Source organism: Pseudooceanicola nanhaiensis DSM 18065 (assembly GCF_000688295.1).
GTDB classification, from domain to species: Bacteria; Pseudomonadota; Alphaproteobacteria; order Rhodobacterales; family Rhodobacteraceae; genus Pseudooceanicola; species Pseudooceanicola nanhaiensis.
The window spans coordinates 1,616,302-1,839,395 of record NZ_JHZF01000011.1; the positions used below are offsets into that span (position 1 = coordinate 1,616,302).

A 223,094-nucleotide genomic window follows, 5' to 3' on the forward strand; every position below is an offset into this window, starting at 1 on the left:
ATCCCCGCAGGTGACCCGGCGTGCTGCCGCGGTCTCAGGCGGCTTCGCGGTTCAGCGTGCCCTCGGCGAGCTGCGTCAGCTTGTCGTCGGCCACGTATTCCTGGTCGAGCGTCTTCTGCAGCAGGTCGGCGGCCTCGGTCATGCCGAGCGTCTTCGCCCAGGCGATCATCGTGCCGTAGCGGGTGATCTCGTAATGCTCGACGGCTTGCGCCGCGGCGATCATGCCGGCATCCCGGGCCTCGCCCGCCTCGGCCTCTTCCATGATCTCCTTGCCTTCCTCGAGGATCCCGTCGATCGCCTCGCAGGTCACGCCGCGCGGCTTCAGGCCCAGCAGTTCGAACACCTTCTCGAGGGTCTCGATATGGCCCTCGGTCTCTTCGCGGTGATGCTCGAACGCCTCGCGCAGGTCCTCCGACGTGGCCTTGCGGGCCATCTTCGGCAGGGTCTTCAGCACCTGCTTCTCGGCATAGTAGATGTCCTTCACGAAATGTTTGAACAGTCCTTCAAGGTCCTTCATCGCTCCGCATCCTTTCTGGGTTTCCGGTGCGCGCCCACCCATCCGGCAGGCGCCACTGATGAACCGGGCGGCGGGCCGGCAGTTCCGGCGTGCACAAAAGGCAACCGGATACACATATGGCAAGTGCTTGCCCTCCCCGCCCGGCGGGCGCACACTCGCGCGACTGACGAAGGAGGAGACACGATGACCATCCAGCAGCCGGAATTCCTGGGCAGCGCGCTCGAGGACGGTGTCCTGACCCTGACGCTGGGCGGCGGCAAGGCGCATCCGCTGTCGCTGACCATGATCGGCACGCTCAAGGCCGCGCTCGATGCGGCGATCGCCGACGCGGCGGTGAAGGTCATCGTGATCCACGGGCCGGGACCGATCTTCTGCGCCGGCCACGACCTGAAGGAGATCTCGCACCACCGCGCCGACGCGGATCACGGCCAGGCCTTCCTGCAGGAGCTGTTCGATGCCTGCGCCGCGATGATGACCACGCTGGCCGAGGCGCCCAAGCCCACCATCGCCATGGTGGAGGGGATCGCCACCGCCGCGGGCCTCCAGATGGTGGCCTCCTGCGATCTGGCCTTCGTGTCCGAGGCGGCGCGCTTCCAGCTGCCGGGCGTGAACAATGGCGGGTTCTGCTCCACCCCCGCGGTGGCGGTGTCGCGCGCCCTGTCGCGCAAGCACCTGATGGAGCTGCTGCTGTCGGGCGATGTCTTCGACGCGGACTGGGCGCTCTCTGCCGGGCTGGTGAACCGGGTCCTGCCGGCGGACCGCCTCGCGCAGGAGACCGCCGATTTCGCCCGCCGCCTCGCCGGGCGCAACGCGGGGCCGGTCCAGCGCGGCATCGCCACGCTGAACGCGCAGATGCACCTGCCGCTGGCCGAGGCCTACGCCGTATCGGGCGTCACCATGCTGGGGCATTTCATGGACCCCGACCGCATCGCGCAGGAGAGCCGGGGCAAGTTCGCGGACAAGGGCTGAGGCTCAGGCCTCCTCCAGCGCCTCCACGATGGGCGAGAAATCGGCGGCCGTCAGGCTCGCGCCGCCGACCAGCGCGCCATCCACATCCGGAATCGCAAAGATCTCGGCCGCGTTGTCGCCCTTGACCGAACCGCCGTAGAGCAGCCGCACCGAGCGCCCGACGCCGGGGCCGAACCGGCTTTCCAGCCGCGCGCGGATGAAGGTGTGGACCTCGCCGATCTCGCCCGGGGTCGGCGTCTTGCCCGACCCGATGGCCCAGACCGGTTCATAGGCCACGACGAGGTTCACCCCGGTCGAGCCGTCCGGCACCGACAGCGACAGCTGGGCGCCGATGATGTCGAGGGTGTTGGTCGCCTCGCGCTGGAAGGCGCTTTCGCCGAGGCAGATCACCGTCGTCAGACCGGCCGCCTGCGCCGTACGGGCCTTCACGCGCACCTCTTCCGAGGTCTCGCGATGCAGCGCACGCCGTTCGGAATGGCCAAGGATCACCGCGCCCGCGCCCGCATCCAGCAGCATCCCGGCCGAAAGATCGCCGGTGTAGGCGCCCGAGGTCTCGGCATGGCAATCCTGCCCGCCAAGCGCGATGCGGCTGCCCGAAAGCGCCTGCGCCGCGGGGGCGATCAGCGTGGCGGGCGGGCACAGCAGGATGTCGACGCGGGGATCGGGATGCCGCTGCGCCAGCGCCTCCATCTCCGAGAGGCCCGCGCGCAGCCCGTTCATCTTCCAGTTTCCCGCCGCAAGTTTCCGCCGCATCGCCTCTCCCTTCGTCAGACCGGACCCATCCATTTCCGAGCGGGGCCCGGGCGTCAAGGCCGGTCAGGCCTTCGCGGCCTTCCGCGCGGCCTTGCGCGCCTTCTCCGCCCGCTTCTTCGCGGCCGCTGCCCGCGCCGGGCCCATCGAGAGGCGCGCCCAGTCCAGCGCTTCGGACGCGTCGTCCATCGCGCTTTCGGGCAGGCTCATGAGCGAGGTCACCTGCCGCTCGCCCGAGCTGCGCGTGTAGGTGAAGGGCTCGGCCCCCGCGGCCTCAAAGGCCGGGAGGGTGGCCGCATCGGATTTCATGTAGACGGTCTGGGACGAGGAGATCATCGCGAACATCGCGTCCTCCTCGGCATAGACCGCGACGCCCGAGAACATGCGCCCCGTGCGCAGCGGCCCCAGCCCCAAGAACAGGTCGAGCACGTGCTCGACGAACTCGGGGTCGACGGCCAAGGCCTCAGGCCTCGTTGAACTTGATGGATTCGCCGCAGCCGCAGGCCTCGGCCACGTTCGGATTCTTGAACTTGAAGCCGCTTTCCAGCAGCGAGGTCTCGTAATCGATCTCGGTCCCGAACAGGAACATCTGCGCCATCGGCGCGATCATCACGCGGGCCCCGTCCTGCTCGACCACCTCGTCATGGGGATCGACCTCGGCCACGTATTCCATCGTGTATTCCATGCCCGCGCAGCCGCCCTTCTTGACGCCGATGCGCAGCCCCTCGGACCCGTCGCGGGTCATAAGCCTGGAAATCTGCTTCGCCGCCGCCGGGGTCATCGAAACGGCCTGTTTGCCGGGAATGCCGAACATGTCTGGGACTCCTTTGCCTTGGTTCCCAATATAGGGCCCATGGCCGCCGCTCTCAAGCCGGGGTCAGGCGGCCTCGCTGATTGAAATGTCGGGCAGGTAGCGCGGCCCGCCGGTCTCTTCCCGGTCCCACCGGGTGATCTCGGCCATCAGGCGCTCCCGGACGCGGCAGGCATAGGTCCAGGCGGTGTTGGCATCGTTGCAGGGCAGGATGAACCAGACCTCGATACCGATCGCGTCCTGGTCGGTCACGCGCACGCAGAGCATGTCGGTGTCATCCGCCATGTCGCCCTCGTCCGCATCCAGCGCGATGGCGTAGAACGTCTCGCGCAGCCGCTCGACATCCGCGGCGTGGCCGAGGCGGAGCTTGATGACGCGGTGCAGCTCGGGCGTCATCGCGGTCCAGTTCTCGAAGGGCTCGGCCACGAATTCGCGCACCGGGACCATCAGCCGGGTGCGGTCCCAGACACGCAGCTGAACATAGGTGAAGTTGATCCGCTCGACCACGCACCAGTAATCGCGGAACAGGATCGTGTCGCCGATCCGGGCCGACTGGTTCAGCGCGATCTGCATGGAACTCAGGATGTTCGACAGCACGTCGCGGCCCGCGAAGCCAAGAACCACCGTGATGATCCCTGCCGTCCCGAGCAGCGAGAAGCCGAGCGTGCGGAACACGTTGGCCGAGGCAAAGACGAAACCGGTCCCGGCGATGAAGATGATGACGATCAGCGCGCGCCGCCACGCGGTCACCTGGGTGGCGAGGCCGCGGCGCTGTTCCTGCTCCTTCGAGGACAGGTCCTCGTCGTTCTTCACGACGAGCCGGTCGAGCAGCGTATCGACCACGTTCATCAGCAGTACCATCGCCGCCAGCACGTAGCCGATGATGATGAGCGGCGAGAGCACCGCCGAGATCCGGCCCGAGAAGACGAAGACATGCGTCGTGACCATGCCGGCGAGGAAGGTCACGGTGAAGATGGTCAGCGGCCGGCGCAGGGCGCGGAACATCATCGTGGCGAATTCGCCCTTCTGCCGGCGCGCGACGATCGTCAGCGCGTGATGAAGGGCCCAGGCCACGGCGATGATGGCCGCGATGAAGAGCGGCAGCGCGATCATTTCCCATGTGCGAAGGCCCCAGAGCGCCTCGTCCTGCATCCAGGCGGGCAGCATGCGTTCCAGCTTGGACGGCCCGTAGATGCCGTAGAGCGCGGGCAGGTTCTCGACCGACTGGCGCGAGAAGACCCAGACCGGCTCCCCGTCCTCGGGCTTCACGCGGTTGAGGCGGATCGAAACGGGCCGGTTGTCGAGGTCGACGATCCACAGACGGATGGACCGCCGGGGCTGCGCCGCGAAGGGGTCGTCGGACGAGGGGTTCGCCTCGACCGCATCGGGCACGTCGGGCAGCGAGAACCAGTCGACGACGACCCGGCGCTCGATGATCGTCTCGAGCATCCGGGCCAGCTCCGCCCCGGCGCCGGCCTGCCGTTCACGGGGGATCTTGCCCAGGTCCATGAGATGCGCGGCGGCCTCGTAATTGCCGGCCTTCGTCAGGGCGAGGAAACTCTCCATCGTGGCCTGCGGCGTGTCGCGCAGCACGTCCGGCGCGGCCCGGGGCAGCCCGGCATTGAGCTCGTCGATCTTGTACCAGTTGGGGGAACCGCCGCCCTCCTGCGCGCGCACGGGCGCAAGCGCCGCCAGCCAGAGGGCGGCGAATACCGCGATGAGGCGGGCGTATGACCGAATCGCGCGCGGGATCATCCGTCTAAACGCGGTCCATCCGACCCGGTTCCCCGACTAGAGCAGCGTCAGCGCATAGTCCGTCGCGAAGGCCGCGACGAGCGCCCATGCAAAGGAGGCGAGCGTGCCGATGATGACGTATTCGCCGGCCGCACGGCTTTCGGAGGCCATGTCGAACCGCAGGATGGATTTCGCGGCGATCAGGAAGCCGATGGCGGCAGGCTGGTCGACCAGCACCATAAGCACGATCAGCGCCCGTTCCAGCAGCCCGATCATGCGGCCCCCGTTGGGCAACCCGTCGGGCAGGTCCGGGATGTCGTAGGGCTTCATCAGCAGCCCGACCGCCGGCCCACCCGCGAGCGTGGCGACGATCAGGCCGATCACCGCGACCGCCATCTGCACCACCAGGTCGGGCGCCCCGGCCCAGAGCCCGGCGGCAAAGGCCCCCGGCACGAGATACGCGGCTGCCGCGATCACCGCCACATGCGCCGCCTGGTCCAGCAGGTAGGCGATGAGCGTCTCGGGCGCGAGGTAGGTCTTCACCGCGTCGATGGCGAGATGGGCGAGGATGACGGCCAGCACCAGCAGGGGCGCGCCCCCCAGCGCCGCGAGGCTCGCGAGGCCGACGATCGCCACGTGCAGGAGCAGCACCGTCACCCGGCGCTTCCGCGCGACCATCCCTGTGCTCTGCAGGACGTAATCGCCCAGGACGTGACCCAGCAGCAGCGCGATGAAGGTCTCGGTCATGGGCGCCCCTCAGGCAAGCCTTCGGGCTTGCATTGCATGTTGGCAAGCTTCTGGACTTGCTTCATCGCCCCGCCTCCTCGATTGCGCTCATCGCGGCCGTCAGGGCCGGCAGACCCGCCGCACGGGCGGACTGGTCGACCGCCTGCCGGCTGACGCCCAGCCGCTCCGCGACCTCGGCATGGGTGGGCGGCGCGGGCGGCAGGAGCGCGCAGAGCGTCCGCGCCTGGGTCCGGGTCCAGCCCTGGCTGAGCGTGTCGGCCAGGACGGCGGCCGCCGTCTCGGCCCCCCCTCCAGCATGGGACATGAGCAGCGCGGCGGGCAGCGCCTCGAGCAGGCGGCCCGAGGCGGTGAAGGCAGCGCCATGGGCGGCGTTCGGATCATTGTCGTCGGGCAAGGCCCCCTGCCCCGTGGCGATGGCGATGCGGGTCGGTGCGCTCTCGCGGGCCGCCTGTCTCAGGCGGGCGCGCAGATAGAGCGACAGGCGCAGCCAGAGCGCCGGGCGATCCAGCGCCACCTGCCAGCCGTCCCCGCCGCGTCGCGCGAAATGCGCGGCGACCGGGGCCTCCGCGCGCCAGCCCGCCACATCCGCGGCGGCCGAGGCAAGCTCCGCCATCGCCGCGTCGAGCGTCGCGGGCGCGAGATCGGTGCTGTCGACGAAATCGCCTGTGAGAACGGCAAACCGCATAAGGCAAGCATTAGCGCTTGCCTTGCAGAAAAGCAAGCCAAAACGCTTGCGTCAGGAAGGGATCACATGAAGCCGAGTTCGAGCCGGGCCTCGTCGGACATCATGTCCATGCCCCAGGGCGGATCGAAGGTCATGTCGACATCGACGGTCTTCACGCCCTGCACGCCGCCCACGGCTTCCATGACCCAGCCGGGCATCTCGCCGGCGACCGGGCAGCCGGGCGCGGTCAGGGTCATGATCACCTTCACGTCGCTCTCCGGCGAGATGTCGATCGTGTAGATCAGGCCCAGGTCGTAGATGTTCACCGGAATCTCCGGGTCATAGACGCTGCGGCACGCTTCGACCACGTCGTCGTAGAGCGGGTGATCCGTCGAGGAGGGCGCAATCAGCGGCGCACCTTCCATGGGCTCGGGGCTGTGGGTCATCGGGAACTCGCTGCTTACCTGAGCGAACATATAGGAAATGGGGCGCCGCGCGTCCAGAGGCGGAAGGCCCGCAGGGGGCAGGCGCAGCCGCAGATGCGGCAAGGGCGCCTTGCGGGGCGCCCTTGCCGGTCGTTTCACTATCGGGTGATGATCTCGGGCCCCATCATCAGCGTCGGCAGCCAGGTGCTGAGGATCGGGATGTAGGTCACCATGATCAGGAAGACGAAGAGCACGCCGAGGAACGGCAGCGCCGCCTTCACGACCCGCATCATCGACATCCCCGCCACGCCGGAGGTGACGAAGAGGTTCAGACCCACCGGCGGCGTGATCATCCCGATCTCCATGTTCACCACCATGATGATCCCGAGGTGGATCGGATCGACCCCGAGCTCGATGGCGATCGGGAAGACCAGCGGCGCGACGATGACCAGAAGGCCCGAGGGCTCCATGAACTGGCCGCCGATCAGCAGGATCACGTTCACCACGATCAGGAACATCACCTTGCCGAAGCCGGCCGAAAGCATTGCCTCGGCCACCTTCTGGGGGATCTGCTCGTCGGTCAGCACGTGCTTCAGGATCAGCGCATTGGCGATCACGAACATCAGCGTGACCGTCAGCTTGCCCGCCTCGAAGAGCGTGCGGCGGGTGTCCTCGTGCCAGAAGGCCGTCAGCAGGGCCTGCGGCCTGTGCAGGAGCGTGCTGTTCTTCCCCTCGCCCTGGCTGCTGAGCGGGCCCATGTCGCGGTAGATGAAGACCGCCGCGATGAAGGCATAGATGGAGGCGACGGCCGCGGCCTCGGTCGGGGTGAAGATCGCGCCGGTGATGCCGGGGATGCCGTAGATGCCGACCATGATGATGACGATCAGCATCAGCCCCCAGAAGGCGTCGCGGAACGAGGCCCAGATCTCGCCCCAGCCCAGCCAGTCGCCCGCGGGCATGTTGCGGACCCGTGCCATGATCCAGATCGCGAGCATCAGCATCGTGCCCGCCATGAGGCCGGGGATCACGCCGCCGAGGAACATCCGCCCGACCGAGACGTCGGTGGCGGTGGCGTAGACGACCATCACGATCGACGGCGGGATCAGGATCCCGAGCGTGCCCGCGTTGCAGATGACGCCCGCCGCGAAGTCCTTGGTGTAGCCCGCCTGGGTCATCGCCGCGATGACGATGGAGCCGATGGCGACGACCGTCGCGGGCGAGGAGCCCGAGAGCGCGGCGAAGATCATGCAGGCGAAGACGCCCGCGATGGCGAGACCGCCGCGCAGGTGGCCGACGCAGGCGATGGAGAAGCGGATGATCCGCTTGGCCACGCCGCCCGTCGACATGAAGGACGAGGCGAGGATGAAGAACGGGATCGCGAGCAGCGTGTAATGGCCCACGAAGGCCTGCATCAGCGTCTGCGCGATGGAGGCGAGCGAGGTGTCCGAGAACCACAGCAGGAACAGGATCGACGAGAAGCCGAGCGAGACGGCGATCGGCACGCCGATCAGCATCAGGCCCACGACCATGACGAAAAGGATGAGCACGTCCATGATTCAGACCTCCTCGCCGCGCTGCGCGCGGACCTCGGCCAGCTCGTCCTCGACCTCGTGGCTGGCGACCAGACGGTCGAGCCGCCCTTTCCAGATCAGGATCGCGGCCTGCACGAAGCGGTAGAGCAGCAGCGCCATCGAGAGCGGCAGCACCGCGTAGGGAATGAAGCGCGGCAGCTTCTCGTAGGGATCGCCGTCGTTCATAAGCGTTTCGAGGAAGTTCAGCATGGCGGGGTTCGGGATGTCGTTCACCTCGTACCAGGCTTTCGGACGGAAGTTCTCCTCGAAGCCCAGCGGGAACCAGCGGCCGAGCGTCTGCGGCAGGTTGGCGAAGTTTGCCCAATAATCCCAGGCGCCCTTCAGGAGCAGGAAGCTGTAGGCGATGCAGACCGCCACCGCGACCAGCGCCAGCAGGCGGCGGGCGCTCAGGCTCACCATCTCGACCACCACGTCGACGCCCAGATGGGCGCTCTTCTTCACGCAATAGGACGCGCCGAGCAGCACCATCCAGCCGAACAGGAAGACCGTGGTTTCCAGCGCCCAGAGGATGTTCGAGTTGAACACGTAGCGCGCCACCACGTTGGCGAAGGTGATGAGCGCCATGGCGCCCAGAATGAACGCGATCAGCGCCTCCTCGACGCGATCGACAAGTCTATGTCCCGGAGCCGGATGCATCGGCCTCCCCCCTGTTGAAAGTCCAGACCTTTCCAAGCGCCCGCCTGCGCGACACCTGCGTGCCACGGCAGACGGGGCGGCGGTTGCACGTGGGGGCGCGGGCTTCTTCTGTCCCGCGCCCCCTCATGGCGTTTGCGACCGCTGGCGCCGATCAGAGACCGGCGTTGATGGCCTGGGCCGCGTCGATGTTCTCCTGGCCGACGTCGGCGGTGAACTGCTCCCAGACCGGCTTCATCGCGTCGACCCATGCCTGGCGCTGGTCGGCGTCCAGTTCGCGGATCTCGGCGCCGGCATCCAGGATCGCCTGACGGGCTTCCATGTCGACCTCGTTGACCGCGGCGTTCCGCTCTTGGCTGACCTCGTTCAGGATGGTCGTGAACTGGTCGCGGACATCTTCATCGAGGCTGTCCAGCCAGTCGACCGAGGCGACGACGAGGTAGTCGATCACGCCGTGGTTGGTCTCGGTGGTGCCGTCCTGCACCTCGAAGAACTTCTGGCCGTAGATGTTGGACCAGGTGTTCTCCTGCCCGTCCACGACACCCTGCTGGAGCGCGCCGTAGACTTCCGAGAAGGCCATCTTCTGCGGCGAGCCGCCGATTGCTTCCATCTGCGCCACCAGCACGTCGGACGGCTGCACGCGGAACTTCAGGCCCTGTGCGTCCTCGGGCATGATGAGCGGCTTGTTGGCCGACATCTGCTTCATGCCGTTGTGCCAGTAGGCCAGGCCCTGCAGGCCGCGCTTCTGCATCGAATCGAGCATCGCCTGCCCGGCGTCGGATTGCTGGAAGGCATCCACGGCCTCGATGTTCTTGAACATGAACGGCAGGTCGAAGAGGCGGAACTGCTTGGTGAAGGTCTCGAACTTCGACAGCGACGGGGCGGCCAGCTGGACGTCGCCCTGCAGCATCGCCTCGAGCACCTGGTCGTCGTTGTAGAGGGTGGAGTTCGGATAGACCTCCATGCAGGCCTTGCCTTCCATCTCCTCGTTCACGCGCTCCTTCAGCATCTCGGCGGCGATGCCCTTGGGATGCTTGTCGGTGTTGGTGACGTGGGCGAATTTGATGACGGTCTCGCCGTCGTCGCAGCCCGCGGTGTCGGCCGCAGCCACATGCGCGGTCACGGACAGGGCCAGGGCCGTCGCGGCGGTGGTCAGGAATTTCATCGGTGTCTCCTCCCAATGGGTCAGTCGAATCTGAGGGCAGTTACCCTTGGGAGGAAATATGCCGATGCCGGAAATCGTCACAAGCGGGTGAAAGAGGATGGTGAAGAATCCATATCACCCCAATATTATCAATAGCTTGAATGACACTCCCGCGAATGCCGCAGACCAGGCCGTGCGGGATCCCGCACGCGGGCGGCAGGCAGTGTGCGGAATTCCGCACACTATCTGAAGTCGTCGGGCCTGAGCCCGTAGCGGGCGAGCTTGTCGTAGAAGGTCTTGCGCGGCAGTTTCAGGGAAAGAGCCGCAGCGCTGGCGTGCCCTTCGTGGCGGCGCAGCGCGGCCGCCAGCAGCGAGCGTTCGACTTGCGCCATCTGTTCGGCGAGACCCAGATCCCCCTCGGCGTCGCCGGCTTCGGGCGCGTTCATGCCCAGCACGAAGCGCATCGCCTCGCTCATCAGGGCGCGGGCGTTGCCGGGCCAGTCGCGCGCCATCAGCCTAGCGACCACCTCCTCGGTGATCTCGGGGGCCGGCAGGCCCGCCTGTTCCGCCGCCTGCGCGACGTACTGCCGGAACATGACGGGGATATCCTCGGGCCGCTCGGACAGCGCGGGGATCCGCACGCGCATCACGTCGAGCCGGTAGAAGAGGTCCGGGCTGAACTCTCCCGCCTCGAGCTTCGGGGCGAGATCGGTGGAGGTGCCCGCGATCAGCCGCGTGCCGCCGCCCTGCTCCAGCCACTCGGTCACCGCGAACTGCGTGTCGCGCGGCATCGCCGCCACCTCGTCGAGGAAGAGCGCCCCGCCCTCCGCCTCGTGACAGGCGGCCTCGAAGCTCTCGCGCGTCAGACCGGCTGCGGGCCGCTTGACGAAGGGTCGGCGGGCGGCGGCGGACATCAGGTGCACGACCTCGGCCACCTTCGAGATCCCCGCCCCCGGCGCCCCGGTGATCAGCACCTCGGCCCGCGCGGCCCCGGCGCGGCGGACCTGCTCGCGCAGCCGCTCGGACATCTCGGAGGAACCGAAGATCAGCCGCGCCGCCGGGTCCCCGGTTTCAAGCTGCGCCTTCAGGCGCCGGTTCTCGAGCACCAGCGCCCGGGTCTTCAGCGCGCGTTCGATCACGGGCATCAGGTCGGCGCTCGCGCAGGGTTTCTCGAGGAAGCCGAAGGCGCCCTGCTTCATCGCCTCGACGGCCATCGGAATGTCGCCCTCGCCGGTCAGCAGGATCACCGGCAGTTCGGGATCGACCTCCTGGGTGTAGCTCAGCAGGTGGAAGCCGTCGCGCCCGGGCATGCGGATGTCGGACAGGATCACGCCCTCGAAACCGGGCGCGATGTGGTCCTTCGCCTCGATGAAGGAGCCCGCGCGCTGCGGGGTCAGGTCGGCGAGTTCCAGCGTCTGGCCGAGCGCCTCGCGCACGGCGGCGTCGTCGTCGACGAGGAGGACGCGGCGGATCATTTCTGGCCCTCCAGCTGCACCGGCCCGAGTCCGACAGAGGGCAGCGCCTGCCTGAGCGGGCGCGAAAGCGCCTGCCGGGGGGCAGGCAGGCGCTGCCCGGGCCATGGGCCCGGGCGGGCGCGGGTGGCGATGTTGGCGCGCCAATCCATGGAAGGGCAAATCGTGCTCACGCCGCTTGCTCCCCGCGCCATGGCTCCAGCTCGACCGAGAACTCCGCCCCGCCCTCGATGGCGTTGCGGCCCCGGATCGCGCCGCCGAAGCTCTGCACCATGCCGTAGGAGATCGACAGGCCGAGCCCCATCCCCTCGGAGGCGCCAACCTCCTTCGTGGAATAGAACGGATCGAAGATCTTCTCCGGCGCCTCGATGCCCGGCCCGGTGTCGCGCACGCGGATCACGGTGCCCGCCCCCTCCTCCACGCGGACCACGAGCCGTTTCTCCGTCTGTCCCGCCATCGCGTCCGCCGCGTTCGAGATGAGGTTCACCAGCACCTGCCCCAGCCGCACCTCGCCGCCCATGGCCCAGACCGCCTGAGCCGGCGGGGTCCAGTCGACCGCGATCCCGTCCTTGGCCAGCCGCGCCTCGGTCATCTCGAGCGCGCTCTCCACGACGGCCACCACGTCGATCCGGCGCACCGGCTCGTTCTCCTGCCGGGCGAAGGCGCGCAGGTTCCGGATGATCCGGCCCATGCGGCCGGCCAGCTCGGCGATCCGGCGCAGGTTGCCCTCGGCGGCCTCGGTCTTGCCGCGCTCGAGCAGGACCGCACCGTTCTCGGCAAACTGGGAAATCGCCATCAGCGGCTGGTTCAGCTCGTGCGAGATCCCGGCCGACATCTGCCCGAGCGCCGACATCTTCCCGGCCTGCACCAGATCGGCCTGCGCCTTCTTCAGCGCGGCTTCCGCCTCCTGCCGCTCCGCGACCTCGCGGCGCAGGGCGATGTTGGCCCCCGAAAGCTCGGCCGTCCGCGCCGCGACCCGGCTTTCCAGAGTCGCATTGGCCTGCGCCAGCACCTGCCGCCGCTCGACAAGCCAGAAGAGGATCGCCGCCACCGCGAGCCCCACGAGGGCCACGACCGCTGCCTGCAGCCCCGCCAGCCGCCGGGCGGGTGCGACGTCCACCAGCGCCTCGGCCCGCATCCCGATCTGGGGCAGATCCTGCACGAGGTGCAGCCCCGTCTTCGGCAGGTAGGGCCCCCAATCCGTCACCCAGAGCTCGTGCCCCTCCATCATCGCGCGGCGGAACCCGGGGGCCGGGCCCACGGCGGGGGCGAGGCCCACGTCCGCCCGCTGCCAGAGCAGGATCTCGGAGCGGTTCGAGATGAAGACCTCGCCCGCGTCGTCCACGAAGAAGACCGCCGGCCGGTCGCCGCGCCATTCGCGTTCCAGCGCCTCCACGTCCACCGCCACGATCAGCGCGCCCTGCACGCCGCCGTCCTCGCGGAAGCGGGGCGCGGCGATGTAGAAGGCGCGCGTGCCGAGCCCCGGATCGATCCCGTGCCCGAAGCCGAGCGCCCCCTCGCCCGCGCGGTGGAAGAAATCCGAGGCCAGAAGCTCGGCCACCGCCGCGGGTTGCGGTGAATGGGCCGCGGCCCGGACCTCGCCGCTCATGTCGACCGAGAGGATGTTGAGCACGCTGGTCCGGTCCGCCGCATGCAGCAGGACCGCGTCCGCCTCGCCCGTCCCGGGCGCGTCGAGGGCGGGATGCGTCGCCATCAGGACCGCGAGGTCGCGGTAGCGCTGGACCTGCCCGGTCAGCCGGTCCGAGGCCAGCGCAAGGTCGGCCTCGCCCCGTTGCGAGAGCCCGTCCAGCGCCTGCATGTAGCCATAGCGCAGCACGCCCGCCGCGATCGCCGCCACCGCGACGACCACCGCAAGCAGCCCGAGGCCGCGCCGGATGCCGGTTGCCTTCATCATCCCGGCAATCTACGTGCCGCCCCTTGCCTTGGGAAGGCCGTCGGCACAGAAGGCGGGCATGAGCACGCTTCGCCAATCCCCGACCGATCCCGCCTTCGTGCAGGACCCCTACCCGTTCTACGCCGCCGCCCGCGCCGAGGGGCCGCTGCATCATTGGGAGGAGTACGGCATGACCGCCGCCTTCTCGCATGCCGCCGTGGCGCATTGCCTGAAGGACCGCCGGATGGGCCGCGAGGCGCCGCCGGAATGCGCGCCCGTGATCCCCGAGCGGCTGCGCGCCTTCTACGAGGTCGAGGCCCATTCGATGCTGGAGCTCGAGGCGCCCCGGCACACCCGGCTGCGGCGGCTGGTGCTGCAGGCCTTCACCTCGCGCCGGATCGCCGGGCTCGGCCCCGAGATCGCGGCGCTCTGCGACACGCTCATCGACGATTTCCCCGAAGGGCCCTTCGACCTGATCCCGGCCTATGCCAACCGGATCCCGGTGATCGTGATCACCCGTCTGCTCGGCGTGCCCGAGAGCATGGCCGACGACCTGCTCGGATGGTCGAACGCCATGGTCGCGATGTACCAGGCCCGGCGGACCCCGGAGATCGAGGCGGCGGCCTGCCAGGCGGCCTCGGATTTCGCCGCGTTCCTGCGCGGCTATGTCGAGGAGCGCCGCACGCGCCCCGCCGACGACCTCATCACCCAGCTGATCGCGGCCGAGGAGGACGGCGAGCGGCTCTCGACCGACGAGCTGATCTCGACCTGCATCCTGCTGCTGAACGCGGGCCACGAGGCGACGGTGCACGCGACGGGCAACGGCGTGAAGACGCTGCTCGAGCACGGGATGGGAGCGGAGGTGCTGACGCCCGACCGGGTCGAGGCCACGGTGGAGGAGATCCTCCGCCACGACCCGCCGCTGCACATGTTCACCCGCTGGATCTACGAGGATCTCGACGTCATGGGCCGCCCCTTCCGGCGCGGCGACCGGATCGCGCTTCTGCTTGGCGCCGCGAACCGCGACCCGCAGGTCTGGGAGGATCCGGAGGTCTTCGATCCCTCCCGTCCGGTCAAGACGAACACGAGCTTCGGCGCCGGCGCGCATTTCTGCGTCGGTGCGCCGCTGGCGCGGCTGGAGATGCAGGTGGCGCTGCCGAAGCTCTTCGCACGCTGCCCCGGGCTGAGGCTGACCGAGATGCCGCGCTACGCGGATCTCTACCATTTCCACGGGCTGGAGCGGCTGGTGGTGGCACGGGGCTGAGGTGCTCGGTCCTCGGCCGCGGGTTCGGGCCTATTCGCCCTTTTCCCAGACATGCACGAGGTCCGGCCCCGATGTCCTGACGTCGCGCAACCGGAACCGCGGCGCCTCGGCCAGCCGTCCGATCCCGAGGGCGCCGATCGCGGGCCGCCCCTCGGCCCCCAGCACGACGCCGGCGGTCATGCCGACCAGTTCGTCGACGAGGTCGGCCTGCAGGAGCGAAGCCGCAAGCGCCCCGCCGCCTTCGCAGAAGACACGTGTCAGCCCGGCCGTTCCCAGCCCCTCGAGCACCGAGGCGGCGTCGAGGCTCCGCCCCACGAGGCGGCAGGCGATGAGCTTCGCGCCAAGATCCTCCCATGTCCGCAGCTTCTCGCGGTCGACGTCGGGTCCGTGGCAGAGCCAGACCGGCACCTGCCGCGCCGTCCGCGCCAGTCCCGACATCAGCGGCAGGTCGAGGTGGCGCGAGACCACCACCCGGACCGGCTGCCGCGCGACCCCCATGTCGCGCACGGTCAGCGCAGGGTCATCGGCCCGCGCCGTGCCCGCCCCCACCATCACGGCGTCGTGGCGCATCCGCATCGCATGCACCAGGCGCCGCGCGCCGGGACCGGTGATCCACTGGCTTTCGCCGCTCGCCGTCGCGATCCGGCCGTCAAAGCTCGAGGCAAGCTTGAGCGTCACGAAGGGCCGGCCGAGGTCGGTCCGGTGGAAGAACCCGGCGTGATCCCGGGCGGCCTCCTCCGCGCAGACGCCGGTGACCACCTCGATCCCCGCGGCGCGCAGCCTTGCGAACCCCTGCCCGGCCACCCGGGGGTCGGTGTCCTCCAGCGCCGCGACGACCCGGCCCACCCCGGCCTTGACCAGCGCGTCGGCACAGGGCGGGGTCTTGCCGTGATGGGCGCAGGGTTCCAGCGTCACGTAGGCGGTCGCGCCGCGCGCCGCCGCGCCGGCGCGGGCCAGCGCCTCCACCTCGGCATGCGGGCGCCCGCGGGGCTGGGTCCAGCCGCGGCCGACCACGCGGCCGTCACGCACAATGACGCAGCCCACGGCCGGGTTGGGCCAGACCTGGCCCATGCCCCGCCGCCCGAGCGACAGGGCCAGCTTCATGTATCGGATGTCGATGGCGGCCCCGGACATGCCGGGGCCTATTCCTCGCGCTCGGCCGCCTTGGCCGTCGGGCGCAACTCGCTGACGAACTTGTCGAAATCGTCCGCGGCCTGGAAGTTCTTGTAGACGGAGGCGAAGCGCACGTAGGCGACCGTGTCGATCCGGGCGAGGCTTTCCATGACGATCTCGCCGATGGTCTTCGAGGGAATGTCCGTCTCGCCCATGCTCTCGAGCCGGCGCACGATCCCGGAGATCATCTGGTCCATCCGCTCCGGCTCGATCGGGCGCTTCTGCAGGGCGATGCGGATCGAACGCTCGAGCTTGTCGCGGTCGAAATCCTCGCGCCGTCCGTTCGACTTGATGACCACGAGATCGCGCAGCTGCACCCGTTCATAGGTGGTGAACCGCCCGCCGCAGGCAGGGCAGAACCGCCGCCGCCGGATCGAGACATGGTCCTCCGCCGGCCGAGAATCCTTCACCTGCGTATCGACATTGCCGCAAAACGGACAGCGCATCGCCCTGTTCCCTTGTTTTCTTACCTGTCCGTGGGGTCGCGCCCCACTTGTCCACAGCCACTATAGGGGCTCCACATGGTTTTGGGTAGAGCAGAATTCACCCGACGAAATGTGCCGCGACACGTCGGGTGTGCGGGGCAAGCCGATGTTCGACAATGTAAATCCCCTGCCACGTGCCCAGCACGGGCCGCCCGTCCGACACGGGGATCGCCAGCGACACCGGCAGCAAAGCGGCCTTGATATGGGCGGGCATGTCGTCCGGCCCCTCGTAGGTGTGGGTGAGGTAGCGCATCGAGGGGTCGTCCGAAGGCGGAACGAGCCGATGCAGGAATTCCGTGAGGTCCGTCCGAACCTCGGGGTCCGCATTCTCCTGGATCAGGAGCGAGGCCGATGTGTGGCGCACGAAAAGCGTCAGCAGGCCGGTGCCCTGCCCCGAGAGCCAGTCACGCACCTCGCCGGTGAACTCGTAGAGCCCCGGACCTTCGGTGTTTATGGTGAATTCGGTCTGGGACATGCGGCTTCCGCGCCGAGACGCCTGTCGACGCCGGCCGGCAGCGACCCTGTCACTCGGTCCCGGTCAGCGAATAGCTCGCGGGGGCGGTCTGCGGGATCACCGCGCAGGTCGGCCCGTAGCCGACGGGCACGCCGGGCAGGAACGGCCCGAAGCCCGCCGACTCGGACGGCAGGTTGAAGGCCCAGGACATCAGCGGGGCGCATTCGTTGAGGCTGCCCGGGGCGACCTCGATCCGGATCGCATCGGTCGGGATGAGGGAGCCCAGCGTCATCTCGTCGCCTGCCTCCTCGGCCGCGAGGGGAAGGCCGACCAAGAGTACTGACGCGGCGAGAAGGCTCGTCGCGGCGAAACGGGCGGTTCCTGGGATGGTGCGTGGCATGGATGTCCCCCCTTGATGCGGAAGGCATAACGCACCTCACATCGATAGGTTCCATGACATGTTTACGAAAAGGCGATTTTTCGCCGTCACGGATCACTCGGCGGCGCAGCGGACCGACGGAGCTTCCGGCATGGAGACGGAAATGCCGGTCACGAGCTCCGGCTCCACCGGCATCTGCATGACCTGCACCAGCGTCGCGATGCAGCGGGACAGATCTTCCGCGGGCACGGTGATCGTGATGGTGCCGGACGGCATCGTCATGTCGGGACGCAGCAGATCGTCCATCGGCAGGGACGAATAGGCAGCCCAGGCCGCCGAGGCGGTCGCGGTCATCAGGGCAAGAACCAGCACAGCGGCGCGGCGCATTCCGAATCCTCCTTGAAATCGGAGAAGCAACGTCGAAGGTCCGGACGGAGTTTCGCCCGCGGCCTTCGTACACGATCAATTTACACCCGCGGCCGCGACGTCAGATAGTCGGGGAATCCATACCCCGGACGGGTGATGCAAAAACGCTTCGGATTGGGGGGCCGGGTGCCATCCGGCTCGCGCCGCCAGGGCGGCAGGCGGCGCAAAAGCGACACGCTCGGGCCCCACCCCTGTCGCGGAAAGACATCCCCCCGGAGCCTGAGAGGCCGCACCCCGGTCCCGCCTCCGGCAAGACCCGCGGGATGATGCGCTATCGCCTCTCCCGGAAACGAATCACCCGCAGCCGGGGCGCCGACTGCGGGTGTCTGTCGTGAGGGCCTGAGGACCGGCCCGAGCGGCGCGGAAGCGGCTTACTGGTCGAGGAACGACCGCAGCTTGCGCGACCGGCTCGGGTGCTTGAGCTTGCGCAGCGCCTTGGCCTCGATCTGGCGGATCCGCTCGCGGGTCACGCTGAACTGCTGGCCCACCTCTTCCAGCGTGTGGTCGGTGTTCATGCCGATGCCGAAGCGCATCCGCAGAACCCGCTCCTCGCGCGGGGTGAGCGAGGCCAGCACGCGGGTCGTCGTCTCCTTCAGGTTCTCCTGAATGGCCGAGTCGAGCGGCAGGATCGCGTTCTTGTCCTCGATGAAATCGCCGAGCTGGCTGTCTTCCTCGTCCCCGATCGGGGTTTCGAGCGAGATCGGCTCCTTGGCGATCTTCATCACCTTGCGGACCTTCTCGAGCGGCATCTGCAGCTTTTCGGCCAGCTCCTCCGGCGTCGGCTCGCGGCCGATCTCGTGGAGCATCTGGCGACCGGTGCGGACCAGCTTGTTGATCGTCTCGATCATGTGGACCGGGATACGGATCGTCCGCGCCTGGTCGGCGATCGAGCGGGTGATGGCCTGACGGATCCACCAGGTCGCATATGTCGAGAACTTGTAACCGCGACGGTATTCGAACTTGTCCACGGCCTTCATCAGGCCGATGTTGCCTTCCTGAATGAGATCAAGGAATTGCAGGCCGCGGTTTGTGTATTTCTTGGCGATGGAGATGACGAGGCGAAGGTTCGCTTCCACCATTTCCTTCTTGGCCTGCCGGGCCTCCTTCTCGCCCTTCTGGACCTGCTGGACGATGCGCCGGAACTCGGTGATGTCGAGGCCGACATACTGGCCGACCTGCGCCATGTCGGCACGCAGCTCCTCGACCTTGGAGGTCGAGCGTTCGATGAACATCTGCCAGCCGCGGCCCGGCTTCTCGCCCATCCGGTCGAGCCAGTTGGGGTCAAGCTCGTGGCCGCGGTATTCGTCGACGAATTCCCGGCGGTTGATCCGGGCCTGGTCGGCCAGCTTCACCATCGCGCTGTCGATCGACATGATCCGGCGGTTGATGCCGTAGAGCTGGTCGATCAGCGCCTCGATACGGTTGTTGTGCAGGTGAAGTTCGTTCACCAACTTCACGATTTCAGAGCGAAGTTTCTGGTAGCGCGCCTCTTCCTTCTCGGAGAAGGACCCGTCCTCGTTCAGCGTGGCGCTGATCCGGCTGTCCTGCAGCTCGGAGAGCAGAACGTAATCGTTGGCGATCCGGTCGAGCGTCTCCAGAACCCGGGGCTTCAGCGCGGCTTCCATCGCGGCGAGCGACATGTTCGCCTGCTCGTCCTCGTCCTCGTCGTCATCGCGGTTGATCGGATTGCCGTCGGCGTCGAGTTCGGGCTCGTTCGATTCCCGCTTGGGCGCGGTCGAGACATTGGCCGCGACGACCGGCTCTTCCTCGTCTCCCATCGTGTTGCCGAACGTCGTCTCAAGATCAATGACGTCGCGCAACAGGATGTCTTCGCTCAGAAGTTCGTCCCGCCAGATGGTGATCGCCTGGAAGGTCAGCGGGCTTTCGCAGAGCCCGGCGATCATCGTGTTCCGGCCGGCCTCGATCCGCTTGGCGATGGCGATCTCGCCCTCGCGGCTGAGCAGTTCGACCGAGCCCATCTCGCGCAGGTACATCCGGACCGGATCGTCCGTGCGGTCGAGCTTCTCGTTCCCGCCCGAGGAGACGGCCACGTCGCGGTTCGAGTTCGTCTCGACCACGGCGGTGGATTTGCCTTCCTCTTCCTCGGCTTCCTCGTCCTCGATGATGTTGATGCCCATCTCGGAGAGCATCGACATCACGTCCTCGATCTGCTCCGAGGACACCTGGTCCGGGGGAAGGACCTGGTTCAGCTGGTCGTAGGTGATGAACCCCTTCTCCCGCGCTTCCGAGATCATCTTCTTCACCCGGGTCTGGCTCATGTCGAGCGAGACCTCGGCTTCGGATTCGTCGGTCTGCGGGGTGTCGTCGGTGTCCTTGGCGGCCATGCGAGAAGCTCCTGCTCAGGTGCCGGATAGTGCCGGGGCGCGAATCAATTCGGTTGACCCGAATCAATAGCGCGATTCTTTGGCTGGCACACCCGTTTACCCTGTTATCTTTTGGTCTTTCCTAACCATGCGCGGCCTATTTGCGCGATTTGGAAAAACGAATCGCCTCGAGAAGGCTGTCGAGGGCCTCTCTCTCGGCACGGTTGATTCGGGCGCCGTTCTCGCCCGTGTCGTATTCGGCCTTGTCCTCCCCGAATCCCTGCCCCACCGAATGGCGCGCGCGGGTCGCCTGGGACAGGCGCCATGTCACGGCCTCGTCCGCCTGCCCGAGCATCTCGTCCTCGGCCTCGGCGATCTCGGCGGCGAGCCCCCGGGACGATTGCAGCTTGGCCAGCTCCTCGGCCAGGCAGAGTCGCGCGGCCTCGGCATCTCCGGGACGTCTTACCGGGGGGGTGAGCGCCACATGGGGGTCGGAGAGCAGGCTTTCAAGCGCCGCCTCCCCGACGATACGGGAAATTTCGCTTCGAATTGTCTCGGCCCCGTCGTGGCCATAGGCGAGCAGCGTGTGCAGGATGGTCCCGTGCAGCGTGTCGCGGCATTCGAGCCGTTCGAGCTGGCTTTCGAATTCGCCGAAAACCTCGGGGGTCGAGATCAGCGCGGCCAGGATCACGGCCTCGCGCAGGTGGTCCTCGGCCCCCGCCCCGGCCTTCACGAGACGCGAGTTGCGCGTGGTCGGCATCGAGGGCGCGATGAAGGTCGCGCCCTTGCGGCCCGGCTGCCACTCGCGCCGCTGGCCCTGCCCCTGGGCCTTTGGCTTGCGCCGGAAGAGCTGCCATTTCAGGTCCTTCAGCGCATCGTCGTAATGCCGCCTGAGCCCCGGATCGCGGATCAGCCCGGTGCGGTCGGCCAGCGCCTTGTCGAGCGCCGCGCGCCGTTCGGGGCTGTCGAAGCTCTTGCCTTCCGTCTCCTGCCGCCAGAGCAGGTCGACCATGGGCATCGCGCCGTCGAGCACCTTCTGCATCGCCTGCGCGCCCTCCGCGCGGATCAGGTCGTCCGGGTCCTTGCCCTCGGGCATCAGCGCGAAGCGCAGGGAACGCCCGGCCTCGAGCAGCGGCATGGCGAGGTCGATCACCCGGTAGGCGGCCCGCAGCCCCGCCGCGTCACCGTCGAGGCAGACCACCGGCTCGGGCGCCACGCGCCAGAGCATCTGGAGCTGGTCGGGCGTCACCGCCGTCCCCAGAGGCGCCACGGCCCCGCCGAATCCCGCCTCGCTGAGCGCGATCACGTCCATGTAGCCCTCGGCCAGGATCAGCGGGGCGCCCTTGCCGGCGGCCTCGCGCGCGGGGCCGAGGTTGTAGACCGAGCGGCTCTTGTCGAAGAGCGGCGTCTCGGGGGAATTGTAGTATTTCGCCTTGGCATTGGGGTCCATCGCCCGGCCGCCGAAGGCGATGCAGCGGCCGCGGGCGTCCCGGATCGGGAACATGATCCGGCCGCGGAACCGGTCATAGGGCGTGCCGCCGCCATCGGGCACGGCACAGATCCCGGCCTCGATGATGAGCTTCGGCTCGATCCCCTGCCCGGTCAGCGCCTGGAAGGCCCCCTGGCGGACATCCGGTGCGAAGCCGATCTCGAACCGGTCGAGCGCCTTGCGGTCGAGCCCGCGACGTTCGAGATACTCCCGCGCCCCCGCCGCCGCCCCGGTGCCGAGCTGCATCCGGTAATGGCGCAGCGCCGCCTCCATCACTTCGACGAGCTGCTTGCCGCGGTCCACCCGTTCCTGCGCCCGGGGATCGCGCGCGGGGATCTGCATGCCGGCGTCGCGGGCGAGGATCTCGACCGCCTCCATGAACTCGACATTCTCGGTCTCGCGCACGAAGGAGAAGATGTCCCCCTTCGCGTGACAGCCGAAGCAGTAATAGAAGCCCTTCTTGTCATCCACGTGGAATGACGCGCTTTTTTCCTGGTGGAAGGGGCAAGGCGCCCACCAGTCGCCCTTGGCCTGGTTGGACTTGCGCATGTCCCACATGACCTTCCGCCCGGCCACCTGGGCCAGCGAGGTGCGGGTACGCAGTTCATCCAGGAATCCGGGGGGCAGTGCCATTGCGCGGTTATACCGGGATTCGCCCCGGCGGGACCAGATGGATTGCCAGCACGTTAAGGCGCGACGTCGGGGCGCGGCCTCCGGCGGACGGGGCGGCGCGGCATCGGCGTGGGTCTGCCCCGGGCCGTCTGGAAATCCGCGCGCTCTTGCGTGATGCTCGCAGAACCGCGCGCAGACCCCGCGCGGAAACCCCGGACAGCGCGGACACCACGCATGATCGACGAGACCGACAAGAAACTTCTCTCCGCCCTCCAGCAGGACGCGCATCTCACGGCGCAGGAGCTGGGCGAGCGGCTGAACCTCTCGCCCTCGCAGGCCGGCCGCCGGCGGCAGCGACTTGAGGCCGAGGGCTATATCCAGAACTACCGCGCGCGGCTCGATCCCGAACGCCTCGGTCTCGCCATCCAGGCCTTCGTGCAGGTCCAGCTCCGCACCCACGGGCCCGAGCATTCCAGGGCCTTCGCAAGGCTCGTGACCACCCGGCCCGAGATCGTCTCGGCCTGGACGCTGACCGGAGAGGCCGATTACCTGCTCCGTGTCTATTGCGCCGACCTCCGGGCGCTGCACACCCTGATCCACGACGTGCTTCTGGCCCATGACGTGGTGACACGGGTGCAGAGCCAGATCGTGATGGACCAGTGCAAGCAGGACGCGCCTCTGCCGCTCTGAGCATGGACACGCTCCGCCCCACCGACCAAGATGGCCGAAAACGGAGGGTCTGAGATGAAAATCGGCGTGATGGGCGCGGGCGCGCTCGGAGGGTTCTTCGGCGGCAGGCTGGCGGCGGACGGGCACGAGGTCTGGATGATCGCCCGCGGCGCGCATCTGGCGGCGATGAAGGCGCAGGGGCTGCGCATCCTCAGCCCGAAGGGCGACGCGGTCCTGCCAAATGTCCTGGCCACCGACGATCCGGCAGAGGTCGGCCCCTGCGACGTCATCCTGTTCATGGTCAAGAACGGCGACGTCGAAACCGCGGCCGCAGCCATCAGGCCGATGATCGGCCCCGACACGCTGATCGTCACCTGCCAGAACGGCATTTCCGCCTGGGAACGGCTTGGCGCCATCGTCGGGCCCGGGCATGTCGTCCCCGGTGTCGCCCGCACGCCCGGCGAGATCGCGGAGCCCGGCGTGATCCGCCACACCGCCATGCTCGACCGGCTGATCTTCGGCGAGGTCGACGGCAACCCCTCCGACCGCTGCCGGCGCCTTGCCGAGGCGATGGCGGCCTCCGGCACCACGCCCATCGTCTCGGACAACATCATGCACGAGCTGTGGTCCAAGTTCGTGGGTCAGAGCGCGCTGGCCTCGATGACCACGCTCACCCGCATGGACATCGGCCCGCTGCGCGAGAACCCGGTCTCGGCCAGGCTCTTCTACGACGCCACCGCCGAGGCCTACCACGTCGGCCGCGCCGCCGTGCCGGACCTGCCCGAGAGCGTGATCGCCGAAAACTGGGACTTCGTCGAGAAGCTGCCCTACGACATGCACGCCTCGATGCTCGACGACCTCAACCGGGGCAAGCCGCTCGAGCACGAATACCTCAGCGGCGATGTCGTCCGCCTGGGCGAAAAATTCGGCGTGCCGACGCCCATCCACTCGGTCCTCTATGCCGCGCTCAAGCCGATGGCGGACCGGCTGGCGGCCGGATCGGCGTGACGCAGCCAAGGCGTTGACCACGGGGCGCGACAGCCCCTCGCCCCGGGCCATTCCCGCTGGTAAGGGCGGGGGGGCGTGTTAGGCTCGAAGCGACTTCCAGAGCGGACGATTCATGGACGGATTCCTCTTCCAGGCGACGATCTATCTCATGGCGGCGGTGGTGGCCGTGCCGATCGCGGCCCGGCTCGGGCTGGGATCGGTGCTGGGCTACCTGCTGGCGGGGATCGTGATCGGCCCGGTGCTGGGACTCGTCGGGAACGAGACCGAGGATCTCCAGCATTTCGCCGAATTCGGCGTGGTGATGATGCTCTTCATCATCGGACTCGAGCTCGAGCCCCGCGCGCTCTGGGACATGCGGCACAGGCTGATCGGGCTGGGCGGGCTCCAGCTCCTGCTGACCACGCTCGCCGTCGCCGCGGTCGCGACGATCTGGATCCCGTGGCAGACGGCGATCGCGGTCGGGCTGGTCTTCGCGCTCTCCTCCACCGCCATCGTGCTCCAGACGCTCTCCGAGAAGGGGCTGATGCAGACCCAGGGCGGCCGCTCCGCCTTCTCGGTCCTGCTGACGCAGGACATCGCGGTGATCCCGATCCTCGCGCTGCTGCCGCTGCTCGCGGTCGGTGCGGCGGCGGTGATCCACCCCGACGGCTCCATCGGCACGGTGGCCGAGGAGCACCACGCGACCATGTCGATCGTCGAGGGCCTGCCCGGCTGGGGCGTGACCCTCGTGACCCTCGGCGCGGTCGGGGTCGTCATCCTCGCCGGCGTCTACCTGACCGGCCCGCTCTTCCGCTTCATCCACGGCGCGCGCCTGCGCGAGATGTACACCGCCGTCTCGCTCCTCATCGTCGTGGGGATCGCCTTCCTGATGATGCTCGTCGGCCTGTCGCCCGCGCTCGGCGCCTTCCTCGCAGGGGTCGTGCTCGCCAACTCCGAATTCCGCCACGAGCTCGAGACCGACCTCGAACCGTTCAAGGGCCTGCTGCTCGGGCTCTTCTTCATCACCGTCGGCGCGGGCATCAACTTCACCATCCTGTTCCGCGATCCCGGGCTGATCATCGGCATGGCGGTGGCGGTGATGCTGGCGAAGGCCGTGGTGCTCTACGGGCTGGGGCGCATGTTCAAGCTGCGCGGCCACAACCTCGCGCTCTTCACCCTGTCGCTGGCCCAGGCCGGCGAATTCGGCTTCGTGCTCGTCTCCTTCTCGCGCAAGACCGGGGTGCTCGACGCGACGCTCAGCCAGACGGTCCTGCTCGCGATCGCCGTCACCATGCTGCTCACGCCCCTGGGCTTCATCCTCTACGACCTGATCTCGCGCAGGCTGACCGACGCGGGCTATGACCGCGACCCCGACGAGATCGAGGAAAACGGCCCGGTCATCATCGCGGGCATCGGCCGCTTCGGGCAGATCGTGAACCGGCTGGTGGTCTCCTCCGGCTTCAAGACCGTGGTGCTGGACCACGACCCCGCGACGATCGAGGTGATGCGCCGCTTCGGGATGAAGGGCTATTTCGGCGACCCCTCGCGCCCCGACATCCTGCGCGCCGCCGGGATCGCCAGGGCCCGCGTGCTGGTCGCGGCGATGGACGACCACGACGCCACGACGCGGCTGGTGGAATATGCCCGCAAGCTGCGCCCGGACCTGCATATCGTCGCCCGCGCCCGCGACCGGACCCATGTCTACCAGCTCTACCGCGCCGGCGCCGACGACATCGTGCGCGAGATGTTCGACAGCTCGCTCCGGGCCGGGCGCTACGTGCTGGAAAACGTGGGCCTCACCGAATACGAGGCCGCCGAGGCGCAGGACACCTTCTACCACCACGACCGCCACACGATGCGCGAACTGGCCGAGCTCTGGGACCCCGACCTCCCGGCCCACAAGAACGAGGAATACATCGCCCGCTCCCGCGAGCTCGAGAAGGATCTCGAGGCCGCGCTCCTCGCCCAGCTCGCCGCCCACGACAGGGACGTCGCCTGATCCCCTTGCCATCGGGCCCTTGTTCGCGCTATGTTCGCAAGGCTTTTCATGGACAGGCAGGCGGGGCTCAAGCTATATGTTGGATATGACTGGCTCCCCTTCGCAAGACCTGCGCAAATTCCTCGACGGTGCCCGCTTCGGCACCGTGATGGCGGACCCGCCGTGGCGCTTCACCAACCGCACCGGCAAGGTCGCGCCCGAGCACAAGCGCCTCTCGCGCTATCCCACCATGACGCTCGAGGAGATCTGCGCGCTGCCGGTCGCCGACCACCTCGAGGACCGGGCGCATTGCTACATGTGGGTGCCGAACGCGCTCCTGCCCGAGGGTCTGCAGGTGCTGAACGCCTGGGGATTCGACTACAAGTCGAACATCGTCTGGCACAAGATCCGCAAGGACGGCGGCTCGGACGGGCGCGGCGTGGGCTTCTACTTCCGCAACGTGACAGAGCTCCTGCTCTTCGGCACCCGCGGCAGGAACGCCCGCACGCTCGACGCCGGCCGGCGCCAGGTCAACATGCTCCAGACCCGAAAGCGGGAACATTCCCGCAAGCCCGACGAACAATACGAGCTGATCGAGAGCTGCTCCTGGGGCCCCTACCTCGAACTCTTCGGCCGCGGCATCCGCGAAGGCTGGACCGTCTGGGGCAACCAGGCCGACGCCGATTACAAGCCCGGCTGGAAGACCTACAGCTACAATTCCTCCGTCGCCGCCGAATAGGGCCCCCGCTTCCTCTTGCCCCAAATATCCCGGGGGAGTCGGGCCAACGGCCCGACGGGGGCAGCGCCCCCCCTCCCGGAAAATGGATAATGCAGGCCGCGCCAGCGGCCTTCCGCCGGATCGGACCCCGCTCAGAGCAACCGCGCCTCCGCCTCGCCCTCCGGCGCCAGGTCCGAGAGGATCCCGAGCGGCATTCCGATCAGCACCAGCGGACAGGGGTTTCCCACCCCGCGCCGCACGCGATCCTCCAGCTTGGCCCAATGCGTCGTCGAGGGGCCGAACTTGTCCTGCACGAAGAAACCGGCGAAGGCCTCGTGGAAGGGCACCCCGCGCGCGACCTGGGCGGCCACCTTGGCCTTCTGCCGCGCCGTCCGGTCCCCGATGCCGAGCCGCTCGAGATCGCCCTCCGACGACAGGTCATGCGCCCGGAGCCAATCGGTGATCCGCTCCCGGAACCCCTCCTGCATCGAGGCGCCGCGGGTCACGATCACCCCCAGCGAGATCGCCGATTGCGCATGCAGCCGCTGGAAGTTCTCGAGGTCCCGGTCGAAGAACGGATCCTTGTTGTTCCATTCGATCTCCAGCGCCAGCACCCCGGCCCCGCCGCGTTTCACGTGGTCGATCTCGTGGCTGATCGCCTCCCGCACCACGCCGTCGACGATGGTCTGGACCGCGAAATTGTGTTTCCGCCAGCCGGACCGGTCGAGCGCGCGCCGCAGACGCTGGGTCTGGCCGCTCTCTCCGCCCCCGCCGCCCACGAGCTCGGGCATCGAGATGCGGAACCCGGCGAGAATCGCCTCGAGCTCGGCCAGCTCACCGGGGAAGTCCTGGGTCAGGATGGCCTCGGCATGGTTGGTCGCGGCAAGATCGAAGCCGAGGTCGGTCAGGGTGTCGAACATGTCTCTCTCCGGCGGCGCCCCCCTTCGGGGTCCCGCCTGAGCGTCCTAGGCAAGCCCGCCGTCGAGATCCAGCCGCATCGTCGCCATCCCGTCGCGGCGCGACAGCTCCTCGTAGCCGGCCGAGAGATAGGCATTGAGCGCGGGGGCGTTGTCGAGCTCGCATTTCAGCGTGATCGTCAGCGCGCCCAGGTCCCGGGCCGCCGTCTCGACGAAGTCCGCCATGACCGCGCCCGCGCCGCCGCGCGCCTCCTCGGCGACGAAGACGTAGGTCAGGTGCCGGATCTCGGGCCCGGCCCCGACGCGGAGCGCGAAGAAGCCCACCTCGTTGCCCGCGGCATCGAGGATGTAGAAGCTCTCGTCATGCAGATCGCCCAGCCATTTCTCGTTCCATTCCAGCGGATCGAACGGAAACCCGGCGTTCGGATTCACGAGGGTCAGCTCGCCCTCGTCGGTCAGCAGGCGGGAGAGCGGCTCCAGGTCGCGCTCCCGGTTGCGGCGGATGGTGAGGGACATGTCCCCTCCTCGGCTCGGTTGCGTGCGGGCGCGCGTCTCGCACGGGCCGAGGGGGGAGTGCAACCCCCGGGGCGGGTTCAGCCCGCGCGCGTCGCCCGCGCGGCATAGCAGCCGCGGCGCGCATTGTGCATATGGACATAGGCCACCTCCGCCCGCTCGAACCAGGTCTCGAGCAGCGCGGACAGCCCCTCCCCCTCCAGCACCTCGGCGTCGATCATCATGTCATCTGCATCGAAGGCCCGGACCGACAGCAGCCGCGACGTCAGCGAGAACGGCACCTCGCCCGGCGCGGGATGGGCCTGTTCGGCGTGTTCCCGGACGAAGATCGCATGGGACCCGCGATAGGGCGAAAGCGCGGGCTGGTATTCGTGGTGCAGCAGGATCAGCCGGTCGCCCACTTCCGCCTCGGCGAGGCTCACCCGGCAAGGGTAGCCGGGATGGGCCTCGGCCACGACGCGGCGGGCGCCGCGGGCGGCGAGGTCTTCGTCGGTGAGATCGTAGTAGGGACGGAAGGGGGTGTCGTCGAGGGCGTGGATCTGGAAGGTCATCGCGGTGTCTCCGTGGGTGTCCCACGAGAGCTACGCCCCGCCCTGCCGGGCGGCGACCCGGAACCTGCGGGATCAGCCGGACCAGCGTTTGCAGGTGCCCTCGGCGATCAGGATCTCGCCGATGTCATGGCCGTCGGGAAGCGCGCAGGTGCCGATCTCGCGGTCCATCGACCCTCGCCCGGCGAGCCGGCAGAGGAGCGGGCCGTGCTGCACAAGTTCGACCATCCGCCACGTCGCCTCGCGCCCCGCATCGGTGTCGCGCTCGGCGCAGTCGAGGTTGCCGATCCGGATCGGAATGCCCCGCACCTCGATCGTGTCGCCGTCGCGCACATGCGAGGCCGGCCCCTGCACGAGATGCTGTGCGGGCGCGGCGGCGTGATGCAGCAGCGCGGCGGGCAGCGGCAGCTTGAGACCCGAGCCGAAGGCGATGCCGAACCCGATCAGCGCCATCGCCAGCAGCACCCCGCGCGCCCGCGCCGCGATGCGCCGCCGCCGGAGGGCCCTGTGCCTGATGAGATCCGCGTAAAGCATGGCCCGAGGATAGGACCAAGCGCGGCGGAAATGCGGCAAAACAGGTGCAGACCCTGGGTCAATGCGTTGAAATCAGGGGAAGAAGTGTCCTGCGAGACACACTTTTTACGCGAGCGGGGTGGCGGCCACCGGCCCCACCCCGCGAGCGTCACTCCTGCGGGATCACGCGCAGGGACAATTCCATGAGCTGATCCGAGGTCGGTTCCGACGGCGCACCCATCATCAGGTCCTCGGCCCGCTGGTTCATCGGGAAGAGCATGACGTCGCGCAGGTTGTCCTCGTCCGCCAGCAGCATGACGATCCGGTCCACCCCGGCCGCGCAGCCGCCGTGCGGGGGCGCGCCGTACTGGAAGGCATTGACCATGCCGCCGAAGCGCTTGGTCACTTCTTCCTTCGGGTAGCCCGCGATCTCGAAGGCCTTGAACATGATCTCGGGCTTGTGGTTCCGGATCGCGCCCGAGACAATCTCGTAGCCGTTGCAGGCGAGGTCGTACTGGAAGCCCTTCACCTTCAGCGGATCGCCCTCCAGCGCCTCCATCCCGCCCTGCGGCATGGAGAAGGGGTTGTGTTCGAAGTCGATCTTGCCGGTCTCGTCGTCCTTCTCGTAGATCGGGAAATCGACGATCCAGGCAAAGGCGAAGCGGTCCTTGTCGGTCAGGCCGAGCTCTTCGCCGATGACGTTGCGGGCGCGGCCCGCGACGGCCTCGAAGGACTTGGGCTTGCCGCCCAGGAAGAAGGCCGCGTCGCCGACGCCGAGGCCGAGCTGCTGGCGGATGGCTTCCGTCCGCTCGGGGCCGATGTTCTTGGCCAGCGGGCCCGCGGCCTCCATCTGGCCGTCGGTCTCACGCCAGAAGATATAGCCCATCCCGGGCAGCCCCTGCTGCTGCGCGAAGCTGTTCATCCGGTCGCAGAACTTGCGGCTCCCGCCCGTGGGCGCCGGGATCGCGCGGATCTCGGTCCCCTCCTGCTCCAGCAGCTTGGCGAAGATCGCGAAGCCCGAGCCCGCGAAATGCTCGGACACCACCTGCATCTCGATCGGGTTGCGCAGGTCCGGCTTGTCAGAGCCGTATTTCAGCGCCGCGTCGGCATAGGAGATCTGCGGCCACTCGGCCGGCGCGTCGACCTTCCTGCCGCCGCCGAACTCCTCGAACACCCCGCCCAGCACCGGCGCGATCGTGTCGAAGACGTCCTGCTGGGTGACGAAGCTCATCTCGAGGTCGAGCTGGTAGAAGTCGGTGGGCGAGCGGTCGGCGCGCGGGTCCTCGTCGCGGAAGCAGGGCGCGATCTGGAAATACTTGTCGAAGCCCGAGACCATCAGCAGCTGCTTGAACTGCTGCGGCGCCTGCGGCAGCGCGTAGAACTTGCCGGGATGCAGCCGCGACGGCACGAGGAAGTCGCGCGCGCCCTCGGGCGAGGAGGCGGTGATGATCGGCGTCTGGAACTCGCGGAAGCCCTTGTCCCACATGCGTTTGCGCATCGAGGCCACGACGTCCGAGCGGAGCACCATGTTGCGCTGCATCACCTCGCGGCGGAGGTCGAGGTAGCGATAGCGCAGCCGCGTCTCCTCGGGGTATTCCTGGTCGCCGAAGACCATCAGCGGCAGCTCTTTCGCCGAGCCGAGGACCTCCATGTCGCGGATGTAGACCTCGATCTCGCCGGTCGGGAGCTTCGCGTTCACGAGGCTCTCGTCGCGCGCCTTCACGATGCCGTCGATCCGGATGCACCATTCCGAGCGCAGCTTCTCGACCTCGGCAAACACCGGGCTGTCGCTGTCGCAGAGCACCTGCGTCATCCCGTAATGGTCGCGCAGGTCGATGAAGAGCACCCCGCCGTGATCTCGGACCCGATGCACCCAGCCGGAGAGACGGACGGTCTCGCCCACGTTGGATTTGTTCAGGTCGGCGCAGGTATGGCTGCGGTAGGCGTGCATGGCGCTCCCTCGAAGGGTCAGTGTTCAGGTGAGCGCCGATACACCTTGCATGAGGCCCAAAGTCAAGGCGGCAAGGGCCTTTCCCCGCGGGCCCGCCGCGGGAATTGCGCCACACCCGTGCACGGACCGTCCCCCGGGGTTGACCATTTTGCACAGAGGTTCTGTATTTTCTTTCAGGTTCAGCAGGTTGTAGCCTGAAGCCATTCCGACCCCCTGGTGGTGACATTATGTGGGAAAGACTATTACTCGATTTTCTGAAGCAGGTTGTTCATGCGGGGCGGCTGACCGTCGTGATGCCCGACGGACGCGCCCATGACTTCGGCAGCGGCACCGGGGCGCCTTGGGTCACCGTGCGGCTTCTGGACGAGGACCTGCCGCGCAAGGTGGTCCTGAACCCCGACCTCGCGGTGAGCGAGGCCTACATGGACGAACGCCTCACCATCGACGGCGACGATCTGCACGCCTTCTTCGAGATGATCCTGGTGAACCTCTCGCAACGGCGCAGTGCGTGGTGGCAGGCGCCGCTGGCCCTGTCGCGGCGGGCAATGCGCCGGCTTGCGCAGCACAACCCGATCGGGCGCGCGCAGCAGAACGTGGCGCATCACTACGATCTGTCGGGCGCGCTCTACGATCTCTTCCTCGACGAGGACCGGCAGTATTCCTGCGCCTACTTCCCGCGCCCCGGCATGACGCTGGACGAGGCGCAGGCGGCGAAGAAGGCGCATATCGCGAAGAAGCTGCTCCTGAAACCGGGGATGAGGGTGCTCGACATCGGCTGCGGCTGGGGCGGCATGGCGCTGACGCTGGCCAGGGAGCACGGCGCCAGGGTCGTGGGCGTGACGCTCTCGAAGGAGCAGCACGCGGTCGCGGTGAAACGGGCGGAGGCCGCCGGGCTGTCCGACCGGGTGGACTTCCGGCTGACCGATTACCGCACCCTGTCCGAGAGCTTCGACCGCATCGTCTCGGTCGGGATGTTCGAGCATGTCGGCGCGCCGCATTTCCTCGAATATTTCCGGACCGTCGAACGGTTGCTGGATCCGGACGGGGTCGCGCTGATCCATACCATCGGGCGCGAGACACCGCCCGGCGTCACCAGCCCCTTCATCCGCAAGTACATCTTCCCGGGCGGCTACGTCCCCGCCCTGTCCGAGATCGCCACGGCGGTCGAGAAGACGCGGCTCTGGACCACCGACATCGAGGTCTGGCGCCTGCATTATGCCACCACCCTGCGCCATTGGTACGACCGCTTCATGGCCCGGCAGGACGAGGCCCGCGCGCTCTACGACGACCGCTTCTGCCGGATGTGGCGATATTACCTCCTGGCCAGCGAGATGACGTTCCGGCACGATTTCCAGGTCGTCTACCAGATACAGATCGCACGCCGGCAGGACGCCGTCCCGCTGTCACGCGACTACATGTATTGAAGCTCTCCCGCGGCGTGCACGAGATATCGGCATGGTTGACAGGATCAACCAAAAAGCGATCCGCGACGTGAAACCCACACGGCCAGGCTGTCGTGTCTATGCGCACAGACAGTGCAGACCCGGGTGGGGGCGTCGAAGGGAGAGGACTCCAATGACACGCATGCACGTTATGACGATTTCGATGATGATGGCGGCCGCCTTCGCGACGACCGCCAGGGGGCAGGTCGGGCTTGGCGCCGACGTTTCGATCGGGGGCGGTTCCGTGGCCGGGCTCGGCGTGGACGCATCGATCGGGGGCGGCTCGGTGGCCGATGTCGGCGTCGACGCCTCGGTCGGCAGTGGCGGCTCGGTCGCGGATGCCGGTGTGGACGCGAGCGTGGGCGACGGCTCGGTCGCGGACGCCAGCGTGGACGCGTCGGTCGGCAATGGCTCCGTCGCGGACGCCAGCGTGGACGCGTCGGTCGGCAATGGCTCGGTCGCAGACGCCAGCGTGGGCGCCACGGTCGGCGGCGGCGGCTCGGTCGCGGATGTCGGCGTGGGCGCCACGGTCGGCGGCGGCTCGGTCGCGGATGTCGGCGTGGGTGCCACCGTGGGAGGCGGTTCCGTCGCGGATGTCAACGTCGGCGGCACGATCGGCGGCGGCACGGGCTCCGGCACCACCGGGACCACGGGCGGATCGACCGGCAGCGGCGGCAGCAGCGCCGGCGGCGGCACGCAGACGGCGGGCGGCGGTCAGACGAACGGCGGCTCCGGCCCCTCGCTGGTCGGCCGTGACCTCATCAGCCGTGACGGTGTCGTGCTGGGCGTGGTCAACCGCGTCGCCCGCGACATGATCTGCACCCCGGATCGCTGCCTGAAGTTCCGCACGCGCCCGGTGCTGACGGCCGAGGGCATCGTGGTGAACGTCTCGAGCCGGCGCTTCCTTCAGTAACGCGCCTTCCCGGGCCGCCCCCGCGCGGCCCGGGGCCTGCCTTCCCCTGGCGGCAGCGGTCACATGGGCTTGATCGACCCCTTGCACACCGGACCCCGGTGCGTATAACCCCGCAGCAATTTGCGCGCCCGGGGGACTCATGCCTAAAAGAACCGATATCAACTCCATCATGATCATCGGCGCAGGGCCCATCGTCATCGGGCAGGCCTGCGAATTCGATTACTCCGGGGCACAGGCCTGCAAGGCGCTGCGCGAGGAAGGCTACCGCGTCATCCTGGTGAACTCGAACCCGGCCACGATCATGACCGACCCGGGGCTGGCCGACGCCACCTACATCGAACCGATCACCCCCGAGATCGTCGCCAAGATCATCGAGAAGGAACGCCCCGACGCGCTGCTGCCCACCATGGGCGGGCAGACCGGGCTGAACACCTCGCTCAAGCTCGACGAGATGGGCGTGCTCGAGAAGTTCGGGGTCGAGCTGATCGGCGCCAACAAGGACGCCATCGAGATGGCGGAGGACCGCAAGCTCTTCCGCGAGGCGATGGACCGGATCGGGCTGGAAAACCCCAAGGCGACCATCGTCACCGCGCCGAAGATGGAGAACGGCAAGTTCGACATCCGCGCGGGCCTGAAGGACGCGATGGAAGCGCTGGAGCACATCGGGCTGCCCGCGATCATCCGGCCCGCCTTCACGCTGGGCGGCACCGGCGGCGGCGTGGCCTACAACCGCGACGATTACGAGCATTACTGCCGGTCCGGGATGGAAGCCTCTCCGGTGGGGCAGATCCTCGTCGATGAATCCCTCCTCGGCTGGAAGGAATTCGAGATGGAGGTGGTCCGCGACAAGGCGGACAACGCGATCATCGTCTGCTCGATCGAGAACGTCGATCCGATGGGCGTGCACACCGGCGACTCGATCACCGTGGCCCCTGCCCTGACCCTGACCGACAAGGAATACCAGGCGATGCGGAACGGCTCCATCGCCGTGCTGCGCGAGATCGGGGTGGAGACCGGCGGCTCGAACGTCCAGTGGGCGATCAACCCCGAGGACGGCCGGATGGTCGTGATCGAGATGAACCCCCGGGTGTCCCGCTCCTCGGCGCTCGCGTCGAAGGCGACCGGCTTCCCGATCGCCAAGATCGCCGCGAAGCTTGCCGTGGGCTACACGCTGGACGAGCTCGACAACGACATCACCAAGGTCACGCCGGCGAGCTTCGAGCCGACCATCGACTACGTCGTCACCAAGATCCCGCGCTTCGCCTTCGAGAAGTTCCCCGGCTCCAAGCCGCACCTGACCACCGCGATGAAATCGGTGGGCGAGGTCATGGCCATCGGGCGCAGCTTCCACGAGTCGATGCAGAAGGCGCTGGCCTCGATGGAAACCGGCCTGACCGGCTTCGACGAGATCGAAATCGAGGGTGCGCCGGACAAGGCCGCCGTCATCAAGGCCCTGTCGCTCCAGACCCCCGACCGGATCCGCGTGATCGCACAGGCGATGCGCCACGGGCTGACCGACATCGAGATCGGCGCCGCCACCGCCTATGATCCCTGGTTCCTCGCCCGCATCCGCGAGATCGTGGATGTCGAGGCCGAGGTCGCCAAGAACGGCCTGCCCGTCACCGAACACGGGCTGCGGCGGCTCAAGATGCTGGGCTTCTCGGACGCGCGGCTGGCCAAGCTTGCCGCGCGGGACGAGGGCAACGTCCGCCGCGCCCGCCGGAACCTCGGGGTGAACGCGGTCTTCAAGCGGATCGACACCTGCGGCGCCGAGTTCGAGGCGCAGACGCCCTACATGTATTCCACCTACGAGGCCCCGGTGATGGGCGAGGTGGAGGACGAGGCGCGCCCGACCGACCGCAAGAAGGTCGTCATCCTGGGCGGCGGTCCGAACCGGATCGGCCAGGGGATCGAGTTCGACTATTGCTGCTGCCACGCCTGCTTCGCGCTGACCGACGCGGGCTACGAGACCATCATGGTCAACTGCAACCCCGAGACGGTTTCCACCGATTACGACACCTCGGACCGGCTCTACTTCGAGCCGCTGACCTTCGAACACGTGATGGAGATCCTCCGCGTCGAGCAGTCGAACGGCACGCTCCACGGCGTGATCGTCCAGTTCGGCGGCCAGACGCCGCTGAAACTGGCGAACGCGCTGGAGGCCGAGGGCATCCCGATCCTCGGCACCACGCCCGACGCCATCGACCTGGCCGAGGACCGCGAGCGGTTCCAGGACCTGGTGAACCGGCTGGGCCTCAAGCAGCCGAAGAACGGCATCGCGCATTCCGACCTCGAAGCCATCGAGATCGCGGCCGAGATCGGCTTCCCGCTGGTCATCCGCCCCTCCTACGTGCTGGGCGGCCGCGCGATGGAGATCGTGCGCGAGATGGAAGGGCTGAAGCGCTACATCCGTGACGCCGTGGTGGTCTCGGGCGACAGCCCGGTGCTGCTCGACAGCTATCTCTCGAACGCCATCGAGGTGGACGTCGACGCGCTCTGCGACGGAGAGACCGTGCATGTCGCGGGCATCATGCAGCACATCGAAGAGGCGGGCGTCCATTCCGGCGACAGCGCCTGCTCGCTGCCGCCCTGGTCGCTGCCCGACGACATCGTGGCCGAGATCGCCGTCCAGACGAAGGCCCTCGCGCTCGAGCTCGGCGTCGTCGGCCTGATGAACGTGCAGTTCGCGGTCAAGGGCAAGGACATCTACCTGATCGAGGTGAACCCGCGCGCCTCCCGGACCGTGCCCTTCGTGGCCAAGGCCGTGAACTCGCCGATCGCCTCGATCGCCGCGCGGGTCATGGCGGGCGAGAAGCTCGGCGCCTTCGACCTGGTGGACCCGAACCTCGACGGTTTCGCCGTGAAGGAGGCCGTTCTGCCTTTCGCCCGTTTCCCGGGCGTCGACACGCTGCTCGGCCCCGAAATGCGCTCGACCGGCGAGGTGATGGGCTACGACCTCAGCTTCGCGCGGGCCTTCCTGAAGGCCCAGCTCGGCGCCGGGGTGGACCTGCCGTCGGAGGGCCGCGTCTTCATCTCGATCAAGGACGCGGACAAGACGGAGCTGATGCTGAAGGCCGCGAAGACCCTGGCGGACCAGGGCTTCACCCTTGTCGCGACGCAGGGCACGATGGACTGGCTGAAGGCCGCGGACATCGCCTGCGAGCGGGTCAACAAGGTCTACGAGGGCCGGCCGAACATCGTCGACCAGCTGAAGGACGGGACCATCGCGCTGGTGTTCAACACCACCGAGAACGCGCAGTCGATCGAGGACAGCCGGGAAATCCGCTCGGTCGCGCTCTATGACAAGATCCCCTACTTCACCACCGCCGCGGGGGCGCAGGCGGCCGTGCTGGCCATCGAGGCCCGCCAGGAAGGCGAGATCGGCGTGATCTCGCTGCAGGACAGCTGACCAATCCCGGAGGGACCGACATGAGCACCATTTTCCTGCGCGCCGCCGCGCTCGCATCCCTGCTGGCCCTCGCGGCCTGCGACGTGCCCTTCGTGCCCGGTATCTGACCTGCGGGCCGCGCGGGGCACCGACCCGCGCGGCGCCCCTCCGGACCGCACCGCCCTCTCCGCACAAGGCGCGCATGGCCAAGCTCTACTTCCACTATTCCACGATGAACGCCGGCAAGTCGACGGTGCTGCTGCAGGCGTCGCACAACTACGTCGAGCGGGGAATGCAGACCTACCTGCTGACCGCGCGGCTCGACGACCGGGCGGGCGCGGGGCGGATCGCCAGCCGGATCGGCATCGGCCAGAGCGCCGACACCTTCGACGGCGACACCGACCTCTTCGCCCGGATCGAGGCGCGGCTCGCCCAAGGGCCCTGCGCCTGCGTCTTCATCGACGAGGCGCAGTTCCTCACCGAACGGCAGGTGTGGCAACTGGCGCGGGCGGTCGACGACCTGAACCTGCCGGTGATGTGCTACGGGCTGCGGGTCGATTTCCTGGGCCATCTCTTCGAGGGTTCGGCCACGCTTCTGGCGCTCGCCGACGAGATGCGCGAGGTCCGCACGATCTGCCATTGCGGGCGCAAGGCCACGATGGTCGTCCGCCGCGGCGCCGACGGGCGCGCGATGACCACCGGGGACCAGGTCCAGATCGGCGGGAACGAGACCTACGTCTCGCTCTGCCGCCGCCACTGGCGCGAGGAAACCGGCGACAGCCCCGAGGCTTGACCCGCGCGCCCGGCCGACGGCATTACTCGAAGCGGGGCAGAAAAGGCGAATTGCATGGCGCGGACCACGACCCGAGGATCGAGCTGGACCCGGCGCGCCGCGCTGGCGCTCCTGATGCTGGCCGCCGCCTGTTCTCCCCGGCCCGGACCCGAGGCGCTCAATCCCGCCGCCACGCCGCCCGATCCGGCGCGGGTGCACCGCATCTACGTGGTCACCACCCGTGCCGCGCGGGATGCCTTCCGGTCCGAGCCCTCTTTCGTCACCCGATACGGCTTCTACGACGTGTCGGTTCCGCCCGACCACGGCGGCACGAAACTGACCTTCGACCCGGTCTCGCCCGATCCCGCGAAGGATTACTTCGTCTCGGACAGCGGCCTCATGGAGCGCGAGGCCTTCTACCGCGCCGTCTCCCGCAACCGGGCGCAGGAGCCGGGCGTCTTCGTGCACGGGTTCAACACGACCCATTCCGAAGGGGTCTTCCGCCTCGCCCAGCTGACCGCCAGCGCCGGATACACCGGGGCGCCGATCCTCTTCTCGTGGCCCTCCGAGGGATCGCCGCTCGATTACGTCGGCGACCGGCAGGGCGCGCTCTTCTCCCGCGACCCGCTGGCCGAGCTGATGATCGAACTGACCCGTCGCAACCGCGACAACGTTATGGTCTTCGGCCACAGCATGGGCGGCTTCCTGATCGTCGAGGCGCTGCGCACGCTCAGCCTGTCGGGGCGCCGCGGCGTGCTCGACCGGCTCGAGACGGTGCTTGCCTCGCCCGACATCGACGTGGCGCTCTTCGCGCGGACGATGCGCGCGATCGGGCCGCTGCGCAATCCCGTCGCCGTGCTGACGGCGCCGGGCGACCGTGCCCTGGCGATCTCCTCCACCATCTCGGGCGGACGGGTCCGGCTGGGCTCGCTCGGCGTGACCGACCCACGGGTCGCCGATGTGGCGACCCTCGGCAATGTCGAGCTGGTGGACATGTCGGCCGTCGCGACCGACGACCGCTTCGGGCACGACCGCTACATCCATCTGGCCGGGCAGTTCTCCCGGCTCCAGAGCGCCTCCGGCACCAGGACCGGCCTTCGGGGCGCGGGGGCCTATGTGCTCCGCTCGCTCGACGATGCCTTCCTCGAACCGGTCTTCGACCAGATCGACATCCAGTAGCTCAGTTGACGAGGTTCGGCGGCTCCTCGCCCGCAAAGAAGGCGCGCAGGGTCTCGACCGCCATCAGCCCCATGGCCTCGCGCACTTCCAGCGCGGCGGTCCCCAGATGCGGCAGCAGCGTCACGTTCTCCATGCGACGCAGCACCTCGGGCACCACGGGCTCGTTCTCGTAGACGTCGAGCCCCGCGCCCCGCAGCGCGCCCGACTGCAGGGCCGCGATCAGCGCCGCCTCGTCCACCACGTCGCCACGCGAGATATTCACGAAGATCGCGCCGGGGCGCATCGCCGCAAGGAACTCGGCGCCCAGTATGTGCCGCGTCTCGGCCCCGCCCGGCACGGCTGTCACGACGATCTCCGCCTCGGAGGCCAGGGTCTGCAGGCTCACCTGCTGCGCCGGGAAATCGACCGGTTTCTCCGAGCGGTTGGCATAGATCACCTCCATCCCGAAACCGAAATGGCAGCGCCGCGCGATGGCCTGCCCGATCCGGCCCATGCCGACGATGCCCACCTTGCGGCCGGTGACATGCATCCCCAGCATCTGCGTCGGGTGCCAGCCTTCCCACAGGCCGGACCGGACGAGGCGCTCGCCCTCCCCCGCCCGGCGCGCGGTCGACAGGATCAGCGTCATCGCCACGTCCGCCGTGGCATCGGTCACCGCGCCCGGCGTGTTCGACACGGCGATCCCCGCCCTGCGGGCCGCGGCGGCGTCGATGTGATTGTAGCCCACGCCGAAGTTGGCGATGATCTTGCAGCGCGGGGCGTTGAACTCGGCAAAGGCCTGCTGGTCGAAATTGTCCCCCAGCGTGGCCAGCACCCCGTCGTGCAGCACCAGCGCGGCCCGCAGCTGCGAGCGCTTCATCGGCTGGTTGGTGTCGCGCACCTCGATCTCGAAATGCCTCTCGGCCTCGGCCAGCACGCGGTCCGGCAGCGGGCGGGTGATCAGGACCCGGGTCACTGCAGCCGCTCCCCAGGCGCCACGTCGCGGTCCGGCGCGCTCAGCACGATGGCGCCCTCCGCGTCGGCGAACCCCAGCACCAGCGCCTCGGACATGAAGGGGCCGATCTGGCGCGGCGGGAAGTTCACCACGCCCATCACCATCCGGCCGACCAGCGTCTCGGGGGTGTAATGCACGGTGATCTGGGCCGAGCTCTTCTTCACGCCGATCTCGGGTCCGTAATCCACCCAGAGCTTGATCGCGGGCTTGCGCGCCTCGGGGAACGGTTCGGCCCGGACCACCCGGCCGGCGCGGATGTCGACCTTGAGGAAATCGTCGAACGTGATCTCAGCCATCGGCCAGCTCCTTCGATCGTTTCACCGCTGCGGCCACCGCCCGGTCGAGCAGGGAGGGAAAGCCCGTTTCGGCATCCATCAGCACCTCGAGCGCGGCCTGCGTCGTGCCGTTCGGGCTCGTGACATTGACACGCAGCTGGCCCGGGTCCTCCTCCGAGGCCTCGGCAAGCGCCCCCGCCCCCGCGACCGTCGCCTTGGCGAGTTGCAGGGCGAGCTCCGGGGGCAGCCCCTGCGCCGCGCCCGCCTGCGCCAGCGTCTCGATCATGTGGAAGACATAGGCCGGGCCCGAGCCCGAGACGCCGGTCACCGCGTCCATCTGGCTTTCGTCCTCCAACCGGACGACCTGCCCGACCGCGCTCAGGAGCGTCTCGGCCGCGTCGAGATGCGCCGCGCTGCTCGCCCCGTTGCCGACGATCGCGGTGATGCCGCGCCCGACGGCTGCCGGGGTGTTGGGCATCGCACGGACGATCGGGCTCTGCGCGCCGAATTCCGCCTCGAACCGGGCGATCGTCGTGCCCGCCGCGATCGAGACAAAGAGCGTCCGGCCGCCCGACATGGCCCTGAGCGCCGGCAGCGCCTCGCCCATCATCTGCGGCTTGACGGCGATCAGCGCGACCGCCGGGTCCTCGGGCAGCACGCCGTTCAGGTGCACGCCGGTCGATTGCAGCCAGTCCGAAGGCTTCGGGTCGACGACATGCACCGCCTCGGGCGACAGTCCCCGCGCCAGCCAGCCCGCCAGCATCGCGCCGCCCATCTTGCCGCAGCCCAGCAGCACCAGGCCGCGGCGGGTGATCTCTTCGAATGCCATCTCTGCCCCCTGCCTCACTCGTGACGGGGGCAAGACTTACGCGCGGCCGTAGGCCTCTGCAATGGCGACCTGAAGCGCGCTGGCGGGATCGCGGTCGCTCCAGGCGGTCAGCTGGAACGCCGGGTAGTAGCGTTCGCAGCTCAGCACGGCGGCGTTGATCAGCGTGTCGATCTGCTCGGGGCAGGCGAACTGGCCGCCGGCCAGGACGAGGCCGTAGCGGTAGACCATCAGCTTCTGCTCGCCCCACCAGGTGAAGCTGCCGGCCCAGCACTGGTCGTTGATGTGGTTCAGCAGCTCGTAGATCCGCGGGAACTGATCCTCGGGGGGCTCCATCTCGAAGGTGCAGACCATGCGGAGCGTTTCGTCATAGGCGGACCAGGCCAGGGTGATCGAATAGGTGCGCCACTGCCCCTCGACCGCCATCGCGATCTGGTCCTCGCCGATCCGGTCGAAATCCCAGTCGCGGTCCTCGGCCAAGGTCTCGACGATGTCGATCGGATGGATCTCATCCTGGATGTACTGCTCGGAAAGTGCCACGGCGCCACCTCTTTGTTACGTAGCGCGGGAGAGGGCCACGGCCCCCAAGCGCTAGGTGCCTGCTCTAGAAATCGGAGGGATTTCCCCGAGTTCCTACAAAATATGGTGGGACCAGTTTCGACCTCTGTAAAGCAATTTGTTGTGGAAAACCGCAATAACTTGTGGATACCACGGGATGCGGCACATCCTGCAGTCGCTCCGGCGTGGGTAGGTGACCGGGAACGGTGCGAGGCCGGGCGAACCGGGCAGCCCCGCGCCCGGGCGAACTGGCAGCCCCGCGCCCGGGTCCCGTCAGTTACCCCACCGCGCGGTCGTCGCCTGCTTCGTGCCAGTCGCTCTCGTCGTCTTCCGTCCACCCGGCGCCTTCGATGATCCGGAAGCGGGACCCCGCCTCGACCAGTTCGGCCGAGCGCTTGCGCAGGGCCGCGGTCGAGGCCGTGGTCTCCTCGAACATGGCGACGTTCTGCTGGGTGACGTTGTCCAGTTGCAGCATCGCCGCGTTCACCTCCTGGAGGGAAATGGATTGCTCCGAGGTGGCGCTGGCCACGGAATCGATCGCGTCCCGCAGCCGGGTCACATAGGAGGCGATCTCGCGGATGGAATCGCCCGCCCGGCTGATCTTTTCGGCCCCCGCGCCGATCTCGTTCTCGGAGGTGGCGATCAGCCCGTTGATCTCTTTCGCGGCGTCCGAGGAGCGGTGGGCCAGCGCCCGCACCTCGGTGGCCACGACGGCGAAGCCACGGCCGGATTCGCCCGCGCGGGCCGCCTCGACCCCGGCATTGAGGGCCAGGAGGTTGGTCTGGAAGGCGATGTCGTCGATCAGCGCCGTCACCTTGGAGATCTTTGACGAGGAGGCCACGATCCGGTCCATCGCCGCAACCGCACTGTCGACCACCTCTCCGCTCTCGTCGGCCACCTCGCCCGCGCGGTTCGCCATGCCGCGCGCCTCTTGCGAATTCTCGGCCACCGATTTCACCGAGGCCGTGAGTTCGGTGACGGCGGCGGCGGTCTCCTCGAGCGTGGCGGCCTGGGTTTCGGTCCGGCGCGAGAGATCCGCGGAGGCGGCGGCGATCGCCGCGGCTTCGGAATCGATGCTGGTGGCATTGCCCATCACCTCTTCCACGAGGCGCCCGATCTCTACCAGCGCCTCGTTGAAACCGTCCTGGAGGCGCGCGAAATCCCCTTCGAAATCGCCAGCCATCCGGACGGTGAAGTCGCCGCGGGCCATTTCCTGGGTCACGGCCGAGACCGCCGCGACCCCGCGGGCGACGCTGGCGAGCAGGTGGTTGAAGTGGCGGGCCAGACGATCCAGGTCCTCGACCCCGTAGTCGCGGTCGATCCGGACCGAGAAATCCCCGGCGCTGGCGGCCGAAACGGCCTCGGCGATGCGGCGCTGCAGGTCGTCCTGCTGCGCCTGCCGCGCCGCCAGCGCCTCGCCATCGCGGCGCATCCGGGCCTCCAGCGCCTTCTGGTCCTCGAGCAGGCGCGCCTGTTCGGCGGCCATCGCCTGCTGTTCCCTGGCCTGCGCCTCCGACTCGGCGCGCAGCTTCTCGTTGTGGCGGAGCGTCTCGCCGAATTGTGCGGCCACGCCCGCGATGATGCCGATCTCCGTCTCGCCGATCTGGCGGGAGAAATCGACATCCGTCTCGCCATCGGTCAGGCGCTTCATTCCCGAGGCGATCATCGCGGCAGGGCGCACGGCGGCGGCATTGAGGATCACGCCCACGAGGGCCGAAATGGCCAGCCCGGCAAAGAGCACGAGCCCCGTGACCGCCATGGCGATGAGGTTGACGCGATGCAGCTCCGCATCGAGCGCCTCGGCGGATTCCTCGACGTTCAGCAGAAGCGCACGGTCCAGCACGCCGAACCCGCGGACGGCCGGCGCATCGTCCACCCCGACCGCGGCATCGATCGCCTCGGCGTCGGCGCCCTCTTCCACCATCTCGCGCACCTTGGCGAGCCCGTCGCGATAGGCCTCGACGACGCCCGAGATGTCACGCAGGGCCGCGAATTCACCGGCGCTGATATCCAGGCTCCGATAGCGGTCTATCTCCTGCGCGGCGCGGGCCAGCCCCGCTTCCGCACGGTCGGCCATCTCGGGCTGCTTGTAGAGGATGTAATCCTTGAACGCGTGGACCGCGCCCCCGTAGCCGAGCGCCAGGCGCAGGCTGCGCACGATGCCGGTCTTGCTGGCCTCGTCGCCGGCGACGCGGCGCGAGAAGATGGAGTTCAGCGCGGCGATCGCCGGGGCGTCGTCGATCGCGGTCGCAGCGGCAAGCACCTCGGGCGTGGTGCCGATGGCGCGGAGGAATTCGACCTTGGTGTTGTTCGCTTCATAGGCGGCCAGCGTGCGGCGGATGACGGCGACGTCGTCGCGGCTGCGCTGGTCGAGAAACAGGATCTCGTCCAGCGCTGCCAGCGCCGCGCCGATCCGGCGGCTCGCCTCTTCGGGGAACGCGGCGCCACCGCGCAGCTCGGCGTTCTTGTAGGCATGGATCATCCCGCCATAGCCGAGCGCGGCCACCAGGCTGTTGATCGCCGGGTCGAGCGGATTGGCAAGCTCTGCCAGCCGGACCGCGTTCTTTTGCGACAAGGCCACCTGTCGCTGGATGAAGAGGAAGGTCACAACCAGAAGCAGCGAGGCGAGCAGGGTCGTCCCGATGATGCCGAACGCGAGGAGCCGCAGCGACAGCCGCGACATCAAGGACTTGAACACGGGCGTAACCCTCCGGGCCAGTTGCCGGAGGACCTTACCGCGTCAGAAGTAAAGGTTCGGTTGAAGGCAGGACGGGGCCGGCCGTCACGGCCGGCCCCGCCTCAGGATCACTCGAGCTTCGCTTCCAGCGCGGCGATGCGCGCCTCGAGCGCGGCGTTCTCCTCGCGCGCCTTCTGGGCCATGGCGCGCACCGCATCGAACTCCTCGCGCGTGACGAGGTTGCGGTCCGCCAGCCAGCGGTCGATCATCGAGTTGAAGGCCGTCTCGGCCTCGTCCTTCGCGCCCTGGGCGACGCCCATGGCGTTGGTCATCAGCTGCGACATGTCGTCGAAGAATTTCGAACGGGTCTGCATCCGTCACTCCGTGTTCAGGTTTCCCCCTATATGGGGACAACGCCCGGCAGCGGCAAGGTTGACTTCCCCGCGGCCCCCGGCACAGATGCCGCCATGAAGGCCGCGATCCCCTACCCCGACATCTCGCCGGAGATCTTCTCGATCTCCCTTCTCGGCTTCGATTTCGCGCTGCGCTGGTATGCGCTGGCCTATATCGCGGGGATCGTGCTGGGCTACTGGCTTGTGCGCCGCGCGCTGGCCCGTCCGACGCTCTGGCCCGGCGATACGCCGCCGATGACGCGCGATCAGCTCGAGGACCTCGTCTTCTGGATCGTGATCGGGATCATCGTCGGCGGGCGGCTGATCTATACGCTGGTCTACCAGCCGGAATACTACCTCGCGCATCCCGCCGAGATCGTGATGCTCTGGCAGGGCGGCATGGCCTTCCATGGCGGCTTCCTCGGGGTCTGCGTCGCGGTCTACCTGTGGTGCCGTGCGAAGGGGGTGCCGCTGGCGTCCACGGCCGACGCGATGGCGCTCGGCACGCCGGCCGGCCTGTTGCTGGGGCGGATTGCCAACTTCATCAACAACGAGCTCTGGGGGCGTCCGACCGACCTGCCCTGGGGCGTGATCTTCCCCGGCCCCGCGGCGCAGGATTGCCCGGGCGTCGCGGGGCCCTGCGCGCGCCACCCCTCGCAGCTTTACGAGGCGGGGCTGGAAGGGCTGCTGCTGGGTGCGATCCTGATCATGGCGGTCTGGCGTTTCGGGGCGCTGAAACGGCCGTGGCTGGTGACGGGGATCTTCTTCGCGGGCTACGGGCTCGCGCGCTTCATCGTCGAATTCGTCCGGGTGGCGGATGCCCAGTTCATCACCCAGGCCAACCCAGACGGCCACGTGGTCCAGATCGCCGGCACCTTCGGCCTGAGCATGGGACAGCTCCTGTCGCTGCCGATGATCGTCGTGGGGCTGACGCTCGTGGTGATCGCCACACGGCGGCCGCGGGCATGAGCCTGCGCGACCACCTGCTGCGGCGGATCGCCGTGGAAGGGCCGCTGCCGCTGTCGGAATACATGGCGGAATGCCTGCTCAATCCGTCGCATGGCTACTACACCACGCGCGATCCGCTGGGTGCCGCCGGGGATTTCGTCACCGCGCCCGAGATCAGCCAGATGTTCGGCGAGATGCTGGGGCTTTGCCTGGCGCAGAGCTGGCTTGACCAGGGGGCGCCCGCGCCCTTCGCGCTGGCCGAGCTGGGGCCCGGTCGGGGCACGCTGATGGCGGACATCCTGCGGGCGACCGCGCGGGTGCCCGGGTTCCGGGACGCGGCGCAGGTGCATCTGCTCGAGGCGTCCCCCGCCCTGCGCAAGCGGCAGGCCGAGACGCTGGCAGGGGCCGCGCCGGTCTGGATCGACCGCGTCGAGGACCTGCCGGAGATGCCGCTCCTCCTCGTGGCGAACGAGTTCTTCGACGCGCTGCCGATCCGTCAGTTCCGCCGCGACGGCGGCGCCTGGCGCGAGACGGTGGTGGCGGCCGAGGGCGAGGCGCTGCGCTTCGGTCTCGGACCGCTCGCGCCGCTCGCCGCCCTGGCCGCGCGGCTCGAGGATACGGCCGACGGCGACATCGTGGAGCTCTGCCCCGCGGCGCCCGCAATCGCCCGGACCATCGGCACGCGGATCGAGGCCCACGGCGGCGCGGCGCTGATCGTGGATTACGGCGACTGGCGGTCCCAGGGCGACACGTTCCAGGCGATGCGGGCCCATGGCAGCGCGGATCCGCTCGAGACCCCGGGCGCGGCGGACCTGACCGCGCATGTGGACTTCGAACCGATCGCCGCAGCCACGCCCTCGGCCCATTCGCTGCTGACGCCGCAGGGGGTGTTCCTCGAGCGGCTCGGCATCACCGGGCGGGCCGAGCGGCTGGCCGCGGGGCTGGACGGCGAGCGCCTCGCGTCCCACATTGCTGCACATCGCCGCTTGACCCACCCCGCCGAAATGGGTTCGCTGTTCAAAGTGCTCGCCTTCCATCCGCATACGGCCGGCCCTCCACCGGGGCTCGAAGCCGCGGGACACCGGGAATGACCTTGGAAATCCTGACCTCCGATTCGCTCAGCCCGCTCCGGCATGGCTTCTTCACCCGTCGCGGCGGCGCCTCCTCGGGCATCTTTTCCGGGCTGAACTGCGGCCGCGCCTCGTCGGACCAGTCCGAGATCGTGGCGATCAACCGGGCGCGGGTCGCGGGCGCGATGGAGGCCGAGCCGGATGCGCTCTGCGGCATCCATCAGGTCCATTCCGCCCGTGCCGTGGTGGCCGATCCCGACGCGCCGCCGGTCCAGGCCGACGGCATCGTGACCGACCGGCCGGGCCTCGTCCTGTCGGTGCTGACCGCCGATTGCCAGCCGGTGCTCTTCGCCGATGCGGAGGCCGGCGTCATCGGCGCGGCCCATGCGGGCTGGCGCGGCGCGCTCGACGGGGTGCTCGAAGCGACGGTGGAGGCGATGGAGGCCCTCGGCGCGCGGCGCGAGAACATCGCGGCGGTGATCGGGCCGGCGATCAGCCAGAGCGCCTATGAGGTCGGGCCGGAGTTCATGGACGATTTCATGGCCGAGGATCAGGGCAACGCGCGGTTCTTCGCGAACGGCGACGGAGACCGCTATCATTTCGACCTGCCCGGCTACGGGCTGCATCGGCTGCGGGCCGCGGGGGTGGGCCATGCCGAATGGATCCGGCACTGCACCTATTCCGATCCGGACCGCTTCTTCTCCTACCGCCGGGCGACGCATCACGGAGAGGCGGATTACGGGCGCCTGATTTCGGCCATCCGGCTCTGACCCGGCACGCGAGCACCACGCTTTCGCCCCATTTCCGGGGGAATCCGCCGATTTCCTGCGAAAACCCGCGATCTGCGGACGTCGGGCCGCCGCGGCGCCCGCCTTCCTGTTTTACGCAAATCTGTCCGTTTCCGCCCTCTGCCCGCCCCATTGCCGGGCGATCCTGCGGGAAGGCGCCGGTCAAGGGTGCCGGCCCCCGAGCGAAAGGACAGGCCATGCAGAAGACGCAGAAACGATGGATGAAATCGGTGATCGCCACCGCCAGGACCGAGCAGACCCGCCTTCCGTTCCAGCGCGGCTACCGCCGCCCCGAGAACCGCGACACCAAGCTCGAGACGCAGCGCCGCTCGGCCTGAGGTCGCGGCGCCACCCCTCGCATCCTCGCCTTACACGTGTCTCTGATTCGGCGTGTTTGTGGCTAAATTGAGGCCAATTACGGCTACTTTGTGTCGAATTTCCCGGGCATCGGAAACGAACCGGCGGACCTCGCCACATTGAGCCACATTGCCGCCACAATGCCTCCTTTTCTTTGACTTAGCGCCGCTTTTTCGGCTTATTGTCTCCACTTTCGACCGACTGTCCGTCTGTCGTTGCTGGTGGGGGCCAGCGCGGATGTGACACCCAGCTGACGGGTATTCACATGACGATGACACCTCGTGCCCTTGGGCAGGAACTACTTGAGTCTACACTCGAAACGGCAAAGCGCCGCGGGCCGCTTCTGCGCCGTTACACTGTTGCGCGCCTCGACGATGCCGGGCGCGAGAAGATCACCGAACACATGGCCCCCGCGACCACGGAGTTCGAGAGCGCCTTCAACGCGTTTCCGCGCGGCGTGCTGATCACGACCGAAACCGGGCCCTGCGCCATCGAGGACCTGCGTCCCGGCATGAAGGTCGAGACGGCCGAGAACGGCCTGCAGGAGGTGCTCTGGATCGGCTCCATGATGATGGTGCCCCATGCGCCCGTCGCGGACCCGGCGCAGGTGCGGATGATCCGCGTCAGCCCCGACCGCTTCGGCCTGTCGCGCCCTGCGGGCGACCTGATGGTCGGGCCCGGCGCGCGCGTGCTCCACTTCCCGGACGTGCTGCGTGATGACGATGTGCGCGGCCGCGTCTACACGCCCTTCACCGAGTTCACCGACGGCGACACGGTCTTCGAGATCACCCCGCCCTCGTCGATCGAGGTCTTCCACCTCTGCCTCGCGCAGCATGCAACGATCCAGGCGAACGGCCTGCCGGTGGAAAGCTTCCATCCGGGCTATCACATCGCCGATGGCATGGGACCGAACAAGCTGGCGCTCTTCCTGTCGCTGTTCCCGCACATCACCGCGCTGCGGGATTTCGGGCTGCTCGCCCATCCCCGCATGACGCTGCAATCGCTGATGCGCCTCGACGCCGCCTGAGGGCCCCTCGCCCTGCGGCCCGACGATCCCGCCCTCTCCTCCCGGGCGGGGTCGGCCCTTTGCCGGGCTCAGGCCGTGCGGTTCAGCCGCTCCTCGAGCACGTCGAAGGGCACGCCCGGCTCGTCCTTGGCGTTGCGGATGACGAGCGAGGTCTTCACGCTGGCCACGTTCTCGGCGGCGGTGAGCTGTTCGGTCAGGAAGGTCTGGAAGGTCGACAGGTCCGGGGCGACGCATTTCAGGATGAAATCCACCTCGCCGTTCAGCATGTGGCATTCCCGGACCAGCGGCCAGGCGCGGCAGCGCTTCTCGAAGGCCGAAAGGTCGGCCTCGGCCTGGCTCTGCAGGCCGACCATGGCGAAGACCTGCACCTCGAATCCCAGCTCGCGGATGTCGACATCGGCGTGGTAACCCCGGATGTAGCCCTGCTCCTCGAGCGTGCGGACGCGGCGCAGGCAGGGCGGGGCCGAGATGCCGACCCGCCGGGCCAGCTCGACATTGGTCATGCGGCCATCCGCCTGCAGTTCGGCCAGGATTTTCCTGTCGATCGGATCAAGTCGGCCAACGGCCATCGCAACCTCCACGGGATTTTGCGATTCTTATAGCAGCGCCCGTTCTCGGCGCAAGATTGTTTCAACCCCTCGCAATTTTCTTCCTGCGCAATTCACCGAACGCGCCCCTCGCCGCCCTTTCTCCGGGCAGACCCCGGTGCGGGAGCCCTGCGGCCAGGACATGCCCCCTGCCCTCCGCCTGCCCTTCACTCCCCGCATCGAAATCTCTATATGCAACGGACCACCACATCCGGAGGCAGCCATGTCCGAAACGCGTCGCACCAAGGTTCTGATCATCGGCTCCGGCCCCGCAGGCTACACCGCCGGTGTCTATGCCGCGCGCGCCATGCTCGATCCGATCCTCGTCCAGGGGATCGAACCCGGTGGCCAGCTCACCACCACGACCGAGGTCGAGAACTGGCCCGGCGACACCGAGGTGCAGGGCCCCGACCTGATGGTGCGGATGGAAGCCCACGCCAAGGCCATGGGCTGCAAGGTGGTCCCGGACTACATCACCGATCTCGACCTGTCGAAACGGCCCTTCGTCGCGAAGGCCGACAGCGGGACCGAGTACGTCGCCGACGCGGTCATCCTCGCCACGGGGGCGCGCGCCAAGTGGCTGGGGCTCGAGAGCGAGGAGGCCTTCAAGGGCTTCGGCGTCTCGGCCTGCGCGACCTGCGACGGCTTCTTCTACCGCGGACAGGAGATCGTCGTGATCGGCGGCGGCAACACCGCCGTCGAGGAAGCGCTGTTCCTGACCAACTTCGCCTCCAAGGTCACCCTGATCCACCGCCGCGACGAATTGCGGGCCGAGCGTATCCTCGTGGACCGGATGATGAAGAACCCCAAGATCGAACCGCTCTGGCACCACGTGCTCGAGGAAGTCGTGGGCGAAGACAATCCCAAGGGCGTCACGGCGGTGCGCGTTAAGCATGTCGACACCGGCGAGGTGAAGGAGATCCCCGCGAAGGGCGTCTTCATCGCGATCGGCCATGCGCCGGCCTCGGAACTGGTGAAGGACCAGCTGGAGCTGCACCACGGCGCCTACGTGAAGGTGAAGGACGGCTCGACCGAAACCTCGGTGCCCGGCGTCTTCGCCGCAGGCGACCTGACCGACCACAAGTACCGGCAGGCCGTGACCTCGGCCGGGATGGGCTGCATGGCCGCCCTCGACGCCGAGCGTTTCCTGGCCGAGCACGGGCTGGCCGAGGGCGACACGACCCTGCCGCTCGGCTACGGCGCCCCCGAGGGCGAGGCGGCGGCCGAAACGGCCGACTGACCGGCGGACCCGGATCGCAGACACACGGAAAGGCCCGGACCGGAAGGTCCGGGCCTTCTGATTCTGTTGCAGCTCGGACAGCTCACCCTCGGCATGATCCTGCGGATTTTTCCGATCCCGGCGCGTTTCGGGGTTTTCTGCATCTGCGAAGAGTGAGATACGTTCAGAACTGAACACACTTTGAGTCGCCGACGATGAACGCCCACCCCACCCAATCGACGCTGCCGGAGGATGACCAGCTCTTCCGCCTGCTGCGGCAGGTGGAGAAGACGCCGGACGCCCCGCAGCGGGCGACGGCCGAGGCGCTGAACATCTCGCTCGGGCGGTTGAACGCCCAGCTGCGCGCGGCCACCGAGGCCGGCCTGATCGCGGTGAAGGCCCGCGACAGCGCCGACCGGCGCCAACGCGTCTCCTACGCGCTGACCGACCGGGGCGCCGAGGCGAAGGCCCGGCTGATCAAGACCTTCCTCGCCCGGAAATTCTCGGAATACGCGGCGCTGCACGCGGAACTCACAGGGTCCGTCAGCGACCTCGTCCCTCTCAAGTACAGGAGCTCATTGATGCAATCCAACCTTGCGCCCATCCCCGAGCTGTTCGTCTCGTACGACAGCGCCCAGAAGCTGAAGGTCGAGGCGGCCGAGCTGACCTCGTGGGACCTGTCCCCGCGCCAGATCTGCGACCTCGAACTGCTGATGAACGGCGGCTTCAACCCGCTCAAGGGCTTCCTGTCGGAAGAGGATTACAACGGCGTCGTCGAGAACATGCGCCTTGCGGACGGCACGCTCTGGCCGATGCCGATCACGCTCGACGTCTCCGAGAAATTCGCCGAGAGCCTCGAACTGGGCCAGGACATCGCGCTGCGCGACCAGGAGGGCGTGATCCTCGGGACCATGACCGTCACCGACCGCTGGACGCCCGACAAGTCGAACGAGGCCGAGAAGGTCTTCGGCGCCGACGACCAGGCACACCCGGCGGTCAACTACCTGCACAACACGGCCGGCAAGGTCTATCTCGGCGGCCCCGTCACCGGGATCCAGCAGCCGGTGCATTACGACTTCCGCGCCCGCCGCGACACGCCGAACGAGCTGCGCGCCTATTTCCGCAAGCTCGGCTGGCGCCGCGTGGTGGCCTTCCAGACCCGCAACCCGCTGCACCGCGCCCACCAGGAACTGACCTTCCGCGCCGCGAAGGAAGCGCAGGCCAACCTGCTGATCCACCCGGTCGTCGGCATGACGAAACCGGGCGACGTCGATCACTTCACCCGCGTCCGCTGCTACGAGGCGGTGCTGGACAAGTACCCGGGCTCCACGACCTCCATGTCGCTCCTGCCGCTGGCGATGCGCATGGCCGGCCCGCGCGAGGCGGTCTGGCACGGGCTGATCCGCAAGAACTACGGCTGTACCCATTTCATCGTCGGCCGCGATCACGCGGGCCCGGGCGCCAATTCGCAGGGCGAGGATTTCTACGGCCCCTACGATGCGCAGGAGCTGTTCAAGCAGCACGAGGCCGAGATGGGCATCGAGATGGTGCCGTTCAAACACATGGTCTTCGTGCAGGAACGCGCGCAATACGAGCCCAGCGACGAGATCCTCGACAAGGACGACGTGACCATCCTGAACATCTCGGGGACCGAGCTGCGCCGCCGTCTGGCCGAGGGGCTGGAGATCCCGGAATGGTTCTCCTTCCCCGAGGTCGTGGCCGAGCTGCGCAAGACCCGTCCGCCGCGCTCGCAGCAGGGCTTCACGGTGTTCTTCACCGGCTTCTCGGGTTCGGGCAAGTCGACCATCGCCAACGCGCTCATGGTCAAGCTGATGGAGATGGGCGGCCGCCCGGTGACGCTGCTCGACGGGGACATCGTGCGGAAGAACCTCAGCTCCGAGCTGGGCTTCTCGAAGGAGCACCGCGACCTCAACATCCGGCGCATCGGCTATGTCGCCTCGGAGATCACGAAGAACGGCGGCATCGCCATCTGCGCCCCGATCGCGCCCTACGCGGCCACCCGCCGGGCGGTGCGTGAGGATGTCGAACAGTTCGGCGCGTTCCTCGAGATCCACGTCGCGACCTCGATCGAGGAATGCGAACGGCGCGACCGCAAGGGGCTCTACAAGCTGGCGCGGGAAGGCAAGATCAAGGAATTCACCGGGATCTCCGACCCCTACGACGTGCCCGAAAACCCCGAGCTCAGGGTCGAGACCGAAGGCACCGACGTCGACAATTGTGCGCACCAGGTGATCCTGAAGCTCGAGAGCATGGGCCTGATCGCGGCGCATTGAGCCGAACCGCCGATGAAAGAAAATCGCCCCCGCGGAGCACCGCGGGGGCGTTGCCATGTCCGGCGGGGGTCGGTCTGCGACAGGGCCGCCGCACGGGCCCCGGTCCCTGTCAGCCCTTCCGTGGCCCCTGCGCCAGCGTGCCGAGAAGCGCGGGCTCGATCCCGTCGCGCGCAGAGCCGGCCACGAAGACGACGCTGCCGCCCGCCTCCGCCGCATTGGTGACTGCCTCCATCTCGTTGACGGAGATGAAGAAATCGAGCCCGTCCTTCTCGGTCAGGCCGGTCTTCTCGGTGAACTTCTTCAGCGCCTCGGCATTGCCCTCGGCGATGATGCCGCGGAAGGCGGCATAGGCCTCGCCCTTGATCCGGAGCGATTCGCCCTCGGCCTGCGCGGCGGCGACCTGCTTGATCCGGAGCGCCTCGCCCTCGTTGGTCGCGGCCTCCTTCAGCCGCTGTGCGGCGATCACCCGGTCGAAGGCTTCGCGTAATTCGCGCGAGGGCTGGGGATCGTCCACCAGCACGTTCTCGATCTTGAAACCGAACTCGCTCATCCGCTGGGCGAGCGTGGTCTCGACATCCGTCTCGAAGGCGTCGCGCGAGCGGAAGAGGTCGTCGAAGGTCATGCCCGAGGCGGTCGAGCGGACCTGGTTCACCACGTAGGAGCGGATCTGCGCGTCCGGATCCTCGAGCCGGTAGAAGGCGTCGGCCTCGCCGCCCGGGCGCACCGCGAACTGCACCCGGATCGGCACGACGACGAAGGCGTTGTCGAGGCTCTTCACCCCCACGTCCTCGGCGATCTCGCGCACGCGGAGCGAGAAATTGTCGGTCGCGGTCTGGATCGGCCACGGCAGCTTGATCGAGAGCCCCGCCTGCCGGACCGAGGTGAACCGGCCGAAGGTCTCGATCAGCTTGACGTTCTGCTGGCTGGTGATGACGATCATCGAGGGCAGCAGGATCACCGCCAGCACGACGAGCGCGATCGTCAGGAGCCATTGATCGGAGAGCATGGTCATCGGCCTTCCTTGCGCCAGGGCCCCGGCATGGCCAGGGGCCCGGCATTGCTGCGTTCGGGGTGTGGGCATTGAAGCGGGTATGGGCCCCGAGGCAAAGTCTTGAAATGCGCGCGGGCGCGTCTAGCCCCCGGCGCCCAGCGACAGCGTGCCGCGCATCAGCACCACCCCCGCCCCGCCGACCTTCACGCCCGAGATGTCGTCACGCGGGCCCAGCACCTCGACCTGCGCCTGCCCGGGGCGGTCCATCCAGTGCCCCTGCTCGGCGATGAAGGCCGGCGTGTCCAGATGGCCCCGCGCCCAGAGATAGGCCGCCATGCAGCCGGTGGCGGAGCCGGTGAACGGGTCCTCGACCGGCCCGCCCGGCCGCATGAAGAGGCGCGAGGCGGTCCGGCCCGCGGGCGTGACCCCCGCGGGGGTGGTCAGAAAGATCATCCGGCAATCGGTCGCGGGATCGTCCAGGAAGGCCTCGATCGCGGCGAGGTCCGGCCGCGCCCGTTCCAGCGCCGCAGGGTCCTTCAGCGCCAGGATGCAGAAGGCGGAACCGGTGGAGACCGTCTGCGGATCGTCCAGCACATCCTCCGGCCCGAGGCCGTAGAAGCCCGCGAGGCGCGCGCGGTCATGAACCTTGCCGAAGCGCGGCCGTGCCTGCGTCATCGTCACAAGCGGGGGACGGCCGGGGCGGTCCGTCACCTCGATCGGCAGGACGCCGGAGCCGACCTCGAGCGTGAAGGCCGCGCGCCCCTGCTCCGTGCGGACCATGCCGCGGTCGAGCAGCGAGGCGACGGTCGCGACGGTCGGATGCCCGGCCATCGGAATCGGGCCAGAGGGAAGATAGTAACGCGCCCCGAAATCGGCCCTGTCGGAGGGCACGAGATAGGCGCATTCCGACAGCCGCGTCTCGCGCACAAGCGCGATGCGGTCGGTTTCGGACATTGCCCCGGCGCCGTGGACCACGACGCAGGGGTTCCCGCCCATGGGGGTCTCGGTGAACGCGTCCACCCAGTCGAATTGATAGGATTTCATCTGGACCCTCCCGGCCGTGACGGCCAAGGGATGGGTCGGGCACGGGGCCGTGTCAACGCCGGACCGGCCCCGCCCGTGGTCGTTCAGTGCACCGCGACGGGTGCGAAATCGTTCTGGCGCGCCAGCACGAAGGCAAGGTGGCGGTCCTTCACGAGGGCCAGCCGCTCGCCATCCTCGGCATGGACGGCATAGATCGTCTCCGCGCCCATGGCCTGTTCCTGAACCTCCTCGGGGAGGCTTTCGACGGCGACGGGACGGATATAGACGATCCGGCCTTCACCTTCGGTCACATCGTATTGGGTATCCATATCGCTCAGTCCTTCCTGATCCTGATCGTCTGTATAACGCGTTCGGGCTCCGCCCGGTTCAGATCCACGTGCAACAGGCCGTTTTCCATGGTCGCTTCGCCGACGTCCACCCCTTCCGCCAGCACGAAGCTGCGCTGGAACTGGCGGGCCGCGATGCCCCTGTGCAGGAACACGCGCTCGCCCATATCCTCGGACTGGCGTCCGCGGATCACGAGCTGGCGGTCCTCCACCGTGATCGAGAGATCGTCCTCGCCGAACCCGGCCACGGCCAGGGTGATGCGATAGGAATTGTCGGATGTCTGTTCGATGTTGAAGGGCGGGTAGCCCTCGTTGCCGTTCTTGGCATTGCGCTCCATCAGCCGTTCCAGCTGCTCGAAGCCCAGGAGATAGGGGTGGGACCCCAGAGTCAGTTTCGTCATCGACATGCCCTTCACAAGCGACCGTCTCGCGGGCCCCGTTCCGGCGACCCCTTGCACCGAAATATGGGGGCCGGCGACGCCGCGTGCAAGGGGTGCGAAGGGCTTCCCCGGACGGCCCGGGCGCTGTATCCTCGGCGCGACACGCCACCGGACGGACCACGCCAGATCATGAACGCCCAATCCGACATCTCGATGAAGACGGACGAGGTCCTGCGCGTGGAGCTCGAGGTCTTCCGCCAGCAGCACCGCGACCTCGACGAGGCGATCCACGCGATGCAGGAACGCGGCATGGCCGATGCGCTGACCATGCAGCGGCTCAAGAAGCAGAAACTGCGGCTCAAGGACCTCATCGCCCGGATCGAGGACCGGCTGACCCCCGACATCATCGCCTGAACGTTGCACCCGCCGCGCCATCCGCTATGAGGGGGTGACGCGGCAGCAGGGGATTTGTCATGGCAGACGTGAGCGTTGGCATCATCATGGGAAGCCAGTCCGACTGGCCCACGATGAAGGAGGCCGCCCATATCCTCGACGAACTCGGCGTGGGCTACGAGACCCGCATCGTCTCCGCCCACCGGACGCCGGACCGGCTCTGGTCCTACGGGAAGGAGGCCGCGGGCCGCGGTCTGAAGGTGATCATCGCCGGCGCCGGCGGCGCGGCGCACCTGCCCGGCATGATGGCGTCGAAGACCCGCGTGCCGGTGATCGGCGTGCCGGTGCAGACGCGGGCGCTCTCCGGCGTCGACAGCCTCTATTCCATCGTCCAGATGCCCAGGGGCTACCCGGTCGCCACCATGGCCATCGGAAGCGCGGGGGCGGCGAACGCGGGCCTCATGGCCGCCGCGATCCTCGCCACCAATGACACCGAACTCGCCATCCGCCTCGACGCCTGGCGCGAGGCGCTCTCGGCCTCGATCCCGGAGGTGCCGCTCGATGAGTGAGGTCCGCACCATCGGCATCCTCGGCGGCGGCCAGCTCGGCCGGATGCTCTCGGTCGCGGCCTCCCGGCTGGGGCTCCGCTGCCACATCTACGAGCCCGGCGCCAACCCGCCCGCCGCGGAGGTGGCCCATGCCTGCACCACGGCCTCCTACGAGGACGAGGCGGCGCTCCGCGCCTTTGCCCGGAGCGTGGACGTCATCACCTACGAATTCGAGAACATCCCCACCTCGGCCCTCGACCTGCTCGAGGACCTGCGCCCGATCCGCCCCGGGCGCGAGGCGCTGCGCGTCTCCCAGGACCGGCTGACCGAGAAAAGCTTCCTGCGCGACCTCGGCCTCGCGACGGCGCCCTTCGCCGACGTGACCGACGCCGCCTCGATGACGGTGGCCCTCGACGGGATCGGCACGCCCGCGATCCTCAAGACGCGCCGCCTCGGCTACGACGGCAAGGGCCAGGCGCGTCTCTCGACCCCGGCCGACGCCGAGGCGGCCCGCGCCGCGATGAACGGGGCCCCCGCGATCCTCGAGGGCTTCGTCGATTTCTCCAGGGAGATCAGCGTGATCGCCGCCCGGAACGCCGACGGCGACGTGGCCTGTTTCGATCCGGGCGAAAACCTCCACGACAACGGCATCCTGCGCCGCACCACCGTGCCCGCCGGGATCCCCGGCCCGATGCGGATGGACGCGGTGCTGATCGCGTCGAAGATCCTGAACGCGCTCGACTACGTCGGCGTGCTGGGCGTCGAGCTCTTCGTCACCCCCGGCGGCCTCGTCGTCAACGAGATCGCGCCAAGGGTGCACAATTCCGGCCACTGGACGCAGAACGGCTGCGTGGTCGACCAGTTCGAACAGCATATCCGCGCCGTCGCGGGCTGGCCCCTCGGCGACGGCGCCCGGCACGCGGACGTGGTCATGGAGAACCTGATCGGGGAGGACATGGAGCGCGTGCCGGAGCTCGCCCGGCGGCCGGACACGGCGCTCCACCTCTACGGCAAGGCCGAGACCCGGGCCGGCCGGAAGATGGGCCACGCGAACATCGTCACCGCCAAAAGCAGCTGACCCCCGCCTTCCTCTGGTCAATGTATCCCCGCCGGAGGCACCCCCGCGATTTGCCCCCGGCCAAATCGCACGGCATCGCGTGCGCGGGCTTGCCCGCGCGCCGTTCGGTCACGCCATGAACGCCTGCGCAACCTCGCCGGAACAATACCGCATCTCGCCGCCCGCGATGACCGCGCCGACATCGCCTGCCGCGTCCACGATTACCAGGTCCGCGCGCAACCCGGACTCCAGCCGCCCGCGATCCTCTAGCCCCAGCACCGCCGCGGGCCCCGAGGAGACGAGCCCCCAGGCCGCCTCCAGCCCGATCTCATCGGCCAGGGCCAGCGCGGCGATCCGCGGCGCGGGGTAGTGATAGTCGGAGGCCAGGGCCGTGCAGCCCCCCTCCCGCACCACCTCCGCGGCCGGGATCTTCCCGGCATGCGAGCCGCCGCGCATCACGTTCGGCGCGCCCATCACCACCGGCGCGCCGGCCCCGGCCGCCGCCCGGACCGCCTCGAAGGTCTCGGGGAATTCCGAGATCGCCACACCCCGCGCGCGCCAGCCCTCGCGCGTCGCCGCGTCCCTGTCGTCATGGCTCCCGAGCCGCACGCCACGCGCCGCCAGCCGCCCCGCCAGCGCGGCGACCGCCGCCGACACCTCCGCCCCGCGCGCATGGAGCGCCTCGATCAGGGCCAGGTGCGCCTCGGGGCTGCGGCCGGATTTCAGCGCCTGCCCGGTCAGCCGCGGCACCTTCCTGCCCTTGTCCAGGGCCGCATGCGGCAGGTGGTCGTTGAAGACGACATAGCCCACGCCGAACCGCGCCACCGCCGCCTCGATCCGCGGGTAATCGTCCAGCAGGTGCGTCTCGACCCGGAGCTGCGCCAGGAGCGTCGTCGAGAAACGCCCGCGGACCGCCTCCAGCGCCTCCAGCATCCGCAGCGCGAACTCCGGCCCGCGCATGCCGCCCTCCCAGCTCCAGAACTGCGCCAGCACGGCGGTGGTGATCCCGTTCGCGGCAAGCTCCGCCTCCAGCGCCACCAGCCCGCGAGGCAGGTCGCTGACCGCGCCCCGGCGCGGCGCGAGATGCCGCTCGAACCCGTCGCCGTGGATGTCGACGATCCCGGGCAGCACCCGCCAGCCCGGCAGGGCGACAGCCCGGCCGGGCCCGCCCTCCGCCAGCCGCCCGCCCGCCACGCCGAGCGGCGCGTCGGTCAGGCCGCCGGGGCGCAGCACCTCGGCGCCGGTGATATGGAAATCGGGCAGCATCGCCCCCCCCCTAGCCAAGCCGGGGGCCGAGAGGAAGTCAGAACCGCATGAAGGCGTCGGCATAGACCAGCTCTGCCCGGGTCCCCGCGCTGCCGGGCGCAATCGGGTAGAGCAGCGTGTGCTCCTCCGGGAAGGGCGAGGTGAGGTTCTCGGCCGCCTTGTGGGTGAAGCCGAAGCGGCGGTAATACCGGCCGTCGCCCAGGACGGTGATCGCCTCGGCCTTCTGGCGGCGGACGAAATCGAGCCCGTAGCGCACGAGCTCGCCGCCCACCCCACGCCGCCGGTACTTGCGCGCCACGGCCAGCGGCGAGAGGCTGACCCAGCCCTTCGGCGCGTAGTGCCGGGCGAAGCCGACATAGCCCTGTATCGTGCCGTCGATCACCGCGACGAGCTCCACAACCATGTCGCCCGCGTCGCGCAGCCGGCCGACGAGCAGCGCTTCTTCCGACGTCGGAAACGCCGCGGACAGCAGCGCGGCGATGGCCTCGCGATCCTCGGGCAGAACGAATCTCAGGAACATCTCGACCTCTTCCGGGGACCGCGGATCGGTCCCGCCGGAGGAGGCTAGCAAAGCGACGCGGGTTTGCCCGCCATAGGGATCCTTTTTCGCAGCCATGGCCGGTCCGTCGGGGAGTTTGCCCAGGATTTGAGCGGGGATTTCGTTGGAATGATGCCCGAAAGGTAATCCGGAAAACCCGCCCCACCAGTGCGGGCAAAAGAAAAGGGCCCGCGCGATGCGGGCCCTTCCTGTCTGTCGTGGCCGGGCGTCCGGCCGGTTCCGCCGAAGCGGAGCCGTCTTACATCATGCCGCCCATGCCGCCCATGCCGCCCATGTCGGGCATGCCGCCGCCCTGGCCTTCTTTCGCCGGCTTGTCGGCGACCATGGCTTCGGTGGTGATCAGCAGGCCGGCGATCGAGGCTGCGTCCTCAAGCGCGGTGCGGACGACCTTCGCGGGGTCGATCACGCCGAACTTGAACATGTCGCCATATTCCTCGGTCTGGGCGTTGAAGCCGAACTTCAGGTCTTCGCTTTCGCGGATCTTGCCCGCGACGACCGAACCGTCGACACCGGCGTTCTCGGCGATCTGGCGCAGCGGCGCTTCGAGCGCACGGCGCACGATGGCGATGCCGTTGTTCTGGTCGGGGTTTGCGCCCGTCAGACCTTCGAGCGTCTTCGCACCCTGCACGAGGGCCACGCCGCCGCCGACGACGATGCCTTCCTGAACGGCCGCGCGGGTCGCGTTCAGCGCGTCATCGACACGGTCCTTGCGCTCTTTCACTTCGATCTCGGTCATGCCGCCGACGCGGATGACGGCCACACCGCCTGCCAGCTTGGCAACGCGTTCCTGCAGCTTCTCGCGGTCGTAATCGGAGGTGGTGTCTTCGATCTGCTTGTTGATCTGGGACACGCGCGCTTCGATCTCGGCCTTGTCGCCGTTGCCGTCCACGATCGTGGTCTCGTCCTTGGTGATCGAGACTTTCTTCGCGGTGCCGAGCATTTCCATGCCGACGTTCTCGAGCTTCATGCCGAGGTCTTCCGAGATCACCTGGCCGCCGGTCAGGATCGCGATGTCCTGCAGCATGGCCTTGCGGCGGTCACCGAAGCCCGGTGCCTTCACGGCGGCGATCTTCAGCCCGCCACGCAGCTTGTTGACCACGAGGGTCGCGAGCGCTTCGCCTTCCACGTCCTCGGCGATGATCAGCAGCGGCTTCTGCGACTGGATCACCTGCTCGAGCAGCGGCACCATCGGCTGCAGCGACGAGAGTTTCTTCTCGTGCAGCAGGATCATGCAGTCTTCCAGCTCCGCGACCATCTTGTCGGGGTTGGTGACGAAGTAGGGGCTCAGGTAGCCACGGTCGAACTGCATGCCTTCGACGACTTCGACCTCGGTCTCCATCCCCTTGGCTTCCTCGACGGTGATGACACCCTCGTTGCCGACCTTCTGCATCGCGTCCGCGATCATCTTGCCGATCGAGGCTTCGCCGTTTGCGGAGATCGTGCCGACCTGTGCGACTTCGGCGGAATCGTTAACTTCGCGGGCGGCCGACTTGATCTGCTCGACAACTTTCGAGGTGGCGAGGTCGATGCCGCGCTTCAGGTCCATCGGGTTCATGCCGGCCGCAACGGCCTTCATGCCCTCTTTCACGATCGCCTGGGCGAGCACGGTCGCGGTGGTGGTGCCGTCGCCGGCCTCGTCGTTGGTGCGGGAAGCGACTTCCTTCACCATCTGGGCGCCCATGTTCTCGAACTTGTCTTCCAGTTCGATTTCCTTGGCGACCGAGACGCCGTCCTTCGTGATGCGCGGGGCGCCGAAGGATTTGTCGAGGACCACGTTACGGCCCTTGGGGCCGAGGGTGACCTTCACTGCGTCGGCGAGAATATTGACACCCTTCAGCATGCGGTTGCGTGCGTCGGTGTTGAACTTGACGTCCTTAGCCATGTTCTTCTCCTGAATTGAGTTCAGTTATGATCCGGGAAACGCGCGCTGGCCTCAGGCCGCGGCGGTGATGCCCAGGATGTCGCTTTCCTTCATGATCAGCAGCTCTTCGCCGTCGATCGTGACCTCGGTGCCCGACCATTTGCCGAACAGGATCCGGTCGCCGGCCTTCACGGCCATCTCGATCAGCTCGCCGTTGTCCTTGCGGGCACCGGCGCCGACGGAGACGACTTCGCCTTCGGCGGGTTTCTCTTTTGCGCTGTCGGGGATGATCAGCCCGCCCTTGGTCTTCTCTTCGCTTTCGACGCGACGGACCAGCACGCGATCATGCAGTGGTTTGAATGCCATGTCTCTGAGGCTCCTTGGCTCAAAGTTTCTCCCTTGTGGGCCCGGCGGCGCATCGAGGCGCCGGGGCCCGTTATCACTCCCCTGGGGTGAGTGCTAACGGCGCATAGCTATGGAGGGCGGGCTGGTCTGTCAAGCACGCAGATCGCGAAAATCTCGCTGATCCGGGGCGCGCGACGCCGCAGCGCGGCGGACAGCGCGACAGCCGAGGGGGCGTTGGACCATATCGCCCCCGATGGTGCAACCCGGGCCCGCGGATCTTCGCCTTCGCGCGGGCCGGATGACCGCAAAGGGCCAGGGCCGGGCCGCTCCCTGCCCCGCCCGCAGGCACTTGCGGCTGGGCAAACGGGGGAAATGACCCTACCTGTCAGCAACCGAGATTGCACAGGCGCGTTCATGAGCGAAAGGCAGCCCCACCAAGCCGTCAAGGATGCCGTGCTGACCCACGGCATCGTCAGCGCGAACCCCGAGGACCTGCTGACCGGAAGCGGCTGGCGCGTCGCCTGGGCGGTGGTGCACGAGGCGATCCTGCGGCTCTGGAGCGACGACGCCTTCGGGCTGGCGGGCAACGTGGCCTTCCGGATGCTGCTGGCGCTCTTCCCGTTCCTCATCTTCACCAGCTCGCTGACCGCCTTCATCGGCGACCGGACGATGGCCGAGGATCTGACCGATTTCCTGATCGCGATCGTGCCCCCGGCGCTGGTCGATCCCATCGTCTCCGAGGTGCACAAGGTCATGACCGTGCAGCGCAGCGGGGTGCTTGGGGCGGGGATCCTGCTGACGCTGTGGTTCGCCATCGGCGGGGTGGACGGCGTGCGCGTCGGGCTGAACCGCGCCTACGGCGTGCGCGAGACGCGGTCGGTGCTCGTGATCTACGCGCTCCAGATCTCCATGCTGATCTTCGCGGGGCTGGTGCTGGTGCTCGTGGGATACCTGATCGTCCTCGCGCCGCGCGCCGGATCGTGGCTGCACATGCTGATGCCGCGGTTCGAGCCCGAGTCGGTCACCATCAGCCTGATCCGCTACCCGGCCGCCGGCGGCATCCTGCTCTTCTCGCTCTTCGCGGCGCATATCTTCCTGCCGGCGCGGCGGACCCGGTTCTCGAGCATCTGGCCAGGCGTGGTCTTCACCGTCGCCGGCTGGACCGTGCTGACCTCGGCCTTTTCCTATTACCTGACGAGTTTCGCGGCCTACGCCAGCTATTACGCCGGGCTCGCGGGGATCATCGCGGCGCTCTACTTCATGTATCTCGCGGCGCTGGTCCTGATCTTCGGCGGAGAGCTGAACCGCGCCATCCGCATCCGCAGGCTGGCGCGTGCCATGCGGCCCGACCGGGCGCGCCGGCGGCGGCTGTCGCTCTCCCGCAGGTCCGGGGCCAAGTGAAAGGCCCGGCCCCCTTTTTGGGGGGCCAAATGAAAGGCCCGGCCCCCTCTGGGGGACCGGGCCGGAATTCCGTGGCGCCGCAGCGCCTTGCCGATGGCTCAGGCGAGCTGCAGGTTGGCTGCCGACTCGCGGCCGTTGCGGCCTGCCTCGATGTCGAAGGTCACCTTCGCGCCGTCCTTCAGCGTGGTGAGGCCAGCGCGCTCGACGGCGCTGATGTGGACGAACACGTCCTTGTCGCCGCCATCGGGTGCGATGAAGCCGTAGCCTTTGGTGGCGTTGAACCATTTCACGGTGCCAGTGGCCATGCGTGAGTCTCCTGTTTCGTTTTTGCTGCCCGCGGAGATGCGGCAGCCCGGCACGTCCAAGCAATCGAGCCTGTCGCCGGTGGAGCGTCACAGCAGTCGAAGGTCGCAAACTTGCCCCTCCGAAATGGCGTTTTCGCGGGATTCGCGCAAGAGGTGAGTTGCCTTTCTGAGCCGGAAATTGCCGATTTGCGGTGGAACCGAAGGGTTTTTCGCGCGTCGTCCCGGAGGAGGTGAACGTCATGTCACATCACGACGACATCTGGTCGATCGAAGAGCTTCTCTGGACCGGCGGCACCGACGCGTTTCGCAACCGGATGGCCCCTGCCTGTCTCATGGCGTTTCCGGGGATCGGCGTGCTCGAAGGCGATGCGGTTCTCGACAGTCTCAAGGATGCGCCGCGCTGGCAATCGGTCGAAATGGCCGGGCGGCACCGGGTCGAAACCGACGGCGTCACCGTGCTGAGCTACCGCGCCACCGGGATGCGCGACGGCGACGCGCCCTATACCGCGCTCTGCACCTCGACATGGCTGCGCGGCAGGGACGGTTGGCGGCTGGTCCAGCACCAGCAGGCGGCCGACGCTCCGGCTTGACCGCCGGCCGCAGGGAGAGCGGGCTTCAACCGCGTCGCCCCGGAGCCGCGTCATGCCGCGGTCCCGCGCCGCATCGAAGGCCGGGCAGAGACGCGGCCCGGACCGGACCGGCAGAAGAGCCTCGCCAGGCCCGGGCACGGCCTCGCTCAGGCGTCGCCCCAGTCGGCCAGCCCGCGACGGCCGGCCTCGGACAGGTCATAGACCCCGCGCTCGACCCGCCGGAACCATCCGTAATGGTCATCTCTCATGATCCGCGTCGCCGCCGGGACGCCCGCGGCCCTCGCGATCACCGCGCCGCGCTCCGGCCCCGTCTCGGCCAGGTAGCGCGCGCAGCGCAGCGCGTCCTGCCGGTAACTCGTGACGATCCCGTGCCGAGTCGCGCCCCCGTCGTTCGGATCCCCGACCCGTCTTGCGAATTCCCGCAGGAGCCGCCCCTTCTTGCGCGCCGATTTCCGCGGCACATAGGGGCCGGGGTCGCAGAGCACCTCGACGAAGCCGTCGCCGGCGCGCACGTGGATCAGCCCGAGACCCAGCCGCCGGCAGAGCGCGACGTCCGCCGCCACCGCCTTGCGGCCCTTCTTCGGCTTGGGCACCGCAAGGTAGACCGCATCCGACACCGCCAGCCGCGCGATACCCTGCTGCACGAGAGACAGGGTGAACCCGGTCTTGAGCTCGATCAGCACCGGATCCCCGCCGTCCGGCGGCATGGCCATCACGTCCGCGGGGCCGACCTCGCCCTTTACCTCGAAACCCTTTGCCTCGAGCCAGCGTTTCACCGGAGCGTACAGCCCGCTTTCCCTGCCCTTGCCCATGTCCGTCCTGCCTGACCTCACCCCTTCCTACCCTTCAGAAGACAAGGCGCAAAACCCCTCATGACACTGATCCTCGTCGTCGCCATCGTATCCGTCGCCCTCGTCGCGGGCGCCATCTGGGGGCTCTACCTGCCCCTGCCCCGCCCGCTCGAGGGCTTCCTGATCGCGCTCGCCGGGGGTGCGCTGATCGTGTCGGTGATGGAAGAGCTGATCCGGCCCGCGCTTGAAAGCCTGTCCTTCCCGCTCCTGACGCTGTCCGTCGCGGCCGGTGCGCTACTGTTCACCGCGGCCGACCGCCAGCTCGAGAAATCGACCGAGGGCAGCGAGGGCGGCGGCCTGCTGCTGGCCATCACCTTCGACGGGGTGCCCGAGAACCTCGCGCTCGGCGTCGCGCTGATCGGCACCTCGGGGCTCGAGGTGGCGGCGCTGGCGGGGTCCATCCTGCTGTCGAACCTGCCGGAGGCCGCGGGCGGTGCGAAGGGCATGGCCGAGGGCGGCATGTCGCGCCGCCGCATCCTGATGCTCTGGGTCGGCACCGCCGCGCTGCTGGCCGGGGCGGCGATCGTGGGCAACCTCGCGCTTGCGGGCGTGTCCGACGCGTGGCTGGCCGCGATCCGCTGCTTCGCCGCGGGGGCCGTCACCGCCTCGCTCGCGACCGAGGTCTTCCCGAAGGCCTTCCGCGAGGACCATTTCGGCACCGGTCTCGCGATCACGCTGGGCCTGATCGTGGCGCTCGGCCTCTCGCAGCTCTCCGGCGGGTGACAAGGCGCGGGGCGGCCAGTATACCCCCCGCGACTCTGCATTCACCAACGGAAGACTGACATGACGATCAAGGTTTTCGGCCACAAATCTCCCGACACCGATTCCACCGGCTCGCCGCTGATCTGGGCGTGGTATCTCTCCGAGGTGCGCGGCCAGCCCGCGGAGGCGAAACTGCTGGGCGAGCCCAACACCGAGGCCGCCTTCGTCCTGCAGAAATGGGGTGTCGAGAAACCCGAGATCATCTCGGACGTCAGCGCCGACGACAAGGTCGTGATCGTCGACACCAACAACCCGGCCGAGCTGCCCGCCTCGATCAAGGACGCGGACATCATCCAGATCATCGACCACCACAAGCTGGCCGGCGGGCTCGAGACCCGGGCGCCGATCGACATCACGATCAAGCCGCTCGCCTGCACCGCGACCATCATGCACAACCTGATGGGCCCGAACGAGAGCAGGATGACCGACCAGATCAAGGGGCTGATGCTGTCCTGCATCCTGTCGGACACGCTGGAATTCCGCTCGCCCACCACGACGGACCAGGACAAGGCACTGGCCGAGACGCTTGCGAAGGAGCTGGGGATCGACCTCTCCGCCTATGCCTCCGAGATGTTCGAGGCGAAATCCGACGTCTCGGCCTTCTCGGATGCCGAGTTGCTGCGGATGGACAGCAAGGAATATGCCGTCGGCGACACCAAGTTCCGCGTCTCGGTGCTGGAGACCACGGCGCCGAAGATCGTGCTCGACCGCAAGGCCTCGCTGATGGAGACCATGGGCACCGTCGCGCAGGAAGACGGCGTCGATCAGGTGCTGCTCTTCGTCGTCGACATCCTGAACGAGGAGGCCACGCTGCTGGTCCCGAACGAGCTGGTGAAGACCGTGGCCGAAAAGAGCTTCGACGCGCAGGTTGACGGCGACACCGTGGTCCTGCCCGGCGTGATGAGCCGCAAGAAGCAGATCATCCCGTCCCTGAAGGTCTGAGCCTTCCACGCTCCGCGGATCGGAGACAGCGGGCGCCCGGCGGGCGCCCGTTTCGCATCGGGCGCCCCGGTCTCGGCGCCGGCCGAATGCGCTCCGCCGCGACGCGCCGGTCAGGCCGCGGTGTCGAGGTTCAGGAGCGCCTCGGCCTCGGGCCGCCGTTCCAGCTGGTCCATGACCTCCGCATCGCTCATCGCCGGCATTTCCTCGCACCAGACCCGGAAGAGGGTCATGCGGTTGGACCCGAACGAGGTCATCATCGCCGCATCGCCCGCATCGAAGCCGCGCACCATCAGCACCCGGCCGATGCGGGGCACGTTGTAGCGGGCGTCGAACGTGTACCAGCGGCCGCCGATATAGGCCTCGAACCAGGCGCAGAAATCACCCGGCCCGGCATAGGGCACGCCGATGTCGCCGAGATAGCCGCTGGCATAGCGCGCGGGGATGTTGACCGCCCGGCAGAGCGCCACGGCGAGATGGGCATAGTCGCGGCAGACCCCGCGCCCCTCGGCCAGCGCCTGGCTGGCGGTGCGGTCGGAGCGGCCGTGGTGATAGCCGAACTGGATATGGCCGTGCACGAAATCGCAGATCCGCTGCACCCGGTCCCAGCCGGACGGGCCCGCGGGGAACTGCGCCCAGGCGAAATCCATCAGCGCATCGCTGTCGCAATATCGCGAGGGCTTGAGGAACTGGGTCACGGCCATCGGCAGATCCTCGACCGGATGCTGCACCGCCTCCGGAACGACCGCGTCGGGCAAGCCGTCCTGCTCGACCGCACAGTCGGACCAGAGCCGGGTCTCGCCCGCCGGCAGGGTCAGGCGGTGCTTCACGTTGCCGAAGATGTCCCAGCTTTCGGTCATCCCGAGCCCGGCCGGGCTGCGCGGCTTGCCCGAGCCGATCAGGCGGCCGGGCGCGTCCGGATGGGTCGAAAGGGCGACAATGGAGGGCACCGGGGCGGGCGCCGTCAGGGCGATCTCGAAGCCGATGCGGATGAGCATGGCGTATCCTCTCAGACTGAAAATCCCGGCGATCCGCGTCACGGAATGGGTGATGCGACGCCGCGTCACCTCAACCGGGAAGCCCGGGCATTCGTTCCCCCGCGCACCGCGGACGCGCGCCCTTCCGCCGGTGCGCCCCCTTGACCTCGGCCAGAAAGGCCCGCCAATGGCGGCATGCCCGATACGACCCGCACCCGCTTCGGCCTCGTCCTCCTGCTCTACGCGGCCGGTCTCTGCGCGGCGGCGCAATACGGCAAGGCAAGCGTCCTCTTCCCCGCGCTGCGCGCACTCTACCCGGAGGCGGGCGCCACGCTGGGCTTCGTCGTCTCGGGGATCGGGCTGCTTGGCATCGTCTTCGGGCTGGCGGCGGGGCTCGTCACGGCCCGGCTCGGCTTCCGGCGGCTGCTGATCGGCGCGCTGCTTTTCGGGGCGGCGATGTCGGCCTTCCAGTCGACCCTGCCCGCCCTCCCCCTGATGATCGCGAGCCGGGTGGCCGAGGGGCTGTCCCACCTCGTCATAGTGGTGGCGGCGCCGACGCTCATCGCCCAGATCTCGGCCCCGCGCCACGCGGTCTTCACGCTGACGCTCTGGAGCACGTTCTTCGGCGTCTCCTTCGCGCTGCTCGCCTGGCTCGGCCAGCCCTTCGCCGAACGCCACGGCGCGGGTGCGCTGATCCTGCTGCATGCCGCCGTCACCGCTGCGGTGGCCGTCGCCCTGGTCTTCGCCCTGCCCCGCCAGCGCAGCCTGCCGGCGGGCCCGCGGCTGAGCCTGCGCGCCATCCTCCGCCAGCACGGCACGATCTACCGCTCGCCCTTCGTGGCCGCCCCCGCCGCGGGCTGGCTCTTCTACACGCTGGGCTATGTCTCTCTGGTGACGATCCTGCCGGATTACGTCGATCCCGCCGCGCGGAGCCTCGTCACCGGGGCGATGCCCTTCGCGGGGATGGTCGTGTCGATGACGCTGGGCGTGGCGCTGGTTACCCGGCTCGGGGCGATCCCGGTCATCGTGGCGGGCTTCGCGCTGGCCGTGCCCCTCGCGCTGGCCTTCGGGCTGAGCGGCGGGAGCGCCTGGCTCGCCATTGCGCTCATCGCGTCGCTGGGGCTGGTGCAGGGATCGAGCTTCGCCGCCGTGCCCGAGCTGAATCCCACGCCCGAGGCGCGGGCCGAGGCGAACGGCGCGCTCGCGCAATCCGGCAACCTCGGCAATTCGCTGGGCACGCCGGTCCTGCTGGCCGCCACCGGGGCGCTCGGGGTGGCCGGGCTGACGCTCTTCGCCATGCTCTGCTTCGCGGGTGGCGCGGCGGTGCACCTGCGGCTGGCCGCGCTGCGGCGCCGCGCCGCCCGCCCCGTCAGTAGGTGATCACGCCGGGCCGGCCGCCGGTGGCGGTGATGACCTCGCCGTTGATCGCCGACGACAGCGGAGAGGCGAGGAAGGCGATGATCCGGGCCATGTCCATCGCATCGGGCAGCACCCCGTTCAGGGTCGCCTTGGCGAGCAGGTCCAGCTCGTCCTCGAACCCGTGGCCCGCGGCCTCGGCCCGGGCCTGCAGCATGGCGTCCACTTTCTCGGTCCGGGTCATGCCGGGATGCACGACGCTGGTGGTCACGCCGGTCCCGGCGAGGTCATGCGCGAGGTTCTTCGACATCGCGACGACGCCGGCGTTGCGGATGGCCCCCGCGGTGTCGCCCGGCCGGTACATCCCGGTGCCCGAGACCGAGATGATGCGCCCCCAGCCCTGCCGGACCATGTGCGGCATCGCCGCCTGCGCGACCCGCAGGTAGCCCATCACCTTCACGTTCATGTGCCGGTCGAGATAGGCATGGTCGAGCTCCGAGGTCGAGGGGGGCCTCGCCTGTCCCGCCGGTTCGGCGGCGCAGTTCACCACGATGTCGATGCCGCCCAGCCTGTCCGCCACGTCCCGGCCCATGGCGCTGACCGAGGCATCCTGCCCGGTGTCGCAGGGGCTGGCGATCGCCGTGACGCGATGGCGCGCGGCGATGTCCTCGGCCACTGCGCGGGCCCGCGCCGCGTCCCGGCCGACGATGGCGACATGGGCGCCCTCTTCCGCCAGAAGCCCGGCCACGGCCTTGCCGATGCCCATGCTGCCGCCCGCGATCAGCGCGCGCTTGCCGTCCAGTTTCAGGTCCATGCGATCCTCCATCCGTTCCGGCGCACAGGATGACCGGAACCGGCGGCGGGGCAAGAGCCTGTTTCGGAGCGCCGCCCCGCTCCGGCATCGCGGGTCCGGCAAGGGGGCGCCCCTGCGCGTTCGGGGGAGGAAAGTCTCTGGCCCTTGCCGGGCCGATGCGCCATTGATGCGTCGCGACACCGACGCCGCCAGCAAGGGGACATCATGACCCGGATCATCACCGCCCTGTCCGAGATCTCGGACCGTTACGACGCGCTCTTCGTGGACCTCTGGGGCTGCGTGCATGACGGGGTCACGGCCCTGCCCGAGGCCGTCGCCGCGCTGCAGGCCTATCGCCGGGGCGGCGGGACCGTGGTGCTGGTCACGAACTCGCCCCGCCCGCGCGCCAGCGTCGAGCTGCAGCTGGACGGCTTCGGCGTGGCGCGCGACGCCTGGGACGTGATCGCGACCTCGGGCGACAGCGCGCGGGCCGCGATGTACCGGGGCGTCGTCGGGCGCCGGGTCTTCTACATGGGCGAGGCCGAGGAGACGGGCTTCTTCGCGCCCCTGAAGTTCCAGCACGATCCGGTCGAGATCACCCAAGTCCCGCTGGACGAGGCCGAGGGGATCGTCTGCCTCGGTCCGTTCGATCCGATGCAGAACCCCGAGGTGCTGCGCCCGCAGCTCCTGCTCGCCAAGCAGAAGGGGCTGAAGCTGCTCTGCGCGAATCCGGACATCGTGGTGGACCGTGGCGAGCGCCGGGAATGGTGCGCGGGCGCGGTGGCCGCGCTCTATACCGACATGGGGGGCGAGAGCCTCTATTTCGGCAAGCCGCATCCGCCGATCTACGACCTCGCCCGGCGCCGGCTGTCCGAGCTGGGGCGCGAGGTCCCCGCCGAGGGCATCCTCTGCATCGGCGACGGCATCCACACCGACGTCGCGGGCGCGCTCGGTGAGGATTACGATTCGCTCTTCATCACCGGCGGCCTTGCCGCGGAGGAGACGCGCACGACCCGGCAGCCGGACCGCGAGGCGCTGCAAGCCTTCCTGGAGAAAGAGCAATCCTCGCCGACCTATGCCATCGGCAAGTTGCGGTGAGGCGGGATTAGGGGTTGATTTTCTGCGCCCGCGAAGTAATTAAGTTGCTTCATGAACGGTGAAATGGTGCGGAATATTACCCGCACAGGTGATGGGAGGGCCCCGATGCTGGACAACATGCCCCGCGGCACGATCTGTATCGAAGACATCGAGATGGGCATGACGCGCCATGTCCGGAAGGTCGTGACCGACCGCGACATCGAGCTTTTCGCCGAGGTCTCCACCGACCGCAACCCGGTCCACCTGGACGACGCCTATGCGCAGGACACGATCTTCGAGGGCCGGATCGCCCACGGGATGCTGACCGCCGGGCTGGTCTCGGCCGTGATCGGCGAACAGCTTCCGGGCCATGGCACGGTCTACATGGGCCAGACGCTGAAGTTCCTCGCCCCCGTGCGGCCGGGCGACATGGTGACGGCCGAGGTCGAGGTGATCGGCATCGACCACGCCAAGCGCCGCGTGCAGCTCGACTGCCGCTGCATGGTCGACGGCAAGAAGGTCCTGATCGGCGAGGCGACCGTGCTGGCCCCGTCGCGCAAGTTCGACTGATCCGTCCCCGGAGCGGGTTGCGCCGCCCGCAGGGCGTCGCCCGGGTCGATGCCGGCCGAATTCCCCCCGTTTCGGGGGGCCTTCGGCCGACATGCCTCCGGCGGGGATATTTCGGGCAAGAGGAAGCCGGGGCCCGGGCGCGGGGTGTCACGCATCGGGTGGTGAAACGGGCCCGTGGGGCCTTGCGCCTCCCCCGGCCCGGCGATACCCCTTCGGCCCATGCGGATCCTGCGCGACTTTGAACACATCCCGGACACCGACCGCGGCGCCAGCGCCGCCATCGGCAATTTCGACGGTGTCCACCTGGGCCACCAGGCGGTGATCGACCTCGCGCGGACAGCCGGGGCGGAGATCGGCGCGCCGCTCGGCGTGCTGACCTTCGAGCCGCACCCGCGCGAGGTCTTCGCCCCGGACGCGCCGCCCTTCCGCCTGACCGGGTCCGAGGCGCGGGCGCACCGGCTGGAGAAGATCGGCGTCGAGCTGCTCTACGAACTGAACTTCGACCGCGCGCTGGCCGAGCTTTCGCCCGAGGCCTTCGCCCGCAGGGTCATCGTCGAGGGGCTGGGTCTGCGCCATGTCGTCGTCGGGGCGGATTTCCACTTCGGCAAGGGCCGCGCGGGGGACACCGGGACGCTCAGGGCCTTCGGCTCGGAGATGGGCTTCGGCGTGACCGTGGCCGAGCTGGTGGCGGGCGAGACCGGGCGCGTCTCCTCGACCGCGATCCGCGAGGCGCTTTCGGAAGGGCGCCCGCGCGAGGCCGCCGCGATGCTGGGCCACTGGCACCGGATGGACGGCCCCGTCGAGCACGGCGAGAAGCGCGGCCGCGACCTGGGCTATCCCACGGCGAACCTGTCGATCGAGGGGCTGCACCGGCCGAAATTCGGGGTCTACGCCGTCTTCGTCGACGTGCTCTCGGGCCCGCACAAGGGCACCTACCGCGGCGCCGCCTCGCTGGGGCTGCGGCCGCAGTTCGACGGCGAGGTGCCGAACCTCGAGACCTTCCTCTTCGACTTCCAGGGTGACCTCTACGGCACCCATATCTCGGTCGCGCTGGTCGAGTACCTCCGCCCCGAGATGACCTTCGACGGGGCCGACTGGCGCGCGCAGCTGATCGCCCAGATGGACGCCGACTGCGCCCGCGCCCGCGACATCCTGGCGGCGGAATGAAGCGCGATCCGATCGACCGTTCGGGGCTCCGGCCCGGCTACTGGGAGGACACGCCGCTCGACCGGATGACGACCCGGGAGTGGGAGGCGCTCTGCGACGGCTGCGGCAAGTGCTGCATGAACAAGCTCGAGGACGAGGAGACCGGGGAGGTCGCCCTCACCCGCGTCGCCTGCCGGCTCTTCGACGACGACACCTGCCGGTGCTCGCAATACCCGATCCGTCACCAGTTCGTGCCGGAATGCATCTCGCTGCGCCCGCATGACATCGACAAGCACATGTACTGGCTGCCGCAGACCTGCGCCTATCGCCTCCTGCGCGAGGGGCGGAAGCTGTACGACTGGCATCCGCTGATATCGGGCACGCCCGACAGCGTGCACCGCGCGGGCGTCTCGATGCGCGGGATGACCGTGCCCGAATTCGAGGTCGGGGAGGACGACTGGGAGGACCACATCATAGAGGAGCCCACCTGATGCAATTCCGTTCCGACAACGCCGGCCCCGCCCATCCGAAGGTGCTGGAGGCGATGGTCGCGGCCAATACGGGCTATGCGCCGGGCTATGGAGCCGACGCGCTGATGGACGGGGTGACGGCGCAGCTGCGCGCGCTCTTCGAGGCGCCCGAGGCGGCGGTCTACCTCGTGGCGACCGGGACGGCCGCGAATGCGCTGGCGCTCGCGACGCTGTGCCAGCCGTGGCAGACGGTCTTCTGCGCGCGCGTCGCGCATGTGCAGGAGGACGAGTGCAACGCGCCGGAGTTCTTCTCGGGCGGGGCGAAGCTGACGCTCGTGGGCGAGGCGGACAAGTTCTCGGCCGCGGAGCTTCGGGCCGCGATGGAGGCCGAGGAGATCCGCGGCGTGCACGGCGCGCAGCGCGGGCCGGTGACGGTGACGCAATCGACCGAGCTGGGGCGGCTCTACACGCTGGACGAGCTGGCGGCGATCTCGGAGGTCGCGCATGGCTTCGGGCAGCCGGTCTACATGGACGGCGCGCGGTTCTCGAACGCGGTGGCGGCCCTGGGCTGCACGCCGGCCGAGATGACCTGGCGGGCCGGGGTGGACGCGGTGTCCTTCGGCGGGACCAAGAACGGCTGCGTGGGCGTGGAGGCGGTGATCTTCTTCGATCCGGCCAAGGCGTGGGAGTTCGAGCTGCGGCGCAAGCGCGGGGCGCATCTCTTCTCGAAGCACCGGTATCTCTCGGCGCAGATGGCGGCCTACCTGGAGGAGGCGCTCTGGCTGGAGAATGCCCGCGCGGCGAACGCCGGTTGCGCGCGCCTGGCCGAGGGGCTTTCGGGGGTCGAGGGCGTGGCGTTCCTGCATGCGCCCGAGGCGAACGCGCTCTTCGCCGAAATGCCGCGGGAGATGCACCGGCGCCTGATGGAGGCGGGTGCGGCCTACAACCTCTGGGGCGCGTCCCCGGCCGCGGTGCGGGACGAGGGCGGACCGCTGCTCGCGCGGTTCGTCTGCGACTGGGCCCTGCCGGAGGCCGAGATCGACCGGTTCGTGGAGATCGCGCGGGGCTGAGACCTGCGCGACCAGACGTGAAGACGGGGAGCCTCAGACCCCTTCCCAGAACCGGCGCACCACCGCACCCACGTCCGCTGGATGCGTGATCGGCGCCATGTGCGCCGCGCCCGGGATCACCGCGCGGGTCGTGTCGGGGATGCGCCGCTCCAGCCCGTCATGGATCACCGCCATGTGCGGCGGGCTCTCGGCGCCTTCGATCAGCAGCGTGGGCACGGGCAGACGCTCGAGCTTGCGCTCCGCCAGCATCCCGTCCGGATCGCCGTTGTTGCTGCGCTGGACCGCGCCGATCAGGGGGATCCGCCGGGTCAGACCCGCTCTCTGGCGATCTGTCATCTCGTCCCAGACCCGCCCGTCGCCCCATTCGGCATGGAACAGGCGGGCGGCGGTCTCGTGGTCTCCGGCGTCGAGCGCCGCCATGAAGGGCCGGTCGGTGCCGTCCGCCTCGAGCGTCTCGGGCGCGTCCGCGCGCACGATCGAGAAGAAGACCGTCTCGATCAGCGTCAGCGAGGCGACCCGCTCGGGGGCCTCGACCGCCAGCCGAAGGGCCACGGTGGCGCCGAAGGAATGCCCCAGCAGGTGAACCGGCCCCTCGCCCATCAGGTCGCGCGCCATCGAACAGGCCACGTCCTGATAGGGCGTCACGCCGTCCCATTCGGCCGAGCCGCCATGCCCCGGCAGGTCGAAGGCCCGGATCGTGGCCAGATCGCCGACCTCTCCGGCCAGCCCCTCCCACGCCCCGCCATGGGCGAGCGAGCAGTGGACCGCCAGCACCGGCCGCGGCCCCTGCCCCATCTCGCGCCAATGGGTCTCGACCCCGCCGAACAGACCGTCGGGCATCAGAGACGGCCCGCCAGATGCGCCTCGAGATCCTCCAGCCGGTCCTGGCCCCAGAACTTCTGGCCGCTGTCGACGACGTAGAACGGAGAGCCGAAGACCCCCTCGCGGATCGCCGCCTCGGTGTTCTCTTCATAGACCGTGGCGCCGGTCAGCAGACCGCTGTCGGCGAGCGACGGATCGAAGCCGGCCTCCTCGAGACAGGCGCGGATCACCTCGTCCTCGGCGATGTTCTTCTCGTCGGCCCAGCAGGAGCGCATGATGGCCTGCACCAGCCTGCCGACCTCGCCGCCTTCCTTCTGCGCCGCGATGATCGCGTAGGACGAGGGCGCCGGGTTGGTCGGGAAATGCGCCGGGTGGATATTGAGCGGCAGCCCGGTCTTGGCCTGCGCCCGGGCGAGTTCCTGCAACCGGTAATCCTGGCGCGCCTGCGACCGGTCCTTGAGCGCGAGCCCCCCGGTCGCCGCGAAGACCTTGCCCAGATCGACCGGCTTGTAGCTCACGGTCGCGCCGTGGCGGCCGGCCATCGCCTCCAGCCGGTCCCCGGCGAGGTAGGCCCAGGGCGATACGGTGACGAAGTAATAGTCGATATGCGGCATGGCGGCGCTTCCTTCCCGGGCAATGTTTGCAAGACCGTATCGGGGTGGTAAGCGGTGTCAACGTCACGATTCCGCCAATCCCCGGGAAACCTGCTGCCATGCCAACCGTCGTCGAACCCAAGCTCATCGCGGGCAATTCCAACCTTCCGCTCGCCTCGTCGATCGCGCGGCGGATGTCGATGCACCGGGGGATGACCGTCGATCTGGTCAACGCAAGGGTGGAGCGGTTCAACGACGGCGAGATCTTCGTCGAGGTGTTCGAGAATGTCCGCGGCGAGGACATGTTCATCATCCAGTCGACCTCGAACCCCGCGAACGACAACCTGATGGAGCTGCTGATCATCGCCGACGCGCTGCGCCGCTCCTCGGCCCAGCGGGTCACCGCGGTGATCCCCTATTTCGGCTATGCCCGGCAGGACCGCCGCACCAAGGCGCGGACCCCGATCAGCGCCAAGCTGGTCGCCAACATGCTGGTCGAGGCCGGCATCGCCCGGGTGCTGACGATGGACCTGCACGCGGCCCAGATCCAGGGCTTCTTCGACATCCCCGTCGACAACCTCTACGCCAGCCCGATCTTCGCGCTCGACATCAAGAACCAGTTCCGGGACTCGATGTCGGACCTGATGGTCGTCTCTCCGGACGTGGGCGGCGTGGCCCGGGCGCGGGAGCTCGCCAAGCGGATCGACGCCCCCCTCGCCATCGTCGACAAGCGCCGCGAGAAGCCGGGCGAGGTTGCCGACATGACCGTGATCGGCGAGGTCGCGGGCAAGAAATGCATCATCGTGGACGACATGGTCGACACGGCGGGCACGCTCTGCAAGGCCGCGGACCTGCTGACCTCCTCGGGCGCGACCGAGGTGCACGCCTATATCTCGCACGGTGTCCTCTCCGGCCCCGCGGTGGAAAGGGTCTCCAAGTCGGTGATGAAATCGCTGGTGATCACCGACTCGATCGCCGCCACCGATGCGGTGAAGGCCTGCGAGAACATCCGAATCCTGCCGACCGCGCCGATGTTCGCCCAGGCGACGCTGAACATCTGGAACGGCACCTCGGTCTCGTCGCTGTTCGAGACCGACACGCTGGAGCCGATCTACGAAGGCTTCTTCAAGGGCTGACCGGACTTCAAGGGGGGGCGCGGGCCCGCGCGTCAGACCGACCAGTCGTCGGCGTGGGCCAGCTCTCCGATCGCCATCCAGCGCACCCTGAGCCGCGCGATGCGCGTGTCCGACCAGGTGCGGAAGACCAGCTCGAACCCCTCGCCCGTCACCGACTCGGCCGCGACATCGCCGCGCTGGTTCGTGCCATCGGCCACGTCCCACATCGCGACGGTGCACTGCACTGCGGGCGCGGTCCGGAAGGCTTCGGCGAAGCGGACGTGGCGACGCCGCTCGCGCTGGCCGGTGCCGGTCCACATCTCGCCACCGTCGTCGTAATCCGAGACGATGGCCACCTCGCCCTGGTCGACGCCGATCAGGTGATTTCTGAGCTTCTTCATCCGCACATCTATGCCGCCCCGCCCTGGCCGAGCCAAGCGGAACCCGCGCCTGCCCCGTGCAGGGGCAAGTATCGCATATGTGTGATCCCCTCCCGTCCGGAATGGCCGGGGCGCGGAAGCGTTGCCAGCCGCGCCGCGCGCCGTTTACGCTGGGTCATGAAGCGGCGCATGCGCCGCGGGGTCGGCGCACCGAGAAGCGTCAGCCAGCCGGTGCCGGCCCGCGTGTCTGGGAGGACCACCATGAAACGCATCATGCTGTCGATGACCGCAGCCGCCGCGCTGGCCACCGCCGCGCCGCAGGCCGGCGCCGAGGAATACACTTTCGGCACCTATGTCTCGCCCACCTCGACGACCTTCCGCGCGGGGTCCGAACCCCTGCTGCAGCGGCTCGAAGAGCAATCGAACGGCGAGATGACGTGGGAGGCCTTCACCGGCGGCGCCATGGGCGGACCGAAGGAGCTTCTCGGCAACGCGGGGTCCGGCGTGCTCGACGCCTCGGGCGTGGTGGACATCTACGTCAAGGCGTCCCTGCCTCATTCCTCGCTGGTCTCGGGCATGCTGATCGTGGGCGAGGATCCCGCCGCCATGGCTGGCGCGATGAACGAATTCCAGCTGCTGAACTGCCCCGCCTGTCTGGAGGATCACGAGAAGAACAACGTCGTCGCCATGGGCTTCTCCTCGACCGGGACCTACCACCTGATCTGCAAGGACGAGGTCCACACGATGGACCAGCTCAAGGGCAAGAAGGTCCGCGCCGTCGGCGGCATGGGGCGCGCGATGCAATCGCTGGGCGCGACGGCCGTCTCGATCACCACGGCCGAGATGTACGAGGCGATGCAGCGCGGCCAGATGGATTGCGCCACCGGCTCGGCCGCCTGGCTGGACACCTACAACCTCAAGGACTTCTCGCGCTCGATCGTGAGCGACAGCCTCGGCTCGTATTTCGGGATCATGAGCTGGGTGATGAACAAGGATGTCTGGGACGAGATCGGCGAGGCGAACCAGCAGATCATCAAGGACAACATGGCCGAACTGGTCGCCGACATCGTCTGGGCCTACGGACCGGAGGGCGAGGAAGCGCTGAAGAACCTCGAGGCGGCAGGCGGCGCGGTCTACAGCTTCGACGACGCGCTCAAGGCAGAGATCGCCCGGCTCCGCGCCGAGGAATACGAGACGACGATCGGCGTCGGCAAGGAGAGCGGCATCGAGAACGCCGAGGAGCTCGTCCGGACGTTCGAGAAGCTGGTCGACAAATGGAACGGTATCATGGCCGAGGTCGGGGACGACAAGGCGGCCTATATCGAGGCGCTGCAGCGCGAGGTCTACGACAAGATCTGACGCGCCAGCCCTTCCGCTCGAGGACCGGCCCCCGGCGGGGCCGGCCCCTTTCGTGTTCCTGCGCGACCAGGCATTGACCCGCCCGTAAGACCCCAGACCGCAGCCAACCCGCCTATTCCACGTACCTGTGAGCCACATGGGCGGCTTCGGGAATCTGTTGCTTACTGGCCGGTCAACACCTAGCCTCACCATACAAGGGCAAACAATCGCCCCCGCCCGCGCCTTATGGGAGGAGACCTTGACGCGGGCACCATGGTTGCAAGGGAGGAACCAATGACCATTCGCAAGACATCCGCCGCCGCGCTGGCCGCCCTGTCGCTGACCGCGACCCCGGGCCTCGCGCTGGAAATGACCTACGGCGCCTATACCTCGCCGACCCACACCACCAACGTGAACGGCATCCAGCCCACGCAGGAACGGATCACCGAGGCCACCAACGGCGAGATCACCTTCGAGACCTTCGCGGGCGGCGCCATGGGCGGCCCGAAGGAGCTGCTCGGCAATGTCGGCAACGGCATCCTCGACAGCGCCTCGGTGGTCGACATCTACGTGAAGTCCTCCCTGCCGGTCTCGTCGATGATCTCGTCGATGCTGGCGATCGGCGATGATCCGAAGGTGATGGCCGCCGCGGTGAACGAATTCCACCACCTGAACTGCCCGCAGTGCAAGGAAGAGCTGGAAGAGAACAACGTCGTCGGCCTCAGCTGGTCCGCCACCGGCGCCTACCACGTGATCTGCAAGGAGCCGATCAAGACGCTCGCCGACCTGCAGGGCCGCAAGATCCGCGCCACCTCGGGCATCGGCGTCGCCATGCAGGAGATCGGCGCGGCCCCCGTCTCGATCACCACGGCCGAGATGTACGAGGCCATGCAGCGGGGCCAGATCGACTGCGCGGTCGGCGCGACGGCCTGGCTCGACACCTACAACCTGAAGGACTTCGCCAAGGGCGTCTGGTCGAACGCGCTCGGCTCCTATTTCGGCACCATGAACTGGGCGATCAACCAGGACGTCTGGAACGAGCTGACCGACGACCAGCGCCAGGCGTTCAAGGACAACATGGCCCAGGCCGTGGCGGACATCATGTGGGCCTATGTCGACGACAACGAGACCGCGATGGAATGGCTGAAGGAGAACGGCGGGACCGTCGAGGAAAGCGACCAGGCCTTCAAGGACGCCTGGGCCGAACAGCAGGCCAAGGCCTATGACACGGCACTCGCCGCAGCCGAGGCCGACGGGATCGAGAATGCCGAGGAGCTGCTGAACACCTTCAAGGGGCTGGTCGAGAAATGGACCGCCAGGATGGAGGAGATCGGCGACGACAAGGCCGCCTACCAGCAGGCGCTCCAGGACGAGATCTTCTCGAAGATCTGACCGGCGCACCGGGGCGCCCCGCGGCGCCCCGGACCCCATTCCAGAACAACGGTTAAGCCCATGCTACGTGCGATCGAATCCGTCGCCTCGCGTGTGTCCGGCCTCGTGGCCATGATCGGCGGCATCATCCTCTTCGTGATGATGGTGCAGGTCTCGCTGGACGTCGCGCTCAAGTATCTCCTGAACAGACCGATCCCCTCCACGCTCGAAATCGTCTCGGCCTATTACATGGTGGCGCTGGTCTTCCTGCCCCTCGGGGTCGTGACCCGTGATCACGAGCTGCTCGAGGTGGAGCTCTTCACCCAGCACCTGCCGCCCCGCAAGATCGCCTTCTTCAAGCTGCTCGGCTGCGTGATCGGCGCCGTCTACGTCTTCTTCCTGTTCAAGGAAGGGATCGAGGAGGCGTTCCACAAGACCGAGATCGGCGAGGTCTGGGAAACCGCGACCTTCGACATCCCGGTCTGGGGCGCGCGCTGGTTCTATCCCATCGGCACGTTCCTGATGGGCATCTACCTCGTGCTCTACGCGATCGAGAACTTCGTCTTCGTGACCCGCGGCGAGCACGTCCTGCCGGATCGCAGCCTGAAATCCGCGGTCGAGGCGGCGATCGCCGATGCGGAACGGGCGACCAGCCACACCCGCGGCGACGACGGGAACCTCGGCGTCGGCAAGGGCGGCGGTTCGGCAGAATGAACTCAGGGAGGAGCCCGGACGTGGCCGCGAAAAAGGCGCGCCGGGACAAGGGAAGTTACACATGGAACCACTGACAATCGGCTTTCTCGGCATCGTGGCGATCCTCGTCCTGCTGGCCGCACGGGTCCCGATCGCCTTCGCGCTCGGCTCGGTCTCGCTCGTCGGGATCATGATCGTGCGCAACGAGCGCGCGGCCTTCGCGATGATCGGCGGCCTGCCGCACGAATTCGCCTCCAGCTGGGAGCTCTCGGCGATCCCGATGTTCCTGCTCATGGGGGCGGTCGCCTACAAGACCGGCCTGACCTCCAGCCTCTATGCCGCGGCGCGGGTCTGGCTCAACAACCTGCCCGGCGGGCTGGCGGTGGCCACCAACTTCACCGCCGCGGGCTTCGCCGCCGCCTCGGGCTCCTCGATCGCGACCTCGGCCGCCGTCGGCCGGCTCGCCATCCCCGAGATGCTGCGCTACGGCTACGACCGCTCGCTGGCGACCGGCACCGTGGCGGCCTCCGGCACGCTCGGCGCGCTGATCCCGCCCTCGATCGCCTTCGTGGTCTACGGCTTCTTCACCGAGCAATCGGTCGGACGCCTGCTGATCGCGGGCCTGATCCCGGGCCTGATCACCGCAGGCGCCTACACGATCATGATCGTCGGCCGCTGCACGATCTGGCCCTCGCTGGCGCCCAAGGTGGCGATCACCGTGACATGGTCCGACCGCTGGCGCGCGCTGCGCGACGTCTGGCCCCTGCCCCTGCTGGTGCTGGGGGTGATCGGCTCGATCTACGCGGGCGTCGCCACGCCGACCGAGGCCGGCGCGCTCGGCGCGCTCTTCGCGATCCTGATCGGGCTGGTGCAGGGCCGCTGCAGCTTCGAGGTCCTGAAGGGGGCGGTGATGGACGCGCTGCGGACCACCTCCTCGCTCTTCTTCCTCGCGATCGGGGCGGTGCTGCTGACCCGGTTCCTCGCCCTGGCGGGGGTGCCGACCTACATCGCGAACCTCGTCTCGGACATGCAGCTGAACGAGCTCCAGCTGGTGATCGCGCTGGCGATCATCTACCTGATCCTCGGCATGTTCCTCGATCCTCTGGGCGTGATGCTGCTGACCCTGCCGGTGTTCCTGCCGGCCTTCGACGCGCTCGACGTGAACCTGATCTGGATCGGCGTGATCGTGGTGAAGATGATCGAGATCGGCCTGCTCACGCCACCGGTGGGGCTCAACGTCTATATCGTGAAGAACGTCGTGGGCGACGCCGTCCCGCTCGCCACGATCTTCAAGGGCGTCGGCTGGTTCCTGGTCTGCGAGTTCTTCATCATGTGGGCCCTGATCTGGTATCCGCAGATCTCGCTCTGGCTGCCCGGCCTGATGATGGGCTGAGGGGGCACATACCGACCTGCCGGGGGCTCCGCAGGCGCTGCGGGGCCCTCGTGCTTTCTGCCCCCACCTTCCTCTGGTCCATGTATCCCCGCCGGAGGCAAACCGCGATCCGGCCTCCGGCCGGATCGCAAAACATCGTGTGCGCGCCAGCGGCGCGCGCCTTTCGACACCGCCCAAGCGAAAAGGCCCCGGGGCAGCGCCCGGGGCCTTCCGATCTCGCGCGGTCCGAACCTCAGAGGTTCGGCTGCTTCGGGTCCAGTCCGATATGCGTGCCGAGCGCCACCATGTCCGACAGCAGCTTCGCCGCGTCGTCCACCGGACCGGGTTCGTTGTTGAACTCGCGGGCCTTCTTGTGCGCCTCGTGAGCTTCCGTCACCCAGCCCTCGATGACCTCCTGGGTCATCTCGTCGCGCGGCAGCGCGCGTTCGGCCAGGACCGAGACGCCCTCGGCGCTGATCTCGGCGAAGCCGCCCGACACGGCGTATTGCGTCGTGCCGTCCGGACCTTCGACCGTCAGCACGCCCGGGCGGAGCGTGGTGATCAGCGGCGAATGCCCCTGCATCACCGTCAGGTCGCCATCCGCGCCGGGGATCTGAACCGCACTGGCTTCGCCGGAGACGAGGCTCCGTTCCGGCGACACCAGGTCGAATTTCATGTTGTCGGCCATCTATCGCCCCTTACGCAGCTTCGGCTGCCATTTTCTCGGCTTTGGCTTTCACTTCGTCGATCCCGCCAACCATGTAGAAGGCACCTTCCGGCAGGTGGTCGTATTCACCGGCCACAACCGCCTTGAAGGACGAGATCGTGTCCTCGAGCGGCACCTGCACGCCGTCGGACCCGGTGAAGACCTTCGCCACGTCGAAGGGCTGGCTGAGGAAGCGCTGGATCTTCCGGGCGCGGGCCACGGTCAGTTTGTCGTCTTCGCTCAGTTCGTCCATCCCGAGGATCGCGATGATGTCCTGCAGCGACTTGTAGCGCTGGAGAATACCCTGCACGTCGCGGGCGACCTTGTAGTGCTCTTCGCCCAGAACCGCCGGGTCCATCAGGCGCGACGAGGAGTCGAGCGGGTCCACGGCCGGGTAGATCCCGAGCTCGGAGATCGCGCGCGACAGAACGGTCGTTGCGTCGAGGTGGGCGAAGGTGGTTGCCGGTGCCGGGTCGGTGAGGTCGTCCGCGGGAACGTAGACGGCCTGGATCGAGGTGATCGAGCCCGACTTGGTCGAGGTGATCCGCTCCTGCATCGCGCCCATGTCGGTCGCCAGCGTCGGCTGGTAGCCCACTGCGGACGGGATACGGCCGAGAAGTGCGGACACTTCCGAACCAGCCTGCGTGAAGCGGAAGATGTTGTCGACGAAGAACAGAACGTCGGTCCCGGACTGGTCGCGGAACTGCTCGGCCAGCGTCAGGCCGGTCAGCGCCACGCGGGCACGCGCCCCCGGAGGCTCGTTCATCTGGCCGTAGACCAGGGCCACCTGGGAGTCTTCCAGGTTGTCCGGCTTGATCACGTTGGATTCGATCATTTCGTGGTAGAGGTCGTTCCCCTCACGGGTCCGCTCGCCCACGCCGGCGAACACGGAGTAGCCCGAGTGCACCTTCGCGATGTTGTTGATCAGTTCCATGATCAGAACGGTCTTGCCCACGCCGGCACCGCCGAAGAGGCCGATCTTGCCGCCCTTCGAGTAGGGGGCGAGCAGGTCGATCACCTTGATGCCGGTGACGAGGATTTCCGACTCGGTCGACTGTTCCGAGAACGCGGGCGCCTCGGCGTGGATCGGGCGGGTTTCCGATGCGTTCACCGGGCCCTTCTCGTCCACCGGCTCGCCGACGACGTTCAGGATCCGGCCCAGCGTCGCGTTGCCCACGGGCACGTTGATCGGGCCGTCGGTGTCGATCACTTCCTGGCCGCGGACGAGACCTTCGGTCGCGTCCATGGCGATGGTGCGGACGGTGTTCTCACCAAGGTGCTGCGCCACTTCCAGAACCAGCTTCTTGCCTTGGTTTTCGGTGGTCAGCGCGTTCAGGATCTCGGGCAGGTGGTCGTCGAACTGGACGTCGACCACGGCGCCGATGACCTGGGTCACTTTGCCTTTTGCGTTTGCCATCTGTGTTTCTCCGGTTCGGTCAGAGCGCTTCCGCGCCCGAAATGATTTCGATCAGCTCGTTGGTGATCACGGCCTGGCGCGAGCGGTTGTACTCGATCGTCAGCCGGTCGATCATGTCGCCCGCGTTCCGCGTTGCGTTGTCCATCGCGCTCATCCGCGCACCCTGTTCGGATGCGCCGTTCTCGAGCAGGGCCGCGAAGATCTGCGTGGCCACGCCCCGCGGCAGCAGGTCGGCGAGGATTTCCTCTTCCGAAGGTTCGTAGTCGTAGAGGGTCGAGGCGCCGTCGCCTTCGCCCTCTTCGGCTTCGAACTTCGCCGGGATCACCTGCTGCGCCGTCGGGATCTGGCTGATCACCGACTGGAAGCGGTTGAAGAAGATCGTCGCCACGTCGAACTCGCCCGCGTCGAAACGGGAAAGCAGATCCTTGGCGATGTCCTGCGCATTGGCATAGCCGAGCGTCTTCACCTCGCTCAGGTCGACATGGCCGATCAGCAGGTCGCTGTAATCGCGACGCAGCTGTTCGCGGCCCTTCTTGCCGACCGTGAGGATCTTCACCGTCTTGCCCGCCGCGCGCAGCTTCTCGGCATGCGACTTGGCCAGCTTGACGATGGACGAGTTGAAACCGCCGCAGAGGCCGCGTTCCGCCGTCATCACGACCAGCAGGTGCACGTCATCCTTGCCGGTGCCGCTCAGCAGCTTCGGCGCGGAATCCGACCCGCCAACGGAACCGGCGAGCTGCGCCATCACCGCGTTGAAGCGTTCGGCATAGGGCCGGGCCGCCTCGGCCGCGTCCTGTGCCCGCCGCAGTTTCGCGGCGGCCACCATCTGCATGGCCTTGGTGATCTTGCGGGTCGACTTGACCGACGCGATCCGGTTTTTCAGGTCCTTGAGGTTGGGCATGTCTCCCCCCTCTTACGCGAAGTCGGCTGCGAATTCGTCGATCACTGCCTTCAGCTTGTCCGCGGCGTCGCCCTTGATCTTCGGATCCTCGTTGGTGATCCAGTCCAGGGTGTCGGACTTCTTGTTGCGCATGAAGCTCAGCAGGTCACGCTCGAACCGTGCCACGTCGGACACCGGCAGCTTGTCGAGATAGCCGTTGGTGCCCGCGAAGATGACAACGACGATCTCGGCGTTGGTCAGCGGCGAGTACTGCGGCTGTTTCATCAGCTCGGTCAGGCGCGCACCCCGGTTCAGCAACCGCTGGGTCGAGGCGTCGAGGTCCGAACCGAACTGGGCGAAGGCCGCCATCTCGCGGTACTGGGCGAGCGACAGTTTCACCGGGCCGGCGACCGAGGACATGGCCGAGGTCTGGGCCGACGAACCGACGCGCGAGACCGACAGACCGGTGTTCACGGCCGGGCGGATGCCCTGGTAGAACAGTTCGGTTTCCAGGAAGATCTGGCCGTCGGTGATCGAGATCACGTTGGTCGGAATGAACGCCGACACGTCGCCGCCCTGGGTTTCGATGATCGGCAGCGCGGTCAGCGAGCCCGAACCGAAGTCCTCGTTCAGCTTCGCCGAACGCTCCAGCAGGCGGGAGTGGAGGTAGAAAACGTCGCCCGGGTAGGCTTCACGCCCCGGCGGACGGCGGAGCAGCAGGGACATCTGGCGGTAGGCCACGGCCTGCTTGGAGAGGTCATCGTAGATGATCAGCGCGTGGCGGCCGTTGTCGCGGAAGAACTCCGCCATCGCGGTCGCGGTGTAGGGCGCGAGGTACTGCATCGGCGCCGGGTCGGACGCGGTTGCGGCGACGACGATGGAATAGGCCATCGCGCCGGTTTCCTCGAGCTTCTTCACCAGCTGCGCCACGGTGGAGCGCTTCTGGCCGATCGCGACGTAGACGCAGTAGAGCTTCTTGCTCTCGTCGTCGCCCGCCGCTTCGTTGTAGCTCTTCTGGTTCAGGATCGCGTCGAGCGCCACGGCGGTCTTGCCGGTCTGACGGTCGCCGATGATCAGCTCACGCTGGCCGCGGCCGATCGGGATCATGGCGTCGATCGACTTGAGGCCGGTCGCCATCGGCTCGTGCACCGATTTGCGCGGGATGATGCCCGGCGCCTTCACGTCGGCGAGCGAACGCTCGGTGGTTTCGATCGGGCCCTTGCCGTCCAGCGGGTTGCCGAGGCCGTCGACCACGCGGCCGAGCATGCCGTCACCCACGGGGACGTCCACGATCGAGTTGGTCCGCTTGACGACATCGCCTTCCTTGATGTCGCGGTCGGAGCCGAAGATCACGACGCCGACGTTGTCGCTTTCCAGGTTGAGCGCCATCCCGCGGATACCGCCGGGGAATTCGACCATCTCACCGGCCTGCACCTTGTCGAGCCCGTGCACGCGGGCGATACCGTCGCCGACCGAGAGCACCCGGCCGACTTCGGCCACTTCGGCTTCCTGACCGAAGTTCTTGATCTGGTCCTTGAGGATCGCAGAGATTTCGGCTGCTTGGATACCCATCTTATCCGACCTCTTTCATAGCATTCTGGAGGGAATTGAGCTTCGACCGGATCGAGGTATCGATCATCCGAGAGCCCACCTTGACGACAAGACCGCCGATGAGGCTTTCATCGACGGTCGCATTGATCTTCACGTCCTTGCCGACCGAGGCGGCCAGCGTCTTGGACAGTTTTTCCGACTGGGTCTTGGTCAGAGCCTTGGCGCTCACCACGTCGGCGGTCACCTCGCCCTTGTGCTCGGCGATCTTCTCGCGCAGCACGGCCACCAGTTGCGGCAGCACGAAGAGGCGCCGTTTCGAGGCCATCAGCCCCAGCGTGTTCTTCATGGTGCCGGAGAGGCCCATCTTGTCGGCGAGCGCGGCCACGGCCTTGCCCTGCGCATCGCGCGAATAGACGGGAGACCCGATCAGGTCGCGGAAATCGGCGCTGTCCTTCAGCGCCGCGTCCAGCGTGTCGATATCCTGTTCGAGGGCGTCGAGCCCGTTGTCACCCTTGGCGATGTCGAAGACGGCAGTCGCATAGCGCGCGGCGATGCCGGATGAGATCGAAGCTGGTTCGGACACGTCCACCCTTCCGCGTTTGGGCCCCAGGTCTGCGCGCAAGCGAACGCGGCCCCGGGGCGAGGGAGCCTTGATGATGCTCAAAGCAACAAAATCGGCGTGGGTGTAGCAGAGGGTTCCGGGGCGGGCAACCTTCCATAAAGGCTTTTCCATGCACGCCATCGCCCTGATTTGCTGGGGGTGACGCGACGTGCCCGAAACTCGGTCGCGCCGTTAGCGCCACCGCACCTCGAAACGCCGCGCCGGACGATTCTGTTCCGTGACATGACGGGTGCCGTGACGGCCCCCCGGGGCCGCCTCGGACCGGGGTCTCACTCGGCCGTCCGGGCGGTTCCCGGCTTGCCCGCACCCAGCCCCTCGAGCACCTTCAGACCCTTCGGCGCATGGGCCTTCACCCCCGGTCCCGAGGGCAGCTGCACGCGCTTCGTCGCCTCCACCATCAGCACGCCGCCGGCCATCACCATCCCGAAGGTCTGGCCCAGCTTCTCCCAGGTGTTGCCGGTCTTGCGCCAGAACCGCCGCGGCGACGGCGGCTGGAAGAGCGTGTGGACATGGCGCTCGGGGATGAAGGCGTGCCGCTTGAGCTGCGCCTCGAGCTGGCTCTGGCTGTAGGGCCGCCCGTGGCCGAAGGGCGTGCCGTCCGAGCGCGCCCAGAGGCCGGAGCGGTTCGGCACCACGAAGAGCGCCTTGCCCCCCGGGCCGAGCACGCGGAAACATTCCTCCAGAAGGTTCGACGGCTGCTCGCTGACCTCCAGCCCGTGCATCACCACCAGCTTGTCGACATGCCCGGTCTCGATCGGCCACATGGTCTCTTCGCAGAGCACGCTGACATTGGGCATCCCCGCGGGCCAGGGCATCACCCCCTGCGGCGCGGGCATCAGCGCGACGACCCGGCGGGCCTGCGCGAGGTAGGGGCGCAGCAGGGGCGCGGCAAAGCCGAAGCCCGCCACGGTCTGGCCCTTCGCCTCGGGCCAGAGCCCCAGCATCCTGTCCCGGACATGCTGCTGGGCCGCCCGGCCCAGCATCGACCGGTAATAGAAGTTCCGCAGGTCGGTCACGTCCTGATGCATTGCACCTCCGCCGCGCATGGGTTTGCATGGGACACAATAGCAATGCGGAGATCTTTTGCCATGCCCATGGACCTCGTGACGATTCCCTGCCGGAGCGACAATTACGCCTACCTCTTCCACGATGCCGCCAGCGGAGAGACCGCGCTGATCGACATCCCCGAGGCGCAGCCGATCCTCGACGAGCTCGACCGGCGGGGCTGGACGCTCAGCCAGATCTGGATCACCCACCACCACCCCGACCATGTCGAGGGGCTCGAGGGCGTTCTGGCGAAGCACCCGGCCCCGGTTACCGGCGGCAAGGCCGATGCGCACCGCCTGCCGAAGCTCGACCGCGCGGTCGCGGAAGGCGACACGCTCGAGATCGCGGGCGAGACCGGGCATGTGATCGACGTCTCGGGCCACACCGTCGGCCATCTTGCCTTCCACTTCCCCGAAAGCCGCGTCGCCTTCACCGCCGACAGCCTGATGGCCTGGGGCTGCGGGCGTGTCTTCGAGGGGACGATGCCGCAGATGTGGGAAAGCCTGCAGAAGCTCGCCGCGCTGCCGCCCGAGACGGTGATCGCCTCGGGCCACGAATACACGACCGCGAACGGAAAGTTCGCGCTCACCATTGAACCGGAAAATCCCGACTATATCTCTCGCATGAAGTCGGTCGAGGCCGCACGGGCCGCCGGCGAAGCCACCGTTCCTTCCGTTCTCTCGGAGGAACTCCTCACCAACCCCTTCCTCCGCGCCGACACTCCGGAACTTCGCGAAGCCATCGGGATGCCCGACCAGCCCGCCGCAGATGTCTTTGCCGAAGTGCGCCGCAGGAAGGACAATTTCTAGCCTCCGGGACCTCCCTGCACTGCTGCAAAGACACGCGGCGCTGCATCGGTCGCGGGAAATGTGAACGATACATCTCAAATAGTCCTTGAAGAGTGGCCACAATCGACCAAACTTTAAGACTATGAGGCCATGGTTGGGACCGGGGCCCTCACGCCCCGCTCCGACCCAATTCAGAAGGAGCACCCAGTTGCCTTCATTCTCGACGACACTGGAACAGGCAATCCACGCCGCGCTTGCACTCGCGAACGCGCGACGTCACGAATTCGCGACGCTGGAGCACCTGTTGCTGGCGTTGATCGACGAACCGGACGCGGCCAAGGTGATGAAGGCCTGTTCGGTGGATACCGAAGACCTCCGCAAGACCCTCGTTGAATTCATCGAGGACGATCTTTCCAACCTCGTCACCGACGTGGACGGCTCCGAAGCGGTGCCGACCGCCGCGTTCCAGCGCGTGATCCAGCGCGCCGCGATCCACGTGCAAAGCTCGGGCCGGACCGAAGTGACCGGCGCGAACGTCCTGGTGGCCATTTTCGCCGAACGTGAATCGAATGCGGCCTATTTCCTGCAGGAGCAGGAGATGACCCGCTACGATGCCGTCAACTTCATCGCCCATGGCGTGGCGAAGAACCCCGCCTTCGGCGAAAGCCGCCCCATATCGGGCGCCTCGGAGATCGAGGAGGAAGCCACGAATACCTCCCAGACTGAACAGCACGACGGCAAGGAAAGCGCGCTCGACAAGTATTGCGTGGACCTGAACGCCAAGGCGCGCCACGGCGACGTGGACCCGCTGATCGGCCGTGCCCAGGAGGTCGAGCGCTGCATCCAGGTGCTCTGCCGCCGCCGCAAGAACAATCCGCTGCTCGTGGGCGACCCGGGCGTCGGCAAGACCGCCATCGCGGAAGGCCTCGCCCGCAAGATCATCAGCGGCGAGACCCCCGAGGTGCTGTCGAAGACCACCATCTTCTCGCTCGACATGGGCGCGCTGCTGGCCGGCACCCGCTATCGCGGCGATTTCGAGGAGCGGCTGAAAGCCGTGGTGACGGAGCTCGAGGAGCACCCCGACGCCGTCCTCTTCATCGACGAGATCCACACGGTGATCGGCGCCGGCGCCACCTCGGGCGGGGCGATGGACGCCTCGAACCTGCTGAAGCCCGCGCTTCAGGGCGGCAAGCTGCGCTGCATGGGCTCCACCACCTACAAGGAGTTCCGCCAGCATTTCGAGAAGGACCGCGCGCTCTCCCGCCGGTTCCAGAAGATCGACGTGAACGAGCCGACGGTCGATGACACGGTGAAGATCCTCAAGGGCCTCAAGCCCTATTTCGAGGAGCATCACAGCGTCAAGTACACCGCCGACGCGATCAAGTCGGCCGTGGAGCTGTCGGCGCGCTACATCAACGACCGGAAACTGCCGGACAAGGCCATCGACGTGATCGACGAGGCCGGCGCCGCGCAGCACCTGATCGCGGAAAGCAAGCGCCGCAAGACCATCGGCGCGAAGGAGATCGAGGCCGTGGTGGCCAAGATCGCCCGCATCCCGCCCAAGTCGGTCTCGAAGGACGATGCAGAGGTGCTGAAGGACCTGGAAGGCTCGCTCAAGCGGGTGGTCTTCGGGCAGGACAAGGCCATCGACGCCCTCGCCTCGGCCATCAAGCTGGCCCGCGCGGGCCTGCGCGAGCCCGAGAAGCCGATCGGCAACTACCTCTTCGCCGGCCCCACCGGTGTCGGCAAGACGGAGGTCGCCAACCAGCTCGCCGACACGCTCGGCGTGGAACTGCTGCGCTTCGACATGTCGGAATACATGGAGAAACACGCGGTCTCCCGCCTGATCGGCGCGCCTCCGGGCTATGTCGGCTTCGACCAGGGCGGCCTGCTCACCGATGGCGTGGACCAGCATCCGCATTGCGTGCTCCTGCTCGACGAGATCGAGAAGGCGCATCCGGATGTCTACAACATCCTGCTGCAGGTGATGGACCACGGGAAACTGACCGACCATAACGGCCGGACGGTGAACTTCCGCAACGTGATCCTCATCATGACGTCGAACGCGGGCGCCACGGAACAGGCCAAGGCCGCCATCGGCTTCGGCCGCGACCGGCGCGAGGGCGAGGACACCGCCGCCATCGAGCGGACCTTCACGCCCGAATTCCGGAACCGTCTGGACGCCGTGATCTCCTTCGCGCCGCTGCCGAAAGAGGTCATCATGCAGGTGGTCGAGAAGTTCGTCCTGCAACTGGAAGCCCAGCTTCTGGACCGCGGCGTGACCATCGAGCTGACGAAGCCCGCCGCCGAATGGCTGGCCGAAAAGGGCTACGACGACAAGATGGGCGCCCGGCCCCTGGCCCGCGTGATCCAGGAGAACATCAAGAAGCCGCTCGCCGAGGAACTGCTCTTCGGCAAGCTGACCAAGGGCGGCGTCGTCCGCGTCGCGGTCAAGAACGGCGAGATCGACCTCCAGATCGACGGACCCGACCGGCCGCGGCTCTCGGGCAACAAGCCGCCCCTGCTGACGGCGGAGTGATACGGCAAGAGGGCGCCCCCCGGGGCGCCCTTTTCTCATGACGCGGACCGCTCGTCCCCTCGGAATCGCACGATGCGCCTGCTGCTCCTCCTTGTCCTGATCGCCTCCCCCCTCGCCGCAGAGCCCCCGCGCCTTGCCCTGCCCGTCGATTGCACGTTGGGAGAGACCTGCCACATCCAGTCCTACGTCGACATCGACCCGACCGATGGCGCGCTCGACCATGCCTGCGGGACCCTCAGCTACGACACCCACAAGGGCACGGATTTCGCCCTGCCCGACCTCGCGGCGATGGTGGCGGGCGTGAGCGTGCTGGCGGCCGCTCCGGGCCGGGTGCGGGCGGTGCGCGACGGGATGGCGGACGTGCTCTATACCGAGGCGGAGGATCTCGGCGGGCAGGATTGCGGCAACGGCGTCGTCATCGCCCACCCGGACAGCTGGGAAACGCAGTATTGCCACCTCCGGCAGGGCTCCGTCGCGGTCCGCGAGGGTCAGGAGGTCGAGGCCGGGACGCGGCTCGGGCGCATCGGCCTGTCGGGCCGGACGCAGTTCCCGCACCTGCACCTGTCCGTCCGCCACGAGGGCCGCGTGATCGACCCCTTCGCCCCCGATGCCGCCCCCGGGCAATGCGGCGCGCCGGGCGAGAGCCTGTTCGAGACGACCCTTCCCTACCGGTCCGGCGGCCTGATCGCCGCGGGCTTTGCCGAGGCGGTGCCGGACTATGCCGCGATCAAGGCCGGCACCGCCGCCGCGCCCGCGCTCGGGGCGAAGGGACCGGCACTGGTCATCTGGGGATTCGCCTATGGCAGCCGACCCGGCGACGTGATGCGGCTGACGATCACCCAGCCCGACGGCACGACCTACCTGAGCACCGAGGCCGGGATCGACCGCCAGCAGGCGCAGTATTTCCGCGCCGCCGGCAAGCGCATCCGGCGCGGGCTGCGGCCCGGCAGATACGCGGGGACCGTCACGCTGCTGCGCGACGGGCGGCCCTACGACAGCCGCGAGACCGCGGTCATCGTGAGGTGATCAGCGCTCGGTCAGCTTGAGCTCGATCCGCCGGTTCTGCGCGCGGGCCTCCGGGCTGTCGCCCTCGGCGAGCGGCTGGTACTGGCCGAAACCGTTGGCCGACAGCCGCTCGGGCGGCAGGCCCAGCACGTCGGACATGTAGCGCACGACCGAGAGGGCCCGCGCCTGGCTGAGCTCCCAGTTGTCGGCGAACTGGGCCGACGGGATGAGCGGCACGTCGTCTGTGTGACCGTCCACCTGCAGGATCCAGTCGATGCCCTGCGGGATCGCGGCCGCGATCTCCTCGATCAGCCGGGCGACCTTGGCGATCTCGGTCTGGCCCTCGGCCGACAGCCGCGCCTCGCCCGGGGCGAAGAGCACCTCGGACGAGAAGACGAAGCGGTCGCCCACCACGTTGACCCCGTCCCGGTCGCTCATCAGGTCACGCAGCCGCCCGAAGAACTCGGAGCGGTATTTCTCGAGGTCCTTCTTCTCGGCCTCCAGCCGCTTGCGCTCGGCCTCCTCCAGCTCGGCCCGGCGCCGCTGTTCGGCCGCCGCCTGCGCGAGCGCCGCATTGAGGTCGCGCCCGAGCGAGGCGAGCTGCACCCTGGAGGCCTTGTCCCGCTCCTTCGCGTCGTCCAGGAGCGCCTGGAGCGAGCCGAGCTGTGAGCGCAGCGCGGCCACCTGCTGGTTCAGCAGGGCGGCGCGGCGCTGGCTCTCGGCCGATTTCGCCTCGGTCGCGTCCAGCTCCTTCTGCGCCTGCCTCAGCAGCACCTCGCGCTGCTCGCTCTCGCTCAGCCGCTCTTCGGCCCGCTGCTCGGCCTTCAGCTTCGCGGCAAGCGCCGCGGTCAGCTGCTTCTGAATCTCGTCGCGGTCCATCGCGCCCGCCTCGGCCGCGGCCTTCGCCGCCAGCGCCTCGGCCAGCTGCCGCTCGAGAGAGCCGACCTGCTCCGCCGCGCCCGCCTCGGCCTTGGTCACCGCGTCCCTGGCCCGGGTCAGCGCGGTTTCCAGCGTGGTCAGCTTCTGCTGCATCTCGGCGATGCGGCGTGCGTTCCGGGCGGCGCTCTCCTCGGCCGCCGCGAGGTCTTCTTCCAGCGCGGCCTTGTCCTGGCGCAGCGCATCGGCCGCGGTCTCCGAGGCCATCGCCGCATCCAGCCGCTTCTCGAGCCCCTCGCGGGTCTGCGCCGCGCGGGCGATCGCCGCCTCCATGGCCGCGATCCGCGCCTCGACCGCGTCCAGCTCCGACGCCTTCTCCTCCGTCGCCGCCCTGGCCGCCGCCACGTCGGCGCGCAGCCCCTCGAGCCGGGCGTTGGCCTGCCGCGTCGCCGCCTCGGCCTGCGCCAGCCGGGCGGCCCCTGCCGCGCGCTCTTCCTCGACCCGCGCTTCGGCCGCGGCCAGGGCGGCCCGCGCGTCGCTCAGCTCCCGCTCGAGCGCCGCCCGCGCCGAACCCGCTGCATCGCCCGCCCGCTCGGCCTCGCGCTGCATGTCCGCAAGCCGGGATTCCAGCGCGGCCACCTCGGCGCGGGCCTGCGACCGGGCGTCCTCCACCTCGGCCCGCGCGCGCGCCGCATCCTCGCGGGCCGCGTCGCGCTCGGTCCGGATGGCGGCGATCTGCGCGTTCAGCTCGGTCTCGGCCGCCTCGCGGGCCTCGCCCGCGCGGGTCAGCGCGGCCTCGATCACCCCGAGCCGCGCCTCCAGCTCGGCAAGCTTCGCATCGCGGTCCTCGACATCGGCCAGCGCCGCGGCCAGCTGCGCCTCGACCGAATTGAGCTGCGAGAGCGTCGCGCCCCGGCCGCTTTCGGCCCGGCGCAACTGCGCCTGCGTCCGGTCCAGATCGCCTTCCAGCGCCGCGACCCGCTCGCCCGCCTCGGCCAGTGCCGCGTCCTTGCCGGCCACCGCCTCCTGCGCGGCGGCGAGCGCCGTGCGGACCTCTTCCAGCGCCGCCTCGCGCGCGGCCAGCGCTTCGCGGCTTTCCTCGAGCGCGGCGGTGGTGGTGGCGAGGTCCTCGCCGAGCGAGGTGACCTCGCTCCGGCCCTGGTCGCGCGACATCAGCGCGGCGGCCAGCTGCGCGGTCAGGTCGTCGCTCGTGTCCTGGGCCGCGGCGAGCAGGGTCAGCGTCTCTTCGGCGCGCTTGCGCTGCTCTTCCAGCGCCAGCGTCATCGCCGTCAGCTCGTCCTCGGCACCCTGCAGCCGTTCGCGCAGCGCTTGGGCCGCAGCGGCCTCGGCGAGGCGGGCCTTCTCCTCGTCCGACAGGTCGGCCTCGAGCGTGGCCACCTGCTCGGACAGCGCGGCATTCTCGGTGCCCGCCTCCGCATTCCGGGTCCGCAGGTCCGCGATCAGCGCCTCGAGCGCCTCGCGCCGGGCGGCGGCAAGCCGCGCCTCCTCGGCGCCGGCGTCGATCTCGTCGCGGGCCTTCGACAGCGCCAGCTGCAGCGCGTCGCGGTCCGATACGAGCGCGTCGCGTGTCTCCTCCAGCGCCGCCACCTGGTCGCGCGCGTCGTTGCGTTCAGCGAGCAGCGCCGCGACCTGGCTTTCGAAATCGGTGATCGAGGCCTCGGCCGTGCGCAGATCCTGCGCGGTGCGGTCCCTCTCGGTCTGGAGCGCCGCCACCTGCGCCTCGTAATCGCTGATCGCGGCCCGGGCGTTGCGCAGATCGGCCGCCGCGGCGTCCCGTTCGGCGGTCAGCGCGGCGATCGCCTCGGCCTGCGAGGCCGCCCTGTCCTCGGCCCGGTCGAGCGTCGCGTTCAGCGTGCCCAGCTCACCTTCGAGCCGCTGCGACCTGTCGCGTTCCAGCCCGAGCGCCTGCGCCAGCGCGGCCAGCTCCGAGCCGAGCTCGTCGAGCTCGGTCTCCTGCCCGGTGATCGTCTCCTTCAGCACGAACTGCACGACCATGAAGATCGTCAGGACGAACATCAGCACCAGCAGAAGCCCGGTCATCGCGTCAACGAAGCCGGGCCAGATCGCGTGCTGGAAACGGTTGCCGGAGCGCCGGGACAGCGCCATGGATCAGCCCTCCTGGCCGCCGCCCGCCTTGTGGACCGGAGCGGGGCGCATTGTGCCCGTGACGGAACCGGGGCGCCGCGCCGACGCCTGCACCGCCTTGGCCAGAGCCGCGAGATCGGTCCGCAGCTCGGTCATGGTTTCCTGCCGCCCGGCCGAGATTTCCTCGAGGATGCGCAGCATCTGCACGTCGATCGAGCGCAGCCGCATCCGGCTCTCGGCGTCGAGCCCTTCGCCCGTCTCGCGCCGGGCAAGATGATCCAACAGCCTTTCCTGCCCGTCGGCCACCCTTTCGAGCGCGGGTATCACGTCGTTTTGTTCCGCCTGTGACTCCATCCTCGCAGCCAGCACGGCGATGGCGTCGGTCAGCGCGCCGACTTTTTCGTCCAGCGTGGCCCGGTTCCGGTCGGACTGGGCGAAGAGGGTCTGCAGGTCCTGCATCTGCCCGCTCATGTGCTCGGCCATGTGGTCGACCATCCCGGCGAGCGCCGCGGCCTCGCCGCCCATCTCGCCCGCGTCGGAAGCGAAGGAGACCCGGGTGATCGTCGACATCCACTCTTCGAGTTCGCGGTAGAAGCGGTTCTGCCCCTGCCCCGCGAAGAGCTCCAGCAGCCCCACGACCAGCGACCCCGCGAGCCCCAGGAGCGACGAGGCAAACGCCACCCCCATGCCGCCGAGCTGCGCCTCGAGCCCGGTCATCAGGCGGTTGAACACCTCGACCCCGCCCTCGCCGTCCTGCGGCGCCAGGCTGCGGATCGTGTCGACCACGGCGGGGACCGTGGTGGCGAGGCCGTAGAAGGTGCCGAGCAGCCCGAGGAAGATCAGCAGGTTGACGATGTAGCGCGTGATGTCGCGCGCCTCGTCGATCCGCATCGCGACGGATTCGAGGATCGAGCCCGCCGAGGTCGACGAGATCTGCATCCGCCGCGAGCGCGACCGGAGCAGCGTCGCCAGCGGCGTCAGCAGGCGGGGGGCATGCACGCCCTCGTCGTCGATCCGGTCGGCGGCGAAGGCCTCGATCCAGCGGACCGACGAGATCAGCTGCGCGACCTGCCAGAAGCAGGAGATCACGCCGATGAAGAAGACGAAGGCGATGAAACCGTTCAGGTAGGGGTTCGCGATGAAGACCGGCAGGACGCGCGGCGCGGCGAGGAACACGCCGAGCCCGGTCAACGCGAGCACGAGGACCATCGACATGATCTGCCGGATGGGCTGGGAAAACTGCGTCTGGGCCTCTCGGTCCGGCTGGTCCATGGAGGGGACGTGTCCTGAAACTGGTGTGTTGCGGGCCGATTTCGTCGCGAGGAGCGGCCCCGGGTTCGCGCGGATCCTACGGGTTGGGCGCAATCAAGCCAAGGACTTATCCACGATCCGGCGCACCGCCTGCGCGATCCGCGACAATTCCGGATCGGCAATGCCGAGGACGTCCAGATGTTCGGCGGTCGACCACAGGTAATCCCGGTTCGGCCCCCGCCCGCCATGGGCGCGGGCGATGATGCGGGCCTGCTCGGCCTCGCTCAGCCCGCCGCAATACTGCGCGTGGTCGCGATCGACCACATAGGCCAGCGCCTCGACCTCGCGCCCGTCGTCGAGCCGCACCGGCAGCCTGCGTTCGACATAGGCCGACGAGATCAGCTCGCGTTCCCGCAACGCCGCGAGGATCTCCTCCCGGCCCGCGTCGGGGATCCGCAGCGCCAGCCCGCGGCATTCGGCCCCGGGGTGCGCATCGAGCGCGAGGACCAGCCCGGGCTCCTCGACGCTGCCGCGATGGTGGATCGAGCTCATGCAGAAGCTGCGCGCATACCCCGGCAGGGTCGCGGTCACGGCCTCGGCCGCCTCGAATTCGGGGTTCCACATCAGAGAGCCGTAGCCGAAGACCCACAGGGACATAACGATCCTTTCACTGGCCGTGCCCCGCGCGACCTTGTATTCGCCGCCGCACGGGTCATCTGCCCCGGTATCAAAAACCTGCGCCGATCAACAGGGGGCCAGCTTGAAACGTCTGCTCATCGTCATCCTCGTCGCGGCCGCGGCATGGTCGGGCTACTGGTTCATAGGGTCCTACGGCCTGAAATCGGCCTATGAGGGCTGGTTCGAGGCCCGGCGCGAGGACGGCTGGCAGGCCGATTACGCCGATCTTTCCGTGCGCGGCTTCCCGAACCGGTTCGACACGACCTTCACCGACCTCGCCATCGCCGATCCCGCCACGGGCTGGGCATGGGAGGCGCCGTTCTTCCAGCTGCTCGCGCTGTCCTACCGGCCGAATTCCGTGATCGCGGTCTTCCCGCCGGAAAGCACCATCGCCACCCCGAACGAACGGCTTGCGCTGACCACCTCGGACACCAAGGCCAGCCTCACGCTCGGCGCCTCCTCCCGGCTGCCGCTGCAACGGGCGACGCTCGTGGGCAGCGACCTGATGGTCGAAGGCGTCGAAACCGTCTCGCTCGACTCGCTGCGCCTGGCGGCCGAGCTGCTGCCGGGGTCCGAGACCGATTACCACCTCGGCTTCCGGGCCGAGGGGCTGGCCCTGCCCGACCCGCTGCTCGGGCGCCTGTCCGGCGGCGTGGCGCTGCCCGATCTGGTGGACAAGGTGCATGTGGATGCGGATGTGAAGTTCGACGCGCCCTGGGACCTCGACGCGATCGAGCAGCGGCGCCCGCAGCCGCGCCACCTCCGCCTGCGGCTGGCCGAGGCGGAATGGGGCGCGCTGAAGCTCTCGGCCACCGGAGAGCTCGACATCGACGCGGCCGGCACGCCGACGGGCGAGATCGCGGTCAAGGCCGAGAACTGGCGCGACATGCTCGACCTCGCCGTCGCGGCGGGCGCGCTGCCCGAGAGCGTGGCCGCCTCTGCCGAGAAGGCGCTCGGGCTGGTCGCGGGCCTCTCGGGCCGGGCCGACACGCTGAACGCCACCATCGCCTTCCGCGACGGCGGCATGTACCTCGGCCCCGTGCCCCTGGGCGAGGCCCCGGTGATGGCGCTCAGGTAGCGGTCAGCGGCAGTAGGTGCCCGCGCGATACCGCGCGGTGTCGAGGTGGAAATGGTCGCGGTGGAACCGGTCGGCATTCGGACCGAGCACCGTGCCGAAGGGACCGCAGGCCGCCTTGTGCATCGCCCGCATCACCTTGGCGTGGTTGCCGCTCCAGTCGCGCAGGACGCTCAGTTCCTGCCCGTTCCGCAGCTTGAAGCCCGAGATGTCGATTGCATGGCCCCGGCCGTGTTCCGACAGCTTGGCGCCGCGCTGGTTGTTCCGCGTCCGGCAGACGTAGTGTGCCGCGACCCGCAGCTCCGACAGGCCTCCGCCGAGGGTGCCGATCGCCGGGCGGGCCGCCTGCGCCACCCAGGCATTCAGCGCGCGGGCCGTGGTGCAATCCATCACCGCATGGGTCGACAGCGACACCCCCGCGACCGAGGAGATGCGGACCGCGTCCTGCACCCCGCAGGCGCCCTTGCCCGAGACATTGCCGATCGAGATGCCCTGGATGTCCTCCACCCCGCAGACCATCTTGCCACGCTTGGCGGCGCCGACGCGCTTGGCGTTGTCCTCCACGTTGCGGCTTCGCTGGCGCGGGCGCAGAAGCGCGAGGAGCGTGTTCGGCTTCTTCTCGACCTCGCGCTTCACGCCGAGATCCTCGGGCCGGGTCTCGCGCTGCGGGGCGGCCGCGGTCCGGCTGGGGGCGGCCGGCTTGCCGGCCCCGCGCAGGAGGTCGAGGACCGTGGGCTTCTGTTCGGTCTGGACCTCTTGCTGAATTTGCGGCTGCGCCTGGGGCTTGGGCTGGGCGGCAGCCTCCTGCGCGGCGGCGCTGGCCGCGGCCAGCTGCTCGGCCATGCCCGCGTCGTCCCGCGCCTTTGGTCGCAGGGCGCTCCGCAGCCCCCCGGTCACGGACGGCTCGGCGGGGCGTGCCTCGGCCGCGGCGGCGGGGGCGGGCCGGGCCACCGTGGCCTCGGCCTGCACCGCGCGGGCCTGCGGGCGGAGCGACCGGGACGGGGCGTCGGCGAGAGCGCCGCCGGCCGTCGAGAAGACCAGAACCAGCGGCAGCCATCTCATTTCCGGGAGCCTCCCCGGCCGAAGTCGGGCGCGTCGGTGTCCTGGCCGGCGTCGATGATCCCGCGCCGGATCGCCCGTGTGCGGGTGAAGTAATCGTGCAGCAAGTCTCCGTCCCCCGTTCTGATCGCCCGTTGCAGGGCAAAGAGTTCTTCGGTGAAGCGGCCGAGGATCTCGAGCGTCGCGTCCTTGTTGGTGAGGAACACGTCGCGCCACATCGTCGGGTCGGAGGCCGCGATCCGGGTGAAATCCCGGAACCCGGCGGCGGAGTACTTGATGACTTCGCTGTCCGTCACCCGACGCAGATCGTCGGCCACGCCTACCATGGTATAGGCGATCAGGTGCGGGGTGTGCGAGGTCACGGCGAGAACGAGGTCGTGATGAGCGGGATCCATCTCATCGACATTGGCGCCCATCCCCTCCCAGAGCGCCCGGAGCGCGGCCGTGGCGCCCTCGTCGGTGCCCTCCACCGGCACCAGCAGGCACCAGCGGTTGTCGAAGAGCTCGGCGAAGCCCGAGGTCGGACCGGAATGCTCGGTCCCCGCCAGCGGGTGCGCGGGAACGAAATGCACGCCCTCGGGGATATGCGGCAGCACCGCCTCGATGACCGCGGCCTTGACCGAGCCGACGTCGGTCACGGTCGCGCCGGGCTTCAGGTGCGGGGCGATCTCCTCGGCCACCGCGCCCATGGCACCCACGGGCACGCAGAGCACCACGAGGTCCGCGCCCTCCACCGCCTCGATCGCGGTGTCGCAGACCCGGTCGCAGAGCCCGATCCGGCGCGCGGTCTCCCGCGTGGCCTCGGTGCGGGCATAGCCCGTCACCTCGCCGGCCAGCCCGCCGCGCTTGATCGACCAGAACATCGACGAGGCGATCAGACCCAGCCCGATCAGCGCGACGCGCTCGTATACCTGCGCCATCAGCGCACCCCCTTGAATGTGCCGATGGCATGGACGACCCGGCGGCAGGCGCTTTCGTCGCCCACCGTGATCCGCAGGCAATCGGGCAGGCCGTAGCCGCCCACCTTGCGCACGAGGATCCCGTTTTCCTTGAGCGCCTTGTCGCAGGCGTCGGCCTCTTCCGGGTTTGCAAACCGGGCGAGCACGAAGTTTGCAAAGCTCTCGTCGCACCCGACGCCCATCTGGACAAGCGCGTTGCGCAGCCAGTGCCGCCAGCGGGCGTTCTCCTCGCGGCAGCGGGCGGTGAACTCCACGTCGCGCACGGCGGCCTCGGCCGCGGCCATCTGGCCCTCGCTCAGGTTGAAGGGCTGCCGCAGGCGGTTGAGCACGTCGATCACCTCGCGCCGGGCATAGCCCCAGCCGATGCGCAGCCCGCCGAGCCCGTGGATCTTCGAGAATGTCCGCGTCATCACCACGTTCGGATAGGCATCGACCAGACCCGCCCCGCCGTCGAACCCGTCGGCGAATTCCGCATAGGCGCCGTCATGCACCAGCAGGACGTGTTTCGGCAGGCCGCTGGCAAGCCGCTCGAGCTCTGCCTCGGTCAGCATCGTGCCCGTCGGGTTCGCGGGGTTCGCGATGAAGACGATCCGCGTCCGGTCGGTCACCGCGCCGAGAATCGCCTCCACGTCGATCCGGCGCTCGGCCTCTGGCACGGTGACGGGCGTGGCCCCGGCGGCATGGGCGAGGATCGGATACATGGAGAACCCGTGCTCGGTGGTGATCACCTCGTCCCCCGGCCCGGCATAGGCCTGCGTGATGAACTGCAGGACCTCGTCCGACCCGACGCCGCAGATGATCCGGTCGGGGTCCAGCCGGTGGATCTCTCCGATCGCGGCACGCAGCGCGGCATGGTCGGTGTTTGGATAGCGGTGGAGGTTCACGGCCGCGCGCAGATAGGCGTCGCGCGCCTTGTCGGAGCAGCCGTAATGGTTCTCGTTCGACGAGAGCTTCAGCACCTCGTCGCGCCCCTCGATCCGGGCCTCTCCACTCACGTAGAGCGCGATTTCCATGATGCCCGGCTGGGTCGGGATCTGGTTGGACATGGTGAACCCCCGTAAAGTCCGCCCGTCATAACGAAGCGGTGCGGCTTAGGCCATAGGCTCCGCGCGTCCCGGTGCCGGGCGTTTCGCCGCGTGGCGGCTGGCCGGGACCGCCACCGGCACCCGTCTGCAGATGGAGCAGACCGGCGTCGCGGCCGATCAGCCGCGGTCGGCGGCGCGACGCAGGGCTGGCCCCGGTTCCTTGATGCCCTGCAGACGGTGCTGGCGCGCGTCGGAGAGGCCGCGCGATGAACCGCGCGGTCCGGCAGTTCCACCGCCGGGTGTCGATCCTCTTCACCCTCTCCGTCGCCCGTGATCTTCGCGATGATGAGCATCGGGTGCGAACGGCCGGGCCCGGCGCGCCGCAGCGCTGCTAGGCCAGTCGCTCCAGCACGTTCCGGAAGGCCCAGGGATTGGCCTCGTCGAGGTCCTCGGGGAATTGCGTCTGCCGGTCGGTGAGCGGCGTCCAGTCGGTGTAATGCCCCTCGACCGGCCCGAGATAGGGCAGCTGCACCTCGAGGCACCGCTTGTGGTCCATCTCGTCGGTCTCGACGATCCCGGCCTGCGGGTTCTCGAGCGCCCAGACCATCCCCGCGAGCACGGCCGAGGTCACCTGCAACCCGGTCGCGTTCTGATCGGGCGCCAGCGCCTTCGCCTCGTCGTTCGACAGCCGCGAGCCGTACCAGAGCGCGTTCTTCTCGTGGCCGAAGAGCAGCACGCCCAGCTCGTCGATCCCGCCCGGTTCGATCTCGTCCACATCGAGGATGTGATGCACGTCCTGGATCTGGTTCGAGCCGAACATCTCGTGCAGCGAGAGCACCGCATCGTCGCAGGGGTGGTAGGCATAATGGCAGGTCGGCCGGAACTCCGGCTTCTGCGGCGCGCCGACGGTGTAGTAATCCGCGATCGAGATCGCCTCGTTATGGGTCACGAGGAAGCCGAACTGCGGCCCCGGGGTCGGGCACCACGTCCGGATCCGCGTGGCCGCACCGGGCTGCTCCAGCCAGATCCCCGCCCGGCAGCCGAAATCGTGGCCATGCGCATTGTCCGGCATCCATTTCTCGGCGGTGCCCCAGCCCAGCTCCGCCGGCTGGAACCCCTCGGCGATGAAGCCCTCGACCGACCAGGTGTTGACGAAATGCCCCGGCTCGCGCGGTTCCTTGCGGACCTGCGTGTCGCGCTCGGCGATGTGCACGCCCTTCACGCCCAGATCCATCATGAGCCGCGCCCAGCCCGCCCGGTCCGCGGGCATGGCGGCGTCCCGCCCGGTGTCCTCGGCCAGCTTCAGGAGCGCCTCCTTCACGAACCACGACACCATCCCCGGGTTCGCCCCGCAGCACGACACCGCGGTCGTGCCGCCGGGATTTGCGGCCTTCTCGTCCCGCACCCGCTGGCGCAGGGCGTAGTTCGTCCGGTCGGCATTGTCCTCGGTGCCGAAGTAGTAGCCCGCCCAGGGCTCCACCACCGTGTCGATGTAGAGCACCCCGTTCTCCCGGCAGAAGCGCATCAGGTCGAGCGAGCCCGTGTCGACCGACAGGTTCACCACGAAGCCCGTGCCCGGCTCGAAGAGCGCGCCGAGTATCTCGCGGTAATTCGCTTCCGTCAGCGCCTCGGCCACCACGTTCGGCACCCGCGCCTCGAGCTCTTCGGTGAGCGCCGGGTTCGGCTCGATCACCGTCAGCTTCTCGCGGTCGAAATCGAAATGCCGTTCGATGAGCGGCAGCGTGCCGCGTCCGATGGAGCCGAAGCCGATCAGGATCACGGGGCCGTCGATGCGGGCGTAAACGGGATGGGTCATTCGGGTCATCTCTCCTTCGGTTGCCGAACCGGGCACGGGCTCAGGCACCAGAGCCTAGTGCCACCGTCGCGGGGGTCCATGCCGCAGCACCGGCCGCTTCTCAAGGGGAATCGGCGTTTTCCGCCGGTCTCGGCTTCGTGACCGCATGCCGCTTGCCGAAGGGTTATCCGGAACATAATGTGAACATCATGCCCATGACGCTTCAGGACAAACTCGCGATTCTCTCCGACGCGGCGCGCTATGACGCCTCCTGTGCCTCCTCCGGAACCTCCCGGCGGGACAGCACGAAGGGGGGTCTCGGCTCGACCGAGGGCTCGGGAATCTGCCATGCCTACGCCCCCGACGGGCGCTGCATCTCGCTGCTGAAGATCCTGATGACGAACTTCTGCATCTACGACTGCGCCTATTGCGTGAACCGGGTCTCGTCCAACACCCCACGTGCCAGGTTCACGCCCGAGGAGGTCGTCCACCTCACCATCGAATTCTACCGCCGCAACTACATCGAGGGGCTCTTCCTCTCCTCCGGCATCATCCGGTCGCCCGACCGGACGATGGAGGACATGGTCCGGATCGCCCGCACCCTGCGCGAGCGCGAGGGGTTCAAGGGCTACATCCACCTCAAGACCATTCCCGACGCCGCGCCCGAGCTGATCGAGCAGGCGGGCCTCTACGCCGACCGCCTCTCGGTCAATGTGGAGCTGCCCACCGATGCCGCCGTCGCCGCCTATGCGCCCGAGAAATCGCCCGCCACGATCCGCGGCGCCATGGCCGACGTGAAGACCCGTCGCGCCGCCACGAAGGAACGCAGCCACACCGGCAAACGCCCGCCCCGCTTCGCCCCTGCCGGCCAGTCGACCCAGATGATCGTGGGCGCGGACGGCTCGAACGACGCGACGATCCTGACGACCTCGACGAAGCTCTACGGCGATTTCGGGCTGAAGCGCGTCTATTACTCCGCCTTCTCGCCGATCCCCGACGCCTCGGCCAAGCTTCCGCTCATCCAGCCGCCGCTCCTGCGCGAGCACCGCCTCTACCAGGCCGACTGGCTGATGCGATTCTACGGCTTCGAGGCGGACGAGATCACCGCCGCCACGCCGGACGGCAACCTGGACCTCGCCGTCGACCCCAAGCTCGCCTGGGCCCTCGCACATCGCGCCCTCTTCCCGGTCGAGGTGCAGCGGGCCGAGAAACCGCTCCTCCTCCGCGTGCCCGGCTTCGGCACCAGGACCGTGCAGCGCATTCTCGCGACGCGGCGCCACCGCACCCTCCGCTGGGACGACCTGAAACGCATGGGCGCGAACCTCAGGAACGCCCGGCCCTTCATCAGCCTGGCCGACTGGTCCCCCGGCAAGCTCACCGACACCGCCGACCTGCGCGCCCGCTTCGCCCCGCCGCCCGAACAGCTCTCCCTCTTCTGACCCGGCTTTCCTCTGGTCCATGTATCCTCGGGGGGAGTCGGGCCCCCGGCCCGACGGGGGGCAGACGGCCCCCCTCCCCGGTCTCAATCAGCGCCATGCCCACGATCGACCTCCCCCGCCTCCACACCGCGCAAGCCTGGCGCGACGCCGCCCGGACGCTCCTCGCACGCGGGACCCCGCCCGAGGACGTGCTCTGGACCTATGCCTCCCCCGCCCAGAGCGACCTCTTCGCCGCGCCGGAGGCCGCACCACGGGCGGCAGGCCAGATCACCGTCCCGAAAGGCTTCGTCGCCCTCGCCGACAGCGTCTGCTGGCACGCCGACCCCGAGCGCTTCGCCCGGCTCTACGCCTTCCTCTGGCGCCTGCGCGACCGGCCGTCCCTGATGCAGGACCGCGGCGATGCCGACCTCGCCCGCCTGCGCGGTATGGAGAAGAACGTGCACCGCTGCGCCCACAAGATGAAGGCCTTCGTCCGCTTCCGCGACCTGCAGACCGACACCAACCGCCGCCGCTTCGCCGCCTGGTTCGAACCCACGCACCACACGGTCGAACCGACGGCGCCCTTCTTCACCCGCCGCTTCGCCGACATGGACTGGGTGATCGCCACGCCCGACGTGACCGCCCGGTTCGAGAGCGGGACGCTGTCCTTCGAGGCAGGCGCGCCCCGCCCCGACCTGCCCGAGGACGCGGCCGAGGAGCTCTGGGGCACCTATTTCCGCAACATCTTCAACCCGGCCCGGGTGAAGGTCCATGCGATGACCTCCGAGATGCCGCGGAAATACTGGAAGAACATGCCCGAGACGCGGCATATCCCCGAGCTTCTCGCCACCGCCGAGCGGCGCGCGCGCGAGATGGCCGAGGCCGCGCCCTCGCTGCCCCCCGTCCGGGCGGGCCGGATCCTCGACCGGCTGCATGCGGAACGGAGTTTCACCCCCGTGACCCTGGACGACCTGCGCGCCCGGGCCGAGGAAGAGAGCCGCGACTCCCGCCCGGGCTACGGCCGGATCGTCCTCGGCGAGGGGCCGATGCCCGCATCCCTGATGATCGTCGGCGAACAGCCCGGCGACGAGGAGGATCGCGCCGGGCGGCCCTTCGTCGGCCCCGCGGGCCAGCTCTTCGACCGGGAGGCCGGGGCGGCCGGGCTCGACCGCAGCACCGCCTACGTGACCAATGCCGTCAAGCGCTTCAAATACACCATGCGCGGCAAGCGGCGCATCCACCAGGCGCCCGACCGGGGCGACGTCGAGCACGCGAAATGGTGGATCCGGCAGGAGATCGCGCTGGTGAAGCCGCAGCTCATCCTCGCCATGGGCGCCACCGCCGCCGAGACGCTGACCGGCCAGCGCGCGGGCATCCTCAGCCGCCGCGGCACGATCGAGGAGACGGAGTTCGGTCCGGTCCTGCTGACCGTCCACCCCTCCTACCTGCTGCGCCTGCCCGATCGGGACGCCCGCGCGCGCGGGACGGAGGCCTTCCGCGGCGACCTCGCCGCCGCGGTGGCCCGCCTCGGCTGAGGCTCAGCCCGCCAGCGCCGCCTTCACGACCTCCGCCAGCGGCGTCGTCGGGCGGCCGATCAGCCGCGACAGCGTGGTATCGTCGCTCTCCAGCGCGCCCTTCGCGACCTCGGCGTCCCAACCGGCGATCGCGGCGGCGAGCCCCGGCGCGAGCCCGGCGCCCTCCAGCACCTTCGCATAGTCCGCGACCGGCAGGTCCTTGTAGACCACGTCGGCCCCGGATTGCGCCGCGATCTCCGCGGCGAGGTCGGACAGGGTGAAGGCGCTGTCGCCCGCCAGCTCATAGGTCCGGCCCGCATGGCCCTGACCGGTCAGCACCTCGACAGCAGCCGCCGCGTAATCGTCGCGCGATGCGCCCGAGATCCGGCCCTCGCCCGCGCTGCCCAGCACCGCGCTGTGCGCCACCGCCATCGGCGCGTTGGAGGCGTAGTTCTCGGTGTACCAGCCGTTGCGCAGGAGGGTCACGGTCAGGCCGCTTTCGGCCAGCGCGGCCTCGGTCGCGCGATGCTCCTCGGCCAGCGAAATGGGGTTGTGATCGGCGTTCAGGATCGAGGTGTAGACCACGCGCCCCACCCCGGCGGCCTTCGCCGCCGCGATGATCGCGGCGTGCTGGGCCGCGCGCTTGCCGACCTCGCTGGACGAGATCAGGAGCAGCGTGTCGACGCCCTGAAGCGCCGGACCCAGCGTCTCGGGCCGGTCGTAATCCGCCTCGCGCAGGGAGATGCCGAGGTCCGCGCCCTTCTCGGGGCTGCGGGCCAGTGCGATCACGTCCTGCGACCCCCTGGCCTTGAGGCCCGCGATCACCTTGCGGCCGAGTTGTCCGGTCGCGCCTGTCACTGCGATGGTCATGGAAATCTCCTTGGTCTGGTTTCCGTCTGCCGCACACATGGGCCTCTTGCTTACGAAACGTAAGTACTTACATTTCCGTAAGTGAAGAACTTTCGACGAGAGGAGCCGCCCGCCATGGCGCAGAGCCCCGCCGCCCTTCCCTTTCCGGCCGACGTGATGTCGTCCCGCTGCCCCTCGCGCGAGGTGCTGCGGCAGATGACCAGTCGCTGGGGCCTCTTGGTGCTGATCGCGCTCCGGGACGAGACGCTGCGCTTCGCCGAGATCCGGCGGCGCATCGACGGGGTCAGCGAACGGATGCTCTCCGAGACGCTCGGCAACCTCGTCCGGCTCGGGCTGGTGACGCGGCAGGATCACGGAGAGGTGCCGCCGCGCGTGGATTACACGCTGACACCGCTCGGGCACGAGGCGGCGGAGCGGCTCTTCGCCTTCGCGCGCTGGATCGAGGACAGCCTGCCCGATTTCGCCGTCGGGGACCCCTCGCTCCCGACGCCCTAGGGCATGCTCGACCCGCCCCAAGGAAAAAGGGCCGCACCCTGCGGTGCGGCCCTTTCGATCCGGTTTCGCGCGAACCTTAGTTCTGCGCGTAGAATTCGATGACGAGGTGCGGTTCCATGATCACCGGGTAGGGCACGTCCGACAGGGCCGGGGTGCGCACGAAGGTGGCGGTCATCTTGGAATGGTCGACCTCGAGGTAATCCGGCACGTCGCGCTCGGGAAGGCCCACGGCCTCCAGCACCGAGGCGTTCTGCTTGGACTTCTCGCGGACTTCGACGACATCGCCTTCCTTCACGCGGTAGGAGGGGATGTTCACCCGCTTGCCGTTCACCAGAACGTGGCCGTGGTTCACGAACTGACGCGCCGCGAAGACGGTCGGCACGAACTTGGCGCGGTAGACGACGGCGTCGAGGCGGCGCTCGAGCAGGCCGATGAGCAGCTCACCGGTGTCGCCCTTCACACGCTCGGCTTCGGCGAAGATGCGGCGGAACTGCTTCTCGGTCAGGTCGCCGTAGTAGCCTTTCAGCTTCTGCTTGGCGCGGAGCTGCAGGCCGAAGTCGGAAATCTTGTTCTTGCGGCGCTGGCCGTGCTGGCCGGGGCCGTATTCGCGGCGGTTCACCGGGGACTTCGGGCGGCCCCAGATGTTTTCGCCCATGCGACGGTCGATCTTGTACTTGGCAGTCGTGCGTTTGGTCACGGCTGATCTCCTTCATAAGGGTGCCGCGCGGGGGCGGCGGTTGAAGGGCGTTGTCCTCTGGGCGAGCCCTGACAGGCATCCCCTTGCGGGGGCCACCAACACCAATGAAGGCGCGCTTATATCCGGGATCGGGGCAGAGTCAACAGCCCATGCCGCCTGCCGCGGCGGAGCGCTCAGGCGGCCTCGTGGCGCAGGATCGCCGCTTCCGGCGCGCTCAGGTTCCGCCGGGCGAAGCCGCCGTAGCTGAACGGGTCCCGCGCGATGCCCGGCATGCTGACCAGCAGGCGCCGCCGGTCCGCCGGGCTCAGCGCGTCGAGCGCGGCATTTGCCGGATGGAAGCTCTCGGTCTCGACGCCGTTGGCCCAGAGGATCGCATGGGCGGGCAGCAGGAGGTGAATGTAGGTGACCTCGCGCAGAACGGTATCCCGCGCGATCGCGCCGTCGTCGCGAACCAGATCGCCCGCCGCCACCAGCACCTCGGGCGCGTTGAAGAGCGCGCGGGCCGCCGCGCCGCGCACCAGCATCCGGTGTTCGGGGGAAACGAGCAGGTCGGCATCCGGCGTGCCGATCCCGAAGGCGCCGGCGCGGAAGCGGATCGGCCTGAGCCACGGCATGACATGCAGGCGCGCCCCGCTCATCCGGCGCGCCCCGGTCCAGAGCACCGGCTGCGGACCGGCGTCCCGGGTCTGAACCAGCTGGCCCGGGCGCAGCGTCTCGACCGGAACCGCACCGCCGGGGGTGCGGATGCGGGTGCCGGGGGTGAAGCAGATGACGCCCGAGCGATCCGCCGTCTGCCGCGCGCGTGCGGCGCGGCGGGGATCCTCGCGCACCTCGACCACCCAGAGCTCGGTGTCGCGCGGCGGCGCCTCCCCCTCGAAACCGAGGAGCGGCGGGCGCCCCGCCCCCTGCGGAATGACGAGCACCCGGAAGCTGCGCGCGCCGTTGGTGACGGTGAAGCCGGTGTCGGGCGCGCTGTCCTCCTCGGGCGCGGCCCGGGCGTCGCGGCGCATCGCGGCAGGCCCCGCCAGCCGGCGTGCCTTGGCGGCGGCCCGGCGCCGCAGCGCCACCGCCTCGGCGCCCGGGGAAAGCTGGAGGAGCTGGCCCGGCCCATCGACCCGGACCGTGTCGCCGTGCCACGACCACGCGGCCCCGACCGCCAGCGCCTCTACCGGCGCGGCTGCGAGGCCGTCGATCTCCGTCTGTCGCCACGGGATGACGAACGTGCCGAGATAGGCCGTTGTCATGGTGCTCTGCCTTCTGCCTTTCGGCCGGTTCTGCCGGCTCGCCTGTTGCGCCGAAGGTAACAGAGACCTCGAATCAATGGAAACTGTTTCCGGCGCCCCCGGCGACCCGCCGGTCAGAAGTCGAAATCGAGCCGCAGCGACCCCACGATCTGCCCTTCGTCCTGGCCCGCGAATTCCGGGCTGAGCCATGTCAGCCCGTAGAAGCCGCGGCCCCGGGAGCCGTCCCAGTGCAGCCCCGCCCGGATGCGCGTGCGGTCGAGCGGCCGGTTGGGCGCGGGCAGGAAGGCGCTCTGGTGCACCAGCGCGTGATCCGCGCCGATCACGAAGGAATATCCGGGCGCCGTGCCGTCGATGGCGCGGTAGCGCTGGCCGGTGACCGGGTCGCGGACCAGCAGCCCGCCCTGCCCCACCCGGCCGATCGTCAGGTCCGCCCCGGCCCGCAGGTAGGTCTCGACCCCGAGGCGCGCCTCGACGAAGGGGCGCAGCGTGGCGCCGTCCATCCCGATGCTGCGCCCTGCCTCGAAGGACAGGGTCGGATGCACGCCGTTGCCGATCCCGGCCGCGCGGGTGCGTTCCGACGGGCCCGCGATGTCCATCAGGTCATGGATCGCGTCCTGCACCCGGTAGAGCCCGGTCTGGTCCCCGGTGATCGCGAGATCGGCGCCGAGCGACATCTCGGCCCCGCGCCGCTCGAAATGGCTGTGCAGGCCGAAGCTGAGCGCGTTGGCATAGGGCCGGTCGCCCGGCGCGGGCCGCACGAGGTTCTCGGGCGCGATGATCTTCGCCTCGAAGCGGAATTCCAGCAACCGGCCCGGCGTGGCGGGCAGGCTGCCGTCCCGATCCCGGCCCCAGACATAGCTCGAGGCGATGGAGGCCGTCTGCCACCGGTCGAGCCGGCCCCAGAAGACATCGTTGTTCACCAGCCGCCCGTGGCCGAGGAAATGATAGCCTTCGGCCCGTGCGGCCGGCGTGGCGGTCAGCAGGGCAAGGGCCAGGAGGAGAGGTTTCACGCCGCGGCCCGCCTGTCGGAGAGATCCGCCTGCGCCTCGAGCGCGGGGTATTTCCACATGAGCGTCACGCCGCGGGCGATGAACGAGATGTGCATCGCGATCCAGAGCCCGTGGTTGCCAAAGAGCGGCACCAGCGCCGCGGCCGAGGCGAAGTAGATCACCGCCGAGAGCAGCATCATGTTGCGCATGTCGCGGGTCCGGGTGGCGCCGATGAAGATGCCGTCGAGCATCCAGCAGGCGATCCCGGTGAGCGGTGTCAGCACCATCCACGGCAGGTAGAGCCGGGCCGTCTCGCGCACCTCGGGCGCGGTGGTCATCGTGTCGATGATCGCGCCCCCGAACAGCAGGAAGGCCAGCGACAGGAGCACCGACGTGGCCACGCCCCAACCTGACACCATGATCGCCGCGCGGCGCAGCACCGGGCGGGCGCGCGCGCCGAGCGCGTGGCCGACCAGCGCCTCGGCCGCGAAGGCGAACCCGTCGAGGGCGTGGGCGGTGATGTTGAGAAACTGCAGAAGCACCTGGTTCGAGGCCAGCGTCACGTCGCCGAAGCGCGCGCCGAGGAACATGAAGGAGGTCATGATCGACAGCAGCAGGAGCGAGCGGATGAGGATGTCGCCGTTGACCATCGCCATGTGCTTCAGCCGCTCCGGGTCGAACACCCGCGCCCGGTCGCGCCAGCCGTGGCTACGGAAGGCGTCGCGGCAGAACCAGAGGCCGACGCCCGCGCCCAGCACCTCGGAGATCACGGTGGCCAGCGCCACGCCCTCCACGCCCCAGCCGAGGCCCAGCACGAACCACAGGTCGAGCAGGATGTTCACCCCGTTCATCGCGACCTGGATCACGAGGACCGCCCGGGTGCGCTCCTGCGCGATGAGCCAGCCGGTGATGCCGAACACCGCGATGGCGAAGGGGGCCGAGAAGATGCGGATGCCGAGGTAGCTGCGGGCCATCGCCTCGACCTCGGGAGAGGCGGGCGAGAGCATCAGCGCGGCGGCGAAGATCGGCACCTGCAGCAGGATCAGCGCCAGCCCCCCGGCCCCGGCGACGATCAGCGCGCGGGAGAGGAGCGCCGCGACCTCGGGCGTGTTGCGCGAGCCGAGCGCCTGCGAGGTCAGCCCCGTCGTCCCCATCCGGAGGAAGCCGAAGATCCAGTAGATCGAGGTCAGGATGACGGCGCCGATCCCGACCGCGCCGATCGGTTCCGGCAGGCCCAGCTGGCCGACCACCCCGGTATCGACCGCGCCGAGGATCGGCACGGTGGCGTTCGAGAGCACGATCGGCACGGCGATGTTGAGGATGCGGCGATGGCCGAGGACGGGCGGCGCCTCGGGCGGGGTCGTCTCGGTCATCTGTCGCCTTCCTGCGGGGGCATCACGAAATGGCCCATGGCATGGGCGAAGGGGCGGCCGCGGTTGTCCTGCCAGGCTTCGACCAGCACGCTGGCGTAGCGGCGGCCGGACCGCGTGACCTCGGCGCGGGCATAGGCGTCCCGCGGCAGGCCCGAGCGCAGGTAGTCCACGGTGAAGTCCACCGTCTTCGGCAGCCGTGGCAGCTGCCCCTCGGCCATCGCGACCGCGTCGATCTCGCCGCTTTCGAAGCGCGGCCAGAGCATCGACCAGCTCAGCCCGACGATCGCAGTGACCTCCAGGAAGGCCGAGGTCACGCCGCCATGCAGCGCCGGCAGCACCGGATTTCCGATCAGCATGTCCTGGTAGGGCAGCACGCCGGTCAGCTCATCGCCGCGCCGCTCGAACCGGATGCCGAGGAACCGGATATAGGGCACCCCGGCCACCAGCGCGTCGAGCGCAGCGTCACGGCGCTGCTTGACCACCTGCACGGGTTCGGGACGGCGCGCCATCAGCCGCTCACCGTGAAGGCGCCCGAGGCGGTGGCCACGGGCCGGTCCGGATCGCCGTCCGAGGCGACGGCCCGCACGAAGGCGACCGAGCGGGTCATGTGGTGGCAGGTCGCCTCGGCCGTGATCGTCTGGCCGGGCGTGGCGGGGCGCATGTATTCGATCCTCAGGTCCAGCGTCGCGGTGACGCGCGGCGCGTCGGGATGCGTCATCACCGCCGCCCCGCAGCAGGTGTCCATCAGCGTCGAGACCGCGCCGCCGTGCAGCACGCCCGTCTCGGGATCGCCGACGAGCCGCGCGTCGTAGGGCAGCGCCATGCGCGCGCTGCCGCTGCCGATCTCTTCCAGCCGGATCGAGAGCGCGCGGGCATGCGGCAATGCCTCGATGAATTGTTGCGCGATCCTGCGCCGGGTGGCCTCGTCCATGTTCCGCCTTTCAAACGTCGCCGCATAACACCCTCTCCCCCGGGCGGATGCAAGGCGGGGTGGTTGCCGATCCCGCACGAAATGCCTACCTTCCCCTCACCCCTTCCCGCGGCAAATAGAGATACGCGGCATGAGCGAAGACCGCCTGACCTTCAAGGAGATGTGCGCAAGGTTCGACGTGACCCCACGCACGCTCCGCTACTACGAATACATCGAGCTGCTTCAGCCCGAGCGCGACGGGCGTTCCCGCTATTATTCCCGGCGCGAGATCGCGCGGATGAAGCTGATCCTGCGCGGCCGGAAGTTCGGCTTCCCGCTCGAGGACATCCGCCAGTGGCTGCTGGTCTACGACCAGCACGGCAGCGAGGCGCAGCTGCGGGAATGGGTCGGCGCGGCGGACCGGCAGCTCGACGAACTCTTCGAACAGCGGCGGCAGCTGGACGAGGCGATCGAGGAACTGAAAGACCTCAGGAACGAAACCGCCAAAAACCTTCGGATCCCGTCCGTATAGGTTGATTCCCCCACGTAAACGCGCCTACGAGGATGCGTGGAAAATGGGGACAGGTTTCCAACAGACGGACGCAAGGAAATTGCCGGTTACGTGGGGTCCGCTTGACTGATCTTACGTCACCGAAAAAGTGACGTGGCGTTGCGCTTACGTAAACGTCAATTTCCATTGTATCGCTCCGTCGCCTGTCCCATTTCGCGACCGTCCGGCCCAAAAATTGACCGGTTGGTTAAGTGATATCGGAAGGAACGAGTAAACGATGACCGAAGAAACTCTGACGATCCGCGAGATGTGCGACGCCTACGACGTGACGCCGCGCACCCTCCGCTTCTATGAAGCAAAGGAACTGCTGTTCCCGATCCGTATCGGCCAGAAGCGCCTCTTCACCCGGCGCGACCAGGCCCGACTCAAGCTGATCCTGCGCGGCAAGCGTTTCGGTTTCAGCCTCGAGGAAATCCGGCAGCTGCTGGATCTCTACTACATCGGCGACCAGCAGAAGACCCAGCTCGAGCAGACCTACGGGGTTGCAGAGCAGCGGCTCGCCGACATGAAGACGCAGCGCGAGGAACTCGACGCGGCCATCGCCGAACTCGAACAGCAGATGGAGTGGGGCGCGAAGATCATCGCCTCGCTGAACGAGAGCAAGACGGCGGCCGAATAACCACCCGGCCTGCCTCCGAGTTTTAGGGAGAAAGACATGCCGAGCTATACCGCACCCGTGAAGGACATGCAGTTCATCCTGCACGACGTCCTGAAGCTGTCGCAGAGCGACGTTCCGGGCTTCGACGAGCTGGATGCCGATTTCACCGGCGCCATCCTCGAAGAGGCCGGCAAGATCGCGGGTGAGGTGCTCGCACCGCTGAACGCGGTCGGCGACCGGGAAGGCTGCCGGCTCGAGAACGGCGTCGTCTACACCCCCACGGGCTTCAAGGCGGCCTTCGACAAGATGCGCGAAGGCGGCTGGACCGGGCTCGACTGCGATCCCGAATACGGCGGCCAGGGGATGCCCCATGTCCTGGCCACGGCGACCGGAGAGTTCTTCACCGGCGCCAACATGGCCTTCACGATGTACCAGGGTCTGACCCACGGCGCCTATTCCGCGATCCACGCCCACGGGACGGATGCGCAGAAGGCGAAATGGCTGCCCAAGATGGTCACCTGCGAGTGGACCGGGACGATGAACCTGACCGAGCCGCAATGCGGCACGGACCTCGGGATGATGCGGACCAAGGCCGAACCGCAGGAGAACGGCACCTACAGGATCACCGGCCAGAAGATCTTCATCTCGGCCGGTGAGCACGACATGTCCGAGAACATCATCCACCTCGTGCTGGCGAAGATTCCCGGCGGCCCCGAGGGGATCAAGGGCGTCTCGCTCTTCATCGTGCCCAAGTTCCTCGTCGACGACGAGGGCCAGATCGGCGCCCGCAACGGCGTCTCGGTGGGCAACATCGAAGAGAAGATGGGCATCCACGGCAATGCCACCTGCGTGATGAACTACGACGGCGCCGAAGGCTACCTCCTCGGCGAGGAGCACAAGGGCATGCGCGCGATGTTCACCATGATGAACGAAGCGCGGCTCGGCGTCGGCATGCAGGGTCTGGCGGTGGCGGAAGCCGCCTACCAGAACGCGCTGGACTACGCGAAGGACCGGCTGCAGGGCCGCGCGATCACCGGGGCCGAGAACAAGGACGGCCCCGCCGATCCGATCATCGTGCATCCGGACATCCGGCGTTCGCTGATGGACCAGAAGAGCTTTGCCGAGGGCGGCCGTGCCTTCGCGCTCTGGGGCGCCGAGATGATCGACCGCTCGCATCGCGCGGGCGACGCGGAGGCCGAGGGGATGATCTCGCTCCTGACGCCCGTGCTGAAGGGCTTCCTGACCGACGAGGGCTTCGACATGGCCGTCCTCGCCCAGCAGGTCTATGGCGGCCACGGCTACATCGAGGAGCACGGCATGTCGCAATTCGCGCGGGACGCGCGGATCGCGATGATCTACGAGGGTGCGAACGGCGTCCAGGCGCTCGACCTCGTGGGCCGGAAACTCGCGGCCAATGGCGGCAAGCCGGCGATGGCCTTCTTCGAGATGGTCAAGACCTTCTGCAAGGAGAACGCGGGCGACGCGGAGTTCGACACCGCTTTCCTCGAACCGCTCAAGACCGCCTCCAAGCACCTGCAGGAAGCCGCGATGTACTTCATGCAGAACGGCATGAAGAACCCGAACCACGCGCTCGCGGGCTCCTATGACTTCATGCACCTCTTCGGTCATGTCTGCCTCGGGCTGATGTGGTCGAAGATGGCGCTCGCCGCCAAGGTGAAGCTCGCGGAGGGCGCGCCCGACGCCGCCTTCTACGAGACCAAGATCGCCACCGGCCGCTACTACATGGCCCGGCGCCTGCCCGCGACGTCGATGCACCTCGCCCGGATCTCCTCCGGTGCCGACACGGTGATGGCGCTCGACGCGGCCAACTTCTGAGCCGGGGATCAACCCCGCGCCACGCACAAGCGACAGGGGGGCCTGACGGCCCCACTCACGGGAAGGACGGACGCCTGCGCGGGGATGCGCGGGCGTCCCGTCACCGAGAGGAGACGCCATGACAGCCACCGAGCTCCGCGACCGCACCGCGACGCAGACCATGTGCCAGGGTGGCGCCCTGCACCGCCCCGGTGCCGCGGGTTCCGCACCTTTGGTCCCCGCGCCTGGGGCGACGTGCACGGCCGCGACCCAGGCCCCGGAGGAGTGATGCCCAGACGCTTCCGCATGACCCGCCGCTTTCCCGTCGCGATGACCGAGGCCGGCTACCGCCGCCTCAGGGGTTTCGCCCGCGACAACGGGCTCGACGAGGGCGAGGCGCTGTCCTTCCTCTTCGAGAATTTCGAAAGCGTGACGGACACCGACAACCTGACCCACCGGATGCGGCTCTTCCGCTCCGAGCTGAAGGCGCGGAGGTCGTGAGCGTGGCGACCGCAGCGCTCCAAAGCCCGGGCGTCGCGGCTACCCCGCCGATCCGACGCCTCCGGCGGGAGTATTTCCGGAAAGATGAAGCGGGGGACACGTCCACCCCGCGCCGCCGCGCCCTGTTGCAATCGGATCGGGGCAGCGCGGGGCTTCACCTTTCGCGCCCATCGGCACTCCTGCCTGTGGCGTGGGCACACCAAAACACGTGGAAGGTTAAGGCGACGTTATCATCCCCCTTCATCTTTCCAGAAATACTCCACGGGGGTCCGGGGGTGTGAAACCCCCGGTCCCTCACCCAACCACCGGGAGGACCCCATGACGATCCAACTCCACTGCTTCGGCGAGAGCGGCAATGCCTACAAGGCCGCCCTGCCCCTCGCGCTCTCCGGCCTCGACTGGGAGCCCGTGAAGGTCGATTTCTTCAACGGCGGCACCAAGACGCCCGACTACCTCGGGATGAACGCCATGGGAGAGGCGCCGGTCCTGGTGGACGGCGACGTGGTGCTGTCGCAATCCGGCGTCATCCAGATGTACATCACCGAGAAGACCGGCAGGTTCGGCGGCGCCACCCCGGAGGAGGCCCGCGAGGTGATGCGCTGGATGTTCTTCGACAACCACAAGATGTCGAGCCAATGCGGCACCCAGCGGTTCCTGATGAACTTCCTGCCCGAGGAGAAGCGCCCGCAGGAAGTCATCGGCTTCCTCGGTGGCCGCCTCCGCGCCGCTTTCAAGGTTCTGGAGAACGGGCTCGAGGGCCGCGACTGGCTCGTGGGCGACGCCCCCACCAACGCCGATTTCTCCAATTGCGGCTATCTCTTCTACCCCGAGCCCTTCGGCTTCGAGCGGAAGGACTGGCCCAACATCGACCGCTGGCTCTCGAACATCGAGGGCCTCGACGGATGGAAACACCCTTATGACCTGATGCCCGGTCGGCCTTCCGACCGCGGGCTCTGAAACTGACAGGAGCTGACATGACCGAAGCCTACATCTACGACGCCGTGCGGTCCCCGCGCGGCAAGGGCCGCCCGGACGGAAGCCTGCACGAGGTGACTGCCGTCACCCTCGGCAAGCAGATGCTGAACGCGATCAAGGAGCGCAACGCGCTCGAAGGCCACGCCGTCGAGGACGTGATCTGGGGCAACGCCACCCAGGCGATGGAACAGGGCGGCTGCCTCGCGCGGACGACCGTGCTGGCCTCCGATCTCGACCAGTCGATCCCCGGCCTCTCGATCAACCGCTTCTGCGCGTCGGGCATGGAGGCCGTGAACCTGGCCGCCAACCAGATACGCGGCGGCGCGGGCGAGGCCTATATCGCCGGCGGCATCGAGATGATGTCCCGCGTCCCCATGGGCTCGGACGGGGCCGCGGTGGCGGTGGACCCGACCGTGGCGCTCGACGATTACTTCGTGCCGCAGGGGATCTCGGCCGACATCATCGCCACGCAATACGGCATCTCGCGCGACGATGCGGACGCCTTCGCGGTCCGCTCGCAGCAGCGCGCCAAGAAGGCCTGGGACGAGGGCCGCTTCGGCAAGTCCATCGTCACCGTGCGCGACGTGAACGGGCTGCCGATCCTCGCCTATGACGAGTTCATCCGCCCGGGCACCGACATGCAGGGCCTGGGCGCGCTGAAACCCTCGTTCAAGGACATGGGCGAGACGATGCCGGGCTTCGACAAGGTCGCGAAGCTGAAATACCCGCACATGGAGCGGATCAACCACATCCACCACGCGGGGAACTCCTCCGGCATCGTGGACGGGTCTGCCGCCGTGCTGATCGGCTCGAAGGAATTCGGCGAGGCGCGCGGGCTGAAGCCGCGCGCGCGCATCCGGGCGACCGCCAAGATCGGTACCGATCCGACGATCATGCTCACCGGCCCCGTCCCGGTGACCGAGAAGATCCTGCGCGAGACCGGGATGAGCATCGGCGACATCGACCTCTTCGAGGTGAACGAGGCGTTTTCGTCGGTCGTCCTGCGCTTCGTGCAGGCCTTCGACGTCGACATGGACAAGCTGAACGTCAACGGCGGCGCCATCGCCATGGGCCATCCGCTCGGCGCCTCCGGCGCGATCATCATCGGCACCCTGCTGGACGAGCTGGAGCGCTCGGACAAGGAAGTGGGCCTCGCCACGCTCTGCGTCGCCTCCGGCATGGGCGCGGCGACGATCATCGAGCGCGTGTGAGACGGGGACAGGAGACAGAGACATGACTGATTTCACGATGGAAAAAGGCGCCGACGGCGTCGCGGTGATCACCTGGGACCTGCCGGGCAAGAGCATGAACGTGCTGACCATGGACGGGGCACAGGAACTGTCCGACCTGGTCGACGACGCGCTGGCGGACGAGGCCGTGAAGGGCATCGTCATCACCTCCGGCAAGGAGACGATGGCGGGCGGCATGGACCTCAACGTGCTCGCGGGCATGAAGACCGGCGGGGCGGAGGCGGTGTTCGAGGGCGTGATGACCCTGCACCAGCTCTTGCGCAAGATCGAGCGCGCGGGGATGGAGCCCAAGACCAACAAGGGCGGCAAGCCAATCGCCGCCGCCGTGCCCGGCACCGCCATGGGCATCGGGCTGGAACTGCCGCTGGCCTGCCACCGGATCTTCGTGGCGGACAATCCGAAGGCCAAGCTGGGCCTGCCCGAGATCCAGGTGGGCATCTTCCCCGGCGCGGGCGGCACCACCCGGCTTGTCCGCAAGCTCGGCGTGATGATGGCGGCGCCCTACCTGCTGCAGGCCAAGATGTCGGACCCGAAGGCGGCCCAGAAGGCCGGGATCGTGGACGAAGTGGTCGCCGATCCGGTCGCCGCGGCGAAGGAATGGGTGCTCTCGGAGCCGAAATTCGTGAAGCCCTGGGACGAGAAGGGCTACAAGCTGCCCGGGGGTGCCCCCTACCACCCGGCGGGCTTCCAGACCTTCGTCGGCGCCAATGCGATGATCAACGGCGAGACCTGGGGCGCCTTCCCGGCGCCGAAGGCCCTGCTCTCGGCGGTCTATGAAGGCGTGCAGGTGCCCTTCGACACCGCCCTGAAGATCGAGGCGCGGTGGTTCACCTCCGTCATCATGAACCCGTCGTCCTCGGCCATGATCCGGTCGCTCTTCCTCAACAAGGAAGCGCTGGAGAAAGGCGCGAACCGGCCCGAGGCCCCCGACCAGCGGGTGAAGAAGCTGGGCGTCATGGGCGCGGGCATGATGGGCGCGGGCATCGCGCTCGTCTCGGCGCAGGCCGGGATCGAGGTGGTGCTGATCGACCAGAAGCAGGAGGCCGCGGACAAGGGCCGCGCCTATACCGAGGCGTTCCTCGACAAGGGGATCAAGCGCGGCAAGACCACGCCCGAGAAGAAGGCCGAGATCCTCGGCCGGATCACCGCGACGACCGATTACGACACGCTCAAGGATGCCGACCTCATCATCGAGGCGGTGTTCGAGGACGTGGGCGTCAAGGCCGAGGTGACGAAGAACGTGGAGGCGGTCATCCCCGCCGACTGCATCTTCGCCTCGAACACCTCGACCCTGCCGATCACCGCGCTGGCCAAGGCTTCCGCGCGACCCGAGCAGTTCATCGGCATCCACTTCTTCTCGCCGGTCGAGAAGATGCTGCTGGTGGAGATCATCAAGGGCAAGGAGACCGGGGACCGGGCCGTGGCCAAGGCGCTCGACTACGTGCGCCAGATCCGCAAGACCCCGATCGTGGTGAACGACGCGCGGTTCTTCTACGCCAACCGCTGCATCATCCCCTACCTGAACGAGGGCGCCCGAATGGTGACCGAGGGCGTCGCGCCGGCGATGGTCGACAATTGCGCCCGGATGCTGGGGATGCCCGTCGGCCCGCTGCAGCTGATCGACGAGACCTCGATCGACCTCGCCGTGAAGATCGCGAAGGCCACGAAGGCGGCCATGGGCGATGCCTACCCGACCGATGCCAAGGCGACGGACGAGCTGATGTTCTGGCTCCATGACGAGGGCCGGCTGGGGCGGAAGTCGAACGCGGGCTTCTACGAGTACGACGAGAAGGGCAAGCGGACGGGTCTCTGGCCGGGCCTCGAGGCGAAATATCCGCATCAGGACCCGCAGCCCGAGATCGACGAGGTGCAGAACCGCCTGATGTTCGCCCAGGTGCTGGAGGCCGTCCGCGCGCTGGAGGAAGGCGTGCTGGAGGACATCCGCGAGGGCGACGTCGGCGCGATCCTCGGCTGGGGCTTCGCGCCCTGGTCCGGCGGGCCCTTCTCCTGGCTCGACATCATCGGGGCGGAGGAAGCCGTGAAACGCTGCGAGCATCTCACCGAGACCTACGGCGAGCGGTTCGCCACGCCGAAGCTCCTGCGCGAGATGGCCGAGAAGGGCGAGACCTTCTACGGCCGCTTCGGGCCGGAGGCCGCGAAGGCGGCGTGATCCGGGCCCTGCCGGCCGGGTGACACCAGGGGGCGCGTCGTGCAAGCGGCGCGCCCTTTTCCTTGCCTCGGGACCGGGCGGAGGGGCTGGCCCAGGCCCGGCCCCCAAACGAAGACACCGCGCCCCGGCCGGGGACGCGGTGTCTTGCGACTGCTGGACCTGCCCGAGGGAACTCAGGCGACGCGGCTGTCCGCGTAGGGCTGCGGGGCGACCCGGGTGTCGCCGGCCATCGCAGCGGCGGCGATCTCGTAGCGGATCTCGTCGATGAGGGGGCTGTCGGTCTCGTCCGAGAGCAGGCGGTAGGCGATCGTCTCCTGCGCGCTGTAGAGGCGCTGGATCATGTCGCCCGCCGCCGCGCAGACGCAGAGCGCTCCGGTCGAGGTGAAGACGATCTCGTCCTCGTCGAACTGCATCACGAAGACCTCGAAGGGCGAGGCATGGTTCATCCGGCGGATGCCGCAGACGCCTTCGAGCGCCTCGGCGCGGACCAGCGGGAAGGGATCGCCGATCGCCTCTTCGGCCGCATCGCTTTCCACCATCAGGCCCTGCCGCGGCAGGACGATCATGTCCTCGGTGTTGCCGATCGCGCCTTTCGGCACGTGGAGCGGGCGGAAGCGGCGCGGCACATGGCCCGCGCCGGTCCAGAGCGGCACCCGGCGGATCGCACGGACCTCGCGCAGGCCGCGGTCGAAGGTCAGCACACGATCGCCGACCGTCACGGTCTCGACCCGCTGCCAGCCGATGGCGGTGGCGACCTTCGTGCCCTCGATCAGGCCCGACATCACCCCCGTTTCACCGGTCTGGGCATCGTCCCGAATGTCGCTGCGGTAATCCAGCATGTATCTATCCCGTTCCCCGGCCTTCTGCCGCTGTCGTCTGGTCCGGATCATCTGGCCAGAGAATCGGGCCACGCCTTGGCCAGCAAAGCGACTTTTCTGGGGCAACGTTGACTTGCGGTGAACAAACGGCCCGAAGCGCCGGGATTTTGCCCGGCGGGGCGGGAAATCGGCGCCTCGGTGCGGTCAGAAGGCATACCCGAAGCGGCGGATGTCCTCGGCGCAATCCTCGGCCACCAGCGCGGCGGTCGCCTCCGTGTAATAGGCGCGGTGGTCCCTGCCCCGCCGCGAGGCATTGGCGCGCGGAAGAACCAGCGGGAAGCCCAGATGATCGCAGAGGGGCGCTGCGTCCTCCACGAGATGTTCGAGCCGGATGAAGAGATCGCAGCGCTCCACCCCGTCGCTGCCGGTGACATAGCTGCGCGCCGGGCTGGCCCGGAACGCGGCGCGGGTCGCCGGATCGGCGAGGAAGGCGTCGAAAGGCAGCGCCCTGGCCCGGCCGACCGCCGGATGCGCGAAGCTCTGTGCGCGGAGCCAGTGGTAATAGCTCACGGCCCGGTCCCACGGGTTGCGGACCAGCGTGAAGACGAAGAGATCCGGCAGGTCCCGGGCGGTCACCAGCCCCTCAAGATCGGCAAGCGTCGCGTGTTTCCAGAGCCGGCCGCGCGCCACCCCCTGCGGCACCTTTCCCCGCCGTTTAAGGGCCTTGGGCGTGTCGCCCAGCATGATGTCGTCCTTCATCGCGCGCGCTTCGAGCGCCAGCGCCATCGCCGTTCCGCCGGTCTTGGGGATGTGGATGAACAGATAGCGCCGGCCGCGGGACAGGATCATGCGCGGCAGCATAGCCGCGCCGCCGCCTCCGGCAAGCCCTTGCAGCCGCCCGGGACGCGGGGCAGGATCGTGCGGCTTGCAAGGGAGGTCCACATGGGATGGCTGGCTGACGAAACCGGGCTGGAGCGCAACGCGGCAAACCACGTGCCGCTGACGCCGCTGTCGAACCTGACCCGCGCCGCGCGGATCTGGCCGGACCGGCTGGCGGTGGTCTACGGGCCGCACCGCAAGACGTACCGCGAATACCTCGAACGGGTGACCCGCCTCGCCTCGGCGCTGGAGAAGCTGGGCGTGCGGCCCGGCGACGTGGTGGCGACGATGATCCCGAACCTGCCCCCGCAGGTCGAGGCGCATTTCGGCGTGCCCGCCTGCGGCGCGGTGCTGAACGCGATCAACACCCGGCTCGATCCGGACACCGTGGCCTATATCCTCGACCATGGCGGCGCGAAGGTCATCATGGCCGATCCGCAATTCCTGCCGACCGTGGCCGAGGCGATCGAGCGGATGGAGGGCCCCGCCCCCGTGATCATCGAGGTCCCGGACGACCACGCGGGCGTGCACGGACACGGCCATCACCAGAGCTACGAGGACCTGCTGGCCACCGGCGATCCGGATTTCGCCTGGATCCTGCCGGAGGACGAATGGGAGAGCATCGCGCTCAACTACACCTCCGGGACGACCGGGCGGCCGAAGGGCGTGGTCTATCACCACCGCGGCGCGCATCTGAACGCCATGGGACAGGTGCTGTCCTGGCGGATGGTGCTCTATCCGCGCTACATGACGATCGTGCCGCTCTTCCATTGCAACGGCTGGTGCCACGCCTGGATGATCCCGCTTCTGGGCGGCACCGTGGTCTGCCTGCGCGACATCGCGGCGAAACCGATGTTCGACGCCATCGCGGACGAGGGCGTGACCCATTTCGGCGGCGCGCCCATCGTGCTGAACATGCTGGTGAACGCGAAGGAGACCGAGCGGCGCGACTTCGACCAGACGGTCGAGGTCTTCACCGCCGGCGCCCCGCCCGCCCCCGCGACCCTGCGCGCGATCGAGCCCATGGGGTTCAACGTCACGCAGGTCTACGGCCTGACCGAGACCTACGGCCCCGCCACCGAATGCACCTGGGATGACGATGTCTGGGGCGCGCTCACCGGCGACGACCGCGCGGCGATCAAGGCGCGGCAGGGCGTGGCAATGCCGGCCTACGAGCATATCACCGTGATGCAGGCCGAGGACATGGCGCAGGTGCCGATGGACGGCGCGACCCAGGGCGAGATCATGATCCGCGGCAATGGCGTGATGAAGGGCTATTACAAGAACGCCGCCGCCACCGAGGAGGCCTTTGCCGGGGGATACTTCCACTCCGGGGACATCGCGATCCAGCACCCGGACGGCTATGTCCAGATCCAGGACCGGGCCAAGGACATTATCATCTCGGGCGGCGAGAACATCTCGTCCGTGGAGGTGGAGAGCGTGCTGATGGGCCACCCGGACGTGCTGCTCTGCGCGGTCGTCGCGAAGCCCGACGAGAAATGGGGCGAGGTGCCCTGTGCCTTCGTCGAGCTGAAGGACGGTCGGGAAGGCGATGCAGACGCGCTGATCGCCTATGCGCGCGAGCGGCTCGCCGGGTTCAAGACGCCGAAGCGGGTGGTGTTCGAAGAGCTGCCGAAGACCTCGACGGGGAAGATCCAGAAGTTCGAGCTCAGGCAGAAGGCGCGGACGCTCTAGGACGTCGCGCGTCGCGTGTCCGGGCCGTCTCTCCGCGCAAGGCGGAGTGCGATGGCACGCGGTGATGGCTGTTCCGCCCGCGGACGTTGGCGCGCCGAGAGGGGCGCAGGTTCGGGACGGCGCCAGGGTGGACCCCGCCCTGCCTGCACCGCGCCTGACGGAAAGGGGCCCGGGTTTGAGCCTGGCCGGCCTCTTCGGACCGAGTGCGCGACAGCTTCCGCAGGCCGGGATGCAACCCGGCCCGCCTCTGCACCGTCTCGAATTGCCCGCCCGGGAAAGCCGGTATACATTGCCGGAAAACGACGAGCAGATCGGCCCTATCCAAGGTGACAGCCCTCCACGAATACCAGCGGCTCGAGGCCCGCGGCCTGTGGCGCGAAAGCGCCGAGGCGCAGCGGCGCGAGGTCGTGGTCTCGCTCGGCGATGCCACCCTGATCCTGACCGACGCGAACGACCGGCCGCTCGCCCATTGGTCGCTGGCCGCCATCGAACGGCTCGACACCGGGGCGCATCCCGCGCTCTACAGCCCCGACGGGCTCGAGGACGAGACGCTCGAGCTGCCCGAGGACGAACAGGAGATGATCCGCGCCATCGAGCGGGTCCGCCGCGCGGTCGAGGGGCGCCGTCCGCGCCCGGGCCGGCTGCGCTTCGGGCTGATCGGAGCGACGCTCGTCGCGGCGCTCGCGCTGGCGGTCTTCTGGCTGCCGGGCGCGCTGGCGCGGCATGCGCTCACGGTGGTGCCCATGGTCAAGCGCGAGGCGATCGGCGAGGCGCTGATGGAGCGGCTCCACAAGGTGACCGGCCCGGCCTGCGCCGACCGTGACGGGCAGCGTGCGCTCGACCGGCTGGCCCGGCGCCTGCCCGGCGTCAGCGGTCCGCCCGAACTGCATGTGATGCGCGACGGGGTGCGCGGCGCGGCGCATCTGCCCGGCGGCATCATCCTGCTGAACCAGTCGGTGGTCGAGGACACCTCGGATCCCGATGTCGTCGCGGGCTACATCATCGCCGAACAGGCCCGCGCCCGGCTGAGCGATCCGCTGGGCGACGTGCTGGAGGCGGCGGGCGTCGCCGCGACGGTGCGGCTGCTGACCACCGGCGCGCTGCCCGAAGACGCGCTCGACAGCTATGCGCACACGATCCTCACCGAACCGCCGGTGCCGGTCGCCGACAATGTCCTGCTCTCGGGGTTCGAGGCGCAGGGCGTGCGCTCTTCGCCCTACGCCTATGCGCGCGACATCTCGGGCGAGGACACCGTCGGCCTGATCGAGGCCGACCCCCATGCCGGCGGCACCACCGAGCCGGTACTGAGCGATTCCGACTGGCTGCGCCTTCAGGCGATCTGCGAGCGCTGAGGCCTCAGCGCGGGAAGGCGTCGGAGAAACCGGCGCGGCGGGCGGCATCGAGCGCCTGCGCCACCTCGGCCCCGGAGGCGAAGGGCCCCGCCAGCACGACCCGCAGCTCCCCCTGCCCGCCCCGATGCCGGCCATAGCGCACCGGCAGGCCCACAGCCTTCAGCCGCCGCGCCGCCTTGTCGGCATTCGCGGGCACGCCGAAGCTGCCGACCTGCACCCAACGGTGCCCGGACGCCGCCGGCGCGGAGCGCGAGGACAGCGTGCCGGAGCGCGTCACGGCCTTGCCGCTCGACGAGACCTCGGGCGCAGGCGCGGGCCGGTAGCTCGCGCCGTCGCGCCCTGCATCGCCCCGGCGCAGCTTGCGCGGGACGGTGTTGGTCCAGAGCCGTTCGGTCGAATAGATCCCCGAACGGGTCATCTCGGCCCGGCGCGGGTTCAGGCGGTCATCGGTGAAGGCCGGGCGATAGCCCTGCGGCACGGCGGTCTGGACGCGGGTGCCGCGGTTGTTCTCGTAGACGTGGCGCGGCACGACGCGGACGCCGGGCGGGATCTCTTCCTTCCGCAGCACCGTGCCCGCGGGCGGGCCGGGCACCCGCGTCACGACGACCGTCCTCGACGGCGTGCGCAGGGCGGCGGAGCGAGCGGGCTTCGACGCGGTGGTCCGGGGTTTCGGGACCTGGGCCATCGGCAGCGGGGATTTCGGATCGCGCGGTTCGGGCTCGGCACGCGCCACCGTGGGGGGTGGCGCCGGGCGGACGGGCTCGGGCGTCGTCTCGGTCCCTGTCTCGGCCGGGGGCACGGCGACCACCTCGTCCACCTCGATCGGCGTCGGCGTCCGGTTGCAGACGGGCGCCCGGTCACGGCCGATCAGCGGCACCCAGGTCACGTCGTCGTTCACCTGCGCGCGGGCAAAGACGCAGCCTGCGCTGTCGACATATTGCTGGCCGGCATAGCCCGCCGGTGGCATCTCGGCCGGGCTCTGCGCCTGCGCGGCCGTCCCCAGGACAAGGGCCAGGACCCAAAGTGATCTGCTCTTCATCGCAATTCCCCCGACATATCCGGTCAACCTTGCCCGAGCGGATCCTCCGAGTAAACGGGTCCGGTCACTTCGTGCCGAACATCCGGTCGCCCGCGTCGCCCAGTCCGGGAACGATGTAGCCCTTTTCGTTCAGACGGCTATCCAGCGCGGCCGTGACGATCGGCACGTCGGGATGCGCCTCCTTCATCCGGGCCACGCCCTCGGGCGCGGCGAGCAGGCACATGAAGCGGATGTTGTTGGCGCCCGCCTCCTTCAGCAGGTCCACCGCCGCGGCCGAGGAATTCCCCGTCGCCAGCATCGGGTCGAGCGCGATCACCAGCCGGTCGCCCAGATCCTCGGGCACCTTGAAGTAATACTGGATCGGCTGGAGCGTGCGTTCGTCGCGGTAGAGCCCGACGAAGCCCACGCGCGCCGCCGGGATCAGTTCGAGCACCCCGTCGAGCAGCCCGTTCCCCGCCCGCAGGATCGAGATCAGCGCCAGCTTCTTGCCGTCGAGGACGGGCGCGTCCATCGGCTCGAGCGGCGTGTCGACCGTTTTCGTCGTCATCGGCAGCTCGCGGGTGACCTCGTAGGCCAGCAGCAGAGAGATCTCGCGCAGGAGCTGGCGGAAGGACTTGGTCGAGGTTTCCCTGTTCCGCATGATCGACAGCTTGTGCTGGACCAGCGGGTGGTTCACGATGGTCAGGTGCTCGGTCATTCTGCGCTCTCCAGCTTCTTGGCGATCCTTGCGCGGGTGTCCTCGTCGCAGAAGGCCGCGTCAAGGGCGGTTCGGGTGATTTCGCCGAAAACCTCCGCGTCCCAGCCGAAGGCGCGTTCGAGTTCCTCGAATTCGCGCGTCATCGTGGTGTGGAAGAACGGCGGATCGTCGGTCGAGACGGTGACTTTCACGCCGCGCTCGCGGAGCTGCTCGATCGGGTGCCTGCGCCAGTTCGGGTAGAGCCCGAGGGTGACGTTCGAGCCCGGGCAGACCTCGAGCGTCACGCCTTTTTCGGCCAGTTCATCGACCAGCGCGAGGTCCTCGATGGCGCGGACGCCATGGCCGATCCGTTCGACCTTCAGGTCGGTGAGCGCGTCGCGCACCGATTGCGGCCCGCCCCATTCGCCGGCATGCGCCGTCAGGTGCAGCCCCGCCTCGCGGGCGCAGTCGAAGGCCCAGGTGAAATCCCTGGGCTTGCCCTTGCCCTCGTCGCCCGCGATGCCGAAGCCGGTGATGAAACCGCCCTTCGTCTCGGCCGCGCAGACCGCAATGGGGCGCGCCTTTTCGGGGCCGAAATGCCGGATGCAGGTGATGACGCCGCGCAGCGTGATCCCGAGGGTCTTCTCGGCCTCGTCCGCGACCTCCTCGATGGCGTGCAGGTACTCGCGCCAGGCCTCGACATCGCCGCCGCCGCAGAAATCGGGCGAAAGGAAGGTCTCGGAATAGACCACGCCATGCGCCGCGCTCTCCTCCAGCACGGCCCGGGTCAGGCGGGCGTAATCCTCGGGCGTCCGAAGCACCGAGGTCGCGGCCTCGTAGACCGACAGGAAATGCACGAAGTTCTCGTAGGCGTAATGGCCCCGTTCGTCGAAGACCTTCGAGATGTCGACGTTCTTCTCCTGCGCGAGCCCCCGGATGAAGGCCGGCGGGGCGGCGCCCTCGTGGTGCAGGTGAAGCTCCACTTTCGGATAGGTTTTCCAGCTCACAGGAACGATCTCCCCTTGCCTTGGGGCGGGACGCCCAGGTGGTCCGCGACGCTCGCGGCGATATCGGTGAAGGCGACGAGGCCGGCCTCGCCCGCCCCCTTGCCCGCGACCAGCACGGGCACGCGCTCGCGGGTGTGATCGGTGCCGATCCATGTCGGATCGTTGCCGTGGTCGGCGGTGACGACCAGCATGTCGCCGGCGCGCAGGCGGGGCAGGATCGTGCCGAGCTCCCGGTCGAACCATTCGAGCGCGCGGGCATAGCCCGACACGTCGCGGCGGTGGCCGTAGAGGCTGTCGAACTCGACGAAATTGGCGAAGGTGAGAGAGCCCTCCTCCGCCTCCTCCACCAGCCGCTTCAGATGCTTCATCAGCTCGGCGTCCGAGCCCTTCACCACGTCGTCGATCCCCTGCATCGAGAAGATGTCGCCGATTTTCCCCACGCCATGCACCGTCCGCCCCGCGCCCTGTACCCAGTCGCAGAGCGTCGGGCTGGGCGGGGCGAGCGCAAAGTCCTTGCGGTTCGTCGTCCGGGTGAAGCCGGAGGCCGCGTCCCCCACGAAGGGGCGGGCGATGACCCGGCCGACCCGCATGTTATGCAAAGTGGGGGCCAGCGCTTTGCAAAGGTCATAAAGCCGTTGCAGACCAAAGGCTTCCTCGTGGCAGGCGATCTGGAAGACGCTGTCGGCAGAGGTGTAGCAGATGGGTTTCCCGGTCCGGACATGCTCTGCGCCCAGCTCGTTCACGATGACCGTTCCGGACGCGTGGCAATTGCCGAGGATGCCGTCCGCGCCGGCGGCCCTGGCGGCTTCGGCGACGAGGTCGGGCGGGAAGGACTTCTCCTTGTCGGGGAAGTAGGTCCAGTCCCACGGCACCGGCACGCCCGCCAGTTCCCAGTGGCCCGAGGGCGTGTCCTTGCCGGGCGAGACCTCGGATGCCGCGCCCCAGAGGCCCTGCGGTTCCGCCGCGAGCCCCGGCGTCGCATCGCCCGAGGCAAGCCGGATCGCCGCCCCGAGCCCGAGGCTGTCCATCACCGGCAGCCGGAGCGGACCGGAGCGCCCCTCCTCCGCCTTTCCCGCCGCGCAGGCCTGCGCGATATGGGCGAGCGTGTTGGCCCCGGTGTCCGGCGTGGTGCCGTTGAAGAAGCGGTCCGCATCGGGGGCGCCGCCGCAGCCGACGCTGTCGATGACGATCAGGAAGGCGCGCGTCATGGGCCGATCCTGTCACGGATGAGCCGGGGCACCTCGGGCCGGGTGTCGGAGAGCGTCACCGCCGCCTGCACCTCGGCCACCGCCCGGTCGGCGCCATCGGTGCGCGCCGCGTGGACGCGGGCGAGCGGCTGGCCCTTCTCGACCCAGGCGCCCATGGGCAGGATGTCGGAGATGCCGACCGAGGGGTCGACCGTGTCGCTTTCCACCTGACGCCCGCCGCCGAGGCCCACGACCGTCAGGCCCAGGGCCTCGCCCGCGAAGCCCGCGACATAGCCCGCGGCCGGAGCGGCGACCTCGCGGATCACGGTCGCCTCGGGCAGGAACCGCGCCCAGTCCTCGACGAAGCCGAGCGGTCCGCCCTGCGCGGCGATCATGCGGCCGAAGGCTTCCGCCGCGGCCCCCGAGTCGATGGCCTTCGCCACCGCCGCGGCCCCCGTATCCACGTCCGGGGCCAGTCCGCCGCCGCACAGCACGACGCCGCCCAGCACCGCGGTGATCTCGGCCAGCGGGCCGGAGGCGGCGCCGGTCAGGACCCGCATCGCCTCGGCCACCTCGAGCGCATTGCCAAGGGACGGGACCAGCGGCTGGTTCATGTCCGAGAGCACCGCCGCCGTCGGGCAGCCCGCGGCGTTCGCGGTGGAGACAAGCGCCTCGGCCAGCCCGCGGGCGTCCTCCTCGGACTTCATGAAGGCGCCCGAGCCGGTCTTCACGTCGAGCACCAGCCCGTCGAGCCCTGCCGCGAGCTTCTTCGACAGGATCGAGGCGGTGATCAGATCGAGGCTCTCGACCGTCGCCGAGACGTCGCGCACGGCGTAGAGACGGCGGTCGGCGGGGGCAATCGCGGCACTGGCCGCGACGATGGCGCAACCGGCCTTTCCGACGGTGTCCCGAAAGCGGGCCTCGTCGAGCAGCGTGGTCACGCCGGGGATCGATTCGAGCTTGTCGAGCGTGCCGCCGGTGTGGCCGAGGCCCCGGCCCGAGATCATCGGGACATAGGCGCCGCAGGCGGCGAGCGCGGGGGCGAGGACGAGGCTGACGCAATCGCCGATCCCCCCGGTCGAATGCTTGTCGAGCGCCGGGCCCGGCAGATCCCAGCTCAGCCGCTGCCCGCTGTCGCGCATGGCGAGCGTGAGCGCCACGCGCCCCTCTTCCGAAAGCCCCCTGAGCAGCACCGCCATTGCGAAGGCCCCGGCCTGCGCGTCGGTCACGCCGCCATCGGCGAGCCCGGCGGCGAACCAGCCCAGCTCCTCGTGCGAGGGCGTGCCGCCGTCCCGCACCGTGGCGATGATCCTGCGTGCATCCATCAGGCGCGGTCCATGTGCGAGGCGTCGAAACGGCCCGGCAGGATCTCGGCCAGCGTCATCTCTTGCGTGGCGCCGTCCGTGGTGCACATGGTGAGCACGACCTCCGGCCCGCCGAATTCCACCAGCTTCTGGCGGCACCCGCCGCAGGGCGGCACCGGCGCGGGGCTGTCGGCGATGACCAGCACCTCGGTCAGGACCGTCTCGCCGGCCGCGACCATGGCGGCGATGGCGCCGGCCTCGGCGCAGGTGCCTTCGGGATAGGCCACGTTCTCGACGTTGCAGCCCGCGTAGATCGCGCCCGAGGCGGCCCGGACGGCCGCCCCCACCTTGAAGTTGGAATAGGGCGCATAGGCGTTTTCCCGCACATCCCTGGCGGCTTGCAGCAGATCCATGGCGTCATCTCCCTGTTCCTTCATCGCGACACTCTCGACAAGCGGCGTGCCGAGTGCAAGCACGCCGTGGCGGAGGGCTCGCACCGGGGCCGTCCGACCCATGCAAATGCGCCACCTTTCCGGCGTCGCGAAAATAGTTTAACGCTAAACCATCCATTTCAAGAGAGGCGATCATGTCCGACGGCAAGGAGTCCCAGCTCAGCCCCGCGCTTTCCTATCACCAGAACCCGAAGCCCGGGAAACTGGAGATCCGCGCGACCAAGCCGCTTGCCAACGGGCGCGACCTGAGCCTGGCCTATTCGCCCGGCGTGGCCGAGGCCTGCCTCGAGATCGGCAAGGACGAGACCGCGGCCTCGCGTTACACCGCGCGCGGCAACCTCGTGGCGGTCGTGTCGAACGGGACGGCGGTGCTGGGGCTCGGGAACATCGGGGCGCTGGCCTCGAAGCCGGTGATGGAGGGCAAGGCCGTCCTCTTCAAGAAATTCGCCGGGATCGACTGCTTCGACATCGAGGTGAACGAACCCGACCCGGAAAGGCTCGCCGACATCGTCTGCGCGCTCGAGCCCACCTTCGGGGCGATCAACCTCGAGGACATCAAGGCGCCCGACTGCTTCGTGGTCGAGAAGCTCTGCCGCGAGCGGATGAACATTCCCGTCTTCCACGACGACCAGCACGGCACCGCGATCGTCGTGGGCGCGGCGGCGACCAATGCGCTGCGGGTGGCCGGAAAGGCGTTCGAGGACATCAAGATCGTCTCGACCGGGGGCGGCGCGGCGGGGATCGCCTGCCTCAACATGCTGCTGAAGCTCGGCGTCAAGCGCGAGAACGTCTGGCTCTGCGATATCCACGGGCTGGTGCACGAGGGCCGCGAGGTCGACATGAACCCGCAGAAGGCGCTCTTCGCGCAGGCCTCCGACAGGCGGACACTGGACGAGGTGATCGACGGGGCGGACCTGTTCCTCGGGCTCTCGGGGCCGAACGTGCTGAGCCCCGAGATGGTGGCCAGGATGGCCCCCCGCCCGATCATCTTCGCGCTCGCCAACCCCACGCCCGAGATCATGCCCGACGCCGCCCGCGCCGTGGCGCCGGATGCGATCATCGCGACGGGCCGGTCGGATTTCCCGAACCAGGTCAACAACGTGCTGTGTTTCCCGTTCATCTTCCGCGGCGCGCTCGACGTCGGCGCGACCGAGATCAACGACGAGATGCAGATCGCCTGCATCGAGGGGATCGCCGCGCTGGCCCGTGCCACCACCTCGGCCGAGGCGGCGGCGGCCTACCAGGGCGAACAGCTCACCTTCGGGGCCGACTACCTGATCCCGAAACCCTTCGATCCCCGCCTCTCGGCCGTGGTCTCGACCGCCGTGGCAAAGGCCGCGATGGACTCGGGCGTGGCGATGCGGCCGCTCGAGGACCTCGAGGCCTATCGCGAGAAGCTCCGCTCCTCGGTCTTCAAGTCGGCGCTCCTCATGCGGCCGGTGTTCGAGGCCGCCCGCACGGCCTCGCGCCGGATCGTCTTCGCGGAGGGCGAGGACGAACGCGTGCTCCGCGCCGCGCAGGCGATCATCGAGGAGACCACCGAGACGCCGATCCTGATCGGCCGTCCCGAGGTGATCGAGCACCGCTGCGAACGCGCGGGGCTGAAGATCCGCCCCGACACCGACTTCAACATCGTGAACCCCGAGAACGACCCGCGCTACCGCGACTACTGGGGCACCTATCACGAGCTCATGGCCCGGCGCGGTGTCACCCCCGACACCGCCCGCGCGATCATGCGGACGAACACCACCGCCATCGGCGCCGTCATGGTCCACCGCGGCGAGGCCGACAGCCTGATCTGCGGCACCTTCGGCGAATATCGCTGGCACCTGGGCTACGTGGAGCAGATCCTCGGCGCGGACACCTACAAGCCGGTCGGTGGCCTCTCGCTGATGATCCTCGAGGACGGGCCGCTCTTCCTCGCCGACACGCATGTGCATTCGGAACCCTCGGCCGAGGAACTGGCCGAGATCGCCATCGGCGCCGCGCGCCACGTGAAGCGCTTCGGGGTGGTCCCGAACGTCGCGCTCTGCTCGCGCTCGCAGTTCGGCAACCAGGACACCGAACACGCCCGGCGGATCCGCGAGGCCATCGCGATCCTCGACAGCGCGCCGCGGGATTTCTGCTACGAGGGCGAGATGAACGTGGACACCGCGCTCGATCCGGATCTGCGCGAGACGGTCCTGCCCGGCAACCGGATGAAGGGCGCGGCCAACGTGCTGATCTTCGGCCACGCGGACGCGGCCTCGGGGGTGCGGAACATTCTCAAGATGAAGGGCGGCGGGCTCGAGGTCGGGCCGATCCTGATGGGAATGGGCAACCGGGCGCATATCGTGACCAACTCGATCACCGCGCGGGGCCTGCTGAACATGGCGGCCATCGCGGGCACGCCGGTCGCGCATTACGGCTGAGTGTCGCGCCGCCGTTCTGGGGACGGCGGCGCGCCGTGTCAGGTCACTTCTTGGTGGTCTTTTCGCCGGGTTTCGACGGTTTCTTCTTGGTGTCGGCCATGGCCGTGATCCTTGGCAAGAGGGGCGGCGGAATGCCGTCCCTGACGTAAATCCAAGCTCCTGAAGCCCCGATTCCGCAAGCGCGATTTGCGGTGAAACATTGACGTGATCCCGGCCTCGGCGGCGGTTGGCCGACGGCCCTCCCCCGGGGGCGCATCCGCGCGCGCGGCGCATCCTCCCGGCCCCTCCGGGACGCACCGGGCTCCACCCTGGCGCGATCCGTTCGGGCACCCCGCCCCTTGTCTTCCGGCGCCATGCCCGTCTAACTCCCCCACAATCATCATGCGGCGAAGGAGGAGCACCCGATGAGCTACGCAGAGGTCTACGGGCGCTGGCAATCGGACCCCGAGGGGTTCTGGATGGAGCAGGCCGAGGCGATCGACTGGGTGAAGAAGCCCTCGAAGGCGCTCTGGGACGAAAACGCGCCGCTCTATGAATGGTATGTCGACGGCGAGGTGAACACCTGCTGGAACGCGGTCGACCGCCATGTCGAGAACGGGCGGGGCTCCCAGGTCGCGCTGATCCATGACAGCCCGGTCACCGGGACGGTGCAGAAGATCACCTATGCCGAGCTGCGCAACCGCGTGGCCCTGCTGGCGGGCGCGCTGCGGGCCAGGGGCGTCGAGAAGGGCGACCGGGTGATCATCTACATGCCGATGGTGCCGCAGGCGATCGAGGCGATGCTGGCCTGTGCCCGGATCGGCGCGATCCATTCGGTCGTCTTCGGCGGGTTCGCGAGCCATGAACTGGCCGTCCGGATCGACGATTGCAAGCCCAGGGCGATCATCGCGGCCTCCTGCGGGGTCGAGCCGGGGCGCGTGGTGCATTACAAGCCGCTTCTCGACGGGGCCATCGCGCAGGCGGCGCACAAACCCGATTTCTGCGTGATCTTCCAGCGCGAACAGGAGGTCGCGGAGCTCGAGCCCGGCCGCGACGTCGACTGGCACGCCTTCCAGTACGGCGTGGAGCCGGCCGAATGTGTCCCGGTCGCGGGCAACCACCCGGCCTATATCCTCTACACCTCGGGCACCACGGGCCAGCCCAAGGGCGTGATCCGGCCGACCGCAGGCCACCTCGTGGCGCTGAACTGGTCGATGAAGAACGTCTACAACGTCGATCCGGGCGACGTGTTCTGGGCCGCCTCGGACGTCGGCTGGGTCGTCGGCCACAGCTACATCTGCTATGCGCCGCTGATCCACGGCAACACGTCCATCGTGTTCGAGGGCAAGCCCGTCGGCACCCCCGACGCGGGCACCTACTGGCGGGTCATGGCGGATCACGGGGTGCGCAGCTTCTTCACCGCCCCGACCGCCTTCCGCGCCGTGAAGCGCGAGGATCCGCAGGGCGAATTCATCCGGAAACACGACCTCAGCAAGCTCGAGATCGTCTACCTGGCCGGAGAGCGCGCCGACCCGGACACGATCAACTGGGCGAAGCGCATGCTCGACAAGCCCGTCATCGACCATTGGTGGCAGACCGAGACCGGCTGGCCGATCGCCGCGAACCCGGTCGGCATCGAGCTTCTGCCGGTGAAGGTCGGCTCGCCCTCCGTGGCAATGCCGGGCTACGAGATCCACATCCTCGACGAGGCCGGCAAGGAACTGCCGCGCGGCGAGCTTGGCGCGATCGCGGTGAAGCTGCCCCTGCCCCCGGGCACGCTGCCCACGCTGTGGAATGCCGAAGCGCGGTTCCGGAAGTCCTACCTCGACACCTTCCCAGGCTACTACGAGACCGGGGACGCGGGCATGATCGACGAGGACGGGTATCTCTACATCATGGCGCGCACGGACGATGTCATCAACGTGGCGGGTCACCGGTTGTCGACCGGCGCGATGGAGGAGGTGCTGGCCAACCACCCGGACGTCGCCGAGACGGCGGTGATCGGCGTGCATGACGAGCTGAAGGGTCAGCTGCCCGTGGGCTTCGTCTGCCTGACCAAGGGGGTGAACCGGCCGCACGAGGACATCGTGAAGGAATGCGTCGCGATGGTGCGGGATCAGATCGGCCCGGTCGCGGCCTTCAAGTCGGCGGTCGTGGTGGACCGCCTGCCAAAGACGCGTTCGGGAAAGATCCTCAGGGCGACGATGGCGAAGATCGCGGACGGCGAGGCGTACAAGATGCCCGCGACGATCGACGATCCGGCGATCCTGGACGAGATCGCTGCGGCCCTGAAGACCATCGGCTTCGCCAGGAGCTAGCGGCCCCGGACATGAAGACGGCGCCGGAGGGGGTCTCCCGGCGCCGCCACTCTTGAACCATCCGCGCGGTCAGAAGCGACCGGCGAACTCGTCAACCTGGCGTTCGGCTTCGTCTTTTGCGACGCCGTAACGTTCCTGTACACGGCCGATGAGCTGTTCACGGCGGCCTTCGGCACGGTCCAGATCATCCTCGGTCAGCTTGCCCCAGTGTTCCTGAGCCTGACCCTTGAGCTGTTTCCAGTTGCCTTCGATGCGGTCCCAATTCATATCGGTTCTCCTCTTGAGAGAGCTGGGCCTTATCGCCCGGCTTCGAGGATGAAACGCGCCCCCGGCCCGCGCGGTTCCGAAATCGACAAAGGTTGATCGGCGCGAAACGGCCGCCCCCGGTTCCCCCTGGCGCGGCGGATATCGCGCCGTAACATGCCGAAATCCCTATGCTTTCCCCAAGCCATCCGGATCGGTCCGGCAGGGAACGGGCGTCAGAGCTCCCGCGCCCAGACCTGCCCCACGAGGTCGTGCCCGAAGGAATGATGCGGCTCTTCCTCGACCAGCTCGAATCCCGCCCGGACATAGATGCGCCGGGCCGAGACCAGCACGTCATTCGTCCAGAGCTCGATGCGCCGGTAGCCCGCCTCCCGTGCGAAGGCCAGCACCGCGTCGACCAGCCGGGACCCGATCCCCGCCCCCCGCGCCGCCCGTTCGACGTGGAGCAGCCGGAGCTGTGCCGTCTGCGCGTCCTTCCTGACAACGAAGACCGCGCCGACCCGGGTGCCGTCGATCTCGGCGATCCAGCCGCGTTCGCGCGCCGGGTCCTGCGTCGCGGCGAATTCCGCGAGGATCTTCAGCACCAGCGTCTCGTATTCCGCGGTCCAGCCGTATTCGCCCGCGTAAAGCGCCGATTGCCGCGACACGACCCAGCCCAGGTCGCCCGGCTCCGGCGCGCGCAGCTCGACCGAGACCGCCGGATGCGGTCGCCCGCCCAGCAGGCGCGTGATCAGCCGCATGGCCCGGATGACGCGGGTCCGGTCCTCGCCGGTGAGCCGATCCAGCGCGGCGCCCATCTGCGTCTGCGCCCGCTGGTCAAGCTCCTGAAAGGCCGCCTCGCCTTCGGATGTCAGGGTGATCCCGAGCCGCTTTGCATGGCCTTCCGTCGGCGCCCGGACGATCAGCCCGGCCCTTTCGAGCCCCTTCAGCACGCGGCTGATCTGCCCCGCATCCATCCTGAGCGCGCGGGCCATGTCGGCGGCCTGCTGGCCCTTCGGCCCGGTGGCGATCTCGTGCAGGACCCGCGCCTGCGGCAGCGAGAACGGGCTTTTGAGCATGCGGTCCGACAGGGCGTCCGCGTAGCTGGTGTAGAACCGCGTGAAGCGGCGGGCCTCGGTGACGGCGCGGGAGAGGGATGTTGACTCGGTCATTATTGATCTAGTCAACATCAACCCGCTTCATGTCAAGCCAATTCCTGACGCGCATCGGCGTCAGGGACGTCAGACGAATTGTTCGGAAATCAGCCGTTCCTCGAGACCGTGGCCCGGGTCGAAAAGGATGCGGTGCGAGATCGCGGGCTCCGAACGGATCTCGACGACCACCACATCGCGGACCGAGCGGCTGTCGGCATCGGCCATGACCGGGCGCTTGTCGGGTTCCAGCACGTCGAAGCGCACCCGCGCGGTCTTGGGGATCAGCGCGCCGCGCCAGCGGCGCGGCCGGTAGGCGGCCATCGCCGTCAGCGCCAGCACGTCCGCCCCGATCGGCAGGATCGGCCCATGCGCCGAGTAATTGTAGGCCGTGGACCCGGCGGGGGTCGCCAGCAGCGCCCCGTCGCAGACGAGCTCCTCCAGTCGCACCTTGCCGTCGACGCTGATCCTGAGCTTGGCGGCCTGCGGTCCGGCGCGCAGCAGCGACACCTCGTTGATCGCGAGCGCCCGGTGCTCCGTCCCGTCCGCGCTGGTGGCCTTCATGGAGAGCGGGTTCACCACTTCCTCCTCGGCCAGCGCGAGGCGCTCGAGCAGCCCCTCCTCGGCATATTCGTTCATCAGGAAGCCCACGGTGCCCCGGTTCATCCCGTAGACCGGCGCGGGCAGGTCCTGCGTGCGATGCAGCGTGTGGAGCATGAACCCGTCGCCGCCGAGCGCCACGATCACCTCCGCCTCGGCCTCGGGCGCGTTGCCGTAGCGCGCGACCAGCGAGGCGCAGGCCGACCGGGCCATGTCGCTGCGACCGGCCGTGAAGGCGATCTTCATGTCCATGAAGGGGTCCCGTTTCCCATAGAGCGCAATCGGTTCCGAAAGAACCACATCCGTTCTCCGGGCGCCAGCCTCGGGCGCCGGAACCCGCTTTTCATGATCATTATGTCGCGTTCGGACCTTTTGCGCCGCCGCGGATCCGGGTAGGAAGCGCCAACGCCACTGACAAGGACGGATCATTCCATGAAGGATGTCGGCTTCTTTTCCAGCCCGCTCGCGGAACGCGACCCGGAGATCTTCGACACCATCGGCAAGGAGCTCGGCCGCCAGCGCGACGAGATCGAGCTGATCGCCTCGGAGAACATCGTCTCCGCCGCCGTGCTCGAGGCGCAGGGTTCGGTCCTGACCAACAAATACGCCGAGGGCTACCCGGGCAAGCGCTACTACGGCGGCTGCCAGTACGTCGACATCGCCGAGACGCTGGCGATCGAGCGGGCGAAGCAACTCTTCAACTGCGGCTTCGCCAACGTCCAGCCCAACTCCGGCTCCCAGATGAACCAGGCGGTGTTCCTGGCGCTCCTGAAACCCGGCGACACCTTCATGGGGCTCGACCTGAACTCGGGCGGTCACCTGACCCACGGCTCGCCGGTGAACATGTCGGGCAAGTGGTTCAACGTGGTCTCCTACGGGGTGCGCCAGCAGGACCAGCTGCTGGACATGGAGGACATCCGCGCCAAGGCGCGCGAGCACAAGCCCAAGCTGATCCTCGCCGGCGGCACCGCCTATTCCCGGATCTGGGACTGGGCCGCCTTCCGCGAGATCGCGGACGAGGTCGGCGCCTACCTGATGGTCGACATGGCCCATATCGCGGGCCTCGTCGCGGGCGGCGCGCATCCCTCGCCCCTGCCCCACGCCCATGTCTGCACCACGACCACGCACAAGTCGCTCCGCGGCCCCCGCGGCGGGATGATCCTGACGAATGACGAGGACATTGCCAAGAAGGTGAACTCCGCCGTCTTCCCGGGCCTGCAGGGCGGGCCGCTGATGCATGTGATCGCCGCCAAGGCCGTGGCCTTCGGCGAGGCGCTGAAGCCCGAATTCCAGGATTACGCGGTGCAGGTCGTCGCCAACGCCAAGGCGATGGCCGATCAGCTCATGAAGGGCGGGATCGACATCGTCTCGGGCGGCACCGACAACCACCTGATGCTCGCCGACCTGCGCCCCAAGGGCGTCACCGGCAAGGCCGCCGAGGCCGCGCTCGGCCGCGCCCACATCACCTGCAACAAGAACGGCGTGCCCTTCGATCCGGAGAAACCCTTCGTGACCTCGGGCATCCGCCTCGGCACCCCCGCCGGCACCACCCGCGGCTTCCGCGAGGCCGAGTTCCGCCAGATCGCCGACTGGATCGTCGAGGTCGTTGACGGGCTTGCCGCCAATGGCGAGGACGGCAACACCTCCGTCGAGGACAAGGTGAAGGCCGAGGTGGCCGAGCTCTGCGGGCGCTTCCCGCTCTATCCGGGGCTCTGAGACCGGGGTGCGGCCGCCTCCGGCCGGAGTGTGAGAGGCGATCGGGACACCGTCCGCCGGACGGTGTCCGCCCCGAACGGGCGGAGCCCGATGGAAAGATGAAGACCGGGGTGTCCCTCCGCTTCATCTTTCCGAAAATACTCCGGGGGTAGGCCGCAGGCCGTAGGGGGCAGCGCCCCCTTCCGAGGGCAGGATGATGACCGACGCCGCGACAGACGCACCAGGGCCCCGCCCGCTGGCGGGGCTTTTCCGCTTCCTCGGCCACCAGCTCTGGGCGGCGCTCTTCGCGGTGATCCTGCTGGCGGCGATCCTCGGGACGAAACTGATCTGGCAGGAGGGCTGGGCGCTCACCCGCTACGACGCGCTGGTGCTGATCGCGGTCGCCTCGCAGGTCGCGATGCTGGCCTTCCGGCTCGAGACCTGGGACGAGTTCAAGGTGATCCTGCTCTTCCACCTCACCGGCACGGTGATGGAATGGTTCAAGGTCTCCGCCGGCAGCTGGTCCTATCCGGAGGCGGGGGTGATCAAGCTCTTCGACGTGCCGCTCTTCACCGGCTTCATGTATGCCGCCGTCGGCTCCTACATCGCGCGCTCGATCCGGCTCTTCGACATCGTGCTGGCCCCCTTCCCGCCCTTCGGGCTGGTGGTGGCGCTCGCCGTCGGGATCTATGCGAATTTCTTCGCGCATCACTTCCTGCCGGACATCCGGCTGGCGCTCTTCGCGGCGAGCGTGCTGTTGTTCTTCCGCACCCGCCTGACGCTGACCGCGGGCGGCCGGCGCCGCTCCGTCCCGATGCTGGGCGCGGCGCTCCTGGTGGCGGGGCTGCTCTATATCGCCGAGAACATCGGCACCTTCACCGGAACCTGGGTCTATGCCGGTCAGAAGGCGTGGGAGCCCGTCCGCCTCGGCATGCTGGGCTCCTGGTATCTGCTCTTCTTCGTGAGCTTCGCGACCGTCCTGGTGGTCTTCCGCGGCGCCTGCCGCCCGGGGCCCTGGCTCAGATCCAACCGCGCCAGCGGGCCAGCGCATAGATCAGAAGCCCGAGGATCAGGAAGTTGACCGCAAGGCTGCGCAGGATCGACAGCAGCAGGTCCACCCGGCGCTTGTTCGGGTTCACCGATTTCAGATAATCCTCGAGGATCTCCGCCTCGCGCGCGACCCGCTTGCGGTCGATCTGCCAGAAAAGCTTCGGATGACCGGCCATGTAATCCGCATCCGCCACCGCGCCGCCTGCCCGGCGCATCCGGCGGGGCAGCCGCCGGCCGGCCTTCCTGAGCGCATGGCGCAGGCCCTTCTCGCCGGTGCCGAAGCCCCGGTCCAGAAGCTCCTCGAGCCGTCTGGCCTTCGCCGCGATGTCCAGTTCCGCCATGCCTGACAGGCCCCCTTGCCTCCGTCACGCCGCAGGTCTACCGAAGAGCCATGCTGAACACCATCCCGCATGGCGCGCCGACCGCCGAACCGCCGCTGCTGATCGTCCACGGGCTCTTCGGATCCGCGCGGAACTGGAGCGTCATCGCCAAGCGGCTCTCGGACGTGCGGCAGGTGCTCACCGTGGACATGCGCAACCACGGGCAAAGCCCCTGGGCGCCGAGCCAGAGCTACGAGGACATGGCCGGAGACCTCGCCGAGGTGCTGGAGGATGTCGGGCCTGCCGATGTGCTCGGCCATTCGATGGGCGGCAAGGCGGCCATGGTTCTGGCCCTGACCCGGCCCGAGCTGGTGACCCGTCTGATCGTCGCGGACATCGCGCCGGTCACCTACCGCCACAGCCAGTCCGACAAGATCGCGGCGATGCGGGCGGTGGACCTCGACGCGGTCGAACGGCGCTCGGACGCGGATGCGCAGCTGGCCCGGCACCTCGACGATCCGGCGCTCTGCAGCTTCTTCACCCAGTCGCTCGATCTCAAGGAGAAGCGCTGGCGGCTCAACCTCGACGTGCTGGGGGCGGAGATGGAGAAGATCATCGGCTTTCCCGAGGTGACGGGGCAGTTCGGCAAGCCGACGCTGTTCCTGACCGGCGGCAATTCCGATTACGTCGGCCGTGACGACCGCGACACCATCACCGCGCTCTTCCCCAAGGCGCGTTTCGTCGGCATCCCCGGCGCGGGGCACTGGATTCACGCGGACAAGCCCAAGGAATTCGTCGCCGCGGTTTCGGAATGGCTGGCGCGGAGCGAAGCCCCGCGCTGAACTTTCAGAGGCCGTTCGGCCCGCGTGTCGCGGCCGGTGCGTCCTTCCGCAGACCGTCCTGCGGCGGCCAGTCCGGGTCGCGCCGCTTGATCCGCTTGGACGCCCAGAGGCCGAGCGGCACCCCGAGCGCGAGCCCGATGACCGCCGACCAGAGCAGCGCCCCGAGGCTGTAATACCCGAAGACAAAGAAGGCGATGAGCGCCGCACCGGCGACGCAGGCGACGGCTAGGGTGGTGGTGAACCAGCTGAGACGTGTCTTCATGGCGCAATGCTCCTTTGCGGGCCTTCTGGCCTGACCAACGCCCCGCCGGCGGCGCGGGTTCCGGGCTCAGCCGCCCGGCAGCATCCGCGCAGACACGCCGTCGCGCAGCCAGAACCGGTGGACGAGCGTCGCGCCGATGTGGCCGAGGATGACAACCAGGAGGAGCGTCTTCAGCACCTCGTGCGCCTCCGCCGCCGCCGCGGCGCCGAGGAACCAGCCCGCGGCGCCCGAGAACGGGACCAGCAGCATCAGGCCGTAAAGCGCCCAGTGCCCGATGCCGGCGGCGCGGGCGGCCAGCGGATGGCCCCCGTTCCGGCGCGGCGCGCCATGGGTGACGCGGACCGCCAGGCGCCACACCACCAGCACCAGCACGGCCGAAGACGATGTGGAGGGTCGCACCGGCCCCCGGGTCGGCGATCCCGGTGCTGGCATAGGCGCGCCAGGCGGCCTCGATCCCGTCATGGGCGAGGAACTGGACGGCGATCAGGCCGGTGACGGCCCAGTGAAGGATGATCTGGGTGCGGGAGTAGCGGGCGGGCATGGCGGGGTCCTTTCCTGTCAGACCCCTGCTACGCGCCGCCGCCGGTTTTCCGTCGCGGCTCAGCGCTCGAGGCGGAAGCCCAGTTTCACGCCGACCTGGTAATGCGCGACCTGGCCATCCTCGCCCACATGGCCGCGGATCTGGGTGACCTCGAACCATTCGATGTTGCGGACGGATTTGGACGCGGCCGAGACGGCCTTCTGGATCGCGTCGTCGATGGAGGTCTCGGACGAGCCGTAGACTTCGGTGATCGGATAGATGTGGTCGGACATAGGTCGCTTTCCCTTGTTGCAGGAAGTGGGACCTAGTGCAGGGAGCCGGGGTGGCGAGGGGGTGGGACAAGGCGCGTCACCCGCGACTCCGTGACGGGGGGGGCCGACGACCTCCCCCCAACACCCGGGGCTCAAGCTATCTGCACGGTGACGCTCGCCGGACGCGTTGCGCCCCTGCGGCTCAGCTGTCCATCTTCAGCGCCGAGATGAACGCCTCCTGCGGGATGTCGACCTTCCCGAACTGGCGCATCTTCTTCTTGCCGGCCTTCTGCTTGTCGAGCAGCTTCCGCTTCCGCGTCGCGTCCCCGCCGTAGCACTTCGCCGTCACGTCCTTGCGCAGCGCCGCCAAGGTCTCGCGCGCGATGACCTTGCCGCCGATCGCCGCCTGGATCGGGATCTTGAACATGTGGCGGGGGATCAGCTCCTTGAGCTTCTCGCACATCGCACGGCCCCGCATCTCGGCCCGGTCGCGGTGGACCATCATCGAGAGCGCGTCGACCGGTTCGTCGTTCACCAGGATCTGCATCTTCACGAGGTTGTCCTCGCGATATCCGATCAGCTGGTAGTCGAAGGACGCATAGCCTTTCGTGACGCTCTTCAGCCTGTCGTAGAAGTCGAACACCACTTCGTTCAGCGGCAGATCGTAGACCACAAGCGGGCGGTTGCCCGCATAGGTCAGCTCCATCTGGATGCCGCGGCGGTCCTGGCAGAGCTTCAGCACGTCGCCGAGGTATTCGTCGGGCACCATGATGGTCGCCTTGATCCGCGGCTCCTCGATATGGTCGATATGCGTCGGGTCGGGCATGTCGGCGGGGTTGTGCAGGTCGATGACCTCGCCGTCCTTCATGTGGAGGTGATAGATCACCGAGGGCGCGGTGGTGATCAGGTCGATGTCGTACTCGCGCTCGATCCGGTCGCGGATCACCTCGAGGTGCAGCAGGCCGAGGAAACCGCAGCGGAAGCCGAAGCCGAGCGCGGCCGAGGTCTCCATCTCGAAGGTGAAGGAGGCGTCGTTCAGCGCCAGCTTCTCGATCGCGTCGCGCAGGTCCTCGAATTCCGAGCTGTCGACGGGGAAGAGGCCGCAGAAGACCACAGGGATCGACGGCTTGAAGCCGGGGAGCGCGGTCTCGACCCCCTTCTTCTCGGTGGTGATCGTGTCGCCGACGCGGGTGTCGCGGACCTGCTTGATCTGGGCGGTGATGTAGCCGATCTCGCCCGGGCCCAGCTCCTTCACCTCGGTCATTGCCGGGCGGTAGACGCCGATCCGGTCGATCTCGTAGACGCCGCCGGTGCGCATCATGCGGATGCGCTGGCCCTTCTTCAGCACGCCGTCGATGACGCGGACGATGACCACGACGCCGAGGTAGCTGTCGTATTTCGAATCGACCAGCATCGCCTTCAGCGGCTTCTCGGCATCGCCCTCGGGCGGCGCCGGCAGACGGGTGACGATGGCCTCCAGCACGTCGGGGATGCCAAGGCCGGTCTTGGCAGAGATCTCGATGGCGTCCTGCGCCTCGATCCCGATCACGTCCTCGATCTGGTCCTTGACCCGCTGCGGCTCGGACGCCGGCAGGTCGATCTTGTTCAGCACCGGCACGATCTCGTGGTCGGCGTCGATCGCCTGGTAGACGTTGGCGAGCGTCTGCGCCTCGACCCCCTGGGTGGCGTCGACCACGAGCAGCGAGCCCTCGACCGCCTGCATGGAGCGCGAGACCTCGTAGGCGAAGTCGACGTGTCCGGGCGTGTCGATCAGGTTCAGGACATAGGTCTTGCCGTCCTTCGCCGGATATTCGATGCGGACGGTGTTCGCCTTGATGGTGATCCCCCGCTCGCGCTCGATATCCATGGCATCGAGGAGCTGCTCCTTCATGTCGCGCTCGGCGACGGTGCCGGTGAGCTGGATCAGCCGGTCGGCCAGGGTGGATTTCCCGTGGTCGATATGGGCGACGATGGAGAAGTTTCGGATGAGGGATCTGTCGGTCATGCGCGCGCATGTAGCAGAGGCGCAGGGACCTTGGAAGATGGCATGATATGGCCGACGCGGTTTGCACGCCGGGTCATTGGCGGGTAAGTGCCCGGACGGGAGGGTCGCGCGATGACAATGGGCGTGGCACTGGCGATCGGCATCGCCATCGGGGCGGCACTGGGTGTCGCCATGGGCAACATGTCCGCCGGCATCGGCCTGGGCATCGCTGTCGGCCTCGTGCTGGCCGTGGCGCTCCGGCGCGAGGACCAGGGCGGACCGGGCCAGGACGGCGACTGAGCCGCCCGGGCGGATCTCACCCTACGGAAACGTGAGCGCGACAATTCCCGCGACCGGGCTACCATTGCCGCGACAGACCACCGAGGAGCCTGCCCGATGATCACACGCCGCCGCCTTCTGCTGACCGGAACCGCCGTCACCGGCGCGACCGTCTTCCTGCCCTATGCCGCCATGGCCCAGACCGGGGCGGGCGACCAGTTCGACGCCGCCGAGGGGCCGGTGACCGTGCACCCCGTGAGCCACGCCTCCTTCGTGATGGAGACCCCCGTCGGCACGATCTACAACGATCCGGTCGGCGACGCCTCGGCCTATGCCGATTTCCCGGAGCCCGACCTGATCCTCATCACCCACGAGCACGGCGATCATTACAACGCCGACACGCTCGCGGCCCTTGTCGGCCCCAACACGCAGCTGCTGACCAACCCGGCGGTGTTCGAGATGCTGCCCGACGGGCTCAAGGCGCGCGCCACCTCGATCGCGAACGGCGAGGAGACCACCGTCCTCGGCCTGAGGATCGAGGCGATCCCGGCCTACAACATCACCGAGGAGCGGCTCCAGTATCACCCGGAAGGCCGCGACAACGGCTACATCCTGAATTTCGACGGGCTGCGCGTCTACATCGCCGGCGACACCGAGGACATCCCCGAGATGCGCGCGCTGAGCGACATCGACGTGGCCTTCGTGCCGTTCAACCTGCCCTACACGATGACCGAGGAACAGGCGGCCTCGGCCGTGGCCGAATTCGCGCCGAGCTACGTCTATCCCTACCACTACCGCGACAGCGACCCCGAGAAGTTCGCCCGGCTCCTGGCCGATACGGATGCGGGGACCGAGGTCAAGATGGGTCCCTGGTACGAATAGCACTGACCGCCGCATGGGCCGGCAACGGGCGCGGGTCACACCGCGCCCGTTCTCGTTTCGCGCCCATGCACGAAGGTCACGCCCCTTGTTTTCATGGCCCCGCCCCGCATCGCGGCCTTGCGGCAGGCAGGCCGGTTTGGCATAGTCGGGCCACCCTGCGTCAGGCCGCGCGAAAGCACGGGCGGGGGGCCGGCGGACCCGGCGAACGAGCAAGCAACGATGCGGCCGGAAAAGCGCCGCACGACAAAGAGGCCAGTCAATGAAACGCGTCTTCACGGCGGCAGGCACCGCCATTTTCATGTCCACCTTCTCGGCAGCCCATGCCGGTCCGATCGACAACGCCTGCATGTCGAGCGAACGCGGCGGGAATCGCGCGCTCTGCGGCTGCATCCAGGCCGTGGCGAACATCACGCTGAACGGCCAGGACCAGCGGCTGGCGGCGAAATTCTTCGCCGAACCGCAGATGGCGCAGGATGTGCGGATGTCGAAAACCCAGTACCACGACGAATTCTGGAAGCGGTACGAACAATTCGGCGCCACCGCCTCGGCGGCCTGCTCCTGAGGTTCGGACCCGCGCGGGCGATCCGCGGGCGCTGACCTCGATGAGGTCGAAGGCGCCCGCGCAATCCCCGTGCAACAGGGATGCGGGACCTTGCTCGCCCCGGTGTCCGGGGCGCAGTCGGTGAACGGCGGGGCCGGCGCCTCGCGCCCCGCAGGCCGGAGCCGCTCGATCCCCGCAAGGGATCCGTCGCGACGTTCAGGTTGAACAGCCCGCGATCCTCCGCCCCCGCACCGTCGCGCCGCGGGGGCTGGCCTCAGGGCGGGTGTGCATGCTTTGCTGGCCGGGACAGGGGGACCCGATGGACAAGATCGTGATACTCACCGGCGCCGGGATCTCGGCCGAGAGCGGGCTGGGAACCTTCCGCGGCGCGGGCGGCCTGTGGGAGCGCAAGCGGGTGGAGGACGTGGCGACGCCCGAGGGCTTCGCCCGCGACCCGCAGATGGTGATCGACTTCTACAACATGCGCCGCGGCAAGCACCGCGAGGTGCAGCCCAACCCTGCGCATGACGCGCTCGCCCGGCTTCAGGCGGAGTACGGCGGCGAGGTGGTGATCGTCACGCAGAACGTGGACCGGCTGCACGAGCGCGGCGGCTCGGCCGGGGTGATCCACATGCACGGCGTGCTGGACGGGCTGCTCTGCAACGCCTGCGGCTTCCGCTGGGACTGGCCGTTCGAGCGGAAGCTGGACCTCGAGACCCCCTGCCCCAGCTGCGGGGCGGGGCCCACGCGACCCGATGTCGTGTGGTTCGGAGAGATGCCCTATTTCCTCGACGAGATCGAAACCCACCTCTCCGGCTGCGACCTTTTCGTGGCGATCGGGACCTCCGGGAACGTCTATCCGGCCGCCGGATTTGTTCAGATTGCGGACATTTGCGGCGCCGACACGCTCGAGATCAATCTCGAGGCCAGCGCCGTCTCCTCGGGCTTTGCACGCCAGCTGCGCGGGCCCGCGAGCGAGGTCGTCCCCGCATGGGTCGAGGACGTGCTGTCGAACCGCGCCTGACCGGGCCTTCCAATATCGAACAATCCGGACCTGCCCGGAAGAGCGGCAGACTCTTCAAATCTGACCCCTTCCGGCAGGATCACGCTGATTTGCCACCCTGTCCCCCTTTCGCCACACAAAGCCCAAGCCTATAAGGCGGACGGCCGGTGGCGCACGAGTCGCGGGCCTCTTGGGGCATGGTTTCATCGGGGCAGGACACAAACGGAATGGGAATTTTCGACAAGATGCCGGGGCTCTTCTCGTCTGACATGGCGATCGACCTCGGAACGGCGAACACGCTCGTCTACGTGAAGGGCAAAGGCATCATCCTGTCGGAACCCTCGGTTGTCGCCTACCACGTCAAGGACGGCGTCAAGAAGGTGCTGGCCGTGGGCGAGGACGCCAAGCTGATGCTTGGCCGGACCCCCGGCTCGATCGAGGCGATCCGCCCGATGCGCGAGGGCGTGATCGCCGATTTCGACACCGCGGAAGAGATGATCAAGCATTTCATCCGCAAGGTGCACAAGCGCTCGACCTTCTCGAAGCCGAAGATCATCGTCTGCGTGCCGCATGGCGCGACCCCGGTCGAAAAGCGCGCGATCCGCCAGTCGGTCCTGTCCGCCGGCGCGCGTCGCGCCGGTCTGATCGCGGAACCCATCGCCGCGGCCATCGGGGCCGGCATGCCGATCACCGACCCGACCGGGAACATGGTCGTGGACATCGGCGGCGGCACCACCGAGGTGGCGGTCCTGTCGCTTGGCGACATCGTCTATGCCCGTTCGGTGCGGGTCGGCGGTGACCGGATGGACGAGGCGATCGTCTCCTACCTCCGCCGCCAGCAGAACCTCCTCGTCGGCGAAAGCACCGCCGAGCGGATCAAGACCTCCATCGGCACCGCGCGGATGCCCGACGACGGCCGCGGCCAGTCGATGCATATCCGCGGCCGCGACCTGCTGAACGGCGTCCCGAAAGAGACCGAGATCACGCAGGCGCAGGTCGCCGAGGCGCTGTCGGAGCCGGTGCAGCAGATCTGCGAGGCGGTGATGACCGCGCTGGAAGCCACCCCCCCGGACCTCGCCGCCGACATCGTCGACCGCGGCGTCATGCTGACCGGCGGCGGCGCGCTTCTGGGCGATCTCGACCTCGCGCTGCGCGAGCAGACGGGGCTTTCCGTCTCGATCGCTGACGAAAGTTTGAATTGCGTGGCTCTCGGAACCGGCAAGGCTCTGGAATACGAGAAACAGCTCCGCCACGCGATTGACTACGACAGCTGAGCCGGGAAGACTCGGCGGCAGGTCCTGAGCGCCCGGCGGTCCACCCCGGCGGCGCGCCACCATTTCCATAGCGAAGGGTTTCGATGGCCCGGAATCGAGGACAGGACGAAGATTACGTCGCCCCGCTCAGGCGTCTCCTGATCGGGGTCCTCGTGCTGTGCCTGCTGGCGGTCTTCCTGGTCTGGCGGATCGACAGCCCGCGGGTCGAACGGTTCCGCGCGCAGGTGGTCGACAAGGTGCTGCCCGGCTTCGACTGGGCGATGGCGCCGGTCACGGCCTCGGTCAACATCCTGCGGGACTTCCAGTCCTACCACCGGATCCACGAACAGAACCGCGAGCTGCGGCGCGAGTTGCAGCAGATGAAGGCGTGGAAAGAGGCGGCGCTCCAGCTCGAGCAGGAGAACGCCCGCCTTCTCGACCTCAACAACGTGCGGCTCGATCCGCGGCTGACCTACATCACCGGCGTGGTGATGGCCGACAGCGGCTCTCCGTTCCGGCAGTCGGTGCTGCTGAACGTCGGCGCGCGCGACGGGATCGTCGACGGCTGGGCGGCGATGGACGGGATCGGCCTCGTCGGGCGGATGTCCGGCGTGGGGGACAGCACCAGCCGCGTGCTGCTGCTGACCGACACCTCCTCCAGGGTTCCGGTGACGATCCAGCCCTCGGACCAGCGGGCGATCCTCGCGGGTGACAATTCCTCGGTCCCGCCGATCGAGTTCCTCGAGGATCCGGACCTCGTCCGGCCCGGCGACCGCGTCGTCTCCTCGGGCGACGGCGGGGTCTTCCCGGCCGGTCTGCTGATCGGACAGGTCGCGCAGGATCCGGGCGGGCGCCTGCGGGTGCGGCTCGCGGCCGATTTCGAGCGGCTGGAATACCTGCGCGTGCTGCGGCACCTCGGGTCCGAACGTATCGAGGATCCGGGCGCCTTGGTCGGGCCGCGGTTCATGCCGCTCGACGCAGAGGCCGAGGCGCTGGACGCGCCGGACACCGCGGCGGCGGCGGAGGATGCGGGCAATGGCTGAGACCGTCACCGCCACACCGCCCGCCAAGCGCTGGATCATGCGCGCGGCCTTCATCGCGCTCGGCCTCGCCATCATCGTCTTCAGCCTGATGCCGCTCGAGACCACGCCGCGGCGCTGGACCGGGCCGGACCTTCTGCTGGTGCTCTGCTGCGCCTGGACGCTGCGGCGGCCGGATTACGCCCCAGCCCTGTCGATCGGGCTGCTGGTGTTCCTGGCCGATCTGATGTTCCAGCGCCCGCCGGGCCTGATGGCGGCGCTCGTGGTGCTGGCCTGCGAATGGCTCAAGGGTCAGGGCCGGGCGATGCGCGATCTGCCCTTCCCGGCCGAATGGCTGGCCGCCGCCGCCGCGATGACGGCGGTCATCATCGGTTACCGCGTCATCCTCGCCATCACCTTCGCGCCGCTGCCGCCGATCATGCTGAGCCTGATCCAGCTGGTCGCCTCGGTCCTGGTCTATCCGCTCGCGGTGCTGTTCCTGATGGCCTTCTTCGGGCTGCGCCGGAACCGGCCGGGCACGCTCGGCGCATTGGGGGGCCGGCTGTGAAGCGATCGCCGAAGGACACCGCCGAGAGCGTCCGCCGCATCACCCGCCGGGGCCTGATCCTGGGCGGCGGCATGGTGGGCTTCATGGGTCTGCTGGGCGCCAGGATGCGCTACATGCAGGTGGATCAGGCCGACGAGTTCCGCCTGCTGGCCGAGGAGAACCGGGTCAACATCCGTCTGATCCCGCCCGCGCGGGGCGAGATCTTCGACCGCAACGGCCGGATCATCGCGCATAACGAACAGGCCTACCGGATCGTCATGGTCCGCGAGGACGCCGATGACGTGGACGAGACCATCCGCCGCCTGTCGCGCCTCGTGCAGCTTGACCCGGACGAGCTGGAGAAGGCGCTGGCCGAGATGAAGCGCTCGGCCCCGTTCCTGCCGATCACGCTGGCCGACCGGGTGAGCTGGGAGGACATCTCGCGCGTGGCGATCAACGCCCCCGCCCTGCCGGGCATCACGCCCGAGGTCGGGCTGTCGCGGAACTATCCCCTGCACGACGATTTCGCGCATGTGGTGGGCTATGTCGGCCCGGTCTCGGATTACGACCTCTCCAAGATGGAAGACCCCGACCAGGTGCTGCGCATCCCGCGGTTCCAGATCGGCAAGGTGGGCCTCGAGGCGAAGATGGAGGACGAGCTCCGCGGCAAGGCCGGCGCGCGCCGGGTCGAGGTGAACGCCGCGGGTCGCGTCATGCGCGAGCTGTCGCGGCAGGAGGGTGTCGAGGGGACGAACCTCCAGCTCACCATCGACCACATGCTGCAGAACTACGCCCAGGCCCGGATGGCGGACGAGAGCGCGGCGGCCGTGGTGATGGACGTGCGGAACGGCGACATCCTCGCCATCGCCTCCACCCCCAGCTTCGATCCGAACCTCTTCGTCCGCGGGATCTCGGTCGGCGATTACAAGGCGCTGACCGAGAACAAGTACCGCCCGCTCGCCAACAAGACCGTGCAGGGCACCTATCCGCCGGGCTCCACCTTCAAGATGGTGGTGGCGCTGGCCGGGCTCGAGGCCGGCGTCGTCAACGCCGACAAGACCTATTACTGCCCCGGCCACCTGACCGTCAGCGGCCGTCGCTTCCACTGCTGGAAGGGCGGCGGGCACGGCCACGTCAACATCGAGAAGTCGCTCCAGCAGAGCTGCGACGTCTTCTATTACGAGCTGGCGATGGAGGTGGGCATCGAGCGCATCACCGAGATGGCCCAGCGTCTGGGCATCGGCATCCGCCACGATCTGCCGATGTCGGCCGTGGCGCAGGGGCTGACGCCGACGAAGGCCTGGAAACAGGAGGTGCGCGGCGAGAGCTGGCTGATCGGCGACACGGTGAACTCGGCCATCGGCCAGGGCTTCGTGCTCGCCTCGCCGTTGCAGCTGGCCGTGATGACCGCCCGGATCGCGACCGGGCGCGACGTGAAGCCCCGGCTCATCAAGTCGATCGACACGGTCGAGCAGGAGATCGCCGAGGCCGCGAGCCTCGGGATCAACGAGAACCACCTGCGGCTGGTGCGCCACGGGATGTACCAGGTGTCGAACAGCCAGCGCGGCACGGCCTATTCCAACCGGATCGAGCCCAAGGAATTCCGCATGGCCGGCAAGACCGGCACCAGTCAGGTCCGCAACATCACCGCCGCCGAACGGGCGCGCGGCGTGTTCCGGAACGACCAGCTTCCCTGGGAACGGCGCGACCACGCGCTCTTCGTCGACTTCGCGCCCTACGACAATCCCCGGATCGCCGTGTCGATCGTGGTCGAACACGGTTCGGGCGGCTCCACCGCCGCCGCGCCGATCGCGCGGGACATCACCCTTCAGGCGCTCTTCGGCGACGATCCGCCGCTCGACGCCTATCCGCGCAAGGACCACGGCCGCATCCAGACGCAGCAGGAGAAGCTGCGCGAGATGCGCCCGCCCGAGGACGGACGGGGGCGCAGCCGCGCATGAGCTACCTCGAGTACAACGTCCAGTGGACCCCCACCGGATGGCGCAAGATCCTCTACATCAACTGGCCGCTGGCGCTGCTGCTCACCGCGGTGGCCTGCGTCGGCTTCCTGATGCTCTACTCGGTCGCGGGCGGATCGTTCTCGCCCTGGGCCGAACCGCAGATCGTTCGCTTCGGCATCGGCATGGCCAGCATGCTCGTCGTCGCCATGGTGCCGCTCTGGTTCTGGCGCAACGTCTCGGGGGTGGCCTACCTCGGCTCGCTGGCGCTTCTCGTGGCGGTCGAGCTCTTCGGCCATATCGGCATGGGCGCACAGCGCTGGATCGACCTCGGCTTCTTCCGGCTCCAGCCCTCCGAGCTGATGAAGGTGGCGCTGGTGATGCTGCTGGCCGCCTATTACGACTGGCTGCCGGTGAAGAAGGTCTCGCATCCGCTCTGGGTGCTGGTGCCCGTCATCATCATCCTCGTGCCCACTTACCTCGTGCTCGCGCAGCCGGACCTCGGCACCGCGATCCTGCTGCTGGCGGGGGGCGGCGCGATCATGTTCTTCGCCGGCGTCCACTGGGCCTATTTCGCGGCCGTCATCGCCGCCGGCGTGGGCCTTGTCACCGCGGTGTTCAAGAGCCGCGGCACCGACTGGCAGCTTCTCAAGGATTACCAGTTCCGGCGGATCGACACCTTCCTCGATCCCTCCTCGGACCCGCTGGGCGCGGGCTATCACATCACCCAGTCGAAGATCGCCCTCGGCTCGGGCGGCTGGACCGGACGCGGCTTCATGCAGGGCACGCAATCCCGGCTGAACTTCCTGCCCGAGAAGCACACCGACTTCATCTTCACCACCCTCGCCGAGGAATTCGGATTCATCGGCGGGATCTCCCTTCTCACGCTCTACGCGCTCATCATCGCCTTCTGCATCGTCTCGGCGCTGACCAACGCCAGCCGCTACGGGTCCCTGCTGACGCTGGGGATCGCGACGACATTCTTCCTGTTCTTCGCGGTCAACATGTCGATGGTCATGGGCCTCGCGCCGGTGGTCGGCGTGCCGCTGCCGCTGGTCAGCTACGGCGGCTCGGCGATGATGGTGCTGCTCGCGGCCTTCGGGCTGGTGCAGAGCGCCCATGTCCACCGACCAAGAGGCCGCCGTTGACCCTGAATATCCTGTTCGCCGCTACCGAGGCCCGCTGGCCGCAATACGAGGCCCCGCTGCACCGCGCGCTCGAGGCGGAGGGCATCACCGACTACCGCCTCGCCACCGAGATGCCGGCGGAGGAGGTCGACTACATCGTCTACGCGCCGAACTCCGACCTGCAGGACTTCACGCCCTACACCCGCACAAAGGCGGTGCTGAACCTCTGGGCCGGGGTCGAGGGAATCGTCGGCAACCGGACCCTCACCCAGCCGCTCTGCCGGATGGTCGATTCGGGGCTGAAGGAAGGCATGGTCGAATGGGTCACCGGACAGGTCCTGCGGCACCACCTCGGGATCGACGAGGTGCTGGCGCGGCAATCGGGCGAATGGCGCCCCAGCGTGCCGCCGCTTGCCCGGAACCGGCCCGTGGGCGTGCTGGGCCTCGGTGAGCTGGGCGCGGCCTGCGCGGGGGCGCTCGCGGCGCTCAACTTCCCCGTCGCGGGCTGGAGCCGGACCGAGAAGCACATCCCCGGCATCACCTGCCACCACGGCGCCGAGGGCCTGAAGACCGTGCTCGCCGGGTCGCAGATCGTCGTGCTGCTGCTCCCGCTCACCGGCGCCACCGAGAACATCCTCGACGCCGACGCGCTGTCGCGCCTGCCGGAGGGCGCGGTGATCGTGAACCCCGGCCGCGGCGCGCTGATCGAGGACGAGGCGCTGCTGGCGGGGCTCGACGCGGGCCACCTGGGCCATGCCACGCTCGATGTCTTCCGGCAGGAGCCCCTGCCCGCCGACCATCCGTTCTGGCGGCATCCGAAGATCACGGTCAGCCCCCATGTCGCCTCCGAGACCCGGCCCGAGACGGCGGCCGAGGTCGTGGCCCGAAACATCCGGCGCGGCGAGGCGGGAGAACCCTTCCTCCACCTCGTCGATCGCGGCGCGGGGTACTGAACGCGGGCTTCGGCCTGCAATTTGTGCTGCCCCTGAAAAGGTAACGGTTTGTTAACCAATTTCATGCGAGCGTGCACTCGGCGGCCCTGTTGGGGATTTCTCGGGGTCGCCAAGGGGAAGGCCCCCCGTTCCCGCGCGGGGGGCCGTTTCCCGGCCTGCACCGGCCCTGGGGGCGGCGGTCTCCCGGATCGGGTTTACGGACCGTCGCCTCTTGACCTCCCCCCCGATTGGCCATAGAGAGCGCGGACGGAATTCGATGGCGCTGCGCGAGGGCGGCGCCGTTTCATTTGGACGAGGGCGCGACCCGCCCGCTAGACGATCGAGGAAAGACCATGTCGCGCCGTTGCGAACTGACCGGAAAAGGCCCGATGACGGGCAACAATGTCAGCCATGCGAACAACAAGACCCGTCGCCGGTTCCTGCCGAACCTGAACGACGTTTCGCTGCGCTCGGAAGCTCTGGGCCGGAACATCAAGCTCCGGATCTCCGCCTCCGCGCTGCGCACCGTCGATCACCGCGGCGGTCTGGACAAGTTCCTGGCCAAGGCGAAGGACGCAGAGCTGTCCGACGCCGCGCTGAAAGTGAAGAAAGAGATCATGAAGGTCCAGGCCGAGGCCTGATCCTTCGCCGTCCCGTCGGGACAGCAGACACGAAGGCCGGGACGCGATGAGCGCCCCGGCCTTTCTCGTTCCGCCCGCGCGATTCGCCTGCTGCCATGCGCGGCGCCTGCCGCCCGCCCGCGGGGATCGCGCCGGCCGCGAGGACGAGGCGCGCAAGGGCCCCTGACCGACATCCCCGCCACGCGGGTGAGCCGGTCCATGCCGGTCGCGGTATCGCCCGTGGCGGTCGCAAAGCCGTTCCGCCGCCGTGAGCCCTGTCGTCGGAGCCATCCCGGGCCCTCCTCTCGGGACCCGGGATGCAAAGCGGTCGTCCGACCCGGCAGGGGCGGCGGTCGCCGTCAGCCTTTCCGGGCGCGCAATCCGGCGATGGTCGCGGTCGGAGACAGCGCCTCGGGATCGAGGATCAGGTGCAGGATCGCGGGCTTGCCGCTGGCGCGCGCCGCCTCGAAGGCGGCCGGGAAATCCTCCGCCGTCTCGACCCGTTGCCCGAAGCCGCCATGCGCCTCGGCCAGCGCCGCGAAATCGGGGTTGGTGAGCGAGGTGGAGGAGACCCGTTCGGGGAATTCCCGCTCCTGGTGCATCCGGATCGTGCCGTACATGCCGTTGTCGACCAGAACGACGATCAGCGGAATGCCGTGATGCGCGCAGGTGGCGAATTCCTGGGAGGTCATCATGAAGTCGCCGTCGCCCGCGAGGTTCACCACGACCTGGTCCGGCCGCGCCCGCTGCGCCGCGATACCCGCCGGGAAGCCGTAGCCCATCGAGCCCGATGTCGGCGCGAGATGCGTGTTGAACTGCGTGAAGCGATAGTAGCGGTTCAGCCAGACGGCGAAGTTCCCCGCCCCGTTGGTCAGGATGGCGTCGTCGGGCAATGCGTCCCGCATCCAGGTCAGGACCTTGCCCATCTGGAGCGCCCCGGGGTTCTCCCGCGGCTCCTCCGACCAGTCGAGATAGGCCGCCCGCGCGGCCGAGACCCATTCCCCCTGCCGCGGCGCCTCGGGCGAGAGCCCGTCGAGCACCGGCGCGATGCCCTTCGGCGTGGCGCTGATCCCGAGGGCCGGCTGATAGACCCGGCCGATCTCGTCCGGATCGGCATGGACATGCACCAGTTTCTGCGCGCCCGACGGGATCGGCAGCAGCGTGTAGCTCTGGGACGAGATCTCGGACATCCGCGAGCCCATGACGAGGACCAGATCGGCCTCCCCGATCGCCTTCACCAGCGCCGGATTCGCCCCGAGGCTCAGGTCGCCGGCGTAATTCGGATGCTGGGCGGGGACCATGCCCGCGCGCCGGAAGCTCGCGGCGAAGGGGATGGCGTAACGCTCGCAGAGGCCGGTGAAGGAGGCGACGGCGGCCTCGTCCCAGCGGGAGCCGCCGAAGATCGCGAAGGGCCGCTCGGCCCCGGCCAGCAACTCCGCCAGCGCCGCGGCGTCGCCCGCGGCAGGCGCGGTCTCCACCGGCTCCACCCGCGGCGCGTCGGCGACCTGCACCACGTCGTCCAGCATGTCCTCGGGCAGCGCGATCACCACCGGGCCGGGCCGGCCCTGCATCGCCACGCGGAAGGCACGGGCGACCAGTTCGGGAATCCGGGCGGCGTCGTCGATCTCGACGACCCACTTCGCCATGGTCCCGAAGACCGCGCCGTAATCAAGCTCCTGGAACGCCTCGCGGTGCTTCATGCCCCGCGCCACCTGGCCGACGAACAGGATCATCGGCGTCGAATCCTGCGCCGCCACGTGGACCCCCGCCGCAGCATTGGTCGCGCCCGGCCCCCGCGTCACGAAGCAGATCCCCGGCCGCCCCGAAAGCTTGCCCCAGGCCTCCGCCATCATCGAGGCCCCGCCCTCCTGCCGGCAGGTGATCATGTCGACGCCCGATCCGATCAGCGCATCGAGCACGCTGAGGTAGCTCTCGCCCGGCACGCAGGAGGCGCGCTCCACGCCCTGGGCCAGAAGCTGGTCGACAAGCACGCGCGCGCCGGTGCGGTCTTTGGGGGTGACGGACATGGGGGGCTCCTTGCTGATTTCGGCGCCACTCTTTCCGATCCGCACAGGAAACGAAAGCCCCCTCCGCCCCGCGCGCCGCCCGAGGCAGGGCGCGGGGTCGCCTGCTTCCTCTTGCCGAAAATATCCCCGCCGGAGGCCGCGCCCGGAGCGGGCTCGATGCCCGCTTCGGGCGCCCCCGTCGCGACGCCGGGGGCGGCGCAATCACCCGAGGGCCGCGACCACCTCGCCCGCCCCGATCACGCCGATCTCCGCGCCGTTCTCCCGCACGCTCACGACCTCGGCCCCGCCCGAGATCAGCGCGATCGCCTCGGTCACCGGCGCCTCGGCATCGAGCGCCGGCGCGCCCTCGGGCGCCGTGCCCGCACGCATCACGTCACGCGCCCGGAGCACGCCCAGCGGGTTCATGTGGGCCACGAACTCCGCCACGTAATCGTTCGCCGGATGGGCGATGATCTCGGCCGGCGTGCCGCACTGGACGATCCGCCCGCCCTCCATGATCGCGATCCGGTTGCCGATCTTGAACGCCTCGTCGAGATCGTGGCTGACGAAGAGGATCGTCCGCCTGAGCCGCGCCTGCAGCTCCAGCAATTCGTCCTGCAGCCGGGTCCGGATCAGCGGGTCCAGCGCGGAGAAGGGTTCGTCCATCAGCAGGATCGGCGCATCCGTGGCAAACGCCCGCGCGAGGCCGACCCGCTGCTGCATCCCGCCCGACAGCTCGCTCACCTTCCGGTCGGCCCAGTCGGTGAGCCCCACCATCTCGAGCTTCTCGTCCGCCCGCTTCACCCGCTCGGCCTTCGCCACCCCGGCAAGCTCCAGCCCGAGCGCGACGTTGTCGCGCACGTTGCGCCAGGGCAGCAGGCCGAATTGCTGGAACACCATCGCCACGGATTTGCGGCGCAGCTGCTTCAGCGCCTTCTCGCCGTCCTGCGGCAGGGTGCAGGTCCAGTCGCCATCCGTCACCCGGACCGCGCCCCGGGTGATCGGGTTCAGCCCGTTCACCGCCCTGAGGAGCGTCGACTTGCCGGACCCCGAAAGCCCCATGAGGACGAGGATCTCGCCCTCCTCCACCGAGAGCGAACAATCGTGAACCCCCAGCACCTGGCCGGTGGCGCTCTGGATCTCGCTGCGGTCCTTGCCGCGATCCATCAGCGGCAGCGCCTCTTCCGGGTCCGAGCCGAAGACGATGGAAACCTTGTCGAAGACGACGGCGCTCATTTCCTGCCCCCGACCCGCAGCATCCGGTCGAGGATGATCGCGACGACCACGATGACGAAGCCGCTCTCGAACCCGAGCGCGGTGTTGACCGAGTTCAGCGCCCTGACCACCGGCACGCCCAGCCCGTCCGCGCCCACGAGCGCGGCGATCACCACCATCGAGAGCGAGAGCATGATCGTCTGGTTCAGCCCGGCCATGATCTGCGGCAATGCGTAGGGCAGTTCCACCTTCCAGAGCGTCTGCTGCGGGCTCGCCCCGAAGGCCTGCGCGGCCTCCATCAGCGGCGTCGGCGTGGAGGACACCCCCAGATAGGTCAGCCGGATCGGCGCCGGCAGCACGAAGATCACCGTCGCGAAGAGGCCCGGCACCATGCCGATGCCGAAGAAGACGATGGCCGGGATCAGGTAGACGAAGGCCGGCAGCGTCTGCATCAGGTCGAGCACCGGCTGCATCCAGGCATAGAGCTTCGGCCGGTGCGCGGCGAGGATGCCGATCGGCACGCCCAGCCCCATGCAGACCACGCAGGCCGAGATCACCAGCGTGAGGCTCTCGGTCGTCTCTTCCCAGTAACCCTGGTTGATGATGAAGAGCAGCCCCACGACGACCAGCGCGACCGTCTTCCAGTTGCGCTGCAGCACCCAGGTCAGCGCGCCGAAGATCGCGATCATGACCAGCGGATTGGGCGCCTGCAGCAGCCACATCAGCCCGTCGATCGCGCTGTCGAGCGTGTCGGCGAGAAGGTCGAAGAAGAACGAGAACGTCTCCTCGAGCCATTCGAAGAAGTCGCCGGCCCACTGGCCGACGGGTATCTTGTGCTCGGTCAGCCACTCCAGCATGCACGCCCGTCCCTGTCTTGTCCGTTGAAGCGGGTCCGGTCCTGATGCCGGGGCCCGGCGGCCCGTCCCGGGGGCCGGGGACGCGGCGGAACGCCCGCCGCGTCCCGTGCCGTCACTCGAGCTCTGCCGTCACGGCCGCGACCGCGTCGCCGCCGTCCCGGGTCGTCACGCCGTCGAGCCAGGGCTTCCAGGCGTCGGGATTGGCCTTCAGCCAGGCCTCGGCCGCCTCCTCCGGATCCGCGCCATCGTCGAGGATCGCCCCCATGATCTCGTTCTCCATGGCGAGCGAGAAGCTCAGGTTGCTCAGGAAGGCGCCCACGTTCGGGCATTCCTCGACATAGCCCTTGCGCACGTTGGTATAGACCGTCGCGCCGCCCAGGTCGGGACCGAAGAAATCGTCCCCGCCCTCCAGGTAGGTCAGGTCGAAATTGGCATTCATCGGGTGCGGTTCCCAGCCGAGGAAGATCACCGGCTCATCGCGTTCGGTCGCACGCTTGACCTGCGCCAGCATCCCCTGTTCGGAGCTTTCGACCACTTCGAACCCCTCGAGCTCGAAGGCGTTCTGGCCGATCATGTCCATGATCAGCCGGTTGCCGTCATTGCCCGGCTCGATCCCGTAGATCTTGCCCTCGAGCGCGTCCTTGTGCGCCGCGATGTCCGCGAAATTGGCGATCCCGAGGTCGGCCGCCGCCTTGTTGGCCGCGAGCGTGTATTTCGCGCCCTCGAGGTTCGCCTTCAGCGTCTCGACCGAGCCGTCGTCGCGGTAGGGCGCGATGTCGGCCTCCATGGTCGGCATCCAGTTGCCGAGGAACACGTCGACGTCGCCCTTCGACAGCGCGGTGTAGGTCACCGGCACCGAAAGCACCTTGGTCTCGGTGTCATAGCCGAGCGCGTCGAGCATCACGCTCGCGGCCGCCGTCGTCGCCGTGATGTCGGTCCAGCCGACATCCGAGAAGACGACCTCGTCACAATCGGCCAGCGCTCCGCCGGCCCCGATGATCAGGGCCAGAACACTCGCAAGGCTGCGCTTCAACATGAGACTTCCTCCTTGTTTGTCACCGTCGCAGGCCCCGGTCGGGGCTTGCGTTTTTATTGATTGATGAGTTAATCAAAAACCAGAGCTCCCTGCAACCGCTTGGCGGAAAGGGGGATTGGCGCCACCCTAGAGGAGATTCCTGAAATGCCAAAGGTGGGAATGGAACCTCTGCGGCGCGAAGCGATGATCCGGGCCACGATCCAGGCGATCGGCGAGGCCGGCTCGCTCGACGTGACCGTGAGCCAGATCGCGAAGCGCGCCGGGATGTCCTCGGCGCTGGCGCATCACTACTTCGGCTCCAAGGACCAGATCTTCCTCGCCGCGATGCGTCACATCCTGCGCAAATTCGGCACGTCCGTCACGCTGCGGCTCAGGAACCTCGACGACCCGGCGGCGCGGATCCGCGCGATCATCGCCGCCAGCTTCGCCGAGGGCCAGTTCGACAAGGAGGTCGTCGCCGCCTGGCTGACCTTCTACGTCCGCGCGATGCAATCCGAGGACGTGGCGCGCCTGCTCTCGGTCTATGCCCGGCGGCTGAAGTCGAACCTGATGCACGATCTCCGCAAGCTCTTCGACGATGCCGAGGCCGAACAGGTCGCCCAGGGCCTCGCCTCGCTGATCGACGGTTTCTACATTCGCCACGCGCTGCAGCACGTGGCCCCGGACCGCGACGCCTCGCAGGCCCTGGTCTGCGACTACCTCGCCCTCTGGATGGAACGGAAGGCGCGCGGCTAGGCCCGCGCCCGAACGGAAGGACAAGACCCATGCGCGCCCAGCCCCCCGCATCGCATTTCATCGACGGCACCTATCGCCACGACGACACCGCCCCTGCCCGGCCGGACCTCTACCCCTACGACGGCTCGGTCATCGCCGAGATCCGCGAGGCGACCGAGGCCGAGATCGACGCCGCCTTCGAGGCCGCGGTCGCGGCGCAGAAGATCTGGGGCGCGATGGCCCCGGTCGAGCGCGGCCGCGTCCTGCGCCGGGCGGCGGATCTCCTGCGGGAGCGGAACGCGGCGCTGTCGGAGCTCGAGACGCTCGACACCGGCAAGCCGATCCAGGAGACGCTGGTCGCGGACGCGGCCTCGGGCGCCGATGCGCTGGAGTTCTTCGGCGGCATCGCCGCGACGCTGAACGGCGAGATGATCCCGCTGGGCGAGGATTGGGTCTACACCCGCCGCGAGCCGCTCGGGGTCTGCGTCGGCATCGGCGCGTGGAACTATCCCATCCAGATCGCCTGCTGGAAGGCAGCCCCGGCGCTCGCCGCGGGCAATGCGATGATCTTCAAGCCGTCTGAAGAGACGCCGCTAAGCGCCTTGAAACTCGCGGAAATCCTGATCGAGGCCGGTGCGCCTCCGGGCGTCTTCAACGTGGTGCAGGGCGCGGGCCGCGTCGGCGCCGCGCTGGTTTCGGACCCGCGCTGCGCGAAGGTGTCGCTCACAGGTTCGGTTCCGACAGGCCGCAAGGTCTATGCCGCGGCGGCCGAGGGCATCCGTCACGTCACGATGGAGCTGGGCGGAAAGTCCCCGCTGATCGTCTTCGAGGATGCCGACATCGAGAACGCGGTCTCGGCGGCCATCAACGCGAACTTCTATTCGTCGGGGCAGATTTGTTCCAACGGGACAAGGGTCTACGTGCACAAGTCGATCCATGACGCCTTCGCCGAACGTCTGGTCGCGCGGGTCGCGAACGCCAGGCTCGGGGATCCGCTCGACCCCGAGACGACGATCGGCCCGATGGTCTCGGAGACGCAGCGCGACAAGGTTCTGGCGATGATCGAAAAGGGCAAGTCCGAGGGGGCGGCACTGCTCTGCGGCGGCACCTCCGAGGGGCCCTTCGTGGCGCCCACGGTCTTCGCCGGGGTGACCGACGGGATGTCCATCGCGCGCGACGAGATCTTCGGCCCTGTCCTGTCCCTCTTCTCCTTCGAGGATGAGGACGAGGTCGTAAACCGCGCCAACAACACGGATTTCGGTCTGGCCGCCGGGCTCTTCACCCGCGACCTGACGCGCGCCCACAGGGTTGTCGCCAGGCTTCAGGCCGGGACCTGCTGGATCAACACCTACAACCTGACGCCGGTGGAATCGCCGTTCGGCGGCAACAAGCTCTCGGGCGTCGGGCGCGAGAACGCCCGCGCGGCGCTCGATCACTACACCCAGACCAAAAGCGTCTACGTCTGCATGGGCGACACCGAGGCCCCGTTCTGATGGAGGCGGATTTCGTCATCGTCGGCTCCGGCTCGGCCGGGTCCGCCATGGCCGCGCGGCTGAGCGAGGACGGCCGGCACTCGGTGATCGTCGTGGAATTCGGCGGATCGGACGCCGGGCCGTTCATCCAGATGCCCGGCGCGCTCTCCTACCCGATGAACATGCCGCGCTATGACTGGGGCTACAGGTCCGAGCCCGAGCCGCATCTGGGCGGGCGTCGCCTGGCGACCCCGCGCGGCAAGGTGATCGGCGGCTCCTCCAGCATCAACGGCATGGTCTATGTCCGTGGACACGCCCGGGATTTCGACACCTGGGAGGAGATGGGCGCGCGGGGCTGGGCCTATGCGGACGTGCTGCCCTACTTCAAGCGGATGGAGACCTGGCACGACGGCGGTCACGGCGGCGACCCGGAATGGCGCGGCACGGACGGGCCGCTGCACGTCACCCGGGGCACGCGGGAAAATCCGCTGCACGCGGCCTTCGTGACCGCGGGATCGCAGGCCGGGTTCGAACTGACCGGTGATTACAACGGCGAGAAGCAGGAGGGCTTCGGCCCGATGGAGCAGACGGTCTGGAAGGGCCGCCGCTGGTCCGCGGCGCGCGCCTACCTCAAACCGGCGCTGAAACGGCCGAATTGCACACTGGTCAAGGGCCTCGCCACGCGCGTCGTGATCGAGGAGGGCCGCGCCACGGGGATCGAGATCCGCCGCGGCGGGACCACGCAGGTGATCCGTGCACGCCGGGAGGTGATCCTCGCCGCCTCCTCCATCAACTCGCCGAAGCTTCTGATGCTCTCGGGCATCGGCCCGGCGGCGCATCTGCGCGAGCACGGGATCGCCCCGGTGGCGGACCGGCCCGGCGTGGGGCGGAACCTGCAGGACCATCTGGAGCTCTACATCCAGCAGGAATGCAGCCAGCCGGTGACGCTCTACAAGCACTGGAACCTCTTGGGAAAGGCGCTGGTCGGGGCGCAATGGCTGGTCTTCAAATCCGGACCCGGGGCATCGAACCAGTTCGAGAGCGCGGGCTTCATCCGCTCGCGGGCCGGGGTGGAATATCCCGACATCCAGTTCCACTTCCTCCCCATAGCCGTGCGCTACGACGGCAAGGCGGCGGCCAAGGCGCACGGGTTCCAGGCGCATGTGGGCCCCAACCGCTCGCTCTCGCGCGGGGCGGTCACGCTGCGCTCCGCCGATCCGGCCGCGGCGCCGGTGATCCGGTTCAACTACATGAGCCACGACCGCGACTGGGAGGATTTCCGGCACTGCATCCGCGTCACACGCGAGATCTTCGCCCAGCCTGCCTTCGACGCCTTCCGGGGACGCGAGATCTCGCCGGGCGCGCAGGCGCAGGACGACGCCGCGCTCGACGCGCATATCCGCGACCATGCGGAGAGCGCCTATCACCCCTGCGGCACCTGCCGGATGGGGCGCGCGGAGGATCCGGAGGCCGTGGTCGATCCGGAGGGACGGGTGATCGGGGTGGAGGGCCTGCGCGTGGCCGACAGCTCGGTCTTCCCGCTGATCCCCAACGGGAACCTCAACGCGCCGTCGATCATGGTGGGCGAGAAGATGGCCGATCACGTGCTGGGCAAGGCGCCGCTCGCGCGGGCCAACGTGACGCCGTGGATCAACCCGCGGTGGCAGGTGTCGGACCGGTAGCGGGCGGGGCCTGCGGCGCAGGCCCGCCGCGGCGGCACTTCGTGGACGGGGTCGAGGGGGCTGTCTGCCCCCTCTTGAGCCTGCGGCTCAATTCACCCCCGAGGATACATGGACCAGAGGAAGACGGGGGTCATGCGCCCTGGGCGAGGCCGGTGAGGCGGCGGTCGCGGCGTTCGGTCATGCGGTCGATGAGTTTCGCGCGGAGGCGGGAGACTTCGGCGGCACAGGCCGGGTCCCGGGCGAGGTCGGTGGTCTCGTGCGGGTCGGCCGCGAGGTCGAAGAGCATGGGGGGGAGGCCGCCGCCGAAATGGACATAGCGCCAGCGGTGTTCGCGGAGGATCGCGGCGGTGGCCTGATGCTCGGTGAGGGAGAGGTGCTCCATGAAGCGGGTGGGTTCCTTCGGGTGGCCGAAATCGGCCTCGGCGAAAGCGGCGTCGCGCCAACCCTGCGGGGGGTCGCCCCGGGTGAACGCAAGGAGCGAGCGGCCGTCCATCGCCGGCGGCGCCTTGCGGCCGATCCAGTCGAGGATGGTGGGGGTGACGTCGGTGCTCTCGGTGATCTCCGTGACGCGCCGGTCGCCCGCCGTGCCGGGGACGCGGAGGATCAGGGGCACGTGGAAGGCAGGGTCGAAGACCGTCTCCTTGCCCCACATGCGCTTCGCGCCCAGCATCTCTCCGTGGTCGGCGGTCAGCACCACCAGCGTGTGATCCGCCTGCCCCGTCCGGTCGAGCCAGTCGAGGATGCGGCCGAGGTGGTGGTCGACCTCGGCGAGGAGGCCGAGGTAGACGGCCGTGAGGTCCCGGGTCATGGCGTCGGACAGGCCGAGGTTGTCGCCGTCGTGGCCGTGGTAGAGCGAGCGGTTGGTCGGGCGCGCATGCCAGGCCGCGACGAAGGGGTGATCGGGGGCGCCGCGTTCCGGCACCGGCAGGGTGGCGGGGTCGACCAGCCGGTTCCAGGGCGCGGGGGCGACGAGCGGCGGGTGCGGGCGGATATAGGCGAGATGCGCGAACCAGGGCCCGAAGTCCCGGCGCAGGTCCATCGCGACGAGGGTCCGGTCGGTGAGATAGGCGGTGTCGCTGTCCTCGGCCGCGAAGATGGCCGGATCGCGCGGGCCGCCGTTGCCGCCCGGCACGTAGTAGCTGGGCCAGCCATCGGCGCGGAGGTGCACGTCGTAGCCCCTCGCGCGCAGATGTGCGGGCCATTCGCGGCCCGCTTCCATCTGCATCTCGACCACCTCGCGGAAGCCCGGGGCGACGCCTTCGTAGACGTGGAGGTCCGGATCCTCGGGGTCCATGCCCTCGGGGTCCGGGGCGACGTCGGTATAGCCGAAGAGGAGCGGCTCGTAGCCCGCCTTCCGGGCCTCGGTCGCGACGGTCGCGTGGTGGCGGGCGAGCGGCGTGCCGTTGCGGATCGCCCGGTGGTTCATCGCGTAGAGCCCGGTCAGCAGCGAGGCGCGGGCCGGGCCGCAGGGCACGGTGACGGTGAAGTGGTTCTCGAACCTGGTGCCGGAGGCGGCGAGGCGGTCGATGTTGGGCGTGGGGACATGCGCGGCCAGCGGGCCGTCCAGGACCGAGGCGGCGCATTGGTCGAGGGTGATGAAAAGGACGTTGCCGGGGCGGGTCTGGGATGTCATGGCTGGCACCATGCCTCAGTTTCCGCGCGCCCGCATGGGCAAATTCGCATGGGCGTGACGCTTGAGTTCCGCCGGCCCCGGATGGGGGACCTCGGCTTCGTGACCGACCTCTACGCCCGGCCCGAGGTGGTGGCGCACCGGCCCGACCCGACGCCCGACGGGCCGGAGCTCAGCCGGTTGCGGCTGGAGCGGGACATGGCGCATTGGGAAGAGCACGGCTTCGGTCGCTGGGCGGTCGCGGACGGGGGTGTCCTCGTCGGTTTCGGCGGGCTGACCGTTCTCGAAGACAGCCTTGATCTGAACATCTCCTACCATGTCCACCCCGACGCCTGGGGCCGCGGCATCGCCTCGGCCATCGCGGCGCAGGCGGTGGCGCATGGTTTCGGGGAACTGGATGCCACGCGGATCCGCGGGCTTGTCCGGGCGGCGAACCCGGCCTCGGCACGGGTGCTGGTGAAGCTCGGGTTCCGCGCGGACGGAGAGGTCACGCTGCACGGCGCGCCGACGAACCGCTACGTTCTGGAGCGCTGACATCAGGCCGGGACGGGCGCGGCGGCGGCGCGGGTGAAGTCGAATTCCTCCGCGAAGTGGCAGGCGGCCTTGTGGCCGGGGGCGAGTTCCCGCAGCGCAGGGACCTTCCGGCGGCAGAGGTCCTGCGCGAAGCGGCAGCGGGTGTGGAACTTGCAGCCCGGGGGCGGCGCGGCGGGGGACGGGATCTCTCCCTCGAGCTTCTCGGCGGTCTTCGGCGCGTCGGGATCGAGCGACGGGATCGCCGAGAGGAGCGCCGAGGTGTAGGGATGGCGGGGCCGTGCGAAGAGGGCCCGCGTCGGCGCCGTCTCGACCAGCTGACCGAGATACATCACCGCGACCTGGTCGCAGACATGCGCGACGACCGAGAGGTCGTGGGAGATGAAGAGGAAGCCGATCCCCATGTCCCGCTGGATCTGCTTCAGCAGGTTCAGCACATCCGCCTGGATCGAGACGTCGAGCGCCGCGACACTCTCGTCCGCCACCACGAAGCGGGGGCCGGAGACCAGCGCCCGGGCGATCGAGATCCGCTGCCGCTGCCCGCCCGAGAAGGCATGCGGGAAGCGGCGCAGGTGTTCGAGGTTCAGCCGGCATTTCGCGGCGATCTCGCGAACGCGTTCGTCCGTCTCCTTGCGGTTCCTCGTGAGCTTCATCACCTCGAGCGGCTCCGCGATGATGTCGCGCACGGTCATCCGGGGGGAGAGCGCGGCGTAGGGGTCCTGAAAGATCAGCTGCGCGCGCTTGCGGTAGTCCTTGAGGTCCGATCCCTTGATCGACTGGACGTCGAACCCCCTCTCCTCGTCGCGGTAGACGACGTTGCCGGCGGTGATCGGCGCGGCCTTCAGCAGCGCCCGGCCGAGGGTGGTCTTGCCCGAGCCGCTCTCGCCCACGAGGCCGAAGAACTGGCCGCGGTATATGTCGAGCGACACCCCGTCGACGGCGTTCAGGACATGCTTCTCGCCGAGGAAACTGCGGCCGAGCGGATACGAGACGGTCAGGTCCCTGGCCGAGATCAGCGGATCGGTCATGCGGGCTCCTCCACGGGCAGGCCTTCGGCGTAGTGGCAGGCGACCCTGTGCCCCTGCCCCGTCGAGCGGGGCGCGGGCGGCACGCGGTCGCAATGGCCGGGCCGCGCGATGGCGCAGCGGGTGTGGAAGACGCATCCCGAGGGGCGGTTGAGCGGGGACGGGATGTCTCCGGGCACCGGCGTGAGCGGGGCGTCGAGATCCTCGAGCTTCGGCAGCGCGTCGATCAGGCCCTTGGTATAGGGGTGGCGCGGGTCGCGGATGACCTGCCGGACGGTGCCGGTCTCGATGATCTTGCCGAGGTACATGACGGCGACCCGGTCGGCGGTCTGGGCGATCACGCCGAGGTCGTGGGTGATGAAGAGGATGCCCATGCCGAACTCGGTCACGAGGTCCTTCATCAGGTCGATCACCTGCGCCTGGATCGTGACGTCGAGCGCCGTGGTCGGTTCGTCCGCGATCAGGAGCTTCGGCGAGGTCGAGAGCGCCATGGCGATCATCGCCCGCTGACGCATGCCGCCGGAGAACTCGAAGGCGTATTGATCGAAGCGCCTGTCCGGGGCCGGGATGCCGACGCGGTCGAGCATGTCGATGGAATGGGCCTTCGCCTGCGCCTTCGTCATGTCGGTGTGGATCATGAGCTGCTCGACCATCTGCTTGCCGACGGTCAGGGCCGGCGCGAAGGAGGCCATCGGCTCCTGGAAGATCATCGAGATCGCGCCGCCCCTGACCGGCGCCATGTCGCGGGGGCGCTTGAGGGCGAGGACGTCGATCCCTTTCCCGTCCACCGTCAGCCTGATGGAGCTTTTCGGGCCATAGACCGTGTTGTCTCCGTTCAGCCGCATGAGGGATTTCGCGGTGACGGACTTGCCGGAGCCCGACTCTCCGACAAGGCCCAGCACCTCGCCCGGGGCGATGTCGAAGGAGACGTCCTCGACGGCGGTGATGAGCCCCTCGTCGGTGCGGAAGCGGATGTCGAGGTCGCGGACGGAGATCAGGCTCATTTGCTGGCGGTCCCGTAGGGGTCGGCGGCGTCGCGCAGGCCATCGCCGACATAGACGAAGGCCATCACGAGGGCGATGAAGAAGAAGACCGGGATGAAGTACCACTGGTAGTTCAGCAGCACGTCGGCCGAGGTCGTGTTCTGGAGCATCACGCCGAGCGAATTGACCGGGTCCTTCAGGCCGAGGCCGATGAAGCTGAGCGCGGTTTCCGACAGCACGATGTAGGGAAAGGAGATCACCAGGTCGACGATGATGTAGCTGGTGAAACTGGGCAGCAGGTGCTTGCGGATCGTATGGCCCGCGGAGGCGCCCTGGAGCTGGGCGGCGAGGACGTATTCCTGGTTTCTCTCGACCAGGAGGTGGGTGCGAACCCGCCGCGCGAGCGTCGGCCAGTTGATGAAGCCGATGATCACCGTGATGAAGAAGAACCGCTGCTCGGCCGACCATTCCTGCGGGATGAAGGCGGCGAGCGCCATGAAGAGCGGGATGATCGGGATGGTTCTTATGGCATCGGTGACCATCTGGATCGCCCCGTCGATCCAGCCGCCGAAATAGCCCGCGACGCCGCCGATGACGAGGGCCATGACGAAGGAGATGAGCACGCCGAGGGTGCCGACCGCGAGCGAGGTGTAGATCGCGTGGAGGGTGCGCGAGAAGATGTCCTTGCCGGCGTCGTCGGTGCCGAAGAGGTGGATGAAGCCCTCGTCCACGCCGAAGAGATGGGTGTTCGCGCGGAAGGGCCCGACGTCGTAGGACCAGCCCTCGACGAAGAACTGAACGTAGCGGCGGTCCTCCGGATCGACGGTGGTCACCCAGCGGAAGTTGGTGGCGAGGGACCGCTCGCGCTTCACCCCGTGGATGAAGGGGCGGAGGGAGCAGCCGTTGTCGTCGCAGAACATCGGGATCTGCGGCGCGCCGTTGGTGTAATCCTTGTCCCGGCCCGCGACGGTCGGATTGTAGGGCGACAGGAAGTCCGCGAAGACGCCGATCAGGATCAGGAAGATCAGGATCGTGCCCGCGACCATGGCCGAGGTGTTCTTCCGGAAGCGCGCCCAGATGAGCTGGCGCTGCGAGGCGGTGAAATAGGCCTCCCGCGCGCGGCGCTCGACGGCGTCCTCGGTCTCGACGATGGCGACGTCGGGGCCGGTGGTTTCATTGGTGCCGAAGGTCATGGGCGGGCTCCCTGGGTATGCGCGTCGGCGCCTCTCTTGGCCGGCTCGCGGAGACCGTCGGACATTGCACTCACGCTCGAGCCGTATGGCCCGGCCGCAGGCCGGGCCGCGCCCGGTCCGGCGCTTCGCGCGCTCGGACCTGAAGCGCGCCACCGGCGCGCTTCCGTGATGGTCCTCGCCCCTCCCCCCGGGAGGGCGCATCTTTGCCGTCCTTCCCGGAACCGCCGGCTTGCGAGCGACCTTGTCTCGCGATGTTCAGATGAAGCATGCGCCCTCCCAGGGTCGGACGCGGCCCTCCGTTCTACGTTCGTCACGCAAGCCACCCTCATCCCCCCATCACCGACTTCCGGACCCGCGGGTCGATGAGCGCCAGCGCGATATCGGTCACGAAGTTCAGCGCGACGATGGTCGCCGTCAGCATGAAGATGATCGCCCCCGCCAGCTGCTGGTCGTTGGACCGCGCCAGGGCGTCGAGCAGGAGCGAGCCCGCCTCGGTCAGCGTCAGGATCGCCGCGACGATGGGCAGTTCGTTGAAGATCCGGTTCAGGTCGAACCCGAAGGAATTGATGATCGGCCCCAGCGCATGCCGCGCCGGGTAGCGCCACCTGAGCCGCCGCCCGTAGAGCCCCCGCGCCTGCGCCGCCGTCACGTAGAGCTTGCCGTTCTCGTCCAGCATCAGGGCCCGGACGGTCTGCAGCGCGAAGGCCGTGGCCGACCAGCCGAGGATGAAGACCGGCAGCCAGGCCCGGCTCAGCAGGTCGAGCAGCTTCGCCATAGACCACGGGGCGTCCCGGTACTCGGCCGAGAAGAGCCCGGTCATGCTGTCCCCGAACACCATGGTCGAGACCAGCATCACCATGAGCGCCAGCAGGAAGTTCGGCAGCGCCAGGCCGAGGTAGCTCACGAACCTCAGCGAGCCGTTGACCAGCGCCGATTTCGATGAGGCCGCCAGTATCCCCACGGGTATCGCGATGAGATAGGCGAGGAAGAGCGAGGCGAAACAGATCGCCGCCGAGATCAGGAATTTCGATCCCAGCAGATCGTTGATGTTGAGGCGCAGGATGCAGCTGTCGCCGAACTCGCCGCGCAGGAAGACGTCGCCGACCCAGCTCCCCCAGCGCACGATGAAGGGCCGGTCGAGGCCCAGGCGCCGTTCCTCGGCCTCGATGTCGGCGATCGAGATGCCCGACCCTTGGGTGTTCTTGAAGGCGAGGTAGCGCTCGGCACAGGTGCCCGGCACCAGCTCCATCAGCGTGAAGACGATGAGCGACACGAGCAGCAGCGTGAAGAGCGCCATGGCGGCGCGGATCGCAGCGAATCTCGCGAATTGCAGCATGTCGTCCCTGTCGGTTCCGGCCGGTTCTCCGGCGCTTGTCCTGGTGCCCTTCGCGGGGCGGGGCGGGCCGGGCTTGAGCCCGGCCTGCCGGGGTCCGTGCCCTCCGCGCGGATCACCCGAGCAGAAGGTGCAGGCCGGGCCCGAGCCCGGCCCGCGTCACGGGTTCATTCCGAGAGATACCATTGCGCCGGAAGGTACGGGAACGTCCGGTAATACTCGTAGGATTGGGTCTTGAACTCGGCGAAGTTCTTCAGCGCGTTCCGGTGATAGATCACGTTCGGCGCCTGCACCGTGCCGATGAAGGGCAGGTTCTCGGCCATGGATTGTGCCAGCCGCGCGCCGATCTCGGACTGTTCGTCCGAGCCGGGCACCGCGCCCTGGAAGGCGTCGATGTCGGACATCATCGTCTTGACCCATTCCGGCGGCTCGACGCCGGAGGCGCCGTCGCTGTCGACCCATTCGGCCCAGAGCATCGCGGTGCGGTGGCCGAAGTAGTTCTCGAACGGCGGCACGAAGAGCTCCTTGTTGCCCATCACGATGGCGACCGGCTGGCCCTTCTCCCACATGCCGACGTCGAGCTGGTTCGAGGATTGCGCCGAGCGGTACTCGTCCGGGGTGACCTCCTTCACGGTGGTCTGGATACCGACGTCCGACCAGTATTGCGCGACCAGCTCGACCACCTCTCCGCCGATCCCCTGCGTCGCGAACTGCATGTTCAGGACCAGCTTGTCGCCGTTCGGCAGCTCGCGGAACCCGTCACCGTCGGTGTCCTCCATGCCGATGCCGTCGAGCAGGGTCCTCGCCTCTTCGGGGTCGTATTCGGCGTAGAGCTTGGTCAGCTCCGGATCGACGAAGGAGGGCGTCGGCGAGAAGGCGATGTACTGCTTCGGCTCGCCCTGCCCGAAGAACGAGACCTCGTTCAGCTCGTCGCGGTTGATCGCCACCGACATCGCCTTGCGGAAGTCGAGGTCGCCGAAGACCTCGCGCTTCGCCTCGTCCTCGGCCGTCATGTTGAACGAGAAGGTCGGCATCGCGATCGTGGGCTTGAGCTGGACGGTGAAATCGCCCTTCTCCTGGCTCTCGAGCAGCAGCGGCGCGGAGCCCAGCGTCAGCGATTGCGACTTGTAGTCGGCCTCGCCGTTGACCAGCTTGAGGATCCGCACCTCGTTGTCGTTGGCGTAGAGCTCGTCCTGGCGGCTGATGTAGGGCAGTTGCTGGCCGGTCGGGTCGACCATGAAGAAATAGGGGTTCGCCACCAGCTTGCGGCCCTCGGTCGTGTCGCTGACGTAGATGTGGCTCTCGAGCGTCGGGTAGGTCCCCTTCGGCAGGCAGTCGACCTTGTCCGGGGAGTTGAGCATCGGCGTCGGCGTGTCGGTCCAGTCGGAATTGCCGTAATAGGCCGCGATCACCGCGAGCCCGGTCTCGAAGCCGCATTCCTGCGCCACCGTGTCCGCGTCGGGGTTGATGTCGGGGTGATACTGCCCGAGGAAATGCCTGGGCTGGAAGCCCTGCGCGAAATGCGTCGCGAAATGCGCCAGCAGGCCGGGCTTCGGCGAGGGCAGGTTGAAGACCACGGTGGTCTCGTCCGGGGTGTCCACGGTCATCGGCTCGCCCGCGACCAGCACGTAATCCTTCGGCTTCTCGATCACCTTGGGATCGAGCGCGAGGTTGTCGTACCAGAATTTCACGTCGGCCGAGGTGAAGGGCGCGCCGTCCGACCACTTGTGCCCTTCGCGCAGGTTGAAGGTCAGCTGGGTGAAATCGTCGTTCCACTCCCACGATTTTGCGACGTTCGGCACGATGGTCTGCAGATCGTCGGCGTAGCGCACGAGGTTCACATGGCGCACCGAGAGGAAGTCCGAGGTCCCCGCCTCGGTCGCGTTCGACAGCGCGCGGAGCGTGCCGCCGTAGGTGCCGATCGACTCGTAGGGCACGACGACCAGCGGCTCGGCCGGCAGGCGGTCCTCAAGCGGCGGCAGCTCGGGGTTGCCCTTGATCTCGGCATTGAGGGCCTCGGCTTCGGGGTTGGCCGAGAAGGTCATCTCGCAGCCCGCGGCGCTCTCGAAGGCCGAGACCTCGTATTGCTGCGGAAATTCTCCCGGTTCGACCCCGGCCATGTCGGCCATGGTCACCGCCGGACATTCGGCGGCCGCCGCGCCGGCCATCAGGCAGCTGGCTGCCGCTGACATCAGCAGCGCTCTGGTATGTGTCGTCATGGTTCGCTCCGTTCCTGTCGGGTACGGCGCAGTTCTAGCCACGCCTTGTGTAGGTTGGTTGACGCCATCCGCATCCCCCGCCGGAATGTTGGACGGCGCACTTCCCGTGCGTCAAGCCTCTCGGGCCGCCGGGGCCGGACCGAGATCGCGCCGGGCGAAGTTTTGGGCAGAGCGTCGGGGCCGGTGCCGGCCGGAGGGGGCCGGCCGGTCCTTGCGCATATCCGTGGCGGCGGTTGGCCTCGCCGAATGTCATGCTCTAGGCTCGGCGCGGGCAAGCAAGGGGAGCGAGATGGAACGCGAAATCAGCCACGACTTCAGGGTGGTGAGCCGCCCCTGCCGGATCCACAGCGGGACCGGGGCGCTCGACCGGATCGGCGAGGAACTGGTCCGCGCGGGCGTCTCGCGCGCACTTGTGCTCTGCGGCCGCTCGGTGGCCGAGGGCACGGGCCTGCCCGACCGGATCGAGGCGGCATCGGACGGGCGCGTGGCCGGGGTCTTTCCCGGCGTGCGCAAGGACACTCCGATCGAGGACGTGGAGGCCGCGGCGGCCATGGCGCGCGAGGCCGGGGCCGACGGGCTGATCGCGCTTGGCGGCGGGACCGTGGTGCAGGCTGCCCGGATCGCCGCGATCCTGCTGGCCGAAGAGGGCCCGCCCGAGGCGCTCGCCACGCAATATCCCGAGGACGGGCCGGCGATCAGCCCGCGCCTCATGGCGCCGAAGCTGCCGATCCTGAACGCGCTCACCATCGGCACCACCGCGCAGGACCGCGGCGGCTCGCCCGCGAAGGCCCCCGCCCGGCGGCTGGAGTTCTTCGATCCCAAGACCCGCCCCGCCGCGCTCTTCTGGGACCGCGAGGCGCTGGCGACGGCTCCGGTCGCGATGCTGAAGGCCACCGCGGCGATGACCTGGTGGCGCGCGGTGCTCGACATGGGCTACCTCCGCGCCACGGCGCTGGCCGACCTCAACCGGCGCGAGGTCTTCGCGATCTCGGAACGCATCCGCCGGGCGCTGGCCGCGGGCGATGACGGGGACGCGGTGCGCGCCGATCTCTGCCTCGTCACCTGGCTCATGAACCGCGCCGCGGACGATGGCGCGGGGACGGTCGACACCTGGGCCAGCCGGGTCTGCTATGCCTTCTCGACCGAGCTCTTCCACCGCCACGGCGAGGTCGCGCAGGGTGTGGCCGTCGCGGCGCTCGGCCCCAACGTGCTGCGCGAGACCGGGCACCGCGACCCGGCGGCGATGCAGGCGATCGCGGCGGCGCTCGGGCTCAAGCCGCGGCGGGCGGGCGACCTCCCTGCCCTGCTGGCCGACCGGATCCGCGCGGATCTTGCCGCGCTCGGCCTGCCCGTCACGCTGCGCGAGCTGGGCATCCCGAAGGACAGCGCCGCCCCGATGCTGGCGCGCGCGCTGAAGAACTTCAACGCCGACCCGAAGCGCGAATTTGCACGCGAGGAAGACTGGCTGTCCCGGGTCCTCGCCGCCTGCTGGTAGGCGCCGCGGCGCCCCGCCCCCGGGCGATCCGTGCCAGATGCATGTTTTCGCGCGATCCCGGATTGCCGGAACGCATGCGCGGTCCGACACTCCCCGCATGACCGGACGGGCCCTCGCGGGAGGAGCGTGGCCCCGCCCCGGCACCGGACAGGGAGGCAACCAGATGAATATCCAGGACAGCCAGCTTTCGGCCTTCCGCGCGGAGGCACGGGAATGGCTCGAGCGCAATTTCCCGAAAAGCCTCGCCGGCCGCGGCGACGCCTATTTCGACATCTCGCCCCGCTACCCCGAGGGCGAGGATTGGGCCGCCTGGCGCAAGGCCATGGGCGACAAGGGATGGGGCACGCCGACATGGCCCGCGGAATACGGCGGCGGCGGGCTGACGCGGCAGGAGGCCGCGATCCTGCGCGACGAGATGGAGAAGATCGGCGCCTTCACCCCGATGATCGGGATCGCGCAATCCATGTTCGGCCCGACCCTGCTGGAATACGGCACCGAGGCGCAGAAGCAGCGTCACATCCCGCCGGTCTGCCGCGGCGAGATCGTCTGGTGCCAGGGCTATTCGGAACCGGGTGCGGGGTCCGACCTCGCCTCGCTCAAGACGAAGGCCGAGGACAAGGGCGATCATTACCTCGTCAACGGGCAGAAGATCTGGACCTCGGGCTCGATGCACGCGCAATGGTGCTTCTGCCTCGTCCGGACCTCGAACGACCACAAGCACGAGGGGATCTCGTTCCTGCTGATCGACATGGCGACGCCCGGCGTCGAGGTCCGGCCGATCACGCTGATCTCGGGCAAGCAGACCTTCGCGGAGGTCTTCTTCACCGACGTGAAGGTCCCGAAGGAGAACCTCGTCGGCGGGCTTCGCGAGGGCTGGACCATCGCCAAGCGGCTGATGCAGTTCGAACGCGAGGGCATCGGCGCGCGGAAGATGACGGTGGGCGAGCTGCGCCCGCTCGACGTGGTGGCCAAGGAATATGTCGGCACGGATGAGCAGGGCCGGCTCGACGATCCCGACCTGCGCGCCCGGATCGTGCGCCACCAGATGTGGGAACGCGCGCATCGCCTGACGGTGGAGCGGGTGGCCGAGGAGGCGAAGACCGGCCCGTCCGAGGCGACCTCGGTGCTGAAGAACGCGGGATCCATCGCGCTCCAGACAAGGGGCGAGCTGCTGATGGAGATCATGGGCCACCGGGGCATCGGCTGGGAGGGCGAGGACTACACCCAGACCGAGCGCGACTCGGCCCGGCAGATGCTCCAGAACAAGGCGCATTCGATCTACGGCGGGACCTACGAGATCCAGGCCAACATCATCTCCAAGCGCATCCTCGGGATGCGCGACCACCAGTAAGGGAGGGCGGAACGATGGCTGTCCTGAACGAAGAACAACAGATGCTGCGCGACGGGGCGCTCGACTGGGTCACCGACCGCGCGCCCGTCTCGGCCTTCCGCAGGACGCGGGATGCGGGCGAGGTGTTCGACACGGGCCTCTGGGAAGAGATCGCCCGGATGGGCTGGGCCGGGATCGTGGTGCCGGAGGATCACGGCGGTTCGGATTTCGGCGTGACCGGCATGGGGCTGGTGCTGGAGGAGATGGGCAAGCAGCTCGTCGCCTCGCCGCTCTTCATCTCCGGGCTGGTCGCCGCGACCGCGCTCAAGGAGATGGGCTCGGAGGCGCAGAAGGCCGAATGGCTGCCGAAGATCGCCGACGGTTCGGCGGTGCTGACCTTGGCGGTCGACGAGGGCACCCGGCATGACACCGCGAAGACCGCCATGACGGCCGAGGCGTCGGGCGACGGATACACCCTGAGCGGCACCAAGGTGCAGGTGATCGAGGGCATGGCCGCCGACGCGATGCTGGTGCTGGCCCGCACCTCCGGCACCGCCGGAGAGGCGGAAGGGCTGACGCTCTTCCTCGTGCCCGCGGATGCCTCCGGCGTCAGTCGCACGCCCCTGAAGACGTTCGATCATCGCGGCTTCGCCAAGGTCGCGTTCGATAACGTCCGGGGCGGCAAGGACGCCGTCCTCGGCGCGGTCGGCCAGGCCCATGCGCCGCTGGAAAAGGTGCTCGACGTGGCCCGCGTCGGCATCGCCTGCGAGATGCTCGGCATGTGCCAGCAGGCCTTCGACACGACGCTCGCCTATCTCAAGACGCGCAGCCAGTTCGACACGATCCTCGCCCAGTTCCAGGCGCTCCAGCACCGGATGGCGGAGCTTTTCATGGAGCTTCAGCTCGCCCGCTCCGTGGTCGAGCACGCGGTGCGCGAGATCGACGCGGGCGGCGAGGGCGCGGCCGAGGCGGCGGTGCTCGCCAAGGCCTTCGTCGGCGACGTCTCGAACAAGATGACCCGCCAGATGATCCAGCTGCACGGCGGGATCGGCATGACCGACCAGTATGACGCGGGCTTCTACATCAAGCGGAGCCGCGTCCTGGAAACCACCTTCGGCAATTCGGCGCAGGCGTGCGAACGCTGGGCCCGGATGCACGATTACTGACGGAGGAGACAGATGGGCGTTCCCTATCCCGACCTGCTGAGCCTGAAATCCACCGGCGACGATTGCTCCTACACCGACCGCGAGGTGATGCTCTACGCCTTGGGCATCGGCATGGGAGAGGACCCGCTGGACGAGGACGAGCTGGCCTTCGTCAACGAGGGCTGGCTGACCGAACGCAGCCCCACGCTGAAGGTGGTCCCGACCTTCGCCGCGACCTTCGGCTATTTCTCCCGGCCGCCCGCGATCCCGATCGACCGGGTGAAGGTGGTGGACGCGGCGCGCGACATCCTCTTCCACAAGCCGCTGCCGATCGCGGCGAAACTGACGGCAGAAAGCGCCTATACGGGCGCCTGGGACAAGGGCGACAAGGGCGCGATCATCGAGCGCGAGCAGATCGTGCGGGACGAGAGCGGCGAGAAGGTCTGCACCATCCGCGGCATGACCTTCGCCCGCGGCGACGGCCATTTCGGCGGCCCGAAGGACGGCGCGCCCGAGCCGCATGCCATACCCGACCGGGCCGCGGACCTCTCGGTGGACATCCCGACGCGCGACGGGCAGGCGCTGCTCTTCCGGCTGGCGGGCGACCGCAACCCGCTGCATTCGGACCCGGAATTCGGCCGCAAGGCGGGGTTCGACAAACCGATCCTGCACGGGATGTGCACCTACGGGATCACCTGCCGGGCGGTCCTGTCGACCTTTGCCGACTGGGACCCGACGGCCTTCCGCCGGCACGCGGCGCAGTTCCGGTCCCCGGTCTATCCGGGCGAGACGATCACCGTCGACATGTGGCGCGACGGCGGCACCATCAGCTTCGAGGCCCGTGTGAAGGCCCGCGGCGTGACGGTGGTCAAACACGGGCTGACCGAGCTCGGCTGAACACTTCCTCAACCAATTCGGATTATCCCCCAAGGAGGACACATGGGACTACTCGACGGCAAGGTCACGATCATCACCGGGGCGGGCAACGGTCTCGGCGCGGCATATGCCAAACTGTTCGGAAAGGAGGGCGCGAAGGTCCTCGTCAACGACCTGGGCGGGGCGCGTGACGGCTCCGGCGGCTCCATCGGCGCGGCGCAGGCCGTGGTGGACGAGATCAGGGCAGCGGGCGGCGAGGCGATCGCCAACGGCGACGATGTCTCGACCATGGAAGGCGGGCAGTCGATCTTCGATCAGGCGATGGCCGAATGGGGCCGCGTGGACATCCTGATCAACAACGCGGGCATCCTGCGCGACGAGACGTTCCACAAGGGGTCCGAGGCGAACTGGGACGCGGTCATCAAGGTCCACCTCAAGGGCACCTATTGCGTCACGAAACCCGTCTGGCAATGGATGCGCGACAACGGCGGCGGCGTGGTGGTGAACACGACCTCGACATCGGGCCTGATCGGCAACTTCGGCCAGACCAACTATGGCGCGGCCAAGGCGGGGATCGCGGGGCTGACCCGGAACCTCGCCATCGAGGGGCGGAAATACGGCATCCGCGTCTGGGGCATGTCGCCCGGCGCGCTCACCCGGATGACTTCGGACCTGCCGCGCTACCGCGAGATGACCGAGAGCGGCGAGGATTTCCCCGTCACCGGCCAGCCCGACACCATCGCGCAGGCCATGCTCTACATGTGCTCGGACCTCTCCGGCGATCAGACCGGCAAGTTCATGCATGTCGCGCGCCAGGGCGTGGCCGAGCTGAAGGTCATGCGCTCCAAGGGATGGGAGCCGACCCATGCCTATACCGCGCAGGAGATCGCGGATCATTACGACGAGGTCTTCTTCCCCGATTGAGACAGCCCCCGGAGCGGTCCGACCGCTCCGGGTCCGCGATCCCGGCCCGGCCCGCCTGCGCGCGGGCCAGGTTGACATCCCCCCGCCGCTGCGCCATCCGCTCGGACGTTTATCCAACGCCAGCCTGCCCGAGCGGCAGGCCGCAGAGCATCGGGACAGGACCATGAGCATTCGCACCGGCATCGTAGGCATCAGCGGCTTCGGCGGTGGAGAGGCGCTCCGACTGATCGCGGCCCATCCCGCGTTCGAGCTGGTCTATGCCGCAGGCGACAGCACCGCCGGCAGTCGTATTGCCGACCGTTTCCCCGGGGCGCCGCACGGCCTCGCCGATCTCGTGATCGAGAAATGGGACCCCGAGGCGCTTCCTGAGCTCGACCTTCTCTTCGCCTCGCTGCCCACCGGGGCCTCGGCCGAGGCGCTGGCCCGGGTGCCCGGGAGCGTCAGGATCGTCGACATCGGCGGCGACCACCGGCATGTCGACGGCTGGGCCTACGGCCTCGCCGACGTCTGGCCCGAGAGGATCGCGGGCCAGCGCCGCGTCGCCAATCCCGGCTGCTTCCCCGCCGCGGCGCTGACCGCGCTGGCGCCGCTGCTGACGGAAGGGCTGATCGCCCCCGGCACCATCGTGATCGACGCCAAGACGGGCGTCTCCGGCGCCGGTCGCGGTGGCGGCGACGGCTTCGGCTATGCGACCACGAACGAGAACCTGCAGCCCTACGGCCTGCTGAAACACGTGCACATGCCCGAGATGGAAACGACCATCGGCCTGCTCTCGGGCGGCAGCGCGGCGGGGCTCGTCTTCACGCCGCATCTCGTGCCGATGACCCGCGGGCTGCTGGTCACCATGTATTGCCGCGGGCAGGCGACCACCGCGCAATGCCGCGACGCCGCCCGCGCCTTCTACGCCGACCGGCCCTTCGTCCGGCTGAGCGACGCACCCCCGCAGACCAAATGGGCCGCGGGGTCGAACCTCTGCTTCGTTCATTACGCCGCCGATCCGGCGCGCGACCTCGTGATGGCACTCGGCGTCGTCGACAATCTCGGCAAGGGGGCGGCGGGACAGGCCGTGCAGAATGCGAACATCATCTGCGATCTGCCCGAAACGACCGGGCTGGCGGGGATGCCGGTCTGGCCCTGAGCGCCGCTGCGCGGGGCGGGGCGCGTTAACCAATAATCAACCAAGACGCGCCTAGCCTGTCCGCAGGGGGACCGGGATGATCGCACGCGCCTACACCGTCGCATTCGAGGGGGTGGATCCCCGCCCGGTCGAGGTGCAATGCGCGGTCACCCCGGGCGTGCCCGCCTTCTCCATCGTCGGCCTGCCGGACAAGGCCGTGTCCGAGGCGCGCGACCGGGTCCGGACGGCGCTCAACGCGCTGCGGGTCGCGCTGCCCTCGCGCCGGATCACCGTGAACCTCTCGCCCGCCGACCTGCCGAAGGAGGGCAGCCATTTCGACCTGCCGATCGCGCTGGCCCTGCTCGCGGCGATCGAGATCATCCCGCCCGACGCCGCCGAAGGCTACCTCGCGCTCGGCGAGCTGTCGCTCGACGGCACGCTGGTCCCGGTGCTCGGCGCCCTGCCCGCCGCGATGGCGGCCGCCGAGCAGGAGCGCGGGCTGATCTGCCCCGAAGGCTCCTCGGCCGAGGCGGCCTTCAGCGGCGCGACCGAGGTGCTGGGCGCGCCCTCCCTCACCGCGCTCGTCGGCCATTTCACCGGCCAGGGCGTGATCGCCCCCGCCGAGCCGGGCGAGGTGCGGATGGATGCCTCGGGGCTCGACCTGACGGATGTGAAGGGACAGGAGCGGGCGAAACGCGCGCTCGAGATCGCGGCGGCGGGGCGGCATCATCTGTTCCTCGTCGGCACGCCTGGCAGCGGAAAGTCGATGCTCTCGGCCCGCCTGCCGACGATCCTGCCGCCGCTCTCGGCGCAGGAGGCGCTCGAAACCTCGATGATCCACTCGCTCTCGGGCCTGCTGACCCGCGGCGGCATCTCGCGCAGCCGCCCGTTCCGGGAGCCGCATCACACCGCCTCGATGGCAGCCATCGTGGGTGGCGGGCGCGGATCGAAACCCGGAGAGATCTCGCTGGCGCACAACGGCGTGCTGTTCCTCGACGAACTGCCCGAGTTTCCCCGCGCGGTGCTGGAGACGCTGCGCCAGCCGATCGAGACCGGAGAGATCGTCGTCTCCCGCGCCAATGCGCATGTCCGCTACCCGGCGCGTTTCCTGCTGATCGCCGCCGCCAACCCCTGCCGCTGCGGCTACCTGCCCGACGCCGCCCGGGCCTGCCCCCGCGCGCCGGGCTGCGGATCGGATTACCTCGGCCGCATCTCCGGCCCGCTGATGGACCGTTTCGACCTGCGCGTGGAGGTGCCGCCGGTGGCCTTCTCGGACCTCGGACGCGCGCCGGGGGGCGAGCCCTCGCCGGTGGTCGCGGCCCGCGTCGCCGCCGCGCGGGCGGTGCAGGCGGAGCGGTTCGCGGGCGCGGGCGGGACGCGGCTGAACGCCGATCTCGCGGGCCGCGCGCTCGAGACGCTGGCGGCACCGGATGCGGAGGGCAAGGCGCTTCTGCTGCGCTCGGCCGAGCAGTTCGGCATCTCGGCCCGGGGCTACCACCGGGTCCTGCGGGTGGCGCGGACGATCGCGGATCTCGACGGCTCGACCGCCGTGCGGCGGGTTCACGTGGCCGAGGCGATCAGCTTCCGGCTGACCACGCTCTCCGAGACGATGCCGGGCTGAGGCGCGGGCTCAGACCCGCTTCGCCTCGATCGCCTCCCAGATCTTCGCGGCGACGTTGATCCCGTCGAAACGCTCGAGCTCCTGGATGCCCGTGGGCGAGGTCACGTTGATCTCGGTCAGGTGCTCGCCGATCACGTCGATGCCGACGAAAACCTGCCCCTTCTCCTTCAGCACCGGGCCGATGGTGGCGCAGATCTCGCGGTCGCGATCGGTCAGGGCGACCTTCTCGGGGCGGCCGCCGACATGCATGTTCGACCGCGTCTCGCCCTCGGCCGGCACGCGGTTGATGGCGCCGATCGGTTCTCCGTCGACGAGGATGACGCGCTTGTCGCCCCTGGTCACGGCGGGGAGGTATTTCTGCACGATCAGCGGCTCACGCGAGAAATTGGTGAAGAGCTCGTAGAGCGAGGACAGGTTGCGGTCGTTCTCGTCCAGCCGGAACACCCCGGCCCCGCCGTTGCCATAGAGCGGCTTGAGGATGATGTCGCCGTGCTTCGCCTTGAAGGCGCGGATGGTGGCCAGGTCGCGGGCGACCGAGGTGGGCGGCATGAGCTGCGGGAAATCCAGGACCAGCAGCTTCTCGGGGCAGTTGCGCACCCAGAACGGGTCGTTCACCACCAGCGTCTTGGGATGGACCCGGTCGAGCAGGTGCGTCGTCGTGATGTAGTGCATGTCGAAGGGCGGATCCTGGCGCAGCCAGACGACGTCGATCTCGGCCAGGTCGATGTCCCGGGCCTCGCCCAAGGTGACGTGGTCGCCCTTGACGCGGCGCAGCTCCATCGGGCGCGCGGTCGCGACGACCCGGCCCTCACGATAGGAGAGCTGATCCGGCCCGTAGAACCACAGCTCGTGACCCCGCGCCTGCGCTTCCTCGGCCAGCCGGAAGCTGCTGTCGGCGTTGATATCCACCCCCTGGATGGGGTCCATCTGAAAGGCCACCTTCATCGCTGTCCCGTCCTTCTCTGCTGCGAGGCCGGTCCTTGATGACGCAGAAGGCGGAGGGGTGCAATGGCGCTCGGGCGGGCGGAAAGGGGCGGGTGATCAGGCGGCGAGCGCGTTTTCCAGGATCCGGAGGTCGCCCCGTGCGTCGACCAGCCCGATGTCGAAGCGCATCTCGGTCAGCGAGCCGCCCGGTTCGCCGCCCACGAATTCCTCGGCCGCCCGGCAGATGCGGCCGATCTGGCGCTGGCCGAGACTGCAGAGCGCGGCGTCGAAATCCCGCGCCGCCTTCACCTCGACGAAGATCACCGCGTCGCCGTCCCGGAAGATCAGGTCGATCTCGCCGCTGCGGCCACGCCAACGGCGGGCGGCGAGCGCGTAGCCACGGCGTTCGTACTCCATCGCGACACGATCTTCGGCCGCCGCCCCGCCCAGATGGGCCATCCGTCCGCGAGACCGCCGGCGCGCCGTGACGGGCGCCCCGCAGATGTGTTCGTCCGGCCAGTGCCGCATCGCATCCCTCCTGCGGGGCGCGTCACTTGCCCCGATCCATGTCCAGCGCGCGCTGGTAGGCGTCGCGCCGTTTGGCGCCGAGCGTGGCGACCGCATGATCGGCCGCATCCCGGACCGACATGCTATCCAGAGCCTCGCGCAGGACGGTGTCTAGATCAGCCAGGCTAACATTCGATGAATCCCCCTCCCCGATCAGCACCACGATCTCGCCCCGCGGCGCATCGGCCTCGCAGCCTGCGGCCAGCTCGGCCAGCGTGCCGCGGCGGACCTCCTCGAAGCGCTTGGTCAGCTCGCGGCAGAGCGCGGCCGGGCGCTCGGCGCCCAGCACCTCGGCCGCGTCGCGCAGCATCGCGGCCACCCGCTTGGGCGATTCGTAGAAGATCAGCGTCGCCGGCACCGCCGCCAGCCCCTGCATCGCCGTCTTCCGCTTGCCGCTCGCGTTCGGCAGGAACCCGGCGAAGAGGAACCGGTCCGACGGCAGGCCCGAGAGGGTCAGGGCCACCACCGCCGCCACCGCGCCCGGCGCGGCGGTCACGCCATGGCCTGCATCGCGCGCGGCGCGCGCCAGGGTGAAGCCCGGGTCCGCCACCAGCGGCGTGCCGGCCTCGGAGGCATAGGCCACCGAGCGCCCGGCCTCGAGTTCGGCCAGGATGCGCGGCCGGACCCTGGCGCCGTTGTGATCGTGATAGGCCAGCAGCGGACGATCGCCGAGCGCGATGCCGTGGATCTCCATCAGCCGGCGCAGCGAGCGGGTGTCCTCGGCCGCCAGCACCTCGGCCGAGGCCAGAATATCGAGCGCGCGCAGGGTGATGTCCCGCGCCGTGCCGATCGGGACCGAGACGAGGTAGAGCCCGCCCGGCAGTTTCTCGACGTCCGGATTCACGGCTGGATTCCCCTTCTCAACCCTCTATAGTCCGGCTGAGATACATGCCTCGGAGCCAGAGCCTCCGCGCCCGCCGGGCCGGGAGCGGCCCGACATTGCAAGGAGGCACGCCATGTTCGCCCTTTTGAAAGCCGCCTGCAAGGCGCCCAAACGCCTGATCGCAGGTCTTGCCGCCGCGGCGGCCGTCGCCGCCTGTGCGCCGGTCAACATGGCGGGCGGATTGAGCGGGCCGGCGGTCGACCCCGGCCAGCCGGTGCAGGTCGCGCTGCTCGTGCCCAAGGGATCCGGCGCGGCCGGGGACGCGGTGCTCGCACGGAGCCTCGAGAACGCCGCCCGGCTGGCCATGAACGACCTCGGCGGGGTCGAGATCGACCTGCGCGTCTACGACACCCAGGGCAATGCCGCGACCGCGCAGCGGGTCGCCAACCAGGCGGTTGTCGAAGGCGCGAAGATCATCCTCGGCCCGGTCTACGCGGGCAACGCGAACGCGGCAGGCCTCGCCGCGGCGCAGGGCGGCGTGAACGTGCTGTCCTTCTCGAACAACGCCTCGATCGCCGGCGGCAATGTCTGGGTGCTGGGCCATACCTTCGAGAACACCGCCGACCGGCTTGCCTCCTATGCCGCGCGGCAGGGCAAGAACCGCGCCGTGATCGCCTATTCCACCGACGTGCAGGGCCAGACCGCGGCCAATGCGCTGCGCAGCGCCGTGAAGGGCGCGGGCGGCCAGATCGTCGCCGAGGTGCCGCACGAATTCTCGCAGCAGGGCGTCGTGAACGCCGTGCCCAAGATCAAGGCGGCGGTCGATTCGGCGGGCGCGGATGCGCTCTACCTGACGGCCAACACCGCGGGCGCGCTGCCGCTCTTCAGCCAGATGCTGCCGGAACAGGGCGTGACGAGCGCCACCACGCAGTTCATCGGCCTGACCCGCTGGGACATCCCGGCTCAGACCCTCGCGCTGCCGGGCGTCCAGGGCGGCTGGTTCGCCCTGCCCGACCCGAACCGCACGGCGCAGTTCAACGCGCGCTACGGCTCGGCCTACGGCTCGGCGCCGCACCCGATCGCCAGCCTCGCCTATGACGGCATCGCGGCCGTCGGCGCGCTGGCCAAGCAGGGCCGCGGACTGGGCGCGCGCGACCTGACGCAGGGCGCGGGCTTCCAGGGCACCGGCGGCGTCTTCCGCCTGCTGCCCAACGGCTCGAACGAACGCGGCCTTGCCGTGGCGACCATCGCGAACCAGCGGGTGCAGGTCATCGACCCCGCGCCGCGTGGTTTCGGAGGGGCCGGATTCTGACCTCCCCGAGTGTTGCAGACGTTTCCCTGGCCGGGCCGGATGACCTCATCTGCCCGGCCGAGGTCATTTTCGACCGCGCCGCAATGCGGGCCGCCGTGGCCGAGGCCGCCCGGACCGAGGGCGAAGGCTTCCGCGCGCGGCTCGTCGCCCTGCTCCAGGAGGCGAACGAGACCGGCCGCGCCGCCATCGCCGAGGCCTTCACCGCCCGCCCCTTCGCCGCCGAGCAGACCACCCGCGCCTATACCTGGCTGACCGACTGCATCGTTCTGACCACGGTCGAGGCGGTGCGGGATCACGTCGCCCCCGAGACGGGCACCAGCGATTTCGCCGTGATCGCCGTCGGCGGATACGGCCGGGGCGCCATGGCGCCCTATTCCGACGTCGACCTGCTGTTCCTCGCCAAGGGAAAGATCACCCCGTGGCTCGAGGGCTTCATCGAATCGATGCTCTACATCCTGTGGGATCTGCACCTGAAGGTGGGCCATTCCAGCCGCACCGTCCGGGATTGCGTGAAACTCGCGGGCGAGGATTACACGATCCGCACCGCCCTGCTCGAACACCGCTATCTCTGCGGCGACGCCGGCCTGGCCGAGACCCTGCGCAAGAAGCTCTGGAACGGGCTCTTCAAGGGGACCGAGAGCGATTTCATCGAGGCCAAGCTCGACGAGCGGCTGAGGCGCCACCAGAAGCAGGGCGGCCAGCGCTACGTCGTCGAGCCCAACGTCAAGGAGGGCAAGGGCGGCCTGCGCGATCTGCAGTCGCTCTACTGGATCGCCAAATATGTCCACGGGGTGCAGTCGGTCTCGGAGCTGGTGCGCCTCGGGCTTTTCACCGACGAGGAGTTCCGCCGCTTCCAGCAGGCCGAGAACTTCCTCTGGGCGGTGCGCTGCCACCTCCACCTGATCGCCGACCGGGCGATGGACCAGCTGACCTTCGACCTGCAGGTGCAGGTGGCCGAACGCCTCGGCTACCGCGACCGCGGCGGCCGCAGGGCGGTCGAGCATTTCATGCAGGATTACTTCCGCCACGCCACCACGACCGGAGAGGTCACGCGGATCCTCCTGACCAAGCTCGAGGCCGCCCACGTCAAGAGCGAGCCGCTGCTCGAACGCATCTTCAAGCGCCGCCCCCGGACGGTCGGCGCGCAGTTCGTCGCGGTCGGCAACCGGCTGGCCCTGGCCGATCCCACGACCTTCCTCGACGACAGGCTGAACATCCTGCGCATCTTCGACGAGGCGCTGCGCACCGGGATGCTGATCCACCCGGACGCGATGCGGCTGATCACGGCGAACCTGAAGCTCATCGACGACCGGATGCGCAACGATCCGAAGGCGGCCGGAATGTTCCTCGGGCTGCTCCTGAACCACGGCAACCCGGAGCGCGCGCTGCGGCGGATGAACGAGCTTGGCGTGCTGGCCGCCTTCATCCCCGAGTTCGAGCCCATCGTGGCGATGATGCAATACAACATGTACCACCATTACACGGTGGACGAGCATACCATCCAGTGCATCCGCCACCTCGCCCTGATCGAGCACGGCAAGCTCGAGGAAGAGCTGCCGATCGCCTCGACCATCCTCAAGGACGGGGTGAACCGGCGGGTGCTCTACACGGCCCTTCTGCTGCACGACATCGGCAAGGGCCGGGACGAGGACCATTCCATCGTCGGCGCCCGGATCGCCCGCAAGGTGGCCCCGCGGCTCGGGCTGAGCCCCGAGGAATGCGCGACCGTCGAATGGCTGGTGCGCTATCACCTGCTGATGTCCGACATGGCGCAGAAGCGCGACGTGGCCGATCCCCGGACCGTGCGCGACTTCGCCAAGGCGGTGCAGACGCGGGAACGGCTCGACCTGCTGACGGTGCTCACGGTCTGCGACATCCGCGGCGTGGGTCCGGGCACCTGGAACAACTGGAAGGCGGCGCTCCTGCGGGCGCTCTACCGGCAGACGCTGAACGGGCTCGAGAACGGGCTCGAGGACATCAACCGCGTCAAGCGCGAGCAGGACGCCCACAAGGACCTTCGCGCCGCCCTGCCCGACTGGACCGAGGCCGACCTCGAACGCGAGATCGACCGGCATTACCCGACATACTGGCAGGGTCTGCACATCACCGCGCAGGAGATCTTCGCGACCATGCTGCGCGATCTGGACCCGGCCGAGATCCGGATCGACCTGCACCCGGACGAGGACCGCGACGCGACCCGCGCGCTCTTTGCCATGGTGGACCACCCCGGCATCTTCGCCCGGCTGACCGGCGCGCTGGCCCTCGTGGGCGCGAACGTGGTGGACGCGCGGAGCTATACGACCAAGGACGGCTACGCGACCTCGGCCTTCTGGATCCAGGACGCCGACGGCCATCCCTACGAGGCCGACCGCCTGCCCCGCCTGACGCGGATGATCCACAAGACGCTGAAGGGCGAGGTGGTGGCCCGCGACGAGATGAAATCGCGCGACAAGATCAAGAAGCGGGAGCGCGCCTTCGAGGTGAAGACCGCGATCTCCTTCGACAACGAGGGCTCGGACATCTACACCCTGATCGAGGTCGACACCCGTGACCGGCCCGGCCTGCTCTTCGACCTCGCCCGGACGCTGGCGGCGAGCCATGTGCAGATCGCCTCGGCCGTGATCGCGACCTATGGCGAGCAGGCGGTGGACACGTTCTACGTGAAGGACATGTTCGGGCTGAAACTGCATTCGCTCTCGAAGCAGCGCACGCTGGACGCGCGCCTGCGCGAGGCGATCACCGCGGGACAGGAGAGGGCCAGATCGTGAAGCCCATCCGGCTGGTGTCAGGCTTCCTGACCGTCGGCGGCTGGACGATGCTCAGCCGCATCCTGGGCTTCGTCCGGGACGCCATGATCCTCGCCTATCTCGGGACGGGACCGGCCTACCAGGCCTTCGTCGTGGCCTTCCGGCTGCCCAACATGTTCCGCCGCTTCTTCGCGGAAGGCGCGTTCAACACCGCCTTCGTGCCGCTCTTCGCCAAGAAGTTCGAGGCGGGCGAGAACGCCGAGGACTTCGCCTCGGATGCGCTCTCGGGGCTGGCGACGGTGCTGATCGCGTTGACGGCCATCGCGCATCTCGCGATGCCGTGGATGATCCTCGCGCTCGCCTCGGGGTTCGCGGGACAGGAGGAATTCGCCCTCTCGGTCGAGTACGGGCGGATCACCTTCCCCTACATCCTCTTCATCTCGATCGCCGCCCTCCTCTCGGGCGTGCTGAACGCGACCGGGCGCTTCGCCGCCGCGGCGGCCGCGCCGGTGCTGCTGAACGTGATGCTCATCGGCGGCATGTATGTCGGCGCAGTGGCGAGCGGGATCGACGTCGCGACCGCGCTGATCTGGACGATTCCGCTGGCGGGCGTGGGCCAGATGCTGCTGGTCTGGCGCGCCGCCGCCCGGGCCGGGCTGCGCATCCGGGTCAAGCGCCCGCGCTTCACGCCCGAGCTGAAGGAGCTTCTGCGCATCGCCGTGCCCGCCGCGCTGGCGGGCGGCGTGGTGCAGGTGAACCTCCTCGTCGGGCAGCAGGTCGCCTCCTATTTCGACCGCGCCGTCGGCTGGCTCTTCGCCGCCGACCGGCTCTACCAGCTGCCGCTCGGCGTCGTGGGGATCGCCATCGGCATCGTGCTGCTGCCCGACCTGTCGCGCCGGCTGAAGGCCGGGGACGTGGCGGGCTCGCGCGATGCGCTCTCGCGCGCGGCCGAGATGTCGCTGATGCTGACCATGCCCGCGGCCGTCGCGCTGGTCGTCATCCCGCTGCCGCTGGTCTCGGTCCTCTTCGAACGGGGCGCGATCACCCCCGAGGACACCCGCGCCATCGCGCTGGCCGTCGCGGTCTACGGCCTCGGCCTGCCCGCCTTCGTGATGCAGAAGATCCTCCAGCCGCTCTATTTCGCGCGCAGCGATACCCGGACCCCGTTCCGCTTCGCCCTCTGGGCGATGGCGGTGAACGCGGTGCTCGCCGTGGGGCTCGCCCCGGTGATCGGCTGGATCGCCACGGCGCTCGCCACCACGGTCGCCGGCTGGACGATGATGGTGATGCTGCATTTCGGCGCCCGTCCGATGGGCGAGGCCGTGCGCTTCGATGACCGCTTCCGCCGCCGGATCGTGCGGATCACCATCGCCGCGCTGCTCATGGGCGCGGCACTTCTGCCCGCATGGTGGCTTCTGACCCCCTGGCTGCAGCTGGCCGGCCTCAGGTTCGCCGCGCTTGGCCTTCTCGTGACATGGGGGGCCGTGGTATATTTCGGCGTGGGCCACCTGATCGGAGCGTTCCGGCTGTCGGACCTGCGGCGGGCGATGCGCAGGGGCTGAGCCTTCCGCGCCGTCATGAAACCGGATCGGCTGTTCCGTGTTGTCCACGGTGGATCGAGGACAGGACCAGCACATGCCCGGTGCAGAGATGAAGGAGCCCGAAACCCTCCGGCCGCGCCAGGACGCGCGCGCCGAGGAGACGCGAATCCAACCTCTCATCACCGCGGAGGAGATGTTCCCGGCGCTCGAGCGCATGGTCATGCGCGCCGAGAGGGAGCTGTTCCTGTCGTTCCGCATCTTCGACGCCCGCACCCGCCTGCGCAGCGAGGGAGCGCTCGAGCTCGGCCTCAAGACATGGGCCGACCTCATGGTGCACACCGCCGAGCGCGGCGTGAAGCTGCGGATGCTGCTGGCCGATTTCGACCCGATCTTCACCGGCGACCTGCACCGCTCCGCCTGGGCCTCGGCCCGGAACTTCGGATCGCGCCTGCCCGACGGGGCCGAGCTGATCTGCGCGCTGCACGAATGCCGCTCCGCCCCGGTCTGGAAATACGTGTTCCACTTCCCGATCCGGAAGCGGCTCGACTCGATGCGCGACATCCCGGACGAGAGCCTGACCCCCTTCCAGCACCGTTCGCTGCGCGGAGACTGGGATCTGCGCCCGGTCACGCTCCACCAGAAACTCGCGGTGGTGGACGGGCGCGAGGCGATCATCGGCGGGCTCGACGTGGACGAACGACGCTGGGACACGCCCGACCACGACCAGAGCCCCGAGGAGACATGGCACGACGTCAGCCTCCACGTGGAGGGTCCGCCCGCGCAGGACATCCGCGCGCATTTCGCCCATTGCTGGCAACGGGCGATCGACGACGACGCCACCTGCTTCACGGCCGAGAAAAGCCCGGTCCCCGATCCCGGTCACGTCCGCAAGCCCGCCCCGCCCGCGCCCCGGGTGATCCGGACGATCTCCTGCGATGGCAGCCGGCCGCTGCAACTGGGCGCCAAGACGATGCTGCGCGAGCACGAGGAAGAGCACATCGCGGCCTTCGAGAAGGCCGAGAGGTCGATCTACATCGAAAGCCAGTTCTTCCGCCACGCGCCGCTGGCCCGCAGCCTGGCCGCGGCCGCGAAGCGACGGCCCGAGCTCGAGCTGATCCTCCTGATGCCGACCGAGCCCGAAGAGGTGATCTTCCAGGGCGCCACCGGGTTCGAGATGCGGCATGCGCAGGCGCTCCAGATGCGCTGCCTCGACATCTGCCAGCGTGCCTTCGGCGACCGGATGACGACCGTCTCCCCGGTGCAGCCGCGCCCGGCGCAGACCAACGATCCGCTGCCGCTCCGGGGCGGGCGCGTGGTCTATGTGCACGCCAAGGTCACGATCGTCGACGATCACACGGCCATCGTCGGTTCGGCCAACCTCAATGGCCGCTCCATGAGGTGGGACACCGAGGCCTCGCTCGTCTTCCACGGGCGCGAGGACGTGATGGGCCTGCGCGACCGGCTCGCGCGGATCTGGCTCGACGAGCATTACGAGGAGGGCGATCCGCACAGCGCCGCGCTCTGGCGCCGGGCGGCCGAGGAGAACGCGGCGCGCAAGCCCGAGGACCGCGTCGGCTTCATGCTGCCCTACCCCGAGCGCCGCAATCGCCGCTTCTCCCGGTTCCTGCCGATCCTGCCGCCCGAGATGTTCTGAGCCGGGCTCTGCCCCCTCAATCCCGCCGCATGCGCCGCAGGAAGGCGCTCCACCCGCCCGGCACCAGGAGCGGCGCCGCCAGGAAGCCCGCCACCGCCCCGGTGATGTCCGCGACCCAGGTGTTCGCCGCGCCGAAGAGCAGGCCGAAGACCAGCTGGATGCCCATCAGCACGCCGATCAGGGTGAAGGCGCGGAATTCGTTGTCCCCGCTCGCCTTCAGCCGGACCCAGAGCAGCCAGGTGAAGACGCCGATCAGACCGTAGATGCCCGGGAAGGCCCCGATCAGCGGATAGGCGTCGTTGGTGACGAGCCCGTAGACCAGCGCCCCCAGGACGGAGCTGAGGAAGAAGGTGATCAGCACCGACCACGCGCCCGCGACCTCGCCCACCCACTTGCCGAGCGCCAGCAGCATCACGCAGGCGAAGGCGGCCGAGGTGAAGGCGCCATGCACGAAGGGATAGGTCACGAAGCGCATCACCTGCTCCAGCGGCCAGACGCCCTGTTCCATCATCCAGTGCAGCACCGCCGAGACGAAGCCGTAGCTCCGGATCGCCTCGAGCCGCCAGCCGACCGACCCCGGGCCGCCGATGATCCCCCGCGCGCCGAGAGAGAGCACGATCTCGACCGCGGCGATGGCGAGGAACAGCAGGACCACGCTCCAGGGCAGCGGGTTCACCGGCCGCGGCGCGCGCGGAATGTCGTGGTCGGGGATCGCCATGGGTCTGCTCTGCCTCCTGCCGGTGCGGGCGCCGTCGCTTGACGCCTCATGCGGGCATGGGTAAGCGAGCGGGACGCCAAGATCCAGAGAGCGGAGAGACGTGAGCATGTCCGAAACACAGACGAGCTTCACCCCCCGGGTGTTTTCCGGGGTCCAGCCCTCGGGCGGGCTGACGCTGGGCAATTACCTGGGCGCCATCCGCCGCTTCGTCGACATGCAGAACGACGGGATCGAGACGATCTACTGCATGGTCGACCTGCACGCGATGACCGTCTGGCAGGAGCCCGACGCACTGCGCCGCAACACCCGGGAACTGGCCGCGGGATACCTCGCCGCCGGGCTCGATCCGACGCGCTCGATCCTGTTCAACCAGAGCCAGGTGCCGGAACACACGCAACTGGCGTGGATCTTCAACTGCGTCGCCCGGATGGGCTGGATGCAGCGGATGACCCAGTGGAAGGACAAGGCGGGCAAGAACCAGCAGAACGCCTCGCTGGGCCTCCTCGCCTACCCCTCGCTGATGGCCGCGGACATCCTGGTCTACCACGCGACCCATGTCCCCGTGGGCGAGGACCAGAAGCAGCATATCGAGCTGACCCGCGACATCGCGATCAAGTTCAACAACGATTTCGGCGTGGATTTCTTCCCGATCACCGAGCCCGTGATCGAGGGCGCGGCCACGCGCGTCATGTCGCTGCGCGACGGCACCAGGAAGATGTCGAAATCCGACCCCTCCGACATGGCGCGGATCAACCTGACCGACGACGCCGACGCCATCGCCAACAAGATCCGCAAGGCCCGCACCGACCCCGAGCCGCTGCCGTCCGAGCCCGAGGGCCTCGCCGCCCGCGCCGAGGCCCGCAACCTCGTGAACATCTACGCCGCCCTCTCCGACACCGACCTCGCGGGCGCGCTCCGCGAGGTCGGCGGCAAGCAGTTCTCCGAGTTCAAGCCGATGCTCGCCGACCTCGCGGTCGAGAAGCTCGCGCCGATCTCGACCGAGATGTCGCGCCTGATGGAGCAGCCGGACGAGATCGACCGCATCCTCGGCGACGGCGCCGCCCGCGCCCGCGACATCGCCGCCCCGATCCTCGCGAAGACCTACGAGATCGTCGGCCTGCTGCGGAGCTGAGGCGCCGCGCTCCGCTCGAAGGCCCCCGCCCCTGGCGGCGGGGGGTCCCCCCCCCCCCCCCCCGCGCTTCATCTTTCCGGAAATACTCCCGCCGGAGGCAGACCGCGATCTGGCCCCGCCAGATCGCCCAGCATCACGTGCGCGGGCTTGCCCGCGCGCCGTTCGGTCCCGCCCCCCTCCGCAGGGCCGCACATCTCCCCTGCGCGCAGCCTCCTTTCGCGCCGGTCCCGCCGCGCCTACCTTTGGCGCAGACAGGAGGATCTGCCCCATGACACAGCCCGTCCACCCCGAGGCCCGCATCGGCCACGTCCACCTGAAGGTCGCCGACCTCGAGCGCGCCATCGCCTTCTACTCCGGCGTGCTCGGCTTCGAGCTCCAGCAGAGATACGGCCCCCAGGCCGCCTTCCTCTCCGCCGGCGGCTATCACCACCACATCGGCCTGAACACCTGGGAGAGCAAGGGCGGCACGCCGGCCCCGCGCGGCCATACCGGGCTCTACCATACGGCGTTCCTCTATCCGGACCGCGCGCAGCTCGCCGATGCGCTGGCCCGCGTCCTGGCCGCCGGCATCCCGCTCGACGGCGCCGCCGATCACGGTGTGAGCGAGGCGCTCTACCTGCGCGACCCGGATGGCAACGGGGTCGAGCTCTACCGCGACCGGCCCGAGGCGGAATGGCCCCGCGACGAGAGCGGCGCGCTCAGGATGGTCAACGCGCCGCTCGATCTCGAGGCGCTGCTCGCCGAGGCGCCCGCCGCCCGAGACGAAGCGCCGTAACAGAATCGATTCATTGCGGGCCTAGGCTTGTCGCGCTGCCACAGGAGACGCCCGCCATGACCCGCCAGCCCTTGTCCTTCGACGCCTTCGACGAGAAGGTCTCGCCCCGCCCCGAGGAAACCGATTTCGACCGGGTGGTCGGCAACGCCCTGTCGCGCCGCGGCTTCCTCGGCGTGATGAGCTTCGGCCTCGGCGCCTTCGTCGCGGGCACCACCGGCCTGACCCGCGCCGCCCTTGCCGCCACCGACCGCTTCGGTTTCGAGGGGATCGCGGCCAGCACCGCCGACACGATCACCCTGCCCGAGGGCTTCGACTGGAAACCGGTCGTGCTCTGGGGCGATCCCCTCTTCCCCGACGCCCCCGCCTTCGACCCCGAGACCCGCGGCACCGCCGATACCCAGGCCCGCGCCTTCGGCGACAACAACGACGGCATGTCCATCTTCCTGCGCGACGGCCGGCACGTGATGGCGGTGAACAACGAATACACCAACCTCGAGACGCTCTGGACCGCGCCCGAGACCCCCAGCGAGGACGACATCCGCAAGGGGATGATGGCGCATGGCGTCTCGATCTTCGAGGTCCGCCAGGGCGCCGAGGGCTGGGAGGTCGTCACCGACAGCCCGCTGAACCGCCGCATCACCCCCGAGACCGAGATGGACATCACCGGCCCCGCGGCCGGCCATGCCCTGCTGCGGACCGAGGCCGATCCGGAGGGCCGCACGACACGCGGCACCTGGAACAATTGCGGCAACGGCGAGACGCCCTGGGGCACCTACCTGACCTGCGAAGAGAACTTCAACGGCTACTTCTCGTCCTCCGATCCGGCGCAGGAGATCGCGCCCGACCTCGCCCGCTACGGCATCTCGGCCGAAGACTGGGGCTACGGCTGGGCGCAGATCGACCCCCGCTTCGACATCGCGCGCCATCCGAACGAACCCAACCGCGCGGGCTACGTGGTCGAGATCGACCCGTTCGACCCGGCCGCGCGCCCGAAGAAGCGCACCGCCCTCGGCCGGTTCAAGCACGAGAACGCCGCCTGCACCATCGCCCCCGACGGCCACGCGGTGGTCTATCTCGGCGACGACGAGCGGGGCGAATTCCTCTACCGCTTCGTCTCCGACGGCGTCCATTCCGCCACCGGCGACAATGCCGACCTGCTCGAGACCGGCCGCCTCTTCGTCGCGCGCTTCGCCGAGGACATGACCGGCGAATGGGTCGAGCTCACCCCCGAGGCGACCGGCATGGAGGCGGCCGAGATCCTGATCCACACGCGGCAGGCCGGATCCGCCGTCGGTGCGACCACGATGGACCGCCCCGAATGGGTCGCGGTGAACCCGGCCCGGCCCGAGGCCTTCGTCGCGCTGACCAACAACAGGAACCGCGGGCTGAAACCCAATGCCGGCGGCGACGAGACGCCGGTGAACGGCCCGAACCCGCGGACGGGCAACGAATACGGCCAGATCCTCCGCATCCGTCCGGATGACGAGGACCACGCCGCCACCGGTTTCACCTGGTCGCTCTTCGCCCTCGCCGGCAATCCGGAGGTCCATGACGACGCCTTCGCCGGGTCCGGGAACATCACCGCCGGGAACATGTTCAACTCGCCCGACGGCATGGCCTTCGACACCACGGGCCTGCTCTGGATCCAGACCGACGGAAATTATTCGAACGCGGGCGATTTCGCCGGACAGGGCAACAACCAGATGCTGGCCGGCGATACCGTGACAGGCGAGATCCGGCGCTTCCTCGTCGGGCCGCGCGAATGCGAGGTCACGGGTCTGTGCATCTCGCCCGATCGCAGGACCATGTTCGTGGGCATCCAGCATCCCGGCGAGGAAGGCGGCTCCACCTTCCCCGGTGGCGGCCTGCCCCGCTCCGGCGTCTTCGCCGTGACCCGCCGCGACGGCGGCCCGATCGGCTAGGTTTTCATCCCAATCCCTTTTCCCTCCCCCCCCGGGACCATCCTTTTCATCACCAAGCCCTTTGGCCCCGGCCCGGCGGACGCGCCGGGCCGGGCCTTCTTTCCTTCCCCCCGGGGCTCTGCCATAACCGCGGCCAGAGGATCAGACCGAGGGGGCAATCGGACCATGGCGACCGGCACCAACCTGCGCACCTATCACGACGGCCAGTGGCACGACGGCGACCTGGCCGTGATGAAGGCGGCGGACCACGGGTCCTGGCTGGGCACCACGGTCTTCGACGGCGCCCGGATGGCGCACGGGCTGGTGCCCGACCTCGACCGCCACCTCGCCCGGGTGAACCGCTCGGCCGAGGCGCTGATGATCACGCCCACCGTCTCCACCGACGAGATGATCGCCATCGTCCGCGAGGGGCTCCGCGCCTATCCGAAGGACGCCGCCGTCTACATCCGGCCGATGTACTGGGCGCTCGAGGGCGGCGATCTGGGCGTCGCCCCGAAACAGGGCGCGACCGGCTTCTGCGTGAGCCTCGAACAGATCCCGCTGGCCCCGCGCGACGCCGCGACGACGCTGACCCGGACGCGGTTCCGCCGCCCGACGCTCGACTGCGCGGTCACGAATGCGAAGGCCGGCTGCCTCTATCCCAACAACGCGCGGATGCTGATGGAGGCCAAGGCCAAGGGCTTCGGCAACGCGCTGGTGGCCGACGCCATGGGCAACGTCGCCGAAACCGCGACCGCCAATGTCTTCATGGTCAGGGACGGGGCGGTCTTCACCCCGATCGCCAACGGCACCTTCCTCGCCGGCATCACCCGCGCGCGGCACATCGCGAACCTGCGGGCCGATGGCTACGAGGTGCACGAGACGGTGCTGTCCTTCGCCGATTTCGAACAGGCGGACGAGGTCTTCCTGTCGGGCAACATGATGAAGGTCACGCCCGTCACCGCCTTCGACGACACGTCCTACCAGGTCGGCCCGGTGACCCGTAAGGCGCATGACCTCTACTGGGACTGGGCGGCCTCTTCCCCGCTCTAGGCAGGGCGCCACCAGGCTAAACCGGGCACGCCCCCTGCCTTCCTCTGGTCCATGTATCCCCGCCGGAGGCAGACGCGATTTGGCCTCGGGCCAAATCGCCATGAATCGCGTGCGCGGGCTTGCCCGCGCTCCGCTGGATCGGTCCCGCTCAGAGCGCGGGGTCGGAGGCGACGCGCACGAGGCGCGTCAGGTCGCCCAGGCGCTCGCGCTGCCGGCCCTCCGCATCGAAGTTCGAGGGGGACAGCCAGACCGCGAAGGCCTCCTTCAGGGCGGGCCATTCGCGGTCGGTGATCGCGAACCACGCAGTGTCGCGGTTGCGGCCCTTGACCACCATGTGCTGGCGGAAGATGCCCTCGTAGCTGAAGCCCAGCCGCTGCGCCGCGCGGCGCGAGGGCATGTTGAGGGCGTTGCACTTCCACTCGTAGCGCCGGTAGCCCGCGGAGAAGGCCCAGTCCATCATCAGCACCATCGCCTCGGTCGCTGCCCGTGTCTTCTGGAGCGCGGGGGAAAACGCGATGTTGCCGACCTCGATCACCCCCTGCTCGGGCGTGATCCTGAGGTAGGAGGCGACCCCGGCCCAGAGCCCCTGCGCCTTGTCCCTGATGGCGAGGAAATACGGATCCGTCCCGCCCTCGGCCTCCCGCATCCAGCGGTGATACTGCGCGGCGCTGCCGAAGGGACCGTTCGGCATGTAGTCCCAGATCCACTCCAGGCCCTGCATCTCGTCATAGATCAGCGCCGCATGCGTGTCGGCATGCATCGGCTCCAGCAGCGCATGGTGGCCCTCGAGCCGCAGCGCCTCGGGGCGCGGCGGCGCCTGCCAGCCCTGCACGATCTCTCCGACGGGACGGTTTTCCATGGGGTCTCCCTGCATCTCCGCGCGAGCCTAGCCCGGCGTCCCGGGATCCGGAAGAGCCGTCGGGCGGAACCGGCGCGGCAAGGGGGGTGTTCATCCCCTGTCAGCACCTGCGAGAGGACAGCCCGATGCCATCCATCTACGACGCCATCAAGCAAGACCACGACCGCCACCGCGCGCTGCTCGAGCGCATCGCGCAGACCGAGGGCGCCAGCGACGAGCGCAAGGAGGCCTGGGAGGCCTTCTACAACGACGTGAAGGGCCATTCCGCCGCCGAGGAGGAGACCTTCTATTCCAAGCTCCTGCAGCAGACCTGGGGCCAGGACGCGGCCCGGCACTCGGTCCACGAACACGCCGAGATGGACGAGATCCTCGAGGAACTGCGCGAGATGGACATGGCCTCGCCCGGCTGGATCACCCGGTTCAAGACGCTGAAGCACGATTACGAGCACCACATGGACGAGGAGGAGGACGAGGTCTTCACCCGCGCCAGGAAGGTGATCGGCGAGGAGGAGAACGACGCCTACGGGGAGACGTTCCTGAAGCGCAAGTCGGAGGAGCTGAAGCTGATCGAGGAGAAGCGCGCGGACGCGCTGGAAGACTGATCCCTTTCTCCGGGAGGTCGAATCGCGGGCGCCGTCCCCCAGGGGGCGGCGCCCGTTCCTGCGTGCGGAAGGGGGGCTGTCTGCCCCCCGCCGGGACCTGCGGTCCCGACTCCCCCCGAGGATATTTCCGGCAAGAGGAAGACGGGGAGACGGCGCGGGGGCGCGGGCTCAGCCCTCCGAGACGCCGGCCTCCGCGAAGGTCGCCATGCCGGAATGGCAGGCGACGGCGCCCTTGAAGACCTGGATCGCCAGCGCGGCGCCGGAGCCTTCGCCGAGCCGCATGCCGAGCGACAGGAGCGGCGCCTTGCCGAGGCGGTCGAGGAGGGCGGCATGGCCCGCCTCGGCGCTCACGTGGCCCGCGACGCAATGGTCGAGGGCGCGGGGCGCGGTTTCGGCGAGGCAGGCCGCGGCGGCGCAGCAGATGAAGCCGTCGAGGATCACCGGGATGCCTGCGACACGCGCCCGCGCGATGGCGCCCGCCATGGCCGCGATCTCGCGCCCGCCGAGGCGGCGCAGGGTTTCGAGCCCGTCGCCCTGCCCGGCGTGGAGGGCGGCGCCTGCGGCGACCACCTCGGATTTCAGCGCGAGGCCCGCGTCGTCGACGCCGGTGCCGCGGCCGACCCAGTCGGCGGCCGCTCCGCCGTAGAGCGCCTGCGCGAGGGCGGCCGCCGAGGTCGTGTTGCCGATGCCCATCTCGCCCACCACGAGGAGGTCCGTTGCGGGATCGACCGCCTCCCACCCCGCGCGCAGGGCCGCGAGGAAGGCGGGTCCGTCCATCGCGGGGCCTTCGGTGAAGTCCCGCGTGGGCGTGTCGAGCGACAGGGCGTGCACGTCCATCCGCGCCCCCGCCAGCGTCGCGAGCTGGTTGATCGCCGCGCCGCCGGCCTGGAAATTCTGCACCATCTGCTCGGTGACGGCCGCCGGGAAGGCCGAGACGCCGCGGGCGGTGATCCCGTGGTTGCCGGCGAAGACGATGACCTGCGGGGCGGTGACCGAGGGCCGCGGATCGTCGCGCCAGCCCGCGTACCAGATCGCGAGCGCCTCGAGCCGGCCGAGCGCGCCCGGCGGCTTGGTCAGCTGACCGTTGCGCGCCTGCGCCCCTCGCGTGGCGGCCTCGCTCGGCCCCGGCGCGCCCGCCAGGGCCGCGCGGAGGTCGTCAATGGTGCGGATATCGGTCATGGAAACTCCATTGCTCTTGCCTCGGGGCCCGTGTCTAACGGAACCGCCCGAGGACAGGAAGCGCGATGACCGACGCCGCAGAGACCGACACCGACCGCCCGCCGCGTCCAGGCGACGTGGCGGCGGCGCTCGCGCTCCTCAGCCGGCTGCCGCTCGCCTCCGCGCCCCGGGCCCATGCCGGCACCGCCTGGGCCTACCCGCTGGCGGGGGCCGTGCTGGGCGCGCTCGCGGCGCTCGTCGGTTCCGTCGCGCTCTGGCTCGGCCTGCCCCCGCCGCTGGCGGCGCTGGTGGTGCTCGCGGCGCTTGTGGTGATGACCGGGGCGCTGCACGAGGACGGGCTCGCGGATGTGGCGGACGGCTTCTGGGGCGGCTGGACCCGCGCCCGGCGGCTCGAGATCATGCGGGACAGCCGGATCGGGACCTACGGGGTCGTGGCGTTGGCGCTGTCGCTTGCCGCGCGCTGGCAGGCGCTGGCGCTGATCCTCGCGGGCGGCGGCCACTGGGCGGCGCTGATCGCCGTGGCGGCGCTCAGCCGGGCGGCGATGCCGATGGTGATGCGCGCCCTGCCCCATGCCCGCGGCGACGGGCTCAGCCGTTCGGTCGGCCGCCCGCGGGCGGCGCGGGCCTGGGCCGCCGCGGGGGTCGCGGCGCTGGTGGCGCTGCCCTGCCTCGGGCTCGGCGGTACGCTGGGCGCGGTGCTGCTCGTCGCCCTCGTCGCGACCGGGGTGGCCCTGCTCGCGAAGGCGAAGATCGGCGGCCAGACCGGGGACGTCCTGGGCGCGACCCAGCAGCTCTGCGAGATCGCGCTCCTCTGCGCCCTCGCGGCCTGACACATACCCGGCCTTTCACATATCTGACAGAGAAGGCTCTGGACCCCGGCGCGACGCTCCGGCAATCAGGGGGCAAGGATCAAGGGAGTACCAAGATGACCAACGGGGCCGACCTGCTCTGCGATACCCTGCTGGCGAACGACGTGGACGTCTGCTTCGCCAACCCGGGCACCTCCGAAATGCACTTCGTCGCGGCGCTCGACCGCAAGCAGAACATGCGCTGCGTGCTGGGGCTCTTCGAGGGCGTGGTGACCGGGGCCGCGGACGGCTACGCGCGGATGGCGGGCGTGCCGGCGGCGACGCTGCTGCACACCGGGCCCGGCCTCGCCAACGGTCTCGCCAACATGCACAACGCGCGGCGGGCCTCGACGCCGATGGTCAACGTGGTGGGCGATCATGCGAGCTACCACCTGCCGAACGACGCGCCGCTGACGAGCGACATCGAGAGCCTCGCGCATCCGATGTCGAAATACGTCCGCCGATGCGCGGGCGCCGAGGACGTGAGCCGCGCCACCGCCGATGCGATCACGGCGGCGCGGAATGCGCCCACGGGCGTGACGACGCTGATCCTGCCCGCCGACGCCGCCTGGGGCGAGCTGTCGGACGACACGCCGGTGCACAAGGCGCAGCTCCGAGCGCCCTCGCGGGTCGATGGCGGGCGTCTGGACGAGGCGGTGAAGGCGCTGAAGGCGGGCGGCAAGCCGATCCTGATGCTGGCGGGCGCAGCGCTCCGCGAGGGACCGCTGCGGCGGGCCGCGCAGATCGCCGAGGCGACCGGCGCGCGGGTCATCGCCCAGCAGTCGAACGCCCGGGTCGAGCGCGGCGCGGGCCGGGTCCCGGTCGAGCGGGTGCCCTACCCCGTCGACCAGGCGACCAAGTTCCTCGCCGGGACGCCTGCGCATCGTGACGATGACCCGCCCCGAGGCGAAGAACGCCCTGAACAGCGAGATGACGCAGGGGCTGGCCGACATCATGGCCGAATACCGGCAGGACCCCGAGGTCCGCTGCGTGATCCTGACCGGCGCCGAGGGCTATTTCTGCGTCGGTGGCGACGTGAAGGGCATGGCCGCGGGCGGCGAGAAACGGACGGTGGAGCAGAAGGCGGCCGACCTGCGGCGCCGGATGGAAGCGGTCCGCAACCTGCACGAGATGGAGAAGCCCACCATCGCCGCCGTCGAGGGCGCGGCGGCGGGCGCGGGCCTCGGCCTCGCGCTGGCCTGCGACTTCCGGATCTGCTCGGACAGCGCCAAGATCACCTCGGCCTTCGCCAAGGTCGGGCTCTCGGGCGATTACGGCGGCTCGTTCCTCGCCTCGCAGATCCTCGGCGTCGCGAAGGCGCGGGAGTTCTGGATGCTCTCGCCCGTCATCTCCGGCAAGGAGGCCGAACGCATGGGCCTGATGACCCGCGCGGTCGATCCCGGCACGGCGCTGGAAGAGGCGATCCAGCTGGGCGAACAGCTCGCCGAGGGGCCGACGCTGACCTACGGGCGGATGAAGCGGAACTTCCGGCTGATCGAGCGCGGCGCGACGATGGGCGAGCTGCTGGACAGCGAGGCGCTGAACCACGCGCTCTCGACCGAGACGGCGGATCACAAGGAGGCCGCGCAGGCCTTCGTCGAGAAGCGCGCGCCGGCCTTCACCGGATCGTGACCCGCGGCGGCCTTCAGGGGCCGTCCGGCAGGATGCAGGACCCGTTCCCGGCCGGGGGCGGGTCCTTTCCGTTTCACCACATGCGCTCCAGCAGCGCGCGGGCGTCGGCCTCGTCCGCGGGCCGACGCGGGGAGCCCGCGACATGCGGCAGGGTCAGGACCTGCGGCGCGAGATCGAGGAGCGCCTCGCGCGAGGGCACGCCCGCATCGCGCGCGCGGATCGGCTGGCCCAGCGCGGTGACGAGCCGCGCGATGGCGGGCCCCACGGCGGCGGCGCCCTCCACGCCCAGGGCCTGCGCGACCCGCTCCAGCTCCGGCCCGGCGGCGGGGGCCACCCAGGCGGCGACGTGGTGCAGGGTGATGCAGGAGCAGATCCCGTGCGGCACGCCGAAGGTGCCGCCCAGCAGGTAGCCGATGCCGTGGCTCAGCCCGGTCCCCGCGCTCGACCCGCAGGAGAGCGACAGCCAGGCGCCCGCCTGCACCGCGGAAATGGCGGCAAGGTCGGACGGATCGCGCCGGCAGGCCGGAAGCCCGTGCAGCAGCTGGCGGATCGCCTCGAGCCCCAGCCCGTCGGTATAGGGCGTGGCGCGGGGGCCGTAGAGCCCCTCGACCGCGTGATCGAGCGAGCGGATGGCGGAGGAGAGCCAGAGGTCCGGCGGCGTCGGCAGCACGGCCTCGGGGTCGTGGATCACGACGTCGGGCAGAAGCCGGGGATGCCCGATCCGCCGTTTCGCCCCGCTCTCGCGGTCGAGCACGCCCGCCACCCCGGTGAACTCGGCGGCCGAGGCGGTGGTCGGGATGGCGATCTGGGCGGGCATCGCCTGCCGCTCTCCCGGCGCGGGGATCGGCGGGGTGAGCAGCGCGCGCATCTCTGCAATGCCCGCGACCTCCATCCCGAGGCAGTAGGTCACGAACTTCCCCGCATCCATCACCGCCCCGCCGCCGAGCGAGACGACGGCATCCGCCCCGGCGGCGCGCGCGGCCTCGACCGCCGCGGCCACGTCGTCGAGCGGGTCATGGGCCGAAATGCCGTCGAAGACGCCGGCGATCCGGTCGGGCGCCGCGGCGCGGAGCCGCTCCGGCAGGGGCCCCTGCCCCACGCTGCGCCCGGTCAGGATGAAGGCGCGCCGCGCGCCCATCCGGTCGAGGTGCTCTCCGAGCCTGGCGACGGCGCCGGGGCCCGAGACCACGCGGTGGCTGCGGGGGGCGACGTAGGTGCGGATGGCGGGGGCCGGGTCACGGCGCGGGATCTCGGTCATGCGCGGGATGCTGCGGCGCGACGCGGGTTCGGGCAAGAGCCTCGGGCGGGATCGCAGGTGGCGGGGGCGGGGGGGGGCCGTCTGCCCCCCGCCGCGGGCCTTGCGGCCCGCGACTCCCCCCGAGGATACATGAACCAGAGGAAAGCGGGGGCGGGGATTGTCCGTCGCTTCAAACGGAAGCGTCTGTCCGGCGATGGCCCCGAGGTGCCCGACGTTGCAGATGACGCGCATCCCGGGATCGCAGGCTCAGCGGATCGAACGGAGCGAGCTGTCCAGCAGGTGCTGCGTGTAATCGTGCTCTGCCTTGAGCTGGCGCATGTCGGCGACGCCCAGTTCCTCGACGATCTCGCCGTGCTGCATGACCGCGACCTGTCCGCACATGTGGCCCACCACGCCGAGGTCGTGGCTGACCATCACGTAGGTCAGGTGCCGCTCGGCGCGGAGGTCCGTCAGCAGGTTCAGGATCTCGGCCTGCACCGAGACGTCGAGCGCCGAGGTCGGCTCGTCCAGCAGCAGGATCTTCGGCTCGGGCGCCAGCGCCCGGGCGATGGCGACGCGCTGGCGCTGCCCGCCCGAGAGCTGGTGCGGGTAACGGAAGCGGAAGCCCGGGCCGAGGCCGACGTCGCGCAGCAGCGTCTCGATGCGCGAGTCGATCTCCTTGAAGCCGTGCAGCTGGAGCGCTTCGGACAGGACCTGGTCCACCGTCATCCGCGGGTGCAGCGAGGCATAGGGGTCCTGGAAGACCATCTGGACGTTCTTGTAGAACGTCTTGTCGCGCTTGCGCCCCAGCGGGCGGCCCTGCACATGGATGCCGCCCTGCCATGTGGGCACGAGGCCGGTGATCGCCCGCAGCACGGTGGACTTGCCCGACCCGCTTTCGCCGACGAGGCCGAAGCTCTCGCCCTCGGGGACCGAGAAGGAGACGTGTTTCACCGCGTCGTTGCGGTCCGGACCCTCGCCGAACCAGACGTTGAGGTCGTTGATCTCGATGGCACTCATAGGCGGGCACTCACGGAGGGGGCCTCGCGCCAGGCGGGGTCGCGTTTCAGCACCTCCAGCCGGTCGCGCGGGGATTGCAGGTTGGGCACCGCGTTCAGCAGGCCGCGGGTGTAGGGATGCTGCGCCTCGTGCAGCCGGCCGGCCTCGCAGACCTCGACGATGCGGCCGGCGTACATGATGACGATCCGGTCGCAGAAGTTCGACACGAGGTTCAGGTCGTGGCTGATGAAGATCAGCCCCATGCCGCGGTCCGACACGAGCTTGTTCATGATCTCGAGCACCTGGAGCTGCACCGAGACGTCGAGCGCCGAGGTCGGCTCGTCCGCGATCAGGATCTCGGGGTCCGGGATCAGCATCATCGCGATCATGATGCGCTGGCCCATGCCGCCCGAGACCTCGTGCGGGTAGAGGTCGAGCACCCGCTCGGGGTTGCGGATCGCCACCGCGTCGAGCATCTCGAGCGCCTTCTGGCGGGCGACCCTGGTGGAGACCTTCTCGTGCGTCATCAGGGCCTCGGTGATCTGCTGGCCCACGGTCATCACCGGGTTCAGCGAGAACTTGGGGTCCTGCATGATCATCGAGGCATGGTGGCCCCGAAGTGAGCGCATCTGCTTCTCGGAGGCTTTCAGCACGTCGGTGCCGGTCATCACCAGCCGGTCGGCCTCGATCTTCCCGGGGGGGCGGATCAGGCGCAGGATGGCGCGGCCGGTCATCGACTTGCCCGAGCCGGATTCGCCGACGATGCCGAGCCGTTCGCGGCCCAGGGTGAAGGAGATGCCGCGGACGGCGTCGAAGACGCCGGAGCGGGTCGGAAATTTCACCCAGAGGTTTTCGACGTCGAGCAGGGTATCGGTCATGCCGCGACCTCCGTGCTGGAGAGCGAAGGGCCGCGCCCTCCCTCGGGTGGGCGGCCATGGTTCGAGGTCGGCATGGCGGCGTCGTGCTGCATCTCGGTGGTTCGGTGCGGGCGGTCAGAGTGCGCCCTCCCGGGGGGGAGGGAGGGCGCGGCCTGGCCGGGGGCCAGGCCAACACGGATCGAGCGGAGTGCCAATGCCATCATTCGCCCCCTTTCGGATCGAGGACATCCCGCAGCCCGTCGCCGATCAGGTTGAACGCCAGCGACAGCGAGAAGATCGCGAGGCCCGGGATCGTCGCCACCCACCAGTAGTCGAGGATGTACTTCCGCCCCTCCGCGACCATCGCGCCCCATTCCGGGCTGGGCGGCTGCGCGCCGAGGCCGAGGAAGCCGAGACCGGCGGCGGTCAGGATGATCCCCGCCATGTCGAGCGTCACCCGCACGATCAGGGACGAGATGCAGAGCGGCCAGATGTGCCGGACGATGATCCGGATCGGGCCCGCGCCCTGCAGGCGCACGGCGGCGATGAAGTCGGAGTTGCGGATCGTCAGCGTCTCGGCCCGGGCGATCCGGGCATAGGGCGGCCAGGCGGTCAGCGCGATGGCCAGCACCGCGTTCTCGATCCCCGCGCCGAGCGCGGCGACGAAGGCCAGCGCCAGCACGAGGCGCGGGAAGGCGAGGAAGATGTCCGTCGCGCGCATCAGGACGGTGTCCGTGACGCCGCCGACATACCCCGCGATGGTGCCGATCATCAGGCCGACCAGCGGCGCGACGGCGGCCACCAGCAGCACGATGTAGATCGAGATCCGGGCGCCGTAGAGCAGCCGGGAATAGATGTCCCGGCCAAGCGAGTCGGTGCCGAAGATATGCCCCTCCCACCCCGGCGGCTTCAGCCGGTTCGCGAGGTCCTGGGCGAAGGGATTCTCCGTCGCCAGGAGCGGCGCGAAGATGGCGCAGAGGATCAGGAAGATCAGGATCCCGAGGCCGATCATCGTCAGCGTGTTGCCACGCATGGTGAGCCAGCCCTGGTAGACGGAGGCGGCGCGCGCCTGCCGGCGCGAGGTCGGTTCCTCGGCCAGCAGCCAGGCCTTGAGGGTGGAGGGTTCGGTCGCGGTGCTCATTTCGACCTCGGATCAAAGAAGCGGTAGAGGAGGTCCGAGAACAGGTTCAGACCCACGAAGATCACGCCGATCACGACGGTCCCGCCGAGCACGGCGTTCATGTCGTTGGCCAGCAGCGAGACGGTGATGTAGCTGCCGATGCCGGGCCAGGCGAAGATGATCTCGGTCAGGACCGAGCCCTCCAGCAGGTTGGCGTAGGACAGCGCGATCACGGTGATCAGCTGGATGCGGATGTTGCGGAAGGCGTGGCGCCAGATGACGTGCCATTCGCTCAGGCCCTTGACCCGCGCGGTGGTGATGTATTCGGACGAGAGCTGTTCGAGCATGAAGCTCCGCGTCATCCGGCTGATGTAGGCGAGGCTGAAATAGCCCAGCAGGCAGGCCGGCAGCACGATGTGGGAAAAGGCGTTCCGGAAGACGTCCCATTCGCCCCGCAGCGCGGAGTCGAGCAGCAGCATCCCGGTGATCGGCTCGACGATCCCGTCGTAGAAGATGTCGACACGGCCCGGCCCCGCGACCCAGCCGAGGATGCCGTAGAAGACTAGAAGCCCCATCAGGCCGAGCCAGAAGATCGGCATCGAGTAGCCGACCAGCCCCACGAGCCGCGCCGTCTGGTCGATCCAGGACCCCCGCTTGACCGCCGCGATCACGCCGAGCGGGACGCCGAGGAAGACGCCGAGCAGCGTGCCGAGCGTCGCCAGTTCCAGCGTGGCCGGGAAGACGCGGGCGATGTCGTCGGAGACCGGCATCCCGGTGCGGATCGAGCGGCCGAAATCGCCCTGCAGCACGTCGGTGATGTAGATGCCGAACTGCACGAGCAGCGGCTTGTCGAGCCCGAGTTCCTGGTAGACCGCGTCGTATTGCGCCTGGCTGGCGCGTTCGCCCACCACGGCGAGGACCGGGTCGATCGGCATGACGCGGCCGATCATGAAGGTGACGAAGAGCAGGCCGAGCAGCGTGACCGAGATGGTCGCCGCCGTCCCGAGCACCCGCTTCAGCCATTTCGGCATGATCTGTCGTCGCGGGGCGTGCGTTTCGGTTGATGTCATGGAGGGCCTCCGAGGTCAGCGCCGGGACCGGTCATCGGCAGAGTGTACACCGCCAGGCACCCGTCCCAAGCTGAAACGGGCGACACGTGCCGCCCGTTCGAGAAGATTCGCGATTCCGCGCCTCTTACTTCGTGATGACCCAGTAGGACACCGCTGTCGTTGCGCCACCCGCGACGAAATTCTCGACGCTCTCGTCCATGGCGTTCTGTTCGATCTGCTGGAACATCACGCCGAAGGGCCCGGTCTGCTGATGCTCGGCCTGGATCTCGCGGTACATCTCGGCGCGCTTCTCGGTGTCGTTCTCGACCACCGCGGCCTGCGTCTTCTGCGACATCTCGGGGATGTCCCAGGCGTTCCGCCAGGTCAGGTAGCCGGTGTTGCCCGCCTCGTCCGAGTTGTCGGGGTTCTCGGCGAAGGTCGCGGCATTGGTGTTCGGGTCCGGGTAATCCGGGCCCCAGGCGCCGAGGTAGACGTCGTGCTCGCGCGCGCGGTAGCGGTCGAGCGTCTGCGCCCCGGTGCCGACGATCAGTTCGACGTCGCAGCCCAGCTGGCCCCAGGTGTTCTGCAGCGACTGGCCGATGTCCATGCGGTCCTGCGCGTCGCGCACCGAGATCTTGATCGGGCCGCAGTCCGGGAAGCCGGATTCGGCAAGCGCCGCCTTGGCCTTGTCCATGTCGTAGGAATAGGGCTGATCCTCGAGCGCGCCGAGGAAGGTCTTGGGCAGGAACGCCTGGTGGACCGTGTACTGGCCGGTCAGGAAGCTGTCGGCCATGCCCTGGTAATCGACCGCGTATTTCAGCGCTTCGAGCACCTTCGGATCGGCCAGCATCTCGACCTTCTGGTTGGCCGAGAAGTACATCAGGCGGCCGCGCAGTTCGTCGACGACCTTCACGCCCTCGACCCCGTCGAGGCCCGCGACATCCTCGGGCGAGAGGTTCCGCGCCACGTCGATGTCACCGCGTTCCAGCATCAGGCGCTGCGTGGCGCTTTCCTGGATGTGCTGGACCACGACCCGCTCCATCGCCGGCGTCTCGCCGTGATAGTTCGGGTTGAGGTCGAGCATGACGCTTTCGTTGGGCTTGTAGGAGGCGACCTTGTAGGGGCCCGAGCCCGCGGTGTTGGTGCGCAGCCACTCGCTGCCCATGTCGCCGTCGACCTCGTTCTCCATCGCTGCGGTCTTGTCCACGATGCCGCCGATGGTGGCGGTCAGGCAGTTCAGCACGAAGGACAGCGCGTAGGGCTTGTCGAGCGTCACCTCGACGGTGTTCTCGCCGGTGACCTTGACCATCTCCTCCACGTTCTCGGGGGTGAAGCCGAACTGCGTCAGGATGAAGGACGGCGTCTTGTTCAGCTTCACGGCGCGCTGGAGCGAGAAGGCCACGTCCTCGGCCGTCACCGGGTTGCCGGTCGAGAAGACATGCCCGTCGGCGATGGTGAAGGTGATGGTCTTGCCGTCCTCGGACAGCTCCCAGCTTTCCGCGACCTGCGGTTGGTAGCCGGCCTCGAGGTCCATCGGGTCGAAGTTGACGAGCTTCTCGTAGACGTTGCGCGACACGTCGGCGCCGGCGAATTCGAAGCTTTCGGCCGGGTCGAAGGTCTTCATGTCGTCGATGCGGTTCGCGATCACCAGCATGTTGTCGGGCGTCGCGGCCAGCGACAGCGGCGCGGTGGAGCCGAGCAGGGCGGCGCCGAGCGCCATCGCGGTCAGGCTTCGGAGGTGTTTCATCTGTAGTCTCCCAGTTGGTTGTACGTCGTCGGCTTTGCGCCGATCACTCTCCCCACGTCTTGCGCATCACGCGCAACCAGTTTCCGTGGGTCAATTTCGTCATCAGCGCCGCATCGACGCCGTGATCCGTCATCGCCGCCCGCAGATTGGGCAGGCCGGCACAATCGCCGATGTCCTTCGGCACCAGCGCGCCGTCGAAATCCGAGCCGAGCCCGACCCGGTCCTCGCCGACGATATTGATCAGATGGTCAAGGTGACGCAGCAGCACGTCAAGCCCGAAATCCGACGCCATGCGGCCGTCGGGGCGCAGGAAGCCCGAGGCGAGGTTGATCCCGACCATGCCGTCGCTCTCGGCGATCTGGCGCAGCTGGCGGTCGGTCAGGTTGCGGGCGTGCGGACAGATCTCGTAGGCATTGGAATGGGTGGCGACCAGCGGCGCATCCGACAGCGCGGCGACGTCGTCCATCCCCTTCTCGTTCAGGTGGCTGAGGTCGATCATGATCTTCAGCCGGTTGCATTCCTTCACCAGCCGCTTGCCGGCCTCTGTCAGCCCGTTGCCGATGTCGCCGGTCGAGGGATAGCGGAACGGCACCCCCTCCCCGAAGATCGTCGGGCGCGACCAGACCGGGCCCAGCGACCTGAGGCCCCGGGCATGGAAATCCTCGAGCTCGGCGCAGTCGGGACCGATCGCCTCGGCGCCCTCGATATGGATCACCGCGGCCATCCGGTCGCTGTCGAGCGCGACCCCCACCTCGCCCGCGCTGCGGCAGATGGTGATGGCGCCCGCGCTTTCGAGATCGGCGAAGACCTCGAAGCCGCGGTTCACGAAGTCGAGCGCGTAGGCCTGGTCGAGCATCTCCGGCAGCGGGAAGTCGTAGCCGCCGGGCTGCGCCTCCTCCATGCGGTCGGCGCTGCCACGCGGGCTTGGCACGAAGATCGCGAAGAAGCCGCCGCCGAACCCGCCGGCACGGGCGCGCGGCAGGTCGATATGGCCGGAGTCGTAGCCCTGAACGATGTCCGCGACACGTGCCTTGTCCATGAGAATCTTGAGAACAGTGTCGTTGTGTCCGTCGAAAAACGGAGGGCTCAGCTCAGCGGCCATGCATACCTCGGGCAGGTTGGGGTGGCGCCTGTGGCGCGTTTCGACCGAGCCTGCGCCAGATCGGAAGGGCATTGCAAGCCTTCCCCCCCGGTATTCCTAACCCGGCATCCGTTTCCGAATGGAAAAATGGGCAGACCGTCTTGACCTTCCAGTCACTGGAATCCCTATGTGGGCCGTCGAGCGCCGTTTTTCCGACTCGCGCGATCTTCAGGAGTGCCCATGCAGGACCTCGACATTCACATCGACAACATGACCTGCGCCGGATGCGCGGGCCGCGCCGAACGCGCCCTGGCGGCCGTTCCGGGCGTCACCGGCGCGCGGGTGAACCTCGCCGCCGAGACGGCGCGCGTCAGTTTCGCGGACCCCGCCTCTCCGGCCGGGCTGGCCGAGGCGCTGGACAGGGCCGGCTACCCCGCCCGCCGCGCCGAGGCGCGCTTCGGCATCGAGGGCATGTCCTGTGCCGGCTGCGCGGGCCGCGTGTCGCGCGCGATGGAGGCGCTGCCGGGCGTGGTCTCGGCCGAGGTGAACGTCGCGACCGAAACCGCCACCGTCCGCTATCTGGAGGGCGCGGTCCTGCCCGCCGACATCGCCGCCGCCAGCACGGCCGCCGGCTACCCCGCCGCGCCGAAGGACGAGATGGCACCGATCGAGGACCGCAAGGCGACCGAGGCGCAGGCGCTCAAGCGCGCCACCCTGATCGCCGCACTGCTCGCCCTGCCGGTCTTCCTGGGCGAGATGGGCGGACACCTCTACGCGCCCCTGCATCACTGGATCGAACAGACGGTCGGGATGCAGAGCTGGCGGGTGATCCAGTTCCTGCTGACCTCGGCCGTGCTCTTCGGACCCGGGCTGCGGTTCCTGCGCATCGGCCTGCCCGCGCTCCTGCGCCGCGCGCCCGAGATGAACTCCCTCGTCGCCATCGGCACGCTGGCCGCATGGGGCTATTCCACCGTCGTCACCTTCGCGCCCGGCCTGCTGCCCGAGACGGCACGCGCGGTCTATTTCGAATCCGCCGCCGTGATCGTGGTGCTGATCCTGCTCGGCCGCTGGCTGGAAGCGCGCGCCAAGGGCCGCGCCGGTGCCGCGATCCGCAAGCTCATCGGCCTGCGCCCGCGCACCGCGCGGGTGGAACGCGACGGCACGGTCTCGGAGATCGCGGTCGATGCGGTCGCGGTCGGGGACGTGGTGATCCTGCGCCCGGGCGAGACGGTGCCGGTCGACGGCGTGGTCCTGTCCGGGGCGAGCCATATCGACGAGAGCATGTTGACCGGGGAGCCGATCCCCGTCGCCAAGTCCGAGGGCGCGCCCGTGACCGGCGGCACCGTGAACGGCACCGGCGCCCTGCGCCTGCGGGCCGAGAAGGTCGGCCGCGACACCGCGCTGGCCCGCATCGTCGCCATGGTGGAGGACGCGCAGGCCACCCGCCTGCCGATCCAGTCGCTCGTCGATCAGGTGACGCGCTGGTTCGTGCCGGCCGTGCTGGTCGCCGCGACGCTCACCTTCCTCGGCTGGCTCGTCTTCGGCCCCTCCCTGCCCGCCGCCCTGACCGCGGCCGTCGCGGTGCTCATCATCGCCTGCCCCTGCGCCATGGGGCTGGCCACGCCCACCTCGATCGTCGTGGGGTCGGGCCGGGCCGCCGCGCTCGGCGTGCTGTTCCGCCGGGGCGACGCGCTCCAGACCCTGCAGGGCGTGAAGGTCGTGGCCTTCGACAAGACCGGCACCCTGACCGAGGGGCGCCCGGTCGTGACCGACGTGACGACCGCGGGCGGGATCGGCGTCACCGAGGTCCTGCGCCTCGCGGCCGCGGCCGAGGCCGGGTCCGAGCACCCGCTGGCCCGCGCGGTGGCAGAAGAGGCGGCGCGCCGGGGCGTGACCGACCTGCCCGAGGCGACCGAAATCACCGCCGATCCCGGTTTCGGCCTTTCGGCCCTCGTCGGGGAGCGCGAGGTGCTGATCGGCGCGAGCCGGATGATGCGGCGCGAGGGGATCGACACCTCGGCCCTGTCGCTCGCCGCCGAGAACCTCGCCGGGCGCGGCGGCACGCCGGTCTACGTCGCGCTCGACGGCGAGATCGCGGCGCTGATCGGCGTGGCGGACGAGGTGAAGCCCTCGGCCGCCGCGGCCGTCTCGGCGCTGCGGGCCCGCGGCATCCGGGTGGCGCTGCTCACCGGCGATACCGCGGCGAGCGGCCGTGCGGTCGGCGCGGCGCTCGGGGTCGATGAGGTCCGGGCCGAACTGCTGCCGGGCGACAAGCCCGAGGCGGTCGACGCCCTGCGCCTGACCCACGGCCCGGTCGCCTTCGTCGGCGACGGGATCAACGACGCCCCGGCGCTCGCCCGGGCCGAGGTGGGCATCGCCATCGGCACCGGCACCGACGTCGCCATCGAAAGCGCCGACGTGGTGCTGATGTCCGGCGACCCGCTGGGCGTGGTGACCGCGCAGGAGGTCTCGGCCCGCGTGATGGCCAACATCCGGCAGAACCTCGTCTGGGCCTTCGGCTACAACGTGCTGCTGATCCCGGTCGCGGCGGGGCTGCTCTACCCGGCCTTCGGCTGGATGCTCTCACCCATGCTGGCGGCGGGCGCGATGGCGCTGTCCTCGCTCTTCGTGCTGGGCAACGCGCTGCGGCTGCGGCTGATCCCGGCGCCGATCTCGATGTCGGGGACACGGCCGGAACCGGTCGTGACGAATGCGGAGGTGATGCCATGAACATCAAGGAGGCCGCGGAGCGAACCGGCCTGCCCGCCAAGACCATCCGGTATTACGAGACGATCGGGTTGATCGCGCCCGCCCGGCAGGACAACGGCTACCGCGACTATTCGGACACCGACACCCATACGCTGGCCTTCCTCGGGCGGGCACGATCGCTCGGCTTCTCGATCGAGGATTGTCGCGCGCTGCTCGCCCTCTACGACGACCGTGCCCGCAGCTCCGCCGAGGTGCGCGAGATCGCGCTCGGCCACCTCGCGCGGATCGAGACCAAGATCGCCGAGCTGGAGGCGATGCGCGACACGCTCGGCGGGCTGGTCGAGGCCTGCCACGGCGACGCGCGGCCCGATTGCCCGATCCTCGCCGACCTCGCATCTGAAAAGCGCTGAGGCGCCTGTTGCCTTCGCGGACCGCGACCGGCTAGCTCGGCGCAGCAGCGAGGAGGTGCGCATGGAGACGATCGGTTTCGCGGGGCTCGGCGTGATGGGAGAGCCCATCTGCCGCAACATCGTGACGAAGTCCGGAGCGACGGCGCAGGTCTTCGACCTGTCGCCCGCCCCGATGCAGCGGCTGGCGGAGTACGGCGCCCGGCCCGCGGGCTCGGTCGGGGAGCTCGCGGCCGAGGTCGACATCCTGTTCCTGTCGCTGCCCGGCGGTCCGCAGCTCGACGCGGTGGCCCGCGGCCCCGGCGGCATCCTCGAACGCGGGCGGGCGGGGCTGCTGGTCGTCGACATGACCACCGCGCCGGTCGGCCTGACGCGCGAGATCGCCGGTGACCTGGCGGGGCGCGGGATCGAATGGGTCGACGCGCCCGTCGCCCGCACCCGCGCCGCGGCCGAGGATGGCACGCTGTCGATCATGGTGGGCGGGACGGATGCGCAGTTCCACCGGGTGGAACACTGGCTGGCCCATGCCGCCGAGGAGGTGACCCATTGCGGCCCGCTCGGCTGCGGACAGGTCGCGAAGATCCTCAACAACATGGTGCTGTTCGAGACGGTGGTCGCGCTGTCCGAGGCGCTGGCGCTCGGCACCTCGGCCGGGATGGACCCGGAGCTGCTGTTCCGGGTGCTCTCGAAGGGCTCGGCCGACAGCTTCGCGCTCAGGAATCACGGCATGAAGGCGATGCTGCCCGGCAATTTTCCGGAGGGCGCCTTCCCGACCGACTACGCGCTGAAGGACGTGAGCTACGCGCTCGACCTCGCCCGCGAGGCCGGGATCGCGGCGCCCGGCGCGGAACTGGCAAAGGCGCGGCTGGACGTGTCGAAGGCGGCCGGCTTCGGGGCGGAGTACTTTCCGGCGCTGGCGAAGGTCACCGGCAAGGGGTGAGGGGGGCGGCGCCCTGCCCCTCGCCGCCGCGTGCGATCCATGCGCGCGCCGGGGACGCCTCGCCGGGCGATACATCGGCCGGACGGGGCGGCGGGTCTTTTCCAGCGTCGGCCGCGGTCTCGTGACGCCTCAGCGCCCGACGAGATCCCGGAGCGTTTCGGCCTCCTCGCCATCCGCGAGATGGGCATCGAAAAGCCGTTCATACAGAGCTGCCACGCCGCGGTAGATGCCGTGCTCGGGGAAATCGGCGCCGATGAAATCGGCGATCTCGTGCATCTCGCTGACCCAGCGGCCGGACTTCGGCAGCATGCCGGGGATCGACCGGGAGAACCCCTGCGCCAGCGCCGACTGGCTGACCCCGAGCTCGGCCATCAGCTGCTCTTCGACGCCCGCGCGGGCCGCGGCGAGCATCATGGTCGCGCCGAGCGCGGCCAGACCCTTGGTGATCCCGGCATAGGAGAGCTTCAGCGCCGAGGCCTCGCCCACCGGGCCATGCAGCACCTCCGTCCTGAGACCGTAGGCCCGGAGCCCGGCAGCCTCGGCCGCGGCCGGGCCCGAGAGGTAGAGCACCGGGTCGGCACTGTCCGAGGGCGGCGGGCCGATGATCCCGCCGTCGGTGAAGCCAAGACCCGCGCCCTCGGCGATCTTCTGGATGCGCAGGGCGCGCTCGGGCGTGATGGCGTTGAGCTCGGCATAGATCGCCCGCGCCCCGGGGTTGGCGGCGGCGACGCGCTCGGCGGTGCGCTCGGCGTATTCCGGAGAGACGATGGACAGGATCATGTCCGCCTGCCCCAGCTCGTCCCAGCCGGCATGGACCATCCCGGCCCTGCGCGCCCGGTCGAGGCTGGCCTGCGAGCGATCCTCGAGCGGCACGATGACCCGGCAGCCCTGCGCGGTGAGACGGGCGCCGATGCCGGCGCCCATCTGGCCGGGGGCGGTGATGGCGATGGTGAGGGGATTTGGCATGGCGGGCACCTCCTGCCCGCCATCCCGCGCCTCGGGGGGTCTCAAGTCAAGGGGCGGCCTATTCCGCCGCCCCCTGTTGCAGGTCGGTGCCGAGGAAGCCGCCCGATTGCCGCGCCCAGAGTTCGGCGTAGATGCCGCCGCGCTCGAGCAGCGCCTCGTGGCTGCCGTCCTCGGCCACCCGCCCCCGGTCGAGCACGACGATCCGGTCCATCTGCGCGATGGTGGACAGCCGGTGCGCGATGGCGATCACCGTCTTGCCCTGCATCACGCCATAGAGCGCCTCCTGGATCGACGCCTCGACCTCCGAGTCGAGCGCCGAGGTCGCCTCGTCCAGGATCAGGATCGGCGCGTCCTTCAGGATGACCCGCGCCAGCGCGATCCGCTGCCGCTGCCCGCCCGAGAGCTTCACGCCCCGTTCGCCGACCTGCGCGTCATAGCCCGCGCGGCCCTTGGGGTCGCGCAGGTCCGCGATGAACCCGGCCGCCTCGGCCCGTTCGGCGGCGCGCACCATCTGGGCCTCGGTGGCGCCGGGACGGCCGTAGAGGATGTTCGCCCGCACCGACCGGTGCAGGAGCGAGCTGTCCTGGCTGACCATGCCGATCTGGCGGCGCAGCGATTCCTGCGTGACCCGGCTGACGTCCTGGCCGTCGATCAGGATGCGTCCGGCCTCGGCGTCGCGGAACCGCAGGAGCAGGTTCACGAGGCTCGACTTGCCCGCGCCCGAGCGCCCGACGAGGCCCACCTTCTGCCCGGCCGGGATCGTCAGGCTGACATCGTCCAGCCCGCCGTAGCCGCGCCCGTAATGGTGCGTCACGTGTTCGTAGCGGATCTCGCCCTTGCCAAGGCTCAGCGCAGGCGCGCCGGGCACGTCACGGACCCCCGGCTCCACCGCGATGGACCGCAGCCCCTCGCGGATCACGCCGGCATGTTCGAAGAGCCGGATCGCGACCCACATGATCCAGCCCGACATCCCGTTGAGCCGGATCGTCAGCGCCACCGCGGCCGAGACCTGTCCGACCGTCGCCGCGCCGGTGGTCCAGAGCCAGACCGCGGGCGCCACGACGCCCACGATCAAGAGGCCGTTCAGCACGTTCAGACCGAAGGTCATCTCGGTCATCAGCCGCATGAACCTTTGGAACCTGAGCCGCAGCCGCTTCATGGCGGAGAGGGCGTAAGCCTCCTCCTTCGCGCCATGAGCAAACAGCTTCACCGTCTCGATATTGGCATAGGCGTCGACCACCCGGCCGGTGGCGAGCGACCGCGCGTCGGAATGGCGTTCCGAGGCATCCGCGGTCCGGATCGCGATCCGCCAGGTGTAGCCGAGGTAGAGCACCAGCCAGATCCCGAGCGGCACGATCAGCAGCGGATGCACGTCGCCGAGGATCAGCGCGGCGCCCAGCATGTAGGCGGCGGCGAACCACAGGGCCTCGAAGGCCATGTAGATCGAATCCTCCACCGCCGGGCCCATCTGCATGACCCGGTTCGACAGTCGGCCCGCGAAATCGTTCTGGAAGAACGAGGCCGACTGGCCGAGCATGTGCTTGTGCGCCCGCCACCGCGCCTGTTCGGAGAGGTTCGACGACAGCGTCTGCCCGAGAAAGAGCGCGTTCAGCCCGATGAAGACCGGCCGCAGCACGAGGATGAAGAGCGCGACGAGCACGGCCTCGAGCCAGTGATCGTCCCAGAACGCCTGCGCGCCCGAGGCGTTCATCATGTCGATGAGCCGCCCGCCGTAGAAGATCAGCCCGCCCTCCATGAGGGCGACGATCAGGCCGGAGAGCGCGATCCAGACGACGAGGTGCCGGAAGGGCGCGATCTGGGTCCCGAGAAAGGCCCAGAGCGTGGCGGGCGGCGTGCCGTCGGGGACGCGGGTGAAAGGATCGACGAGGTTTTCGAAGAAGCGGTACATGCGGCCCTCCAGTAGGGCGAAGATGTGGGAATGCGAACGGGGGGTGGCACATGGCCGACCCTCACCAAGGACCGGCCCTTGTCAGGCGCGATAACGGATCCTTGGCGTTTTCATTCGCATGCCTCCTGCATGTAGTCCGCGGTCCCGATACCCCGGATCCTGACGAAAGGGAAGCCCGAAAAGTCCCGGCCGGGCGTCGGGGCGGAGACGTCCCGGCAAGGACCGGGCCGCAAGCCTCTGGCAACATGCGAGTTTTCGCTCACCTGCCGGACCGGGTCCGGGCGCCGTGCCTCGGGCGGTCGCCGTCTCCCGCCGGCACGCGTGCACCGCCACGGGCGGCGCGGGACGACTCAACCCGCGATCCGGCGGAAGGCGCCGGGCGTCGTGTTGGTCGCGCGCAGGAAGTCGCGCTGGAAATGCGCCTGATCGGCGTAGCCGCAGCAATAGCCGATCTCGGCGAGCGAGGCGGAGCTGCCGGTCAGGAGCCGCGTCGCCTCCCGCATCCGCGCGCGGCGCAGCACGCCAGAGAAGGTCCGCTCCGCCTGCCCCAGCTGCCGTTGCAGCGACCGGGGCGACAGGCCGAGCGCGCGCGCGGCCGCCGCGATCCGCCAGCCGCGGCCGGGATCGGCTGCCAGCAGGTCGGAGAGCCGATCCGCGACATCCCGCGCGCCCGGAGCGGAGGGCGCGGCGCCCGTGCCGATGCCGCTCCAGCGCAGGCCGAAGCGCTCCAGCGTCTCGCCCGCCGGCAGAGCGGCCCGCGGCAGGTCCCCGGCCGCCACCGCGCGGCCCGCGATGACCAGCGCACACTCCCGGCAACCGATGCCGCGGAGAAGGCCCAGGAGCAGTCCCGCGATCAGGCAGTTCTCGCCGACCGAGGCGGGAGCGCCGGTGCTGTAGCGCGTGCACTCCCAGCCGTCCCGCAGCGCGATCCGCGTCCGGTGGGACGCGTGGTGATAGCGCTCCAGCCGCGACCACTTCTCGGCGAGCACCTCGGGCCCCGCCGAGCGCAGCAGCACCGCGGCGACCGGCATCTCGTCGGCCCGGCCGAGATGTGCGCCGATCGACAGGAGCGGCCCCGGCCCGTGCCGCGCCATGATCGCATCGACGAGGTCGCGCTTGACCGCCTCGGGCAGGACCGCGCCGCGCATCGGGTCGGGACGGGACAGGCCCGCGACCAGCGCGGGATCGGCCTCGCGCATGACGGCGAGGATCAGGCTGACAAGTCCGGTGCTGGCGAAGGCGTCCATGCGGGCTCTCCCGTGCGTCCCATGCCCGAACCTAGCCGATCGGTATTGAACAATCGCGCCAATTCGAACGGGCCCCGGGATTGGCGCGATCCTTCAATCCGCCCGCGGCCGGCTGGCCTATCCCCGAGGCATCGCCTGTCCGGAGACCGTCATGAACCCCATCCTCGTCACCGGCGCCAGCCGCGGCATCGGCGCCGCGCTGACCGCCCTCTGCGCCGCCCGCGGCCGCCCCGTCATCGCCGTCGCCCGCCATTTTGCGGCGCGGCCCGCGCCGGGCGTCACGCAGATCACCGCCGATCTGGCAGGGCGCGACGGGATCGCCCGTGCTGCCGCCGCCGTGACCATGCCGCTGCATGCGCTGGTGAACAACGCCGGCATCCAGCAGGCGCTCGACCTTGCCGATCCCGACCCGGCGGCGGCGGAGCGCGAGATCGCCCTGAACCTCGTCGCGCCGCTGCACCTGACCTGCGCCTTGCTCCCGCAGCTGCCGCGCGGGGCGACGGTGGTGAACGTCACCTCCCTGCTGGCCCGGCATCCCAAGCCCTCGGCCCCGGTCTATTGCGCCTCCAAGGCCGGGCTGGCCTCCCTGACCCGCTCGATGCGCCACCAGCTCGGCCCGCGCGGTATCACCGTGATCGAGGCGCTTCCGCCGCTGGTCGACACGCAGATGACCGCGGGTCGCGGCGCGGCGAAGATGCCGCCCGAAACGATGGCGCGGGCGATCCTCGACGGCATCGAGCGGGGCCGCCCCCGCATCGCGCCGGGGCCGTCGCGCGCGGTCCTCGCCCTCGACAGGCTGCTGCCGGAGCTGGTTGCCCGCCTCATGGCCCGCGGCTGAGCGATGGACGCCTCCCTCGCGGCTTGCTAGGCATGTGGGACAGAGCCGGAGGACCCGCCGATGCCCCACGATCACCCCCATGACCACAGCGAGCTTGACGACATGACCGCGCGCGTCATGGCGCTGGAGACCCTGCTCACGCGGAAGGGCATCGTCGAGAGCGCCGCGCTGGACGAGATCATCGAGACCTACGAGACCAGGGTCGGCCCCCGGAACGGCGCCGCCGTGGTCGCGCGCGCCTGGACCGATCCCGAGTTCCGCGACTGGCTGGAGAGGGACGCCACCGCCGCCATCGGCTCGATGGGCTTCACCGGGCGGCAGGGCGAGCACATGATGGCCGTCTTCAACACGCCCGAGCGGCACAACATGGTCGTCTGCACCCTGTGCTCCTGCTACCCCTGGTCGGTGCTGGGCATGCCGCCCGTGTGGTACAAGTCCATGCCCTACCGCGCCCGCGCCGTCCGCGAACCCCGCGCGGTTCTGGCCGAGTTCGGCGTGACCCTGCCCGAGGAGACCGCCGTCCGGGTCTGGGATTCGACGGCCGAGATGCGCTACCTCGTGATCCCCATGCGCCCCGACGGGACCGAGGGGATGTCCGTCGACGCGCTGGCGGGGCTCGTGACCCGCGACAGCATGATCGGAACCGGCCTCGCTCTGGCGCCGGAGGCCGCATGAACGGCCCGCACGACATCGGCGGGGCCCACGGATTCGGCCCGGTCGCACCCGCGGCGCATGACGGCCATTACCACGCCGGGGCGGAAGGCTGGGAAGCGCGGGCCATGGCCATCACTGTGGCGGCAGGCTTCGGCGGTCACTGGACGATCGACGAAGGCCGCTTCGCCCGCGAGGACCGGACGCCGCTCGAATATCACCAACTCGGCTATTTCGGCATCTGGCTCGCCGCCCTGACCCGGCTGCTGGCCGAGCGCGGGCTGGTGACGGAGGACGAGCTGGCGGGCGGGCCGGTCCGGAACGACACGGTGCCGCCGAACCGCTGCCTCCCCGCCGCCGAGGTCGGCCCGATGCTGGCCCGCGGCGGTCCCGTCGACCGCGATCCGCAGGGGCGCGAACCGGTCTACAGGCCGGGCGACGTGGTGCGGACGAAGAACCTCCAGCCGCGCGGTCACACCCGCCTGCCCGCCTATGCGCGCGACAAGGTCGGCCGCATCGCCCATGTGCAGGGGTTCCACGCCTTCGCCGACGAAAGCGCCAAGGGCGACCGGGCGGCGGCGGAGTGGCTTTATACGGTGGTCTTCGACGCCGGCACGCTCTGGGGCGCGGTCGCCGAGAACCCGGCGGACGAGGTCACGTTCGACGCATGGGAGCCCTACCTTGAACGCGTCTGACACCCCCCGCATCCCCGGCGTGACCGATGGCGAGACGGCGCCCTGGTTCGCCGAGCCGTGGCAGGCCAAGGCCTTCGCGATGACCGTCTCCCTCCATGCGGCGGGCGTCTTCTCGTGGACCGACTGGGCCGAGGCGCTCTCGACCCGGCTGCACGGCGCGACAGCCCTGCCCGACGGCGCCTCCTCGGCCGCGCACATGGCGCAGTATTACGCCGCCTGGCTCGACGCGCTGGAAGAGATGACCACACGGACCGGCCTGACCGATCCGGCGCTTCTGGCCGAGACGACCGAGACCTGGCAGCGCGCCGCGCTGGCCACGCCGCACGGCACGCCGATCCGCTTCGAGGCCGGCCTGACCGACCACGGCTGAGCGCTTTTCCGCAGCCGCCCGCCCATGCCGCAGAGCGGCGTGGGTGGCGTCTTGACGCTGCGGAACAATATTACTTAACTACCGTTCAGTCAGCTACAGCGACTCATCGGTCGACAGGATCGCACCCGTGCCACCCCGGCGCGGGACAGGAGGAGATCCGTCCGGGGGCCGCGCCGCGTTTCGGGAGGAGAACATGATTCACGCAGAAGCCCACAGCCATATGGAGGGCGCGGTCGTTCCGCAGCCGTCCTTCCGCAGCGAACTGCCCGCCGAGGTGGTGAAATCCGCGGCGCGCACCATCCAGATCCTCGAGTATTTCGACCACGTCCGGCGCGAGGTCAGCATCTCCGAGATCGCCCATGCGCTGAACTACCCGCAGTCCAGCACCTCGGCCCTGCTGCGCAGCATGGTGGTGATGGGCTATCTCCAGCATGACCGGCAGGAGCGGACCTATCGCCTGACCCGGCGCACCGGGCTTCTGGGCGCCTGGCTCGATCCCTCGCTGGTGCGGCAGGGCGCGATCGTGAACCTCGCGCACGGGCTCTCGCGCCACACGCAGGAAACCGTCCTGCTGGCCCGGATGAACGCCAACCGGGTGCAGGTGATCTATGTCGCCGACGAGACCGGGCAGCCCCCCCACGTCACCGCCGGCTGCCAGCACGACCTTGCCCGCAGCGCCGCCGGGGCGGCCCTGCTGGCGATGCTGGAGGACCTGCAGATCCGCCGCATCCTGACCCGGCTCAACGCCGAGCGGGCCGAGCACGAGGCGCCCGTCGACATCGCCGCCCGGATCGCCGAGATCGCCGAGGGGCGGCGCTCGGGCGGTTATGTCGGCGCGGGGTCCTGCCCCGGGCTGATGGCGGTGGCCAGCCAGATCCGGCACGGGGCGGCGGGTGACATGCTGGTGCTCGCGATCGAGGGTCCGCGCGAACGGGTGGCGCCGCGCACGGCGGCCCTGACCGGGCTGATCCGCGCGGGGCTGTCGAACCTCTCGGCCTGACGCGGCGACCGGGGCGGGCTGAGGCTTGACCCCGGCGCGAGGCCGGGTAGAGACGGCGCACCCCGGCACAACACAGCAGGCAGGGCCGACGCGATGCAGGACGTTCCCAGACAGGCGACCGCCACCGAGACGACCGAACGCAACGGCGGGCGCGCCTCGCGCCGCGACGAGATCCTGCGCATCGCCATGGGGCTCTTTGCCCGGAACGGGTTCGACGGCACCTCGATCCGGGACATCGCGGATGCGGCGGGGCTGACCAAGCCCGCGCTCTATTACCATTTCTCGGACAAGGAAGAGCTCTACGAGCACGTCGTGACCGAACGGATGACCCGGCTGAACGCGGCGATGCGCGAGGCGATCGCGGGCTCCGACGACCCGGTGGAACAGGTGCGGCTCTTCGTGCTCGCCCATGCCCGCCGGATGGATGCGGACCGGACCGGCTGGATCACCGCCCGCCACAGCTTCCATTCGATCACCGACCCCGAGCGGCGCGAGCGGATCGGCCGGATGCGGCGGGAATTCGAGCACATGCTGCGGGACCGGTTCCAGGACGCGATGGACCGCGGGCTGCTGAGCTCCGAGGTGAGCGCGACGCTGGTGACGCGGATGCTGCTTTCGGCGGTGAACGACCTCGCCCGCTGGATGCGGACCGACGGCGGCATGACCGCAGAGGACGCCGCGCAGGCCTATCTCGACGTGACGCTGCGCGGGATGGGCGCGCGCGACTAGGGATGCCACGCGGGCGCCTGCCCCCTTGGGTGAGCTGAAAACCAATCCTTCAACCATGCCGCGCAGAGCCTCGGCGAGGGCGCAATCGCGTTTCGGTTCCGGCCCGGAAACCTTATTTCGATATCTTGAATGTGATGCGCAGCTTTCCGCCAAGCCCCTGAAATGGCGCGGAACTGACCCGCTCGGTGGCTGTTGTGGGGGCATACCGACGGCGGGATGGTCCGCCGGATCGGCTTAACGAAAGGATGTAACGATGTTCAAACGTATCGCCTTCGCCTCCACGATCGGCATGCTCACCGCGACGACCGCGCTTGCGGCAACCGATGCCACCGCCACCACCGACCTCAACCTGCGTGCAGGCCCCGGGCCGGCAGCCGAGATCATCAGCGTGATCCCGGGCGAAGCCATGGTCTCCGTCTCGGAATGCGCTTCGAACAGCCAGTGGTGCAAGGTCTCCTACGAAGGTCAGGAAGGCTGGGCCTACGGCGCCTACCTGAACGCCTCGATGGAAGGCGCAGCCGACCCGGTCGTCGTCTACGACAACCGTGAGGCGCTTTCGATCCAGACCGTCGAGGTCGAGGACAAGGAAGCCGAAGTGGGCGGCGCGCTCGCAGGCGGCACCATGGGCGGCATCCTGGCGCTCGCAGCCGCCGGTGGCCCCGCCACGATCGCGGCCGCGGTCGGCGCCGGCCTGTTCACCGGCGCCCTGACCGCCGACGAAGAGAAGGTCGTGACCTACGTGCAGCAGAACCCGGTCGAGCCGGTCTACGTGCAGGGTGAAGTCGTCCGTGGCGTCGTCGTCCCGCAGGAAGTCCAGCTGCAGGCGATCCCGGAAAGCGACTACCAGTACGTCTACCTGAACGGCGTGCCGGTCGTGGTGAACGCTGACCGCCAGGTGGTGACCGTGGTCCGGTAACGATCCGGATTACCGGGTGGCTGTCCCTGTCCCTGCCACCCGTGCCCGGGAATGTCTTCCCGGGCAGTGCGGCCCGTCCCTTTTGGGGCGGGCCGTCGACGTTTCGGCCATGCGCCCCCCGTCAGGTGTTGAAGAGGAAGTGCATCACATCGCCGTCCTTGACGATGTAGCTCTTGCCCTCGGCCCGCATCTTGCCGGCTTCCTTCGCCCCCTGCTCGCCCTTGCCGGCGACGTAATCCTCGTAGGCGATGGTCTCGGCGCGGATGAAACCCTTCTCGAAATCGCCATGGATCACACCGGCCGCCTGCGGCGCGGCCGTGCCCTTGCGGATGGTCCAGGCGCGCGCCTCCTTCGGGCCGACGGTGAAATAGGTCTCGAGGTGCAAAAGCTCGTAGCCCGCGCGGATCAGCCGGTCGAGGCCGGGTTCCTCGAGCCCCATCTCGGAGAGGAACATCTCGGCCTCCTCGGCGTCGAGCTGGCTGATCTCCTCCTCGATCCGGGCCGAGATGACGACATGGCCCGCCCCCTGCTCCGCCGCCATCTTCGCGACCGCCTCCGAGAAGGCGTTGCCGTTGGCCGCGTCCTCTTCCGCCACGTTGCACACGTAGAGCACCGGCTTCGTGGTGATGAGCTGGAGCCCCTTCCACGCCTTCGCGTCCTCGGCATCGACCGCGACGGTGCGGGCGGGGTTGCCCTCTTCCAGCGCGGCCTGCGCGGCGGCGAGCAGCCGGTCCTGCTGCTGCGCTTCCTT

At 69.0% G+C, this 223,094-nt stretch carries 210 protein-coding genes and 1 pseudogene (1 of these 211 running past the window's edge); 101 read left to right on the forward strand and 110 right to left on the reverse strand.

Annotation, left to right across the window (positions count from 1 at the left end; all coding sequences use genetic code 11):
• Positions 1-34: 34 nt before the first annotated feature.
• Positions 35-517: a YciE/YciF ferroxidase family protein gene (locus tag Q344_RS0108910; protein WP_028286383.1), complete on the reverse strand. Its 483-nt coding sequence runs from the start codon at positions 515-517 to the stop codon at positions 35-37.
• Positions 518-700: 183 nt separating this feature from the next.
• Here Q344_RS0108910 and Q344_RS0108915 point away from each other — a divergent pair, with 183 nt between their 5' ends.
• Positions 701-1,486: an enoyl-CoA hydratase-related protein gene (locus Q344_RS0108915; RefSeq protein ID WP_036538528.1), complete on the forward strand. Its 786-nt coding sequence runs from the start codon at positions 701-703 to the stop codon at positions 1,484-1,486.
• A 3-nt stretch (positions 1,487-1,489) separates the two neighbouring features.
• Here Q344_RS0108915 and tpiA read toward each other — a convergent pair whose 3' ends face one another.
• The 12 genes from tpiA to Q344_RS0108975 all read right to left on the reverse strand — a co-directional run bounded on the left by tpiA (position 1,490) and on the right by Q344_RS0108975 (position 13,373).
• Entirely contained in the window at positions 1,490-2,239 is a 750-nt protein-coding gene (tpiA, locus tag Q344_RS0108920) for a triose-phosphate isomerase (protein WP_028286385.1), read from the reverse strand.
• Positions 2,240-2,302: 63 nt separating this feature from the next.
• Positions 2,303-2,695, reverse strand: a complete 393-nt coding sequence (locus Q344_RS0108925) for a TfoX/Sxy family protein (protein WP_028286386.1) — start codon at positions 2,693-2,695, stop codon at positions 2,303-2,305.
• A gap of 4 nt (positions 2,696-2,699) precedes the next feature.
• The gene (locus Q344_RS0108930) at positions 2,700-3,050 is read right to left on the reverse strand and encodes a HesB/IscA family protein (protein ID WP_028286387.1); all 351 of its coding nucleotides are present in this window, start codon (positions 3,048-3,050) and stop codon (positions 2,700-2,702) included.
• 63 nt (positions 3,051-3,113) lie between these two features.
• On the reverse strand, positions 3,114-4,802 hold the full coding sequence (locus Q344_RS0108935; protein WP_036538529.1) for a mechanosensitive ion channel family protein: 1,689 nt from the start codon (positions 4,800-4,802) through the stop codon (positions 3,114-3,116).
• A gap of 36 nt (positions 4,803-4,838) precedes the next feature.
• Complete coding sequence (locus Q344_RS0108940; RefSeq protein WP_028286389.1) at positions 4,839-5,528, reverse strand: DUF3307 domain-containing protein; 690 nt, start codon at positions 5,526-5,528, stop codon at positions 4,839-4,841.
• Between the two features lie 61 nt (positions 5,529-5,589).
• Positions 5,590-6,213, reverse strand: coding sequence for a hypothetical protein (locus Q344_RS0108945; RefSeq protein ID WP_028286390.1), 624 nt, complete (start codon positions 6,211-6,213; stop codon positions 5,590-5,592).
• A 62-nt stretch (positions 6,214-6,275) separates the two neighbouring features.
• Positions 6,276-6,638 carry an SUF system Fe-S cluster assembly protein gene (locus tag Q344_RS0108950; protein WP_028286391.1) on the reverse strand — a complete coding sequence of 121 codons (363 nt, stop codon included), beginning with the start codon at positions 6,636-6,638 and terminating at the stop codon, positions 6,276-6,278.
• Positions 6,639-6,775: 137 nt separating this feature from the next.
• Positions 6,776-8,170, reverse strand: coding sequence for a TRAP transporter large permease (locus Q344_RS0108955; RefSeq protein WP_028286392.1), 1,395 nt, complete (start codon positions 8,168-8,170; stop codon positions 6,776-6,778).
• A 3-nt stretch (positions 8,171-8,173) separates the two neighbouring features.
• Positions 8,174-8,845 (reverse strand): TRAP transporter small permease, encoded by a 672-nt coding sequence (locus Q344_RS0108960; protein ID WP_028286393.1) that lies wholly within the window; start codon positions 8,843-8,845, stop codon positions 8,174-8,176.
• A gap of 151 nt (positions 8,846-8,996) precedes the next feature.
• Positions 8,997-10,007: a DctP family TRAP transporter solute-binding subunit gene (locus tag Q344_RS0108965; RefSeq protein ID WP_028286394.1), complete on the reverse strand. Its 1,011-nt coding sequence runs from the start codon at positions 10,005-10,007 to the stop codon at positions 8,997-8,999.
• A gap of 221 nt (positions 10,008-10,228) precedes the next feature.
• A complete protein-coding gene (locus Q344_RS0108970) occupies positions 10,229-11,461 on the reverse strand; it encodes a sigma-54-dependent transcriptional regulator (protein ID WP_028286395.1) in 1,233 nt (410 codons plus the stop codon).
• Positions 11,462-11,627: 166 nt separating this feature from the next.
• A complete protein-coding gene (locus Q344_RS0108975) occupies positions 11,628-13,373 on the reverse strand; it encodes a sensor histidine kinase (RefSeq protein ID WP_229669153.1) in 1,746 nt (581 codons plus the stop codon).
• A 58-nt stretch (positions 13,374-13,431) separates the two neighbouring features.
• Here Q344_RS0108975 and Q344_RS0108980 point away from each other — a divergent pair, with 58 nt between their 5' ends.
• Entirely contained in the window at positions 13,432-14,616 is a 1,185-nt protein-coding gene (locus Q344_RS0108980) for a cytochrome P450 (RefSeq protein WP_028286397.1), read from the forward strand.
• 30 nt (positions 14,617-14,646) lie between these two features.
• On the opposite strand, the gene ribD is transcribed toward Q344_RS0108980, so the two are convergent.
• The 7 genes from ribD to dnaG all read right to left on the reverse strand — a co-directional run bounded on the left by ribD (position 14,647) and on the right by dnaG (position 21,979).
• On the reverse strand, positions 14,647-15,720 hold the full coding sequence (ribD, locus tag Q344_RS0108985; protein ID WP_028286398.1) for a bifunctional diaminohydroxyphosphoribosylaminopyrimidine deaminase/5-amino-6-(5-phosphoribosylamino)uracil reductase RibD: 1,074 nt from the start codon (positions 15,718-15,720) through the stop codon (positions 14,647-14,649).
• 38 nt (positions 15,721-15,758) lie between these two features.
• Positions 15,759-16,235 (reverse strand): transcriptional regulator NrdR, encoded by a 477-nt coding sequence (nrdR, locus tag Q344_RS0108990; protein WP_028286399.1) that lies wholly within the window; start codon positions 16,233-16,235, stop codon positions 15,759-15,761.
• 97 nt (positions 16,236-16,332) lie between these two features.
• Positions 16,333-16,749 carry a secondary thiamine-phosphate synthase enzyme YjbQ gene (locus Q344_RS0108995; RefSeq protein WP_028286400.1) on the reverse strand — a complete coding sequence of 139 codons (417 nt, stop codon included), beginning with the start codon at positions 16,747-16,749 and terminating at the stop codon, positions 16,333-16,335.
• A 49-nt stretch (positions 16,750-16,798) separates the two neighbouring features.
• Entirely contained in the window at positions 16,799-17,128 is a 330-nt protein-coding gene (locus Q344_RS0109000) for a hypothetical protein (RefSeq protein WP_156954654.1), read from the reverse strand.
• A 93-nt stretch (positions 17,129-17,221) separates the two neighbouring features.
• Complete coding sequence (locus Q344_RS0109005; RefSeq protein ID WP_028286402.1) at positions 17,222-17,494, reverse strand: hypothetical protein; 273 nt, start codon at positions 17,492-17,494, stop codon at positions 17,222-17,224.
• 410 nt (positions 17,495-17,904) lie between these two features.
• Complete coding sequence (gene rpoD / locus Q344_RS0109010; RefSeq protein WP_028286403.1) at positions 17,905-19,878, reverse strand: RNA polymerase sigma factor RpoD; 1,974 nt, start codon at positions 19,876-19,878, stop codon at positions 17,905-17,907.
• A gap of 136 nt (positions 19,879-20,014) precedes the next feature.
• Positions 20,015-21,979: a DNA primase gene (gene dnaG, locus Q344_RS0109015; RefSeq protein WP_028286404.1), complete on the reverse strand. Its 1,965-nt coding sequence runs from the start codon at positions 21,977-21,979 to the stop codon at positions 20,015-20,017.
• A 213-nt stretch (positions 21,980-22,192) separates the two neighbouring features.
• Between dnaG and Q344_RS0109020 the strand changes: the two genes are divergently transcribed.
• The 4 genes from Q344_RS0109020 to Q344_RS0109035 all read left to right on the forward strand — a co-directional run bounded on the left by Q344_RS0109020 (position 22,193) and on the right by Q344_RS0109035 (position 26,331).
• Positions 22,193-22,648 carry an Lrp/AsnC family transcriptional regulator gene (locus tag Q344_RS0109020; RefSeq protein ID WP_028286405.1) on the forward strand — a complete coding sequence of 152 codons (456 nt, stop codon included), beginning with the start codon at positions 22,193-22,195 and terminating at the stop codon, positions 22,646-22,648.
• Between the two features lie 54 nt (positions 22,649-22,702).
• On the forward strand, positions 22,703-23,635 hold the full coding sequence (locus Q344_RS0109025; RefSeq protein WP_028286406.1) for a ketopantoate reductase family protein: 933 nt from the start codon (positions 22,703-22,705) through the stop codon (positions 23,633-23,635).
• 112 nt (positions 23,636-23,747) lie between these two features.
• Entirely contained in the window at positions 23,748-25,613 is a 1,866-nt protein-coding gene (locus tag Q344_RS0109030) for a cation:proton antiporter domain-containing protein (RefSeq protein ID WP_028286407.1), read from the forward strand.
• An 85-nt stretch (positions 25,614-25,698) separates the two neighbouring features.
• Positions 25,699-26,331 carry an MT-A70 family methyltransferase gene (locus Q344_RS0109035; protein WP_028286408.1) on the forward strand — a complete coding sequence of 211 codons (633 nt, stop codon included), beginning with the start codon at positions 25,699-25,701 and terminating at the stop codon, positions 26,329-26,331.
• Between the two features lie 131 nt (positions 26,332-26,462).
• On the opposite strand, the gene Q344_RS0109040 is transcribed toward Q344_RS0109035, so the two are convergent.
• From Q344_RS0109040 to aspS, 5 genes are all read right to left on the reverse strand, one after another.
• Entirely contained in the window at positions 26,463-27,230 is a 768-nt protein-coding gene (locus Q344_RS0109040; RefSeq protein ID WP_028286409.1) for a BglII/BstYI family type II restriction endonuclease, read from the reverse strand.
• Between the two features lie 45 nt (positions 27,231-27,275).
• Entirely contained in the window at positions 27,276-27,743 is a 468-nt protein-coding gene (locus Q344_RS0109045) for a GNAT family N-acetyltransferase (protein ID WP_028286410.1), read from the reverse strand.
• Between the two features lie 77 nt (positions 27,744-27,820).
• Entirely contained in the window at positions 27,821-28,291 is a 471-nt protein-coding gene (locus Q344_RS0109050; protein ID WP_028286411.1) for a DUF1203 domain-containing protein, read from the reverse strand.
• Positions 28,292-28,363: 72 nt separating this feature from the next.
• The gene (locus tag Q344_RS25090) at positions 28,364-28,822 is read right to left on the reverse strand and encodes a thermonuclease family protein (RefSeq protein ID WP_051630429.1); all 459 of its coding nucleotides are present in this window, start codon (positions 28,820-28,822) and stop codon (positions 28,364-28,366) included.
• 148 nt (positions 28,823-28,970) lie between these two features.
• Positions 28,971-30,752, reverse strand: coding sequence for an aspartate--tRNA ligase (aspS, locus tag Q344_RS0109060; RefSeq protein WP_028286412.1), 1,782 nt, complete (start codon positions 30,750-30,752; stop codon positions 28,971-28,973).
• A gap of 227 nt (positions 30,753-30,979) precedes the next feature.
• Here aspS and Q344_RS0109065 point away from each other — a divergent pair, with 227 nt between their 5' ends.
• The 5 genes from Q344_RS0109065 (at position 30,980) to Q344_RS23550 (ending at position 38,446) form a co-directional block, all read left to right on the forward strand.
• Positions 30,980-32,176 (forward strand): SAM-dependent methyltransferase, encoded by a 1,197-nt coding sequence (locus Q344_RS0109065; RefSeq protein ID WP_028286413.1) that lies wholly within the window; start codon positions 30,980-30,982, stop codon positions 32,174-32,176.
• Between the two features lie 151 nt (positions 32,177-32,327).
• Positions 32,328-33,107: a hypothetical protein gene (locus Q344_RS23545; RefSeq protein ID WP_156954655.1), complete on the forward strand. Its 780-nt coding sequence runs from the start codon at positions 32,328-32,330 to the stop codon at positions 33,105-33,107.
• A gap of 139 nt (positions 33,108-33,246) precedes the next feature.
• Positions 33,247-36,516: a carbamoyl-phosphate synthase large subunit gene (carB, locus tag Q344_RS0109075; RefSeq protein ID WP_028286414.1), complete on the forward strand. Its 3,270-nt coding sequence runs from the start codon at positions 33,247-33,249 to the stop codon at positions 36,514-36,516.
• Between the two features lie 181 nt (positions 36,517-36,697).
• Complete coding sequence (locus tag Q344_RS0109085) at positions 36,698-37,288, forward strand: thymidine kinase (RefSeq protein WP_028286415.1); 591 nt, start codon at positions 36,698-36,700, stop codon at positions 37,286-37,288.
• A 54-nt stretch (positions 37,289-37,342) separates the two neighbouring features.
• Positions 37,343-38,446 carry an alpha/beta hydrolase gene (locus Q344_RS23550; RefSeq protein WP_051630433.1) on the forward strand — a complete coding sequence of 368 codons (1,104 nt, stop codon included), beginning with the start codon at positions 37,343-37,345 and terminating at the stop codon, positions 38,444-38,446.
• Between the two features lies 1 nt (position 38,447).
• Here Q344_RS23550 and Q344_RS0109095 read toward each other — a convergent pair whose 3' ends face one another.
• The 6 genes from Q344_RS0109095 to Q344_RS0109120 all read right to left on the reverse strand — a co-directional run bounded on the left by Q344_RS0109095 (position 38,448) and on the right by Q344_RS0109120 (position 44,150).
• Complete coding sequence (locus Q344_RS0109095) at positions 38,448-39,401, reverse strand: 2-hydroxyacid dehydrogenase (RefSeq protein WP_028286416.1); 954 nt, start codon at positions 39,399-39,401, stop codon at positions 38,448-38,450.
• Positions 39,398-39,736 carry a tRNA-binding protein gene (locus Q344_RS0109100; RefSeq protein ID WP_028286417.1) on the reverse strand — a complete coding sequence of 113 codons (339 nt, stop codon included), beginning with the start codon at positions 39,734-39,736 and terminating at the stop codon, positions 39,398-39,400. Before Q344_RS0109100 ends, Q344_RS0109095 begins: the two co-directional genes overlap by 4 nt.
• Entirely contained in the window at positions 39,729-40,544 is an 816-nt protein-coding gene (gene proC / locus Q344_RS0109105) for a pyrroline-5-carboxylate reductase (RefSeq protein WP_028286418.1), read from the reverse strand. The genes Q344_RS0109100 and proC overlap by 8 nt, the downstream gene beginning before the upstream one ends.
• 36 nt (positions 40,545-40,580) lie before the next feature.
• Positions 40,581-41,081: a type III secretion system chaperone family protein gene (locus Q344_RS0109110; protein ID WP_028286419.1), complete on the reverse strand. Its 501-nt coding sequence runs from the start codon at positions 41,079-41,081 to the stop codon at positions 40,581-40,583.
• 295 nt (positions 41,082-41,376) lie between these two features.
• Positions 41,377-43,797, reverse strand: coding sequence for a methyl-accepting chemotaxis protein (locus Q344_RS25095; protein WP_156954656.1), 2,421 nt, complete (start codon positions 43,795-43,797; stop codon positions 41,377-41,379).
• A 107-nt stretch (positions 43,798-43,904) separates the two neighbouring features.
• Positions 43,905-44,150 carry an accessory factor UbiK family protein gene (locus Q344_RS0109120; RefSeq protein WP_028286420.1) on the reverse strand — a complete coding sequence of 82 codons (246 nt, stop codon included), beginning with the start codon at positions 44,148-44,150 and terminating at the stop codon, positions 43,905-43,907.
• Between the two features lie 93 nt (positions 44,151-44,243).
• Between Q344_RS0109120 and lgt the strand changes: the two genes are divergently transcribed.
• From lgt to Q344_RS23560, 5 genes are all read left to right on the forward strand, one after another.
• On the forward strand, positions 44,244-45,137 hold the full coding sequence (gene lgt / locus Q344_RS0109125; protein ID WP_028286421.1) for a prolipoprotein diacylglyceryl transferase: 894 nt from the start codon (positions 44,244-44,246) through the stop codon (positions 45,135-45,137).
• Positions 45,134-46,207: a class I SAM-dependent methyltransferase gene (locus Q344_RS0109130; protein ID WP_028286422.1), complete on the forward strand. Its 1,074-nt coding sequence runs from the start codon at positions 45,134-45,136 to the stop codon at positions 46,205-46,207. Before lgt ends, Q344_RS0109130 begins: the two co-directional genes overlap by 4 nt.
• The gene (gene pgeF / locus Q344_RS0109135; protein WP_028286423.1) at positions 46,204-46,956 is read left to right on the forward strand and encodes a peptidoglycan editing factor PgeF; all 753 of its coding nucleotides are present in this window, start codon (positions 46,204-46,206) and stop codon (positions 46,954-46,956) included. Before Q344_RS0109130 ends, pgeF begins: the two co-directional genes overlap by 4 nt.
• A gap of 215 nt (positions 46,957-47,171) precedes the next feature.
• A complete protein-coding gene (locus tag Q344_RS26085) occupies positions 47,172-47,312 on the forward strand; it encodes a hypothetical protein (protein ID WP_156954657.1) in 141 nt (46 codons plus the stop codon).
• Positions 47,313-47,596: 284 nt separating this feature from the next.
• Entirely contained in the window at positions 47,597-48,358 is a 762-nt protein-coding gene (locus Q344_RS23560) for a Hint domain-containing protein (protein WP_084178340.1), read from the forward strand.
• A gap of 68 nt (positions 48,359-48,426) precedes the next feature.
• Here the strand turns inward: Q344_RS23560 and Q344_RS0109150 are convergent, their stop codons facing one another.
• Positions 48,427-48,927 (reverse strand): Lrp/AsnC family transcriptional regulator, encoded by a 501-nt coding sequence (locus tag Q344_RS0109150; protein WP_028286424.1) that lies wholly within the window; start codon positions 48,925-48,927, stop codon positions 48,427-48,429.
• A 241-nt stretch (positions 48,928-49,168) separates the two neighbouring features.
• Between Q344_RS0109150 and trxB the strand changes: the two genes are divergently transcribed.
• On the forward strand, positions 49,169-50,185 hold the full coding sequence (trxB, locus tag Q344_RS0109155; RefSeq protein ID WP_028286425.1) for a thioredoxin-disulfide reductase: 1,017 nt from the start codon (positions 49,169-49,171) through the stop codon (positions 50,183-50,185).
• A gap of 194 nt (positions 50,186-50,379) precedes the next feature.
• Positions 50,380-52,458 carry a bifunctional sulfate adenylyltransferase/adenylylsulfate kinase gene (locus Q344_RS0109165; RefSeq protein ID WP_028286426.1) on the forward strand — a complete coding sequence of 693 codons (2,079 nt, stop codon included), beginning with the start codon at positions 50,380-50,382 and terminating at the stop codon, positions 52,456-52,458.
• A gap of 109 nt (positions 52,459-52,567) precedes the next feature.
• Here the strand turns inward: Q344_RS0109165 and Q344_RS23565 are convergent, their stop codons facing one another.
• The 4 genes from Q344_RS23565 to Q344_RS0109185 form a co-directional block, all read right to left on the reverse strand.
• Positions 52,568-53,470: an SPFH domain-containing protein gene (locus Q344_RS23565; RefSeq protein ID WP_051630439.1), complete on the reverse strand. Its 903-nt coding sequence runs from the start codon at positions 53,468-53,470 to the stop codon at positions 52,568-52,570.
• A gap of 120 nt (positions 53,471-53,590) precedes the next feature.
• Positions 53,591-54,493, reverse strand: coding sequence for a PhzF family phenazine biosynthesis protein (locus tag Q344_RS0109175; protein ID WP_028286427.1), 903 nt, complete (start codon positions 54,491-54,493; stop codon positions 53,591-53,593).
• Between the two features lie 83 nt (positions 54,494-54,576).
• Positions 54,577-54,801 carry a DUF1150 family protein gene (locus Q344_RS0109180; RefSeq protein WP_028286428.1) on the reverse strand — a complete coding sequence of 75 codons (225 nt, stop codon included), beginning with the start codon at positions 54,799-54,801 and terminating at the stop codon, positions 54,577-54,579.
• Between the two features lie 5 nt (positions 54,802-54,806).
• On the reverse strand, positions 54,807-55,220 hold the full coding sequence (locus Q344_RS0109185) for an Hsp20 family protein (protein WP_028286429.1): 414 nt from the start codon (positions 55,218-55,220) through the stop codon (positions 54,807-54,809).
• 168 nt (positions 55,221-55,388) lie between these two features.
• On the opposite strand from Q344_RS0109185, the gene Q344_RS0109190 reads away from it, so the two are divergent.
• From Q344_RS0109190 to Q344_RS0109200, 3 genes are read left to right on the forward strand one after another with little or no spacing between them, the layout of a single operon-like run.
• Complete coding sequence (locus Q344_RS0109190) at positions 55,389-55,613, forward strand: YdcH family protein (protein ID WP_028286430.1); 225 nt, start codon at positions 55,389-55,391, stop codon at positions 55,611-55,613.
• A 59-nt stretch (positions 55,614-55,672) separates the two neighbouring features.
• Positions 55,673-56,161, forward strand: a complete 489-nt coding sequence (gene purE, locus Q344_RS0109195) for a 5-(carboxyamino)imidazole ribonucleotide mutase (protein ID WP_028286431.1) — start codon at positions 55,673-55,675, stop codon at positions 56,159-56,161.
• Positions 56,154-57,218 carry a 5-(carboxyamino)imidazole ribonucleotide synthase gene (locus Q344_RS0109200; RefSeq protein WP_028286432.1) on the forward strand — a complete coding sequence of 355 codons (1,065 nt, stop codon included), beginning with the start codon at positions 56,154-56,156 and terminating at the stop codon, positions 57,216-57,218. The genes purE and Q344_RS0109200 overlap by 8 nt, the downstream gene beginning before the upstream one ends.
• A 108-nt stretch (positions 57,219-57,326) precedes the next feature.
• Here the strand turns inward: Q344_RS0109200 and Q344_RS0109205 are convergent, their stop codons facing one another.
• The 4 genes from Q344_RS0109205 to groES all read right to left on the reverse strand — a co-directional run bounded on the left by Q344_RS0109205 (position 57,327) and on the right by groES (position 61,249).
• A complete protein-coding gene (locus Q344_RS0109205) occupies positions 57,327-58,463 on the reverse strand; it encodes an alpha-D-ribose 1-methylphosphonate 5-triphosphate diphosphatase (protein ID WP_028286433.1) in 1,137 nt (378 codons plus the stop codon).
• A gap of 37 nt (positions 58,464-58,500) precedes the next feature.
• Positions 58,501-58,983: a GNAT family N-acetyltransferase gene (locus tag Q344_RS23570; protein ID WP_051630441.1), complete on the reverse strand. Its 483-nt coding sequence runs from the start codon at positions 58,981-58,983 to the stop codon at positions 58,501-58,503.
• Positions 58,984-59,260: 277 nt separating this feature from the next.
• The gene (gene groL, locus Q344_RS0109215) at positions 59,261-60,904 is read right to left on the reverse strand and encodes a chaperonin GroEL (RefSeq protein ID WP_028286434.1); all 1,644 of its coding nucleotides are present in this window, start codon (positions 60,902-60,904) and stop codon (positions 59,261-59,263) included.
• 51 nt (positions 60,905-60,955) lie between these two features.
• Entirely contained in the window at positions 60,956-61,249 is a 294-nt protein-coding gene (gene groES / locus Q344_RS0109220; RefSeq protein ID WP_028286435.1) for a co-chaperone GroES, read from the reverse strand.
• Positions 61,250-61,642: 393 nt separating this feature from the next.
• On the opposite strand from groES, the gene Q344_RS23575 reads away from it, so the two are divergent.
• Positions 61,643-62,629, forward strand: a complete 987-nt coding sequence (locus Q344_RS23575; protein WP_051630443.1) for a YihY/virulence factor BrkB family protein — start codon at positions 61,643-61,645, stop codon at positions 62,627-62,629.
• A gap of 98 nt (positions 62,630-62,727) precedes the next feature.
• On the opposite strand, the gene Q344_RS0109230 is transcribed toward Q344_RS23575, so the two are convergent.
• Positions 62,728-62,934, reverse strand: coding sequence for a cold-shock protein (locus Q344_RS0109230; protein WP_028286436.1), 207 nt, complete (start codon positions 62,932-62,934; stop codon positions 62,728-62,730).
• Between the two features lie 239 nt (positions 62,935-63,173).
• On the opposite strand from Q344_RS0109230, the gene Q344_RS0109235 reads away from it, so the two are divergent.
• A complete protein-coding gene (locus Q344_RS0109235) occupies positions 63,174-63,524 on the forward strand; it encodes a nuclear transport factor 2 family protein (protein WP_036538976.1) in 351 nt (116 codons plus the stop codon).
• A gap of 146 nt (positions 63,525-63,670) precedes the next feature.
• Here Q344_RS0109235 and Q344_RS0109240 read toward each other — a convergent pair whose 3' ends face one another.
• Positions 63,671-64,336, reverse strand: a complete 666-nt coding sequence (locus Q344_RS0109240) for a DUF2161 domain-containing phosphodiesterase (protein WP_028286438.1) — start codon at positions 64,334-64,336, stop codon at positions 63,671-63,673.
• A 60-nt stretch (positions 64,337-64,396) separates the two neighbouring features.
• Between Q344_RS0109240 and Q344_RS0109245 the strand changes: the two genes are divergently transcribed.
• Complete coding sequence (locus Q344_RS0109245; RefSeq protein WP_028286439.1) at positions 64,397-65,098, forward strand: ZIP family metal transporter; 702 nt, start codon at positions 64,397-64,399, stop codon at positions 65,096-65,098.
• 60 nt (positions 65,099-65,158) lie between these two features.
• Entirely contained in the window at positions 65,159-66,079 is a 921-nt protein-coding gene (locus Q344_RS0109250; RefSeq protein ID WP_028286440.1) for a manganese-dependent inorganic pyrophosphatase, read from the forward strand.
• A gap of 110 nt (positions 66,080-66,189) precedes the next feature.
• Here the strand turns inward: Q344_RS0109250 and Q344_RS23580 are convergent, their stop codons facing one another.
• A complete protein-coding gene (locus tag Q344_RS23580; protein WP_051630446.1) occupies positions 66,190-67,074 on the reverse strand; it encodes a transglutaminase-like domain-containing protein in 885 nt (294 codons plus the stop codon).
• 174 nt (positions 67,075-67,248) lie between these two features.
• On the opposite strand from Q344_RS23580, the gene Q344_RS0109260 reads away from it, so the two are divergent.
• A complete protein-coding gene (locus Q344_RS0109260) occupies positions 67,249-68,433 on the forward strand; it encodes an MFS transporter (protein WP_028286441.1) in 1,185 nt (394 codons plus the stop codon).
• Here Q344_RS0109260 and Q344_RS0109265 read toward each other — a convergent pair.
• Positions 68,423-69,223 carry an SDR family NAD(P)-dependent oxidoreductase gene (locus Q344_RS0109265; RefSeq protein ID WP_028286442.1) on the reverse strand — a complete coding sequence of 267 codons (801 nt, stop codon included), beginning with the start codon at positions 69,221-69,223 and terminating at the stop codon, positions 68,423-68,425. The two genes, Q344_RS0109260 and Q344_RS0109265, sit on opposite strands and share 11 nt — an antisense overlap.
• Positions 69,224-69,427: 204 nt before the next feature.
• Between Q344_RS0109265 and Q344_RS0109270 the strand changes: the two genes are divergently transcribed.
• The 5 genes from Q344_RS0109270 (at position 69,428) to Q344_RS0109290 (ending at position 73,535) form a co-directional block, all read left to right on the forward strand.
• Positions 69,428-70,300, forward strand: a complete 873-nt coding sequence (locus tag Q344_RS0109270; RefSeq protein ID WP_028286443.1) for a TIGR01459 family HAD-type hydrolase — start codon at positions 69,428-69,430, stop codon at positions 70,298-70,300.
• Between the two features lie 105 nt (positions 70,301-70,405).
• Positions 70,406-70,849 (forward strand): MaoC family dehydratase, encoded by a 444-nt coding sequence (locus Q344_RS0109275; protein WP_028286444.1) that lies wholly within the window; start codon positions 70,406-70,408, stop codon positions 70,847-70,849.
• Between the two features lie 219 nt (positions 70,850-71,068).
• Positions 71,069-72,016, forward strand: coding sequence for a bifunctional riboflavin kinase/FAD synthetase (locus Q344_RS0109280; protein ID WP_028286445.1), 948 nt, complete (start codon positions 71,069-71,071; stop codon positions 72,014-72,016).
• Entirely contained in the window at positions 72,013-72,486 is a 474-nt protein-coding gene (locus Q344_RS0109285; RefSeq protein WP_028286446.1) for a YcgN family cysteine cluster protein, read from the forward strand. Before Q344_RS0109280 ends, Q344_RS0109285 begins: the two co-directional genes overlap by 4 nt.
• A complete protein-coding gene (locus Q344_RS0109290) occupies positions 72,486-73,535 on the forward strand; it encodes a threonine aldolase family protein (protein WP_028286447.1) in 1,050 nt (349 codons plus the stop codon). Before Q344_RS0109285 ends, Q344_RS0109290 begins: the two co-directional genes overlap by 1 nt.
• A gap of 33 nt (positions 73,536-73,568) precedes the next feature.
• On the opposite strand, the gene Q344_RS0109295 is transcribed toward Q344_RS0109290, so the two are convergent.
• Positions 73,569-74,375: an alpha/beta fold hydrolase gene (locus Q344_RS0109295; protein WP_028286448.1), complete on the reverse strand. Its 807-nt coding sequence runs from the start codon at positions 74,373-74,375 to the stop codon at positions 73,569-73,571.
• Positions 74,375-74,971: a 2-hydroxychromene-2-carboxylate isomerase gene (locus Q344_RS0109300; RefSeq protein WP_028286449.1), complete on the reverse strand. Its 597-nt coding sequence runs from the start codon at positions 74,969-74,971 to the stop codon at positions 74,375-74,377. The genes Q344_RS0109295 and Q344_RS0109300 overlap by 1 nt, the downstream gene beginning before the upstream one ends.
• 98 nt (positions 74,972-75,069) lie before the next feature.
• Between Q344_RS0109300 and Q344_RS0109305 the strand changes: the two genes are divergently transcribed.
• Positions 75,070-76,086 carry a ribose-phosphate pyrophosphokinase gene (locus Q344_RS0109305; protein ID WP_028286450.1) on the forward strand — a complete coding sequence of 339 codons (1,017 nt, stop codon included), beginning with the start codon at positions 75,070-75,072 and terminating at the stop codon, positions 76,084-76,086.
• A gap of 32 nt (positions 76,087-76,118) precedes the next feature.
• On the opposite strand, the gene Q344_RS0109310 is transcribed toward Q344_RS0109305, so the two are convergent.
• The gene (locus tag Q344_RS0109310) at positions 76,119-76,466 is read right to left on the reverse strand and encodes an H-type lectin domain-containing protein (protein WP_028286451.1); all 348 of its coding nucleotides are present in this window, start codon (positions 76,464-76,466) and stop codon (positions 76,119-76,121) included.
• A gap of 240 nt (positions 76,467-76,706) precedes the next feature.
• On the opposite strand from Q344_RS0109310, the gene Q344_RS0109315 reads away from it, so the two are divergent.
• The 4 genes from Q344_RS0109315 to Q344_RS0109330 all read left to right on the forward strand — a co-directional run bounded on the left by Q344_RS0109315 (position 76,707) and on the right by Q344_RS0109330 (position 81,240).
• Positions 76,707-77,804: a C4-dicarboxylate TRAP transporter substrate-binding protein gene (locus Q344_RS0109315; RefSeq protein WP_028286452.1), complete on the forward strand. Its 1,098-nt coding sequence runs from the start codon at positions 76,707-76,709 to the stop codon at positions 77,802-77,804.
• 273 nt (positions 77,805-78,077) lie between these two features.
• Positions 78,078-79,175 (forward strand): C4-dicarboxylate TRAP transporter substrate-binding protein, encoded by a 1,098-nt coding sequence (locus Q344_RS0109320; RefSeq protein WP_028286453.1) that lies wholly within the window; start codon positions 78,078-78,080, stop codon positions 79,173-79,175.
• Between the two features lie 60 nt (positions 79,176-79,235).
• Positions 79,236-79,868: a TRAP transporter small permease gene (locus tag Q344_RS25100; protein WP_051630448.1), complete on the forward strand. Its 633-nt coding sequence runs from the start codon at positions 79,236-79,238 to the stop codon at positions 79,866-79,868.
• Positions 79,869-79,929: 61 nt separating this feature from the next.
• Positions 79,930-81,240 (forward strand): TRAP transporter large permease, encoded by a 1,311-nt coding sequence (locus Q344_RS0109330; RefSeq protein WP_028286454.1) that lies wholly within the window; start codon positions 79,930-79,932, stop codon positions 81,238-81,240.
• Positions 81,241-81,472: 232 nt separating this feature from the next.
• Here the strand turns inward: Q344_RS0109330 and Q344_RS0109335 are convergent, their stop codons facing one another.
• From Q344_RS0109335 to Q344_RS0109360, 6 genes are all read right to left on the reverse strand, one after another.
• Entirely contained in the window at positions 81,473-81,907 is a 435-nt protein-coding gene (locus Q344_RS0109335; RefSeq protein ID WP_028286455.1) for a F0F1 ATP synthase subunit epsilon, read from the reverse strand.
• Between the two features lie 10 nt (positions 81,908-81,917).
• Positions 81,918-83,342 (reverse strand): F0F1 ATP synthase subunit beta, encoded by a 1,425-nt coding sequence (atpD, locus tag Q344_RS0109340; protein WP_028286456.1) that lies wholly within the window; start codon positions 83,340-83,342, stop codon positions 81,918-81,920.
• A 19-nt stretch (positions 83,343-83,361) separates the two neighbouring features.
• Positions 83,362-84,243, reverse strand: a complete 882-nt coding sequence (locus Q344_RS0109345; RefSeq protein ID WP_028286457.1) for a F0F1 ATP synthase subunit gamma — start codon at positions 84,241-84,243, stop codon at positions 83,362-83,364.
• Positions 84,244-84,255: 12 nt separating this feature from the next.
• Entirely contained in the window at positions 84,256-85,794 is a 1,539-nt protein-coding gene (gene atpA, locus Q344_RS0109350) for a F0F1 ATP synthase subunit alpha (RefSeq protein WP_028286458.1), read from the reverse strand.
• 1 nt (position 85,795) lies between these two features.
• On the reverse strand, positions 85,796-86,356 hold the full coding sequence (locus Q344_RS0109355; protein ID WP_028286459.1) for a F0F1 ATP synthase subunit delta: 561 nt from the start codon (positions 86,354-86,356) through the stop codon (positions 85,796-85,798).
• Positions 86,357-86,664: 308 nt separating this feature from the next.
• Positions 86,665-87,423 carry a class I SAM-dependent methyltransferase gene (locus tag Q344_RS0109360; protein WP_028286460.1) on the reverse strand — a complete coding sequence of 253 codons (759 nt, stop codon included), beginning with the start codon at positions 87,421-87,423 and terminating at the stop codon, positions 86,665-86,667.
• Positions 87,424-87,483: 60 nt separating this feature from the next.
• Between Q344_RS0109360 and gloB the strand changes: the two genes are divergently transcribed.
• The 3 genes from gloB (at position 87,484) to Q344_RS23590 (ending at position 91,795) form a co-directional block, all read left to right on the forward strand.
• Positions 87,484-88,251: a hydroxyacylglutathione hydrolase gene (gloB, locus tag Q344_RS0109365; protein ID WP_028286461.1), complete on the forward strand. Its 768-nt coding sequence runs from the start codon at positions 87,484-87,486 to the stop codon at positions 88,249-88,251.
• A gap of 187 nt (positions 88,252-88,438) precedes the next feature.
• Positions 88,439-90,769 (forward strand): ATP-dependent Clp protease ATP-binding subunit ClpA, encoded by a 2,331-nt coding sequence (gene clpA / locus Q344_RS0109370; RefSeq protein WP_028286462.1) that lies wholly within the window; start codon positions 88,439-88,441, stop codon positions 90,767-90,769.
• A gap of 72 nt (positions 90,770-90,841) precedes the next feature.
• Positions 90,842-91,795, forward strand: a complete 954-nt coding sequence (locus Q344_RS23590) for a M23 family metallopeptidase (RefSeq protein ID WP_036538534.1) — start codon at positions 90,842-90,844, stop codon at positions 91,793-91,795.
• Here Q344_RS23590 and Q344_RS23595 read toward each other — a convergent pair whose 3' ends face one another.
• The 3 genes from Q344_RS23595 to Q344_RS0109390 all read right to left on the reverse strand — a co-directional run bounded on the left by Q344_RS23595 (position 91,796) and on the right by Q344_RS0109390 (position 96,664).
• The gene (locus tag Q344_RS23595) at positions 91,796-94,777 is read right to left on the reverse strand and encodes a peptidoglycan -binding protein (protein WP_036538535.1); all 2,982 of its coding nucleotides are present in this window, start codon (positions 94,775-94,777) and stop codon (positions 91,796-91,798) included.
• A 3-nt stretch (positions 94,778-94,780) separates the two neighbouring features.
• Complete coding sequence (locus tag Q344_RS0109385; RefSeq protein ID WP_028286463.1) at positions 94,781-96,028, reverse strand: biopolymer transporter ExbB; 1,248 nt, start codon at positions 96,026-96,028, stop codon at positions 94,781-94,783.
• Positions 96,029-96,121: 93 nt separating this feature from the next.
• Positions 96,122-96,664, reverse strand: coding sequence for a gamma-glutamylcyclotransferase (locus Q344_RS0109390; RefSeq protein ID WP_028286464.1), 543 nt, complete (start codon positions 96,662-96,664; stop codon positions 96,122-96,124).
• A gap of 103 nt (positions 96,665-96,767) precedes the next feature.
• On the opposite strand from Q344_RS0109390, the gene Q344_RS0109395 reads away from it, so the two are divergent.
• Positions 96,768-97,763, forward strand: coding sequence for a DUF2125 domain-containing protein (locus tag Q344_RS0109395; protein ID WP_028286465.1), 996 nt, complete (start codon positions 96,768-96,770; stop codon positions 97,761-97,763).
• Between the two features lie 3 nt (positions 97,764-97,766).
• On the opposite strand, the gene Q344_RS0109400 is transcribed toward Q344_RS0109395, so the two are convergent.
• The 4 genes from Q344_RS0109400 to Q344_RS0109420 all read right to left on the reverse strand — a co-directional run bounded on the left by Q344_RS0109400 (position 97,767) and on the right by Q344_RS0109420 (position 102,619).
• Positions 97,767-98,822 (reverse strand): extensin-like domain-containing protein, encoded by a 1,056-nt coding sequence (locus Q344_RS0109400; protein WP_028286466.1) that lies wholly within the window; start codon positions 98,820-98,822, stop codon positions 97,767-97,769.
• Positions 98,819-99,739: a prephenate/arogenate dehydrogenase family protein gene (locus tag Q344_RS0109405; RefSeq protein ID WP_028286467.1), complete on the reverse strand. Its 921-nt coding sequence runs from the start codon at positions 99,737-99,739 to the stop codon at positions 98,819-98,821. The genes Q344_RS0109400 and Q344_RS0109405 overlap by 4 nt, the downstream gene beginning before the upstream one ends.
• The gene (gene hisC / locus Q344_RS0109410; RefSeq protein ID WP_028286468.1) at positions 99,739-100,824 is read right to left on the reverse strand and encodes a histidinol-phosphate transaminase; all 1,086 of its coding nucleotides are present in this window, start codon (positions 100,822-100,824) and stop codon (positions 99,739-99,741) included. The genes Q344_RS0109405 and hisC overlap by 1 nt, the downstream gene beginning before the upstream one ends.
• A gap of 370 nt (positions 100,825-101,194) precedes the next feature.
• Positions 101,195-102,619, reverse strand: coding sequence for a homospermidine synthase (locus tag Q344_RS0109420; protein WP_028286469.1), 1,425 nt, complete (start codon positions 102,617-102,619; stop codon positions 101,195-101,197).
• 194 nt (positions 102,620-102,813) lie between these two features.
• On the opposite strand from Q344_RS0109420, the gene Q344_RS0109425 reads away from it, so the two are divergent.
• Together Q344_RS0109425 and Q344_RS0109430 are read left to right on the forward strand one after the other, a co-directional pair.
• On the forward strand, positions 102,814-104,037 hold the full coding sequence (locus Q344_RS0109425; RefSeq protein WP_036538984.1) for a putative DNA modification/repair radical SAM protein: 1,224 nt from the start codon (positions 102,814-102,816) through the stop codon (positions 104,035-104,037).
• A gap of 95 nt (positions 104,038-104,132) precedes the next feature.
• Positions 104,133-105,551, forward strand: a complete 1,419-nt coding sequence (locus Q344_RS0109430; RefSeq protein WP_028286471.1) for a UdgX family uracil-DNA binding protein — start codon at positions 104,133-104,135, stop codon at positions 105,549-105,551.
• 3 nt (positions 105,552-105,554) lie between these two features.
• On the opposite strand, the gene Q344_RS0109435 is transcribed toward Q344_RS0109430, so the two are convergent.
• On the reverse strand, positions 105,555-106,400 hold the full coding sequence (locus Q344_RS0109435; RefSeq protein WP_028286472.1) for an SDR family oxidoreductase: 846 nt from the start codon (positions 106,398-106,400) through the stop codon (positions 105,555-105,557).
• 114 nt (positions 106,401-106,514) lie between these two features.
• Between Q344_RS0109435 and Q344_RS23600 the strand changes: the two genes are divergently transcribed.
• Entirely contained in the window at positions 106,515-106,895 is a 381-nt protein-coding gene (locus Q344_RS23600) for a winged helix-turn-helix transcriptional regulator (RefSeq protein WP_051630450.1), read from the forward strand.
• Positions 106,896-106,971: 76 nt separating this feature from the next.
• On the opposite strand, the gene rpsD is transcribed toward Q344_RS23600, so the two are convergent.
• The 6 genes from rpsD to Q344_RS0109470 all read right to left on the reverse strand — a co-directional run bounded on the left by rpsD (position 106,972) and on the right by Q344_RS0109470 (position 112,129).
• Complete coding sequence (gene rpsD / locus Q344_RS0109445; protein WP_028286473.1) at positions 106,972-107,592, reverse strand: 30S ribosomal protein S4; 621 nt, start codon at positions 107,590-107,592, stop codon at positions 106,972-106,974.
• Between the two features lie 173 nt (positions 107,593-107,765).
• Positions 107,766-108,836, reverse strand: a complete 1,071-nt coding sequence (locus tag Q344_RS0109450; protein WP_028286474.1) for a Hint domain-containing protein — start codon at positions 108,834-108,836, stop codon at positions 107,766-107,768.
• Positions 108,837-108,949: 113 nt separating this feature from the next.
• A complete protein-coding gene (locus tag Q344_RS0109455) occupies positions 108,950-109,846 on the reverse strand; it encodes a lipid A-modifier LpxR family protein (protein WP_028286475.1) in 897 nt (298 codons plus the stop codon).
• A complete protein-coding gene (locus Q344_RS23605) occupies positions 109,843-111,198 on the reverse strand; it encodes an MATE family efflux transporter (RefSeq protein ID WP_036538536.1) in 1,356 nt (451 codons plus the stop codon). Before Q344_RS23605 ends, Q344_RS0109455 begins: the two co-directional genes overlap by 4 nt.
• On the reverse strand, positions 111,195-111,707 hold the full coding sequence (locus tag Q344_RS0109465) for a PaaI family thioesterase (RefSeq protein WP_028286476.1): 513 nt from the start codon (positions 111,705-111,707) through the stop codon (positions 111,195-111,197). The genes Q344_RS23605 and Q344_RS0109465 overlap by 4 nt, the downstream gene beginning before the upstream one ends.
• Positions 111,707-112,129 carry a PaaI family thioesterase gene (locus tag Q344_RS0109470; protein ID WP_028286477.1) on the reverse strand — a complete coding sequence of 141 codons (423 nt, stop codon included), beginning with the start codon at positions 112,127-112,129 and terminating at the stop codon, positions 111,707-111,709. Before Q344_RS0109470 ends, Q344_RS0109465 begins: the two co-directional genes overlap by 1 nt.
• Positions 112,130-112,259: 130 nt before the next feature.
• On the opposite strand from Q344_RS0109470, the gene Q344_RS0109475 reads away from it, so the two are divergent.
• The 7 genes from Q344_RS0109475 (at position 112,260) to Q344_RS0109510 (ending at position 119,988) form a co-directional block, all read left to right on the forward strand.
• Positions 112,260-112,640: a MerR family transcriptional regulator gene (locus Q344_RS0109475; RefSeq protein ID WP_028286478.1), complete on the forward strand. Its 381-nt coding sequence runs from the start codon at positions 112,260-112,262 to the stop codon at positions 112,638-112,640.
• 256 nt (positions 112,641-112,896) lie between these two features.
• A complete protein-coding gene (locus tag Q344_RS0109480) occupies positions 112,897-113,298 on the forward strand; it encodes a MerR family transcriptional regulator (RefSeq protein WP_028286479.1) in 402 nt (133 codons plus the stop codon).
• 36 nt (positions 113,299-113,334) lie between these two features.
• Positions 113,335-115,113: an acyl-CoA dehydrogenase C-terminal domain-containing protein gene (locus Q344_RS0109485; RefSeq protein ID WP_028286480.1), complete on the forward strand. Its 1,779-nt coding sequence runs from the start codon at positions 113,335-113,337 to the stop codon at positions 115,111-115,113.
• 267 nt (positions 115,114-115,380) lie between these two features.
• Positions 115,381-115,593 carry a hypothetical protein gene (locus Q344_RS0109495; RefSeq protein ID WP_028286481.1) on the forward strand — a complete coding sequence of 71 codons (213 nt, stop codon included), beginning with the start codon at positions 115,381-115,383 and terminating at the stop codon, positions 115,591-115,593.
• A gap of 318 nt (positions 115,594-115,911) precedes the next feature.
• Positions 115,912-116,550 carry a glutathione S-transferase family protein gene (locus Q344_RS0109500; protein ID WP_028286482.1) on the forward strand — a complete coding sequence of 213 codons (639 nt, stop codon included), beginning with the start codon at positions 115,912-115,914 and terminating at the stop codon, positions 116,548-116,550.
• 17 nt (positions 116,551-116,567) lie between these two features.
• Positions 116,568-117,779, forward strand: coding sequence for an acetyl-CoA C-acetyltransferase (locus tag Q344_RS0109505; RefSeq protein WP_028286483.1), 1,212 nt, complete (start codon positions 116,568-116,570; stop codon positions 117,777-117,779).
• 22 nt (positions 117,780-117,801) lie between these two features.
• Entirely contained in the window at positions 117,802-119,988 is a 2,187-nt protein-coding gene (locus Q344_RS0109510; RefSeq protein ID WP_028286484.1) for a 3-hydroxyacyl-CoA dehydrogenase NAD-binding domain-containing protein, read from the forward strand.
• Between the two features lie 173 nt (positions 119,989-120,161).
• On the opposite strand, the gene Q344_RS23615 is transcribed toward Q344_RS0109510, so the two are convergent.
• Together Q344_RS23615 and Q344_RS0109520 are read right to left on the reverse strand one after the other, a co-directional pair.
• Positions 120,162-120,827, reverse strand: coding sequence for a Hint domain-containing protein (locus Q344_RS23615; RefSeq protein WP_051630452.1), 666 nt, complete (start codon positions 120,825-120,827; stop codon positions 120,162-120,164).
• 183 nt (positions 120,828-121,010) lie between these two features.
• Positions 121,011-121,655 (reverse strand): sulfotransferase family protein, encoded by a 645-nt coding sequence (locus Q344_RS0109520; RefSeq protein WP_028286485.1) that lies wholly within the window; start codon positions 121,653-121,655, stop codon positions 121,011-121,013.
• 93 nt (positions 121,656-121,748) lie between these two features.
• Here Q344_RS0109520 and Q344_RS0109525 point away from each other — a divergent pair, with 93 nt between their 5' ends.
• Together Q344_RS0109525 and Q344_RS0109530 are read left to right on the forward strand one after the other, a co-directional pair.
• Complete coding sequence (locus Q344_RS0109525; protein WP_028286486.1) at positions 121,749-123,380, forward strand: AMP-binding protein; 1,632 nt, start codon at positions 121,749-121,751, stop codon at positions 123,378-123,380.
• 326 nt (positions 123,381-123,706) lie between these two features.
• On the forward strand, positions 123,707-124,732 hold the full coding sequence (locus tag Q344_RS0109530; RefSeq protein WP_028286487.1) for a hypothetical protein: 1,026 nt from the start codon (positions 123,707-123,709) through the stop codon (positions 124,730-124,732).
• Positions 124,733-124,736: 4 nt separating this feature from the next.
• On the opposite strand, the gene Q344_RS0109535 is transcribed toward Q344_RS0109530, so the two are convergent.
• From Q344_RS0109535 to Q344_RS0109560, 6 genes are all read right to left on the reverse strand, one after another.
• Complete coding sequence (locus Q344_RS0109535) at positions 124,737-125,771, reverse strand: SPOR domain-containing protein (RefSeq protein WP_028286488.1); 1,035 nt, start codon at positions 125,769-125,771, stop codon at positions 124,737-124,739.
• Positions 125,772-125,835: 64 nt separating this feature from the next.
• Entirely contained in the window at positions 125,836-126,468 is a 633-nt protein-coding gene (upp, locus tag Q344_RS0109540; RefSeq protein WP_028286489.1) for a uracil phosphoribosyltransferase, read from the reverse strand.
• Positions 126,465-127,454 carry an adenosine deaminase gene (locus tag Q344_RS0109545; RefSeq protein WP_028286490.1) on the reverse strand — a complete coding sequence of 330 codons (990 nt, stop codon included), beginning with the start codon at positions 127,452-127,454 and terminating at the stop codon, positions 126,465-126,467. Before Q344_RS0109545 ends, upp begins: the two co-directional genes overlap by 4 nt.
• Positions 127,451-128,662, reverse strand: a complete 1,212-nt coding sequence (locus Q344_RS26550) for a phosphopentomutase (protein ID WP_028286491.1) — start codon at positions 128,660-128,662, stop codon at positions 127,451-127,453. Before Q344_RS26550 ends, Q344_RS0109545 begins: the two co-directional genes overlap by 4 nt.
• A complete protein-coding gene (locus Q344_RS0109555) occupies positions 128,659-129,966 on the reverse strand; it encodes a thymidine phosphorylase (protein ID WP_028286492.1) in 1,308 nt (435 codons plus the stop codon). Before Q344_RS0109555 ends, Q344_RS26550 begins: the two co-directional genes overlap by 4 nt.
• Positions 129,966-130,382: a cytidine deaminase gene (locus Q344_RS0109560; protein ID WP_268238629.1), complete on the reverse strand. Its 417-nt coding sequence runs from the start codon at positions 130,380-130,382 to the stop codon at positions 129,966-129,968. Before Q344_RS0109560 ends, Q344_RS0109555 begins: the two co-directional genes overlap by 1 nt.
• 149 nt (positions 130,383-130,531) lie before the next feature.
• Here Q344_RS0109560 and Q344_RS0109565 point away from each other — a divergent pair, with 149 nt between their 5' ends.
• Positions 130,532-132,808 carry an NADP-dependent malic enzyme gene (locus Q344_RS0109565; protein ID WP_028286494.1) on the forward strand — a complete coding sequence of 759 codons (2,277 nt, stop codon included), beginning with the start codon at positions 130,532-130,534 and terminating at the stop codon, positions 132,806-132,808.
• 404 nt (positions 132,809-133,212) lie between these two features.
• Positions 133,213-135,105, forward strand: coding sequence for a propionyl-CoA synthetase (locus Q344_RS0109575; protein ID WP_028286495.1), 1,893 nt, complete (start codon positions 133,213-133,215; stop codon positions 135,103-135,105).
• Positions 135,106-135,174: 69 nt separating this feature from the next.
• Here Q344_RS0109575 and Q344_RS0109580 read toward each other — a convergent pair whose 3' ends face one another.
• The 3 genes from Q344_RS0109580 to Q344_RS0109590 all read right to left on the reverse strand — a co-directional run bounded on the left by Q344_RS0109580 (position 135,175) and on the right by Q344_RS0109590 (position 137,351).
• Positions 135,175-135,372 carry a CsbD family protein gene (locus Q344_RS0109580; RefSeq protein ID WP_028286496.1) on the reverse strand — a complete coding sequence of 66 codons (198 nt, stop codon included), beginning with the start codon at positions 135,370-135,372 and terminating at the stop codon, positions 135,175-135,177.
• Between the two features lie 212 nt (positions 135,373-135,584).
• Positions 135,585-136,520 (reverse strand): bifunctional helix-turn-helix transcriptional regulator/GNAT family N-acetyltransferase, encoded by a 936-nt coding sequence (locus Q344_RS0109585; protein ID WP_028286497.1) that lies wholly within the window; start codon positions 136,518-136,520, stop codon positions 135,585-135,587.
• A 69-nt stretch (positions 136,521-136,589) separates the two neighbouring features.
• The gene (locus Q344_RS0109590; RefSeq protein ID WP_028286498.1) at positions 136,590-137,351 is read right to left on the reverse strand and encodes an NAD kinase; all 762 of its coding nucleotides are present in this window, start codon (positions 137,349-137,351) and stop codon (positions 136,590-136,592) included.
• Between the two features lie 180 nt (positions 137,352-137,531).
• Here Q344_RS0109590 and glyA point away from each other — a divergent pair, with 180 nt between their 5' ends.
• Together glyA and Q344_RS23620 are read left to right on the forward strand one after the other, a co-directional pair.
• Positions 137,532-138,815 (forward strand): serine hydroxymethyltransferase, encoded by a 1,284-nt coding sequence (glyA, locus tag Q344_RS0109595; RefSeq protein WP_028286499.1) that lies wholly within the window; start codon positions 137,532-137,534, stop codon positions 138,813-138,815.
• A gap of 193 nt (positions 138,816-139,008) precedes the next feature.
• Complete coding sequence (locus tag Q344_RS23620; protein WP_084178347.1) at positions 139,009-139,875, forward strand: DUF817 domain-containing protein; 867 nt, start codon at positions 139,009-139,011, stop codon at positions 139,873-139,875.
• Here the strand turns inward: Q344_RS23620 and Q344_RS23625 are convergent.
• Entirely contained in the window at positions 139,814-140,185 is a 372-nt protein-coding gene (locus tag Q344_RS23625; RefSeq protein ID WP_051630454.1) for a hypothetical protein, read from the reverse strand. The two genes, Q344_RS23620 and Q344_RS23625, sit on opposite strands and share 62 nt — an antisense overlap.
• A 50-nt stretch (positions 140,186-140,235) precedes the next feature.
• On the opposite strand from Q344_RS23625, the gene Q344_RS0109610 reads away from it, so the two are divergent.
• Entirely contained in the window at positions 140,236-141,006 is a 771-nt protein-coding gene (locus tag Q344_RS0109610) for an alpha/beta fold hydrolase (protein WP_028286500.1), read from the forward strand.
• Between the two features lie 4 nt (positions 141,007-141,010).
• Here Q344_RS0109610 and Q344_RS0109615 read toward each other — a convergent pair whose 3' ends face one another.
• The 4 genes from Q344_RS0109615 to lepA all read right to left on the reverse strand — a co-directional run bounded on the left by Q344_RS0109615 (position 141,011) and on the right by lepA (position 144,065).
• Positions 141,011-141,268: a phage holin family protein gene (locus Q344_RS0109615; RefSeq protein ID WP_028286501.1), complete on the reverse strand. Its 258-nt coding sequence runs from the start codon at positions 141,266-141,268 to the stop codon at positions 141,011-141,013.
• Positions 141,269-141,334: 66 nt separating this feature from the next.
• The gene (locus tag Q344_RS23630) at positions 141,335-141,667 is read right to left on the reverse strand and encodes a cytochrome b (protein WP_169739185.1); all 333 of its coding nucleotides are present in this window, start codon (positions 141,665-141,667) and stop codon (positions 141,335-141,337) included.
• A 201-nt stretch (positions 141,668-141,868) separates the two neighbouring features.
• Positions 141,869-142,081 carry a dodecin gene (locus tag Q344_RS0109625; protein WP_028286502.1) on the reverse strand — a complete coding sequence of 71 codons (213 nt, stop codon included), beginning with the start codon at positions 142,079-142,081 and terminating at the stop codon, positions 141,869-141,871.
• 181 nt (positions 142,082-142,262) lie between these two features.
• The gene (gene lepA / locus Q344_RS0109630; RefSeq protein WP_028286503.1) at positions 142,263-144,065 is read right to left on the reverse strand and encodes a translation elongation factor 4; all 1,803 of its coding nucleotides are present in this window, start codon (positions 144,063-144,065) and stop codon (positions 142,263-142,265) included.
• Between the two features lie 111 nt (positions 144,066-144,176).
• Between lepA and Q344_RS26355 the strand changes: the two genes are divergently transcribed.
• The 11 genes from Q344_RS26355 (at position 144,177) to rpmB (ending at position 154,226) form a co-directional block, all read left to right on the forward strand.
• Entirely contained in the window at positions 144,177-144,344 is a 168-nt protein-coding gene (locus Q344_RS26355) for a glycine zipper domain-containing protein (protein ID WP_169739186.1), read from the forward strand.
• Between the two features lie 96 nt (positions 144,345-144,440).
• Positions 144,441-145,205: an MBL fold metallo-hydrolase gene (locus Q344_RS0109640; RefSeq protein WP_028286504.1), complete on the forward strand. Its 765-nt coding sequence runs from the start codon at positions 144,441-144,443 to the stop codon at positions 145,203-145,205.
• Positions 145,206-145,464: 259 nt separating this feature from the next.
• The gene (locus tag Q344_RS0109645) at positions 145,465-145,767 is read left to right on the forward strand and encodes a hypothetical protein (protein WP_028286505.1); all 303 of its coding nucleotides are present in this window, start codon (positions 145,465-145,467) and stop codon (positions 145,765-145,767) included.
• Between the two features lie 298 nt (positions 145,768-146,065).
• The gene (locus Q344_RS0109650) at positions 146,066-146,770 is read left to right on the forward strand and encodes an NAD-dependent deacylase (RefSeq protein WP_028286506.1); all 705 of its coding nucleotides are present in this window, start codon (positions 146,066-146,068) and stop codon (positions 146,768-146,770) included.
• A gap of 206 nt (positions 146,771-146,976) precedes the next feature.
• Complete coding sequence (locus Q344_RS0109655) at positions 146,977-148,023, forward strand: rod shape-determining protein (RefSeq protein WP_028286507.1); 1,047 nt, start codon at positions 146,977-146,979, stop codon at positions 148,021-148,023.
• Between the two features lie 83 nt (positions 148,024-148,106).
• Positions 148,107-149,045 (forward strand): rod shape-determining protein MreC, encoded by a 939-nt coding sequence (gene mreC, locus Q344_RS0109660; protein ID WP_028286508.1) that lies wholly within the window; start codon positions 148,107-148,109, stop codon positions 149,043-149,045.
• Positions 149,038-149,589, forward strand: a complete 552-nt coding sequence (locus tag Q344_RS0109665) for a hypothetical protein (RefSeq protein ID WP_028286509.1) — start codon at positions 149,038-149,040, stop codon at positions 149,587-149,589. Before mreC ends, Q344_RS0109665 begins: the two co-directional genes overlap by 8 nt.
• A complete protein-coding gene (gene mrdA, locus Q344_RS0109670) occupies positions 149,586-151,529 on the forward strand; it encodes a penicillin-binding protein 2 (protein WP_028286510.1) in 1,944 nt (647 codons plus the stop codon). The genes Q344_RS0109665 and mrdA overlap by 4 nt, the downstream gene beginning before the upstream one ends.
• On the forward strand, positions 151,526-152,674 hold the full coding sequence (rodA, locus tag Q344_RS0109675; protein ID WP_028286511.1) for a rod shape-determining protein RodA: 1,149 nt from the start codon (positions 151,526-151,528) through the stop codon (positions 152,672-152,674). The genes mrdA and rodA overlap by 4 nt, the downstream gene beginning before the upstream one ends.
• Complete coding sequence (locus tag Q344_RS0109680) at positions 152,671-153,606, forward strand: 2-hydroxyacid dehydrogenase (RefSeq protein ID WP_028286512.1); 936 nt, start codon at positions 152,671-152,673, stop codon at positions 153,604-153,606. The genes rodA and Q344_RS0109680 overlap by 4 nt, the downstream gene beginning before the upstream one ends.
• Positions 153,607-153,938: 332 nt before the next feature.
• The gene (gene rpmB / locus Q344_RS0109685; RefSeq protein WP_028286513.1) at positions 153,939-154,226 is read left to right on the forward strand and encodes a 50S ribosomal protein L28; all 288 of its coding nucleotides are present in this window, start codon (positions 153,939-153,941) and stop codon (positions 154,224-154,226) included.
• 338 nt (positions 154,227-154,564) lie between these two features.
• Here the strand turns inward: rpmB and Q344_RS0109695 are convergent, their stop codons facing one another.
• From Q344_RS0109695 to Q344_RS0109710, 4 genes are all read right to left on the reverse strand, one after another.
• Positions 154,565-156,232: a thiamine pyrophosphate-binding protein gene (locus Q344_RS0109695; protein WP_028286514.1), complete on the reverse strand. Its 1,668-nt coding sequence runs from the start codon at positions 156,230-156,232 to the stop codon at positions 154,565-154,567.
• Positions 156,233-156,433: 201 nt separating this feature from the next.
• Entirely contained in the window at positions 156,434-157,447 is a 1,014-nt protein-coding gene (choV, locus tag Q344_RS0109700; protein ID WP_028286515.1) for a choline ABC transporter ATP-binding protein, read from the reverse strand.
• Positions 157,444-158,280, reverse strand: coding sequence for a choline ABC transporter permease subunit (gene choW / locus Q344_RS0109705; RefSeq protein ID WP_028286516.1), 837 nt, complete (start codon positions 158,278-158,280; stop codon positions 157,444-157,446). Before choW ends, choV begins: the two co-directional genes overlap by 4 nt.
• A gap of 115 nt (positions 158,281-158,395) precedes the next feature.
• On the reverse strand, positions 158,396-159,319 hold the full coding sequence (locus Q344_RS0109710; RefSeq protein ID WP_028286517.1) for a choline ABC transporter substrate-binding protein: 924 nt from the start codon (positions 159,317-159,319) through the stop codon (positions 158,396-158,398).
• 144 nt (positions 159,320-159,463) lie between these two features.
• Between Q344_RS0109710 and betI the strand changes: the two genes are divergently transcribed.
• The 3 genes from betI to betA are packed head-to-tail and all read left to right on the forward strand — an operon-like array spanning position 159,464 to position 163,187.
• Positions 159,464-160,054 (forward strand): transcriptional regulator BetI, encoded by a 591-nt coding sequence (gene betI / locus Q344_RS0109715; RefSeq protein WP_028286518.1) that lies wholly within the window; start codon positions 159,464-159,466, stop codon positions 160,052-160,054.
• Positions 160,055-160,083: 29 nt separating this feature from the next.
• Positions 160,084-161,526, forward strand: a complete 1,443-nt coding sequence (gene betB / locus Q344_RS0109720; protein WP_028286519.1) for a betaine-aldehyde dehydrogenase — start codon at positions 160,084-160,086, stop codon at positions 161,524-161,526.
• Entirely contained in the window at positions 161,526-163,187 is a 1,662-nt protein-coding gene (gene betA / locus Q344_RS0109725) for a choline dehydrogenase (RefSeq protein WP_028286520.1), read from the forward strand. Before betB ends, betA begins: the two co-directional genes overlap by 1 nt.
• A 130-nt stretch (positions 163,188-163,317) precedes the next feature.
• Here betA and Q344_RS23635 read toward each other — a convergent pair whose 3' ends face one another.
• On the reverse strand, positions 163,318-164,820 hold the full coding sequence (locus tag Q344_RS23635) for an alkaline phosphatase family protein (protein ID WP_036538544.1): 1,503 nt from the start codon (positions 164,818-164,820) through the stop codon (positions 163,318-163,320).
• 48 nt (positions 164,821-164,868) lie between these two features.
• On the opposite strand from Q344_RS23635, the gene Q344_RS0109735 reads away from it, so the two are divergent.
• Positions 164,869-165,351 carry a GNAT family N-acetyltransferase gene (locus tag Q344_RS0109735; protein WP_036538546.1) on the forward strand — a complete coding sequence of 161 codons (483 nt, stop codon included), beginning with the start codon at positions 164,869-164,871 and terminating at the stop codon, positions 165,349-165,351.
• Between the two features lie 2 nt (positions 165,352-165,353).
• On the opposite strand, the gene Q344_RS0109740 is transcribed toward Q344_RS0109735, so the two are convergent.
• The 5 genes from Q344_RS0109740 to Q344_RS0109765 form a co-directional block, all read right to left on the reverse strand.
• Positions 165,354-166,376 (reverse strand): ABC transporter ATP-binding protein, encoded by a 1,023-nt coding sequence (locus Q344_RS0109740; protein WP_028286522.1) that lies wholly within the window; start codon positions 166,374-166,376, stop codon positions 165,354-165,356.
• A complete protein-coding gene (locus tag Q344_RS0109745) occupies positions 166,373-167,377 on the reverse strand; it encodes an ABC transporter ATP-binding protein (RefSeq protein WP_028286523.1) in 1,005 nt (334 codons plus the stop codon). Before Q344_RS0109745 ends, Q344_RS0109740 begins: the two co-directional genes overlap by 4 nt.
• Positions 167,374-168,549: an ABC transporter permease gene (locus Q344_RS0109750; RefSeq protein WP_051630458.1), complete on the reverse strand. Its 1,176-nt coding sequence runs from the start codon at positions 168,547-168,549 to the stop codon at positions 167,374-167,376. The genes Q344_RS0109745 and Q344_RS0109750 overlap by 4 nt, the downstream gene beginning before the upstream one ends.
• Positions 168,550-168,874: 325 nt before the next feature.
• Complete coding sequence (locus Q344_RS0109760; protein WP_028286525.1) at positions 168,875-169,885, reverse strand: ABC transporter permease; 1,011 nt, start codon at positions 169,883-169,885, stop codon at positions 168,875-168,877.
• A 164-nt stretch (positions 169,886-170,049) separates the two neighbouring features.
• Positions 170,050-172,101, reverse strand: coding sequence for an ABC transporter substrate-binding protein (locus Q344_RS0109765; RefSeq protein ID WP_036538549.1), 2,052 nt, complete (start codon positions 172,099-172,101; stop codon positions 170,050-170,052).
• Positions 172,102-172,390: 289 nt separating this feature from the next.
• On the opposite strand from Q344_RS0109765, the gene Q344_RS25105 reads away from it, so the two are divergent.
• The 7 genes from Q344_RS25105 (at position 172,391) to Q344_RS0109800 (ending at position 180,609) form a co-directional block, all read left to right on the forward strand.
• Positions 172,391-173,596, forward strand: a complete 1,206-nt coding sequence (locus tag Q344_RS25105) for an iron-containing alcohol dehydrogenase (protein ID WP_051630460.1) — start codon at positions 172,391-172,393, stop codon at positions 173,594-173,596.
• A 163-nt stretch (positions 173,597-173,759) separates the two neighbouring features.
• Positions 173,760-174,947, forward strand: a complete 1,188-nt coding sequence (locus Q344_RS0109775; protein ID WP_028286527.1) for an acyl-CoA dehydrogenase family protein — start codon at positions 173,760-173,762, stop codon at positions 174,945-174,947.
• A 14-nt stretch (positions 174,948-174,961) separates the two neighbouring features.
• Complete coding sequence (locus tag Q344_RS0109780; RefSeq protein WP_028286528.1) at positions 174,962-176,092, forward strand: acyl-CoA dehydrogenase family protein; 1,131 nt, start codon at positions 174,962-174,964, stop codon at positions 176,090-176,092.
• Between the two features lie 12 nt (positions 176,093-176,104).
• The gene (locus tag Q344_RS0109785) at positions 176,105-176,968 is read left to right on the forward strand and encodes a MaoC/PaaZ C-terminal domain-containing protein (protein ID WP_028286529.1); all 864 of its coding nucleotides are present in this window, start codon (positions 176,105-176,107) and stop codon (positions 176,966-176,968) included.
• 42 nt (positions 176,969-177,010) lie between these two features.
• Complete coding sequence (locus tag Q344_RS0109790) at positions 177,011-177,871, forward strand: SDR family NAD(P)-dependent oxidoreductase (RefSeq protein WP_028286530.1); 861 nt, start codon at positions 177,011-177,013, stop codon at positions 177,869-177,871.
• A 163-nt stretch (positions 177,872-178,034) separates the two neighbouring features.
• A complete protein-coding gene (gene argC / locus Q344_RS0109795; RefSeq protein WP_028286531.1) occupies positions 178,035-179,009 on the forward strand; it encodes an N-acetyl-gamma-glutamyl-phosphate reductase in 975 nt (324 codons plus the stop codon).
• A 76-nt stretch (positions 179,010-179,085) separates the two neighbouring features.
• Entirely contained in the window at positions 179,086-180,609 is a 1,524-nt protein-coding gene (locus Q344_RS0109800; RefSeq protein WP_028286532.1) for a YifB family Mg chelatase-like AAA ATPase, read from the forward strand.
• 9 nt (positions 180,610-180,618) lie between these two features.
• Here the strand turns inward: Q344_RS0109800 and gshB are convergent, their stop codons facing one another.
• The 3 genes from gshB to rsmI form a co-directional block, all read right to left on the reverse strand.
• Positions 180,619-181,554 carry a glutathione synthase gene (gshB, locus tag Q344_RS0109805; RefSeq protein ID WP_028286533.1) on the reverse strand — a complete coding sequence of 312 codons (936 nt, stop codon included), beginning with the start codon at positions 181,552-181,554 and terminating at the stop codon, positions 180,619-180,621.
• A 96-nt stretch (positions 181,555-181,650) separates the two neighbouring features.
• Positions 181,651-182,061, reverse strand: a complete 411-nt coding sequence (locus Q344_RS0109810) for a YraN family protein (protein ID WP_051630461.1) — start codon at positions 182,059-182,061, stop codon at positions 181,651-181,653.
• Between the two features lie 22 nt (positions 182,062-182,083).
• Positions 182,084-182,944, reverse strand: a complete 861-nt coding sequence (gene rsmI, locus Q344_RS0109815; protein WP_028286535.1) for a 16S rRNA (cytidine(1402)-2'-O)-methyltransferase — start codon at positions 182,942-182,944, stop codon at positions 182,084-182,086.
• A gap of 112 nt (positions 182,945-183,056) precedes the next feature.
• Here rsmI and Q344_RS0109820 point away from each other — a divergent pair, with 112 nt between their 5' ends.
• The 4 genes from Q344_RS0109820 to Q344_RS0109835 all read left to right on the forward strand — a co-directional run bounded on the left by Q344_RS0109820 (position 183,057) and on the right by Q344_RS0109835 (position 190,177).
• Positions 183,057-184,235 carry a penicillin-binding protein activator gene (locus Q344_RS0109820; RefSeq protein ID WP_028286536.1) on the forward strand — a complete coding sequence of 393 codons (1,179 nt, stop codon included), beginning with the start codon at positions 183,057-183,059 and terminating at the stop codon, positions 184,233-184,235.
• Between the two features lie 83 nt (positions 184,236-184,318).
• Positions 184,319-187,003, forward strand: coding sequence for a [protein-PII] uridylyltransferase (locus Q344_RS0109825; protein WP_156954659.1), 2,685 nt, complete (start codon positions 184,319-184,321; stop codon positions 187,001-187,003).
• On the forward strand, positions 187,000-188,544 hold the full coding sequence (gene murJ / locus Q344_RS0109830) for a murein biosynthesis integral membrane protein MurJ (RefSeq protein WP_028286538.1): 1,545 nt from the start codon (positions 187,000-187,002) through the stop codon (positions 188,542-188,544). Before Q344_RS0109825 ends, murJ begins: the two co-directional genes overlap by 4 nt.
• A 73-nt stretch (positions 188,545-188,617) precedes the next feature.
• The gene (locus Q344_RS0109835; RefSeq protein ID WP_229669154.1) at positions 188,618-190,177 is read left to right on the forward strand and encodes a phospholipase D-like domain-containing protein; all 1,560 of its coding nucleotides are present in this window, start codon (positions 188,618-188,620) and stop codon (positions 190,175-190,177) included.
• 16 nt (positions 190,178-190,193) lie between these two features.
• Here the strand turns inward: Q344_RS0109835 and Q344_RS0109840 are convergent, their stop codons facing one another.
• A complete protein-coding gene (locus Q344_RS0109840) occupies positions 190,194-190,895 on the reverse strand; it encodes a rhomboid family intramembrane serine protease (protein ID WP_036538554.1) in 702 nt (233 codons plus the stop codon).
• A 106-nt stretch (positions 190,896-191,001) separates the two neighbouring features.
• Between Q344_RS0109840 and trpS the strand changes: the two genes are divergently transcribed.
• The 4 genes from trpS to Q344_RS0109860 all read left to right on the forward strand — a co-directional run bounded on the left by trpS (position 191,002) and on the right by Q344_RS0109860 (position 195,756).
• A complete protein-coding gene (gene trpS, locus Q344_RS0109845) occupies positions 191,002-192,027 on the forward strand; it encodes a tryptophan--tRNA ligase (RefSeq protein WP_028286541.1) in 1,026 nt (341 codons plus the stop codon).
• A 268-nt stretch (positions 192,028-192,295) separates the two neighbouring features.
• On the forward strand, positions 192,296-192,802 hold the full coding sequence (locus tag Q344_RS0109850; RefSeq protein WP_028286542.1) for a VOC family protein: 507 nt from the start codon (positions 192,296-192,298) through the stop codon (positions 192,800-192,802).
• A gap of 56 nt (positions 192,803-192,858) precedes the next feature.
• Positions 192,859-194,724, forward strand: coding sequence for a PhoX family protein (locus tag Q344_RS0109855; protein WP_028286543.1), 1,866 nt, complete (start codon positions 192,859-192,861; stop codon positions 194,722-194,724).
• A 165-nt stretch (positions 194,725-194,889) separates the two neighbouring features.
• Positions 194,890-195,756 (forward strand): branched-chain amino acid aminotransferase, encoded by an 867-nt coding sequence (locus tag Q344_RS0109860; protein ID WP_028286544.1) that lies wholly within the window; start codon positions 194,890-194,892, stop codon positions 195,754-195,756.
• A 148-nt stretch (positions 195,757-195,904) separates the two neighbouring features.
• Here Q344_RS0109860 and Q344_RS0109865 read toward each other — a convergent pair whose 3' ends face one another.
• On the reverse strand, positions 195,905-196,615 hold the full coding sequence (locus tag Q344_RS0109865; RefSeq protein ID WP_169739187.1) for a GNAT family N-acetyltransferase: 711 nt from the start codon (positions 196,613-196,615) through the stop codon (positions 195,905-195,907).
• A 125-nt stretch (positions 196,616-196,740) separates the two neighbouring features.
• Here Q344_RS0109865 and Q344_RS0109870 point away from each other — a divergent pair, with 125 nt between their 5' ends.
• The gene (locus Q344_RS0109870; protein WP_028286546.1) at positions 196,741-197,217 is read left to right on the forward strand and encodes a hemerythrin domain-containing protein; all 477 of its coding nucleotides are present in this window, start codon (positions 196,741-196,743) and stop codon (positions 197,215-197,217) included.
• Positions 197,218-197,385: 168 nt separating this feature from the next.
• On the opposite strand, the gene cobT is transcribed toward Q344_RS0109870, so the two are convergent.
• Entirely contained in the window at positions 197,386-198,396 is a 1,011-nt protein-coding gene (cobT, locus tag Q344_RS0109875; protein WP_028286547.1) for a nicotinate-nucleotide--dimethylbenzimidazole phosphoribosyltransferase, read from the reverse strand.
• Positions 198,397-198,461: 65 nt separating this feature from the next.
• Here cobT and cobS point away from each other — a divergent pair, with 65 nt between their 5' ends.
• The 3 genes and pseudogenes from cobS (at position 198,462) to Q344_RS23645 (ending at position 200,876) form a co-directional block, all read left to right on the forward strand.
• On the forward strand, positions 198,462-199,226 hold the full coding sequence (gene cobS / locus Q344_RS0109880; RefSeq protein ID WP_028286548.1) for an adenosylcobinamide-GDP ribazoletransferase: 765 nt from the start codon (positions 198,462-198,464) through the stop codon (positions 199,224-199,226).
• A gap of 95 nt (positions 199,227-199,321) precedes the next feature.
• A pseudogene (locus Q344_RS25540) lies at positions 199,322-200,059 on the forward strand (thiamine pyrophosphate-binding protein); the annotation flags it as partial.
• A 76-nt stretch (positions 200,060-200,135) separates the two neighbouring features.
• Positions 200,136-200,876 (forward strand): enoyl-CoA hydratase-related protein, encoded by a 741-nt coding sequence (locus tag Q344_RS23645; protein ID WP_051630464.1) that lies wholly within the window; start codon positions 200,136-200,138, stop codon positions 200,874-200,876.
• 73 nt (positions 200,877-200,949) lie between these two features.
• Here Q344_RS23645 and Q344_RS23650 read toward each other — a convergent pair whose 3' ends face one another.
• The 7 genes from Q344_RS23650 to Q344_RS0109930 all read right to left on the reverse strand — a co-directional run bounded on the left by Q344_RS23650 (position 200,950) and on the right by Q344_RS0109930 (position 208,987).
• Positions 200,950-202,134, reverse strand: a complete 1,185-nt coding sequence (locus Q344_RS23650; RefSeq protein ID WP_051630467.1) for an iron-containing alcohol dehydrogenase — start codon at positions 202,132-202,134, stop codon at positions 200,950-200,952.
• A 246-nt stretch (positions 202,135-202,380) separates the two neighbouring features.
• Positions 202,381-203,133, reverse strand: a complete 753-nt coding sequence (locus Q344_RS0109905; protein WP_028286550.1) for an ABC transporter ATP-binding protein — start codon at positions 203,131-203,133, stop codon at positions 202,381-202,383.
• Positions 203,130-203,990, reverse strand: a complete 861-nt coding sequence (locus Q344_RS0109910) for an ABC transporter ATP-binding protein (RefSeq protein WP_028286551.1) — start codon at positions 203,988-203,990, stop codon at positions 203,130-203,132. Before Q344_RS0109910 ends, Q344_RS0109905 begins: the two co-directional genes overlap by 4 nt.
• 199 nt (positions 203,991-204,189) lie before the next feature.
• Complete coding sequence (locus Q344_RS0109915) at positions 204,190-205,110, reverse strand: ABC transporter permease (protein WP_028286552.1); 921 nt, start codon at positions 205,108-205,110, stop codon at positions 204,190-204,192.
• On the reverse strand, positions 205,107-206,159 hold the full coding sequence (locus Q344_RS0109920) for an ABC transporter permease (protein WP_028286553.1): 1,053 nt from the start codon (positions 206,157-206,159) through the stop codon (positions 205,107-205,109). The genes Q344_RS0109915 and Q344_RS0109920 overlap by 4 nt, the downstream gene beginning before the upstream one ends.
• A gap of 124 nt (positions 206,160-206,283) precedes the next feature.
• Positions 206,284-207,885 carry an ABC transporter substrate-binding protein gene (locus tag Q344_RS0109925; RefSeq protein WP_028286554.1) on the reverse strand — a complete coding sequence of 534 codons (1,602 nt, stop codon included), beginning with the start codon at positions 207,883-207,885 and terminating at the stop codon, positions 206,284-206,286.
• A gap of 43 nt (positions 207,886-207,928) precedes the next feature.
• Positions 207,929-208,987 (reverse strand): dipeptidase, encoded by a 1,059-nt coding sequence (locus tag Q344_RS0109930; protein ID WP_028286555.1) that lies wholly within the window; start codon positions 208,985-208,987, stop codon positions 207,929-207,931.
• A gap of 219 nt (positions 208,988-209,206) precedes the next feature.
• Between Q344_RS0109930 and Q344_RS0109935 the strand changes: the two genes are divergently transcribed.
• The 3 genes from Q344_RS0109935 to Q344_RS0109945 all read left to right on the forward strand — a co-directional run bounded on the left by Q344_RS0109935 (position 209,207) and on the right by Q344_RS0109945 (position 213,022).
• Positions 209,207-211,696 (forward strand): heavy metal translocating P-type ATPase, encoded by a 2,490-nt coding sequence (locus Q344_RS0109935; protein WP_036538562.1) that lies wholly within the window; start codon positions 209,207-209,209, stop codon positions 211,694-211,696.
• Entirely contained in the window at positions 211,693-212,085 is a 393-nt protein-coding gene (gene cueR / locus Q344_RS0109940; protein ID WP_028286557.1) for a Cu(I)-responsive transcriptional regulator, read from the forward strand. Before Q344_RS0109935 ends, cueR begins: the two co-directional genes overlap by 4 nt.
• A 61-nt stretch (positions 212,086-212,146) precedes the next feature.
• Entirely contained in the window at positions 212,147-213,022 is an 876-nt protein-coding gene (locus Q344_RS0109945; protein ID WP_028286558.1) for an NAD(P)-dependent oxidoreductase, read from the forward strand.
• A 129-nt stretch (positions 213,023-213,151) separates the two neighbouring features.
• Here Q344_RS0109945 and Q344_RS0109950 read toward each other — a convergent pair whose 3' ends face one another.
• The 3 genes from Q344_RS0109950 to Q344_RS25110 form a co-directional block, all read right to left on the reverse strand.
• Positions 213,152-213,988 (reverse strand): NAD(P)-dependent oxidoreductase, encoded by an 837-nt coding sequence (locus Q344_RS0109950; protein ID WP_028286559.1) that lies wholly within the window; start codon positions 213,986-213,988, stop codon positions 213,152-213,154.
• A gap of 58 nt (positions 213,989-214,046) precedes the next feature.
• Complete coding sequence (locus Q344_RS0109955; protein WP_028286560.1) at positions 214,047-215,897, reverse strand: ABC transporter ATP-binding protein; 1,851 nt, start codon at positions 215,895-215,897, stop codon at positions 214,047-214,049.
• Positions 215,898-216,247: 350 nt separating this feature from the next.
• Positions 216,248-217,144 carry a helix-turn-helix transcriptional regulator gene (locus tag Q344_RS25110; protein WP_028286561.1) on the reverse strand — a complete coding sequence of 299 codons (897 nt, stop codon included), beginning with the start codon at positions 217,142-217,144 and terminating at the stop codon, positions 216,248-216,250.
• A 151-nt stretch (positions 217,145-217,295) separates the two neighbouring features.
• Between Q344_RS25110 and Q344_RS0109965 the strand changes: the two genes are divergently transcribed.
• The 7 genes from Q344_RS0109965 to Q344_RS0109995 all read left to right on the forward strand — a co-directional run bounded on the left by Q344_RS0109965 (position 217,296) and on the right by Q344_RS0109995 (position 222,343).
• A complete protein-coding gene (locus tag Q344_RS0109965; protein WP_036538567.1) occupies positions 217,296-217,982 on the forward strand; it encodes an SDR family NAD(P)-dependent oxidoreductase in 687 nt (228 codons plus the stop codon).
• Between the two features lie 60 nt (positions 217,983-218,042).
• Positions 218,043-218,657, forward strand: coding sequence for a nitrile hydratase subunit alpha (gene nthA / locus Q344_RS0109970; RefSeq protein WP_028286563.1), 615 nt, complete (start codon positions 218,043-218,045; stop codon positions 218,655-218,657).
• Entirely contained in the window at positions 218,654-219,328 is a 675-nt protein-coding gene (gene nthB, locus Q344_RS26460) for a nitrile hydratase subunit beta (protein WP_028286564.1), read from the forward strand. Before nthA ends, nthB begins: the two co-directional genes overlap by 4 nt.
• A complete protein-coding gene (locus Q344_RS0109980; RefSeq protein ID WP_028286565.1) occupies positions 219,315-219,698 on the forward strand; it encodes a nitrile hydratase accessory protein in 384 nt (127 codons plus the stop codon). The genes nthB and Q344_RS0109980 overlap by 14 nt, the downstream gene beginning before the upstream one ends.
• Before the next feature lie 193 nt (positions 219,699-219,891).
• Entirely contained in the window at positions 219,892-220,698 is an 807-nt protein-coding gene (locus tag Q344_RS23660) for a helix-turn-helix domain-containing protein (protein WP_084178351.1), read from the forward strand.
• Positions 220,699-220,791: 93 nt separating this feature from the next.
• Positions 220,792-221,427 (forward strand): TetR/AcrR family transcriptional regulator, encoded by a 636-nt coding sequence (locus tag Q344_RS0109990; protein WP_028286566.1) that lies wholly within the window; start codon positions 220,792-220,794, stop codon positions 221,425-221,427.
• A 253-nt stretch (positions 221,428-221,680) separates the two neighbouring features.
• A complete protein-coding gene (locus Q344_RS0109995) occupies positions 221,681-222,343 on the forward strand; it encodes a DUF1236 domain-containing protein (protein ID WP_028286567.1) in 663 nt (220 codons plus the stop codon).
• A gap of 121 nt (positions 222,344-222,464) precedes the next feature.
• On the opposite strand, the gene ychF is transcribed toward Q344_RS0109995, so the two are convergent.
• Positions 222,465-223,094: the 3' portion of a redox-regulated ATPase YchF gene (gene ychF / locus Q344_RS0110000; protein WP_028286568.1), read on the reverse strand. It continues 468 nt past the right edge of the window; the window shows 630 of its 1,098 coding nt (coding positions 469-1,098); its start codon lies off the right edge, out of view — the gene reads right to left on this strand; its stop codon occupies positions 222,465-222,467.

Excerpts from the sequence above, each read along its gene's own strand:
- Q344_RS0108910 (WP_028286383.1), bottom strand. The coding sequence starts at position 517 with ATGAAGGACCTTGAAGGACTGTTCAAACATTTCGTGAAGGACATCTAC.
- Q344_RS0108915 (WP_036538528.1), top strand. The coding sequence starts at position 701 with ATGACCATCCAGCAGCCGGAATTCCTGGGCAGCGCGCTCGAGGACGGT.
- tpiA (WP_028286385.1), bottom strand. The coding sequence starts at position 2,239 with ATGCGGCGGAAACTTGCGGCGGGAAACTGGAAGATGAACGGGCTGCGC.
- Q344_RS0108930 (WP_028286387.1), bottom strand. The coding sequence starts at position 3,050 with ATGTTCGGCATTCCCGGCAAACAGGCCGTTTCGATGACCCCGGCGGCG.
- Q344_RS0108935 (WP_036538529.1), bottom strand. The coding sequence starts at position 4,802 with ATGATCCCGCGCGCGATTCGGTCATACGCCCGCCTCATCGCGGTATTC.
- Q344_RS0108940 (WP_028286389.1), bottom strand. The coding sequence starts at position 5,528 with ATGACCGAGACCTTCATCGCGCTGCTGCTGGGTCACGTCCTGGGCGAT.
- Q344_RS0108945 (WP_028286390.1), bottom strand. The coding sequence starts at position 6,213 with ATGCGGTTTGCCGTTCTCACAGGCGATTTCGTCGACAGCACCGATCTC.
- Q344_RS0108950 (WP_028286391.1), bottom strand. The coding sequence starts at position 6,638 with ATGACCCACAGCCCCGAGCCCATGGAAGGTGCGCCGCTGATTGCGCCC.
- Q344_RS0108955 (WP_028286392.1), bottom strand. The coding sequence starts at position 8,170 with ATGGACGTGCTCATCCTTTTCGTCATGGTCGTGGGCCTGATGCTGATC.
- Q344_RS0108960 (WP_028286393.1), bottom strand. The coding sequence starts at position 8,845 with ATGCATCCGGCTCCGGGACATAGACTTGTCGATCGCGTCGAGGAGGCG.
- Q344_RS0108965 (WP_028286394.1), bottom strand. The coding sequence starts at position 10,007 with ATGAAATTCCTGACCACCGCCGCGACGGCCCTGGCCCTGTCCGTGACC.
- Q344_RS0108970 (WP_028286395.1), bottom strand. The coding sequence starts at position 11,461 with ATGATCCGCCGCGTCCTCCTCGTCGACGACGACGCCGCCGTGCGCGAG.
- Q344_RS0108975 (WP_229669153.1), bottom strand. The coding sequence starts at position 13,373 with ATGATGAAGGCAACCGGCATCCGGCGCGGCCTCGGGCTGCTTGCGGTG.
- Q344_RS0108980 (WP_028286397.1), top strand. The coding sequence starts at position 13,432 with ATGAGCACGCTTCGCCAATCCCCGACCGATCCCGCCTTCGTGCAGGAC.
- ribD (WP_028286398.1), bottom strand. The coding sequence starts at position 15,720 with ATGAAGCTGGCCCTGTCGCTCGGGCGGCGGGGCATGGGCCAGGTCTGG.
- nrdR (WP_028286399.1), bottom strand. The coding sequence starts at position 16,235 with ATGCGCTGTCCGTTTTGCGGCAATGTCGATACGCAGGTGAAGGATTCT.
- Q344_RS0108995 (WP_028286400.1), bottom strand. The coding sequence starts at position 16,749 with ATGTCCCAGACCGAATTCACCATAAACACCGAAGGTCCGGGGCTCTAC.
- Q344_RS0109000 (WP_156954654.1), bottom strand. The coding sequence starts at position 17,128 with ATGCCACGCACCATCCCAGGAACCGCCCGTTTCGCCGCGACGAGCCTT.
- Q344_RS0109005 (WP_028286402.1), bottom strand. The coding sequence starts at position 17,494 with ATGCGCCGCGCCGCTGTGCTGGTTCTTGCCCTGATGACCGCGACCGCC.
- rpoD (WP_028286403.1), bottom strand. The coding sequence starts at position 19,878 with ATGGCCGCCAAGGACACCGACGACACCCCGCAGACCGACGAATCCGAA.
- dnaG (WP_028286404.1), bottom strand. The coding sequence starts at position 21,979 with ATGGCACTGCCCCCCGGATTCCTGGATGAACTGCGTACCCGCACCTCG.
- Q344_RS0109020 (WP_028286405.1), top strand. The coding sequence starts at position 22,193 with ATGATCGACGAGACCGACAAGAAACTTCTCTCCGCCCTCCAGCAGGAC.
- Q344_RS0109025 (WP_028286406.1), top strand. The coding sequence starts at position 22,703 with ATGAAAATCGGCGTGATGGGCGCGGGCGCGCTCGGAGGGTTCTTCGGC.
- Q344_RS0109030 (WP_028286407.1), top strand. The coding sequence starts at position 23,748 with ATGGACGGATTCCTCTTCCAGGCGACGATCTATCTCATGGCGGCGGTG.
- Q344_RS0109035 (WP_028286408.1), top strand. The coding sequence starts at position 25,699 with ATGACTGGCTCCCCTTCGCAAGACCTGCGCAAATTCCTCGACGGTGCC.
- Q344_RS0109040 (WP_028286409.1), bottom strand. The coding sequence starts at position 27,230 with ATGTTCGACACCCTGACCGACCTCGGCTTCGATCTTGCCGCGACCAAC.
- Q344_RS0109045 (WP_028286410.1), bottom strand. The coding sequence starts at position 27,743 with ATGTCCCTCACCATCCGCCGCAACCGGGAGCGCGACCTGGAGCCGCTC.
- Q344_RS0109050 (WP_028286411.1), bottom strand. The coding sequence starts at position 28,291 with ATGACCTTCCAGATCCACGCCCTCGACGACACCCCCTTCCGTCCCTAC.
- Q344_RS25090 (WP_051630429.1), bottom strand. The coding sequence starts at position 28,822 with ATGCTTTACGCGGATCTCATCAGGCACAGGGCCCTCCGGCGGCGGCGC.
- aspS (WP_028286412.1), bottom strand. The coding sequence starts at position 30,752 with ATGCACGCCTACCGCAGCCATACCTGCGCCGACCTGAACAAATCCAAC.
- Q344_RS0109065 (WP_028286413.1), top strand. The coding sequence starts at position 30,980 with ATGTGGGAAAGACTATTACTCGATTTTCTGAAGCAGGTTGTTCATGCG.
- Q344_RS23545 (WP_156954655.1), top strand. The coding sequence starts at position 32,328 with ATGACACGCATGCACGTTATGACGATTTCGATGATGATGGCGGCCGCC.
- carB (WP_028286414.1), top strand. The coding sequence starts at position 33,247 with ATGCCTAAAAGAACCGATATCAACTCCATCATGATCATCGGCGCAGGG.
- Q344_RS0109085 (WP_028286415.1), top strand. The coding sequence starts at position 36,698 with ATGGCCAAGCTCTACTTCCACTATTCCACGATGAACGCCGGCAAGTCG.
- Q344_RS23550 (WP_051630433.1), top strand. The coding sequence starts at position 37,343 with ATGGCGCGGACCACGACCCGAGGATCGAGCTGGACCCGGCGCGCCGCG.
- Q344_RS0109100 (WP_028286417.1), bottom strand. The coding sequence starts at position 39,736 with ATGGCTGAGATCACGTTCGACGATTTCCTCAAGGTCGACATCCGCGCC.
- proC (WP_028286418.1), bottom strand. The coding sequence starts at position 40,544 with ATGGCATTCGAAGAGATCACCCGCCGCGGCCTGGTGCTGCTGGGCTGC.
- Q344_RS0109120 (WP_028286420.1), bottom strand. The coding sequence starts at position 44,150 with ATGCAGACCCGTTCGAAATTCTTCGACGACATGTCGCAGCTGATGACC.
- lgt (WP_028286421.1), top strand. The coding sequence starts at position 44,244 with ATGAAGGCCGCGATCCCCTACCCCGACATCTCGCCGGAGATCTTCTCG.
- Q344_RS0109130 (WP_028286422.1), top strand. The coding sequence starts at position 45,134 with ATGAGCCTGCGCGACCACCTGCTGCGGCGGATCGCCGTGGAAGGGCCG.
- pgeF (WP_028286423.1), top strand. The coding sequence starts at position 46,204 with ATGACCTTGGAAATCCTGACCTCCGATTCGCTCAGCCCGCTCCGGCAT.
- Q344_RS26085 (WP_156954657.1), top strand. The coding sequence starts at position 47,172 with ATGCAGAAGACGCAGAAACGATGGATGAAATCGGTGATCGCCACCGCC.
- Q344_RS23560 (WP_084178340.1), top strand. The coding sequence starts at position 47,597 with ATGACGATGACACCTCGTGCCCTTGGGCAGGAACTACTTGAGTCTACA.
- Q344_RS0109150 (WP_028286424.1), bottom strand. The coding sequence starts at position 48,927 with ATGGCCGTTGGCCGACTTGATCCGATCGACAGGAAAATCCTGGCCGAA.
- trxB (WP_028286425.1), top strand. The coding sequence starts at position 49,169 with ATGTCCGAAACGCGTCGCACCAAGGTTCTGATCATCGGCTCCGGCCCC.
- Q344_RS0109165 (WP_028286426.1), top strand. The coding sequence starts at position 50,380 with ATGAACGCCCACCCCACCCAATCGACGCTGCCGGAGGATGACCAGCTC.
- Q344_RS23565 (WP_051630439.1), bottom strand. The coding sequence starts at position 53,470 with ATGACCATGCTCTCCGATCAATGGCTCCTGACGATCGCGCTCGTCGTG.
- Q344_RS0109175 (WP_028286427.1), bottom strand. The coding sequence starts at position 54,493 with ATGAAATCCTATCAATTCGACTGGGTGGACGCGTTCACCGAGACCCCC.
- Q344_RS0109180 (WP_028286428.1), bottom strand. The coding sequence starts at position 54,801 with ATGGATACCCAATACGATGTGACCGAAGGTGAAGGCCGGATCGTCTAT.
- Q344_RS0109185 (WP_028286429.1), bottom strand. The coding sequence starts at position 55,220 with ATGACGAAACTGACTCTGGGGTCCCACCCCTATCTCCTGGGCTTCGAG.
- Q344_RS0109190 (WP_028286430.1), top strand. The coding sequence starts at position 55,389 with ATGAACGCCCAATCCGACATCTCGATGAAGACGGACGAGGTCCTGCGC.
- purE (WP_028286431.1), top strand. The coding sequence starts at position 55,673 with ATGGCAGACGTGAGCGTTGGCATCATCATGGGAAGCCAGTCCGACTGG.
- Q344_RS0109200 (WP_028286432.1), top strand. The coding sequence starts at position 56,154 with ATGAGTGAGGTCCGCACCATCGGCATCCTCGGCGGCGGCCAGCTCGGC.
- Q344_RS0109205 (WP_028286433.1), bottom strand. The coding sequence starts at position 58,463 with ATGCTGCCCGATTTCCATATCACCGGCGCCGAGGTGCTGCGCCCCGGC.
- Q344_RS23570 (WP_051630441.1), bottom strand. The coding sequence starts at position 58,983 with ATGTTCCTGAGATTCGTTCTGCCCGAGGATCGCGAGGCCATCGCCGCG.
- groL (WP_028286434.1), bottom strand. The coding sequence starts at position 60,904 with ATGGCTAAGGACGTCAAGTTCAACACCGACGCACGCAACCGCATGCTG.
- groES (WP_028286435.1), bottom strand. The coding sequence starts at position 61,249 with ATGGCATTCAAACCACTGCATGATCGCGTGCTGGTCCGTCGCGTCGAA.
- Q344_RS23575 (WP_051630443.1), top strand. The coding sequence starts at position 61,643 with ATGAGCGAAAGGCAGCCCCACCAAGCCGTCAAGGATGCCGTGCTGACC.
- Q344_RS0109230 (WP_028286436.1), bottom strand. The coding sequence starts at position 62,934 with ATGGCCACTGGCACCGTGAAATGGTTCAACGCCACCAAAGGCTACGGC.
- Q344_RS0109235 (WP_036538976.1), top strand. The coding sequence starts at position 63,174 with ATGTCACATCACGACGACATCTGGTCGATCGAAGAGCTTCTCTGGACC.
- Q344_RS0109240 (WP_028286438.1), bottom strand. The coding sequence starts at position 64,336 with ATGGGCAAGGGCAGGGAAAGCGGGCTGTACGCTCCGGTGAAACGCTGG.
- Q344_RS0109245 (WP_028286439.1), top strand. The coding sequence starts at position 64,397 with ATGACACTGATCCTCGTCGTCGCCATCGTATCCGTCGCCCTCGTCGCG.
- Q344_RS0109250 (WP_028286440.1), top strand. The coding sequence starts at position 65,159 with ATGACGATCAAGGTTTTCGGCCACAAATCTCCCGACACCGATTCCACC.
- Q344_RS23580 (WP_051630446.1), bottom strand. The coding sequence starts at position 67,074 with ATGCTCATCCGCATCGGCTTCGAGATCGCCCTGACGGCGCCCGCCCCG.
- Q344_RS0109260 (WP_028286441.1), top strand. The coding sequence starts at position 67,249 with ATGCCCGATACGACCCGCACCCGCTTCGGCCTCGTCCTCCTGCTCTAC.
- Q344_RS0109265 (WP_028286442.1), bottom strand. The coding sequence starts at position 69,223 with ATGGACCTGAAACTGGACGGCAAGCGCGCGCTGATCGCGGGCGGCAGC.
- Q344_RS0109270 (WP_028286443.1), top strand. The coding sequence starts at position 69,428 with ATGACCCGGATCATCACCGCCCTGTCCGAGATCTCGGACCGTTACGAC.
- Q344_RS0109275 (WP_028286444.1), top strand. The coding sequence starts at position 70,406 with ATGCTGGACAACATGCCCCGCGGCACGATCTGTATCGAAGACATCGAG.
- Q344_RS0109280 (WP_028286445.1), top strand. The coding sequence starts at position 71,069 with ATGCGGATCCTGCGCGACTTTGAACACATCCCGGACACCGACCGCGGC.
- Q344_RS0109285 (WP_028286446.1), top strand. The coding sequence starts at position 72,013 with ATGAAGCGCGATCCGATCGACCGTTCGGGGCTCCGGCCCGGCTACTGG.
- Q344_RS0109290 (WP_028286447.1), top strand. The coding sequence starts at position 72,486 with ATGCAATTCCGTTCCGACAACGCCGGCCCCGCCCATCCGAAGGTGCTG.
- Q344_RS0109295 (WP_028286448.1), bottom strand. The coding sequence starts at position 74,375 with ATGCCCGACGGTCTGTTCGGCGGGGTCGAGACCCATTGGCGCGAGATG.
- Q344_RS0109300 (WP_028286449.1), bottom strand. The coding sequence starts at position 74,971 with ATGCCGCATATCGACTATTACTTCGTCACCGTATCGCCCTGGGCCTAC.
- Q344_RS0109305 (WP_028286450.1), top strand. The coding sequence starts at position 75,070 with ATGCCAACCGTCGTCGAACCCAAGCTCATCGCGGGCAATTCCAACCTT.
- Q344_RS0109310 (WP_028286451.1), bottom strand. The coding sequence starts at position 76,466 with ATGAAGAAGCTCAGAAATCACCTGATCGGCGTCGACCAGGGCGAGGTG.
- Q344_RS0109315 (WP_028286452.1), top strand. The coding sequence starts at position 76,707 with ATGAAACGCATCATGCTGTCGATGACCGCAGCCGCCGCGCTGGCCACC.
- Q344_RS0109320 (WP_028286453.1), top strand. The coding sequence starts at position 78,078 with ATGACCATTCGCAAGACATCCGCCGCCGCGCTGGCCGCCCTGTCGCTG.
- Q344_RS25100 (WP_051630448.1), top strand. The coding sequence starts at position 79,236 with ATGCTACGTGCGATCGAATCCGTCGCCTCGCGTGTGTCCGGCCTCGTG.
- Q344_RS0109330 (WP_028286454.1), top strand. The coding sequence starts at position 79,930 with ATGGAACCACTGACAATCGGCTTTCTCGGCATCGTGGCGATCCTCGTC.
- Q344_RS0109335 (WP_028286455.1), bottom strand. The coding sequence starts at position 81,907 with ATGGCCGACAACATGAAATTCGACCTGGTGTCGCCGGAACGGAGCCTC.
- atpD (WP_028286456.1), bottom strand. The coding sequence starts at position 83,342 with ATGGCAAACGCAAAAGGCAAAGTGACCCAGGTCATCGGCGCCGTGGTC.
- Q344_RS0109345 (WP_028286457.1), bottom strand. The coding sequence starts at position 84,243 with ATGCCCAACCTCAAGGACCTGAAAAACCGGATCGCGTCGGTCAAGTCG.
- atpA (WP_028286458.1), bottom strand. The coding sequence starts at position 85,794 with ATGGGTATCCAAGCAGCCGAAATCTCTGCGATCCTCAAGGACCAGATC.
- Q344_RS0109360 (WP_028286460.1), bottom strand. The coding sequence starts at position 87,423 with ATGCATCAGGACGTGACCGACCTGCGGAACTTCTATTACCGGTCGATG.
- gloB (WP_028286461.1), top strand. The coding sequence starts at position 87,484 with ATGCCCATGGACCTCGTGACGATTCCCTGCCGGAGCGACAATTACGCC.
- Q344_RS23590 (WP_036538534.1), top strand. The coding sequence starts at position 90,842 with ATGCGCCTGCTGCTCCTCCTTGTCCTGATCGCCTCCCCCCTCGCCGCA.
- Q344_RS23595 (WP_036538535.1), bottom strand. The coding sequence starts at position 94,777 with ATGGCGCTGTCCCGGCGCTCCGGCAACCGTTTCCAGCACGCGATCTGG.
- Q344_RS0109385 (WP_028286463.1), bottom strand. The coding sequence starts at position 96,028 with ATGGACCAGCCGGACCGAGAGGCCCAGACGCAGTTTTCCCAGCCCATC.
- Q344_RS0109390 (WP_028286464.1), bottom strand. The coding sequence starts at position 96,664 with ATGTCCCTGTGGGTCTTCGGCTACGGCTCTCTGATGTGGAACCCCGAA.
- Q344_RS0109400 (WP_028286466.1), bottom strand. The coding sequence starts at position 98,822 with ATGAGATGGCTGCCGCTGGTTCTGGTCTTCTCGACGGCCGGCGGCGCT.
- Q344_RS0109405 (WP_028286467.1), bottom strand. The coding sequence starts at position 99,739 with ATGGCGCAGGTATACGAGCGCGTCGCGCTGATCGGGCTGGGTCTGATC.
- hisC (WP_028286468.1), bottom strand. The coding sequence starts at position 100,824 with ATGTCCAACCAGATCCCGACCCAGCCGGGCATCATGGAAATCGCGCTC.
- Q344_RS0109420 (WP_028286469.1), bottom strand. The coding sequence starts at position 102,619 with ATGACCCATCCCGTTTACGCCCGCATCGACGGCCCCGTGATCCTGATC.
- Q344_RS0109425 (WP_036538984.1), top strand. The coding sequence starts at position 102,814 with ATGACGCTTCAGGACAAACTCGCGATTCTCTCCGACGCGGCGCGCTAT.
- Q344_RS0109430 (WP_028286471.1), top strand. The coding sequence starts at position 104,133 with ATGCCCACGATCGACCTCCCCCGCCTCCACACCGCGCAAGCCTGGCGC.
- Q344_RS0109435 (WP_028286472.1), bottom strand. The coding sequence starts at position 106,400 with ATGACCATCGCAGTGACAGGCGCGACCGGACAACTCGGCCGCAAGGTG.
- Q344_RS23600 (WP_051630450.1), top strand. The coding sequence starts at position 106,515 with ATGGCGCAGAGCCCCGCCGCCCTTCCCTTTCCGGCCGACGTGATGTCG.
- Q344_RS0109450 (WP_028286474.1), bottom strand. The coding sequence starts at position 108,836 with ATGACAACGGCCTATCTCGGCACGTTCGTCATCCCGTGGCGACAGACG.
- Q344_RS23605 (WP_036538536.1), bottom strand. The coding sequence starts at position 111,198 with ATGACCGAGACGACCCCGCCCGAGGCGCCGCCCGTCCTCGGCCATCGC.
- Q344_RS0109465 (WP_028286476.1), bottom strand. The coding sequence starts at position 111,707 with ATGGCGCGCCGTCCCGAACCCGTGCAGGTGGTCAAGCAGCGCCGTGAC.
- Q344_RS0109470 (WP_028286477.1), bottom strand. The coding sequence starts at position 112,129 with ATGGACGAGGCCACCCGGCGCAGGATCGCGCAACAATTCATCGAGGCA.
- Q344_RS0109475 (WP_028286478.1), top strand. The coding sequence starts at position 112,260 with ATGAGCGAAGACCGCCTGACCTTCAAGGAGATGTGCGCAAGGTTCGAC.
- Q344_RS0109480 (WP_028286479.1), top strand. The coding sequence starts at position 112,897 with ATGACCGAAGAAACTCTGACGATCCGCGAGATGTGCGACGCCTACGAC.
- Q344_RS0109485 (WP_028286480.1), top strand. The coding sequence starts at position 113,335 with ATGCCGAGCTATACCGCACCCGTGAAGGACATGCAGTTCATCCTGCAC.
- Q344_RS0109495 (WP_028286481.1), top strand. The coding sequence starts at position 115,381 with ATGCCCAGACGCTTCCGCATGACCCGCCGCTTTCCCGTCGCGATGACC.
- Q344_RS0109500 (WP_028286482.1), top strand. The coding sequence starts at position 115,912 with ATGACGATCCAACTCCACTGCTTCGGCGAGAGCGGCAATGCCTACAAG.
- Q344_RS0109505 (WP_028286483.1), top strand. The coding sequence starts at position 116,568 with ATGACCGAAGCCTACATCTACGACGCCGTGCGGTCCCCGCGCGGCAAG.
- Q344_RS0109510 (WP_028286484.1), top strand. The coding sequence starts at position 117,802 with ATGACTGATTTCACGATGGAAAAAGGCGCCGACGGCGTCGCGGTGATC.
- Q344_RS23615 (WP_051630452.1), bottom strand. The coding sequence starts at position 120,827 with ATGCTGGATTACCGCAGCGACATTCGGGACGATGCCCAGACCGGTGAA.
- Q344_RS0109520 (WP_028286485.1), bottom strand. The coding sequence starts at position 121,655 with ATGATCCTGTCCCGCGGCCGGCGCTATCTGTTCATCCACATCCCCAAG.
- Q344_RS0109525 (WP_028286486.1), top strand. The coding sequence starts at position 121,749 with ATGGGATGGCTGGCTGACGAAACCGGGCTGGAGCGCAACGCGGCAAAC.
- Q344_RS0109535 (WP_028286488.1), bottom strand. The coding sequence starts at position 125,771 with ATGAAGAGCAGATCACTTTGGGTCCTGGCCCTTGTCCTGGGGACGGCC.
- upp (WP_028286489.1), bottom strand. The coding sequence starts at position 126,468 with ATGACCGAGCACCTGACCATCGTGAACCACCCGCTGGTCCAGCACAAG.
- Q344_RS26550 (WP_028286491.1), bottom strand. The coding sequence starts at position 128,662 with ATGACGCGCGCCTTCCTGATCGTCATCGACAGCGTCGGCTGCGGCGGC.
- Q344_RS0109555 (WP_028286492.1), bottom strand. The coding sequence starts at position 129,966 with ATGGATGCACGCAGGATCATCGCCACGGTGCGGGACGGCGGCACGCCC.
- Q344_RS0109560 (WP_268238629.1), bottom strand. The coding sequence starts at position 130,382 with ATGAAGGAACAGGGAGATGACGCCATGGATCTGCTGCAAGCCGCCAGG.
- Q344_RS0109565 (WP_028286494.1), top strand. The coding sequence starts at position 130,532 with ATGTCCGACGGCAAGGAGTCCCAGCTCAGCCCCGCGCTTTCCTATCAC.
- Q344_RS0109575 (WP_028286495.1), top strand. The coding sequence starts at position 133,213 with ATGAGCTACGCAGAGGTCTACGGGCGCTGGCAATCGGACCCCGAGGGG.
- Q344_RS0109580 (WP_028286496.1), bottom strand. The coding sequence starts at position 135,372 with ATGAATTGGGACCGCATCGAAGGCAACTGGAAACAGCTCAAGGGTCAG.
- Q344_RS0109585 (WP_028286497.1), bottom strand. The coding sequence starts at position 136,520 with ATGACCGAGTCAACATCCCTCTCCCGCGCCGTCACCGAGGCCCGCCGC.
- Q344_RS0109590 (WP_028286498.1), bottom strand. The coding sequence starts at position 137,351 with ATGGACATGAAGATCGCCTTCACGGCCGGTCGCAGCGACATGGCCCGG.
- glyA (WP_028286499.1), top strand. The coding sequence starts at position 137,532 with ATGAAGGATGTCGGCTTCTTTTCCAGCCCGCTCGCGGAACGCGACCCG.
- Q344_RS23620 (WP_084178347.1), top strand. The coding sequence starts at position 139,009 with ATGATGACCGACGCCGCGACAGACGCACCAGGGCCCCGCCCGCTGGCG.
- Q344_RS23625 (WP_051630454.1), bottom strand. The coding sequence starts at position 140,185 with ATGGCGGAACTGGACATCGCGGCGAAGGCCAGACGGCTCGAGGAGCTT.
- Q344_RS0109610 (WP_028286500.1), top strand. The coding sequence starts at position 140,236 with ATGCTGAACACCATCCCGCATGGCGCGCCGACCGCCGAACCGCCGCTG.
- Q344_RS0109615 (WP_028286501.1), bottom strand. The coding sequence starts at position 141,268 with ATGAAGACACGTCTCAGCTGGTTCACCACCACCCTAGCCGTCGCCTGC.
- Q344_RS0109625 (WP_028286502.1), bottom strand. The coding sequence starts at position 142,081 with ATGTCCGACCACATCTATCCGATCACCGAAGTCTACGGCTCGTCCGAG.
- lepA (WP_028286503.1), bottom strand. The coding sequence starts at position 144,065 with ATGACCGACAGATCCCTCATCCGAAACTTCTCCATCGTCGCCCATATC.
- Q344_RS26355 (WP_169739186.1), top strand. The coding sequence starts at position 144,177 with ATGACAATGGGCGTGGCACTGGCGATCGGCATCGCCATCGGGGCGGCA.
- Q344_RS0109640 (WP_028286504.1), top strand. The coding sequence starts at position 144,441 with ATGATCACACGCCGCCGCCTTCTGCTGACCGGAACCGCCGTCACCGGC.
- Q344_RS0109645 (WP_028286505.1), top strand. The coding sequence starts at position 145,465 with ATGAAACGCGTCTTCACGGCGGCAGGCACCGCCATTTTCATGTCCACC.
- Q344_RS0109650 (WP_028286506.1), top strand. The coding sequence starts at position 146,066 with ATGGACAAGATCGTGATACTCACCGGCGCCGGGATCTCGGCCGAGAGC.
- Q344_RS0109655 (WP_028286507.1), top strand. The coding sequence starts at position 146,977 with ATGGGAATTTTCGACAAGATGCCGGGGCTCTTCTCGTCTGACATGGCG.
- mreC (WP_028286508.1), top strand. The coding sequence starts at position 148,107 with ATGGCCCGGAATCGAGGACAGGACGAAGATTACGTCGCCCCGCTCAGG.
- Q344_RS0109665 (WP_028286509.1), top strand. The coding sequence starts at position 149,038 with ATGGCTGAGACCGTCACCGCCACACCGCCCGCCAAGCGCTGGATCATG.
- rodA (WP_028286511.1), top strand. The coding sequence starts at position 151,526 with ATGAGCTACCTCGAGTACAACGTCCAGTGGACCCCCACCGGATGGCGC.
- rpmB (WP_028286513.1), top strand. The coding sequence starts at position 153,939 with ATGTCGCGCCGTTGCGAACTGACCGGAAAAGGCCCGATGACGGGCAAC.
- Q344_RS0109695 (WP_028286514.1), bottom strand. The coding sequence starts at position 156,232 with ATGTCCGTCACCCCCAAAGACCGCACCGGCGCGCGCGTGCTTGTCGAC.
- choV (WP_028286515.1), bottom strand. The coding sequence starts at position 157,447 with ATGAGCGCCGTCGTCTTCGACAAGGTTTCCATCGTCTTCGGCTCGGAC.
- Q344_RS0109710 (WP_028286517.1), bottom strand. The coding sequence starts at position 159,319 with ATGTTGAAGCGCAGCCTTGCGAGTGTTCTGGCCCTGATCATCGGGGCC.
- betI (WP_028286518.1), top strand. The coding sequence starts at position 159,464 with ATGCCAAAGGTGGGAATGGAACCTCTGCGGCGCGAAGCGATGATCCGG.
- betB (WP_028286519.1), top strand. The coding sequence starts at position 160,084 with ATGCGCGCCCAGCCCCCCGCATCGCATTTCATCGACGGCACCTATCGC.
- betA (WP_028286520.1), top strand. The coding sequence starts at position 161,526 with ATGGAGGCGGATTTCGTCATCGTCGGCTCCGGCTCGGCCGGGTCCGCC.
- Q344_RS23635 (WP_036538544.1), bottom strand. The coding sequence starts at position 164,820 with ATGACATCCCAGACCCGCCCCGGCAACGTCCTTTTCATCACCCTCGAC.
- Q344_RS0109735 (WP_036538546.1), top strand. The coding sequence starts at position 164,869 with ATGGGCGTGACGCTTGAGTTCCGCCGGCCCCGGATGGGGGACCTCGGC.
- Q344_RS0109740 (WP_028286522.1), bottom strand. The coding sequence starts at position 166,376 with ATGACCGATCCGCTGATCTCGGCCAGGGACCTGACCGTCTCGTATCCG.
- Q344_RS0109745 (WP_028286523.1), bottom strand. The coding sequence starts at position 167,377 with ATGAGCCTGATCTCCGTCCGCGACCTCGACATCCGCTTCCGCACCGAC.
- Q344_RS0109750 (WP_051630458.1), bottom strand. The coding sequence starts at position 168,549 with ATGACCTTCGGCACCAATGAAACCACCGGCCCCGACGTCGCCATCGTC.
- Q344_RS0109760 (WP_028286525.1), bottom strand. The coding sequence starts at position 169,885 with ATGCTGCAATTCGCGAGATTCGCTGCGATCCGCGCCGCCATGGCGCTC.
- Q344_RS0109765 (WP_036538549.1), bottom strand. The coding sequence starts at position 172,101 with ATGACGACACATACCAGAGCGCTGCTGATGTCAGCGGCAGCCAGCTGC.
- Q344_RS25105 (WP_051630460.1), top strand. The coding sequence starts at position 172,391 with ATGGAACGCGAAATCAGCCACGACTTCAGGGTGGTGAGCCGCCCCTGC.
- Q344_RS0109775 (WP_028286527.1), top strand. The coding sequence starts at position 173,760 with ATGAATATCCAGGACAGCCAGCTTTCGGCCTTCCGCGCGGAGGCACGG.
- Q344_RS0109780 (WP_028286528.1), top strand. The coding sequence starts at position 174,962 with ATGGCTGTCCTGAACGAAGAACAACAGATGCTGCGCGACGGGGCGCTC.
- Q344_RS0109785 (WP_028286529.1), top strand. The coding sequence starts at position 176,105 with ATGGGCGTTCCCTATCCCGACCTGCTGAGCCTGAAATCCACCGGCGAC.
- Q344_RS0109790 (WP_028286530.1), top strand. The coding sequence starts at position 177,011 with ATGGGACTACTCGACGGCAAGGTCACGATCATCACCGGGGCGGGCAAC.
- argC (WP_028286531.1), top strand. The coding sequence starts at position 178,035 with ATGAGCATTCGCACCGGCATCGTAGGCATCAGCGGCTTCGGCGGTGGA.
- Q344_RS0109800 (WP_028286532.1), top strand. The coding sequence starts at position 179,086 with ATGATCGCACGCGCCTACACCGTCGCATTCGAGGGGGTGGATCCCCGC.
- gshB (WP_028286533.1), bottom strand. The coding sequence starts at position 181,554 with ATGAAGGTGGCCTTTCAGATGGACCCCATCCAGGGGGTGGATATCAAC.
- Q344_RS0109810 (WP_051630461.1), bottom strand. The coding sequence starts at position 182,061 with ATGCGGCACTGGCCGGACGAACACATCTGCGGGGCGCCCGTCACGGCG.
- Q344_RS0109820 (WP_028286536.1), top strand. The coding sequence starts at position 183,057 with ATGTTCGCCCTTTTGAAAGCCGCCTGCAAGGCGCCCAAACGCCTGATC.
- Q344_RS0109825 (WP_156954659.1), top strand. The coding sequence starts at position 184,319 with ATGCGGGCCGCCGTGGCCGAGGCCGCCCGGACCGAGGGCGAAGGCTTC.
- Q344_RS0109835 (WP_229669154.1), top strand. The coding sequence starts at position 188,618 with ATGCCCGGTGCAGAGATGAAGGAGCCCGAAACCCTCCGGCCGCGCCAG.
- Q344_RS0109840 (WP_036538554.1), bottom strand. The coding sequence starts at position 190,895 with ATGGCGATCCCCGACCACGACATTCCGCGCGCGCCGCGGCCGGTGAAC.
- trpS (WP_028286541.1), top strand. The coding sequence starts at position 191,002 with ATGTCCGAAACACAGACGAGCTTCACCCCCCGGGTGTTTTCCGGGGTC.
- Q344_RS0109850 (WP_028286542.1), top strand. The coding sequence starts at position 192,296 with ATGACACAGCCCGTCCACCCCGAGGCCCGCATCGGCCACGTCCACCTG.
- Q344_RS0109855 (WP_028286543.1), top strand. The coding sequence starts at position 192,859 with ATGACCCGCCAGCCCTTGTCCTTCGACGCCTTCGACGAGAAGGTCTCG.
- Q344_RS0109860 (WP_028286544.1), top strand. The coding sequence starts at position 194,890 with ATGGCGACCGGCACCAACCTGCGCACCTATCACGACGGCCAGTGGCAC.
- Q344_RS0109865 (WP_169739187.1), bottom strand. The coding sequence starts at position 196,615 with ATGGAAAACCGTCCCGTCGGAGAGATCGTGCAGGGCTGGCAGGCGCCG.
- Q344_RS0109870 (WP_028286546.1), top strand. The coding sequence starts at position 196,741 with ATGCCATCCATCTACGACGCCATCAAGCAAGACCACGACCGCCACCGC.
- cobT (WP_028286547.1), bottom strand. The coding sequence starts at position 198,396 with ATGACCGATATCCGCACCATTGACGACCTCCGCGCGGCCCTGGCGGGC.
- cobS (WP_028286548.1), top strand. The coding sequence starts at position 198,462 with ATGACCGACGCCGCAGAGACCGACACCGACCGCCCGCCGCGTCCAGGC.
- Q344_RS23645 (WP_051630464.1), top strand. The coding sequence starts at position 200,136 with ATGACCCGCCCCGAGGCGAAGAACGCCCTGAACAGCGAGATGACGCAG.
- Q344_RS23650 (WP_051630467.1), bottom strand. The coding sequence starts at position 202,134 with ATGACCGAGATCCCGCGCCGTGACCCGGCCCCCGCCATCCGCACCTAC.
- Q344_RS0109905 (WP_028286550.1), bottom strand. The coding sequence starts at position 203,133 with ATGAGTGCCATCGAGATCAACGACCTCAACGTCTGGTTCGGCGAGGGT.
- Q344_RS0109910 (WP_028286551.1), bottom strand. The coding sequence starts at position 203,990 with ATGACCGATACCCTGCTCGACGTCGAAAACCTCTGGGTGAAATTTCCG.
- Q344_RS0109915 (WP_028286552.1), bottom strand. The coding sequence starts at position 205,110 with ATGAGCACCGCGACCGAACCCTCCACCCTCAAGGCCTGGCTGCTGGCC.
- Q344_RS0109920 (WP_028286553.1), bottom strand. The coding sequence starts at position 206,159 with ATGACATCAACCGAAACGCACGCCCCGCGACGACAGATCATGCCGAAA.
- Q344_RS0109925 (WP_028286554.1), bottom strand. The coding sequence starts at position 207,885 with ATGAAACACCTCCGAAGCCTGACCGCGATGGCGCTCGGCGCCGCCCTG.
- Q344_RS0109930 (WP_028286555.1), bottom strand. The coding sequence starts at position 208,987 with ATGGCCGCTGAGCTGAGCCCTCCGTTTTTCGACGGACACAACGACACT.
- Q344_RS0109935 (WP_036538562.1), top strand. The coding sequence starts at position 209,207 with ATGCAGGACCTCGACATTCACATCGACAACATGACCTGCGCCGGATGC.
- cueR (WP_028286557.1), top strand. The coding sequence starts at position 211,693 with ATGAACATCAAGGAGGCCGCGGAGCGAACCGGCCTGCCCGCCAAGACC.
- Q344_RS0109945 (WP_028286558.1), top strand. The coding sequence starts at position 212,147 with ATGGAGACGATCGGTTTCGCGGGGCTCGGCGTGATGGGAGAGCCCATC.
- Q344_RS0109950 (WP_028286559.1), bottom strand. The coding sequence starts at position 213,988 with ATGCCAAATCCCCTCACCATCGCCATCACCGCCCCCGGCCAGATGGGC.
- Q344_RS0109955 (WP_028286560.1), bottom strand. The coding sequence starts at position 215,897 with ATGTACCGCTTCTTCGAAAACCTCGTCGATCCTTTCACCCGCGTCCCC.
- Q344_RS25110 (WP_028286561.1), bottom strand. The coding sequence starts at position 217,144 with ATGGACGCCTTCGCCAGCACCGGACTTGTCAGCCTGATCCTCGCCGTC.
- Q344_RS0109965 (WP_036538567.1), top strand. The coding sequence starts at position 217,296 with ATGAACCCCATCCTCGTCACCGGCGCCAGCCGCGGCATCGGCGCCGCG.
- nthA (WP_028286563.1), top strand. The coding sequence starts at position 218,043 with ATGCCCCACGATCACCCCCATGACCACAGCGAGCTTGACGACATGACC.
- nthB (WP_028286564.1), top strand. The coding sequence starts at position 218,654 with ATGAACGGCCCGCACGACATCGGCGGGGCCCACGGATTCGGCCCGGTC.
- Q344_RS23660 (WP_084178351.1), top strand. The coding sequence starts at position 219,892 with ATGATTCACGCAGAAGCCCACAGCCATATGGAGGGCGCGGTCGTTCCG.
- Q344_RS0109990 (WP_028286566.1), top strand. The coding sequence starts at position 220,792 with ATGCAGGACGTTCCCAGACAGGCGACCGCCACCGAGACGACCGAACGC.
- Q344_RS0109995 (WP_028286567.1), top strand. The coding sequence starts at position 221,681 with ATGTTCAAACGTATCGCCTTCGCCTCCACGATCGGCATGCTCACCGCG.